The following is a 230,686-nucleotide window of genomic DNA, read 5'->3' on the forward strand; positions in this document are numbered from 1 at the left end:
TCAACTAGCAAGGCAGTCCAACCGATGATGCGCATACGTCTGCCGTTATGAGTGATCGCTGCAGCGATCAAAACATAGCCGAGTGCCGCAATAAGGGACAGCACGCGCGGGCCGATTGGTTGATTTGAAAAGTTAACGAAATCAACGAAAGACGTGTACGTGAAGTAGATTGCGAATACCCAAAACACGGCCATAACAACCCGTCCGCCCCCGTAGGAAGCGCCCCGGTTATCCGTTGCTGGCCGCGGCTCAGTTTCTGCCGCCCGTACACTATTACGCATCCAAAACACCTCGACTTTCGGTGCTATTTTAGCGAAAACCAAGTTCTTGCGTCGATTTACCTTGTAGATACGATAGAGGCATGACAAATATCGAATTCATTATCAATAACGCAGCAGACGTTGAAGCTGACCTCCTGGTTGCCTACTACCTTGAAGATGGGGCCAGCATTGAGGTTCCCGGACTTAATGAGGCGGCCAAGGCCGTTGACGCAAAGACTTCTACCGGCGCAAAGACCATACTCCCAGGCACTGAAATCAAGGCACGCAAGATCGCCCTGGTAGGCGCTAAGGCAGACGAGCTTCACTCACGGCGCAACTCCGACTTCTCCAATGGCATAGAGCTTGAAGGCACCGGCATTCACCGCCACCTCGCCGCCATCGGCACCCGTGGTGAAAACGCAAAAAACGTGGTTCTAGCCGGAAAATACGAAAATGAGGACGACGTCATCCAAGCGGGCATCGGTGCGCTACTAGGCAGCTACACCACTCAAAAGTACGGTGCCGAAAAGGCAAGCGGACTCGAGCAGCTCACAATTCTCGCACCCGAGGGAATTGACACCCACACGGTGGCAAAGCGCATTAAAGTTCTGGCTTCCTCCATGATGATGATCATGGATCTAGTCAACCGCGCCCCTAATGACCTCTATCCCGCAAAGTTTTCTACCTACGTGCAAGACGCTGTTGCAGACCTGCCCATCGAGGTTGAGATTTGGGATGAGAATAAGCTTGCCGAAGAAGGCTGTGGCGGTATCCTCGCGGTTGGCTTGGGCTCTGATCGTGGTTCCCGACTGGTCAAGCTCAGCTACGCGCCCAAGAACGCGAGCAAGAAGATCTCTTTGATTGGCAAGGGCATCACGTTCGACTCCGGCGGTATTTCCATTAAACCAGCCAAGGGCATGGAAGCCATGAAGTCTGACATGACTGGCGCGGCAACCGTACTCGCGACCACCGTTGCTGCGGCGGTACTGGGCCTAAACGTTAAGATCGACACCTACCTCGCCCTCGCAGAAAACATGCCCGGAGGCCGTGCACAGCGCCCCTCCGATGTCATCACCATGCGCGGAGGAAAGACCGTTGAAGTGCTCAACACCGACGCCGAAGGCCGCCTGGTGATGGGCGATGCCCTCGCACTCGCAGCTGAGACGGACACCGACGCGATCGTTGACATCGCTACCCTAACCGGCGCGCAGATCGTTGGCCTGGGTGAACGCACCGCCGGCGTCATGGGCAGCGCCAATGTTCGAGATTCGATCGTATCCAGCGCGGCCAAGATGGGCGAAGCCATGTGGAGCGCCCCGCTTCCGTCTTACCTGCTCGACTCGCTGAAGTCTGACGTAGCTGACATTGCGAACTCGGGGACGAGAGCGGGCGGCATGATGGTTGCAGGCGTGTTCCTACAAGAGTTCGTAGCCGACAAGCCGTGGGCGCACATCGACATTGCCGGCCCCTCCTATAACGATGGCAGTCCCTGGGGCGCCAACAACAAGGGCGCAACTGGAATGAGCATGCTGACTCTGGTCAACTGGGCTGAGTCACTCGCCTAAAGAAACAGCTCTAGAATCCCACCTCGTCCAATCGAGATTAACTTCTTTTTAATCGCGATTGGGCGAGGTTTTTACGTGTCTATACCCCGCTCCCTTCTTGTTACATAAGGCACAAAACAGGGGTTGAAAATTTGATCACAAAAGAGGTAATCGTAGACGATCAGTGCGAGAATGAGCGGTAAGTAATGACCCTAGGTCAAAACTCGCATAAGGGGAGAATCACGTGAGTGAAGAAATGTACGATTTGGTCATCCTCGGAGCCGGCTCCGGCGGCTACGCAGCCGCCCTGCGCGCCAGCCAGCTTGGGCTAAAAGTAGCCCTAATCGAAGGCGACAAGCTTGGCGGCACCTGCCTGCACCGCGGTTGCATTCCGACAAAGGCATACCTGCACGCAGCAGAGGTTGCCGACACGGTCAAGGAATCCGCTTACTTTGGCGTGAATTCTAACTTCGACGGAATCGACATGAACCGCGTCGCGGAATACCGTGACCAAACCATCAACCAGCTCCACAAGGGTCTGCAGGGCCTCATTAAGATGCGCAAGGTCGACTACGTGCAGGGCTGGGGCAGGCTCACGGGGAAGAACACCGTCACCGTAGACGGCAAGGAATACCGCGGCAAGAACATTGTTCTTGCCTCCGGCTCCTACTCTAAGACCATTCCTGGCCTCGAAATCGAAGGTAACGTGATTACCTCTGAGCAGGCCTTGCAGATGACCTGGGTTCCGTCTAAGGCAATCGTGCTTGGCGGCGGTGTCATTGGCGTTGAGTTCGCTTCTGTATGGGCATCCTTCGGCGCTGAAGTAACCATCATTGAGGGGCTCGACCGCCTCGTTCCTGCTGAAGATGAGGCCATCTCAAAGAACCTTGAGCGCCAGTTCCGCAAGCGTGGCATTGATTTCAAGACCAAGACCATGTTCGAATCTGTCACTCAAGATGAGTCCGGCGTTCACGTCAAGACGAACGACGGTAACACCTACGACGGCGACATTCTGCTAGTGGCAATCGGACGTGGCCCGGCCACCGCAAACCTCGGATACGAGGAGCAGGGCGTCAACATGGAGCGCGGCTTCGTACTCACAGATGAGCGTCTGCGCACCAACGTTGAGGGTATTTACGCGGTTGGTGACATCGTCCCCGGCCTGCAGCTGGCACACCGCGGCTTCCTGCAGGGCATGTTCGTCGCCGAAGAGATCGCTGGTTTGAACCCCGAACCAATCGTTGAATCAGGCATTCCTCGTGTAACTTTCTGCGAGCCTGAAATCGCCTCCGTTGGCCTCACCGAGAAGCAGGCTAAAGAGCAGTACGGAGGCGACAAGATTGCCACGCAAGAGTTCAACCTTGCTGGCAACGGTAAGTCCCAGATTCTGAACACCGCTGGCCTAGTAAAGCTCGTGGCCCTCAAAGACGGCCCCATCGTTGGCTTCCATGCAATTGGCGCGCGAGTTGGCGAGCAGATTGGCGAAGGCCAGTTGCTTGTAAACTGGGAGGCGTACGCTGAGGACGTGGCCAGCATTATCCATGCGCACCCAACTCAGAACGAGTCCATTGGAGAGGCGGCTCTAGCCCTCGCTGGCAAGCCGTTGCACTCAGCCTAAGGCCCACTACTTAAGGAGATACGTAAAGTGGCACAAGAGATTAAGATGCCAGCTCTCGGTGAGTCCGTCACCGAAGGCACTGTAACCGAATGGCTTAAGCAGGTGGGTGACGCCGTCGAGGTAGACGAGCCCATCGTCGAAGTTTCTACCGACAAGGTTGACTCTGAAGTTCCTTCCCCCTACGCGGGCAAGATCGTCAAGATTTTGGTCGAAGAGGACGAAACCGTTGAGGTTGGCTCCGTCATCGCCCTAATCGGCGACGAGGGTGAAGCAGAAGCTCCCGCACAAGAGCCTGCTCCAGTGGAAGAAGCGCCGACTGAAGAGGCCCCCGCAGCTGAGCCGGCACCCGCCGCACCGGCTGACGAGGAGTCCCCTGCCCCGTCGCCAGATGGCGAACTTATCGAGGTTAAGATGCCTGCCCTTGGCGAATCGGTAACCGAAGGCACCGTTTCTGCGTGGCTAAAGGCAGTTGGCGACAAGATTGAGGCCGACGAGCCTCTGCTGGAAGTCTCCACCGACAAGGTCGATTCCGAGGTTCCCTCCCCCGTCTCTGGTTTCCTCGCCGAGATCAAGGTAGACGAGGATGAAACGGTGGACGTGGATACCGTAGTTGCGGTCATCTCCACCGGCTCCCCGGTTGCGGCAGATGCAGGAAGCAAGCCCGAGCCCAAGGCTGAACCTGCTCCGGCACCGGCCCCAGAGCCCAAACCAGAACCGGCACCTGAGCCCAAGCCAAAACCTGCTCCGGCACCGGCCCCAGAGCCCAAGCCAGAACCGGCCCCTGAACCCAAGCCAAAACCTGCTCCGGCAGAACCTGCCGCCGAGAAGAAGCCCGAGCCGGCTCAGCCTGCTCGTGCTGACATTTCCGCGTCCGGTAAGTACGTCACTCCGATTGTGCGTAAGCTTGCAAAAGACCTCGGTGTCGATCTAGCTGATGTAACCGGCCAAGGCATTGGCGGCCGTATCCGCAAGGAAGATGTCTATGCTGCCAAGGAAGAGTCCGAGAAGCGCGCCGGCGCCACCACTGCCCCAGCGGCCACTGCACCTGGGGCTGCGAAGAGCAAGGTTGTCGAAGACACTACGCTACGCGGCACTACGCAGAAGATGACTCGCATGCGTCAAGTTATTGCTGATCGCATGATGAGCTCGCTGCAGGGATCGGCACAGCTAACCACCGTCGTAGAGGTTGACGTGACCCGCATCGCAGCGCTACGTAAGCGCGCGAAGGCTTCGTTCGAGTCTCGCGAAGGCACCTCGCTGTCATTCCTCCCGTTCTTCATCAAGGCGACCACGGAAGCACTCAAGATGTACCCGAAGGTCAACGCCGAGATTAAGGGCAAGGAAGTTGAGTACTTCAACTACGAGCACATTGGAATGGCGGTTGACACCGAGCGCGGCCTCATGGTTCCAGTTATCAAGGATGCTGGCGACTTGACGCTCTCGGGCATTGCACGCGCGATCAACGACCTCGCCGCTCGCTCGCGTGACGGCCAGATCAAGCCGGAAGAGCTCTCTGGTGCAACGTTCACCATCACGAACACCGGCGCGATTGGCGCACTGTTCGACACGCCGGTGCTTAACGCGCCGCAGGTTGGCATTCTTGGCGTTGGCCGCATCGTCAAGCGTCCGATGGTCATCAAGGATGCGGATGGCAACGAAACCATTGGTATTCGCTCCATGGTCTACCTTGCCCTCACCTACGATCACCGCCTCATTGATGGCGCTGACGCGGGCCGCTTCCTCACCGCGATCAAGAACCGCCTGGAAGAAGCAGAGTTTGAGGCCGAGCTCGGTCTCTAACTTTAACTAACTATGGGGCAGTCCGGTTATCATCGGGCTGCCCCATTTTTTGCCAGCACCAGTTTGAGTTGGTAGCGACGAAACACCTTCGAGGAGATTCCCCCTGCGCCACCTAGAGCTGTTCAGGATCCACAGAGGTAACATCACTTACACGCCAAGGAGGGCCGGTAAAGGTCAGCTTCAACCGACTAGCCGGCTGCGCCTCAACCACCTCGCAGGCATCTTCCTGACACCGCTCATGTTCGTTTTGGGTAAAGGTTGCGAGCACTTGTAACGGGGAGCATTCCACGACCTGCACATCTGTTACCGCAGTTTCTAGGTTTCGAATCTCTATTCCCGACTGCTCGACACTCTCAATCAGCTCAACATCTTTTTCAAAAACCTTGCTGCCTGTATCGACCACGATCTCCAGCAATGCTCTATCCGATGTCGCTATCGCCCTATTTCGTTTTGTAGTTAGATCCGAGACGACCGACTGTGCCTCGCCAGATGAAGGGCACTGAATCGCAGAGGTATGCGCTTCCTCAACCGATGAGGTTACGGGCACTGGCGCCACCGGCCGGAGCCACCAAAAACCAAGCGTGGCCATACCCACAATCACAAGCGTTGAGGCAACCGCAATTCGCGCGCGCCCCTGTTTTCGTGACCGCACGTGCCGGCCTCCCGGGCGCTCCCGTAGAACCGTTTGCGCCATAGAAGTCTCTTTGCGTAGCAGATCGCCCGCATTCAACATTGAGGCATCAGACTCCACGGCAAGCGCTGCGCCTCCGTAGTATCCCTTAAGGTCCGCCGATTCTAAGACTTGTTTTATCGAGGCTCGAGTCGCTGGATTTGCATCCAACGCCCGCTCCACAACCGAGCCAGAAAATCCCAATTCGCGAGCTAAAGCTCCCCACGCCCACACATCGGCCGCCAACGGGTTTGTACCCTGCTGACCACCCAGCTTCTCCGGCGCACCAAACCCAGGCGTGAAACCAGTACCCAGCAGGTGGTCCACCAGCACAGCCCCTGCAGTTCCAACAACCACGTTTGCACTCGAAACATCACCGTGAGCAAATCCCGCCTCGTGCAAATCCTTCAATCCTGAGGCAACGTCACGAAGCAATGCGCGCACTCGATTCTTTGTACTCGCTCCAGGCAATTGCATCCACTGATTGAGTGGCATGCCCTCCACCAGCGAGGTGACGAGCCCAACGCGCGCCCCGTCGGGGACAACGTCAATCAATCGCGCAACGAATGGACTATCCAGGCGCGAGAGGGTCTCCAGACGCTCAGCAAGAGAGTCTGCCTCATCCCTTGAAACAAAACGAATCAGGCAAGCTTCACCAGTTTTTGTAATTGCTTGCCATATTGTGCCCGAGGATGACACGGTAAACGGCTGAATGATTTCATAGCCCATGATGCTCATGAGATAACTCAACCACATTAAGTCAATCCCATCACGCACCGGGAGGCACCTGTGGATTACTTGCGGTAAACTTGGAAAGCTCACGCGAAAGCGTGACGCCCATCTGCTTTTTACTCAATGGGGACCCCACTGTTTTAGTGAGCGCCACTTTGGCCGGTTGGATGAGTAAAAACCCGGGTGGGTAAGCAACTTCGAAATCTAGAAAAATGCATTCATCCCCTTTTAGAGCGCTCGGACATTACCGGGTACTCCCCCAGCTAACGGGCTGGAAAACACTCGTAATCGCTTTTGCGGCCAGAGCCCCCTACGCCATGCTTCCTCTGGGTGTCATGACCGCAGTCACGGCCAGCACTGGATCCGTTGCACAAGGCGGCGCTGCCACCGCAACCACCTCAATCGCAACCGCAATTGCGGGGCCTCTGATCGGTAAATGGGCTGACCGCAGAGGCCAGTTTTTGCCGCTACGATTGCTCACTCCGATTAACGCCGTAGCGCTACTACTCCTATTTCTTGCGGTGCAGACCGCTACCGCTGGGCTTCCCCTGTTTCTTGCCTGCGTAGCAGTAGGATTCACCTCTCTTCCCATAGGATCGTTCACGCGATCTCGGTGGATCCACCAGACCAACACGCCACAAGAACTCAGTGCCGCCCTATCGTATGAATCCATGGCGGATGAGCTCGTATTCGTACTTGGCCCCGCCCTCGTTGGCATTGCCGCTACAGCCGCGTTCGAGTCTGCACCGCTATTCCTCGCATTCCTTCTGGTTGCAACCGCCGGCATCGCATTCGCTCTCCTCGCTCCAAAAACCAAGCCATCCACCCATACCGCAGCCAAGCAAGGTCCCGGCGTTGGCAGAGTGATCCTAGCCGTAACTCCCGCCATCATTGCCATGACCGGTATTGGAATGCTGTTTGGCACCACTCAAGCCGCAACCACAGTGAGGTCCGAACTGCTGGGGCACCAAGGGATCGCCGGCCTCGTATATGCAGCAATGGGCGTTGGCTCAGCCGTTATGGCCATATTGACCGTTGCTATCCCTGAACGCATCAACTTGCCCACTCGCCTGCTCATAGGTGGCCTGGGCATTGCGGCATCAATGAGTCTGGTGGCGCTCGCGGGCGGCTTAATATCGACGGCATTTCTGCTAACCCTTGCAGGCTTCTTTATCGGCCCGTCGATGGTTACCGCGTTCACCTTGGCGGAATCACTTGCTCCCCGAGGGGGCATAGCAATAGCGATGACTTCAATGCAATCATCAGTAGTAATTGGCGTTTCTATCGGGTCTAGTCTAGGTGGCATCATCGCGCAAAACTTCCATGACAAACCGACATTCTTAGCTTCGGCTGGAGCGGGGATGCTGGTTGCGTTGGTAGGCTTTATCCTAAACATTCGTCAGCTGTCCAAAAGAGGGTAAACTGGGGCCATCATGGCAAAAAGAGAAAACGAATCCCGCGCACCTGTTGCGGAGAGTAAACCGAAAAAGCGCCGGTGGTATCACAACATCTACGACGCTTACAAGATCACCAAACGCACGTTCCCGTGGGTTGGATGGCTCATACTCGGCGCCACCGTTGGCGTGATTGGCCTATTCGTAGCCTTAGGCATCTGGACGAAGATGAATATTTATATTCTCATCTTCTTTGCCGCTACGCTCGTCGCCTTCATACCAATGATTATCCTTGCAGCACTAGTGAAGAAGGCGATGTACCGGCAGGTCTCCGGTACTGTTGGCTCCGTTTATGCGGTGCTCTCACAGATTCGCAGAGGTTGGATAGTTACGCAAGAGCCAATCGCTGCCAACCGAAACCAAGACATCGTTTGGCGCTTGGTTGGACGGCCCGGCGTTGTCCTCATTACTGAAGGGCCAAACGGGCGTGTTCGCGACCTCGTCGAGCGCGAGCGTAAGCTGGCTCAAAGGGTTGTAACCAACGTTCCGGTGCATGTAATTCACGTAGGCGAGGGCGATAACCAGGTGAAGCTCGAGAAGCTTGAGGCAGAACTGCGCAAGCTCCCCAAATCGCTACACCGCAAGGAAGTTCCCGAGGTCGCTAACCGCATCCAAGCCGTCTCGTCTATCGCCAAGCAAGGCGGCGTGCCCCACGGTGTAGATCCTACTAAGGTAAAAATGTCTCGACGTGCACTGCGCGGAAAGTAGTCAATTTTCCTATAACTGAATATTTCTTATCTGCCGTCGAGGTTCTCGGCGGCAGATTTCATTCCCGATACGTATTACAAGTCACATCTCAATAAACATTCACCAGTTTGCATAATCATTCATCAATGGCGATACTTATACACGTTGATAGTTTCACCTTTAGGAGTTTCGCCGTGAAGACACAAAAGATGCTCAGCATGGTTGCAGTAGCCACACTTGCTACTCTTTCCCTGGCAGCCTGCTCTGACCCAGACCAGCCCAGTGAAGAAGCGACCGCGCCTTCTGATTCGGTTGCCAAGTTCTACGACATCGACTCGATTGAAACCCAGGCTGATATTGCCGCCCTAGTGCCCGAGGAAATCAAGGCTCGTGGCGAGCTCCGCAATGGCGCTTCAACCGACTACGCGCCCGCCGAGTTTCGCGACACCGACGGCCAAACTCCCATCGGTTACGATATTGAACTCGTCAAGGCACTAGCCAAAGTAATGGGGCTATCGGAAGGAACCACTACCCACGCTGAGTTCGCAACCATCATCCCCGCGCTGGGCACCAAGTTCGATATTGGGGCCTCGTCCTTCACCATCACGCCCGAGCGCATGGAGCAGGTCAATATGGTCTCTTTCGTTGAAGTGGGATCCTCCTACGCCGTGAAGACCGGCAATCCGTCTGGATTTGATCCAAGCAACCCGTGTGGCAAGACCATCGGCCTTCAAACCGGCACCTACCAGCAAACCCTCATAACCGACCTGTCCGCCGAGTGCGAGGCGAAGGGCGAAGCCGCTATCAAGATCATGCCTCACGACCTCAACACCGATAATGTGACGAAGCTGGTGGGCGGTCAATACGATGCGGTGCTGTCAGACTCAACGGTCACCGGTTGGGCAATCGAATCGACGAACGGCCAGCTTGAGCAGATAGGCGAAGTAATCGAGTCTGAGCCGCAAGGCATTGTCATCAACAAGGACGACGCCGCTCTTACCGAAGCCGTGCAGAAGGCACTGCAATATCTCATGGACAATGGCATTCTTGAGGACATCTTGAACCTCTACGGAGCGGGCGACGCGGCGCTTTCTAAGGCCGAGGTAAACCCGGGTAAGTAATCCATGGAGAACGTAAACCTAATCCACCCCCGGCCGGTACCCCGGCCGGGGCGCTGGCTATCCGCAGCAGTAGTAGCCGTCCTCGCCGCAATGGCGATCAACTCCCTGGTAACAAACCCCAACTTCCAGTGGCCCGTTGTTGGACAATGGCTCTTTTCTAACACGATCATGACGGGCGTGTTCTACACGCTGATCCTCACCATCATCTCCATGACGGTTGGCACCATCCTGGCGATCACCATGGCAATCATGCGCCAATCACCAAACCCCATCCTGCGTTACGTCGCGTGGTTCTACATCTGGTTCTTCCGCGGCACCCCAATCTACACGCAGCTGATCTTCTGGTCACTGCTTCCCACGCTCTACCCGCGCCTATCACTAGGTATTCCTTTTGGCCCGGAGTTTGTCTCATTTGAAACCGCCACCGTATTCACCGCGTTTTGGATGGCCATCGTAGGCCTCTCTCTGAACGAGGGTGCCTACCTGGCAGAAATCATCCGCTCTGGCCTTAACGCTGTGGACAAGGGACAGTGGGAGGCAGCCACTGCACTCGGCATGAAACGCGGCCAAATCCTGCGCCGCATCATCTTGCCGCAAACCATGCGGGTAATCATTCCGCCAATTGGCAATGAAACTATCTCCATGCTGAAAACCACCTCTTTGGTGGCGGCTATCCCGTTCACGCTCGAACTCACCTGGGCTGCGCGCGACAAGGGCATTCAGCTATTCGCCCCGGTTCCACTGCTCGTAGCGGCCGCCATTTGGTACCTGTTCATCACCTCCGTCCTCATGATCGGACAGATGTATCTGGAGCGTTACTTCGGCAGAGGCTTCGACGAGCAAGCTAGCAAGAACACAAAAGGGAAGCCAACCAAGCAAGATCTCATTGGCAGTGCAAAAACCACGCAGAACAACCCATTTATGGACGTGACACCATGACAGCAATGATTGAGATCAAAGACGTACACAAGTTTTTTGGCGACCTCCACGTGCTTAAAGGCGTCGACATGAACGTGGCCAAGGGCGAAGTGTGTGTGCTTCTCGGCCCCTCGGGGTCCGGCAAATCAACTCTTCTTCGCTGCATCAACGGGCTGGAGAAGATCTCCGCTGGTCGCGTCTACCTTGAAGGTGAGCTCATGGGCATGCGCGAGGTGGAGCGTCGCGGCAAAATCGAACTCCACGAGCTACGCGAGAAGCAGGTGACCGCGCAACGTTCACGCATTGGCATGGTGTTCCAACGCTTCAACCTGTTCCCGCACATGACTGCCCTCGAAAACGTCATCGAAGGCCCCGTGCAGGTTCAGCGCGTGTCGAAAGAGCAGGCGAAAGCTGAAGCTCTGGAGCTACTTGCGCGCGTTGGCCTCGCCGATCGCACGGACCACTACCCTGCCGAGCTCTCCGGAGGGCAACAGCAACGAGTAGCCATTGCTCGGGCTCTCGCGATGAAACCTGAACTCATGCTGTTCGATGAGCCCACTTCCGCCCTAGACCCAGAACTTGTGGGCGAAGTTTTGGAAGTTATGAAAGACCTCGCAAAAGACGGCATGACGATGGTGGTTGTCACCCACGAAATTGGCTTCGCCAAAGAGGTAGCAGACCACCTCGTGTTCATGGATGACGGCAAGATCGTTGAAGAAGGCGATGCTCGCACCATCATCGAAAACCCGCAGCACCCCAGGGCGCAAGAGTTCTTTGGCAAAGTCCTCTAAGATCCTCGATCTGATACAACACAACCCGGTGGCTTTTTTACGCGCCACCGGGTTGTGTTGTTTAGTTGGATCGGAGCCCTGATTCCTTTGGAACCACCGGGCCGCCGGTCAACTCATAGGAATCCAACGGTCTATCGGACCAGGTCACTGCCTGCCACGAGGATCTATCCTGCATCCAGTTTTGGCCCTTGCCCTTCCACTCCAACACGGTGGTTGCAGCGTTTTCCATGGGATAGCGGGCCACGAGCTCGCGGTTGTAGTCCCCCGACAGCGTCGCAGAGATCACGCGAATAATCGCGCCGTGAGCTACCAAAACCACCGTCGCCTCGGATCCGAGCTCCTCTTGTGCAACGCTCAGTGCCTCGGTGATTACCGAACCAAAACGCGCCTGCGTCTGCCAACCGTCCTCACCGCCGGGCATCTGCCAATCAAGGTCTCCATCGATCCACGCGAGCACCGCACTCAAGTAGGTGCGAATATCTTCACCCTTGGTGGACATCTCGATGTCGCCTGCAATCACCTCTCGGATCCCCTCACGCACCAGCGGGGTCAGCCCGTACTTTTTTGCAAGCGGAGCCGCGGTTTGCAAAGTCCGGTTCAGCGGCGAAACGTAAATCACCGACGGTTTTGAACCCACGAGTTGCTCAAAATTATCCGCCAGCTCCTCAGCTTGCGCCGCGCCCACCTCGTCAAGATCAGCACCGGGCATCGCGGTATCTAGAGCATGCGAAATATTGGAAGGAGTCTGGCCATGACGGACCAAAACGAGACGCAATTATCCTCCTAAAAGATAACTCTCTTCTTAAGAACTAGCTTTCTTTACCCGTGAAACCGGTAGAGATCGCACTCAGCGCCGCTGTCAGCTCGGTAGGTACAACCCACACCTTCGAGCCCTCGCCCTTCGAAAGCTCTGGAAGCATCTCCAAATACTTGTACGCAAGTAGCTTCGGATCAGCATCACCACGGTGAATAGCTTCAAACACCTGCTGGATAGCACGGGCCTCACCCTCAGCTTCAAGCACGCGAGCCTGCGCGAAACCCTGCGCACGAAGGATCTCCGACTCCTTTTCTCCCTCGGCTTTCAAAATCTGCGACTGGCGTACACCCTCCGCAGTCAAAATAGCGGCACGCTTATCACGCTCCGCGCGAAGCTGCTGCTCCATTGCCTGCTGGATCGAGGGCGGCGGGTCAATCGCCTTCAGCTCAACGCGATTAACTCGAATGCCCCACTTACCGGTAGCTTCGTCCAGAACACCACGCAGACGCGAGTTAATGTCATCGCGGGAAGTTAGCGTCTGTTCGAGGTCCAGCGAACCAATCACGTTACGAAGCGTTGTAACCGTGAGCTGTTCGATGGCGGAAATATAGTTCGCTATCTCATACGTTGCACTGCGCGGATCCGTTACCTGGTAGTAGATGACCGAGTCGATTGAAACAACAACGTTATCCGCAGTGATCACGGGCTGGGGTGGAAACGAAGTTACCTGCTCGCGCAAATCAACCTGTGAAGCAATGCGATCGATGAACGGAACAATCAGATGTAGGCCCGCGTACATCTCCGTGTGGAAACGTCCGAGGCGCTCAACTACAAGTGCACGCGACTGCGGGACAATGCGGATTGCTCGCACGACAATCACGACAACCAGCAGTAGCAAAACTATAGCTACATAAGGCATGGGTGCCTCCTAAAATCAGGATTTCAAATCTACAACGGCAGTAGCGCCATCGATTTGCGTGACGATGACGCTTGTACCTACGGGGATTTCCCCGCCACTCGTGCGCGCTGACCAGACTTCACCGTCCAGGCGGATTCTGCCATCGTGGCGATCAACAGGCTCCAGCACTGTCGCGGTTTGCCCCACCAGAGCGCGAACATTGGTTTGAATATTTGGAGTGTGGCGCGCCAGGAATGACTTGGCCCATGGGCGCACCAACAAAAGAAGCATGACGGCCACCACACTAAATGCAACCAGCTGCCCCACCAGACCGAAACCGGCATAGGAAATCAGGCCCGCAGCAACTGCCGCAAAAGCCAAATTTATGAAAATAAAATCGACAGTTAGAACCTCGACCACGCCAAGACCAAGCGCGATAACAAGCCACCAAGCAAGGGTCATTTACAATCCTTAACTATCTAGTAATCCGCCCTGGCGCTCCACCGACCATCGGTCGAAGATACCTTTAGCGGCAATCCGAACGCCGACGACAGGGCGTCATCAACCAAGACCTCTTCAAGCGGACCAGCCGCAACAATCGAACCCGCGTTCATGAGCGCTGCGTGCGTGAAGCACCGCGGAATCTCTTCAACGTGATGGGTTACCAAGATCATGGCGGGGCCGTTCTTATCTTTGCCGATCTCCTCCAACGCCATCACCAGCAACTCACGGGCACCAAGATCTAGGCCCGCCGTTGGCTCATCGAGAATAAGAACCTCCGGATCTGCCATTAACGCGCGGCAAATCAATACGCGTTGGCGTTCCCCCTCGGAAAGAGTGCTGAATCGCCTCTCTGCCAGATAGCCCACTCCCATGATGTGAAGTAAATCCGAAGCACGGCTCAGGTCCTGTTCCTCATACTCTTCTCTACCGCGGAAAATCTTGCCGTAAAGCGCGGAGAGCAACAGATCCATTACGGCGAGCCTGCTATCCACAAGGTGTTCTTCCCCCGAGCTCGCCATCCCCACGATCGTGCGAAGATCCTTCAGATCCACGCGGCCGAGCCGGTAGTCAAGGACCTTCGCAGTATGCTGCGAATCTGGCGAAATGGAAGGGAATACTCGACCGGTAAGTAGATTCACAAGCGTCGTTTTGCCAGCGCCGTTAGGGCCCAGAATCACCCAGTTTTCACCGGCATTCACCGTCCACGAAACATCCTTCAAAATCGGATTGTTATCGCGACGCACTTCGACATTCTGCAAATCTACAACGTGTTCCATGTAATGAATCTTACCTTGCAACGGTTCCGAGCGCGGTATGAGATTGCCCGGACTGATAGAGCGTTCAGTCCGGGCAAAAGGGCTTAGAAACTAACCTCGCAAAATCTTCTTGTACAACTCAACGGTGCGTTCACCGATGGTTGTCCAAGCAAACTGTTCCTCTGCGCGGCGCCTACCGGCCTGCCCCATGTTTGCGGCCAGCTCCGGGTTTTCCAGTAGCTTGGTTAGCCGCTCAGCCAGATCAGCGTGGAATTGCTTCGGATTAAGCGGGGTTCCCGTACCGTCCTGCTTTTGCTCTATCGGCACGAGATATCCCGTTTCACCATCAACAATCACGTCTGGAATACCTCCGGTAGCGGTACCCACCACGGGGAGGTTCACAGCCATGGCCTCCAGGTTCACAATGCCAAGCGGCTCATAAATCGAGGGAGTCACAAAAACTGTTGCTGCATCGAGAATCGCTACAAGTTCAGCGCGCGGGAGCATATCCGTAATGAAGAAAACTCGATCGCGCTCCGCCCGTAGTTCATCTACCAGACCGGTGACCTCATTCATGATTTCCGGAGTGTCAGGCGCTCCAGCGCAGAGCACAATCTGTGCATCCTTAGGAATGTCGCGTAGTGCACGAAGCAGGTGCGGAAGACCCTTCTGCCTCGTAATACGGCCCACGAATACCACGGTAGGAATTGACGGATCAATGCCCAGGCGCTCAAGCGTCTGGCGAGCCGCCTCCTTTTCTTCATCCGTCTTCGGTTTTGCCCACTCGTCTAAATCAATGCCGTTGTGAATTACGTGCACGCGATCGGGGTCAATGTTCGGGTAAGACCTCAAAATATCTGCTCGCATACCGTTTGAAACCGCAATGATGCCATCCGCAGCTTCGTACGCGGTCTTTTCTGCCCAGGATGACAGGTTGTATCCGCCGCCAAGTTGCTCTGCCTTCCACGGACGGAGCGGCTCGAGCGAGTGCGCTGAGATCACGTGCGGGACTTCGTGCAAGAGTTTACCGAGGTGACCGCCAAGATTGGCATACCACGTATGCGAATGCACCACATCAGTACCCTCCACGCCGCTGGCCATTTGAAGGTCCACGCCAAACGTTCGAAGAGCGCTGTTCGCGCCTTCTAACTCGGGAAGGTAGCTGTAGCCGGTAACGCCGTCCTCACCACCAGGCTCACCGGGAGTGCGCGGACCGTCAAAGGTGTGGACACGCAAATCCACCATCGGTCTTAACACCCGGGCTAGCTCATTCACGTGAACACCAGCACCACCGTAGATATTTGGCGGATACTCGCGGGTAAGCAAATCAACGCGCATATTAACCATCCCTTAGATTTAACGAAACGAGTGAACAACATTCGCTATCTCCACAATATCGAAGCGAATGTGCTGACGAGAGCGGTTCGTCACGGATACCCTTAAGACATGGCTAAACACGTACTTGCAATTGTTCTTGCTGGCGGCGCAGGCAGCAGACTTCGCCCCCTCACCGACGACCGCGCAAAGCCGGCCGTACCTTTTGGTGGACATTTCCGCCTCATTGACTTCGCACTGTCGAATATTGTGAACTCCGGTTACTTGCGGATTGTGGTTCTAACTCAGTACAAGTCTCACTCTTTGGACCGTCACATAACCAAAACGTGGCGCATGTCCACTCTTCTGGGCAACTACGTGGCGCCGGTCCCCGCCCAGCAGAGACGTGGCGAGCACTGGTACCAAGGATCGGCTGACGCCATCTACCAGTCCCTCAACACCATCGAAGATGAACGCCCCGATTACGTAGTAATCGTTGGTGCGGACAATATTTACCGCATGGATTTCTCGCAGATGGTGGATCACCATATTGCCTCTGGCCTGCCGTGCACCGTTGCTGGTATTCGCCAGCCGCTAGAGCTCTCCCCCTCTTTTGGTGTAATCAAATCCGAGAATGGTCGCGTAACCGAGTTCCTGGAAAAGCCCGAGACCACCGAGGGACTACCGGATGATCCGAACAGCTTCCTCGCATCCATGGGCAACTACGTGTTCACCACAGAAGAGCTAGTAAAAGCGTTGCGCGAGGATGCACAAAACCCCGACTCCAACCACGATATGGGCGGCGACCTTGTGCCCTGGTTCGTAGAAAATGGTGGTTGCGGCGTTTATGACTTCATTGACAACGTGGTTCCCGGATCCACCGAACGCGACGCCGACTACTGGCGTGACGTTGGTACCCTCGACGCGTTCTACGACGCGAACATGGACCTAATCTCGGTTCACCCGATCTTCAATCTGTACAACCTCGATTGGCCAACGCTTACGCAAATTCCGGGACACCTTCCCCCGGCCAAGTTTGTGTACTCCGAGACCAGCCGCCTCGGACACGCCCTCGACTCGTTCATTTCGCCGGGCGTAATCATCTCAGGCGGCGAGGTTGTTCACTCGATCCTCTCCCCCGGCGTATACGTACACTCGTGGGCGAGAATCCTTGACTCCGTGGTGATGGATGGATGCCGCATCGGTCGCAACGCTATCGTTTCGAAAGCCATCTTGGATAAGAACGTGATAGTTGAAGATGGAGCCGAGGTAGGCGTTGACCTGGACTACGACCGCGAACGCGGCCTAACGGTTACAGAGTCTGGTATCACCGTGGTACCAAAGGGTTATGTGATCAAGAAGAAGGCATAAGAGTAAAGGTGGTGGAGAGCGAAACGCTCTCCACCACCTTTTTGATATGCGGGCTTTCTGGAGGTTGCCGCCGCCTGTGTGCGGATGGTGCTTTCAGATAGGCACGGCTACTTTTTACGCTGGTCCCACTTTTGTTGCTGGCGGTCCATGAAATTCGATTTTGATTTCACGGAGTCGCCCGTTGACGCGTCGCCCGCTTCAGTGGGAATGGCAATCATAAGTACGCCTACGAGCATCAAGGCAAAGCCGGCAACACCCAGCAAAACGGCTAGCCACGTGGGCCCAACCGAGATGCCTACCAACGGAAGGATCAATCCAACCACGGCTAAAACTATGCCCGTAGCAACTCGGCGAGGAGAATACGTTTTACGTACTCGAATAGCCTTAGGCGCTGATTGCGAAGACATGGTCGATGCGAGATCTGGATCTTGGATGCGAAGCTCGCGTTCCATTTGCTCGAGGATCTGACGTTCCTGGTCTGAAAGTGCCATTTTTCACCTCCGTGTCATCGCTAAAACGATCAACTCTGATTGTCTAGTTCAATACTAAAGTGTGACCGCGGCATTTACTAACTGAAGTTGCGTGCAGCGATTGATTCACGGTTCGGTTTTAGTGCCGTCGGTATCATTTCCGCGCGGTCGTTTTTCAATCAGAGTGGCAGGGCGCAGCGCATCAATTCCGAATTTCGCTTTAACCGCATCCATGGTTCGCTCAGCTGTTCTGGCTCGGCCGTCATCATCTAGCGTGATCGCAACTCCCTGCGCCCTCTCCTGCAGGTTTTCGGTACGTACTCCGATCAGGCGCACACCTCCATTTGGTACTCCGTATGCGCGAAACAGGTTACGCGCCGCCCTCGCTATGTCCATGCCTACATCTGTTGGACTCGATAAAGTTTGGGACCGCGTGGCCGTGTGGAAGTCAGCTGCGCGCACCTTGATAGCTACAGTCCACGCAACCATTTTGGCCGCCCGCAAACGTCGTGCATTGTCGTGAGATTGTTCGAGGAGAACCTGCTCTAAAATCTCAGGATCTGAAATATCTTCCCCAAACGTCGTTTCTGTACCAATCGACTTCTCTGGGCGGTGCACGTGCACCTTGCGTGGATCGATCCCCCACGCGAGGTCGTGTAGCCGTCTCGATGAAGCCACGCCGAGAAGCCTATCCAAACGGGTCAAAGAGTAATTCGCAAGATCAGCCACCGTGTCTATGCCGTTTTTGGAAAGCACCTGCTGGGTTCGTCCTCCAACACCCCACAGGGCGCCGACAGGTAGTTCATGCAAGAAGTCGACCGTTCGATCCTGCGGAATGAGTAAGACACCATCCGGCTTTGCATGACTCGACGCAATTTTTGCCACCGACTTATTAGTCGCAATACCTACGGAAGCCACCAGGCCAATCTCACCTCGCACGCGCTCGCGGATAAGCTGCGCGATTCTTGTTGGGCTTCCCAACCGCCGCACGGACCCCGAGACATCGAGGAATGCCTCGTCAATACTTATCTGCTCCACAGCCGGAGTGATGGAACGCAAAATCTCCATAACTCGAGTCGAATACTGCGAATACACTTCCCTGCGGCCGGAGACCACAACCGCGCTGGGAGCCCTGCGGCGCGCCTGCGCCATCGGCATTCCCGCATGCACCCCAAGAGCGCGAACATCGTACGTTGCGGAAGTAACTACGCCGCGATTACCCCGACCTCCCACGATGAGTGGCTTTCCCCGTAAACCGGGATCTTCCAACACCTCCACCAACGCGAAGAAAGAATCCATATCGACATGCAAAATGTTGCAACCGGTATCGTCACTACCCCAATCCCGCTTCGCAGCGGCGGAACGTGGCGCCTTCGACATGGCCCTCCCTCAAAATGTTGTAACGTCTACAGCATGGCGAAAAAACGCGGCGTTCAAAACCATGCGGCCGAAAAGTTCACCCTCAAGAATGGACTGACTTTCGATGCTGGCGGCACCGAAGTTGAAATCGTTGTCGACCAACAGCTCGCAACCGTCTACCTAGACACCTACGAATCTTCTTCTATCAACCTACTCGATCCCACGCTGCTTGAGTTCGAATACATGCAGCAAATGACCGCCGCCATCGAAGCGTTCGTGCCCGGTCGCCCTCTTGAAGCCCTCCACCTGGGAGGCGCCGCGTGCGCCCTTCCGCTCGCCTGGCATCACCTGCGGCCCGGCTCAAAACAAACCGTGGTGGAGCTAAACGGGCAACTTACGACCGCCATGCGCGAGCTTTTTGACCTGCCGCGCGCCCCGCACCTCAAAATTCGCGAGGGCGAAGCCTTTCAAGAACTGCGAGCCATGCGCCCCGAACGCTTCGACGTCCTAGTGCGCGACGTTTTCACCGGCGCGCAGACCCCCACGCCTCTACGCACCCTAGAGTTCTATCAAAAGGCCTACGAGGTGCTTCGGCCCGGCGGCCTCCTTCTTGTCAACTGCGTGCACGGGGGCAGTGGAGATGATGCGCGCAACGACCTATCAGCGGCGCTCGCAGTTTTCAACCAGGTCTCTACCATTACCGAAGGACGCATCTTCACCGGAGGCAGGCGCGGAAACGTAGTCATCGTTGCCTATAAGCCCGCAGGCACGGATGAGGACGTTAACTTGAAATGGAGCGAACTGCAGCGCCTCATCCGCCGCCTTCCCCTTACCCCGCGCTACTTCAGTAAGAACGACAGCGCGCACTGGGCGCGCAGCGCGCCCATACTAAAGTTGCGGTAGATCACCGCCCTACCGCAACCGTCAAAAATAAGCATTCGCGTTTCGCGCGCAAGCTACAGACCGCGAGAACTACGCTTCTTTCTCCCATGGCTTCGGGGTGCGATGCCGCGGTTTTGGAACCGACGGATCTTCCTCTACCTGCACGGGCGCATCAATGTTGTCGGTGCGTGCCAAGAACTGTTCGATCGCGGCTGCCAACGCATCCGTATCAACCACCTGGTCAGAATCCGTGACCGAATCGCCAGCTCCAAACACAAAATCAGACGGAGTCGGGAAACTGGCGATCTTCTTCACCGAGTCGTCAATCTCCTCGTCATACTGCTGCTCTAGCTGACCAACCAAACCCACTACTTCCTCGTTTTCCACCACGAGATTAGTGAGCTGGTCATTCACTAGCTGTGTACTGGCCTCAATGTTGCCTGTAGGTAGCGTGAGACCGAACACTGATGACATGCGTTCGAGCAAAGCAAGGGAGGCTTGCGGATACTCCATGTTCGCCATGTAGTAGGGCACAGCTGCGAGGAACGACACGCCCTCGATTCCCTCTTGCGACAAAGAATGCTGTAAGAACGTGTTTACCGAAGACCGGAACTGCACCGGTCCGCCCGCAAGTTTTGGCTGCCCTCCAATCAAGTCAGCATCCGTGGACTGCAGGTGCACCATGGTTGGGCGGGTGTGTGGCACCGCCGCCGGCATGCCCGTTAGCGAGACCAGAATCTCCACACCGGCCTCGCGCGCAAACTCTGCGACCTCATCTGCAAACGCCTGCCACTTCGTGTCCGGCTCCGGTCCGTGCATCAACAAAATGGGGGTTCCCTTGTCATCTTGCACAAGGTCTATAGCAATCTGGGGCACGTCCACTCCAGTAACGTGCCAATTATCTATAGTCACCGTCGGACGGCTCGAGCGGTAATCCAGCAAGCTATCCGCATCAAACGTGGCAACGCGCGTAACCGGCAAAGACGCAAGCATCTGTGAAACCACCAGACCACCGGCATCTCCAGCATCCGTTGCGCCAACAAGGTGGCTGAGCAAAATCGGAGCATGGAAATTTACATCCTGCTCAAAATTCAGCAACTCAAAATCCCTATCACCCAACATTGCCCTCCTTCCTTCTTGGCATCCCTACACCTAAGCCTAGCAACTGCCACTAAAATTCGTTTCCTTAAACTACTAACGCGTTTCGTACGCTATTATTCCCCGGCAGCCGACACACGAGTTTAGCTAAACGCATAAATGACCAAGCCCACGCTCCAAGAAAGGGAATTAAGTCGAAAATGCCTCCAAATTGAGTGATAATTATCTAACGCCCAAATCAGCACCAGGTAAGGACCTCCCGTTGCAATCTGATGCCTTGAACGAGGAACTGCGCAAAGAACAAGACTTCGTAGACACCGCCTACGGAGTTCTCGACGAACTGCGCATACGCTACCGCGAACACCAGCGCACTGCAGAAGCCTCGAAATGGCGTAACACACCACAAGCCCTTACCGAACGCGACGCATTTGCCGCGCACTGGGGAGACGAAGCCAGCCGCCTCGAATCCATCGTAGACGGCCTCGTTTTTGGACGCATCGACGACACCGATGATTCCACTCGCTACATCGGCCGCATCGGACTACGCGACCAAGGCGGAGACCAGATTCTTATCGACTGGCGAGCCCCGGCATCACGTCCCTTCTATCAAGCCACCGGAGCCAACCCGCAGGGCGTGGTACGCCGCCGTCACATCCGCACCCGTGGCCGCACCGTGATAGGCGTCGAAGATGAACTGTTGAACACCGATTCCAAAACCGATGGGAAGCTTGTTTTCCAAGGCGAAGGCGCCCTCATGCAGGCGCTATCTGAAGCGCGAGATGGGCAAATGTCCGACATTGTGTCCACCATTCAGGCCGAGCAAGACGCCATCATTAGGCGAGGATCGGACGGCTTGCTCGTGATCCAAGGCGGCCCGGGCACAGGTAAAACCGCCGTCGCACTACACCGTGCCGCCTACCTGCTCTACGCCGAGCGCGCCCGTCTAGAAAGCTCCGGCGTGCTCATCGTAGGCCCATCCAACATATTCTTGCGTTACATAGACCAGGTACTGCCCTCTCTTGGCGAAAATGGAGTTGTCTCCACCACTATCGGACGGCTCCTGCCCGGTTATTCCGCGAGCGCTCACGAATCTGCCCAAGCGCGTGAGATAAAGGGACGCATGGCGTGGGTGGACATAGCAAAACGCGCGGTGCGCAGCTTTGAGCGCGTCCCCAACGACACTCCGCTTAATATTGCTTCCTACCGCGTGACCCTGCGATCCGAAACAGTTAAAGCCGCCCGTGCATCCGCCCGTCGATCAGGCAAACCCCACAACCAGGCGTGGGAGGGGTTTGCACTCGAACTCATGGATGATCTTGCTCGCCAAATGAACGAGCAGGTGGGCGCGAGCGAACACCTCTCGTGGTATCACGACTACATCCGCGGATCCAAGGATGCGCGCCGAGCAATCAACCTTGCCTGGCTACCCGTCTCCGCCCTTCAAGTACTAGAAAAACTGTACGCAAACGGGGCTTTCCTTGAACAGATGGCACCGGAGTTGACCGAAAGTGAGCGAGCTGCGATTCACCGCCTTCGAGGATCAGCGCTAACCGAAAGCGATATTCCCATCCTCGACGAGCTAGAAGAATTGCTTGGAGCTTTGCCGTCGGCATCCGCGAGCGCGCACGCCCGAGAACAGGCGCGCAAGAGAGAAATCGATGCGGCAGGTGAAGCCATCGCCGCCATGGGCCTTGGCCACGGGATGGTGTCTGCGTCCATGCTTGCCGAACGTGCAGCTGACCAAGGCTCCGACCTGACGCTCAGCCAACGTGCCCTACGTGACCGTACGTGGGCCTACGGCCATGTGATCGTCGACGAAGCTCAAGAGCTAAGCCCGCTAGCATGGAACTCACTACTGCGTCGATGCCCCTCGCGCTCGTTTACCGTGACCGGAGACCTCGACCAGCGATCCTCCAGCGACCGCGCACGGTCATGGAGTGACGTCCTCGGCCCCGCCATGCGCGCGTACCAGGGCGAAGAGATCCTCACAGTGTCATATCGCACACCGGCCGCAATCCTCGACCGTGCGAATGCGCTAATGGATGAGCTCGGCACGCCCGCACACTATCCCCTCGTGGCTGCAAGAGACGTGGATGGCGCGTACGCGAGAACAATGACGGATGGTAGCGTCCAAGAACTGCAAGCCATCGTCACGGCCGAGGACGAAGCCCTGAGCGAACGGGTGGGCGCTGGAAACGGTCGTCTTGCAGTCATTGCCTCCCCTACCAGTATTCTCCACCTGCGCGAGACCTGCGGATGGGGCTCAAGCCTGGACGAGCGCATCTGCCTAATCACCCCGGTCGAGGCCAAAGGCCTGGAGTTCGACACCGTGATCCTGTGGGAACCCAACGAGATCATCACCGATTCCCCCGGAGACATATACGTGGCCCTCACGCGCCCAACCTACCGGTTGCACGCAGCCTCGTCCTCGCCACTTCCAAACGCACTCGCATAACGTCCATCTTTCGGCACTTTCTGTCAACCAGATTCTTAAAGTGTCAAGATAGGAACATGAGACGCGCACTTCTACTTGAAAACCCACATTCGGTGGCCAAAGAGATTCTTGCGGCCCACGACATTGAAGCTGTTTTTCACACCGGAGCCATGGATGAGGACGAATTAACATCCGCGCTCAAAGACTTTGAAATCTTGGGCATCCGCTCCAAAACCAACGTCACTGAAAAGGTGCTAAAAGCAAACCCGCAGCTTTGCACAATCGGCGCGTTTTGTATTGGCACCAACCAAATCGACGTGAAACAAGCGTCTGCGCAGGGCGTCACCATTTTCAACGCGCCTTATTCCAACACACGATCGGTAGTTGAGCTAGCCATCGCTGAAATCATTGCCCTCACGCGCCGACTAACCGTTCGCAACTCCCTACTTCACAAGGGAGTTTGGGATAAGTCAGCCGCGGGTTCCCACGAGATTCGCGGCCGCACACTCGGCATTATTGGCTATGGAAACATCGGCACGCAGCTTTCGGTACTTGCTGAGGCTCTGGGCATGAAAGTCATTTTCTACGACATCGCAGAAAGGCTTGCCCTGGGTAACGCCCAACCAATGGCCACTATGGAGGCAGTGCTTCGCGAAGCCGATATTGTCTCGCTTCATGTGGATGGATCGCCGCAAAACACCGCTATGTTTGGAAAACGCGAATTCGACATGATGAAGCCAGGATCCCTATTCATCAACCTGTCGCGTGGATTCGTATCCGATATTGACGACTTGGTAGAGGCCCTGGAAAGCGGCCACCTTGCTGGAGCTGCAGTGGACGTATTCCCCGCTGAGCCCAAGAAGAACGGCGACCCATTTTCTAGCCCACTCGTTGGCATGGACAATGTAATCCTCACGCCGCACGTGGGTGGATCCACAGAAGAGGCGCAGCTTGACATCGGCCGCTTTGTTGCCAACAAGATCGTGGACTACGTGAGGTCTGCGTCCACTGACATGTCGGTAAACATGCCGAACCTCGTCCTGTCCCCCTCACAGTCTTCCCGCTACCGCGTTGCGCTCATTCATCGCAATACGCCGGGCGTGCTTGCCCTGGTGAACCAAACATTTGCGGAGCACGGCGCGAACATCAACGGCCAGATTCTTGGTACCAACGCGGGCATCGGTTACGCGATCACGGACATTTCTTCCGAACTTCCAATCGAAGCTGTTCGATCTATCGACGAAATGGACGACACGATCCGCATGCGCGTACTGCGGAGGCCAACGCAAGACGTAGCACCTGCGACAAACGCCTAACAGGATAACCAGCGGGGCGGGATTATTCTCCCGCTCCGCTATTCTTTTGCTCGTTTCAACTCAAGCTAAACCCAAAGTTACGGTAACGTAAGTAGAGACAGTATTGGCAAGGAAGTTGAGCAATCATGAATCTGACTGAACAGCTACGCAAACAGTATCCGGCAGGCGTCGCCTACACTGTACCCGAAGCGACCCAAACTTTGCCCGAAGTACTGTTTGCCACGGCAAAGCGATACCCGAACCGGATCGCCCTCGACTTCCTCGGCGCCACAATGACCTATGCACAACTGGCTCGCAAGGTGCGCCAGGCCGCACGAGTATTCACCCGCAGCGGAGTGCGACGCAAAGACCGCGTAGGCATCACCCTTCCGAACTGCCCACAACACGTCATCGCAGTATTTGGCGCCCTCACCATCGGCGCGATTGTTGTGGAGACCAACCCGCTTGCCCCAAAGGCGGAGCTCTCTCGCCAACTTCGCGACGCCGGATGCGACGTGTTGGTGATTTGGGAGAATTCGCTCAAATCCATCGACATCGAAAGTGTTGCTCCCCATCACGTATTCACCGTTGACCTAACTAAGGCACTACCACTTGGTCCACGCATGCTCATCAACATGCCGATCGCTGCCGCCAAGCGCAAGAAAGCGCAGATGAGCGCCAAGACACCAAGCTGGGCCAAAGATTTCGACGCTACAGTTAACAATGTTGTTCCGCTCCGTTCAGCTCCTGTAGCTCAGATTGACGACGTCGCTGTGCTCATGCATACCGGAGGCACAACGGGCGTACCGAAAGCCTCAATGCTCACGCAACGCTCGATCGTTTCCAACATGTTGCAATCGCGAGCGTGGGTCACTCCCCTGCACGACGGTTCCGAAGTGTTCTACGTTATCCTCCCCCTATTCCACGCCTACGGATTTACCATTGCGATGTGCTGTGGAATACTACTTGGCGCGACCCTTGCACTCTTCCCCAAATTTGACGTGGATATGGTTTTAGACGCCCAAAGGCGCCTTCCTTGTACGTTCTTTGTTGGCGTTGCACCCATGTTTTCAAGGCTTCTTGCCAAAGCAGAAGAAACGAATGCTGACCTAAATTCCATCCAATTCACGCTCTCTGGAGCCATGCCCTTATCGAAGGAACTTGCAGCGCAGTGGGAGCGGGCCACCGGTGGCTACATGATTGAGGGTTACGGAATGACCGAATCGTCCCCCGTAGCCGTAGGCTCCCCACTCTCTTCAGCGCGCCGTCCTGGCACACTAGGCTTGCCTTTCCCCTCGACGCAGGTGCGAATCGCAGACCAAGACAATCTCGACGCCGACGTTGCTGAAGGCGAAATTGGCGAGCTACTCATCCGCGGTCCGCAAGTGTTCAAAGGTTACTGGAACAACCCAGAAGAAACCGAAACTGCTTTCCATAACGGTTGGCTACGCACCGGGGACCTGGTCCGCGTTGAAGACGGCTTCATTGTCATGTCCGATCGCAAAAAAGAACTCATTATTTCCGGCGGCTTCAACGTATTCCCATCCCAAGTAGAAGATGCGGTGCGGGCAATGCCAGGCGTTGACGACGTTGCCGTTGTGGGATTGCCAGAAGCTCAACGCGGCGAGGAAGTAGTTGCCGCGCTCATTCTTGAAGCCGGCGCCACCGTCACGCTCGACGACGTGCGCAAATGGGCAGAAAAATCACTAGCGCATTACGCGCTCCCCCGTCGCATCGTAGTAATGAGCGAGCTACCCCGCTCGCAAATCGGCAAGGTCATGCGTCGCAAAGTTCGCGAATACCTTGAAGAAGCTGGAGGAAGGCTCGACTTCTCCAGCCAAGATCTAGTTGGACAACTACGGGAGGGGGCCGCCGTTGCTTCAACGGAGCTGAAGGCCCTCTCAGAACGGTTGGAGTCGCAAACTAAGGAAGCTACCGATCGCCTTCGCGAACGCGTTGAAAACCTGGCTTCTTCATCCACTGATGAGCCTCAGCAAGAAGCAGAGGGCGAAACCCAGGAAACAAAGCGAGACTAAGAACAAATGTTGCTGGCGGTCTAGCCATCCACCAGCAACATAAAGAAGTAGCAAATACCAGATCCGTTGAGCTAAGACGAGGACGTATTCCCTACTTGCCTTCAGCGCGAAGAGAATCAATGGCTTCCTGGAAGTCATCCAGGGACTGATACCCCGAGTAGACCGACGCGAAACGCAGGTATGCAACAACATCCAACTCCCGCAAGAACGGCAGGATCGCCTTGCCGACCTCCGATGCCTTAACCGTGGCTCGACCCGATTCGCGAAGTTGCTCCTCAACCCTTTGCGCAAGAAGAGCAAGCGCGTCACTATCTACAGGGCGCCCCTGGCAAGCCTTGCGAACCCCGACTATAACCTTTTCCCTAGAAAAAGGCTCAACTACACCAGAGCGCTTTTCCACCAGAAAGCTAGAAGTTTCAAGAGTTGAGAATCGGTGTTTGCACTGCTGGCATTCACGGCGTCTGCGGATCGAAGCACCGTCCTCTGAGACGCGAGTATCAACCACTCGAGTGTCGTCATGGTGACACAGCGGGCAGTGCATAGGCGTATTCCTATCAGCTAGACCAGTAGAACTATTTGCCCCTGATCATATAACACGCAGGAGGAACGCTCAGCCGCTCACCTTTGTAGACACGCCAACCCTGCTCACCATCACTTAGTTGGTACCGTTAGCATCTGCCCTGGAACTACCGTGTTTGTGTCAAGATCGTTCAGCATACGAATGTCGGTAACCAAATCTTCAACTGAGCGATCGGAAATACCTAGCTCGCCCGCAATAGACCAAAGCGAATCACCCTGCTGAACCGCAGCGATCCGGGTGTTCGCAGGATCAACCGACGGCTGGAACAGGACGCCAACACCCGCGCCTATTCCTGCGAGCAACGTAGCTACAGCCAAATATGCCGCAGCCTTAATGACACCTACCGAACGAGTATCCGCTAGACCCGTGGCACTTGCCTTGGGGGATCGCATTGCCGCGGGCCTAGCGGAAGATTCAATACCGCCATTAAAAGACTGGACAGATTCTTGAGGAAGATCTGGCACAACGTATAGCTGAGGCCGTTTTGGGGCCTCGGTCCCGAGAATCGGCTCGGGTTGGATCTGCAGTGCGCTCATGTCATCCACCTTCCATTAGAACATCTGTTCGTCGAACACTTGTACGATACCGCAAAGCGGGAGCGATGTCGAGACGCGCTCGAACATATGTTTCAAAATCGTTATTTTTTGTTTAAACTGTCTACAAGTATTCGAACAGGTGGCACGGACATTTATTTTGAACAGGAGAACCATGACTAGCGAAAACAGTCGCAAATCAAGGGCTATTACGGATCGTCAGCGTCAGGTTCTTGAGGTGCTAAAAGAGTCCATAGCTACGCGAGGCTACCCGCCTTCGGTACGCGAAATCGCTGAACTGGTTGGCCTATCCGCCCCCTCATCTGCAAAACACCAGCTAGATTCACTTGAAAAGCTCGGATTGATTCGCCGTACACCCGGACTGCCTCGCGCGATAGAAATCATTACTGAAGAAGACGGCGACGCTACGCCAACGAATGCGGACACCTTGTTCATCCCGATTTCCGAATCAACCGATGGCGACACTACAACCGCTCCCCTGGTTGGACGCATCGCAGCAGGCGCCCCAATCACCGCTGAACAGAGCGTGGACGACATTTTCACTCTGCCGGAACGACTAACCGGACGCGGTGAGCTTTTTGCCCTTGAGGTATCCGGCGACTCGATGGTAGAGGCCGCTATTTGTGACGGCGACTTCGTGGTGGTGCGCAGGCAACCTTCGGCCGAAGATGGCGAAATCGTTGCGGCGATGATCGACGGTGAGGCCACCGTTAAAGTGCTGTCTCACGACAAATCTAATGTTTGGCTGCTACCTCGAAATAAAGACTTTGATCCGATCCCGGGCAACAGCGCCACAATCCTGGGCAAGGTAGTAACAGTCATTCGCGCCATCTAGCCAACAAGTACGGACTACGAAAAGTGGGCGGATCATTTAGATCCGCCCACTTTCATTCGTTATCGCCGCACATGCAGCGCAACATCAAACTAGAGTCCCAAGCTCTTGGCTACCGAACGAAGCTGCTCTGCAGACGCCGTCAGCCCGTCACGCTCCCGAAGCGTTAGTGGCGGCTCGAGGACACGGCCAGCACCATTGCGATCAACCAGCGTTGGGGCAGCCATCACAACATCCGAGATACCGTGCCAATCCTCAAGCAACGAACAGATGGTCAAAACCCTGTTCTCATCGCGCAAGAACGCAGTAGCAATATTCGAAGCAGCAAGACCAATCGCGTAGTTCGTTGCGCCCTTACCCTCGATAATTCGGTACGCGGAGTTAACGACCTCATGGGCGATCTCGTCGCGCAGATCAGCATCAAACAGACTACCGTCCACGGTTGGCCCCCAATGACGAAGAGGCACGTTACCAATCTCCGCAGAGGACCACAGAGCAACCTCGGAATCGCCGTGCTCGCCGGCAACATAAGCGTGGATATTCTTAATCGCCACGCCCGTGCGCCTAGACACCAAGTAGCGAAGCCTAGAAGTATCGAGCACCGTACCCGAACCGAACACGCGATTGCGTGGCAGACCAGAAATCTTCAAAGCCGCGTAAGTCACGATATCCACCGGGTTGGTGATGTACATGTGGTAAGCATCTGGCGCGGCCTCAAGGATTTGCGGAACGATTGTGTGCATGAGGTTAACCGTGGACTCCGCCAAATCAATCCTCGTTTGCCCCGGCTTCTGTTTTGCGCCGGCAGTAACGATCACAAGGTCAGAGCCGCGGATGATCTCAATATCATTCGAGCCCTCAACCGATCCGGCAGGCGTGAACTGAATGCCGTGTGCAATATCCAGCGCCTCGGCTTCCGCTCTTGCCTTATCAATGTCATACAGCACGATATCGCGCGCATCACCACGCATCGCACAAGCGTACGCAACCGCGGTACCCACCGCGCCGGCACCAATAATCGCAATCTTCGAAGGTCGCCCACCACCTGAAGTGGGGTAAAGGGATTCAACCGCTGCGTTCAAGGTAGCACCTTCCTTTAAAGTTCTTCTTAATCAATATTCAAGCACAGTTAATGTGAACCGGATAGAAGAACCAATAAGAGTGAGCCTAACCGCACACGAGTTCTCGCTTTTGCAGGGAGCATAACCTATCGGCGAGCACGCAGATTCTCTAAGCTCTGTCGCGCGACCTCCCCATCGCGAGTAGGCCACATCTGCGGCAAGGATCGCATCAGATAACTGCCATACGAGCGCGTTGCAATACGAGAATCAAGGATTGCTACCATTCCCCTATCATCAGCAGAACGCAACAGCCGGCCCGCACCCTGGCTAAGCAGCAACGCCGCATGATTCAAAGAAACCTCACGAAAGGCATTTCTACCCGACTTCGCCACGTGTGCAGTTCTTGCCTGAACAACCGGATCAGATGGAACCGGGAAGGGAATCCGATCAATCGTGACGAGCCTGCAAGCACGTCCTCGAACATCAATCCCCTGCCACAGCGACAGCGTGCCTACCAAACAAGAATCAACATCGTGCGAGAACTTTTGCAAAAGAGTGCTGAGCTGATCCTCACCCTGCAAGAACACCTCCTGGTCGATTTGTTCGCGCAGCACGCGCGCACCCTCAATCGCGGCAGCGCGCGAAGAGAACAGGGCGAGCGCCCCTCCCCCGGATGCCTTGACCAGGTTCACCAGTTCGTCCAAAACCGCGCTGCTTACTCCGCCGCGCGAAGGCGGTGGCAAGTGCGCGGCAACATACAAGATCCCCTGGCTCGCTGGATCGAAGGGACTTCCAACGTTTTCGCTACGCAGATCCCCGCCCGCAAACGCCGCGCCCGTCTCATACGCGATGCCGTCGAAGGATCCTCCCAGCTCCAACGTAGCCGAAGTGAGAATCGCGGGTTTCTCACTAAGCAACCGACTTGCGATTGGACCGGCTACATCCAAGGGCGCACAGTTCAAGAACGTGCGCGCGTCATCATTTCTCGAAATCCAGGTAATAACCGCCTGCGGATCCGTGTCCCAACGGTCCAAAAACTGCGACAAATCATTCAGTGCGGCCAGCGCCAGTTTGCGCTCAGCTCCCGCAACCGTTGACTGTTCCAAATCCGACAGTGCACCGCGAATCCCCGAGTCCAACACCCGCATAGCCGAACGCAACTGTTCCGGGCGGGTTCTAATCAGGCCCTCGTCAAGGCCATCCAGCACTGCCTCGAGACTGTGCGCCGCGTCCTCCAACCGTCCCGTATCAATCTGGGCGTATCGAGCTGCTCTACGAGCTCGATAATTCACCATCGCGCCCGACAATGAAAGTGTTGCCTGCCCCCTAATAATGCGCGCGAGGTCGTGGGCCTCATCAATGATTAGCGCATCGAACTCGCCACACACCATGTTCTCCGTGGCCGCATGAATGCCCAGCATCGAGTGGTTTGTTACCACAATGTGAGCTTCTTCAGCCTGCGCGCGAGCACGCGCCGCGAAGCACTCCTCGCGCATCGGGCAGGTTTGCCCCAAGCACTCGAGCGTATCCACCGAAACCTGCTGCCAGGCCCTATCTGACACGCCGGGAACAAGGTCGTCACGGTCACCCGTTTCCGTCTCTTCCGCCCACGCACGCAACCGCACCACCTCGGCCCCCGTATCGGAAGCCACGTCAGCCTCGTCAAACAAGCCTTCATCGGGGTAACCGCCCTGCGCCTTTTGTAAGCACAGGTAGTTGCGCCAGCCTTTCAGCACCGCAACGCGAACTTCATCATCCAACTGGCCATTTACCTGCGGAGCATCTTTTGTAAGAATCTGGCGTTGTAGCGCAAGTGTTGCCGTTGATACCAGGATGCGCTCATCATTCTCTTGTCCACGGCGCATTGCGGGAACCAGGTAGCCCAACGATTTACCCGTTCCCGTGCCGGCCTGGATTAGCAAAGTTGCATCATCTTGGAGGGCATCCGCGACGGCCTCGACCATTGTTCTTTGCCCCTCGCGAACGTCGCCGCCAAACGATTCAATCACGCGAGACAGGAGCTCAATATCATCCTTCACGACACATCAACAAGAGAAAGCTCGTACGCAAGATCCGCGTCTACACGTCCAACCAGGTGAGTGCCGCCGGGTAGATATTCCTCTTTTTCGATCTCGCCCATCTCATGGAAACGATTTACGAGGTCACCATCGGCATATGGCACCACCACGTCCACGTATTTGCTTGGACGTGGCAAGGTGGCAGAAATGAGTTGTTCAAGCTCTGTAATGCCAGCACCGGTTTTAGCGGAGACTGCAACGGAGTTTGCGAACTTAGAGCGCAAAAGTGCAACCTGTTCCGGGCTTGCAAGATCCGCCTTATTCAAGGCCAACACCTGCGGGATTTCACCGGCTCCCTCGATCTGGCTAAGAACTTCCATAACGGTATGGACCTGACCAATCGGATCGGGGTGTGCCGCGTCCACGACGTGCAGAATCACGTCAGCTTCTGCGACCTCCTCAAGCGTTGACCGAAACGCCTCAACCAACTGGGTGGGAAGATTACGCACAAAACCAACGGTATCCACCAGCGTGTAAACGCGATTATCCGGAGTTATCGCTTGGCGCACGGTTGGATCCAAAGTGGCAAACAGGGCGTCTTGGACCATCACGTCTGCTCCCGTAATGCGATTCAGCAGCGTCGACTTCCCCGCATTCGTGTAGCCCACAATCGCAACCGATGGAACCCCACCTGCGCGGCGCGAATGGCGTTGTGTCTCACGCGAAGGCTTCATCTCTTTTATCTCGCGACGCAGCTTTGCCATGCGCGTGCGAATACGACGCCTATCCAGCTCTATCTTGGTCTCACCCGGCCCGCGCGAGCCGATACCCTCACCGCCCGCAACGCGGCCACCAGCCTGGCGAGACATAGACTCGCCCCAACCGCGCAAACGCGGAAGCAAATACTCCAGTTGAGCCAGCTCAACCTGCGCCTTACCCTCACGAGACTTGGCGTGTTGTGCAAAAATATCCAGAATCAATGCCGTGCGGTCAACCACCTTGACCTTCACCACGTCCTCCAGAGCGCGGCGTTGAGACGGGGCAAGTTCGCCGTCAACAATCACCGTATCTGCACCCACCGACTCCACGATGCGAGCCAGCTCTTTGGCCTTACCAGAGCCCAAATAGGTTGCCGGATCCGGAGTTGCCCTACGTTGGAGCACTCCGTCCAGCACGGTCGAGCCAGCTGTTTGGGCAAGCGCAGCAAGCTCGTGCAAAGAGTTTTCGGCCTCGCCTGCATCAAAACTATAGATACCGATAAGCACCACGCGCTCCAGACGCAACTGGCGGTACTCAACCTCAGAGACGTCTTCAAGCTCCGTGGAGAGCGAGGCCACTCTGCGCGTGCCTGCCCTCGCCTCACGCTCCAAGGAACCAGCACTGTTTTCTGCCTGGCCCCGCGTGGATTGCAACGATGTTGCCCGCTCCGCGAGGCTCATGCCCTCAACCCGTTGCATCTCTGGACGCCTCTTACTGCGCGCCAGTACCCTCGCCACAACGTCTTCGGCGCGCTGCACGTCCAGATCTCGATCGCGTTCTTTCACATGTTCTCCCGTTAGACTCACCGCCATTTTCCCATTACGCCCGCCATTTTGCTACGCAGTTTCCACAGGGCGCCCCCGTCCCTTACGCTATAAGCGTGACTAAGCATTACTTTTCGAACAGCCCCGAAGCAACCGTCGATGAGTTGCGCCCCTTGATCCTGGACGTGCGCGGCGTACACCTTGACATGGTCGTATCAGATTCGGTGTTCTCTTCACACAAGCTGGATCTCGGGACCAAAGCGCTCCTGCTCGAAGCTCCAGAGCCGCCCGAAACCGGGACCTTCCTGGACCTTGGATGCGGGTGGGGGCCCATTGGCGTCACGCTCGGCAAGCTTAGCCCAAAGGCCACCATCTGGGCCGTAGACATCAACCAACGCGCCCTCGACCTCACCCGCAAGAACGCCAAACGCAACCAGGTCAAGCTCGTTTCCCAGCTTGCCGATAAAGCGCTTGAAGAAGCCACCAACGACGGCATTAAGTTTGACCTCATCTGGTCAAACCCGCCCATTCGGATTGGCAAGCCCGCACTTCAAGAAATGCTCACCAAGTGGCTCGGTCTACTTTCCGATGAAGGCGAGGCCTGGCTGGTAGTTGCACGCAACCTGGGCGCCGACTCGCTGATCAAGTGGCTTAACGAGCAGGGATGGCAAGCCGAGAAGGCTCACTCGAAAAAGGGCTACCGCATTATTCGTGTTTGCCGTTAACCCTCCTGCGCGACAGCCAGTGCCTGCTCAAGGAGTTCGCTAGAGCTCCCCTCGATCCACTTAATCCGCTCATCCCTGCGGAACCATTTCATTTGTTTTCGCACTAACTGGCGGGTTGTTAGCTCAATTAGTTCGTGTGCCTCATCCAGCGTTATTTCGCCGCCCAAGTGGCACATAATCGGCTGGTACCCGGTTGCCTTCACCGCGGTTGGCGTATTCGCAAGGCCCTGGCTCATTAGCTCTTCTACCTCGCCCACGAAACCAGACTCGAGCATATTTTCTGTTCTAATGGCTATACGCGCGTCGAGTTCCTCCAGACTCCTGCGCACTCCCAACAACATCGAGGGGCGCACAAACTCACGCTTGGGCATAGTTGCGGAAAACGGCCGGCCGGTCAACTCAATTACTTCTAACGCGCGCACTGTCCGCCGCTGATCGTTCGGGTGGATCGATTCGGTTGCCTTCGGGTCAAGTTCACGCAACTTGCGGTATAGCGCCGCCTGACCGCACTGCTCCAGGCTCTCTTCCACTCGCGCGCGCACCACCGGGTCAGTTCCTGGAAACTCCATTTTGTCAAAAAGAGCGTGGATGTAGAGCGCGGAACCACCCACTGCGATTGCGCGGTTGCCTCGCTGCTCGATAGCGTGCACGTCCTCACGCGCGCAAACCTGATATTGCGCCACCGAGGCTTCCTGGTGAATGTCTAGCACATCGATCTGGTGATGCGGGACCTCGGCCCGCTCCGCGGCTGAAGGCTTCGCGGTGCCAATATCCATGCCTTTGTAGAGCGAAAATGCATCCATTGACACGATCTCAGCTCTTCCCAGCTCGCGCGCAAGATCGAGCGCCAAACCAGATTTGCCCGACGCCGTAGCGCCTACAATTCCTATCAACACAGCCTCGCCCTATCGCAACATAGGAATGCCCAGGCTTACCCGATTAGCCATGTCCGGGTTCTCTTGTCGCTCATGCCACACTTGGCCCGCACGAGTTGGAATGATCTCAAACATGCCACCTTGTACGCCTGAATCTGCAACCAAATGGTGCGGAGCCGCGTGCGTCACCACTGCGCGCACCATATCTCCCGGACGCAACTGCTTGCCGTAGTGGATGCCATCGGGAAGCGATAGGTGGACGAGCCGGTTGTCACGGGCGCGACCCGACACGCGATTGCGTACCCCATCTTTACGGCCGCCATCCTCCACAATCAAAACCTCGACCTCGCGGCCCTCAAACTTCTTCGAGTCCTCGGTTGTGATCCGCTCCTGTAGCGCAACGAGGCGCTCATAACGGTCCTGCATAACTTCGTGAGGCACCTGATCTTCCATATCAGCTGCCGGGGTGCCGGGGCGCGGCGAGTAGAGGAAAGTGAAGGCGGAGCTAAACCGCGCCTTCTCAACAACCTCTAGAGTCTGCTGGAAATCCTCTTCGGTCTCGCCGGGGAATCCCACAATAATGTCCGTGGTGATCGCCGCGTCAGGGATCGCCTCACGCACGCGCTCCAAAATTCCCTCAAACTTTGCGCGCCGGTACGAGCGACGCATCATTCGCAGTACACGGTCTGATCCGGACTGCAACGGCATGTGCAGGCTCGGCATAACCGTCGGAGTCTCCGCCATAGCCGCAATCACATCGTCAGAGAATGCCGCAGGGTGCGGGCTTGTGAAGCGCACGCGCTCCAATCCCTCAACGCGCCCAACCGCGCGTAGCAGATCAGCAAATGCGCCGCGCTCACCAAAGCTAACTCCGTACGAGTTCACATTTTGTCCCAGAAGCGTTACCTCAACCGCGCCCTGGGCAACTACCGCCTCGACCTCCGCCAGAATCTCTCCTGGCCTGCGGTCGCGCTCCTTGCCTCGTAAATGCGGGACGATGCAAAAAGTGCAGGTGTTGTTGCAACCCACCGAGATAGAAACCCAGGCTGAGTAGACCGACTCGCGTTTAGTGGGCAGTGTGGATGGAAACACCTTGAGCGATTCTTCAATCTCCACCGCAGCCTTGCGATTGTGCTCTGCCCGGCGTAGCAGCGCAGGGAGCACGTCAATATTATGCGTACCGAACACCACGTCCACCCACGGAGCTCGCTCAACTACCTTTGCACGCATCTGCTGTGCTAAACATCCGCCCACCGCAATCTGCATGTCAGGGCGCTCCCGCTTAACCTGCGCAAGCTGACCGAGATTACCAAACAGGCGGTTGGAGGCATTCTCGCGAACCGAGCAGGTGTTAATCACAACAACATCGGCTCCCCCATCACCCGCTTCAGTGGCGCGCGCCGCCGCCTGCGGGACGGTCTCAACTGGCACGTACCCCTCGGTTTCAAGCAGGCCGGCCATACGCTCTGAGTCGTGGACATTCATCTGGCATCCGAGCGTGCGAATCAAATAAGTGCGTGGCGTAGTATTCATCGTTCAAGATTGTAGTTAATCGGCATGAAAGTAACGAACCGAGGCCTGCGTGATTGGCCTCAGAACCGCCTAGAAATACCCGAGAACACCGGTAGGATTGTTACCAATCACAAAGGAGAGACATGCAGCCGGTTCAAACTGTGTACTGCAAGGCTACCGGCAGCCTCGCATACACTCTAGAGGAGCTTCAAAAGCTCTGCTAGAGCGGCCTCGGCCGCCTGAGCTCTCACGCTCGCTCGACTTCCCTCAAAGTGGTACAAGACTGCGTTAGATCGGGCGGGCGACCACACCGCGACGTACACGGTTCCGGCCGGGTGCCCTTCCGCAGGCCCTGGCCCAGCAACACCGGTTGTTGCCACGCCGAAGGTTGAGCCAAATAGACGCGCTACTCCAGCTGCCATTTGGAGTGCGACACCCGGATCTACCGGACCATTAGCCTGTAGCAGACCATCATCAACGCCAAGAACGCTTGCCTTAGTATGCGTCTGGTAGGTGGTTACGCCCCCACACAGACAGTTAGATGCACCCGGTATATCTGCAATGGCCGCGCTAACTAGACCAGCTGTTAGCGACTCGGCGGTGGCTACCGAATGGCCTTTGGAGGTGAGCTTTTCAACTATCTGAGAGGCAAACGCCATACTGTCTGGGTGATCACCTGATAAGCCCGCGAGAACGCCATCCGTACTGCTAATCGCACTCGCATCTAGAAGATTTGGCTCCGCGAGAGTACTTGTGCAGCTCTCGCGGAGTTCTGCATCATTCATCTTCATCTGCATCTAGCTCCTGCAAAATCTGATTCACTACGGAGTAGCACACATTCAATGGGTAGCCTTTACGCGCCAACATGGAAGTGAGGCGACGCACCTGCTGTTGTTTTTCTAAACCTAACATCGCCCGGGCGCGGCGAGCGACTATCTCACGCGCTGATTCTTCTAGTGAAACGTGTTCAACTTCTTCCAGGGCAACATCGATAATTGCAGGCGGAATCTGTTTCTTGCGCAACTGCTCTACAAGAGCTCTGCCAACGAGGCCACGCTCACTGAACCGGGTGCGTACCAGCATCCTCGCGTAACGTTCGTCATCCACCAAACCGGCCTCTTCCAGCCTGTCTATAGCAACCTCTATGGATTCAAGTGGAAAACCGCGTTCTTTTAGTTTGCTGACCAGTTCGCCGCGAGAACGGTCCTGCCTGTCCAATTGCTTTAGAGCGGCCTCTTTTGCCGCCGAAACAGCATGCTCGCCTTCCAGGTTCGCGGCCCATTCGCGTCGCTTCTCGCGACGCTTCCGGGCCGCTTCGAAGTCCATACGTTTCTTCTTGCGACCCTCATCTGGATCGTAGAAAGAAACCATTAGAATCCGGCGTCTTCAGCAGGATCAATTTTTGCGCTGGCTTTCTTACCACCTTTATCGGCCTGCGCATCATCAGCCTGAGCGTTTGAAGCTGCGGGGGCTTCCTCTTGCCTAATACCAAGCTCCACAAGGATGCGATGCTCAATTTCGTCGGCAAGCTCCGGATTATCTTTCAAGAACGTACGAACGTTCTCCTTACCCTGCCCAAGCTGATCCGAACCGTATGTGAACCAAGAGCCCGACTTCTTAACAATGCCGGTTTCCACACCCATATCAATGATGGAACCTTCACGCGAAATACCGAGGCCGTAGAGGATATCGAACTCCGCCTGCTTGAACGGCGGCGCCATCTTGTTCTTCACGATCTTTGCGCGCGTACGGTTACCAACCGGGTTGCCCTTCTCTTTTAGTGTCTCGATACGACGCACATCAATACGCACCGACGCGTAGAACTTAAGTGCCTTGCCGCCCGTAGTGGTTTCCGGCGACCCAAAGAATACGCCAATCTTCTCGCGCAGCTGGTTGATAAAGATAGCCGTGGTTCCCGTGGCAGATAGCGCACCCGTAATCTTACGTAGCGCCTGCGACATAAGGCGAGCCTGCAAACCCACGTGCGAGTCACCCATCTCGCCCTCGATCTCCGCCTTCGGGACCAAAGCGGCAACAGAGTCAATAACGATGATGTCAATACCGCCCGAACGGATCAGCATGTCTGCGATTTCCAAGGCCTGTTCGCCAGTATCTGGTTGCGACACTAGGAGCGCATCGGTATCGACCCCAAGTTTCTTTGCATATTCGGGATCCAGAGCGTGCTCCGCGTCAATAAACGCAGCGTTTCCACCGGCCTTCTGAGCAGAAGCAACCGCGTGTAGCGCCACCGTGGTCTTACCAGACGACTCCGGACCGTAAATCTCGATTACACGACCCCGCGGAAGACCGCCAACACCAAGCGCTACGTCGAGCGCCAACGAACCCGTAGGGATAACTTTGACTGCTGGACGGCTATCGTCCCCCAGTCGCATAACTGAACCCTTACCAAACTGCCTATCAATCTGACTCAGGGCAAGTTCCAATGCCTTATTTCGATCGGGTGCAACGGCCATTTAAGCTCCTTCAAGATCCTGCGCTCTCCGCGCGTTTTACCGGGCTGGTCGAAAAAACGTGTTCCCTCTCCGGGTACGTAAATCATGCTATGGCCGACCACGGACATCCTTTTTGAAAAGCACCTGGATGTGGATGCACCCAAGCGAGCATGACCTGTGCACAAGCTTAACTGCCGAACACGTGTTCGACACTTCGACGCGCGAGGCGGCGTTGGGATCTATGCCACTATTTCGTGGCCCGCCGTGCGGCTGCGTTGCCGGATTCCTCCTGTCCGAACTGCCTCAGTTTGCTTGAAAAGCTGGCGGGATCCCCCAGCTGCACGGCAGCGCTACAGACAGCGCATTTGGCACATTGTCTACACGAACGCTGTCCGCAAAGTAGCCTTCGCCATCCAACGTAAGTACCAGTTCGCTATCCACAGCCTCTATCAAGAAAGACGAAGCCTGCTCGTACGTGGCGACGCCTGCAGGGATCGTTTCTCCACGTCGGAACTTACCCAGCAACTTCGCTATCTCAAGAATCTTTAACGGACGCGCAGTCAAAATGTTCGCAAGGCCATCATTAATCTTTGCATCCGGGTGCGGCAAGAACCCGCCGCCGTAATACTGGGCGTTACCGATAGCACACAGAACGTAATCACGCTCTACCGCATCCCGCTTTCCATCACGTTCCATCGTGGCTCGCATGCGCCAAGAACGGTCAGATGAAAGCGCGTTCACAATCCCGATCATGTAGCTCATACCCAAGCTGTTCGGGATCTTGCGCTGGATCTTATCCGCTGTGATTGCAACTTTAGAATCCAGTCCTATCGAAATGACATTAACGCTGTAGTAAGAAAACTCGGGCACCTGCGCGCCGCGGATATCCCTCACGCTTCCCGAAACGTGTAGGGCGTCCATTGGAGCAGAAAACGCGCCTTCCTGTTTGAACGCATCCAGGATCATGGTTGGCGTCACCGTCCGCCTACCATAGAGTGTGCGGGCGAGGTCATTTCCGGATCCGAAGGGCAAAACCAACATGGACGCCTCGGAGCCGATCAGACCATTGGCGGCCTCAGATACGGAGCCATCACCGCCTGCGACGACAACGAGGACGTCGCTTCCACTCTCTTTTACGGCCGAGCGCGCAAGATCAGTTGCATCCCCCGGTCCAGTAGTTGGACTGATACGAACGTGAGCGTACGGGAAAATCTCGGCAAGTTTACTAGCAACAACGCCCACATTGCGCCGAATTAGCCGATTTCCAGCCTGCGGATTGTAAATAAACTCAATCCGGTCCCACGACCTGTGTTCTAGAGCGCGCAAGTATGGACCCTTTCGAGGACAGCCCGGGCTAGTTACCTTAGAGCCTTCTCGCGTCTGTGTACCCAGCGGGCTTCTTCACCCATGTCGGTTTCTCTGATCAACTCATCCCAAATGACTTCGGGATCCAAACCACTCATCAGCGCCTGCTCGGCAGTACCACCCAGTTTTGGCAGGAAGAGGTCACCAACGATAGACCTGCCGTAGCAGGATCCAAAGACGGCTTCGATGCTCTTCCAAAACTCCGAGACAGTCATGCAATCAACTCAACAACGTGATCCGGTCACTCAAGCTACCGTCCACCAGCGCAGCCGGAGTAGCCGTCGGGACGTCCACAAACTCCAGGGCAGCAATACGGCTGGCAACTTCGCGCAACACCAGTGCAAGTGGTACGCCAAGAGCCCCGCAAATCGCAATCAGGAGTTCTGAAGAAGCTTCCTTCTGGCCCCTCTCAACCTCTGATAGGTATCCGAGTGAGACTTTCGCATCCGCAGAAACCTCCCTAAGGGTGCGTCCTTGGGTGCGGCGAATTTGGCGCAAAACGTCACCAATCTGCTCCCTCAGGAGCGGCTTGGTATCACTTTTGTTCTGCATACCTGTACCGTACCTTGCTTCATCACCCTCCCGCAGTAAGGGAGCCCTCTTTGTGGATGCGGTACTGCCCACACTACCTCCAGGTATCGAATGCGGAACGAGACTATTTGCCGTCATATCAAGGTAAACCAGATGGCGCAAGAATATATTCCGAACCCAAAAGTGGCGTATACCTCTCCACAGTTTGAAACGCGCGTTACTTCTTCATCTTTACCGCAGCAATCACATACTGCAGGCCTGACCAGACGGTTAGGAACAGAGCAATAGCGATCAAAATCCAACGCGCCACCGCAAGACCTGTCACATCAAACAGGGCGTTGTTAACACCTGATACCGAGTCCCAGGGAAATAGCAGGAATACGATTAAGAACATTTGTGACACGGTCTTGGCCTTGCCGCCCGAATTCGCGGCAACCACTACGCCGCGTTTCAACAACCTGGAGCGCATCCATGTAATCCCCAGCTCACGCGCCGCCACTATCGCTGTGAACCACCAGGGAACAAGACCCGCGATTGATAAAACCACGAACGCGCCGAGTGTTAGTGCTTTATCGGCAATCGGATCCCAAATCTTGCCCCAATCAGTCACGAGACCGCGTTCGCGCGCAATCTTGCCGTCATACAGGTCGGTAAATGCAGCAACAATGAACACCACCAGGGCCGCCCACATGGCGCCAACCGAGCCGTTCAGAACCAGAATGATAAAAACCGGGACCAGTACAAGACGGACCATTGTCAAAACATTCGGTAGATTCCAAATGTTCTCGCCCTCGTGTACACGCGAGACGTTGTCATCCATCTGCGCCCTATTCATCGCGACTCCTACGCTCTACCTGTCAGTTCCCAGGCATCCTCTGATTCTTCTTCAATAGTATCGGTTGGAACGTCCTCGCCGCGCAGCATGGCCAACACTCGAGGCAACTCTTCTGGGGGTACCAGCACCTCACGCGCCTTTGACCCCTCTGAAGGACCCACAATTTCGCGTGACTCCAGCAAATCCATCAAGCGGCCAGCGCGCGCAAAGCCAATCCGCAACTTGCGTTGCAACATCGAAGTAGAACCAAGCTGAGTCGAGATCACAAGTTCTGCCGCCTGCAGCAGATCTTCGAGGTCGTCGCCAATGTCGTCCGCAATCTGGCGCTTCTTCGCAGGGACAATGACGTCCTCGCGATAGACGGGCTTCATCTGTTCCTTGACGTGTTCGACAACGTCGCGAATCTCCGATTCAGTCACCCACGCGCCCTGCACGCGTTTTGGCTTGCCTGCCCCTTGCGGAAGGTAGAGGGCGTCGCCTTTGCCGATGAGTTTTTCAGCACCGCCTTGGTCTAAAATGACGCGCGAATCCTGCATTGAGGACGTGGCGAACGCCAGACGTGATGGAATGTTCGACTTGATAAGGCCGGTAACAACGTCTACCGAAGGCCTTTGCGTGGCCAAAACGAGGTGGATACCTGCGGCACGTGCCAGCTGCGTGATTCGCTGAATCGAGGCCTCAACATCGCGCGGGGCCACCATCATGAGGTCGGCAAGCTCGTCCACCACAACGAGTAGGTATGGGTAGGGCGCAAGTTTGCGCTCTGAGCCTGCCGGAAGCTCCACTTGCCCAGCCAAGATGGCTTTGTTGAAGTCATCGACGTGCTTAAATCCGAACTTTTCGAGGTCGTCGTAGCGGTGATCCATCTCTTTCACCACCCATTCGAGGGCCTCTGCCGCCTTCTTCGGGTTGGTGATAACCGGCGTTATGAGGTGCGGAATACCCTCGTAGATGGTGAGCTCCACACGCTTAGGATCAACCAAAATCATGCGCACCTGGGCAGGGGTTGCGCGCATCATAATCGACGTGATCATGGAGTTAACAAACGAAGACTTACCCGAACCGGTAGCGCCTGCGACCAGCAAGTGCGGAGTCTTGGCGATGTTGGTGACCACGTATCCACCTTCGACGTCCTTACCAACGCCAACAACCAGCGGATGGTCGTCACTACGGGCGGCGCCAGACCGGAGAACGTCACCGAGTGCCACGGTCTCTCGATCCGTGTTTGGAATCTCCACGCCAATCGCTGACTTACCGGGGATAGGCGACAGAATGCGTACCTCCGAAGAAGCAACCGCGTAGCGAATGTTCTTCTCCAGCTGCGTGATGCGCTCCACCTTCACGCCCGCGCCCAACGTCACCTCGTACCTGGTAACCGTTGGACCGCGCGAAAAACCAGTGACCCTCGCGTCCACGCCAAACTCGTCCAGCGTGCTTTGCAACGCCCCCACAACCCAATCGTTCGCAGCTGAACGCTTCTTGTGCGGCGGGCCCTTAATCAATAGATCATCGGAGGGAAGGTTATAAACCGCACCGTCTTCCAGCTCCATCGCGGTTGTGGCGGGAAGATCATTGGAGCCAGCCGGCATGAGGGTCGTTTCATCCGCGCTCTCGTAGACCTGCGGTTCGATGAGCTGCGTCTCGTAAGACGGAGACTCCTCGTAGAAGTCGGACTCTTGCGACTCCTCAAATGCTTCGAGGTCCGGCGAAGAAACGTTGGGGCTAACAAACGGCTCATCCGCGTCGTAAGAGTCGATTCGGCCGTTCTTTTTGTCACCTTCGCTCCGGCGCGAAATCCGGTCGAAGAGGGACTGGATCCGCTGCGGGACTTCCTTCACCGGCGTTTGCGTATACACCAAAATCGAATAGGCAAACAGCAACAACAGCATGATTGCCCCGCCCCAGGCAGACAGCAGTGTTGCCAGCGGATACCCCATAAACCAGCCGAGCACGCCGCCGGCCTCTTCAATCAAATTGAAATCTTGTATCCGCGGATTTCCGCTAGTTACATGCACGAGGCCGGTTAGAGCGATCGATACTCCTAAACTTCCTGCAAACCGGTGCGGCAAGCGGTTATGCGTGCGGGCACGGAAGAGCTCAACGGCCCACCACACGAGCGCAATCGGCACTACCACCGAGAAAATACCGACGGCACCCGCCGCCACGTGGTGGAGGAAGGCACCCGCGCTACCGGAAATATGGAACCACTCGCGAAGCGCGAAAACCGCAGCCAAAGCAAGTAGCACGAACGCAAGGCCATCGCGGCGCAACTGCGCATCAATCGACAAGAAGCCGCGCCACGCGTTCGCCACACCCCGCCCCATAGAAATGAACATTTCCATCAGAGGCGAACGGCTCGAGGTCGCTGACTTCTTAGCCTTATTTGATTTACGCGCGGAACTGCCCCCGCGATTTGATGCTGGACTCTTAGGCATAGTAATTCCACGCTATCGCAACGACGGTTTTTGCTAAGACGACTCGCCGCCATTATCCCCACCGAACGTCATGACGTCGGCAATCTCACGCATTGTTGGCACGGGGAACGCATAGGCGTGCGAGACCATCACGGCACCAGCGGCGTTTGCCATTGAGAGTGCGCGATGCATGTCCTGGCCACGCACCAAAGCGCCGCACATCACCGCGATGTGCACGTTACCCACACCAGAGGTATCCACCGACTGCGTTGCGTACGCCGGCACCTGTTTCAACTGACCAGCCACACCCTCGCGGTACTGACAACCGAGGGATCCCATTCGCGTGACCTGAACGCAATCCGGCTTCAAGTAGTCTTCCAACATGCGCGAAGGATCAGCTTGCTTCAGGATCCGCGGCAGGAGGCCGGCCTCGCGCAGGTTCATGGTCAAAACGTCGGCGCGCTGAAGCATCGGCTCCCACAAATGCGATTCGATGGTGTCGATCATTGGCGAGGGAGCCAGCACCACCTTCACCTTCGGATCAATACTGTTCACCCAGCTTGCGAAACGCTGCCCGGCTTCGCCACCGCTTATCACCGATCCGTGCACGAGTAGGACGTCGCCATCTTCCAGCTCGATCTGCTCAATCTGATCGAGTTGCAGGTCAGATTCTACGCCTGCGGAAACTATGACCGTGTTGTCACCCTCATCCTCAACCAGCTGGATTGACACGCCAATGTCACCCATCACTTCGCTGGTCAAAACCTGAACCCCATTTCCTTCAAGATCCTTGCGTATCATGTAGGAGTTCGGGCCTGTGCCAAGCATTGACAACATGCCTGTAACAACACCCATGTTCGCCACTGCAACCATGCCCAGGTACCCTCCACCCGGGCTGGAAAGTGCCGAACGCGCGGGGATCATAGAGCCGCGCTCGGGGAGCTTTTCAATAGCGATCGGCAGGTTCAAAACCACCGGCTCAGTTGACAAAAAGCGCGCCAAGGCCCCTCCTACTGCTCTACTACAACGGGGACAATCATTGGACGCCTACGCAACTTGCGCCCCACCCAGCGTCCAATCACACGGCGCATGGCCTGCTGGCACGAGTACGTGTCAGCCTCAGGATCTTCGAGCGCGGTAGCCAGCGCATCCTTAACGTCCTGTTCGATCTCCTCAAATACGGAATCTTCTTCGGCCATTCCCACCGATTTAATAGTTGGGCCGGACAAAATCATTTCGTGTTCCAGATCCACAACCGCGTAGATTGAGATGAAACCTTCAGATCCGAGGACGCGGCGATCCTGTAGCTCGGACTCATCCAGGTCGCCCACACTGCGCCCATCCACGTAAATGTAGGAGCAAGGAATAGCGCCAACCACGCTGGCCTCCCCGTCTTTCAGGTCGACCACCACGCCATCCTCAGCTAGCATCACGTTGCTTGCCGGCACACCGGTTTTCACCGCCAGGGCGCCATTGGCAACCAGGTGGCGAACCTCGCCGTGGATCGGCATAACATTCTTCGGTTGAATAATGTTGTAGCAGTACAGGAGCTCTCCTGCCGCAGCGTGGCCCGACACGTGAACCTTCGCGTTTGCCTGGTGCACCACCTTTGCACCCAGTCTGGTAAGCCCGTTAATCACGCGGTAAACAGAATTCTCATTACCCGGAATAAGCGAGGAGGCGAATACCACCGTATCGCCGGGACCTACCTCCACAAAACGGTGTGTGCCACGCGCAATCCGCCCTAGGGCCGCCATCGGCTCACCCTGCGATCCCGTAGCCATGTACACCCGTTGCTCGGGTTCGAGCTGCGCGATCTGCTTGCTGGTGACAATCACATCATCGGGAATATCTAAGAATCCAAGTTCGGAAGCGATCCGCATGTTACGTTCCATGCTCCGCCCAATCAGTGCGACCTTGCGGCCCGTCATCACGGCGGCGTCAAACACCTGCTGCACGCGGTGCACGTGAGACGCAAACGAGGCCACCACTATCTGCCCCGTGGCATGCAGGAATACATCCTCTAGTACCGGACCAATCTCACGCTCGGGAGTTACAAAACCAGGCACCTCCGCGTTGGTTGAATCAACCAGGAACAGGTCCACGCCTTCCTCTCCAAATCGGGCGAATGCGCGCAAATCCGTCAAACGACCGTCGAGAGGTAGCTGATCCATCTTGAAGTCGCCGGTAATCAAGGCAGTACCCGCCGTCGTACGGATAAACACCGCGAGGGCGTCTGGAATCGAGTGCGTAACCGACACAAACTCAAGGTCGAATCCGCCGAGCTTCACGCGATCGCCCTCAGCAACCTCGTTCAGATTGAATCCCTCAATCCGATGCTCATCCAGCTTGGGACGTACAAAGGCAAGAGTCAGCTCAGAACCGTAAACTGGAATATCGTTGCGTAGCTTCAGCAGGTACGGGACAGCGCCGATGTGGTCCTCATGCCCGTGAGTTAGCACCAACCCCACAACGTCATCCAGGCGATCCTCAATGTAACTGAAATCCGGCAAAATCAGATCCACGCCCGGCTGAATCTCTTCAGGAAACAGCACGCCGCAATCAACAATCAGAAGCTGTCCGTTCAGCTCAAAAACCGTCATGTTACGGCCGATGTCCTTTAGCCCTCCCAAAGGAACAACGCGTAAAGTATCAGGTTCTAGATTCGGTGGCTTCGGAAGAGCATCGTATAAAGACATCATGCTTCAATTGTGCCACGAGTTAGCCGAGGCGGCTATCCACTCACAAAAGCTCCAGATCCTCCATCGCGCGGCGCATGCGGTCTAGCTCTTCATCCAAGGCGGGAACGAGCGGCAAACGCAAGCGATCGCTTTCGATGATCCCCATCATGTGCAACGCGGCCTTTGCCATCACGGCGCCCTGACCTCCACCCATGATCGAATCAATGAGCGGCGTTAGCAAGCGTTGGATGTTCCTTGCCGTAGCAACATCGCCCTCGTTAATCGCATCAATCTGTTGCCTGAAGAAAGCACCCGCAACGTGGCCAACTACCGAAATGATGCCCGAAGCCCCCTGCGCCATCAGCATGCAGTTCAAGCCGTCATCACCCGAGTAGTAGGCGATCCCCGTGCGGTTCATCCGCTTAATCGCCTGCTCCGGCTTACCCGTGGCATCCTTCACCGCGACGATACGGTCATTGGCCGCAAAGTAGTCCAACGTTTCATCTGAAAACGCGAGGCCGGTGCGTCCCGGAATGTCATAGAGGACCACGGGAAGCGTGGTTTCACTAAGGATTGCGTCAACGTGCGCGCGCAGACCCCTCTGGGACGGACGATTGTAGTACGGGGAGACCACCAACAGTCCATCCGCACCGTGTTCCTGCGCATTCACCGCTATACGCACCGCGTGAGCCGTGTCATTTGACCCCGCACCTGCAAGTACAAATGCGCGCTCACCCACGGCTTCAACAACCGCATCAGTCAGATCATTCTTCTCCGGCTGATACGTTGTGGGAGCCTCGCCGGTAGTACCGGAAATGAGAACACAGTCGGTGCCTGAATCAACCAGGTGCTTTGCCAGGCGCTGCGTGGAATCAATATCCAAAGAGCCGTCCTCGTGGAACGGCGTGACCATCGCTACGGACTGCTGACCAATCGGGTGCTTAACTTCGCTCATAATGCCATGCTAGCCATCACAGTTTTGAAAGCCAGCACGTGTCCGCTACTTGAACCGAAGATTAGAATGATTGGCTAAAACTTTGCCCACCACAGGTGTTCAACCACGCGGTGTGGGCCAACCTCCAGCTTGCGTAAAATGCCGGCCGGCCCAAAACCGGCCTCCTGAAAGAAACGGATCTTCTGGCCATCCCCCGCCACAATCCACACGCGGATATTCTTCGCACCATCGTCTTGTGCTAAATCTGAAAGCGCCGCCAAGAGCCTCGACCTATGGCCCTCTCCCCTATGATCAGGATCCACCTCCAGCGCGATGATCTCGATGCCCGGCTCGTCCAACCCTTCTACACCCGGTACAGGCTCGGCAGGCACAGCCCCTGCAAAACCGGCCACGAGGTGGGAATCCAACGCTGTGAGGATCCTAAATCCGGGCGCGGGAGGAGACGCTATCGACTTCTTCCATGTGGCCGCCATGGCCCCCTCATTCAGCACGGCGCCAACCTGGGGATCAAGCTTTCCATCAATGCCCTGCGCCAACGACTCCAGCATCCCTTCAGCCTGGATGCGTGCAATCGCAGGGGCGTCGTCCACAGTGCTTGGACGCACCGACCGGTCCGCATTGAGGGCGCTCTTGTGGTGAAACCTATCCAAAATTCGTACCCAATCTACAGGTCAAGCAAATGCTCCAGGCCAACCTTTACGCCCGGGGTATCGGCAATATTGCGCACGGCTAGCAACACGCCCGGCATGAATGACGCACGGTCAAAAGAGTCGGTTCTGATGGTTAGCACTTCACCGGGATTACCCAGGAGGACCTCTTCGGTGGCCGTCATTCCTCGCAAACGCAAAGCATGCACCGGCACGCCACTGTAGCGCGAGCCGCGTGCACCCTGCGGGTCGGTTTGCGTCGCATCCGGCATTGGCTCACAGCCTGCGTGCCTCCTCGCCTGCGCAATCTTCTGCGCGGTTGCAACCGCAGTGCCCGAGGGAGCATCAACCTTATTTGGATGGTGCATCTCCACGATTTCAACCGACTCGAACAAGGGCGCAGCCTTTGCAGCGAACTCCATCGCCAAAACAGCCGACAGAGCGAAGTTCGGTGCAATAAACACGTTCGCGGAGCTCGACTGCTGAGCCGCGCGCACCTGATCCAGCTCGTCATCTGTCCAACCGGACGTGCCTACCACCGCGTGAACCCCCGCAGCCAACAGGTCAAGAACGTTTTGCAACTTCACGCTCGGAACCGTGAATACTACAGCCACGCTAGCTCCGTCAAGCGACTGCTCGTCAACTGCGTCGCCCGCATCAAGTCTGGCCACGACCTCCAAGTCCGGGGCAGCCTCGACCGCTGCACACACAGTCGAGCCCATCCGGCCCTTTGCACCAATCACCGCAACTTTAACCATGACAACACCCTATCTTTATGCCCAAACTTCCTCGACAACAGGCCACTAAATGGGCATCACAACGGATCTGCACGCGGGCTGATCCAGCAAGAACTGAGCCAGATCAGCCACGTCGCCGCTCGTGATCGCATTAATACGCGACAGAGTGAGCTCCAGCGGGATGAACCTGCCGTGAACCACCTCGGCACGCCCCAAACGCGCCATGCGAGCACCAGAATCTTCCAATCCAAGTGCCATCGCCCCACGCAACTGCCCCTTCACTCGGGCGAGCTCTGCATCAGTTGGGCCGGCAGTGGCAAGATCTTCCAGCTGCTCACGCATGAGTTGCTCCACCAAATCCACATTTTTTGGCGCGCAACCCGCATACATCCCAAAGTGGCCGTAGTCGACGTACGCCGTGTCAAACGCATACGTAGTGTATGCAAGCCCGCGGCGCTCGCGGATCTCTTGGAACAATCGGCTGGACATCGACCCGCCCAAAACGCTCAGGAGCACGGCCATCGCCGGACGGCGATCGTCATTAGCAGTAATTGAACGGCCACCCAGAAGAACGTGAGCCTGCTCCCCCGGCTTTTCCCTTTGAACCTCGCGAACTTCAAAAACCGGTGCCGGCTGATTAGAGATGCGCGTAGACACAGGCACCGCGGCCGGATCTAAATTCCAGCCCGCCTCAGCTAGCGCTCCGCCAACCAGTTCGCACAGCTCCGCGTGATCAACAGCTCCCGCCGCGACGATCACAAGCGAGGACGGCCTGTACTTCTCGTGGTAGTAACCCACCACTGCATCACGCTGAGCAGCCGAAACCGTCTCAATCGAACCACCTATAGGGCGACCCAGGGGGTGATCGCCATAAATCGCCTGCGCGAAGTTCTCATGCACGATCTCAACCGGGTCGTCGTTACCCATCGCTAGTTCGTCTAGAATCACGCCCCGCTCGCGCTCAAACTCGGCCTCATCCAGCAAAGATGAAGACATCATGTCCATCAGCACTGCCACAGACATCGGCAAATCCTCCGCCAATGTCCGCGCCCAGTAGTACGTGTATTCCTTCGTTGTTGCCGCGTTAGACTCGCCACCCACCGCGTCAAACGCATTCGCAATATCCTGCGCCGAGCGCGTGGGCGTGCCCTTGAACAGCAGGTGCTCCAAGAAATGCGTAGATCCCGCCTGCGCAGGCTGCTCATCACGAGAGCCCACCGGGCACCACGCCGACAGCGAAACGGAACGCTGCGCCGGTACGTGCTGGGACAAAACGCGAACACCGCCAGGCAAAATCGTTCGCTGAATCAAAGTCTCATCGTCAAGCAACGTGATCGATGCGCGCCCATCGGCAGAAGAAACCAGCGGAAGATCAAAATCCTCAAGCACCCGCGAAATCCTATCCAACTATTACAACTGATACTTCAACGCCTACAGGCTCGGCTTGTCCTCAACTGGATCTACCGCCTCATCATCCCCGCCAATCACCTTGCGCGGCGAGGCGCTCGCAGCTGTTCCCGGAGTTTGCATGCGCGGCGTAGCACCGCTCTCATTCTGATCTGCCGGATCAACGATCTCGCGATTCGGGGAGGCTGCAGGCGCTTTAGCAACCGAGCTCGCGGTCTCATCACCCTTAGCGGACTCTTTCAACGACGCACCCAGTACCTTCGCTGTTGGGACAGCTCCCGTCAGACCCAGAATCAAGCCAACCAATGATGCGACCGCCAGTACGACCATCGCAAAAACTGCGTTGCCAAGAGAAACCACCACATCTGCGCCTGCCAGTGCCAACGAGGCGACCCAGGTTAGGCCTGCTGCAAGACCCGCGCCCACCAGCACCACCAGATAGAACGAGCGTGGCGCCAAATTCCACGTGGCCCTTCCAAGAGCTAGCCCGCCGGCCATTGCTATGCCTGGAATCGCAATCAGAGTCAGGCTCATGATCATGTACGCCAGCGATGCCGAACTAGGATTTAACGTATCGTCCACGGTGTTCCACATGATCACTGCGACCAAGAAATCTAGCACCAACAGTGCAAGCATCACAAAAAAATCAGTATAACGGCGCATTTCGCCCTCCAATCGAGACTACAAGCCCAAGCATATAGAAAATCAAAAGCGGCATAAACAAAGCGCGGGGAATGCACCGGCACTCCCCGCGCTTCGCTGGACAATACTAGTCTTCCTGGCCCTTACGCGTACGCGTGCGGGGGCGACGACGGTTGTTGTTCGAGCGACGACGCTCCGAGCGCTTCTCTTCGCGCTGTTCGCCATCTTCTTCGCTCTGATTGGCGGCCTCGGCCGCTTCGCCTTCAATAACCGCGTGTAGCGAAAGCTTGCCGCGATCATCAACCTCAGCGATCTCAACCTCAATCTGCTGGCCAACGGAAAGCACATCATCAACAGAATCAATGCGCTTGCCACCTACTAGGCGACGTACCTGGCTAATGTGGAGCAGGCCGTCCTTGCCCGGCGTGAGCGAAACGAACGCGCCAAACGAAGTGGTCTTAACGACCGTGCCAACGTAGCGCTCGCCAACTTCTGGAAGCTGCGGGTTTGCAATGGCGTTAACCATGTCACGAGCTGCATTTGCGGCCTCGCCGGTCTCGGCAGCAATGTAAACCGTGCCGTCATCCTCAATGGTGAGGTCCGCGCCGGTGTCTTCTTGAATCTGGTTGATCATCTTGCCCTTCGGGCCAATGACTTCTCCAATCTTGTCAACCGGAACCTGAACCGAAATAATGCGCGGGGCAAACTGCGACATCTCATCCGGCTCGGAAATAGCCTGGTTGATGAGGTCAAGAATCACGAAGCGAGCCTCACGAGCCTGCGCCAATGCTTCCTTGAGCACCTGCGAATCGATGCCGTCAAGCTTCGTGTCGAGCTGGAGCGCCGTGATGTAATCGCGAGTACCGGTAACCTTGAAGTCCATGTCGCCAAAGCCGTCCTCAATACCGAGAATGTCGGTTAGCGTAACAGCCTTCTGCTCACCATCAACCTCACCGGTAATGAGGCCCATTGCGATACCCGCAACCGGGGCACGCAACGGCACACCGGCCTGCAGGAGCGACAGCGTGGACGCACAAACCGAACCCATCGAGGTCGAACCGTTCGAGCCAAGCGCCTCCGACACCTGACGGATCGCGTACGGGAAATCCTCACGCTTTGGAATAACCGGAACGAGGGCGCGCTCCGCAAGTGCACCGTGACCGATCTCGCGGCGCTTCGGCGAGCCCACACGGCCCGTCTCGCCAGTGGAGTACGGCGGGAAGTTGTAGTGGTGAATGTAGCGCTTGGACTGTAGCGGCGACAGATTATCCAGCTGCTGCTCCATGCGGAGCATGTTCAGCGTGGTAACGCCCATAATCTGGGTTTCGCCGCGCTGGAACAGAGCCGAACCATGAACGCGCGGAAGCACCTCAACCTCGGCTGCCAGCGAACGGATCTCCCTGGGAGTACGTCCATCAATACGCTGACCGTGACGCAGCACGCGATCACGCATGAGCTCCTTCTCGATCGCGCGGAAGGCAGCCTTTAGGTCCTTCTCTTCCTCTTCTTCGAACTTGTCGGCAAGATCCTCAAGCATCTTCTGCTGGATCTCGTCGATGCGATCCTCGCGCTTAAGCTTCTCTGCAATCGTGAGAGCCTCGGCCAGATCAGCCTCAACAGCAGCCTTAACAGCATCGTAGTGCTCATCCTGATAGTCGAGGAACAGCGGGAACTCAACGGTTTCCTTACCAACCTTCTGCGCAATCTCACGCTGTGCTTCGCACAGCTGGCGGATCACCGGCTTCGCGGCCTCAAGGCCGTCAGCAACAACATCTTCCGTCGGAGTGGTGCCACCATTTTCGATGAGGTCGATCATCGAGTCGCCGCCACCGGCCTCAACCATCATGATTGCAACATCGCCATCAACAACGCGACCTGCAACCACGATGTTGAACGTGGAACGCTCCATCTCGGAATAACGCGGGAACGCAACCCACTGGCCATCAATCAAAGCCAGGCGCGTGCCTCCGATCGGGCCAGAGAACGGTAGACCCGAAATCTGCGTGGACAGCGAGGCGGCGTTGATCGCAAGAACATCGTAGGGATCCTGCGGGTTCACAGCCAGCACGGTTCCCACAACCTGCACCTCGTTACGCAGGCCCTTCACAAACGCGGGACGAAGCGGACGGTCAATCAGACGACAAGCCAAAATGGCTTCCTCGCCCGGACGCCCCTCGCGGCGGAAGAAACCACCCGGGATGCGACCAACCGCGTACTGGCGCTCCTCAACGTCAACCGTCAATGGGAAGAAATCAAACTGGTCGCGCGGGTGCTTACCAACCGTCGTGGCCGACAGAATCGTGGTCTCATCGTCCAAGTACGCAAGCGCGGAGCCTGCGGCCTGGCGAGCCAAACGGCCCGTCTCAAAACGAATCACACGCTTGCCGAACTTACCGTTATCAATCACGGTTTCGACTGCGGTGATGTCATCTCCCTCCATCATGGGAAATCTCCTTTTCACTAGAGACTGCCCCGGACCGGCCTTCGATTGAGACCCACGGAAAACAAGCTCCGGGAGCCACTACCGAGGACCGCGCTCCAAGCGGCAGTCCAACTATCTTCAAAATATCGGGCGCTATTCGCGCCAAAATGTCCTAATATGGAAAAGAAGGCCCGGCTCCCTGCGGGAGTCGGGCCACCAAACGCTATCGGCGCAGACCCAAACGGGCAATCAGCGCGCGGTAACGCTCAATATCAACATCGGCTAGGTAGCCGAGCAGACGACGACGCTTACCAACCAGCAGCATAAGACCGCGGCGGGAGTGGTGATCGTGCTTGTGCGTCTTGAAGTGCTCAGTGAGGTCACGAATACGCTGCGTCAAGAGCGCGATCTGGACCTCGGGCGAACCCGTGTCGCCCTCGTGAGTTGCGTACTCTTTGATGATCTGTTCCTTGACATCCTTAGAAAGGGCCATGGGTTCTCCTTAATAATCTCGTTGCACGGCGCTCCGGGGCCTGTTCACCCGGGCATAACGCGTCCGTGGCCGATTCACGGCAACCTTTACGATACCATGCGTCTGGTCAACATCTGGCGCAGGCCCTAGATTCTGCGCCTTTTACGCCGTGATATTAGACACCTAACCGGCCGTAACAGCGCTGGGATCCACCCGGCCCGCAACTGCTACGCCCAGAACGGATGCGGACTCGCGAATGTCCTCATCCATTTGTTCAAGGAGTTCTTCCACTGAATCGAACTTCTTCATGCCGCGCAGGCGCTTAACAAACGAAACCGCGATCTTCTCGCCATACAAGTTCAAATCCGAGCGGCCAAGCACGTGCGCCTCAACGGTGCGATGATTCCCATCAAACTGGGGATTCGTGCCCACCGAGATCGCCGCCGGCAAGAACACGCCTGCGGGCGCATCCGCCACCTGGCGAGTAAGCCAGCCGGCATATACCCCGTCAGCTGGAATCACGCCGTCGCAGTCTTCCTCCAAATTTGCAGTTGGAAAACCAAGCTCGCGCCCCCGCTTATGTCCGTGCTTCACAACGCCACGAATCCTATGCGGACGCCCAAGAACCCGAGCGGCCTCGGCCACCTCGCCCTCCTGTAACAGCTCACGCACCCAGGAAGAAGACCAGCGCGCGCCATTCTCATCGACGATGTCGGGAAGCGTAATCACTTCGAAGCCGAACTCTTCACTCAGGCCTCGCAAGGTTGAGATGTTGCCAGAATTACCGGCACCGAACTTCATATCCTCGCCAACCACAATGCCCTGCACACCCAGAGCCTTACTAATGCTTGAGATAAACTCGCGCGGCGTTTGCGAATAGAGCGCCTCGTTATAGTCGAGTACCAGTGTTGCATCAATACCGTATCCGGCAAGCGCGTCCAAGCGGTCTACCAGCGTGGTGATGAGCTTCAGATTGCGCCCCGGACAGTGCACCTGCACCGGATGCGGGAAGAAGGTGATAGCAACTGCGAGCGCGTCCTTCTTGCCTGCCAGATCCGCACACATACGAATCAGCTGCTGGTGCCCCCGATGAACGCCATCAAAATTTCCAATCGTTACAATCGTGCGCAATCCCTTGGGTACTTGTGCAAGACCGCGCCACACACTCATCACCATGAGTTAAAGCCAACTCCCAAAAATGGTAGGAAAACTAGACTACTTTGCCTGTTCTGGTTGCTTGCGACGCCCGCATCCGCAACCGCCACCACCATGGCCGTGTCCACCACCGTGTCCATGGCCATGACCGCGACCTTTACCACCGCATCCGCAACCACCGCCGCCGTGGCCCTTCCCACCGCAGCCGCAGGTTTTCTTCTCTTGGCCCGCGGCAGAGATGTCGCGTAGCCCCAACTCGTTCATCGGATTATCCATGGGTTTACCTCCATCAGTTTTCACAGTGGGTCCGTGGAAAATACAAGCACAGGTTTATACTTCTTTCCACTTCTTTTCAAAAGCGCCCGGACTTCTCCCTTCCACGTGCAAGCAGTTATCTGCCCGTCGGGAGTGCGCACCTCTACCTTTGTCGCGTTACCGTGGCGCATCACCTCAGCCTCGGATTCGGTAAGTTCGATGCTCCCAAACTGCTGGCTTGTTGCTTTTGTCAAAGAAAGCACGTCAATCGGTTGCGGATCCTGTTCGCACTGGTTGGAAACGAAGCTGGCGAGCCGATCTAACGTTACGGCCTCATCTAGCGTCCACTTCCCCACCCTGGTGCGTCTAAGCGCAGTTAGATGCGCTCCGGTGCCAAGCATTTCCCCGAGGTCCCGAGCAATTGCCCTCACGTAAGTACCGCTTGAACATTCCACTGCCAGATCGAACTCCAAAGCGGGTGTGCCGTCACTAAGCCGGGTTGGCATCAAATCCGAGGTGCGTTCCAAACGCGAAATCATGACCGGGCGCGCCTCGAGATTCACATCTTTGCCCTCGCGATGCAGGGCGTGAGCACGCTTTCCACCAACTTTGATCGAGGATACCTTAGCCGGTACCTGCATGACCTCACCGCGCATGGAGGCAAGCGCCTCATCAACTCGCTCGGCACTCAAATCGCGCGCACCCGGCGTAGAAATAACCTGCCCGTCAGCATCATCCGAATCAGTTGCGGCCCCGAGTAGAACCCGCGCGTGATACTCCTTGTCTGCCCCGGTAATGAACGTCAGCAACCGGGTTGCCTTCCCAATTCCAAGTACGAGAACACCCGTGGCCATCGGATCAAGAGTGCCCGCGTGTCCAACCTTGCGGGTTGCTGCCAAACGGCGCACCGCGCCAACCACGTCGTGACTTGTTACACCCTGGGGCTTGTCCACGATTAGGAGCCCATCAGCCGCGCTTACCTGCGCGCGGGGCATATCCAGCCGTTGCTTCACTCTTCTTCAGCGCTCTTGTACGGATCCTCCTCGCCAGCATACTTGGCGTTCCTAGCGGTTTGGGCGAGCTCTTCATCAGCCTTACGCGCCCTTAGCAGGGCTTCTTCAATATCGGCTGCGGCCTGCGGCAAACTATCAGCCTGGAAATCGATGGTCGGCGTGAGGCGAATACCGAGGGCCTTGCCAACCTCCGAACGGATCAGCCCCTTAGCGGACTCCAGTGCCTTTGCGCTCTTGGTAGCCTCGTCCGCCGAGCCCAGCACCGTGTAAAAAATCGTGGCGTGCTGCAAATCGCCCGTCACTCGAACATCGGTTACCGTCACAAAACCCAGACGCGGATCCTTAATCCGACGTTCAAGCAAACGAGCTACCGTCTGCTGAATCCGATCCTCCACCTTACGCTGGCGATTAATATCAGCCACTGCGGCCTCCTCAAAAATAGAACCGGCCTCAAATTTAGCAAAATAAACCGGCTCCCACCTTTTTGGGCGGGAGCCGGCACTACTTGGAAATAGCGCTAGTCGCGTGGCTTCTCGCGCATCTCCCAGGTTTCGATGGTGTCGCCAACCTGAATGTCCTTGTGGCCAAGCGTGATACCACACTCGTAACCGTCACGAACCTCGGTGACGTCATCCTTCTCGCGGCGAAGCGATTCGATCTTGAGGTCTTCTGCAACCACAACACCGTCACGGACAAGCCGGGCACTCGTGTTGCGCTTGATAATTCCCTTCCGAACGATCGAGCCGGCAATATTGCCGAACTTACCGGACTTGAACACCTGCAAGATCTCGGCAGTACCAAGCTGAACCTCTTCGTAAATCGGCTTCAGCATGCCCTTGAGCGCGGCCTCGATCTCTTCAAGCGCCTGGTAGATGACCGTGTAGTACTTGATCTCCACGCCCTCTTCATCGGCCAGGCTTGCAACCTGCTCATTCGGACGAACGTTGAAGCCAATAATGACAGCGTCATCAACCGTTGCGAGGTTAACGTCGTTCTGCGTAATCGCACCAACACCGCGATGGATGATGCGTAGCTGAACTTCTTCACCCACATCAATCTTGAGTAGCGAATCTTCAAGTGCTTCAACCGCACCCGAAACGTCACCCTTGATGACAAGGTTAAGCGTGTCAACCTTGCCTTCCTTGAGGACCTTATCGAAGTCCTCAAGCGTAACGCGCTTGCGCCTGCGAGCCAGCTGAGCCTGACGCTCTGCAGACTCACGTTTATCCGCAATTTGGCGGGCCGTGCGGTCATCTGGCGCAACTAGGAACGAGTCACCAGCGCGCGGCACGGACGTTAGGCCAAGAACCTGAACCGGGCGTGCCGGGCCTGCCTCTTCAACCTCATTGCCCCACTCGTCAAACATCGCGCGCACGCGCCCGTAGGACGAGCCTGCAACAACGGCGTCACCAATGCGTAGCGTTCCACGCTCAACCAGCATCGTTGCAACCGCTCCTCGACCACGGTCCAGATTCGCTTCAATCGAAACGCCGCGGGCGTCCGTGTCGGGATTCGCTTCCAGATCGAGGGCCGCATCGGCGGTAAGTAGAACCGCTTCAAGCAGGTCTCCAATACCCTTGCGCTGTTTTGCGGACACATCCACGAACATGACGTCGCCGCCATACTCTTCAGCAACGAGGTTATATTCAGTGAGCTGCTGGCGGATCTTATCCGGGTTCGCAGTATCCTTATCAACCTTATTTACCGCCACAACGATCGGCACATCAGCGGCCTGCGCGTGGTTGATCGCCTCAATGGTCTGCGGCATAACACCGTCATCGGCCGCGACAACCAGGATCGCAATATCCGTTACCTGAGCGCCACGAGCACGCATTGCTGTGAAGGCTTCGTGACCGGGCGTATCAATGAACGTGATCAAACGATCGGTGTCGTCATGCTTCACGTGCACCTGGTACGCACCAATGTGCTGGGTGATGCCACCGTGTTCGCGGTCCACAACATCCGTGTGCCGGATGGCGTCAAGAAGCTTTGTCTTACCGTGGTCAACGTGACCCATGACGGTTACAACCGGCGGACGCGGGGCGAGGTGCTCCACATCGTCAAGCTCTTCAGCTTCCAGATCGATGTCGAATGACTCAAGGAGCTCGCGGTCCTCATCCTCTGGGGACACAACTTCAACCTTGTAACCAATTTCTTCACCCAAAAGCGTGAAGGTGTCTTCATCGAGCGACTGCGTTGCGGTTGCCATCTCGCCAAGGTGGAACAAAACGGTTACGAGCGATGCGGGATTAGCATCGATCTTCTCCGCTAGGTCGGCGAGCGAAGCACCCTGACGTATGCGAATAGTCTGACCGTTGCCGCGCTGAATCTGCACGCCACCAATGACGGGCGCGTTCTGCTGTTCGAACTCTTGCCTCTTGGCGCGCTTCGACTTGCGTCCCCGCTTACCAGTTCCTCGACCAAACGCGCCCTGCGTTGCCCCACGGCCACCACGACCACCGCGTGGAGGCGCGGACATTGGCGGCTGCTGGCCGAAGCTAGGAGCCTGCGACTGGCGTGAGCCGGAACGGTTAGAACGCCTGCTCTGACGGTTGCCGCGCTCAGGTGCATTGTTTCCGCCCGACTGTCCAAATGTGGAATGACCCGGCATCATCATGGGCGACGGACGAGGCCCGCGCTTCTTACCGCCGCGTGCAGGAGCCGCCGCGGCTGCGTTGCGTCCGCCTCGCTGACCGCGATGCGGCTTATCGTTGCGGTCAGCGCCGCGGCCACCACCCGGCCGAGGCATGCCCTGCTGCGAAGAGAATGGGTTGTTGCCCGGGCGCGGTCCTGGACGCGGCATTCCCTGCTGGGTTGCGAATGGGTTGTTGCCCGGGCGCGGTCCCGGCCTAGGCATGCCCTGCTGCGAAGAGAATGGGTTATTACCGGGGCGCGCCATTGCCTCGTTCTTAGGCTTCGCCTCTTCAGTCTTCTTCTCAGCTTCAGACTCTGCAGGCTCAGGCGTAGCCTTCTTCGCATTCGGCTTAGCGGTCTTTGCTGGACCGGGAATGACATCTGCTGGACTCGGCGCCTGCGTTTTCTCGGTCTTTGAGGTCCTAGCCTTGGGCTTTGCTGAAGCCTTCTTGGCCTTTACTTCCTTGGCATCCGCCTTAGGGGCCGACTTTGTCGATTTTGCCGACTTCGCCGGTTTATCGGCCTTAGCTGGCTCCTTGCTTTGCTCAGATTCGAGCTTAGCGCCAAGGGTCTTGCGAACTCTTCTAACAACGGGAGGTTCAATAGTCGACGAGGCCGACTTTACAAACTCACCATTTTCCTTCAAGTGCGCAAGAAGTTCTTTACTCGTGATTCCGAGCTCTTTCGCGAGCTCGTGTACACGCAATTTTGCCACAACTCTCCTGTTCGGGTCCGCCCCGAACAGGACGGACATCTAGTTCTGCTGGCAGCTCATCGCTGGGTACTCATCGGGTGCCCATCAGCTTCCAACCCGCTTCCATTTACTCGTCCGCAACGCGCTCCCTGCGCGCTGGTTGGTTTTCTTCTCGAGCGGAAAAATCTATCGAGAAGGAAACACGGCTTCTGCCCCCAGGCAAACGAAGAGCGCGATTAAACGCCTTCTTTTTCACTGCCCGATCTAGACAGGATTGCCGAGGATGAATCCAGGCTCCTCGCCCGGGCATGCTCCGGCGCGGATCACTAACAACACTTTCAAAGGCCTCGCTGTAAACGCAGCGAAGCAACTCATCAGAGGTTGCTACTTCCCGGCACCCTATGCATGTTCGCCGTGGTGCATCGGCATAACGGCTACGCATAAGCATGCTTCCTTTTAAGCCTATCGTTATTTTTAGTCCGTTGGTTCGATATTTTCTGAGCCCTGCCTCACGTCAGGACGCGAAATATCGCCCGTCATGACCCCCAGGCCGGCCTCCGTATCAGAATGAATATCGATATGGAAGCCGCACAGACGCGCGGCAAGACGCGCGTTTTGGCCTTCCCGGCCAATAGCAAGGGAGAACTGGAAGTCAGGGACAACCACTTCCGCATTCTTACCTTCAAGATCAGTAATTGTGACCGAAGATACTCGCGCAGGAGACAGTGAGTTAGCAACGAATCGAGCCGGATCCGAAGAGTAATCAACAATATCGATCTTCTCGCCCTGCAACTCCGTCATCACCGCGCGCACGCGCCTGCCCATGGGACCAATGCAAGCGCCCTTAGCGTTCACGCCCTCACGTGTGGCCGCAACCGCAATCTTGGTGCGGTGGCCGGCCTCACGCGCGACGGATTTGATCTGCACAAGGCCTTGCTGAATCTCTGGAACCTCGCGCTCAAACAAGCCTTCAACCAGACCGGGGTGGGTGCGTGAAACAGTGATCGCAGCGCCCTTCTCTCCGCGAGAAACATCCACCACGTATGCACGTAGCACGTCACCATGGTTGTAAGTCTCGCCCGGGACCTGCTCGGATTGAGGAAGGCGAGCTTCGAACTCGCCCACGCGTAGCATCACGAAAGCCGGATTGCGCTGCGCCTCCACGGTGCCAACCACAACCGAACCGGTACGGCTACGGAAGTCGCCTAGTACCTTCGAATCCTCGGCCTCGCGAAGCCTCTGCGCAATCACCGAACGCGCGGTAGCAGTAGCGATGCGCCCAAACTCTTTGGGAGTGTCATCAAACTCGCCAATCGGGTTGTCTTCTTCATCAAACTCGGTTGCCATCACGGCAACCTTGCCGGTGCGCTGATCAATCTCAATGCGAGCCTGATCCATAGCCCCAGGCATCTTGTGGTAGACCTTCAGCAAGGCTTCCTCAATTGCGGCAACGAGTGTGTCACCATCAATTTCAAGCGAGGCACCCACTTCCCGGAGTGTACGCATATCGATTTCCACGAGGAGCCTCCTACTTACCTAACGAACCGAAGTCAACGCGCGAATGCGCCTTCGTGATCTTATCAAGAGCTACGGTCACTTCGCGTTCAGATTTACCTTTTTTGCCCGCAATGCTAAGGGTCACACTCTGATTGTCAGAGCTGACCACTCTACCCTTTAGCCGTTCACCATTCTGGCTTTTGATTTCCACCAAGTGTCCGATACAGCGCGAGAAATGCCGCGGAGTTTCAAGCTTGCGCTCAGCGCCCGGCGTTGAGACTTCAAGCGTGTAGGCACTCTCGATCGGATCTGCTTCGTCCATAGCCGCCGAGATTTCACGCGAGACCTGTAGCACATCGTCGGCATCCACGGACCCCGCGCCCTCCTTCAAATCAACCGTCACTCGCACCAGGGGCTCCTTACCCCTAGTTACAGTTACCGATTCCAAGAACAGATCTGCACGGCTCACAATCGGAGCTACGAGCGCCTCAATCCGAGCCTCGATGGCTTTTGACATCATTCTCCTTAAAGAGCGGGACTGGTTCGAGCCTGAGCCCTCAATCAGACTATTATGCACACATGCCTTCAATAACGCACGAATCCACGGCTGACACGAAGATCACCACAAAAATTCAAGCTATCGTTCCAAAACGAATTGTAGTCCCAATCTTCGTCGCCGGGATCGCCGCTGCGACCCTGACCGGTTGCACTGGCATTTACGTCGAACAAGACGGACCGCAGCTACCAAACATCCCTGAGTCCCAAGAGGTGTTCCAACAACTTGTTCGCAACGAAACCGCAGTACTGGATAGCCTCACGCAACCAGGTGAGGACTGCCAGCCATGCATGGATTTCGCCGCCGACCTGGGTGAAAAATCGAAGCAGCGCAGCGAACTACTCGGCGGACTATGGGAGCCATGGGGAGAAAACGTGCCAGATGGCGCTCCCCTGCCTGATCCGGTGCCACAGGCAGGTAGCACGTGGGCCGAGCTCACCGACTTCATCATTGGTACCGCCACCGCCGATCTTGCGGCCGCCACCGAATTGGACTCAAAACAGGATCAACTAGCCGCGGCCTCCGTGGCAGCCGGAAGGCTGGCCGATGGCCTCAAATTGTCGGACCTGCTCGAAGTCCAGCCCACCCTCCCGACTTTTGTCACCCCCACGGGTGAACCTCGTATGGAGGTAGCAGGGCGCTCCGACCTCAAGAATCTTGGTGAAGTGGCCGCGCAATGGGACTGCGCTGCGCAATGGATCGCCTATTACGGGGCCGGCGATGACGCGGACGGGCCTTCTGCAATCGAGGTAGCTGCCCGCGCGCAAGTAGATGACCTCGTTGCTTTTTCGCAGCGTACCATCAGCGCCGGCGCTCCGGACCAGCGCGCTCTGTCATGTTTGGCTCCTGCTAGCGACGAGGATCAGACGGGACTTAGCGGCACGGAGAACAAACTGTTTGCCACTAATCTGGCATTCTTGCTTGATCACCCCTACCTCGCCCTGCCCGGCGAGGATGACGAGCAGAATCCGCTTGCGTTCGAAGCACTTACCGCCCAGCTGACGTCGTGGGTGAGCATAGGGAATGTGCCTGCAACGCCGGGCGTCACAAAATCTGATGTTCCAAAAGAGGCGCCCACGGAGCCCACGCAGTTTGCCCCGTTCTACAACAACAGTGGAGCGGCAAAATAAGCGCTGGGCGCGGCCACAAAAAGTGCCCCGACCGGGGCTCGAACCCGGGACCGACGGATTATGAGTCCGCTGCTCTAACCGACTGAGCTATCAGGGCCTGGGTAAATCATGCCAGCTTGGCGAATGTGAATCAAACCAATCTACGCATTGACCGCGCGGCGCTTCGCCGGCGCTGATGTGAGGACAGCGGGGTTATCGTACAGTGAAAGCTATGACTTCAGCTACGAGATTTAAGCTTCCAAAAGCCATTGCGAGCTCACTACAAGCGAGCTTCTTAACGAAAGCGGACACCAAACGTCCTGCCATTGAGCTTGAGGGAGGAGTTTGGCTACTGCTCGCACAACTTGGCCCCGTGATAATTCGGGACGACGACGTAGCATTTGTTGCGCACTGGCACGAGGTACAGCACGCCGTGTGGGAAGCGGGTAGCCAGATGCTCATCATCCGCTGGGTAGATCCCACCCGCGAGCCATGGCACGGCGTTACGCTGGATGGCGATGTTCGCCGATTCATGTCGCAGCTCGAAGAGTTCATCGAATACACCTATATTTCCACCGCCTCGCGCAAAACTGCAGATGGAACGTGGATCCGCGCATCCATTCGGCGCTCTAGCGACGGCAATCTTTTTTCCACGCTAACCGCCGGTGGTGATCTAGATAACGAAGGAGAAAAACTCGCGTTCGAGTTGGAGCGGAACCTGCGCGAATCTGTTGGATTAGAGCGGTAAACAGACCGGTTTGATCCCGATTTGGCACGGCGCAAAAAAGTATGTAGAGTGTATTTCGCGCTAAGCAATCCCGCGTAGCTCAACGGCAGAGCATTCGACTGTTAATCGAACGGTTGCTGGTTCGAATCCAGCCGCGGGAGCAAACAAAAGCCCGTCTGAATAGACGGGCTTTTTGGATTTCCGTACAAAATGTGGGGTAACCCAACGATCCGCGCCCCCAAAAGTCCGACACCTCCCCGATTGGGCGTAACGGTTTGGGAATTAGCAAACCCCGCCACCGTTCGATCGCGACGGTGACGGGGTTTGTGCGCAAGGGTGAATGGGATCAAACCTCGTTACTGCATGCGCTCAGCTTGACGCCTGCGACTAAGCAGCAACACGCCAGTAGCGCTGAGCAAAACGAGAGCTACTAACGCGGCCGGCCCCACAGAACCAGTACTCACTAATGTCCTTGTCTTGCCTGCAGTTTCCGAAGCACTCTGAGTCGGGTTTGACGAAGAATTGCTCTGCTGCGAAGGTTTAGTGTCAGGTTCACCTGTACCAGGATTAGGAGTGGTTCCAGGAGTTTCTTCACTTGGCTTTGTGTCAGGTTCGGTGGCATCGGTGCCCGGTTGCTCGTCGGCTTTTATTATCACCTTTAGAGTGATTTCTTCACTGCTGCCGTCTTCATAAGTAACGGTCACCACTGCCGAGAGCTCTCTTGCTTCGTCGGTACTGGGCACATCACCTTTCCACTCAAACGTGACCTTAGTTAAATCAGCTGGAGCCTTCCCCTTAAACGAAATTACCGTACTCAGTTCGGGGAGCTTCTCACCTTTTTTAACCGTGATCGGATCGGCTTGTGGAGTATAGACATCTTTATCAGGAACAGTCTCCGCTGGGGTCAAATCCTCCCAGCAAAAACCGCCCGAGTCCTTCGCTACCCCAAAGTTGTGGGCACTAGTGTTATTTTCGAAAACATAGCCGTCTTTAGTTTTAGCTATCAGCTCTTTTGCTTGGTTGATTTCCCAAGTGACCTGCTCAGTATCGTTGGGCTTAATCCAGGTTGCATTAGGCTCTGCTTTCCCGTTAGCCACCCATTTATTGCAAGGGTCATTCACCTCAGGGGTTTGCGGAATCTCCACCTTGGTCAAGGGTTTAGCATTAACGCTAATAGCCACGATGATTTCTTCACTACTGCCATCACCATAAGTAACAGTGATAGTTCCCTCAAACGTGCCGACTGCATCCGTGCTAGGTGTCGGCGCCTTCCAGTCGGACTTCACCTTATCCAAATCGATAGGCATCTGACCGGGAGTATCCGGGAACTTAACTACATCTTTAGGTAGCGGAAGCATATCTCCCACTGTAAGAGAAATCGGGTCAGCGAACGGGTCGTACCGTTCTTTGTCGCTCACGCGGGTAAACGTAAAGTCCCACGAGGACGTAGCCGAAGGTTTAAGGATATAACCGTCCTTTGCCCTGGCGATGACGGTAACCTTAACCGGAGCGTTCAAATCAGCCTGGTTAGGGCTAACGTTGACGGTTCCGGTAACTACATTTGCGTCAACCAAGTATTCAACGCCCTCTACCTCAGGTAACGTGTAACTGCCGATATACTCATTTTCGCCCTGAGTAAAGTCGTCATCTAGACTGCTGGGGGCTTTCGGGGTCACATAGGCCGTGAAAGTCCAGGTGCCAATAACGGTTTCGTCTTTAGCTATGTTCGTGATTGTCTTAGGTTCCCAGCCCTTGAAGTCATAGATCCCCTTATCGGTAATCACTTGCTTCTCCCCTGGTTCTACCAGGGTCACCGTGCTACCAGCAACAATATCGGTTTGCGCGGTTGGTAGGAGTTTTTGCACGTCCTCGGGGAGGGCGTCAAAATCGTTAAAGCTGTATGTGACCGTGTAAGTTTTCGGGGCGTTCTTATAAATGTTGGTAGCAAACTGATTGGTGTTCGTTTTATACGCCAAGAAAACTGCGCTCTTTAACTGTTCCACCTTTGTTTGCGTAGGCATTTTGCTGTACCAGCCCCATTGCAGCAGGTGATTATTTTTCAGGTCGTCTTCCACAGCAGCATCCATCAGCTCTTTAAGCTGAGCGTAGGTGGTGATCTGCTGGGTCTTTCCCTCCCAATCAATAGTGATTGGTTTTAAGTTATCCTTCTTAGCAATACGGTCAGCATACTGGGCCTTTTTGAAAGCAGCCATAGTTGGGTAAGTACCGCCGCTCACCTTAGAAATAATCACGTCGTCGCTAAACTGAGTACCCTGCGCAACGTCGCCCGGTTTTAGCTGATTAGACAGGTAGGGAACCATACCCTCGTAGTAGCCGTATGCCGCAAGCATCTCCCAGCTTAGGCGCTTAGTGTGTATATCTCCGCTCATACCATTGGGATTATGAGGCGCTCCATAAATCGGGGTAAACAGCGGGATCGCGTAGTAGCCGTTATGTTTAGCGGTGCCGGTTACCTTTTGCCCGTCTACCATAAGTCGATAAGCAACCGCGTTCATATCCACCAAGTCATTGATTGTTTTTAGATCCTTCGCCTCATCGACAGTGATATTGTCAAACTTTTCGTCCTTGTTGGACAAGGAGGCTTTGTTGAATAGCTTTGCTTTGGTGGCATCGTCTTTAGACAAAGCTACCTCAGCTTCTAAATAATCCAGGGTGTAGATTAAGTCCATCTGGTTGCCGTAATAGGTTTTCAAATCCTCAGGCGTCTTAAAACGATCTGGATTTTCATTCCCATAAGTTACTTGCCCAGTGCGGTCAAAAATCTGGTTGAGGTCGAAGTTCGCCCCTTTATCCGTGTCATCGTTTTGATGCCACGGCTCGAACACGCCCCTCGTAATCAGTTCGGCACTCGCGCCGGAACGCTGACCATATCCCGCAAAATGAACTTCATTCGCCATTTGGTGGGTGTGTTCGTGAGCGTAGGTGGTCAGCCCGCGATCATCTAGACCATTGGCTAACCAGTAGTGGATTTGTCCGCTATTAATGTCGGCCACTCCATCTGCCTGTGTGAAAGTGAAATAGTAGCCCAACGGGGTCATAAACTCTTTAACTCCGCTGGCAACTCCTTCACCCTGTTTAGGCGACCAACGCTTTTGAGCAGAGGGCTCATCTGGGTTCTTAATCTGCTGGTTATCCCATACGCGGCGGTTACCTACCAGTTGTGCGCGTTTATCCTCTTTTGCTAGGCGATACCAAAAATCTAAATAGTCGGCGTGACGGTCAGCGGCATATTCAACCTTGTTTTCAAACTCCTCTAGCTCGGCAATATAAGCATCTGGATCAGTGTCTTTGAGCGTTCTATTCACATAGGTATCTGTCAGACCGTACATGATGGACTCCACTGTCGAAACCACATACATGGAGTTCTCTGACACGTTCAACAGGGCAAGTAGTTCTGCCTGACCGTTCGATTCGCCTTTGAGCTTATCGAATACCCCATATGGAGCAGTTGGGTTCGCCTTAGACTGTTTTTCGAAAATTACAGCTTTAGAAGTTTTCCAAAACCAATCGGCAGGATTGAGACCGGTCTTGGCTACCTGGTCGTTGAGGAACGATCCCAAATCGGTCTGGTCAGCTATCTTCCCACCTAACACATCTTTAAACAGTTGCGGTGTAGACAGCATTTTGCGCTGGTTGGCGTTCTGCTGTCCAATAGCTTTGACGACGTCTAGAGGAGCATACTCTTTGCCGAAAGCATTATTCTCAGTCACTATCTGGCGTGCAACCGTAACACCCTCTTTAATGCTAAAACCGTAGTTACGTTGCAGATAGGCAAGACCAACCAGAAAACCGGCAGCATCGTTTTTAATCGCGTTTACGTAGTAGGCTGCGTCTTTGTTCTTCCCATCTGCCACGGCAGAATCTGCTTTTAGCATTAGGGGAAGGATTGTTGGTAAGTCATCTTTGATTTGGTTGAATGCGCCTTCCATATCGGAAGCGAGTAAATACTCTTCTTGTAGCGCCTGGAGTACTACATCATCCGGGACATCGTTAAGGGTGGGATACTTATCTTTATTGAGCTTCCAAATCTCAACTTTTTTGTTTAGTTTCTCGGTTCCCGTGAAGTTGGTCTTTGCAAGTTTCGCCCTGATGGCTTCATCACGAAAACCAACTTTTTGTAAATCTCCCAGGACCTGGTTTAACACTTGCTGAACCTGTTGCTCTTCTAAAGCATCTGCTGCATAAGCACGAGGAACGGCCACCGACCCCGTAATGGTCAGCGTTAAGACAGTTCCCAAGGTTAAAGCCAACAGTTTAGATAGGCTACGCTCAATCTTTCCACGTGACGGAACAGAGTGATCCCTCATGTTTCTCCAATGCATTTTCTTGCGAGAACTACAACCAGCAATGACTTTTGGATTCTAGCCCAGACTCTTGTTTTTGATTCCCAGATTATCCCCTAAAGTGCCTTGCCAATGCAATAAACCGCTGCGCATTAACCTCGCAATGCCAAGCGACGCGACTCAACAGAATAAACAACCTTCACGAACAAAACCCTTCAAGATTCCGTCCGCACTCCATTGGCCTATCAACCCGCCATATCCCTGGCAACGAATACACTTCAAAAACGCACGCCCCACATGACTGATAGCGCACCGCATCTTCTAGTGGGTAGTAGCTCAAATTACCCAGTTAGAGGTCCTCTGTGAGTGCGCGACGTTTTTCTTCCAGACGCAGTAGCTCACTGAACGCCGCCTGATATTCGTCAGAGTCAAATGAATAGCGTCCGAGCGACGCCTTTAGTGAACCGATCTGACGATTAAGCCCATTGCGTACCAACGCGCGAACCACACCAAAGCAGTAGTCGCGGAGGCGATCTGGATCATCCTGCGGTAGCGGCGCCACCGCGAGCTGCGTGATCACCTTCGCAACCACCTCACTACCCGACTCGATCAGGCCTTGATTCCAATGCGCTGCAGCCCTGCGCGCAGCCTCATCACCAACCCCAACCTCGGCCTCGGTGATTTGTAGATAATCCATATAGGAGGCCAACCCACCGCCTGCCCGGATCGCGTCATGGACCGCGCGGTAAGCCGGCGTTGAAAAAGCATCCCCATCAAGTTCGTCGAAACCTGAGCCCGAAACGTAGCCCGGGTGCTGCACGATTGCCTCCAGCGCCTGCCTCTCCAGCCGCACAATCGGATCAGCCTCATTACCAATACGCATTGGGGCGTCTTGCACCTGCGCGCCATGGCCGCGCTCTAGCCTCGAATCAGGGCGGCGGGCGCCCCTGCTAGCAACAGACACGGCGTGCAATACCTCGCGCACATCCATGCCCAGCCAACCGGACAGCTGACGCGCGTACTCACGTTGCAACGCGCGATCGCGAATGCCCGCCACAATCGGAGCGCTTGCACGAAGCCCGTGCACACGCCCCTCGGCGGTAGTGAGGTCAACTGTGGCAAGCGTTGAGCGAATGACAAATTCGAATAGCGGCACGCGCGATTCAACCAGCTCGATCAACGCCGCATCGCCCTTGTTCATGCGTAGATCACAAGGATCCATTCCGGTGCGTTCCACAGCAACGAACGTTTGTGTAGCGAAGCTTTGGTCCTCGCCAAATGCTCGCAGAGCGGCTTTCCGGCCTGCCTCGTCCCCATCGAAGGTGAAGATCACCTCTCCCCCCAGGCTTAGACCGGATGAGAGTTGTACGCCCGCAGCCGGATTAGCCACGTCGCCCAGTAGGCGGCGAATGATCTTCACATGCTCTTCACCGAAAGCCGTGCCACAGGTAGCGACGGCGGTATCAATGCCGGCCAGGTGCGCGGCCATTACATCCGTATACCCCTCCACGATCACTACCTCGCGTTTTTTCGCGATGTTGCGCTTAGCAAGATCTAGCCCGTACAGCACCTGAGACTTGTGATAAATGGGAGTCTCTGGCGTATTCAGATACTTCGGCCCCTGATCGTCCTCATGTAGCCTGCGCGCACCAAATCCGATGGTCGCGCCCGTTAAATCCCGGATTGGCCAAATCAGACGACCTCTAAAACGATCATAAATTCCACGATTACCGTTACTTGCCAGGCCCGCCTTAACTATCTCTTGATCTTGAAAACCGCGCGAGCGAAGCAGATTTGTGAGATTGTTCCAGCCCTTAGGTGCGTAGCCAATACTGAAGCTAGTGGCAGCGTTTTGGTCAAAGCCGCGCTGGGCCAAGAATTCGCGGGCAATCTGTGCCTCGGGCGAGGACAGGGAGCGGATATAGAACTCCTCCGCGATCTTGTGCTGATCAATCAGACGTTGGCGCCTGCCGAACTCGCCCGGCCCCTTCGCCCCTTCCTCGTAGTGGAGCGTGATGCCAGTCTTTTGCGCAAGGTGTTCCACGGCCTCGGTAAAGCTTAAATGGTCAACCTTTTGCAAGAATGCGATAGCGTCACCGCCCTCGCCACACCCGAAGCAGTGCCACAGGCCCAGGTGGGGGCGGACGTGGAATGACGGCGTCTTCTCATCATGGAACGGGCACAGACCTTTCATTGATCCGGTTCCCGCAGGGCGAAGCGTCACGTAATCATTAACGATGTCCTCAATTGCGGTGGCCTCGCGAACCTTCGCGATGTCCTCTTTCCGAATCAGCCCAGCCATGCCTTATATCCTAATCATTCGCGCTAGGGCGCGCTTACAGGTGAAGCGTATCGAACATGCCACATAGGGAGGCGTGCATGCGTGCCGCCGAAAGATCCGTGAGTGAGGCCACCTGATCAATCACAATTCGCAAACGAGCGTTATCATCCGGCGTCTGGCGCCAAAGTGAGGCAAACGGTTCTTGCAGATGACGGCCCGAGGTTTCATACAGAATGTGCACGAGGTCCACCAGCACACCGCCCTGGTGATGATACGACCCCTCCATCTCGCGCGGAGCCATCACGTAATGCGCGGCAATTCCCTTCAGCAGCATGATCTCGATTGCCGTCTCGTCAGGAACCACCAGGTCCGCGTCATACCTTCCTAGCCCCTCCCCGCACTGGCGGCCAGCCGCGCCGCGCGTGGCATCAACAGCCTCGGAACAAAACTTTCCGATCAGCTGTGACGTCATATCCTTCAAGCGCGCGCTGTCGCCATACGTTCCATCGAATGAAGTGAGCCAATACGGCATCGCCAATAGGCGTTCGCGCGCCGCCTGCAGGTGTGCTTCCTGCAAATCCTTGTCGTACCACTCGCGCGTGCGCTCCACCACGTTCGAGAACGCGGCGTCATCGCGCAACTCTTCGAGGGGTAGCTTGCCAGTCATAACCGCGTCCTCGATGTCGTGCACCGAGTATGCGATGTCATCTGATAGATCCATAATCTGAGCTTCCAAGCAGCGGCCTTGCGCGCCCGAACGCATCCAGTCAAACGGCTCGCGATCATCCTCGTAAACCGAATACTTACGAGTCGAATACTTCGGATCTGGCCCTTCGGAACGAGCCCACGGATACTTACAGATCGCGTCCAATGAAGCACGCGTTAGATTCACACCGCGCGGCTCACCGGCCTTGCCAACAACCTTCGGTTCCAAACGAACCACTAGGCGGAACGTTTGCGCATTGCCCTCAAAACCGCCCACGTCACCAGCAATTGAATCGAGCGCGCTCTCCCCATTGTGTCCAAATGGTGGATGTCCTAGATCATGCGCCAGGCATGCGGCGTCCACAATATCCGGATCCGCGCCCAGCTCCTTACCGATTTCTCGGCCAACCTGTGCTACTTCCATCGAATGCGTGAGCCGGGTGCGAACAGAATCGTCCGAAGCCGGGCCAAGAACCTGGGTCTTCTCTCCCAACCGGCGAAACGCAGCCGAATGCAAAATGCGCGCACGATCGCGCTCAAAATCGGTTCGATTAGCCGACTTCGGACGCTCCCTTACGAAGCGTTCGCGATCAAAGTCAGAATACACATGTCTGGTAACACTCACGGGCCAATCATATCGACAACCACAGACAACCTTTTCTAACCAACGCACATCTTTGGCACAATAGAGCCATGAGCACTGAGCAGCCACCTTCACATATTCAGAAAGAAACCGCGAAAGCCGTTCAAAACTCACGGTATGTGCGTACGCACCTCATTCACAGGCGCTCACCTCTACCCGGCTCCTGGTGGCACGCCCCAGTCATTGCTGAGATTCCCGGCATCATCGATAAAGCCGGTGCGAAAACCCTCGCCGCGCTCATGCCCACCATCGAAGAAACCGGCTTCGACGGTGTAGTCTTCCGCCCCGCGCTACTCGACTTCTATACGTCCAAGGGTTATCTAGACCAGATCATCGAAGCCGGAAAACAAGCCGGCCTGCGCGTCATCGTGCGCCTCTCGGGAGCCGATTATGCTCCCGACCTACCCCCCTCCCTCAAGCCCTTCTATGGAGCCGAGGAGTCTACCGCTACCACCATCACGCGGGCCCGCGAAGCGCTCAAGAGCGGAGCGGACGGCATAGACCTGGGGCGCATCGCTGAAGACCCGAACCTGCCCGACGCAAAAGAGCGCGATAAAGAGTTTTCCGATCTCGTTCGCCTCCTCATGTTCGAACTAGCGGACTTCTCTGAAGAAAAGATCCTCGTTGCCGAAGCGCGCACCGAATTGCACGATCAGTACCAGTACCATCTGCAAGAAGACTGGATCCACAACTTCATAGACAACCGTCTTCAACGTGCGCCCTACTGCGATGAAACCATAATCGAGGCAATCGAAAACTCCCTTTTTGAAAGAGACAAGATTGGCGTTCCCCCCGTCTGGAAAGCCATCAACTCGCGTTTAATCATGGAACCCGACCGGCCCAACAACTACCCTGGCTCCTGGGAAGATGGCACCAACACCACAAGACGCTCTTCGATGCGCATCATCCTGGCATCACTGCCCGGCGCTATCTACCTGCCCTTCGGCTTTTCTGGCGGACACGTTACATACAAGGGCGTAGCTGTGCGCCCCCTACCACCAATTAACTCCGTCGAAGAACGCCGCCTTGCCCACACCCAGATGGCGCTGCGACTACGCAAAAAGTACGACCTGGGCAACGCCAACCTCGCGTGGGTCAGCGGCCTGCCGTGGCAAACTCCGGGCGTCGGCATATTCACCAGCGGCAGCGTAATGTGTGTATTCAACACGTCAAACGAAGATGTGTTCGTGCCTTTAGAAAATGAGCTACTGCTCCGTTCGGACTCCACGCGCGAATGGGCTCTACCCGGCGCCGAAACCGTTCTACGCACCGGACCACCGCAAATCTTTTCAACCGCTGAACGCGAGGAACAAAACACCCTCACGCCCGGCACCACCGCCTGGTTTGTACCACCCGTTGTCAAGGCTCCCAACAGATAGGTGAATAGCGCGGCTATCTAGACCATAGAAGACGAGAACGCTAGTTCGCGTTCAAGCAACCCGTCGCCTCATCAAACGCCAGTAGCGCGTCCAAGCCAATCTGCCCCGGAGCGGAATCCTCACCTAGGGAACTAAACGTTGCTGCAGACCCGAACTGCGCAGCAAACGCCCGAGTGAACATGCCCGGCCCTCCCATAGAAACCGCAATCACAGGCACCCGCGCAAACATGTCGACAAAATGCCGAGCACACGCGGCCAGTCGCAATGAATCCATCACCGAACCCGGCATGTATGCGACCTTCACCAAGCCAGCGCCGCTAGTGCGAACAGCCGCATCTTCACCAGCCCCATCAAGGAACTGTTCAAACCAATCCAGCAACTCAGCCTGCATCTGGCGCAAGCTAGCAACAATCTCGTCGGCGCCTGGCGTCGCCTCGAAATCATGGCTTGACAGCACCACTGGAACCCCCGCTTCTAACGCGCTAAGCGCCACGCGACGACGCTGCTCCAACCCAAACTCCACATCAAGCAGATCCGCAGCGTCGGCTTCCAAGACCGCGAGCGCCACCCGCTCATAATCTGCAACCGCACCGCGGCCTCCTTGCTCCTCAGTGCGGAAGGTAGCGAGAATCGGCAGGTCTACCTCGCGGCGAAGGACCTGTGCGCACCCGGCAATAACCGGGTTGGAAATATCGCTCAGGTGGTCTACTCTCCACTCCACGAGGTCGGCTCCACTGCCCAGAGCAGCGCGGGCTTCCTGCGCAAGCTCAGACGCATTCTTGCCCATCAGGGGCGCGATAATCGCCGCCCGATCTCCGCCCAGTTCAACGCCTCTGACACGCACCTTCATTCGCGACATCTCAGCCCCCATCTGCAACCGATTCATTAGCTACAACTTCCGCGCGCTCTGAGTCTTGAATCACTTGCGAGTCCAGCCAACCATGCGGCAAATGAGGACGCCGTTCGTGTCCCTTCCGGCCGCGCGGGCCTTCCGCCGACTTAGGACAGGGCTGATCCAAATCCAAGCTGTTTAAAAGCTCATCGAGCTCTTCTAAACTACTCACGCGCCCCAGCTTCAACCGGGACTCACCGCCTACTTTGTAGCCGCGCAAGTACCAGCCAATGTGTTTACGCATGTTCCTGCACGCGTCGAACTCAGAACCAAGATGCGCAGTCATCAAAAGCGCATGCTCGCGGATGATTTGCGCTACCGTGCGCAGGTCGGGGGCCATCTTAGGAATGCCCGCGCCTGTTAAGTCTGAAGTAATATCCGTGAACAGCCAAGGCCGGCCCTGACAACCGCGGCCGATCACCACTGCGTCGCACCCCGTCTGTTCCATCATTGCGCGTGCGTCCTCGCCCTTGAAAAGATCTCCATTGCCCATGACTGGAATCGAGATCGCGTCTTTAAGGGCCGCTATTGGCTGCCAATCCGCTTTACCCGCGTAGTACTGAGCCTGCGTGCGACCGTGCAGCGCAACCGCGGCCACGCCACTGCGCTGGGCAATAGTACCGGCATCCATGTACGTCGAATGCTGATCATCAATACCGATGCGCATCTTCATCGTTACGGGAACGCTGCGGCCAATCAGTTTTGCACCCCGTTCAGCGCCGGCAACAACAGCCTTCAAAATGTCTTCGAGCAAGTCTCGCTTCCACGGTAGAGCAGCTCCCCCGCCCTTACGCGTAACCTTAGGCACCGGGCACCCAAAGTTCAGATCAATATGATCCACAAGGTCGCGCTCTACAATCATCTGCGCGGCCCTACCCATCGTGTCTGGATCGACCCCGTACAGTTGAGCCGAGCGCACTCTATCCGACGGGTCGGGCTCAACCATGCGCCATGTCTTTGGCGAACCTTCCACGAGGGCGCGCGCGGTAATCATCTCGCAGACAAACAGCCCGGCAGGCGCGTCAACGCCCTTCTTTGCCTCACCAAGCTTATTTGCCAGCGCTTCGCTCAACCCGCGCTCAGCGTAGTCCCGACACAGCCGGCGAAACGGAACATCCGTCACGCCGGCCATGGGTGCTAAAACAACCGGGGTCCACAGATTGATAGGACCAATCTGTAGACCACCGGAATGCGTGTTTGTTACCAAACCTGTGTCCGTTAGCTGATCGGAAGACGCTGCGCGAGGTACGCCTCTACCTCGTCTAGCGGAATACGAACCTGCTCCATGGTGTCGCGATCACGAACCGTAACCGCATTATCGTCAAGCGTGTCAAAGTCGTAGGTGATGCAAAACGGCGTACCGATCTCATCCTGGCGACGATAACGACGGCCCACGGCACCAGCATCGTCATACTCAACGTTCCAACGACGACGTAGCTGCATCGCAAGCTTGCGAGCAGGCTCCGTGAGCTGTTCCTTGCGAGACAGCGGCAAAACAGCTGCCTTCACCGGAGCCAAACGCGGATCCAGCTTCAAAACCGTGCGCTTGTCAACGCCGCCCTTAGTATTAGGAGCCTCGTCCTCGCAATATGCCTCTACTAGGAACGCCATCAACGAACGGGTGAGGCCAGCTGACGGTTCAATGACGTAAGGTGTCCAACGCTCGTTCTTCTGCTGGTCGAAGTAGTCGAGCTTCGCGCCAGACTCCTTCGAGTGAGTACCAAGGTCGTAATCAGTACGGTTTGCGATACCCTCAAGCTCGCCCCACTGCGATCCCTTAAAGCCGAACGTGTACTCGATGTCAACCGTGCGCTTTGAGTAGTGCGACAGCTTCTCTTTCGGGTGTTCGTATAGGCGCAGGTGATCACGGTTAATACCTAGATCGACGTACCAACTAATACGCTCATCAATCCAGTACTGGTGCCAGTCCTCATCCGTGCCCGGCTCGACGAAGAACTCGAGCTCCATCTGCTCGAACTCGCGGGTGCGGAAAATGAAGTTGCCCGGCGTGATCTCGTTGCGGAACGACTTACCAATCTGCGCAATACCAAACGGGGGCTTCATACGCGAGGTAGTCATAACGTTTGCAAAGTTTACGAAAATGCCCTGCGCGGTTTCCGGACGCAAGTAGTGCAGACCAGTCTCATTGTCAACGGCACCCAGGTAAGTCTTCATAAGGCCCGAGAAAGCCCTCGGCTCCGTCCAGTTACCCCGATTACCACAGCTTTCACACGCCACCATTTCGAGCGTAACATCGGCCTCTTCAACACCGTTCTTCTCGGCGTAATTCTCGATCAGCTGATCCTCACGCTGACGCTTGTGGCACGAAAGGCACTCTACAAGTGGATCGGTAAAAGCCGTTACGTGGCCGGAAGCATTCCACACTGCCGTTGGCAAAATTACCGAAGAATCTAGGCCAACAACGTCGTCACGCTGGCGAACCATGCGTGACCACCACTCTCTCTTAATGTTTTCTTTAAGCTCGACGCCGAGCGGACCGTAGTCCCACGCCGAACGCGTACCTCCGTAGATCTCACCGGAAGGGAACACGAAGCCTCTACGCTTAGCAAGGTTAATTACGGAATCTAGACGCGACGGGTTTGCCATTTTTCTCCTTGAGTCATGCGCACCTGGCTGGTGCGTTTCACTATTCGCAATCACGAATCATCTCAAGTTTAGTTGGGTTTGCCGAAATATCGAAAGCACCGGCCCCGGTTCGAGTTCTTTGCGTCACATTGGAGGTTCTCGCTTGATCAAGAACTAAGCGTTAGTGATAATGGTTGTCATGAACATTCGTAAAAGTTTGATTGCAGTGGGTGCCGCGTCCGCACTAGCCCTAGCTGGCTGCTCCAACAGTGCTACCAAGGACAGCGGCATGAAAGACAGCAGCGACCCGCTAGTTGTTAAAGCATCGTTTTATCCGCTTCAGTACCTGGTTGAACAGATTGGCGAGGACCTTGTATCCGTCGATTCGCTTACTCCCCCAGGAACCGATGCTCACTCCCTCGACCTATCTCCAAAGACCGTTTCTGAGCTATCCGGCTCCGATGCAGTTGTGTACCTGCGCGGCTTCCAGACGGCGGTTGACGAGGCCGTAGACCAGGCGAAGCCAAGCCACGTCCTCGACGTCGCTGAGAGCGCACAACTAATGGAAACGGGCGCGGAGCACCATCACCACGACGATGATGAAGCCGACCACAAGCATGAAGGCGAAGATCATGACCACGAGGCGGAGGGACACGACCACGAAGCTGAAGGCAATGACCACCAGGCTGAAGGCCATGAGGGCGAAGGCCACGACCACGAACACAACATGGCTGGCGATCCGCACTTCTGGCTAGACCCGGCGCGCATGGAGCAAGTTGCAAAGCAGATCAACGAGTTCCTAGCCAAAACCGACCCCTCGAATGCGCAAGAATACAAGAAGAACACGGAAACCTTAGTTTCTAAGCTGAAAAATCTGGATGAGTCCGTGACGAGTAGCTTCGGAAACTGCGCCCTCGATACCTTCGTGGTCTCACACGAAGCATTCGGCTATCTTGCCGCCAAGACGGGACTACACCAGGTGGGTGTTTCTGGTCTTGAGCCCGAAGTAACCCCCTCACCCCAACGTCTGAAGGAAATCAGCGACGTGGTGAAAGAAAACGGCGTCAAGGTTATCTACGCCGAAGCCAACGTGTCCCCGAAAGCCATTGAGGTTCTGGCGCACGATCTGGGTATTGAAACTCTAGTTCTCGACCCGGGTGCCACACAGAACGATCCGGACGTAGACTACTTGCAGATAATGACCAAGAATCTTGACAACCTCAAGAAAGGCCTCGACTGCAAGTGAGTTTGCAAAACACCACGCAAGAGTCGCACCGCCCAGGTGCGGCTCTTGCCGTATATACCCATCACCTGCACGTTGCTTATGACACGAACGTGATCCTGCATGGCCTCGATATCGAAATCCCCGTAGGCCAGTGCGTAGCAATCACGGGAGCAAACGGATCCGGCAAATCCACCTTCGTGAAAGCGCTTATGGGTTCGGCCCCCGTAACCGAAGGCGATGTGCAAATTTTTGGCAAGAACGCAAGAAGCAAAAGCCTGTTTGGCCAAGGCGCCGTACCGTGGAACCGGATCGGATACGTTCCGCAACGCCCCTCCGCCGCCTCCGCGGTTTCATCCAGCGCCCTTGAAGTCGTGCGATCTGGACTGCTTGGGCCCAAGCAGTGGTGGTATGCAGCCGGCTCCAAGAAGATTGCCACGGACGCTCTTGGGCGCGTTGGTCTTTTACATCGGGCACAAACCCCCGTACAGGAGCTCTCTGGCGGCCAACACCAGCGCGTGCGGATCGCAAGAGCATTCGTCCGCGATCCAGAGCTACTCATCCTCGACGAACCGTTAGCTGGCATCGATCGACATTCGCAAGAAAAACTAGCCCAACTCATCGGCCAGGCCAAAGAACGCGGCAAAACCATCGTACTAATCCTGCACGAGCTAGGCCCCATAGAACCACACATCGAGCGGATCATTAACCTTGCTTCGGGACACGTCACTTTTGATGGGCCCGTTGCCGAGGCGCCTCATACCCACGCTGAAGAACACCACCACTTCCCGCACCCCGGACACGTCGAAACTGACTTTTACCATGGAGGCAACGATGAATAGCGCAATCCTCCCCGACCTCATCAGCGAACTGGGCACCATGCTGTCCTCACCGCTCATGCAGCGCTCGTTCATCGCTGCCATCCTCGTAGGCCTTGCCGCTCCCGTCGTTGGCACCTACCTCGTGCACCGCCGCCTGGCTATGCTCGGTGACGGTATCGGCCACATCGCCCTTACCGGCGTGGCTCTCGGCTGGCTTGCTGGAACAGCTATGGGGGCCATTGAGCCTGAAAGCTACGCCCTGCCCGGCGCATTTATCGTGTCAATCCTCGGCGCCGTTACCCTTGAAGTAATCCGCATTGCCGGACGCACGTCGTCTGACGTCGCGCTCGCCATGCTCTTCTACGGCGGTATCGCTGGAGGCGTGCTCCTCATGGGTATAGCCGGAGGAACATCCTCACAGCTGAACTCCTACCTCTTTGGCTCCATTGCAACCGTCACCAACTCCGACATTTGGGCGATCACCATCCTTACCATCATCGTGCTCCTGGTAGGCATCGGCCTAGCCCCCGCGCTCTACTCCGTATGCAACGATGAAGAGTTCGCCCGCTCCACCGGCCTACCCGTAAATCTCCTCAACCTCATCATCGCCATCATGGCCGCAACAACCGTGGCCGTGGCCATGCGAGTTGTGGGAGCCCTACTCGTCTCCGCCCTCATGATCGTTCCTGTTGCAATATCGCAAATCCTGGTACGCTCATTTAGGTCAACAATGGCACTAGCAATGGTGATAGGCATGCTTACAACGGTCAGTGGACTTACGATCACGTACTTCCACAACCTCTCCCCCGGCGCAGCCATCGTTGTACTAGCAATCCTCATCTACGCCATCGTCTTCCTTACCCGCCCCCTCATCGACCGCGTTCGCAGCAAACGCAAAGCCGTAGCAAAGCCACCCACCGTCATGCACCCCGAGCGCCAACAACAAAGGTAGACCCATGGAAAAGCCCAGACGCAACACGCGCCAGCGCCAAGCCGTAATCAATGCAATGAACGAGGCAACCGAGTTTCGATCCGCCCAAAAAATCCACGCCGACATGGTTGCAGCAGGCGAATCGATTGGCCTTGCCACCGTCTACCGAAATCTGCGTACCCTCGCAGAAGAAGGCTCGATCGACACCCTCATGGCGCCCGACGGCGAATCCCTCTACCGCGCATGTGGCCACGAATCGCACCACCACCACATCGTGTGCAGGCGCTGCCTATCCAGTATCGAAATCCACGAATCCGACCTAGAGTCGATACTGCAAGCACTCGTCAAAAAACATGGCTTTTCCGACGTGGAACACTCAATCGAGATTTTCGGGCTCTGCCCCCAATGTCAAGCCGAGGAAGGTAAGTAGATAAATGCCTGGAGTTCCCCAGTGGATCGCGGATGGACCGTTCATTGGAATCGCCCTATTCCTCACCATCGTGGTTTTTCTACGATCGCAGGGCACATACTGGCTTGGCCGCCTCGGAACGTGGGGTTTTCTAGCTAAATCAGAGCATTCAAGCAAACCGTGGGTGCGTAAAGTTCGTGCGTGGCTTGAAGGCGCCTCTGTTCAAAAAGGCATTGACGCCGTAGACAAGTGGGGACTGCTCATCATTCCCCTGTCCTTCCTCACCATTGGTTTTCAAACCGTGGTTCATGCCGGCGCCGGAGTGCTTCGCCTGCGCTGGCTAACCTACACTCTAGCGGCAATCCCCGGATACATCGCATGGGGTTGCCTCTACGCATCCATCGGCATCGGGCTATTCAAAACAGGGCAAGCCGCCACCGCTGGAAAAACGTGGGCGCTCGTGCTATGCACAACGATGGTGGTCATCATGGGTCTCACCATCTTGAAGCGACGCCACCGCGCCGCAGAAGCTATCGCCGACTAGCTCTGAACCCGATCCACAGCGGAACCAAACCTGCGCTCGCGGCCAGTGAACGCAAGCACATCATTCCACAGTTCCTCGCGACAGTACTCCGGCCACGGCACGGGGTTGAACGCAAACTCGGCGTAGGCGCACTGCCAGAGCAAGAAGTTCGATATGCGCTGTTCACCACCCGTGCGGATCAGCAGATCCACATCCGGCGATGATGGAGCGTAAAGGCGCCGCCCAACCGTGTCTTCCGTAATGCCAGCCGGCTTCAGTTTGCCTGCCTCGACCTCGCTCGCAACTCGTCGCACGGCATCGGCAATCTCGGCCCTGCCCCCGTAGTTCACAGCCATGTTGAAATGCAACTTCGAATTGGTCTTAGTGAGCTCCTGCGACGCCTCCAACTCGGTGATTACCGATTTCCAGAGACGAGGCCGCCTACCCCACCAGTGGATTGCCACGCCCCACTCGTTTAACTCGTCGCGGCGCCGGCGAAGCACATCGCGCGAATAGCCCATCAGGAAGCTAACTTCCTTGGGTGAGCGTTTCCAGTTTTCAGTAGAAAACGCGTACACGGTCAGGTGCTGCACACCGATTTCGAGGGCGCCCGCGATCGTGTCCATCAGCGCCATCTCGCCAGCCCGGTGACCCTCTGTGCGCGCCAAGCCGCGCGCGTTTGCCCACCTTCCGTTTCCGTCCATAATGATCGCAACGTGACGAGGCACCCCGTCAATCTTCGGAGCCAGATTATTGCCAGCTCCGGGTGGTGCAACCTTCATACGTCCCCCAAATGCGAGTTGATCAAACTATATGACTTGATACGCCGCTCAACATGCCACTGCACCCAGGCGGCAACCAGTCCCGCAGCCTCACGTCGCGCGAAATCGGGCGCCGCGTCCGCATTTTCCCAATCACCCGAAAGCAAATCTCCAAGCAACTGCATCGCTTCTGTCGAAGGCGCTAACGATCCGGGAGGCCTACAAGCCTCGCACACCGCGCCTCCGGCCACCACGTTGAACGAGGATGACGGGCCAGGCCTACCGCACACCGCGCAATCCCAAAATGAGGGGGCCCAACCGCTCATCGAAATCGCGCGGAGCATAAACGAGTTCATCACCAAATCCGGCGAATGGCGCCGATTTGCGAGGGCATGCAAAGCTCCCAAAAGGAGCAGGTACATGGAGGCATGTGCTTCGTCCTCCGACAACCTCTCCGCGGTTTCCACCATCACGTTGGCGCGAGCATAAATCTCAAAATCGCTCGCGATCTGCAGACCGTATGGGCGCAACGTTTGTGCTTGCGTTAAAACGTCAAGGCTACGCCCCCTGTAGAACTGCGCGTCCACGATAGTAAAAGGTTCGAGACGGGCACCAAACTTCGACGACGTGCGGCGAACGCCTTTGGCGACAACTCTTTTCAGGCCGTTCGAGCGGGTCAGCGCCGTGATGATGCGGTCGGCCTCGCCAAGGTCTTGCGTACGCAAAACGATGGCTTCATCACGGTAAGTCTTCACACCCTCTATTATCCCATAACCGCGCCAACCGCGGTCTGAGCAACTGGTTCTAGAACCCTAGACGCCCCAGCATCTTCGGGTCCTTTTGCCAATCCTTCAAAGTCCGCACATGCAGGTGCAGGTATACCCGGCGGCCCAGGTATTCCTCAATGCCGCGGCGCGCCCGCATCCCAACGTGCTTGAGACGCGATCCGCCCTTGCCGATGATAATTGCCTTTTGCGAATCTCGTTCCACAAACAGATTCACGTGAATATCAAGCATCGCGGGGTAATTTTGTCCCGGCTTTTTCTGCCTCTCGATGATCTCCTCAACCTGAACAGCCAACGAGTGCGGTAGCTCTTCGCGTACTCCCTCCAAAGCGGCCTCGCGAATAAGCTCTGCGATCATGGTGTCACGAGACTCGTCCGTAACCATGTCACGCGGATACAACGGCGGCGACAGCGGCATGCGATGGGCAAGCAACTCTTTCAGCCTGTCAACCTGATTGCCCTTGATTGCAGACACGGGAATGATTTCATCCCAATCCCCCAGCTTGTCGATATCCAACAGGTGCTTCATGAGGCGCTCGTCAGAAACCGCATCCATCTTCGTTGCCACTGCGATGATTGGCGCCTTAATTCCGCGCAGCTGGCGAGCAATGAAATCATCACCCGGCCCCACCTTCTGATCCGCCGGCAAACAGAACAAGATCGCATCCACACTAGAAAGCGTTTCGCGTACCTCGCTATTCAAACGTTGACCAAGTAGCGTGCGCGGCCGGTGATACCCCGGAGTGTCCACGAGGACAAGCTGGTAGTCCTCACCCTGCACGACCCCGCGAACAGCGTGGCGTGTGGTTTCCGGTCGCATAGACGTGATCGCGATCTTCTGCCCAACAAGCGCATTCGTGAGCGTGGACTTACCTACGTTAGGACGGCCCACAATGGCGATGAAACCAGCCCTAAAGTTTTCGTTGTAGCCGGCCCCAATCAGGCCCGCATCGCGTTCATCGGAATCAGAGAGGTCGGATTCCTCGTCTATCAACTCAGCGCCTTCAAAGCCGTCATCTTCGAAGTCTTCACACGCGTTGGGGCCATCCATTAGCTCATCGTCAGAGGGGAAACGCACGTTCAGCTCTCTTCTTCTGGTTCAATTTCTAATCTAGTGGCAAGAATAGTGCCCACCTGCCGGCGGCGCCCAATCGCTTCCTCCGCTTCAAGCTCCAGGCCAAGCGCGCGCACCTTCGCCCCGGGCAGAGGAACCTTTCCGAGCGCCTTTTGAAGCAAGCCGCCAACCGAATCGACGTCCTCGTCCTCGATGTCCAACCCCATGAGCTCCCCCAATTCGATCACTGGGAAGCGTGCAGGCACGCGCCAAACGCCCGGTTCAATCTCTTCGGGCTCCACGACCCGTCGATCGTGCTCATCCATCACTTCGCCAACGATTTCTTCAATCAAATCTTCGATTGTGAGCAAGCCAGCAATGCCACCCCACTCGTCAACAACCATCACCATGTGGACGCGAAGTTGCTGCATGTGGCGCAACTCGTCGTCTGCATACAGCATTTCGGGAACAAAATGAGCCTCACGACAAACGTCTCGCACTGGCTTTTCACGATTCTCTGGCCTGTCAACAACGCGGGTGACCAGATCTTTGAAATAAAGGATGCCCACGATGTCGTCGGAAGACTCCCCAATTACCGGAATGCGCGAATAACCCGAGCGAATGAATAGGCGAATAGCTTTTTCAAGCGTGGTGTCCGCTTGGATGGTAACCATATCGGTCCGAGGCACCATGACCTCGCGCACGAAGGTGTGACCCAGCTCGAAAACCGAGCGGAGCATCTCGCGATCCTCTTCCTCAAACCCTTCGGTCTCACCAACCTGGTCAACCACCTCGCGCATCTCTTCGGTCATCTCCGCCCGCGCCTGCGCCTCGGTTTGCTCTGGTGCGGGGAAAAACTTTCGAAGTGAGCGAACAATGGGTGCGCCCAAACGTCCAATCGAGGTGGTGAGCTCCAGCAGTCCAACCGTGCGCAAAGCGGTTCGTTCCGGATTGCGCCACGCTACCTGCTGTGGGAACACAGAGATGACCGCAAACGCGATCAGCCAGTTTATCGCCAGCGAAGCGAGTAGCACAGCCCACCAGCGCCAACCAGTCTGCGCGAACGCAATGGTGATCGCCACAGCAGCACCGGTTTGCATCGCAATACGTCCCGCACGTGCGGCTAAAACACTTCGGCGCCGTTCCTCCACAAGCGTTAACACACGTTTGGCGTTCTGGTGTCCATCTTCAAGCAGGTCATCGACCGCTGCTAGAGAAAGCCTCGCCACAGAAGATTCTGCGGCCACCAGTACCGCCGCGGTAACAACAAAGAAGACTGTTAAGAAAGCTAGCAGTCCGATTGGAATACTACCCATTCGTACGTCCCACCGAGTTTGTTGCCAAGAAAGTTAGCAAGAGCTTGCGCTGCAGGCTAAACATCACCTGTTTTTCCTCTTCCTCCGCATGGTCAAATCCGAGCAAATGAAGAAGACCGTGAACGGTCAGAAGGAGCATTTCCTCAACAGAGGAGTGGCCCGCCTCTAAAGCCTGCTTATGCGCAACCTGCGGACAGATGACAATGTCACCCAAAATGCCCGGCGGTGTTTCCTGGCCTTCCTTACCGGGGCGAAGCTCATCCATCGGGAAGCTCATTACGTCCGTTGGTCCGGGCAGATCCATCCACTTCACGTGAAGCTCTTCCATCGGTTCTGGATCAATGAACATGATCGAAAGCTCAGCGTCAGTAGAGACGTGAAGCTGGGCCAGCACGTACTCTGCTATATCGCGAAACTCTGCAATTTCAATATCAACGCCGGTTTCGTTAATGACTTCTACGCTCACGCCTGCCCCGCCTAACTTGCTCATTTGCTTCGTCGAAACGCTGGTATGCGTCGATTATCTCACCGACCAAACGGTGACGAACCACGTCAGCTGACGTCAACTGACAAAACTCGATTCCTTCAATGCCCTGCAAAATGCTTCGCGCGCTTGCGAGCCCCGATGCCGCCCGGTTAGGTAAATCTACCTGGGTGGCGTCACCCGTGACCACAACTTTTGACCTGAAACCAAGACGCGTCAAAAACATTTTCATTTGCGAGGGCGTGGTGTTCTGCGCTTCATCCAAAATGATGAACGCGTCGTTTAGCGTGCGCCCTCGCATGTATGCAAGAGGCGCAACCTCGATCGTTCCCGCAGCCAGCAGGCGCGGAAGCGCCTCCTGATCGATCATCTCGTTCAGCGCGTCATACAGAGGCCGCAGGTAAGGATCAATCTTTTCAGTCAGCGTACCGGGCAAGAATCCGAGAGACTCGCCCGCTTCTACAGCCGGCCTCGTCAAAATAATGCGCCTTACCTCACCCGTAAGTAGCGCATTTACGGCCATAGCCATAGCCAAGTAGGTCTTGCCAGTACCCGCAGGACCAATCCCAAACACCACTGTGTTCTGCACAATCATGTCCACGTAACGCTGCTGCCCCGGCGTTTTCGCGCGGATATCATGACCGCGCACATTCAAGATTGTTTCTGCACTGGCACTTGCCGTGCCCGTTTTCGCTAACAAACCGACCGCGTGTTCAACCGTTTGCGCATTCAAATACTGCCCGGATCGTGCTAGGGAAATCAGTTCTCGCACCAAATCCGATGCGAGCGCAACAGACTCGGACTCCCCCTCAACCGTTATCTCATTGCCCAGCACCGACACGCGGATACCGTTGAAACTACGTTCCAGACTTCTTAAAACCTCATCCTGGGCTCCAAGGACCGTCACCGGATCAAGATGCTCCGGGATAGTAATCCTGTTCGCTACGGCCGTTAGCTCATCCGTTTGTTGCATGTTTGAAATTCGAGGCTCCTTGCTAGCTCGTTCGTTTCAAATCCTACCGGTTGCAATGTTAAGCGAAGTGAGGCCGGCGGCGACGGCCGTGGATACGCGCATAACGATATCGCCCACCAGCACTATGTTCGCCCCGGCTCGTTTAAACTGTTCGAGTTCCGCATCCGTGATTCCACCCTCCGGGCCAACAACCAGGGCATATTCTTTAGCACCCAAATCGGTAAGGCCAGTTATGGGTTCAATAGCACTCTCGTGCATGACGATCAGTTGCGCTCCTTCTACCTGGGCAATTGCGGCAGCCGCATTTGCGGCAAACTCGAGGGCGGGAACGCGGGCGCGCCGAGACTGCTTGGTTGCAGCCTGCAACACGTTCGCCCACTTCTGTAACCCCTTTTCCTGCTTCTTGCCCTGCCAGCGCACGATGGATCGCTCTGCTTGCCACGCAATCACTCGGTCAACACCAAGTTCGGTAGCCATCTCTATTGCCAACTCGTCTCGCCCATTCTTTGCCAGCGCCTGGATGAGCGTGATCCGCGGGCTCCCCTCAGGTTCAAACACCACCTCATCAATCTGAACGATCACCATGTTTGACGAGGCTTCTACTAATCGCGCACGCGCCCGCGTACCTCTTCCATCTACTAGGTCTAGACGCTCGCCCTTTTCAATGCGCTTCACCATGACATGCTTGGCATCTGGTCCGGTGAACTCAAGCCTTTCTGCCTCGCGAGCGTTGTCTAGGTCACTGACGAAGAAAACCGGTGCGGTCATTTACTGAACTTTTCTTTCAGGTTGCTAAAAAAGCCCTGCTGAGTAGATCCGGTTTTGGCCTCCACAGTTTCCTCTCCGCGCATTTTCGCAAGCTGTTCCATCAACTCACGCTGCGCGCCGGTCAAACCGGTTGGAACCTCCACGTTCACACGAACGCGAAGATCGCCGCGCCCTCGTCTATGAATCCGGCCCACACCAAGACCCTCAACCTTGACCTCCTGGCCCGGCTGCGTACCCGGCTGAATCTCAATATCGTGAGTGCCATCTAGGGTTTCAAGCGAAATCGTGGTTCCAAGTGCGGCAGAAGTCATCGGCACATACAGATCGGCCACGAGGTCATCGCCCTGGCGGCGAAATACCGGATGCGGCTTTTCACGGATCTCAATATAGAGATCACCGTAACCTCCCCCTCCTGGACCAGCCTCACCCTGACCAGACATGCGGATACGCGTGCCGTGTTCAATACCGGCCGGAACATCCACAGCGATAGTGCGCTTGGAGTGCACGCGACCCTCACCGCTGCATTCTTCGCAGGGCTCAGGAATAATCGTGCCGTATCCGCCACAGGCCGAACACGCTGCCTGCGTCATGATCTCGCCAAGGAGCGAGCGCTGCATCTGGCGAACTGTGCCCGAACCGTGGCACGCCGAACAGGTTCGTGGCGAAGTACCAGGCTTCGCGCAAGAACCATCACACGTAGGACAGCGCACGGCCGTGTTAATCGTGACCTCCTCACGCGATCCGAATGCGATGGTTTCAAGATTTACCTCGAGCGCGGTCAGAATATCTTGGCCGCGCCTGCCACGCGGTACCGGGCCTGATCCTGCACCAGCGGCAGAAAAAAACGTTTCGAACAGGTCACCAAAACCACCAAATCCGCCCATGCCTCCAAAGCCGGCATTGGCAGAACCACCCATGTCGTAAGTCTGACGCTTTTGCGGATTCGACAATGTCTCGTATGCCACGGAAATCTTCTTGAACGTTTCCTCATGCTCAACTCCCGCAATATCCGGGTGGTATTTACGGGAGAGTTTGCGGTACGCCTTCTTAATCTCGTCTGCACTGGCGTCGCGCGAAACCCCAAGGATCTCGTAGTAATCTTCGTTCACTAAAATTCCTTTATTCTTTTCTGCTAGTTATTACTGTGCAAAAAGTGTGTGAGGTACGCGCCTACCGCGCGCACGGCTGTCATAGCCTTTTGATAGTCCATACGCATTGGCCCGACCACCGCCAAATGGGCGTTAGTTCCTTGCGACCCGTAAGCTCCTGCAACTACAGCGGTTTCCGCTAGTCCCACGTGTGCGTTCTCTTCCCCAATCGACACTGTTACGTTGCCTTGCGGAACCTCAGAGAATAGCCGCAGAAGCGTCACCTGCTCTTCCAACGCATCCAGGACCGGCACGATAGAACGAGTGAAGTCCACGTTTGAGCGGGCCAGGTTTGCCATTCCGGCAACAAGGATCCGTTCTTCACCGGTTCGGTTAGTTAGGTCCACAACCGTCTGACAAACAGCCGTGCGGAATTGCTTCTCAGTTGGTCCACCCAAAAGCGACAACGGTGACAGCAAACTCGGCAAATCACGTAAATCCTGCCCGTGGCACACCTCGTTGATCTGGTCACGTACCACATCATTCTCAACGCTCGTTGCCCCAAAATCAGAAATGACGCGCTGCTCGATAGTGCCATCATTCATGATGACTACAACCAGTGTACGATCGGGCCCAAGGTCAACTAACTCTACGCGTACCAGCATGGCCGAGTCATAATGCGGATACTGCACAATGGCTACCTGCCGTGTCAGTTGCGCAAGGAGCCGAACCGTTCGCTCGACTACATCCTCAACATCGATAGCTCCGGAAAGAAACGATTCAACTGCGCGCTTTTCTGGACCTGACATGGGTTTAATCTGCGTGAGTGAGTCAACGAACACGCGATATCCTGCAACCGTTGGAATACGACCGGCGGAAGTGTGCGGTTGGTAGATGAGACCCGCCTGCTCAAGTGCAGCCATATCATTGCGGATAGTGGCTGGCGAAACACCAAGATCGTGACGCTTTGCAAGTGCGTTGGACCCAACAGGCTCGCGAGTTGCCACGTAATCAGACACGATCGCGCGGAGCACCTCAAAGCGTCTCTCAGCTGTTGCCACGCCTGCCCCTCTCGCCGCCGTTCACCGCTCGTAGCACTCGAGCTATCTGAGTGCTAACTCTATTACTTTCATCCTTCATCTTCCACAGCTGGCGGGTGAATCGTGGCACTCGACAAAAGCGGATTCCGCCATTCCCTCGTCAATCTGGATTCCCTTGCAAATACTGCGAAAGCCCACCGAAGTGGGCTTTCGCTACGTTGTCTAATCAGTAGTGGCTCACCACTACATTGCCAATCTCACCCCAGTCGTAAAGCCACTTGGCTTCATCAACTGGCATGTTCACGCAGCCGTGTGAGCCACCCGGACCGCTCCATCCAAAGCTACTGCGCCACGGGGCTCCATGGAAGGCATAGCTACCAACGAAGTAAGTAACCCAGGGTACCCCCGGAGTTTCATACTTAGTTCCGTCTAGGTTTTCGCCGCGCATTGTTTGTGACTCGTACTTCAAGTAAATACGGAACTTACCGGTTACGGTTTCAAGTCCCGGAGCGCCGGGAACCATGGGCACCGGGCCGCGCACCACAGTGGCGCCCTCAAACGCTGTCACCGTGGCATTCGAAAGGTTGATGTCCACCCATTTCTCTCCTGGAGCAGCCTGGTACGCCAAACTCTCCGCACCCGGAGCTATGAGACGAGTGGAGAATTGCTGCGGCGTCTCATCGTAGGTAAGCAGGCCTTCGTAGGGTTTTCCAGCCTTCAGCGATTCGATCAGCGCGTCGGAAATTGCTTCCAGATTATTCACGGTGTAGCCGGGCGATCCCTGTTCTGCGGTAGACACCACATCACCGCGCGTATTCACGTTGTGGATACCTTCAACCGGCTCGTCGTTTGTGGATGCGGCGGTGTTAACCAGCCACTCTCGCGCCGCTGGATCGTTCAATACAGGATCCTGAATCTGCTCCCCATCGGCTTCGATGTTCACCCACGTAGCTCGTTCTTTTGCTTCAGGTAGAATCTCGCGATTACCCGTGGAAATGACAACCGGGATGCTGATCATCTCGTTAGCCTTGTCGGCCACCTGTTGCGCGCGCTCCGTCGAGATTTTGGGAGCCTCAATACTCGATTCGAAAGATGCTGGCTGCGGGTTCAGTGACTTTGCAGTGGCAAGGACATGATCGGCAATAGCTTCAGTATCGATACCGTGGCCCTCAACTGCCGGTACCGCAACGTATTTCTCGGCGCCCTCATCAAACTCTACGGAAGCATTCTGCACCGAATCGCCGAGCTCTGCGATCAAAGAATCAGTGAACTCCACAAGCTTGTCATGGTTCAGCTCCACGCTTAGAGGAATATCTGGCGCGGAAAAGAGGCCTTGAATTCGCGACCACGCAGTGGCTGAAGGAGCAAGCGCGGCCGAGGCAGTAGCATCCTCATCAAGCACCACACCCAGCTGAGAGAGGCTGCGCTCATAATCCCGACCGTCAACCGTGATGTTCGTTTTAAACTTATCGAAGCGTTTCTGCACGTCTTCGGCAATCTCTTTAGCGGTCATTCCTGACACTGATTTTCCGGCCACCTGCGTGCCGGGAACCGCCCGAGCGTCGTAGTAGGAAGCGTAAGCTACCGACGACCCTCCTAAAACCACAACAACGGCCGCAACCGCGGCAAGAATCCACTTCAACGTGCGAGACATAAACGAAACCTCACGAAGCCTCACTCAAATTTCACAAACACTCTTCATTGTCCGATGTAAATCAATTACTCTCAAACGCAAGACACTTGTTTTAAGTTGGTATTGATCACCTTTTGGCTCTTCCTTAGCGTAGCGCGCATGCCTTCCGCGATTTCTTGGCGCTTTTCGCTTAGTCTTCCAGTGTGATTGACCGCTACGGATCCGATGTTTTAGCTTCCGACCCTCACCGCGACGGGCCGTTTGCAACCCGCCCTCGACAAGTTCCAATGCCGGCCGAGCGTGGCCTGGTAGTAGAAGACCCTGTATCCGGGTTTGTAGGTGCTGTCATTCGAGTGGAAAAGTCCGGCGGAATGCACATTGTGGAGATGGAGGACAGGCGGGGACGGCGCCGCTCCTACCCCCTCGGCGGTGGCTTTTGGGTGAATGGCAAGCCAGTTGAGTTAGTTGCGCCCGCACCCAAAGCGGCTCCAGAGGCCAAACTTACGGCCTCGGGCTCGAAAGCAGTGAAGCTAAAGAGGGCTCGCGTGGCGGTGCCATCACGGATTTTCGTGGAGGGCACGCACGATGCCGAACTGGTGGAGAAGGTGTGGGGTGATGACCTGCGTGTGGAGGGCGTAGCTGTAGAGTACCTAGAGGGCGTGGACAACCTAGTGGATGTGCTGGAGGTTTTCGGCCCCTCACCTACTTCTCGGGCAGGAGTTCTGGTGGATCACCTCGTGAGCGGATCCAAGGAATCCCGCATCGCGAGTGCCGTGATGCAGCGTTGGCCGGGCGATGTCCTAGTGGTCGGACACCCATTTGTGGACATATGGCAGGCGGTGAAACCAGCGCGTGTAGGTTTGAAAGCTTGGCCGAGCATTCCGCGCGGCACCGATATTAAAGTGGGAACGTTGCGCGCCCTGGGCTTGCCCCACGAGACCCGCGAAGACATTGGCCTGGGTTGGAAGGCGATTTTGGAGCGCGTGCGAGACTATCGCGACCTCGAGCCCGCACTACTTGGCCGCGTTGAAGAGTTGATTGACTTTGTCACGGTTGGCGGAGCCGAGCAGATCTGAGGTCCGGGAAAACCTACACCGTGAGCTCGCGCGTCACGTAGTCTGCCAGCAAGCGGCCTGTGAGCGTTAGCTTCACGATCCCCGCTGCCGCGGCCGCCTCTTCGATCAAACCTTCATTTAAAAGAGTAGGCACGCGCCCACTAATCTGCGGGGAAACACTGGAAATTGGTATCCCATCAGCGGTGCGGATGCGGAGCATGACGGCTTCGAGGGCGCGGTCAGAATCGTCCAAGATTTCACCTGCCTGCGCGGGAGATGCGAGGGGTACCAAGGAGCTGGAGGCGGCTCCGGTGTCTAAGCCTGGAAAGACATCGTGCATGCCGGCGGGACGCCCTCCAAGTTTTGCAGAGCCGCCCGCGAGTGCATCGGCCCATGCGCGCGGATGCTTGCGGTTCCACCAGCGCACGTCACCCACGTGCGAGTGCGCTCCAGGCCCGATCCCCCACCAGTCCCAGTCGAACCAGTAAGCCAGATTATGACGCGAAGCGTGTCGCAGATTGGTGCTGCCGGCTACCTCGTCATCCTCTAGCTTTGCCCAGTTTGAAATCTCGTACCACGCGTATCCTGCCTGCTCCAAGAGCGAGTCTGCTAGTTCGTATTTTTCGGCTTCGTCATCCGGGTCGGGCGTGGCGAGTTCGCCGCGCCTGACTTGCGCCCACATTTTCGTGCCTTCTTCAATGACGAGGGCATAGCAAGAAATATGATCGGGCTGCAGTTCAATAGCGGCTTCAAGCGACGTCTTCCAATCGGTAATCGACTCGCCGGGAGTGCCGTAAATGAGGTCGACGGAAGCATCTAGGCCGGCCTCGCGCGCCCATTTCACCACGCGCGGAACCTGCTGCGGAGTATGGCTACGGTCCAGGGTTCGAAGCACGTGCAAGGCCGCTGATTGCATTCCGAAAGACACGCGCGTAACGCCGGCGCGAGCAAGTTGTTCGAGGCCGGCCTGGTCGATTGTGTCCGGGTTAGCCTCTACGGTCACTTCCGCGCTTTGATCAAGGACAAAGTTGTCTTTTACATCCTGCAGGATCTGACCGATTTGACCCGCCCTAAGCAAGGTTGGGGTGCCTCCACCAAAAAAGATGGATTTAACCGGTTCGTGGTCGAAAAGGCGCAGCCTATCTGCGGCAAGCTTCACTTCTTTTCGTACCGAGTGGTGATAGCTATCCCTATCGGCGCCTTGGCCAAACCCAACGGTGTAGGTGTTGAAATCGCAATAGCCACAACGAACCGTGCAAAACGGTACATGAATGTAGAGGGCCAAGTTTTTGCTTGGCTTCCCAACGAGCTGCGGGTCAAGGTGACCATCTCTAGGCCACAAAACGCCGTCCGGCAGCTGCGGACTCAATTGGATTCCCCACGCGGCAAGCGACGTACCACGAGGTCATGGGCGCCGCGCCCCTCTATCTGCCCACGTTCCTCAAAACGCGTCAAGACGCGATCTTCAAAGCGAGGAGCAAAACCTCCTCTTTCCGGCTGCGGATCTTCTGGATCTGGGCGCTCACCCAAGTGAGGATTTTCGAGGTATTCACACGCCTCGACCACGTCACGCATTTGCCACGCGTAGTCGTCCCAATCGGTGGCTAGGCGCCAAACTCCACCGTCTTCCAGAAGATTCGCAATGGTCAAAGCAAAAGCGTCATTGACCAGGCGGCGCTTGCGATGGCGCGCCTTCCTCCACGGATCAGGGAAGAACGTCCAAACCTCAGCGGCAGCGGCCTGCGGCATCATGATGGGAAGAGCCTGCGCGGCGTCAACCTCGATGAAACGAATGTTATCTACGCCCTGCGAAACCGCTCGCGAAATACCTTTCGCAATGCCCTGCGCCCACACTTCCACGCCCAGTAGATTGACCTGCGGATGCTCCTTGGCATAGGCGACGATCTGCTCACCATTGCCCGTGCCGACCTCAACGATCAGAGGTGCTTGCCTACCAAACTCGCCGGCCACGTCAAGGCGGTAGGACTCGTCAATAGTTGTGTATCCCCCATCGCGCGGCACCTCGATCACATACTTATCCGCATGCTTTTCGAGGGTGCGCTGGGTGGATGCGTGTAGCGTGCGACCACGGCGCGCAAACGACTTAGTGCGCGCCATGTAAGGCGTGTCTTGCGCCATCGGCTCTCCTACGGCGCCTCGGAAGTGAGGGCAGAGATGAACGCTTCTTGCGGAACGTCCACGCGCCCAATCGACTTCATGCGCTTCTTACCTTCCTTCTGCTTTTCAAGCAGTTTTCGCTTACGCGAAATATCGCCGCCGTAACACTTGGCCAGCATGTCCTTGCGCAACGCCTTGATGGTTTCACGAGCAATAACTCGCGAACCGATCGCCGCCTGAACCGGCACCTCAAACTGTTGCCTTGGAATCAGTTCCTTAAGCTTCTTGGTGAGCTGCACGCCGTAAGCGTAAGCGGCGTCGCGGTGCACAATCGCAGAGAACGCATCGACCTGCTCGCCGTTCAGCAAAATATCCACTCGCACCAAGTCCGAAGCCTGCTGGCCTGCCGCCTCGTAATCGAGGGAGGCGTAACCACGCGTACGCGACTTCAGCGAATCGAAGAAGTCAAATACTATCTCGGCAAGAGGGAGCTTGTAATGAAGCTCGACGCGATCCTGCGAGAGGTAGTCCATGCCGCCCATCTGGCCGCGACGCTCCTGACACAGCTCCATCACGGGCCCAACGTAGTCCGAGGGGGTGAGGATAGTTGCCTGCACCACGGGCTCGCGCGTCTCCTGCACCTTGCCGTCCGGGTATTCCGATGGGTTGGTCACTTCGATCACGGTGCCGTCTTCAGCGGTCACCTCGTAGATTACGTTCGGCGCTGTCGCGATCAGGTCCAAGTTAAACTCGCGCTCAAGGCGCTCGCGCACAATCTCCAAGTGCAGCAAGCCGAGGAAGCCACAACGGAAGCCAAACCCGAGAGCGGCGGAAGATTCAGGCTCGAACGTCAAAGCGGCGTCATTTAGCTGGAGCTTCTCGAGGGCCTCGCGCAGGTTTGTGAAGTCCGAGCCATCAATCGGGTAAATACCCGAATACACCATCGGCTTGGCGTCTTCGTACCCCTCTAGGGCTTCGGTGGCGCCGCGGATAGCAGTTGTGACCGTGTCACCAACCTTCGATTGGCGTACGTCCTTCACGCCCGTGATGATGTAGCCTACCTCGCCCGCAGCAAGCCCCTCAGTTGGGATAGGTTCTGGCGAGATCACACCGATTTCGAGGATTTCGTGGTTGGTACCCGTAGACATCATCGAGACTCTCTCGCGCGGCGACAATCGCCCATCCACCATTCGCACGTACGTGACCACGCCGCGGTAGGTGTCGTAGACCGAGTCGAAAATCATGGCGCGAGCAGGAGCCTCTTCAACACCCGAGGGAGCTGGAACCTGCTCGACAATCGCATCCATCAGCTCGGCAACGCCCTCACCCGTCTTTCCGGACACACGGAAAATTTCGCTCTCATCCACGCCCAAAAGACCAGCGATTTCAGCCGCGTATTTTTCCGGCTGCGCGGACGGCAAATCGATCTTGTTTAGCACGGGAATGATCGTGAGGTCATTGCCCATCGCCATGTATAGGTTTGCCAGGGTTTGCGCCTCAATGCCCTGTGCGGCATCGATCAGCAACACCGCTCCCTCACACGCTGCAAGAGACCTGGAAACCTCATAGGAGAAGTCGACGTGCCCGGGCGTATCAATCATGTTGAGGGCATACGGCTCCCCTTCAACCTGCCACGGAATGCGCACAGCCTGCGACTTAATAGTGATGCCGCGCTCGCGCTCAATATCCATGCGATCGAGATACTGGTCGCGCATCACGCGCTGTTCCACAATGCCACTGTTTTGAAGCATGCGGTCTGCAAGCGTGGACTTACCATGGTCAATATGCGCAATGATGCAGAAATTGCGGATTCGTGACGGATCGGTGTGAGCCGGCTGAATCACTTTGTTTTGGGCTTCTAAGATCTTGGCCACCCGGACCTAACCTTTCTGAACTGCAGTTACTCCCAATTGTCGCACTATTGGGAGCGCCAGCCGAATTATCGTGCGAACATCACTAAACTAGCGACATTCCCCGCCGCGAGCTAGTGGTTACCCGGGCCGCGCATCGGACTGTTTTCGCGAAAACGTTTGGCCGCGTTCAAAATCTCGATCTGGCGCTCGTTGTATGCGCCGGTGGGCTCCACCGGAATGGGGGCCTGCAAGTCCATGAGGCCATCTGGCTCCGGCTGCGCTAAGAGCACCCAGTTGGCGTAGTTCAAGATTTTTGCCGAGGAGGTGAAATGCTCCTCCTGCCAAATAGGAAGTTCAGCTTCTGCCAGGCTGGCGTAACGGTTCGGAACTTCTACACCCACGCGACGCGCCCGCACGGCTATCACCGACGGCATCAGTTTGGTTCCGATCCAAGCGAGGACGAGGATGGCCGCTATAACGCCCGCAACCAGTCTGATTGTGGAAGCCACCGGCCCGGTCAACCCTCCCGTTGAGAAGAACGCGAGGAATCCAACCATGAATGCCACTATTAAGAACCATTGTCCGTGGGTTTCAAAGGTCCAGTTGAGGTCCACCATTCGTTGCAGAGTTGGATCAACCGGGGCGTCTTCTGCCTCATCCTGCTCGAACGCCTCTTCCACTATCTGCAAAGCTGCGGCCAGAGGTAGTGCGCGATCACTCCACTCCCGAAATGCCGCTCCTCCTTCACTCTGCTGCCACTGCTCGAAATCACGGCGCTCAAACGGCGTCATTTGCGCCACTGCTCCCTCAAAATCGGTGCGAAACTGCGAACCCATGTGCAAGATGGTGGCCGTATGTGGATCGTTGCGCAGCCCGATTGGGCGCGCCAGCGTGATGGCGGGCGTGTAAATCACTTTCATTGCCGACCGCACTGCCGACATTGAGATTAGATTCAGGTTCTCCAAGTGTCCTCCCAGACAAGGGGGCTTAAAATACAGGCAACACAATCAATGTAAACCATTTGCGAAGCGGGAGTACAAACCACAATGGCTGATCAAAATCGCCCCGAAGGTTGGATCCACAACTGGGAATCAAATAGTAACGAACGCGGCTCCCGCCCCCACATTTACGAGGCCCAGCAAAGCCCGGATGGTAGTTTTCATGTGAGCGAATCTGGGGGCGAGGACGACGTGGCTTGCACCAAGCGGATGACGCGAAACATTGTGACTGTGCCAGGCAGGATCTTGGTTGACCTAGCACTGCTTTCTGCGGGTATAACTACCCTGCTGGGCTTCATTGGAGTATTCGCATACGGCGCATGGGGCTTTTGGATCCCCACCGTCCTAGGTGTTGCAGGGTTGGCGGTGACCTTGTTTTTCGCAATGCGGCGCAGGCAACTGCAAGAAGCATTTGCAAAGTCCGGCCCCAAACAGGTTGTTCAAGAAAGTTCTGCTTTAAGCCGCCCTGGCTCAAAAGCCGATGCGTATGCGGACCTACAGGATATGGCAGCGAAGGAGGGCGCAAAAATTAAGCGTGCGCGAGAAGAGTTTTCTTCCCGTAGCGCCCGGTTTTTTCCTCGCATTGAAGCGCTCCAACGAGCCACGCGACAAATGGTTGACCCCAGCTACGACGCGGTTTGGTTACAGATCGATATTCGTCCCACTCTCGCGGCGTTTCTTGGGACTGTCCTTGTTATTCCCATTGGAGGATTCCTGATTGTGGTAACCGCAATGGCCCTGCTACTGGCAGGCTAATCGTTCGACCCGCCAGTTCTGCACTTGAGCGGTTTCTCGCTGTATCAAGACCAGACCGTGTGCATCATCACCTTGACACGGTGAAAGCACGCCTAGTTTGGGCGAGAAACACCTGGTAATATGGCTAGTTGGTTCGCCCTGGTCGGGGCGTTCCAACGCTGAGCTGTTCGCAGTCGAGTGTCCCCCACTTTTGTCCAAGGCTCAGCAACCCCTCACCGACCTTGTAATCGAAAAAGAGAGTGTAAAACTGTGGCAAATATTAAGTCCCAGATTAAGCGCAACAAGACCAACGAGAAGCGTCGTCTACGCAACAAGGCCGTTAAGTCGGAGTTGAAGACGTACGTACGCCGCACTCGTGAAGCGATTGCTGCCGGTGACCGCGATAAGGCTAACGAGGCACTGCAGGCTGCATGCCGTAAGCTTGACAAGGCAGTCAGTAAGGGTGTTATTCACCGCAACCAGGCTGCTAATCGTAAGTCTAAGCTCGCTAAAGCTGTAGCGAAGATGGACTAGCGGAACGACCAAAAGATGGAGGCTACGGCCTCCATTTTTTATATCTAGATCCGGCTTGCACTCAAAAGTGTCCGGCGGAACTACTAGGGTTCTTGGCAGGCTTGGACAAAAGAGTGTTGCCCGCAAGGAATGCGAGCAAGATGAGAACTACTTCCCCGCTACCGTCAGGACGAGTTTTTCGAGGGCATATTCTGGGTCATCTGATTCGCCTTTAACGGCAGCATCCGCACTGGCAACAGCCATGACCGCACGGCGAAGTCGCGCCTCGTTCCAACCGCGCGCATCGCGGCGCACACGGTCAATCTGCCAGCTCTGCATCCCCAGCTTGGAAGCCGGCAGCGGCGGGCGGGTAGAGACTTTTGCGATCTGCCTAACTTTAAGTGCAATACCGCCAACCAAAGCGGGAGCGCTAGCACCTGTGGCCAAAGCATGACGCAGAAGCGTGAGGGCCTCGCCGGCCCGGCCCGCGACTGCGGCGTCAGCAACCGCAAACGCCGTTGCCTCCACCCTGCCCGACTGATACCGGTGCACGTGCTGCCTGGTAATAGTTCCCTCAACGTCACCAAGCAACTGCGAAGTCATAGCCGCAAGCTCGGCCAAATCCGACCCCAACGCGTCCACCAAGGCCTGCACGGCCTCGGCTTCGATGCGGCGCCCTGCCCGGCGGACCTCATCGCGCACAAAATCCATTTTGTCGCCCGGACGTTTCACCTCGTTAGCCACAAACGTTGCCACATTCAGTTTCTGTGCGGCGGTGAGCACCTTGCGTCCTGCATTTCCTCCGTTGTGACGCAACACCAAAGTCACGTCCGGTTCAGGATGCTCCATATACTTTGCTAGGTCGTCAAACAGCGCAGGCGATCCGGCCTCTAACTCGGGGATGTACACAAAACGCGCCTCGCCAAACAGGCTTGGAGACGTGTGAATAGCCAGCTGGCCCGATTCGTAAGAACCTGCCTCTAGACGGATCATTTCTACAGTCGGATCCGCTTTGCGCGCCAGATCACGAAGCTTCGAAACTGCGCGTTCAGCAAGAAGTGGCTCCTTGGACTGGATAAGCACCACGGGAGCCAGAGCCGCCTCGAACCACTGTTTGGAGGCCTTACGATTTTGCGCCATACGTACAGAGTGCCACAGGGTACGGACATTTTTCATCCGCCTGGCCCGCTCCGGTTTCGCCGCCACGCACAGGCCTCTAGTCTAGAAATGAAGAAAGGGGTAACAATGGCAGATATTCCAACATTGGAGCTACTTGACGGCGGCCGCATTCCCGCGATGGGACTGGGCACTTCAAAACACAAGGGCGTGGAGGGCGCAGCGCTTTTTGCTCACGCAATTGAGGACGGTTACCGGCTGATTGACACGGCCGCGCAGTACGGCAACGAGCTTAGCGTGGGACAGGGTGTTAAAGACTCGCGGGTAGACCGCGAGCAACTGTTTATCACCACGAAGATTGCGGGCGGAGATCAAGGAACGGGTGCAACCACGCACGGTTTGGAAGGATCTCTGCGAAGGCTTGGCGTTGATTACGTTGATCTGACGCTGATTCATTGGCCAAACCCTTCGCGCGGCCTCTATTTGCAGACGTGGGAAGAGCTCATCAAGCTACGTGAGCGGGGTCTGACTAAGCACATTGGAGTTTCGAACTTCTTGCCCCACCAGATTGAAGAACTAGAAGCGCAAACGGGCGTGCTTCCCGTGTTGAACCAGATTCAGCTCAGCCCAATCATTGCGCGCAAGGACCTACGTAGTTTCCACGAGAGTAAAGCTATTGTGACCGAGGCGTGGCGCCCCCTCGGCCCGGTGGAAAACCTGCTGGAACAGGTGCTGATTGAAAATATCGCGAGCGAGGTTGGAAAGTCTCCGGCGCAGGTGGCGCTTCGCTGGGCGGTGCAAAGCGGGATAGTTCCCATCCCGGTTTCTTCAAAACCTCAGCGCAACGCCGAGAACTTGCAAGTGTTTGATTTCGAACTTAGCGATGATCACATGCGAGCTTTGGATCTACTGGATACGTCAGATCGGTTTGTTTGGGATCCGATGAGCCACGAGGAGTGGTAAAAGTCTCCACCCAATGTAGGTGACTGCTATAAGTAGCATCACCGAAACTACAGCGATTGCTCCCGGCCCGATTATTTGCGCGCCCGGGAGCTTTGCAAACCAGGTGGTGATCGCAATAATCCCCTGCGCGCAAAACGCCGCCAGTGAGGCTATTTGGCTGGCGTTTCCGATTTGCGCGAGGACGGCGGTTGCGAGCGAGAGCAGGGTTGCCGGCGCAACTAGAGGTGCCAGCGCAACGTTGGTAAAAACTGCATATGCCGCAACACTTCCGTTTAAACATAGGAGTGCGGGGCTAGTGGATACCGTGGCCGCGAGCGGAACGGAGGCGGCATTCCACAGTTTTTGAGCCAGGCGGCGCGATATGGGCCAGCCCGGTGGAGGGTTTCTTTGCCTTCCTGCCGTGACGATTAGTACGCCGGCCGTGGAGAGAGTGGAGAGTAGGAACCCTACGGAGAGGGTGAGCCACGGGTTCCAGATGATCCAGGCTAAGACCACGAGTGCCAGGGAGTTGAAGGGCTGACCTCGTCGTCCTAAAACGCCGCTCCAAGTTGGTATTGCGGCCATCGAAACAGCTCGGATTATGGAGGGGGTGGGCCCAACTATCGCAACCAGGCCGGCCACGATTGCGCTGACCAACGCTATTTTGATATTCCCTCTGCCCGGCAGTAGCGCGTTGATTGTGCCTATAAGGATAGCCAGGTGAAGCCCCGAGATGGCGGTTAGGTGGCTGGTTCCTGTTTTCACCATGGCTTCGCGCGCCTTTGGTGGCAGGTCGGAGTAGTCGCCAATGCTCATTCCTGCGATGAGGCCGCGCGACTCGGCCGGGAATGGCGCGAGGGCCGCGTGTAAGTTCTTACGAAATGCCACGCGCCAGCCGGTGACTTCATGAGTTTCGATACTGGTTGGTTTAAACACGCCAAGCATGGGCGGAGTAAGACCGGCCTGTAGGCGGCCTGAGAGTATGACCTGATCCCCCGCGCGAGCCTCGATCCGGCTGCCGGCAACAAGGAACTTGCCGCCTGGAACCGCGAGGTGGGTGATCCAGCGGCCTTGCGCAGCCTCACGACTGGGGCGTTCAACGGATGCGGTAATGACGCACCTGGTTTTACATGCTTCTTTCATGTCGTGACGAGCAAACATGTGCGCTTGAGTGGTAGCAGAGATAACCGCAATCGCAAGGACGAGGCAAAGCAGGGCAGCTGCCGATACGAACGAGCCTGGGTCATGACGAGCGTGCGCCGCGCGCCGCGTCTTCTGCATGATCCCAAGTAGCACGAGGAGAGAAGTGAACGCTAAAGACACGAGGATCGCGCTAAGCGGAGTGCCTGCGGAGCTAACTACCTGCAAAACAAGCGCGGCGGCAAGCCACGCAAGGATCGCGGCGGGCACTAGACGCAGGTCGATTGGCGCGCGATCTACGTGATCGTTGGGCGGTTTTTGAGCTACTGACACAGCTGGTCCTTGAATCCCGCGAACGTTTTTGGACCTATCCCAGATACCGCGCGGACATCCTCGGGTTTGGTGATACCGTTTTCGGTGCGATAAGCGATGATGCGTTCAGCGAGCGCGGCGCCAACTCCGGGTAAGCGTTGTAGGGCCTGGCTATCTGCCACCGCCAGATCGATACACCCCCCCGCCCCCGCCCCGCCGTTTCCCGAACCCCCTGTCCCAACCGATCCTGCACTCGCATTGCCCAACCCGCCGGACGCGCCGCCTTTTTCTAGTTCTTCATTTGTGAGGACGTGAATGTGCTGCCCATCCGCCACCAGCTGCGCAAGGTTTACCGAAACCAACGCGGCATCCGCGGTCATTCCCCCAGCGGCCTCGACGGCGTCCGCCCCGCGAGCGCCGGCGCGCAGCTGCACCACCGAAGGTTTATTCACCGCTCCGGTGACCTGCACAAAAATCGCGCCCCCGTTACTTGGTTGAGGTTCCGATACAGCCTCGTTTGATTGCAGGGCGCGAGGGTCCTCCCCCTCAGTTTTTATACGTTCGCGTAGCTGAGCGGTACCATCCTCTAAAATCGCATCCGTCGCGGGCGCAGCAATGCTCAGCCGAAAGAGTGAAAACGCCGCAACTGCAACGAGCGCCACGGCAAGCGCCACCATTGCAAAAGGCGAGGGCAAGAGTCTAAGAACAGGCGGATTCGACTTTTTTGCGCTTTTACTAACTGCGCTATCAAAAGCGCTCTGCCTTAACCGGGCAACTGAAATTGCATGCTTCATGACGCCAGTTTGCCGCTAAGAAAGTCCCACCATTCTGGTCTCTAGCGCGGGCGTGGATAACCCCCGGCGCGTTAGGCTTGTGGATAGGAAAGGAGCGCTATGAAAATCGGTTTTATTGGCGCCGGTAATATGGCAAGCGCGATTGTGCGTGGCGTGGTAGCTGCGGGTCTGGATGCAAATGAAATCTACTTGACGGACAAATCAGGAAAGTCCGCTCCTGCACTTGCAACCGAGGTTGGCGCCCACGCACTGACTGACAACCGCGAGCTAGCTCAAACTGCAGACGTAATCGTGCTCGGCGTGAAACCACACGCGGTTACGGATGTGCTCGAAGAGATCACACCAGAAATCAGCGATGGGAACAAACTCGTTATCTCGCTTGCGGCAGGCAAGAGCCTGGCGTCGCTGCAGCAGGCAACCGAAACCAACGTGCCGATTGTGCGCGTCATGCCTAACGTCAACGCCGCCATCGGCGAGTCCATGACCGGTATTGCACGCGGTGCGGCTGCCTCCTCAAAACACGTGGAGATGACCAAGAAGATAATGGTGCCCGTGGGCCGCTGCCTGGTGATCGATGAGGCACACTTCCCTGTTTTTTCTGCTCTCGCCGGATGTTCCCCCGCGTGGATGTATCAAATCGTGGACGACTTCGCGCGCGCAGGCGTTAACCACGGCCTTACAAAACACCAGGCGGTTGCGATCGTTGCCCAGTCAATGCTGGGATCAGCACAAATGATTCTTGATGAGGCCGCGAATGAAGGCGCAACCCCGGCAAACTTGATAGACCGGGTGACGTCTCCGGGAGGCACCACGATCGCCGGTTTACTGGCCGCTCAGCAAAGCGGACTGGCCACGGTGTTGGGCCTTGCGGTGGACGCGGCTGTAGCCCGAGATGGTGAGCTCGGCTAAGTTTGCGCCACCCTTCCCTGAATCGTGTACGATTTTGCCTAACGGTACCGATTCCGCGTGCATGCGCGCCGGCACCTGGCAGCAATAAAGACTCAAGGAGGCGTCATGCTGGATCAAGCCACCCGGCTGCGCCCCTGTGAATTCAAACGAGGCAACTATTAGTGATCCTGGCGCGTTTGGTGAGCCGTCTCATCCAGCTCCTGAACGCGCCAGTAATCTTGGTGCACCTCAAACTGATCGAGCACGTCGTGGATTAGCACCTCGGTGGAATACCCCATCACGTCGTAATCCTGTCCTCCCTGGGGCAGGTGCACTTCCAGCCTGGTAGACATATGGTTCGCGCTGGTCATCTGGCCGCCGTACACGGTGGTTGGCGCGTCAACTGCCAGAATGCGATACACAAACTGTTCTTGCCCAACGCCCGCAACAAACTTGAGGCGGTCATGAATAAAGATTGACTCGTTAAGATCTTCAATGGGCTCGTCACCGCCGCGAATGACCTCCGCCTCGTAGCCCTGCGCGGCTAGTTCTTTCGCAATCAGACGAAGAGCGGGCTCCGCAACGCGGTCTAGATACCTCTTTGCCTGCGCCGGCGAGACCTGCTCGAACGTGCGCGCCAGGCGATCGCGCCAAGACGGATTAACCAGCTCTGCACCCGCCCCCGATATGGTGTTGCGCAATGAGCGTTCCCGCAATCGAACGCTCCGATCGTCCTCGCGAAGCGCCTTCATCAGGCCAAACATGACCAGAACCATCACCACGCTGAACGGCAACCCCATCACGATGGTAGCGTTTTGCAGAGCCGGAATACCGCCCACAAGCAGCATTCCGATGGTGAGGACGCCGGTGACTGCGGCCCAGAATACGCGTAGCCAGCCGGCCGCATCGTCTTGTACCGAGGGCAAGAATGATGAGAGGTTTGCCATGACCAGGGCGCCCGAGTCCGCTGACGTAACGAAGAAGAGCAAGCCCACAAATGTCGCTACGGCCACAAGAAGCATTGGTAGCGGATATTCCTGCAGAAGCGTGTAAAACCCGTATTCGGGGATTTCAACCGTCTTTTGTGCGTATTCAAGATTGTTGCCTGTGCGAATGTAGTCCAGCGCGGCGTTACCGAAGATCGAGATCCACATCAGAACGTATAGGAACGGGATGGTCATTGTTCCGGCCACAAACTGTCTGATGGTACGCCCGCGCGAGATTCGCGCGAGGAACATTCCCACAAAAGAGGCCCATGCAACCCACCATGCCCAGAAGAACAGTGTCCACGCGGCCTTCCACGCCGCGGCGTCGGAGTAGGCGAAGGTTTCCAGGCTCATTGCTGGGAATCGCGTGACGAAGTCCCCTACGTTCATGATGATCGCGTTTAGCAAGAAGTCGGTACGTCCCGTAACGAGCACCCAGCCAGACAGCGCCACGGCCAGCACCACGTTGAGTTGGGAGAGGAAGCGGATGCCCTTATTAATTCCCGAGGTAGCCGAGATCGTGGCCACCAAAACGGCTAGCACCACCAGCGCGATCTGTGCAGGTAGTCCTTGACCAATGCCGAACAGAATTTCAAGCCCCACGTTCAGTTGCACCACGCCAATGCCCAGGGTGGTTGCGATACCAAATATCGTGCCAAGGACGGCCGCCCCGTCAACCACGTGGCCAAGAGGGCCGTTCAAGCGGTCTTTGAAGATTGGAGAGAGCGCCGAGCGCACGGCAAGCGGGAGGCCGCGCCGGTATGCGAAGTATCCTAGGGCGATGCCCATGAGGGCGTACATTGCCCATCCGGTAATGCCGTAGTGGAACAGCGTCCACACGGTTGCCTGCCTTGCCGCTTCTATCGTCTGGGCCTCGCCGATGGGAGGGTTCATGTACTGAGCGACAGGTTCGGCAACGGCAAAGAACATGATGTCGGTACCAATGCCGGCAGCAAACAGCATTGAGGCCCAGGCAAATGTGGAGAACTCGGGTTTGGCGTTGGGTGGGCCAAGTTTAACTTTGCCGAATCGAGAGATAGCTAGCGCGACCACAAACACCACCATGACAGTTGCCATGAGGATGTAGAACGGACCAAACCAGGTGGCAATCCAGTCTACTGCGACGGTTAGCACGCTACCGGCGGTGGCCGGCGAGATCACTGCCCAAAGCGCGATCGCGATAATGCTTATTGCGGATCCGGCAAACACCGGCCAGTTAACCGGGATTCGCGCCGTCTTGTTACTCACGTGTTCTCTCCAATGTAGTTTCGTGCCCGCGCTGATCGCGCCTTCGCGAATTGTTACATTTTTTAGCGCGTCTTGCATTTTTCGGGCGACCGAAATATCTTATTTACATGACCGAAAGAAAAGAAAAGATTGCGGCGAAACTCGCTGCCCTCAGCGCCGTTGTAACGCTCTCCATTCCGTTGACCGCATGCTCTCCAGAAACATCCGAAGACGCAAAGCCACAGGTTCTAACCACATTTACAGTGATTGCAGACATGGCTCAAAACGTTGCGGGCGAGCGCCTCGACGTTCATTCCATCACCAAACCCGATGCGGAAATCCACGAGTACCAACCAACTCCCGATGACATCAAACGGGCCGAGAGCGCGGACCTAATCTTGAACAACGGCCTCGACCTCGAACGCTGGTTTGAAAAGTTTGTGGCCAACACCGACGCGCAAACCGCAGTGCTTTCCGAAGGCATCACACCCATCCCTATTTCTGAGGGCGATTATGCGGGCCACCCCAACCCTCACGCTTGGATGTCCCCCGCTGCCGGCGTGAAATATGTTGAGAACATCGTGAAGGCCTTTAGCGAGCTCGATCCGGAGGGTGCCGATTACTACGAAAAGAATGGCAAGGAATACGCGGCCAACATCGAGGCGGTAGGTAAGCAGATGGAAGATGAACTGCAAACCCTGGAGCCCGACCAGCGCGCGCTGGTGACTTGCGAGGGAGCGTTCAGCTACCTTGCCCGGGACGCAGGTCTGCAAGAGAAGTACCTGTGGGCCGTAAATGCTGAGGGGGCGCTCACCCCCGCTCGCGTGGCTGATGTTGAGAATTTTGTTAGGACCAACAAAATCCCGTCCGTATTTTGCGAGTCCACGGTTGGCGACAAGATGAAACCAATCGTGCAGGCTACCGGCACCGAGTACGGGGGCACTCTTTACGTTGACTCACTAACCGGCCCGGACGGGGACGTGCCCACCTACCTCGACCTGCTACGCTACGATGCCGAGCTGATCACGAAGGGACTCAGCAAGTGACAATGACAGCAATGCAGGTGGAACAAAGCACGCCTTCGGTCGAGCCGGGCGTTGCCCTTACCATCCGCGATTTGCATGTCTCCTACGGCAAGGTTCATGCCCTTACCGGCGTGGATCTTGCCGTAAGGCAGGGCACGATCATGGCGGTTGTAGGCATGAATGGCTCGGGCAAATCTACCCTGTTCAACTCGATCATGGGACTAGTGCCAACCAGGTCCGGCGAAATCCGCGTGTGCGCAAAGAGTAGTTACGAGGCTCGCCGCGCCGGCCTCATCGGCTACGTTCCCCAAAATGACGGCATCGACAAAGACTTCCCCATCACTGTAGGAGAAGTCGTGATGATGGGCCGCTACGGCAAAATGAACTGGCGTCGAAAGCCGCGGCCATCCGACGTGAAGGCCGTAGCGAGCGCCCTCGAAATTGTGGGGCTTACCGACCTGACTGATCGACCCATTGGGGCACTGTCTGGAGGGCAGCGAAAGCGTGCCTTTGTAGCGCGAGCCGTAGCCCAGGGCGCGCGCGTGATACTCCTCGACGAGCCCTTTGCTGGCGTGGACTACACCAGCGAAGCTTTGATCACCGACCTACTTAAACAGCTGGCCATCGCGGGCACTACCCTGCTGATCTCCACTCACGACCTCGCCTCAATCCATAAGTTCGCAGACGAGGTAGCTCTGCTTAACCGAAAGATTTATACAGTAGAGACTCCCGAGCGCGCCCTCGTGGAAGAAAACCTGCTCCACGTTTTTAGCGAGACAAAATGAACATAAGTACCTGGCTGTGGCTAACGTTTGGCGAGATGTGGACGCATTCGTTCATGGTTCGCGGATATGCGGTGACGCTGCTGGCTGCCATGGTGTGCGCACTAATGTCATGCTGGCTGGTTCTGGTGGGATGGTCTTTGATGGGAGACGCGCTCTCTCACGCCGTTGTTCCCGGCATTGTGGTTGCATACATTGTTGGCATCCCATTCTCGCTGGGCGCCTTTCTCGCTGCCCTCGCCTGCGTTGGTCTGATCGGCGCCTTGAAACACACGTCAAAAATCAAAGAGGACACGGCGATGGGAGTTGTGTTCACCACCATGCTGGCGCTGGGGCTCACTCTCATATCGATATTCCCAAGCCACATCGATCTGCAGCACATCATGTTTGGCGATCTGCTTGGCATAACCAATGAGGACATGTTGCAGGTTATGATTCTAGCGCCGCTGGCCGGCATCACCGTGTGGCTGAAGCGCCGTGACCTGACCCTGTTCGCATTCGACCCGGCGCACGCCTCCACAATCGGCCTGTCCACTAAGCGACTTTCCGCACTGCTACTTTCTTGCCTTGCGATCACGGTTGTGGTTGCTATGCAGGCGGTAGGCATGATTTTGATCGTGGCTCTGCTAATAATTCCGGGCGCCACCGCATTCTTACTCACGGATAGTTTCCGCACCCAGCTGTGGGTATCACCCCTGATTTCCGCAATATGCGTAACCATAGGTATTTACCTGTCCTACTGGTTCAATATGGCATCGGGAGCAACCGTGGTAACCGTCTCCGGCTTCGTTTTTGCCCTCGTATACGCTTGGTCCACGCTTCGCGCCAGGGCTGCGTCACACCGAGAAATCCAATCAGCTTCCCAAGCTACGGCCGCGTAATCTCAAAACACGTTCTGTCCCCCTATCTACGATCCGGATGGACACCACGTGGAGATCTGCACGCCAGGCTCCTCCACGGGGCGAGGCACAGAAGACTTCAAGGTAGACGGGTATTATAGCTCCCCCCCCCCCCCAAGAACAAATGCTTTTTTCTGACAAAACAATAACTGTTTTTTGCAAAGTCTTGGGTATGATGTTTAAAGAGAACGTTAAGAAGCCTAAGGGGCTTGACGTTTCCGGAACTTCAGAAAGCAGGCACGATGACGGAACATGCTGGAGGATCTATTTCAAAGTCCGAGAGAGTGTATCGGACTTTACACCAAGGAATCCTCTCTGGGCAGTATTCGGCTGGTTACCGTCTGGTTCTTGACCGCATTGCTCGCGAACTTGGCGTATCTGCCGTCCCGGTAAGAGAGGCCATTCGCCGTCTAGAAGCTGAAGGCCTCGTGAAGTTCCAGTGCAATGTGGGCGCGGTCGTTACTGGTGTGGATAAGAAGGACTATGCGGTAACGACGGAGACGATGGCGGTTATGGAAGGTTATGCCACTGCTCTGTCCATCCCATACCTGACTGAGGAAGACCTCAAAGAGGCTCACGAACTTAACGATCAGATGCGCGAGCTACTGGTTGGAGAGTTCGATCCGCCCAAGTTCACCACGCTTAGTATCAGGTTCCACCGAATCTTGACCCAACGTTGCCCTAACCACAGGCTTTTTGATTTGCTTGAACGCGAGTGCGATCGCGTCACAATCATTCGCAGAACAGCGTTTGCATTTGATCCAAGCTACTCGACGCAATCAGTGGATGAGCATGAAGAGATTTTGAAGTTGATTGAAGAGGGCTCCCCTTCGGTCGATGTAGAGCTTGCGGCTCGCGAACACAGAATGTGGACAATGTACAAGCACACCGATACGGACCACAAGCCCGCGTATTAGTGACAGCTCCGACGGTAAGGGCGTAACCGCTACCAGGGTGCGGGGCACGTGATACCTCCCACCTAAAACGCGGCGAATCGTGCCTGGGAATTTCGTAGCTGGTAGCATGAGCGATAGCCTTAAAACAGACGCGTAAACTTGTCTATTTATCGTTTTCACCAGGAGACTAAGCATGTCACCATCTGCGCAAGATACCGGACACAACAAGCTACCAGCACCGGTTGTTCCGGATCGCGTGAGCGCTGACGGCCTCGAAGAAAAATGGATGACCAAGTGGGATGAGCGCGATGTGTACGCGTTCGATCGGGAAACCACCCGTAAAGAGGTGTATTCGATTGATACTCCCCCGCCTACGGTTTCAGGATCTTTGCACGTAGGTCACGTGTTCTCCTACACCCACACCGACACGATTGCGCGCTATCAGCGTATGCGCGGCAAGAACGTGTTCTACCCGATGGGTTGGGATGACAATGGTCTGCCCACCGAGCGTCGCGTGCAGAACTACTACGGTGTTCGTTGCGACCCGTCACTGCCATACCAGCCAGGCTTTAAACCGCCATTTGAGGGTAATGCGAAGTCGGTGAAGAACCGCGATCAGGTACCGATCTCGCGGAAGAACTTTATTGAGCTGTGCTTGAAGCTCACGGCGGAGGACGAGAAGGGTTTTGAGGAGCTGTGGCGCCGGCTCGGTCTTTCGGTTGACTGGGAACACAACTACCAGACCATTGGAGAGCGTGCGCAGCGGGTTGCGCAGGCTGGTTTCTTACGCAATCTCGCTCGCGGCGAGGCGTATCAGGCGGAAGCGCCGGGCCTTTGGGACGTGACATTCCAGACCGCTGTGGCCCAAGCCGAGTTGGAGGCGCGCGAGTACCCCGGTTTCTTCCATTCATTTGCGTTCCACGGTAAAGACGGCGACGTGGTTATTGAAACCACCCGCCCGGAGCTTTTGCCCGCATGTGTTGCGCTGATCGCACACCCTGATGACGAGCGTTACTCCGGCCTGTTTGGCACCACGGTGAAGTCCCCCGGCTTCAACGTTGAGGTTCCTGTCCTACCTCACCCGATGGCGGAGATGGATAAGGGCTCGGGTATCGCAATGTGCTGTACATTCGGTGACCTTGTTGACGTGCAGTGGTGGCGCGAGCTTGACCTGCCGATGCGTTCGATTCTGGAAAAGGACGGACGCATCCAGCTTGGCGTTCCCGAATGGATTGTGGACGAGGCTGGAGCACAGCTGTTCCGTGAGATCGAGGGCAAGACTACGTTCTCTGCGCGCGAAGCAATCGTGAAGCATCTTGCGGATACAGGTGAGATGATTGGCGAGCCCGAGCCAACGATGCGTAATACTAACTTCTTCGAAAAGGGCGATAAGCCGCTTGAGATTGTGACGTCCAGGCAGTGGTACATCCGTAATGGCGGCAAAGAATTCACTCGCCCCGGCGCGAAGGAGAATCTGAACACCGAACTGTTGGAGCGCGGCGAAGAGCTGGCTTTCCACCCTGATTTCATGCGGGTGCGCTACAACAACTGGGTGCAGGGCCTCAACTCTGACTGGCTGATTTCACGCCAGCGTTTCTTCGGTGTTCCCCTGCCCCTTTGGTACCGCATCGATGAGGACGGGCATGTGCATTACGACGATGTGCTGGTTCCGGACGAGTCGCGCTTGCCGATTGATCCCACTATCGATGTGCCGGAAGGCTACGAGGAGGGCCAGCGCAACCAGCCGGGCGGTTTTGCCGCTGAGATCGACATTATGGACACATGGGCAACCTCGTCTCTAAGCCCCCAGGTTGCTGGCGGCTGGCTGTCTGATGATGAGCTGTTTGAGCAGGTTTACCCGATGGATCTGCGCCCACAGGGTCAGGACATCATTCGCACGTGGCTGTTCTCCACCCTGCTTCGTGCACACCTGGAGTTTGACGGTTTGCCGTGGAAGCACGCTGCAATTTCGGGTTGGATCCTCGACCCTGATCGCAAGAAGATGTCAAAGTCTAAGGGCAACGTGGTGACGCCCATGGGCTTGTTGGACAAGCATGGTTCGGATGCGGTGCGCTATTGGGCAGCATCGGCTCGCCTGGGCACCGACGCGGCGTTCGACGAGGGCCAGATGAAGATTGGCCGCCGCCTCGCGATCAAACTATTGAACGCGTCAAAATTTGCTCTCACCATGGGTCAGGGTGCGGATCTTGATCTGCGTCCGCTGAATGTGACGGAAGACTTGGACCGTGCGGTGTTAGCGCAGTTGCATGAGGTTGTTAAGACCGCTACCGAGGCAATGGAAAACTATGACCACACGCGCGCCCTGGAAGCCACTGAGAAGTTCTTCTGGACATTCTGTGACGACTACTTGGAGCTCGTGAAAGAACGCGCTTACAACCGTGACGGTAAGTGGACGCCGAGCCAGGCGCTGTCTGCCCGCTCTGCTCTGGCTATCACTGTTGACACTGTTGTGCGACTATTTGCTCCGTTCTTGCCGTTTGCGGCCGAGGAGGTGTGGTCTTGGTACCGCCCCGGCTCGGTTCATAACGCGCAGTGGCCAAGCCCGCTGGACCTGCAAAACGTTGATGGTAACCCGCGCATTTTGGAGGCCACTTCACAGGCGCTGGTTAAACTTCGCCGCGTGAAGTCAGAGAACAAGGTTTCACCGCGCACCCCGTTCTTGCATGCAACTCTTGAGGCTCCAGCCGGCATGGTTGATTTGCTTGAACTTACCCGTGATGACCTCTCGCTTGTAACTCATGTTGAGGGCCAGTTCGTCATTCGTCCGTCGGCAGAAGACGAGGTTGCGGTGGTTGATTACGAGCTCGGAGAACCTCCTGCTCGTAAGCCACGAAACTGAGGTGATCGTATGAGTATTGAGAGTAACGCCCCTAATCCAACGCCAGATTCTGCTCCCGAGGTGTTGGAATGGCACGCGCCGGTGCTGGTGAAGACTGAGGAGCACGAGTCCGTTCCTGCAATGTTTCGCGAGCGCGTCAAAAGAGGTCCGCGCGAGCCGATGATCGCCCGTAAGGCGCAGATGGGTTCCACCTGGAGAGAGATGTCCGCGCAGGATTTCTTGGACGAGGTGAACCTTGTTGCTCGGGGCCTTATTGGTTTAGGCCTGCAGGCGGGGGACGCGATTTCAATCATGTCGCACACGCGGTATGAGTGGACGCTTGTTGATTTTGCCGCTTGGAGCGCAGGCCTTGTGGTTGTGCCTATCTACGAAACGTCCTCAGTCGATCAGATCAAGTACATCTTGGAAGATGCTGATGTGAAGATGGTTGTGACCGAAACGATGGTCATGGCCCAGCTGGTGCAGGCAGCTCGAGTAACACTTGAGCGCTCCGTGCAAGTTCTGTCACTCGATAACTCTGCGATTATGCGGATTACAGAGGCGGGAGCCGAAGTCGACGAAGAGCAAGTCAATGCTCGCATTGCTGGCCTGAGCATCCATAAGCCAGCCTCGATTGTGTACACGTCTGGCACAACGGGCAGGCCGAAGGGAACCGTTTTGACGCACGGTAACTTTGTAACCCTATGTAAAAACGGGCACAAGTGGATGCCGGAAATCGCATTCCGGCGCTCTTCACGCCTACTGCTATTCCTGCCACTGGCGCACGTGTATGCGCGCATGCTGGAAGTCTTCCAGATTACGGGTCATGGCATCATGGCGCACACGCCTAACACACGTAACTTGCTTTCTGATCTGGAGAGTTTCCGCCCTACTTACCTGTTGGCAGTCCCCCGAGTTCTGGAGAAGATCTACAACTCGGCAGATGCTGCGGCAGGTAGTGGTGTTGCGCTAAAAACCTTCCGCTGGGCGGTAAAGATAGCCATCCAGTATTCGAAGGCTATGGATACTACGCTGGGGCCATCGCGCACGTTGTCGGCTCAGCACCAGATGGCTGACGCAATGGTGTATCGAAAGATTCGCGCCCTGCTCGGTGGCAATTGCAAGTACATCATTTCAGGTGGCGGGCCACTCGGTGAAAGGCTGGGACATTTCTTCCGAGGCGCGGGGATTACGGTTCTCGAAGGCTATGGCCTAACCGAGACGCTTGGCCCCATGTCGGTTAACACGCCTACAGTGTCAAAAATCGGCACGGTCGGCCCACCGGTTGCAACCGTGGGTGTGCGCATTTCCGATACGGGCGAGATCCTCATTAAGGGTCCAACTGTTTTCTCTCACTACCACAACATGCCTGAAGAGACAGCAGCTGCGTTCGATGAGGACGGTTGGTTCCACACGGGTGACATTGGTTCATTGGACCGCGATGGCTACGTGACGATTAGCGGACGCCAGAAGGAGATCATTGTTACCGCCGGCGGTAAGAACGTTGTGCCTACCGTTTTGGAAGATAAGCTGCGCGGGCATCCGCTGATCTCACAGGTGGTTGTGGTTGGCGATCTGCGTCCGTTTGTGGCGGCGCTCGTAACTTTGGATGCGGAGATGCTTCCCGGCTGGTTGAAGAATCATAATCTGCCTGCAATGACGGTCTCGGAAGCCATGAATCACCCGGAGGTTCTTGCGGCTCTTAACCGCGCGGTTGAACGCGCTAACAAGGCTGTGTCCAGGGCGGAGTCGATCCGTAAGATCAAGGTGTTGTCTACGGACTTTACCGAGGCTAATGGAATGCTAACCCCTTCGATGAAGGTGAAGCGCCCAGTGGTTCTGGAGACGTTCAAGGACGAGATAGACGAGATTTATGGCGGTCCCGTGCGCGAGGCCGGCGAGTAACACTCCAGAAAGTTGTGGCGAGCACTTCGGTGCTCGCCACAACTTTATCTATCTTCCCTATGGGCATTGAAGCCTACCTGTTTTGAGCTTCGTATCCCTGTTTGATGTCCTCGTGGTGGCGGATCACTTCGGTGACGATGAATTGGAGGAATTTCTCGGCGAACACTGGGTCAAGTCCCGATTCTTCAGCGAGGGCACGCAGACGCCTTACCTGTTCTTGCTCACGCGCGGGATCCGCGGGCGGAAGGTGGTGTTGGGCTTTGATATGTCCAACGGCCTGGGTGCAACGGAAGCGTTCGGCAAGGATGTGAACGAGGGCGGCATCGATGTTGTCGATAGTGGCGCGGGCTTGTGCGAGTTCTTCAGGGATGTCGCTCATGTCTATCCTTCGCTGCGAGGCCAATTATGCGCTTTGGCTTTTCTCGGAGTATTGGCGAGGTCCGTATTCTGGGTCGGCTCCGTCGGTGACAACCGCGGAGGTAACGGTTACTTGGCCAACTTGGGACATGGATGGGACTTCAAACATGATGTCCGAAAGCGTTTTTTCGAGGATTGAGGAGAGCGCGCGGGCCCCAGTCCCCCGCTCGTTGGCGAGCTTCGCGATCTCGTGTAGCGCCTCGTTGGTGAACTCTAGTTTCACGTCGTCCAGGTCAAATAGGTGCTGGTATTGACGAACGAGGGAGTTCTTCGGTTCGGTTAGAACCTTGATGAGGTCAGCTTCATCCAGTTGCTTGGTGGAGGTAACAACGGGAAGGCGGCCAATGAATTCGGGAATCATGCCGAACTTGTGCAGGTCTTCAGGCGTTACTTGCTCGTACAGGTCACCATATTCGGACGCCGATTTGAGGTCGGAGCCAAACCCCGTGGTGCGCTTGCCCAACCGTGCTTTGACGATGTCGTCCAATCCGGCGAAGGCACCCGCTGCGATGAACAGAATACCGGAGGTGTCGATTTCCAGGAATTGCTGGTGCGGGTGTTTACGCCCGCCCTGCGGTGGTACGGATGCAACTGTGCCTTCAATGATCTTGAGTAGGGCTTGCTGCACACCCTCACCGGATACGTCTCTGGTGATGGAGGCGTTCTCGGCTTTGCGCCCAATCTTGTCGATCTCGTCGATGTAAATGATGCCGCGCTGGGCTTTTTCAACGTCCTCGCCCGCAGCTTGAATGAGCTTGAGGAGAATGTTTTCCACATCCTCGCCAACGTATCCGGCTTCGGTTAGCGCGGTTGCGTCAACGATGACGAACGGTACGGAAAGCAGTTTTGCAAGCGAGCGCGCAAGGTGGGTTTTGCCTGTTCCCGTGGGGCCTAACAGGAGGATGTTGGACTTGGTCATTTCCATGTCCAGCGGTTCGCCGGTGCGCATGGAGGCGTGCAAGCGCTTGTAGTGGTTGTACACGGCTACGGCTAGGGCACGCTTAGCTTTATCTTGAGAAATGACGTAGTCGTTGAGGAACTCGTAGATCTCTTGGGGGCGCGGCGGCTGGGTTAGTTCAGCTTGCTTGGTTTCTTGAACTTCTTCTTGAATCAGGTCGGCGCACAGGTCTACGCATTCGTTGCAGATGTATACGCCAGGTCCGCCGATGAGTTTGACAACCTGCTTTTGGCTCTTTCCACAGAAAGAGCATTTGAGTAGTTCAGTTGAATCCGTGAACCGCGTCAAGAATGATCCCCCTTTTGTTGGCACTGTGTGCCCGAAAAAGCTACGCCCAACAGCTCTACTTTAGAAGAGGTTGGGCGTAGCTGCGAGCAGACGCGCAGGCTAGTTGCCTTTACGCGACGTCAGTACTTGGTCGATTAGTCCGTATTCGAGGGCGTCTTGTGCCGTGAGGATCTTGTCGCGGTCGATGTCGCGGCGTACCTGTTCGGGCGTGCGTCCGGAGTGCTTGGCCAGCGTGTCTTCCAGCCAGGTGCGCATGCGGTCGATTTCTTCTGCCACGATTTCAATATCGGAGGCCTGGCCCTGCATGCCCTGCATCGCGGGCTGGTGAATGAGCACGCGCGCGTTGGGAAGAGCAAGGCGCTTGCCGGGTGTTCCTCCGGCGAGGAGGACGGCAGCGGCCGAAGCTGCTTGACCAAGGCACACGGTCTGAATCTGCGGCTTGATGTACTGCATCGTGTCGTAGATTGCGGTCATGGCAGTGAAGGAACCGCCGGGGCTATTTATGTACATGGTGATCAGCGAGTCCGGATCTTGCGATTCCAGGACCAGTAGCTGGGCCATGACGTCGTCAGCGGAGGCGTCATCTACCTGTACACCGAGGAACACGATGCGGTCTTCAAACAGTTTGCCATATGGGTCTTGGCGCTTGAAGCCGTAGGCTGTGCGCTCTTCAAACTGGGGCAGGACGTAGCGGGCGCTAGGCATTTGGTTGTTCATAGTTGATTCAAACGGTGTTCTCACGATTCCTCCTAGGCCCCTGCATTTTCGGTGCCGGACACGGTTGACGCGTTGGTGACGATGTGGTCAAAGAACCCGTATTCGCGGGCTTCTTCCGCGGTGTACCAGCGGTCGCGGTCTGCGTCGAGGTTGATTTGTTCAACGCTCTTGCCGGTGCGTTCAGCGGTGATCTCGGCTAGTTCGCGCTTCATCTTCAAAATGAGGTCGGCATTAATACGGATGTCCGCGGCCGTGCCGCCCACGCCACCGGAAGGCTGGTGCATGAGGATGCGTGCGTGCGGGGTTGCAAAGCGTTTGCCGGGCGTGCCCGCAGTAAGGAGGAATTGGCCCATGGAGGCTGCGATGCCCATGGCAACGGTGACAACGTCAGGCTGGATGAACTGCATCGTGTCGTAGATAGCCATACCTGCAGTGACGGAGCCGCCGGGGCTGTTGATGTACAGGTAGATGGGCTTTTCCGGGTCTTCGGCCGCTAGTAGCAGCATTTGCGCACAGATTTGGTTGGCGCTCTCGTCGGTGACAGGCCCGCCCAGCCAGATGATGCGTTCTTTCAGTAGACGCCCGTATACGGCGTCTCCCATAGCGGCTGGCTTGGTATCTAGGTCCATGCTGACGCCCGTTGAAGTGGTGGTCATTACTTCTCCTACTTCTTGTCTTAAGCTTTCTTCAGCTTAGTAGCACTCGCGCGCATTTTCTTCGCCGGAGCCTGTTTTTCGCTGATGGCGATTAATAAACAGTTTGAGGGCCTGGAACAACTGTTCCAAGCCCTCAAAGATATGCCTGATTATTCTGCGGACTCAGCCGAAGCGGAGGAGGCAGAAGATGCCGACTCGTCTGCTTCGTCAGCGCCGGCCTCGGCGAATTCCTCGGCGGACGGGTCACGCGTGAACTCGGAGAGGTCAACGGCCTCGCCCGCGGTGTCCTTCACGCTGACCTTGCCAAGCGTGAGGGCAAGGGCCTTCGTGCGGGTAAGTTCAGCAACCATGAACTGGATCTGGCCCTGGTCAGAGAACATTTGGCTTGGGTCCATGCCGTTCATCTGGGCGGTCTGCATCATGAAGTCAAACAGTTCCTGCTGGCCGATGTTCGGCTTCACCTGGGCTGCGAGCTCTTCAAGCACAACCTGTTCGCTGATGCGGCGAATCGCGTTTTCCTTAGCTTCCTTCTTCTTCTTTGCGGAAGCGCCTTCTTCAAGGCCCTGCTTGGCCTGCTCTTCAACTACCGACTTCGGAAGCTCAAGCTTCACAGCGTCGATGATGTGATCTAGGAGGCGGTCGCGAGCCTGTAGGGCCTGGTCTGCGCGCTTGCGCGTGCCTGCCTGGGTCTTGAGGTCTTCGCGTAGCTCGTCGATGGTGTCAAATTCAGAGACCATCTGGGCGAAGTCGTCATCAGCCTTGGGCAGTTCGCGAGCCTTCATAGCGCTGACGTTAATGGTGACCTCAGCTTCTTCACCGGCGTGCTCACCACCGGCAAGCTTGGTGGTGAAGGTGGTTTCTTCATCAGCCTTCATGCCGGTTAGGGCCTTGTCCATGCCATCGAGCATGGACTTGGAGCCGATTTCGTATGAGACGTCTGAGACGGAGTCGATCTCTTCGTCACCGATCTTTGCAACCATGTTGATGGTCGCGAAGTCGCCCTTCTTAGCCTTGCGCTTAATGGGTTTTAGGGTGGCGAAGCGGGTGCGAAGCTCTTCGAGTTCCTTCTCCACGTCCTCTTCGGTGACCTCAAGGGTGTCAACTTCGAGTTCAACGTCGTCAAGCGAGGGCAGTTCGAACGGGGCGATAACCGGAACTTCGGCTACGAACGTGAGCTGACCGCCGGGGGCTCCGGTGGCGTTCGGAATTTCGGTGACTTCAACGTCTGGCTGGGCCATGACGCGAAGCTCGTTCTCAGCTACGACCTGGCCGTAGAAGCGGGGCAGGACTTCGTTGATTACCTGCTCGATGACGGCTACGCGACCAAAACGCTGATCGATGACGCGCGCGGGTACCTTGCCGCGGCGAAAGCCGGGGACGTCAACATTCTTCGCGATGTCACGGTAGGCCGCGTCCATATCCTGCTTGAGGTCTTCGTAGGGAACCTCAACGGTAACTTTCACCTTGGTGGGTTCAAGATTTTCGACAGTGCTCTTCACGTAAACGCACTCCAACGTATATCTAGACTCTGATGGCCTACTTGGCCGATTACAACATGTAAATACTACGTCAAGGCAATGGGTTTTGCGGAACTGCAATAGGTAAAAGGTGACTTACTGCATGTCTGATATGGGCTTGGCCGGACATTTTCGGTTTTCCCACGTAAAGCTTGCCGGCCCAGAGCTTTGAAGTAGCATTTTTGTATGACCGTTGAAGATGATAACTGCTTCTACCTCCCGGACGATGACCGCTTATACGAGCCGGATTACGACTGGCTGTGGACGTACCCGCCTCACAACGATGGCTCAGAGGCGCGCCTGCGCATAGTCTTGCAACGCGCTGATGACGGCTCTGCCGACTCCTCGCTCCTCGATCTGGTTCATAGCTGGCTGGACACGCTCCTGGTTTTTGAAGAATCAACTTGGGGCGCCGGCGGCTGGGCGGTGCGTTTGGTTTATGAAAGATCAGATCGCGTGTTGTTAGAGCTGTGGTCCGCAGGCGAGGACGTGGCTGACGGTCTCCAAGCAGGTACGGAGTCTCTTTTTGCAGGTGTTTTGCAAGATACGGACGTACAGGTGACATACGAGCAGCTGCCCCGCATTTAGCCGGAATCATAGCTCCCCGTCAAGCCAAGCCGCCCCTCAAACTGGGCAATTGTTGCGTAGCATGGGCAAAGCTCGGGGTACCCCGCTCACCCAGGGGCGCTGCAGTCGGGGTGTTCGGGTAGGATGTGGCGTGTGCGCGGACTTTTAATTGTGAATTTAGGCTCGCCGGACAGCCCGGCTCCGAGCGATGTTCGACCTTTCCTGGCGAAGTTTTTAGGCGACCCACGCGTGGTTGATTTCCCCCGCGCTATATGGTTGCCGATTTTGCATGGCATTGTGCTACGCGTGCGCCCACGCAAGTCGGGGGCGATTTATGAAACGATTTGGACGCCAGAGGGCTCCCCTTTGGTGGTTTATACAAAGCGCCAGCACCAGTTGTTAAAAAAGGCTTTACCAGACTGGAATGTGAAGTACGCGATGACGTATACCAGTCCTTCGATAGATTCTGCTTTGCGCGAGTTTGAAGAGGAGGGCGTGGACGACGTAACCGTTCTCCCCCTCTACGCGCAGACAACGCCGTCCTCTACTGGCGCAGTGGTGGATCAGGTGCTCGACTTTTATCGTAGTCAGGAGCACCGCCCACATTTACGGATCGTGGGTAAGTGGCCCACTCAACCCGATTACGTGAACTGGCATGCCAAGCAGATTGCGGATCGGGTCCGCGGCGAGGGTCCTGCTCCGGAGGTGATTTTGTTGTCTTATCACGGGGTACCCCAGCGGGCGGCTCACAAGCCGGAGGGTTACAGGCAAGAGTGTTTGGAGACTTCCTCGGCCATTGAAGTGCAACTGCGCCAGTTGGGAATCGACACCCGGGTTTTGACCACGTTCCAGTCTAAGTTCGGGCCAGGTAAGTGGCTTGGGCCGGCTACGATCGACACGATGGCAAGCCTGCCGGGCCGCGGCATCACTTCGGTTTTGATTGCCACTCCGGCATTTATTTCGGACTGTATCGAGACGGTTGACGAGCTGGATGTGCTGAATCAGAACGCATTTAAGGAAGCCGGCGGCCAGCATTACCAGCGGGTGGCTCCCATAAATGACGATCCGGTGATCGTGGACATTGTTAAGGACCTGCTGGGCGAGTAGCGCCTATTCTTCCGCGGGTGCGGATTGAGGCGATCCAGGCGCATCCACAGGAACTTGCGCGTCGCGGGGCGCGCCCGCTGGGCGGCGGCGGAACAAGAGGGAGCGGAACCGAACACTGCGCAGGCCAAGTGTGACCGCGCCGGGCAGGATCCATTTGAAGCGACGCGCTACCAGGCCAAACACGGTTGAGAAGATGATTGCGAGCGCCATCCCCAGGTTGTAGTGGCCGGAGGTCTGCATGATTACCATTAGCAGGCTGGCAACGATTGCCCACGTGGCGTACAAGGGTGCACCACCGAAAACTAGGGGTTGGCGCCGGGCCAGTAGGTCTCGGATAACTCCCCCACCCGTTGCAGTGGTGACGCCTAGCAGGATTGCGGGCGCCCAGTCCAGGCCTGCAAATAGTGCCTTGGACGCGCCGGTTGCAGACCAGCAGCCAAGGGCCAGCACGTCAAAGACTGCGATCGAAGCTACGGCGAGACGTGATTTGAACGGGAAGATGTATGCGGCAATGGCGGCGAGCACGGCGAAGGCAAGATAATACGGGTCAGTAAGGGCAACGGGAAATCCCTGTTGAAGCAGGACGTCGCGTATCATGCCGCCGCCAAGAGCGGAGGATACGGCTAAGAAAAGAAAGCCGATTAGGTCGTAGTTTTTTGTGCGCGCAAGTACGCCGCCTAGGAGTCCGTTACCCAGCACCCCGACGAGGTCAACAACGCGAAAAACAAGGTCTGGATCCACATGCGCCCCTTAATGATGACAGCCTTGCCGGCCCGCCCAGTTTGTACATGGGCCATCCTAGTGCAAATTCTCTTTGAAACGGCATGCGTCTATTAGTCCAAATACAGACCGTTATCTTGCTCCCAAGCGACCACCCTAAATCGAGTATGGCCTGGCATAATATACAATCGTTGCTATCCCTCCACAGTAGTCTTATGTCCGAGGAGGTTTACTATGCGGCGTGTTCTGGGTTTGGCGCTGTCGTTCGGGGTTGCCCTCTCGTTCCTCGGGATCCAGGAGGTAGCGTGGGCCGAGGAATCGTTGAACGATCCGGAAAACGCAACCCACACGGACAGCGCGGGGCCTACCTCAGGTAGCGAGTTCGATTTCCCTGCGGAAGTGCAGTCCGAACCTACGGAACAAATCGAGCAGCCGGAGTCGGGGCCAGCCGGAGTAGACGCGACCACTGAAACTTCGCTCGATGAGGGCACCTCCGCAGATGAGGAGAACACCGCCCCGTCAGAAGGTGAGAATGGGGCACCTGCTGAGGAACTTGAGCTGTCTGATGAGGAAGTTCCCGAGGCGGTTGGCGCACCTGAGAGCTCAAATAGCTGGCATATCGGTGCTGCGCGTCGCATCGGAAATGGTTGGAGCGGCTCGATTTACAACGCGGGTAACTTTGACCGTTACGGTGCCGACGACGTATTCCTAGTTCGTCCTAACGGTGACCTCCACTTCTATCCGCGCACGGAAGCCACCTGGTTTAATGGCACCCGCAAGATCGGCCCCGGCTGGAATAACATGCGAATCCTCATGACGGGTGCAGATTTTGATGGCGACGGGTTCACCGACATTCTCGCAATTCGCCACGATGCAGACCTTTACCTATACCGTGGTAACGGTTCGGGAGGCTTCAAAAGTACCAAGATAATCGGCTACGGTTGGCACGAATTCCAGTCAGTTGTGCTGGTACCTAAGGGCCCTGGAGGCAACCCTGCTCTGATTGGACAGCGGGATAACACTACTTGGGTTTACCCCACTAACGGGGCGGGAAAGTGGGGAACTCCGTATACCGTCTCGCTGCCGGGAAGAATCACGTCAGATACTTTTAGCGCGGGGGATCTAGCTGGAACCGGATATTCAACGCTGATGAGGGTAAACGGCTCGAATCTAGAGGTGTTTTCGACAACCGATTTCAAATCTTTTTCCGCAATGGAGCCTATTAAGCTGAACGGTTTACCTCTCAACTACGCAGCCATTAGCGGGTTTTCATCGGGCGCGTCAGGCTACCTTGATGTGGTTAATTCCGATGGCAATTTCTTGCAGTACGAGCTGACACGCAAAGTAAAGCCAGCCGATACGGAATCAGCACCGCTACCGCGTTCGCGTGATATTTCCTTCTCTGGTAGTAAACAGGTTGGCGGCGGCTGGCCAGGTTCTGGTGTATATGGGCTTGGCGATTTCAATCGCGATAACAATCCTGACCTCGGCATCATTAAGAGCGACGGCAATGTCATCTTCTACCGTGGGAATGGCACAGGAGGTTTCCGCTCGCCATATCCCCAGATAGGTTGGGGCTGGGGCTCTCTGACAGTGTTGTCCGGTGTAGATGCAGACGGGGATGGTACCCCCGATGTGATTGCCCGCACCGCTTCAGGTGACCTGCTCCTGTATCCAGGCAACGGTCGGGGTGGATTTCAGTCGGTGCGTCCAATAGGCCACGGCTGGCAAAGCTTCACCCACATGTGGTTGGTTCGGCAAGGTCCGGGAGGATCCTCAGCTATTTATGTTCGCAATCCTGATGGAACTGTAGGCGTGTCAAAGTCGAATGGAAAGGGCACGTTCTACTCGGTAGTTCCAACAACAATCCCCGCTTCGATAGCCTCGGATATGACCCGTGCCTATGCCAGCGATGACTGGAATAATGATGGCAGGAGTGACCTGCTGGTGATCCGAAGCGATGGGAACCTGGTTCTGCTACCGCAGCTATCGGCAGGCGGATTTGGCGAGCCGCAGATAATCGGTACGGGATGGAACCGTATGCGTTCTTTGCACCCGGGGTCCTTCTCAGCCTCATCTAAGCAAGTGTATGCAGTGCATGAAGATGGCACGCTCTACTTGTACACCGCAACATATAAGGGCTCGAACCGCGGCTTTTCCAAGCCGGCTGGTTATGCGCCTAGGGTGCATGTGAACGGATCGTGGTTGACTCATCCAATCAGTTGGACAGGCCAACCCGATGGGTCAACTTGTGGCCCTACCTCTATGTACATGACGCTGCGGTATCTGGGCGCTGGAAACTCCCGCTACGACGGCAAGCCTTTGACGGTTTGGAATCTGGCCGGGTCTTCTTATGCGAATGTGGGGTCGGGCTATACCGGGGGCACTTCGTGGGAAGGCAAGCGCCTATCAGTCGGTTTGAACCGTTGGCGCGGAACCAATGATTACAGCCAGTGGACGTTCCCGTCCGGGCGCGATTTTGACGCGAAGGTGAAGAACTCGTTTTACACTGGTCGCCCCGTGCTCGTAGACACGATCGAGAACTACGGTGGGCCGCATTACAACGGCCATGTGGGCACGTCCTCACACATCATTGTTGCGTACAGGTACCACTCGAATGGAACGGTTGGGTTTGTGGATCCGGGCGGTCCGGGCTCTGCAATTTCGGGGTATTCCGCTAATCGCTACTTTGATTACCAGAACGCCGTACAATTTGGGAACAACTTCCTGGGCAACTACGGCGGTGGCGGACACGGCATGGTGTACTGATGAAGCGAAGCGCTCTCCCCTACGCCCTTATTGCCGCATTGATTCTGGCGGGGTGCACCCCATCAGCTGATAGCAGAGTTGAGAAAGACACGGATAACCCCGTCCCGTCTGATTCTCGTGTTACCTCGCAGCAGAACGGCGAGGTGGATTTTAGGGATCCAGAGCAGTGCGCTGCTTTCTCGGATAAGCCAGCTGACCTTGCCAAAGCTGTTATCGCGGTTAATGATTCGCCCGTTTCGGGCACAATCCACGACTTTGCGACCAGCCGCCCCGCCGATTGGTCTGGGGAGTTCAGCGCGAGCAGTGCTGACGGGCAGCGCCTGCAATTCATTGGTGCGGGTGCGGACGGTGTGGTAGCGAGTTTGCAGATTCTTCCCGAGGCTCGGCCAGCCTCACCTTCGAATGCAGGCATTTGGCACGCCGGCGTTTTCAAGCCTTTCGAGGACACCGAGTTGCTCCGTGAGCAGTTGCCTGGGGCATGGGCTCCGGCAGCGCTGGCCGGCTCTTTGAACGATGGGCGCGCCACCTGGATTGAGCAGCTGGTTAATCCGAAACAGCCTCCTTTTGCAGGCGAGATGGCCTGGCGAATCATGACGGCTGATTCTTCAGGTGGCACGGCCCGCGAGGTGACCTCGTCTTGGGTATTGACGGGCGAGCAGACAGTTCCTGCCCCTACCCCATGGTTTCCCCCAGTAGCAACATCCAGCCACGTATATGGCGAAACCTACGTTCACGAAGGGGATGTGTGGACCCAGTCCATTGTGAAAGCCAAGGTAGACGAACTCTCCGAGGTGGAACTGATCAAGTCGGCCCGCCTTCCAGTTGCGGTTGGCGAGCAAGTAGCTTGGGTTGAGGACACTACGAACAATGGTTTGGACGCCGATCGCGATGCGTTCACAATCCGCTGGAATGACTCCAGCGATCCCGTGAAGATTGAGCTGGCAGATTATTTTAAGGTGCAGTGGCTGGCCGCTGATGAGAACAACCTGGTTGTGACGCTGCAAGATCGGTGCTCTGCCCGTACCTGGACAGGCACTTTTGACCGCGGCTCCAATAGTTTCAAATCTTGGGTTTACACCCGCACTGATGGCGTGGCCGCGTCGTTAACAAACGGCGTCTACGCGTGGGGTAATGGTTCGGGCAACGTCAATGGCGATATGTACGTGTGGGATCTAGCATCAGATACGGTTCAATATCTCGGTTCCACACCTGGGTTCTCGGTTCCGTTTGCACTCGCTGAGGGGATTGCTAAACCAGGTTTCCCTGAGCATTCAGAAGTTCCGCTAGTGGTTTGGCAAGTCGGAAAGTAAGGCTCGGCCCCGCCAACTCAGCCTGCGGGTTTGCGCCGAAGCGGGCACAAACGTGCAAGAGCCCCCTATCCCCCGTGGTAGAGGCGGGCGCGGACGCGAATCATCGCTCCCTTGGGTATCTCGATGTCGCAGGGCATGGAGAATATGCGCGCCGGGTGGTTGATAGTTTCTACCGCGCGGCCCTTGTCATCTTGCAGTCCCTGCGCAGGAACTTCCATAACTATGGGCGCTTCGCCGGGGAACAAGATTTCCATTTCCTTGCCGGGTGCCAGCTTGTTCTTGGAGTGCAGGTAAAGTCTGCGCTCGACCGCGTCATAATCGGTGACGATACCACCAAGCACCCATTCGTTGATGTAGCCGCCTCGGTTCACGTCTTCACTGGCTGGGTTTTCCGGGTAGTAGAAGCCCGTGGAATAGGTGCGGTGCGTGACCTTGTAGGGCTCGTCCGCTAGCCAATCGGGGTATTCAACAGGCACCACAGGCCGCGGGTTTTCAGGCAGGTGGATTTGGTCGTGGAACGGCGTGAGAACGTTGCCGGCCTCGTCTTCGAATCCGCGTTGGATCATGTATTCGTTTACCGCGGTTTTGTACGCGTTCGTCATCGCGGCAACGTAGTAGGCGCTTTTGGCGCGGCCCTCGATTTTAAGAGAGGTAATGCCGGCGTCAAGGATGTCGTGCACGTGTTCGATGGTGTTCATGTCGTTGGAATTGAACAGGAAGGTGCCTTGGTTGGTGATTTCAACGGGAATGAAGTCACCGGGTCGGCGCTCTTCCACAACGTGGTATTTGTAGCGGCATGATTGCGCGCAGTCGCCGTGGTTGGCATCGCGGCCGGTGGTGTGTTGCGAGATGAGGCACCTGCCAGAAAATGCCATGCACATGGATCCGTGCACGAATGCTTCAATTTCGAGTTCATTTGGCGTGTGTTTGCGCAGTTCGCGAATGTCTTGGAGGGATAGTTCGCGGGCGAGCACAACGCGGCTTGCGCCTAGCTGAGCAAGAGCGTTAGCGGCTTGGTAGTTAGTGACGCCAGCTTGGGTGGAGATGTGTACTTCGGTGTTGGGGGCAACTTCGCGGGCGGCCATGAGCACGCCTATGTCGGTGACGATGAGCGCGTCCACACCGATTTCCCCCAACTGCCCCATGTAGTTGTTCATGGCTTCAACTTCACCGGAACTGGGCAGGATGTTGCAAGTGACAAAAACGCGCCCACCACGATCGTGCGCGTAGCTCACAGCGTCTTCGATGTCTTCGAGGGCGAAGTTCTTTGGCGCGGAGCGCATACCGAACTCTTTACCACCCAGGTAGACGGCGTCGGCTCCAAAATCGAACGCGGTTTTAAGGGTGGCGAGGTTTCCAGCTGGCGCGAGGACCTCGGGACGGGTGCGGCGGCGTACGCCTTCAAACAGTTCAGTCACGTGGCCAAGTGTATCGATATCTGCAAACAGGCGAAGAACAAGAACGCCGTTGCGTTATTTACAGCACGTTTTCCCCTGATATTGGGCCTAAACAACAAATACGCATTCCCATATCATAGGATCAACTTATGCGCACAGTGTCAAAAGTTTTCATCTCTTTAGCAGTGGTACTTGTCCTTGCGATTGCGGGAGTTTTCGGGTTTGCACAAACTTATAGCGCTAAGGCCCTGCCCCGCACAACAGTTGCCGGTATCGACGTGAGTGGTAAGACGGCAAGCCAAATTGAACAACAGGTTGAGGCTGCCGCGAGCGAACGCACCGTGGATCTCGCAATTGAGGGCCAGACTATTAGCACGCCCCTAGCCGATACCGGATTTAGTGTTGACGCGGCGCAGACCGCACAGGCAGCTCTTAAGCCTTCATCTTCGATTTGGAGCCGAGCTGCAGGGCTCATCTCGTCCCACCACGTCCCTGCCTCTGTGAATGTGGATGAGCAGGTGTTTACTAGGTTTGTTGAGTCTTTGAATGCCAAAACTCCTTCTCCTACTAAAGAGCCAACAGTGTCGTGGAACGGCCAGCAGTTTGTGGCCTCCCCCGGCCTGGCGGGCACGGCTGTTGATGCGGATCAGGTGCGCACGATTGTTGAGAGCGCTTCGAAGGATCTGAAGTCTTCGGCGCTGACAGACCTTTCAGTAATGCAACGCGAGCCGGAAAACAGTGCGTCGCAGGCTGAGGCCGCAGTTGCGAAGGCGAATGAGTTAGTGAGCGCGTCCGTTGAATTGGGCGATGGCATCGAATCATATGAGGCCACAGCCGATGACATTGCGAAGTGGATTTCTTTTGACACTGCGAATGGTTTAGCTCCCTCGTTTGATGCGGCATCGATTGAGAGATGGGTTTCGCAGATTGCAGATAAGACGAATGAGGAAGCCCAGCCAGGAATTCAAAATGTTGACGAGAACGGCAAGGTGCTGATTAACGCCCTTGAAGGCAAGAAGGGCTGGAAGGTGAATAACCTTGACGCGATTGCTGGCCAGGTGGTGCAGGCTGTGCAAGCAGGTGAGGCGTTCGCAGGGGAATTTGATTACGACGAGGTAGCACCAACCTATGAGCAACGCCAGATTGCTCCGGGCGCTGAGAATCTACCGTACCCTGCAGCTCCGGGCGAGAAGTGGATTGATATTAATCTCACCACGGCGCAAATGACTTGCTACGAGGGTACGGAGGTTGTGCGCGGTCCGATTCCAGTAGTACCGGGCAAGCCTTCCTCGCCAACTGTAGACGGGCATTTCAACGTGTATTTGCAGTATGAGAGCCAAACTATGCGCGGTCTGAATGATGACGGGTCACGCTACGTGGAACCGGATGTGCCATGGGTGTCTTATTTCCACGAGTCTTATTCGATTCATGCTGCCCCGTGGCAGCGCACGTTCGGTTGGACGGGACCAGGAGGGTCGCATGGCTGTGTGAACACGCCGACGTCTGACGCGGAGTGGATTTATCATTGGGCTGACCTTGGCACCTCGGTCATGTCTCACTACTAGAGGTGTCTGTCTAAAGAAGTATTCAAATACCAATCCCCGGAATGAGCTGGGTCCAATGGTTCATTCCGGGGATAGTTTTTGAGTGGTATACACACGAGCGCAAATACGCCTATGGCCCCCTAAACGTCGATAAATCAACCCTTTCTTGGTACAGTGAATACTGTATTTTTATCGACTACTGGAGGAATAATGAAGAATTGGTTGCGTGCCACAACTGCTTTCGCAGGTGCGGCAGCACTGACGCTTGGAGGCGCTGTTGCCGCTGTAGCAGCAAACAGTGTTGACGACGGTAGCAATATCAAGACCTTTGAGGTTACTTGGAGTGACAAAGTAAAACGGTATGATCCGGCGCTTGAAGGCACCACAGTCAACGTGCTTCTATACTGTCCGGTCTACGAATTCAAAGACGGTAAAAAAACCGGTGACCTGCTTAGCTACGAGTGGCCAATGCTTACACTAACCGTTGGCAAAGATGAGCAGATTCCGCTCAATGTGAACCTCAAGGATCCCAAGTACGCGGGTGTTGACAAGATCGGCGTTCTGGACTGCTACCAATATCGCTTAGGGAAGCACGGACCCAGCCAGTTCTCTTTTGGAACCGGCTTTAGTAATGGCGTGAAACAACTGGCTATGTACCAGCAGGCCAATACCGATTTCAAGTTTGAGTTGGTTAAAGGCGAGTGGGATGGGGAAACCTATCTAGGTGAGGTTCCCGAGGGCAAGGCACCCACAATCACAATTGGGGTATCGCAACATAAGGACGGAGACCCAGTTACAGACGATGGGGAAAAAGTATACAAGCCCCTTATCACCAAGGGCGGCGATCCTGCTGCAAACAAGTATGTTTTCGCCGACGGGGATTCTCGTAGGCCCTCTGCCGATAACGAGGGCCGTGAAGATAGTCCAATTACTCGCGCTTCAATTGGCAATAGCCTGGACATCTTCTCTGGATACACGGGTCGTTACAAGTGGTACCAGTTGACCGCGTCGATTGATGATCCAGAAGAAGCTAAGCTCTTCCGCGTTGAAAGCGTTGAAGGTAATGACATTGATGGCTGGACTGTAAAGGTAAGCTCAGCTGTTCGCAAGATTACCCCCGAGGCTCCGACCGTTGCAGATTCCGATAAGTGCGGAGTTGCTGGCACGGTTCAGGTTCCTGAATCCAAGTACTTTGACTATGAAGTTGTGACCAAGGGAACCACTGCCTCGGTAGCGGCGCTATTGAAACAGGATTTCAAGGACAAGTTCGTGGTTGAGGGAGACACGGAGTGGGAGCTCAGCGTCGCATCTAAACCGTGCACGATAGCTCCAGGTGAAGAGTTAGCAACTCCGGCTGCTCCGAAGCTGGTTAATCCTTCTGCTGATGATCCTGCTTCTTGCACCGTCGAACCTCATGTGACGATTCAGGAGAGCGAGGGTGTTGCTTACACCGTTACTGCTAACGGCGTTGAGCTGAAGGCTAACAAGGACGGCAAGTACATCTACCCGTACAACTCGAAGGTAGTAGTTAAGGCATCCGCTCTGGAGGGTTACTTCCTTGCTGAAGACGCTGTAACCGAGTGGACCTGGGACAGCCAAGATACTGCGATGGACCCAGCATGTAAGGCCACGCCTAGCACGCCTGAGACGACGCCTACCACGACTGAGGCAGCAAAGCCTAAGAAGAAGCTGGCTAAAACTGGTGTTGAGGTCGCTTCCCTAATTGGCCTTTCCACCGTGCTACTTCTTGCAGGTGGCGGGTTAACCGCGCGCAGGTTCATGTAACCAGCTAGCAACACGCAGCCTGCCTACAGGCAGTAGTTGCAAAGAACCCCCGGAGGGCAACTGAGATCACTCAGATTCCTTCCGGGGGTTTACTTTACCCACCTCGCCTATGCTTGTTCGCGATCAGTCATCATCGTCTAGTTCAAGCTCCGGAGTTTCTGCGCGAGCTTGCTCAAAGACTTCTGCCGCAGCCGAGAGGTTGATGACGCCGATAACAAGCCCAACCGCGATGTCTGGCCAGGGGCTGAACCAGAACACGGTGACGATGCCAGCGGCAAGGATCAAAAGGTTTGCGAGCACGTCGTTACGCGCCGCTAGCCATGCGCCTCGAACTAGCGCGGTCTCATGCCGGCGCAGTTGCAGTAGCAGCACTGCGCTGGCGAGGTTGATTAGCATTGCGATGATGGCGGTTACCGACAGGGTGAGTGGCTCTGGCGCCTCCCCGGAGATCATTTTCCATATCGCGGTGCCAAACGCCGCCAGGGCGGGGATCAGAATGAGGCCGGCAAGGCCGTAACTGGCTTTCCTCCTGCTCGCGACCGACCATCCGAGGGCGGTGAGTACCAGCATGTTAATGAGGAAGTCTTCAAGGAAGTCGGCAGCATCTGCAAAGAGTGCGGCTGAGCCAATGATCGAGGCGATCACCAGCTCAACGATGAAGCCGATAAGGTTTAGGACGGCAACCCAGGCAACGATTCGCCGGGCGCGAGTGTCGAGATTCTTAGCGGTATACACGTGCACCGATTGTAGCTAATATCCTCGGATTCTTCTTGAGTCATCCTTTCCGCCGTGATGGTTCTTATTGGTGCACGTTAGTTCCCTCTGACGGGGCACAAATTCCGCGAAGTTGATGTAGCCGAATAGTGATAACACTTCGCCTCCCGGGGATTAGCCGGGAGGCGAAGTGTTTTGATTAAACCAGCTACCTAGATATTGAGGAAGCCAGTTGCTGTTAGCCGGGTAGGCCTGCAACTTGGCGGGCCTACCCGCGCTTGCTTATGCGCGGCGGCGTTTGGATACAGCCCAGATTCCCGCAGCGAGCAGGGCCACGCCCACTACTGCCAGGCCTCCAACTGCTGTACCGGTGCGAACCAATGGGGGCTGCGAAGGCGGTGGCGTGTCCTTAGTGTTAGTAACCACGTAACCCTCGGCTGCGCTACCACTAATGGAGGAGGTGTAGCCAGGAACCTCTACCTCAACAACCGTGTAAACGATCTCAGTCTTTTCACCATCAACCGTCACATACTTCGGCAGGCCCTCAAACGTGCCCTTCCAGCCATTCTCAGCGGTCAACTCCAAAGACTTATCCGTCTCCTTGCCATCAGCCAACAACTTGATAGTCACAGAATCAGGACGGTCAGCCTCCACATCACCAGACCACCGCTTCTCCACAGGTACCGAGGTAACGGGCGGAGCGTCCTTAGTGTTGGTCACCACGAACCCGCCGGTTGCGCTACCACTAATAGCGGAGGTGTAGCCAGGAACCTCTACCTCAACAACCGTGTAAACGATCTCAGTCTTTTCACCATCAACCGTCACATACTTCGGCAGGCCCTCAAACGTGCCCTTCCAGCCATTCTCAGCGGTTAGCTCCAAAGACTTATCCGTCTCCTTGCCATCAGCCAACAACTTGATAGTCACAGAATCAGGACGGTCAGCCTCCACATCACCAGACCACCGCTTCTCCACATCAATCGACGTTGGAGGTTCGTTAACGATCTCGACCTCAATGGTCTTATCTTCCTCGTTTTCCTTTATCACAGCGCCTTGAGACAGGTAACCATCAACTTCATGCTCGACGAAGGTCAGCGGGATAGTCTCGCCCGTCTTGGCATCAATGAGGGTGCTTGGATCGGGATAGTTGGCTAGTTCAGCCTTCCAACCATTCTCCTTTGTGAGCTCGATGGTCTGCAGCGTCTTGTCACCAAGTTTCACGTCCACGAGGATGCTTTCAGGGCGATCTTCTGGATCATCATTCGCCCACTTCTTTTCCAACTTCAGCTTCCACGGTTCCGGATCACCGAAAGTTAGCTTGCCATTGTTTGCAATGCCAGCTCCGGAAATACCAGTGCCGGTGGCTACGTTATTGGTGATCTTCACAGTCGCAAGAGTCAGCGCGATAGCCTTAGCGTCCTCAGTTGGGACAGACTTGAAGGCAATGTTGTTGGTAACTGTTTCGTTTGGTTTGATGGCAGTGTTATCTCCATCGGCTGAGTAGCGCGGAACCTTTCCCTCAGCGGACCAGTTACCGTGAACACCGTAAATCGAACCGTCCTGGTACCAAGCGCGCGGGCTTCCACCTAGCATACGCTCAGTAACCTCGACCGCATGACCCGCTTCTGGCTTACCGAATTTGTGCTTGATGATACTGGCGAAATCGTCACCGGCACCAGCGTTTTGCCCCTTGAAAACATTGGGTGCCACATTGTCAAAAATCGCCACGCCGCGTGTTACGTGCATAACGGTAGAACCCGTGGGACAGTTCCAGACACCGCCGCCCTGAGCACTCACAGGGTGATCGCCGGCTTGAATTAGAAAACCAGGCTTAATGACGTTGTCACGAATAAGACCGTTGTAAATTGTCACCTCTGCCTTGGTGTCGGAGTACATTGCCCCGCCACCCCAAAAGCCATTAGAGGTGTTGTCGCTCAAAACTGCAGCGTGAATCACGGCTTTTGTAGTTCCAGTGAAAGCGACGCCTCCACCAGATGTCCTAGCGCTGTTAGAAGTTATCTCGGCGCCGGCAATATCGACTTTGGTATCACCATCTGTGTAGATCGCGCCGCCGGGACCAGTGGACACATTCTCTGCAAACGTTGCACCGCTGATATTCAGTGTGCCTCCGCTTTGATGCAGGCCACCACCGGCACCCTTATAATCTCCGTTGTCGTTGCCTTGAATAACAACGCCGCCGGACAGAGAAACGTTGCTATTGATAAAGGCGAGACCCGCGCCGTACTCCGTGGTGTTCTCCTTAACGGTGCCCCCGGTGATATTCACTGAAGCTCCCTCACCGTAAACTGCACCACCGAGGCCATTGTATTTGGGGTGGCTGACAACGTTCCCGGTAAGAGTTCCGCCCGACATCTCGAAAGCAGGCGTTCCGCCGTCGCGCGCCCACAGGCCAATCGCGCCGCCGTAACGTAGCCCGTGATTGCCGCTAAGCGTTCCACCCTCTACTCGCACGGTACCGTTGTAGGCCGTGATTGGAGAGTATTCTTCTTTTTCAACCCGTGCCGGGCGAAGTTCGCCGGACTCATCTGAAACGTTGTTGCCTGAGAACTCGGCGTCTCCACCGATCGTTAGAGTTCCTCCGTCGACAAAAATGACCGGGCCTGTTACCGCCGTGTCGCGGACCGCGCCGCTCACAAGGCTCATATCTCCCGCAACGTTATACTGCGCGTTGGTGAAAGTCGGGCCGGATAGGGTGAGTGCTCCACCCTCTTCTACCGTGAACAGAGTGGATCCATTTCCGCTAATCTTTCCACTACCCGTGAAGGTGACTTGCTTCCCTGCGGGCACAACCAGCGGATCAGCTCCATCTTCCACAGTTATTTCGGATGCGATTGATAGTTCTCTTGACTCGCCGTCACCAAGACCATTAACCGCAGCAATAACGTCATCCCAGGAACTAACATCGGCTGCCTGAGCTACTCCCGCAGACAACCCGACTGTTGCCAACACTGTGGCCAGCAAAACTCCCAATGACCGCACCCAATGGCCCATCATTATTCACTCCTCCTATAAAAGCGACCTCTGGCCTGCTCAACAGCGGTCCAGATTACGCACAACGTTACTTCGAGTGTTTCACATTTAGGACTCAATTCCCAAGCCTTATTGCAACTGTTTTGGTTCATGAATTGCATTGTGCGACCGGCCACTTTTCGCTACGCGCGACACGTCGGATCGCATACGACAATCCCACTAGATACTGATTGGTATTGCACTTATTCCGTCTGGCAAGGTCTATCTTGTTTCTTCACGATTCCTCTGGCAGTATGTCTTTAGTCCTATAAGCCTCCCGACCATTATCCGAGGCTCTCGTTGCACTCTAAGGAAAGTAGAAAAGTGAAAAACACAAAGCGCTACGGGTTTCTCCCAGCCTTGTGGGCAGCATGCCTAGCAGTATTTCTAGTGGTGTTGGGCACTGGCCTTCCTCCAGTTGCCGAAGCCGCGCCAGAATCTCCGGACCGACAGGTTCTAAAGTGCTATGAGGAGGGACGTGTTCTGTACTGTGAGCCGGACCGTCTAGAAGAACTCATCGCGCAGGCTGGAACAACTCCCACCAGGATTGAAATTGGTAACGGCATCGAGACTCTGCTGACGAAGACTATTACCATTCCCGCTGGTGCAGATATTGAGCTAGTGGACACAGACATCGTTGCATGGTCATCAGAAAGCAAGATCATTCGTGATGATGGTAACTTCACCGGCAGCCTACTGAAGGTTGAGAAGGGCGCAAAACTCACGCTCTCTGATGGCACCGGAAACGGCACGGGCATCACTATTGACTCGCGTGCACAATACGACAATGTTGTGACGGGCTCCAGCTTCTCCCCCACAATCCTTGTGGAAGGCGAGCTGGTGATGAACGCCGGTACCGTAACGGGTGCGCGGAAGCTGACTGGTTGGCATCAGGGCGCCATCACGGTGAAAGGTAGCGAAGCTAAGTTCACCATGAACGGCGGAACAATCACTGATAACCACCGCAAGAAAGACTCTGCCACTACCGTGCAACAAGGTGCCGCCAACGTTGCATTGGCTGACGGCGCCACCATGGTGCTGAATGACGGCGAAATCTCTAAGGGCGAAACGGATACATCGTCGGGCGCTTACGGTGAAGTAGGCGGAATCGGTCTCTTTAAAAGAGCACACTTGGAAATGAACGGTGGCAAAGTCACTCAAAACACCGGCTGGGTTGGCAATATTGGCGCGTTCTCCTGGACATTGCTCGGACGGAGTTGCTCAACACTTGGTGAAAGCACGGAAGACACGCGGTCAACCATTATTCTCAATGACGGCGTAATCTCCGAAGGCTATGCAAGCTTCGGTGGCGGTGGCATTAATATCTTTGGAAATGCTGAAGCCACAATGAATGGCGGCACTATTGCGGATAACGAAGCGGCGAACGGCGGCGGCGTGAACGCTATGGATCTGTACGTGTGGGGCGCGGCTGGCAGTTGGCAGGAAGTTGCCGGGGACGGTTTCAACTGCACTTCGGAACGGAACGGCGAACCGAACCCAGAAGCATGGACCAAGCTTTCCCCCGGCGGCTTCACTATGAACGGTGGCAGCATTACCGGCAACAGCGCTTCCCGTACGGGCGGCGGCGTAAACGTGGTTTCTAACGGCGTACACCTTAACGCGGGTTTGATCGAGGATAATACTGCTGCCCATCAGGGTGGCGGCGTGTACGTTGCCACGAAGTCCTACACCGCTTATTTCAAGGACACGCTAATCACTGAAAACAACACGGGATACAACGATACTGTCGCTGTCGGTGGCGGTATTTGGCTCTGCCCCACAGGTAGCATGCTGATACACGTAACGAACGGCGTAGCGGTATTCGATAATGAATCCCCAACGACTGCTACCGACCATCACTGGGGTGACGACATTGCGCATGATGCCTATGGAGGGTCTACTTCCGCACGCATGCTTATCGATTCGCGCATGCTAGGTGGCGGCGAGCCTACCATGTATATGGACGGCGCATTCAACCAATCTCGTTTCGATGACAAGAATCCTGGTAAGAAACAGGTATTCGATGGTGAGGAGAGGGAATCCGACGAGACCAGTGATTACCGAACCTCTCTTATGAACGCGGGCCTAAAGACGATTACTGATCAGAACGCGAAGGACAACGCGAAGTCCTGGGCAAGGTTGATTATCACGAAGAACCAGTCTCCACGCGGTGGCGGTATTGGCTCAAACGGTGGCCTTGAGTTCGGAACCCCAGAGAAAACCGAGGTGACGGTTTCCAAGGTGTGGAAGGACACAGAGGGCAATGACCTTGACGAAGCGTCGAAGGTTGCGGTCAAGGTACAGCTGGTGGGAACAGTTGGCGGTGAAAAGTTCAACGTTGGCCAACCGGCAGAGCTGAATGCTGACAACGAGTGGAAGCATACGTTCAAGGACCTGCCCAAGACGAAGACCGTTGACGGCCAACAGGTGGAGGTCGAGTACTCGGTTGAAGAGCTCTCTGTTGATGGCTTCACCTCCACGGTTTCGGGTGATGCGAAGGAGGGCTTCACCATCACTAACAAGCAGAATCCGCCGACGGAGACAACTCCAGAGCCTACCCCGGAGACAACGCCAACGCCGGAACCGACACCGGAGACGACGCCAACACCGGGGCCTACCCCCGAAACCACGCCAGGGCCTACCCCGCACAAGCCGGAGAAGCCGCGTGAGCCGATGCCGCGCACAGGTGTTGAGATCGGCACGGCCGCTGCCCTAGCCCTTGGCTTGCTTGGCGCTGGTGTAGTGCTAGTAAGGCGCAACCGGGCATAACACGCCAAATGCGCAGCCCAACAAACCGGGTAACGCATAGCGCGTAACAGTTTGGCCGGCCACTTCAAGTGAAGTGGCCGGCCAAACTCATTTAAGGAACGTTGCGCGCATTCTTTGCTCTACTGCCCGTACAGCGCGTAGCTCCGCACCCATCCACGTCCTTAATAGTCAACTTCCGGATCGCCGCAGGCATTAATTTAGTATTCACCACTTCCTCGCGCGCTACGAGCAAGCCGCGCATTGCGGCAGCACCGATCAGTCCAGTGAAGGCTTCTCCAGCTCTAAGAACTCCTCTCCTTTTTTTGTCAAGGCGAAAACTAGCGGACGCCTACCGACTTCTTCGATCAATCCCTCTTCAGTTAATTCTTTCAGCATCGGACGTATGGTGCCTTTCGATCTTTTAAGATACTTGGCTATCTCATCCAGGCTTCCACCACTTCTTGGACCGAATAAAAGAATCTGTCCAAGCAAAAACAAGGTTTGCAGCCGATACGGCGTGACATCTTTAGACTCGTTATCAATCACATCGATACGATGTGAAAGGCCCCCAAGGCTCACCAGCCGTATGCGTAAAGACTCCACCAATCGCATTTGAGCAGCTAGCAATATATCCATCATGTCACTAATAAAGAACGTTGCCTCGCCCATATTCATAGGGTCTTCGATCTTAAGGAATGCTTTGTAATACTTCCTCTTTTGTCGCATCACCTCTGCAGATAGAGATAAAGCCGTTGGTGCAGACAGGATGCTTCGCAAGTTCAAGGCTAGCAAGAAGCGCCCAAACCGTCCGTTGCCGTCGTAGAACGGGTGTGTATGCTCAACCATGAAATGACTAACCAAGGCATTCACGAGCATAGGTTTTTTCTCTGCATTGCTTACATCAAGCGCAACACTTATCCGACTCTTAATCTCCCCTTCCCCTAACACGCCCCTGTGGATGGATTTCGAACCATCTACCACGTGCACTTCGCCGAGGCGAAACAGACTGCCGTCCAATTTGTCTTTCTCGGCAACTTCGGCATCAAGAAGTCGGTCGTAAAGGGCGCGAAAATCATTCAGAGTCTGCGGAAAACTGATGGATTCCGGGCCGCCATCTCCAGTGAGTAGCTTAAAAGTACTAGCCATTTCTTGAAAGCGCTTCGGCTGTCCGTGAACATTCCCATCTATCACACCATTGAGAGCCTCAGTTACTTCACGCCGGGTTGATTTAACATTTTCAATCTCATTTGTGGATTGTATTTCTTCAACTAGAAGCGTGTAGAAATAGTGATTTTGTGCCACGCCAGGTAACGCATTCCACGCTTTCTGAATTTCTTGTTCGGTTTTCCATATAGTCTCCGACAACTCATAGATGTCGCGAGTGAGAACAGCGAATAGGGAGTTATTTCCAACGTGGTACGGATACTTTACGGCTGCAGGATTATTCAGACGGTTTTTAAGTTCTGTGTTGACAACACTGGCAGCGTCCAAGTTGGTCTTGTGAAACAAGACACGTAGCGACTTGTAGGTTCCCATCATCTTATGCCTAACGCTCCATCGAACATTTTTCGAAATTTCAAAAGAACAAGATCTTTAGCAGATAGCATACATTCAACTAAACTCAATTTTACAAAATTCGCGTTTTTTGCGAAATAGTCCGCGCCTAAGAGGCTCTTATTTACAAAATTCGCCATTTTTGCAAATAAGGCCATCTCTGATCGTTGCAAAACGCTCGCGTGTTTGCCTACCGCATGTTGTGCACAATCTTTGTCCTACTCCCCCGTTATCCTTATGAAAGTGGCCCGTTGTGGCGTTAAAACTGGTTAGTAGTATTGGGAGTTTGTTGTGGGTAGTGATGCTCAAAGACAAGAGCTACATAGGACTATCTGGCGTATTGCTAATGATCTACGCGGGTCGGTAGATGGTTGGGATTTCAAACAGTACGTGCTTGGCATGCTGTTTTACCGCTTCATTTCCGAGCGTTTCGTTCAGCACGTGAATCGGCTGGAGCGCGAGACGGATCCTGATTTTGACTACGTTCAACTTCCCGACGATCTAGCCGAGTATGGCCGCGATAGCTCGGTTGCAGAGCTTGGCTTTTTCATTCGCCCGTCAGAACTGTTTGAGAACGTGCGCAAGAATGCGGTTGCTGACCCGGATTTGAATGAGCGGCTTGAGCAGGTTTTTCGCAATATTGAGGGCTCGGCTGTTGGCTCCCAGTCAGAGGGCGATATTAAAGGCTTGTTCGATGACTTGGATGTGAACAGCGCGAAGCTTGGTAACACTGTGGCGGTTCGTAATGCGAAGCTGGTACGGATTTTAAATGAGATTGGAAACTTGCCCCTTGGTGATTTCAGCTCTCATTCTATTGACATGTTTGGGGATGCTTACGAGTTCTTGATGACGATGTATGCGTCTTCGGCAGGTAAGTCCGGTGGCGAGTTCTTCACCCCACAGGACGTTTCTGAACTGCTGGCCCGCCTAACTTTGGTAGGAAAAACCAAGGTGAACGGCGTGTATGACCCGGCCTGTGGTTCTGGTTCGCTTCTGCTTAGGTTTGCCAAGATTATTGGGCAAGAAAACATTGATCGGGGCTACTTTGGCCAGGAGATTAACCTAACCACTTACAACCTTGCGCGCATCAACATGTTCTTGCATGGCGTGGGGTTTGAGGACTTCAGTATTGCTCTGGGCGACACTCTTACTGACCCGAAGCATTGGGATGATGAGCCGTTCGAGGCGATCGTGTCTAACCCTCCGTATTTCACAAGGTGGGAGGGGAAGAATTCTGCGATTTTGGTAAATGATGAGCGTTTCGCTCCGGCAGGCGTGTTGGCTCCCCCGTCGAAGGCGGACCTGGCGTTCACAATGCATATTTTGCATTGGCTTGCAGAGGACGGCGTTGCAGCGATTGTTACATTCCCGGGTGTTTTGTACCGCGGGGGCGCTGAGGGCAAGATCCGTAAATACCTGGTGGATAACAACTTTGTGGATGCGATTATTCAACTGCCTTCGGACTTGTTCTTTGGCACAACGATTTCCACGTGCATCATGGTGTTGAAGAAGTCTAAGCAGGACCCGTCGATTTTGTTTATTGATGCTTCCGCTGAGTTTGAGCGTCGTAGCACTAAGAATCAGCTTTTGGATGAACACCGCGAGAAGATTCTTGAGGCGTTCACTGCCCGTAAGGACGTGGATCACTTCGCACGCCTAGTCAAGTATGAGGAGGTTGCGGAGAACGACTACAACCTCTCTGTGTCTTCCTATGTTGAGCCGGAGGACACTCGCGAAGTCATCAACATTGAGGAGCTGAACGCCAACCTGGTAAAGATCGTCGCCCGCCAGCAGGAGCTACGCGCACAAATCGACCAGATCGTAGCCGACCTGGAGGCCACCAAATGAGCCACATCGATGACCTAATCGAAGAACTATGCCCAGATGGAGTGGAATTTTTGGATTTGGGCAGGGTCCTGACTCCAGAGTTCGGCACGCGTATCACCAAAAGTAAACACAGTGGAACCAAGTTCCCGGTTTATGGCGGTGGCGGAGAAAGCTTTCGCGCCGATTCCTTCAATCGTGAGGATGACTTCGTAATCTCTAGATTTGCGATGTCTGAAACTTGCGTACGCAAGGTCAGCGGAAAATTTTGGCTACTCGATTCAGGTTTTACGTTTAATGTTGATGAAAACCTGGTGCTAAAGGATTACGTCGCTTATTACCTGTTTAATAGCCAACCACAGATTTACGCTTGCACTTCCCAGGGAGCGCAACGCAACCTTAAGACTAAACAATTTCTAATGTTCCGAATACCTGTTCCCCCGTTGGAAGTTCAACGCGAGATTGTTCGGATTCTTGATGCATTTACAGAGCTGGAAGCGGAGCTGGAAGCGGAGCTGGAAGCTAGGAAAAAACAATACGAGTACTACCGCGACCAACTCCTGACCTTCCCTGAGGGGGGGGTAGATTGGAAGAGCATAAGTGAATTCGCGGATGTCACACGTGGGAATGGACCACAGAAGAAGGATTTTCTCGAAGCTGGGCATCCCTGCATTCATTACGGGCAGATATACACGCATTACGGCATCTCCGGAGATGAAACCAAAAGCTTCATTGACGGCGCTGTTTTCGCAAAATCAAAAACCGCCTCACCTGGCGACCTCATCATGACCGATACCTCAGAAAATGATGAAGACCTCGCGAAGGCAGTGGCTTGGATTGGAGCCGGCGACGTCGCTGTCAGCAACCACACTTTCATTCTGAAACACGACTTGGATCCCGAATACCTTTCGCTATTTTTCAGTTCTGAAGGTTTCCAACGGCAGAAACGGCGCTACATATACGGAACAAAAGTCCGGACTATCTCGCAAAGGTCTCTCGAGAAAATAGAGGTTCCAGTGCCACCAAAACCTAGGCAAGTAGAAATCAGAAAGAAACTTATGACAATGCACGCCCTTGTCAACGATATTTCTTCTGGTTTGCCGGCTGAGATTGAGGCTCGACGTAAGCAGTATGAGTACTATCGAGATAAGTTGCTGACGTTCAAAGAGAAAGCTTCCTAACTGTGGAGACACGCAAGTTTGACCCCGTAGCCCTATCGTCACAATCAACCGTCGTGGCCCAGTACGTGCCTGAAGGCAATCATGCCAGTGGCTACCAGTCCGAAGCTCAACTAGAAGCCGAATTCATCCGCCAGCTACAAGCACAAGGCTACGAATACGCTGATATTCGAGACGAACAACACCTCGAAACTAACCTGCGCGCCCAACTCTCAAAACTCAACGACGTCCGCTTCACCGACGCTGAATGGAACCGCTTCTACAAAACCAACATTTCCAGTGCCAATGACAGCGTAGAAGACAAAACCACGCGTATCCAAGAAGACCACATTCAACTACTCCAGCGCGAAGACGGCACCACGAAAAACATTCGCCTAATCGACAAAGACAGCATTCACAACAACCACCTACAAGTCATCAACCAATACGCCGTAGACAAAACAGATGGGGCGAAACACTCCAACCGGTACGACGTCACCATCCTCGTCAATGGACTCCCCCTCGCACACATCGAACTCAAACGACGCGGTGTGCCCCTACGCGAGGCCTTCAACCAAATCAACCGCTACCGTGACGAAAGTTTCAGCACCGGCGCAGCCCTATTCGACTACGCCCAAATCTTCGTTATCTCCAACGGCACCAGCACCAAGTACTACTCCAACACCACGCGCCTAGCCCACGTCAATGAAACCAACAAAAAAGACAAAAAATCATTTGTCTTCACCTCATACTGGGCCGACGCACAAAACCAACCCATCGAAGACCTGATAGCGTTTGCAAAAACCTTCTTCGCCAAACGCACAATCCTCAACATCCTCACCAAATACTGCGTCTACACCGAAAACCGCCAACTTCTAGTAATGCGGCCCTACCAAATCGTGGCCACCGAACGAATCCTCACCCGCATACTCACCTCCACCAATGCGGGCACACTCGGCACCACGGCAGCGGGAGGCTACATTTGGCACACCACCGGATCAGGCAAAACCCTCACCTCATTCAAAACCGCTCAACTAGCCACCAAAGTTGAAGGCGTTGAAAAAGTACTCTTCGTAGTAGACCGCAAAGACCTCGACTACCAAACCAAAGTCGAATACGACCGCTTCCAAAAAGGCGCGGCCAACGGCAATACGTCAACCGCGCAGCTCAAACGACAACTCGAAAGCGCGGATCCGGCCAAGAAAATCATCGTCACCACCATTCAAAAACTTGCAACATTCATAAAAGCCAACCAAGGCCACACCGTTTACAACGGGCACGTAGTCCTCATCTTCGACGAATGCCACCGCTCCCAATTTGGCGACATGCACGTGGCGATCAAACGGGCCTTCAAGAAATACAACCTCTTCGGATTCACCGGAACACCCATATTCGCGGAGAACGCAGGCTCTGGAAAACACGTAAACCTCAAAACCACGGCGCAAGCATTCGGCGAGAAACTCCACACTTACACGATCGTGGACGCCATCACCGACAAAAACGTGCTGCCCTTCCGCATCGACTACGTCAACACGATCGAAGAAGGTAGCTTCAAAGACAAAGACGTGCGCGCCATCGACGTGGAGAGCGCCATGATGCACCCCGAACGCATCCGGCAAGTAGCGCAATACATACTCGACCACTTCGACCAAAAGACCAAACGCAACTCCGTCTACATGGTGGGTGGCAAACGCAAACACGGATTCAACGCCCTCTTTGCCACTTCCTCCATCGAAGCAGCCCGCGCCTACTACGGCATGTTCAGCAAACTACAGTTGCACCTGCCCGATGAGAAAAAGCTGAAGATCGGCATGATCTATTCCTACGGCGCTAACGACCAGCCAGAAGACGGAATCATCGAAGACGAAAGCTTCGACGCCGAGAAACTATCCGAATCAGACCGCGGATACCTTGAGGACGTAATCAACGATTACAACGACATGTTCTCAACCAACTTCGACACCTCCGGATCCAGCTTCCAGGACTACTACGAACACCTATCGAAACAACTCAAAGACCGCGAACTTGACCTCGTGATCGTGGTCAACATGTTCCTCACCGGCTTTGACGCGCCCACTCTAAACACGCTGTTTGTAGACAAAAACCTGCGCTCACACGGCCTTATACAGGCCTACTCGCGCACAAACCGCATCCTCAACACCGTTAAAACATACGGAAACATCGTTTCGTTTAGAAACCTTGAGCAGCAAACTAAGGACGCCATCGCACTATTTGGCAACAAAGACGCATCCGGCATCGTCATGCTACGCCCCTACCAGGAATATCTCGACGAATACAAAGCCAAGCTAGACGAGTTGCGCAACGTTTATGCCGACCCCACAAAGCCCATCCCCACGAGCGAAACCGCGCAAAAAGAGTTCATCAACATCTTCGGCGCAGTACTACGGCTGCAAAACATTCTGGCCTCGTTCGATGACTTTGAAGGCGACAACCAGTTCAGCGAGCGCGAACTGCAGGACTACAAGTCGCGCTACATGGACCTGTACGACCAGTGGAAGCCACGCACAGATAGCGACCGTGAAGACATTCGCCAAGACGTGCTGTTTGAAATCGAACTCGTCAAACAGGTTGAAATCAACGTGGATTACATCCTCATGCTCGTTGAACAACGCCATGAAGCCGGCACAGACAGTGAAGACAAAGAGATTCGTGCAAAGATTGACAGAGCGCTCTCATCCTCACCCTCGTTGCGTCCAAAGCGCAAGCTCATTGAAGAGTTCGTAGACACCGTGTCTATCAACACCAGCGTGCAAGATGAGTGGCGCGAATACGTAAACGGCAAGCGTGAAGAAGAGCTCACCACAATCATCAACGAGGAGCGGCTCAACCGGGGCAAGGCCGAACAGCTTGTCGCAAACGCGCTACGCTCGGGTCACGTGCCCACTGCGGGGCAATCCGTAGCAAGTGTTCTACCGCCCATATCTCGCTTCCGCCCCGACAACGCGCGCGGAGAAACCATGCAACGGGTCTATGCCAAACTGCAAGAGTTTGTGGACCGCTTCCGCCCGCTGCTGCGCAGCGACTTTGAGGACTGATAAAAAGGTGTGGCCGCTGGAAACCCAGCGGCCACACCCTCAGCGTTTAACGCCCTTTAGGGCACTGCTCTACTTCTCCAAGTATTCGGTAATTACTTCGAAGATCATTGCCAGCGAGGTTGCGCCCGCATCTGGCGTTCCTAAGCTTTTCTCCCCCAGCGGGCGAGCCCTACCAACCTTCGCTACCAAATCCTTAGTGGACTCAGCGCCCTTACGGGCAGCGTCCGTAGCTGCGCGCCAGTCGCCCTGCTCCTGCAATACCTGAACAGCAGGCACAAACGCGTCAACCATAGTCTTGTCGCCCACGTGAGCGCCACCCAAACGGGTCACCGCTTCAAGGCCGGCAGCCGTTGCGTCCACCAGATTAGCGTCCCCAGCCTCGTCGCCGAGCACGCGACCAAACGCCGTAAGCAACGCACCCCACAGGGCGCCCGACGTGCCGCCCGCAGAAGCAGACCAAGAATCACCCGCACCCGCAAGCACAGTGGCCGCGCCACCGCCCTCGCCAGCCAAACGGCGTGCCGTCTCCACAGCCGCCTTCGACCCGCGAGCCATACCAATACCGTGGTCACCATCGCCCGCAACCGCGTCGATCTTACCCAGCTCCGGTTCCTTTTCATGAAGCAGATCAGCGATCCGCTCCAAAACGTTCACAACCTTGCCAGCCAGCTTCTGCGACTGTTCACTACCAGGCTGCTCAACGCGAACTTCCTCCGCGGTCACATTCAGCTCGCGATCATCAACCTCTGCCGGAGCCATATTGCCCACTCGGAAAGCGGGCGTATCCGCAGGATCCTGCCAGAACTTGAGCAGTTCATCATCAACCCACACCAGCGTTAGCGACACGCCAGCCATATCGAGGGAGGTCACGAACTCGCCGACCTCTTTACCAACCAGCTCGAGACCGGCCGCGCGAAGACGCTTGGCGATGTCCCTCCACAGGACGAACATCTCCTCATACTTCGTATCTCCCAGACCGTTCACAATCGCCACAACGCGGTTATCCGAACCATCCGGACGCTCATTAATTAAGCCGTCAACGAGCAGCTGCGCGATCTCATCCGCAGTACCGATCTCATCCTCACGCACACCCGGCTCGCCATGAATACCCATGCCAACGCCCATACGGCCCGGCTCCAAGTGGAACAGCGGCTCCTTCGCGCCCGGCAACGTACAACCACTAAATGCCACACCAAACGAACGCGTGCGATCATTTGCCTTATCAAAAACGCGGACAACCTCATCAATATCCAAGCCGGCCTCCGCCGCTGCACCCGCGATCTTGAACGTAGGCAGGTCGCCGGCAATCCCGCGACGCTTCAGATGATCTTCTTCACTAGCCGAGGCCACGTCATCTGTAACTACGAGCGTGCGGGCATCAATGCCCTCACTGCGCAAACGCTCCACTGCTTGACCGAAATGCAGGACGTCACCCGCATAGTTACCAAACCCGATCAGCACGCCGCCGCCACGCTCAGCAGCCTTCGCCACCGAATACGCCTGCGCGCCCGAAGGGGACGAGAAAATATTGCCCGCCACAGCACCATCAGCCATGCCCGGGCCAACCCAACCGGCAAACGCGGGATAGTGGCCACTACCTCCACCAACTACGATGGCAACCTTGCCTTCCGGGGTTTTTGTACTGCGCACCACACCGCCATAAACAGGTTTAACCCAGTTGCTGAACGCGTCAGCAAATCCCTCAATTGACTCGGCTGGAAACTCCTCGGGGTTGTTAACTAGACGTGTCATCTGTATTCCTCCTCGAATAACTACTGACTCCCCTTATAATAAACTGTGTTGGAAGTAACACGCCAGACGTTAGGAAAAGATCAATGCGAGCTGCCGTTCTCAACGCCCCTCAAGACCTACAACTAACCGAAAAAGACGTTCCCACAGCAGGCCCGGGCGAAGTTGTTCTCAAAATCGAAGCCAACACCCTTTGCGGTACCGACTACCGCCTCTACACCGGCGCAAAAACTGCGGGCGTTCGCCCTGGCGTTGTTCCCGGCCACGAAATCGCCGGCCGCGTACACCAAATCGGCAAGGGCGTGGACGCCTACTGCCCGGACCTTAAAGTGGGGCAACAGGCCACCGTCTCGATCGTCGTATCCTGCGGTGCCTGCCGAAACTGTTTGCACGACCGCGAGCACCTTTGTGAAAACCTCGAACTGTTTGGCTACGGCTACGACGGCGGCCTGCAAGAATACATGCTCGTTCCCGCCAACGTGGTTGCGCGCGGCAACCTCTTCCCCGTTGCCAAGGAGCTCTCCCCTAAAGCTCTGTGCCTTGCCGAGCCGGTTTCCTGCTGCCTCAACGGCATCGCTAACTTCGGTATCAACCAGGCGGACACCGTGGTCATCATGGGCGCCGGCCCCATTGGCCTGCTGCACGCGCAACTGGCTAAACACGCGGGCGCGGCAAACGTGATTGTTTCTAACCGCGGTGCGGGACGTCGCGAAATCGCCACCAAGCTGGGTGTCACTGCGGTTCATTCTGACGACCTTGTTCAAACCGTTAATGATGTGACGGCAGGGCGCGGCGCTGACGTCGTTATCGTTTGCATTGGTGTGCCCGAACTTGCCAACCAGGCGCTAGAAATCGCCGCTGACGGGGGCCGCGTGAACTACTTTGCGGGCTTCCCGAAGGACTCAACCTCCACGATGGAGCCCAACCTCATTCACTACAAGGAGCTGCAAGTCACGGGCGGTTCGAACGCTCGCCGTCGCGACGTAGCCAAAGCCATTGAGCTACTTCAAGACGGCGTGATCGACGTGGACGCGATTGTGACCCACGAGTTCGCACTCAGCGACGTACATTCTGCCTACAACGCCCTCCGCGACCGCATCGGTGTGAAAGTAGCAGTAATCCCAGACTAGACCAGCAAATTCTTCGGGGCCGGTTCGCCTACAAGTGTTCCTCGAATCTCCCACTTTGTTGATTAATCGCATACTGGTAAACAGTACGAACCAGCGGCTTAGAATGCCAGCGTTTGAACATCCCTGAAGTATTTTGCCGCATAGCTTGCAACGCGAATTTTCTAGCTCCGTCAAGAACCTCGGGATATTGATTACAAAACTGTTCGAGGTCTCCTACCGCGTAGTTAATCGCATCCGAATCCGCTGACGGATACGTAGCGGTGAACGCCCAAGCATCCAAAAACCCTCCATACGAAGACTCATACTCAAATCCCCAATAATCTTTTGTCCTGCCTCGCAAAAGAGTTCCTGGAACCGTATTCAACCAACCGACACCCTCCATTAGTTCCAACTTTTCCGCCTTCTCGTCTGGAATCTCACAAACGCGTGGGAAGAACAAGAGCTCAATAAAACCCGTGCTCAATGTAGCCCAACGGCCTCCACTTGTGCTTGGGCAATCCGTAAGAGTCCAGTACTTCCCCTCAAGCTCAACCGCACTTGGAACCAGCTCCTTCAATGCAAAAGCAATATCACGCAAGATCGACTCTTGATACTCCTTGGGAACTAGCCTTGCGAACTTCGTGGGTTCGCTCTCAAAACTATCCAAGTGTTGCTGTGCCTCTCGCAAATCATAAGGGCCGTCACCGAGTGCCCACGCCTGCTGATCCTCAACCGGAATCAGCAAATCCAACCCGGAGGGTTGGTCATGCCCAACATTCAACATACGGTTACGCAAACGTCTACCGCTCGCTCGAAATCGTTGGATCTCTTGGTATTCAATCGAATCCAAACTCATGGCTTCTGGCACCGGCATGAACCAAAGCTTCTCCACATCAGTCCACGGATCCACATGATTAGTGTTGCCGTGCCGATGCTGAGCAAAACGTGTCACCACATTCTTTGCCTGGCCAACATAGAACTCGCCATTAGAAAACTCGAGCACATAGATTCCTCGCCGGTTATGCGGGATAAGAGCTGAGACGGAATCCAGCTCTCCCACTGGAAACCGTGCGTATTTGAGTTCAGAGGGCGTCTCATTAACGTCCGAAGCAACCTGCATAATCGGCATCGTTTCAAGCTCTTCTAAAGGTGTGTGCGAAACACTGTCCCGCTCGGCTTCCATCTTATTTCACCTTTACGACGCTAGATAAACCAGACAACTCCAGTATTTGAATGCACTATACCCAGTTTTGTCACGCGCTAGGCGGGTTTTAAACTGTTGCGCATGTTTCGCGATCCTTGCGCACACCGCAGATAATATCTGCCACAACATCAATTGAGCCGGTCGCTTACAAGACTGCCTACCCGTCGTTGCGTAGACGCTAGCATTGGCCACCAAAAATGGCCTGGCGCAACCTACCAGCAGAAGAAAATCACACGTACGGTGGCCGCGATGAAGAAGAGGATCAAACAAACGACCCTTTGTAGATTCTTCAGTGTCAGGGAATAAAAAACACGCGCGCCGTGCCTCAATCTCATGTGAGGCACGGCGCGCTACGTGATTACACGTTACATGCGGTTTTACATGTGACGGCGTTTGAGCAAGTAGCCACCCGCAAGCAGAAGTACAGCACTCACACCAAGCAGGGTCATATCCGCTGAGCCTGTCTTGACTAGCTTGCCGTGACCGTTCTGCGCCTTTGGCGTAGCTGACGGTTTCATCGGCTCGGAAGACTCAGACGGTTTCGTCGGCTCGGAAGACTCAGACGGTTTCGTCGGCTCGGAAGTCTCAGACGGTTTCGTTGGCTCGGAAGACTCAGACGGTTTCGTCGGCTCAGGAGACTCTGGCTTGGGCTTGAATGTTAGATCAACTGTGAACACTACGTTCCCGTCGCCATTCACCTCACAAGCAGCACCCTCTGGACACTTAAGCGACGTGTAGCTTTCCTTACCTTTATCGGTAAGCGACACAGTCACAACAGCTTTCTTCCCGCGACTAACAGGATCATCCGGGTTGAAAGGCTCACCATCATTGTTCACATACGTAACGTCGTATTTGAACACCCCATCAAGTGGGTTAGGGTTACCATCCTCATCCGGACCGTAAGACGGAATCACCTCTTTTTGCCAAGAGCCTTCCGGAACGTCGTTCATATCTTGCACGGTTGGCGGCTGCGGAGTAGCACTCGCTTCAGATACAACAACCGGTGCGATAGCTTCACGCGTCTTTACTTTAGAATCAGCTTGATAATAAGTCACAGTAACTGGAATGTCGACCTTGTCCCCCTTGACTGCATCAGCAGCCGGGGTCACCGTCAGTTGGCCAGTGGAAGCGTCAATCTCCACCTGCCATGTCTTTCCGTTAACCGTAACCGTTTCCGGTGCTGAGTACTCGTGTCGAATACCTTGTTTCGCGTACTCTTCACCCTTCATAGGCGATTCCACTGCCTTAGCGGGAGATGTCTCAACCAATTCGTAGAGTGGTTTCAAAATGGACAGCTGCCATTCGCTTACTCCCTGGCCGTCAGCGTCAACGACGCCAGGATTATTCACCTTGCCAGATTCGGGCGCAAAAACACCGTAGCCCTTAGCCATAGTTACTTTGCCGGCCTGCAATGAAGACTTCGAAGCCCCTGTGCCATTCACATCGCCAGGACCTTCAAAGGTTGCTACCTTCCCCGCATACCAAACGCGTCCGCCAGGAGCCTGGATGTCGGCATCTTTAGCCGAAGAGAACAGCGTTTCCTTATCTGCGCGAACACCGACCGGTGCCATATCCGGAGAATCTGCCTTCACCTTCAGGGCAGCCTGCTCAGTGACAGTGATGTTGTCGCGGCTGTACATACCAATAGCATTGCCGCCAGTTACACCCATGACATCAATATCGAGTTGGGAGTTGCCCGCGAGTACAGCAGATCCATATGTACCTAGGACGCCGAACGTCGTTGATGTCGTAGTGGGATTGGTTATTTTAGTCTTAATATTGACTTTTACGTCATCTGTGATGGTGAAAGGGCTGGCAGAAATGCCCATAGCACCAGCAAATCCTTCACTACCGCTATATCCAGGGTTGAGATTGATCGTCCCTTGCCCGCCGATTGTGAGCGGGGCGCCCCAGCTCTCAACAGCCGTGGAGAAATTGGGGTCATCACTGGACATATCGGTGTTAACCGTAAGAGTCGCATCGGCAGACTCGCCAATCAAATTAACCTTCGGATTAAGATTATCTTGCTTGCTGTTAACACCGCTCTTCATAGTAAACATCAGAGCAATTGCATCTGAGTGCCCCTTTGACTGTTGATCGATGACATTGTTACCTCGGAATCTGACATTCAGTTCTTCAACGCCAACTTTTGAGCGATCGAATACCACCTCAACGAATGTGCCTGCACCGTAAGATCCGGTAAAGTCCTTGCGCTCAAGGACAAAATTGTCGAATGTAAGAGTTTTCTGTTCATCGTTCCAATACCATGATCCAGAATCACCTTTACCTTTGACGTTGCCGTCCAAGCAATAGGTCCACTCCGCAACATGGATGTAATGCAAATTCGGACACTTGTCCCAATCCATATGACGGAGCTGGGGGGCATCAACGTAATTGTCTTCGGGCGCAGCCTGAGCGCCAGGTGAAGTAGCAAACCCGGCCACTACGGCCGCTGCAGCCGTAAGCGCTGAAAGCGCAATCCTTGCAATTCTATGCATCGTAATCCAATCGATCGGTAATGGGGACTTCAGCTACATGCATATAATACATGGCATTTTCTCCTGTTTACCCCACTATTACTAAAACTGCCCTCGTAGATACTGAGATATGAACTGTCCCGGGTTTTATTCCTCGGCGTTTGCATTGTTTTCTATTATTACTTGGTGTTTGTATCCCAATATTCGGTCTCGATTTCTCTGGGTGTGCGGTAGTAATTATCACGGTGTATCTGTTTGACCCGCTCAATAACAGCCACATCACGCAAAGCGCGAGCACTTACCCCACGACATGAGGATGATCAACACGGTTACCTGAACGACGTACTCGCTGTCGCGCAATGCGAATGTCATCTTGCGCTTTCACGTCCAACACAGGCAGGTCGAACCAGTCATCAACCTGTCCAGTATGAGCTACATAGCCCGTCAGTGCACGGTCTATGGCATTGCGCGACACTACCTCTACCATTGCGGTAATTGCCTGAATAGAAGAAGCAATATCGATATTTCGCCGATACAGCGTGAAAGCATCCTCAATGTCGCCGCTACAGGCGTCAAGATAGGTGGACATGCGCTCAGGGGTGATGAGACGCGTCATGACCTGGGGGTCCCAGCCGCGTGCTCCCGTACTAGGCATAACCTACCTTCCGGTGCTAGCATGGTTAGCGAAGACCCCGGAACGATCACCAGCTTCGGCTGCATCGCCGGGGTTACGCCTTTTCTCAGACTTTCCAGCTGGTAGTACCTGCACGGCAGGTGCTGCCAGATAGTGTTTCACCGAGGCTTTTCCTATTCTACCCCGCCTTTGGTTTAGCTTAGATCCCTGCGGGGATGACCTCATCAATTGTCGCCTGCGCGCTGGTGCGGCTGGGTTGTTCGTGTTGCCAGTGGCATTCGACACACAGGAGTAGACCGCCGTCATCTGCATGGCGGTGCGCTCATTCACTGCCCGGCCCGAGCTCGTGGGGCCGAACAGGAACGAATACCCGCTAGAGAGCTGGGCGTTGCTGGGGTAAGGATTGGTGACAGGTACAGTTTTTGGTTTCCTACTCTGAACTCAGTGACGTCTGAGACCCATTTCTGGTTCGGCTTGGTAGCTGTGAAATCACGATTAAGAACGTTGCCAGCCGCGTTGGATTGGTTGGATCTGTAAGAGTTGTAACGATTTTTCTTACGCACCTGGCACACTAGGTGTTCTTGTTTCATTAGTTTGGCTACCAGTTTTCTAGATACGCAAATGCTTTGACGTTTCAAAGCTAGCCTGACGCGACGGTGACCATAGCGTGCGTGGGATTGGTCAAACACGGTCTTGATCTCACGTTTGAGCCCAGCGTGCTTATCAGGAGCATCAAGGCGGGCTTGGTGATAGTAAAACGTTGACCTGGCAAGGCCAGCAGCTTGGAGTAAATCCGCAAGACGATACTGGGACTTGAGACTTGCAACCACTCGGGTGCGAGTTACTGCTCTTTGCGCATCAAGTCCCTTAATGCTTTTAGGTAAGCATTCTCCGCCTGTAAATACTCCACCTGACGGCGTAACTGCTCAGTGTCAGACAAAGGCTTACTAGGTTTAGACCCAGACTTAGCAGGCCTGCCCCTAGGTTTAGGACGTAACCCGTCCTCACCTTGCTGCTCATAAATCCGAGCCCATTTCCTCACTAAATCTGGCCTGGATAGTCCAAGATCTTTAGCAATACTCCCACGAGATTCACCAGCAAGGAAACGCAACACTGCATCACGCTTGACTTCAAAAGGATAAACACTAGTGTTTGGTTTTCTCACAAGTAAAACACTGCCACGAATCTGCCAGCGATCATACAAATTCCTGGCCGGCTTTTTAGCAACACCAACCTGCCTAGCCGCACTCTTGTAACCAAAACCCTGCTCAAACAAACCCACCAGCGCCGCACGCTGCTCATAAGTCAACGTAGATCTCGGATGCATACAAATCCCCCGGAAGAAAAACTGAATAAATCAGTCCAACTTCCGGGGGACAGTTCATCAAGCACAGGCAGGCACACGAAAATCAAAGGGGTGTTAGGAGCGGGCTTGTAGCAGGCGCTCCATCACCTCGTCACCGGGCGTGGCACCGGAATAGTCAGAAGTGCAAGTGGCGAGCACGACCTCGTAAATCTCGTACCAGTACACGTTCGCTTGCTTCCCGAACGACTGGGACATGGCGACGAACGGGGACGCGATCGCAGCCCCTGTGGTTGGGTGTTTGCCGAGCAGACCGAACTTGGAGATCGTCTGCTCGCACTGCACATACCGCGCGAAAGACTGCGCATAGGATTCAATCGGCCTGGGTGCCACGAACTGAGAACAGCCACGAGCATCAAGCCACTGCCACGTCGCCCGGTAGACCAAATCTGCGCCGAGTGGTTTGCCATCGCGCTGGATGTCGGAGAGATAATCCGATGGTTCAGGCATGGTCTCACCAGCAAGTACCGCGCCATCCCCGATATCTGAGCCTTCAAAGTCAAACGGCTCGTTTAGCGGATCCTCAAGCCGAGTGGCTGGGCGGCCAGCTGCGAGCTTCTCATTCAGCGGATCAGGTTTCGCGCCTGCGCGTACGCGGCGTCCGCCACGGTTCGTTCCGTCTTTCGCCATGGGTTTTCATCTGCTTTCCTGCTTTGAGATAATTAGTGGCGTGCCGAGACCGAAGACGAAAACTGAACTATTGGATGCCGCCGAGGCGCAGTATGCGAAACTGGACAGCCTCATTGAGGGCATGAGTTCCGACGATCAGCATACGAATTTTGATCCCAGCATCACTCAAATCGGTAAAGAAGCCCACTGGGCGCGGGACAAAAACCTGCGCGACGTCCTTGCCCACCTGCACGAGTGGCAGCGCATGTTGCTTGGCTTCGTCGACGCCAACCGCCAGGGTCAGCCTCGACCGTTTCTTCCGTTTCCTCACACGTGGCGAACCACGCCAGCGCTCAACCAAGAGATTTGGACTCAAGATCAGGGCACTGAGCTTGAGGCTATCCGCGAGAACCTCGCTGACAGCCACACCGCAGTAGTGGCTCTCATCGGCGAGTTCACCAACGAGGAGTTATTCACCAAGGCGCATTTCCTGTGGACGGGCACAACCTCGCTCGGCTCCTACTGCGTGTCAGCCACATCAAGCCACTACGAATGGGCAATCAAAAAGCTCCGTGCATTCACCAGAAAGCCGCCAGAACAACCCCATAACCAAGCCGCCCCCCAATAGCTTCTTACCACGCTGTACACCACAGACAGATACTCGGGAGCCTCTGGTATAGGCGCTCCCGTGCGCCTTTTCGTGACTGTCGGGTTCAACGCACCAGGCCTCGTGCCTGCATTCACGCGACATCCGCCCGATCAGCGCTATCCATAGCAATGCAGGGAAACCCTTCTTGTAGAATGAGAACTTATTGGGGCATACAACTCCTGATGCCGTTGCCGTATCAAAATGTGTAGCGAAAAGTTGAAGGGACTGGTCATCAAAAAAATATCTGTGTTTCTTGTATCCGCTCTGGCATATTTTGTCGGCGCGTGGCTTTTCGCCGCCATCTTTCTACGGTGCAAGGATCAGGATCAGAGATTTTTTGTGGTCTTCTTATTGATGCCAATCATGTATGTGTGTTTCACGATTCTTCTTCTTCTTCTTCTGCTTTTTAATAAGCATTTCATCGGTATTCAATCTGCCCGCGCGTTGCAACTTTCAGCAGGAGCCTTTATCGGACTCTCAGCTTTTCTCTTTTCACTCGATGGTGTCGGCTCGTTAGTTCATAGTGATTCTTTTTCTCAACTGCTGAGCCAGTTTTCCGTTCCCGCCATCGGCGCTCTTGTTGCTGGTGGTGTAGCGCTTGGGTTTAGCGTTTTTACCCAAGCGCCACACCAAGGAAAAGACCAAATCAATTATCGGTAGATGAATTCAGCTAGCTTTCGGCAAGCTGTCAAACGAATCTCTTCCTTGACGTATCCAGCCAGGAACCATCCTAAAACGGCGCTATCCAAGTCGGCATATTCACTTATTTTCTGATATGCCTCAGTGGAATTATTCGCCCCCAAGCTCCAGCCAATCTGCTTGAATCTGTTGGCTAGTTTGCTGGAATTGTTGTAGTACTCTCGCAATGTTGCTGACAGAAGATGTGCGTTGGAGCCGTCGCTGTTTTCTAGCGTGTTGGCGATGACGATGGCGTCTCCATCGCAGCAGAGATCATCACGGTTGCAGTTATTTCCTATAGATTCCCATTCTCCCTTGTCGTTTTTCTTGTCAAGTACTAACCCCTTCAAGCCAGGATGCTGACGGTAATCGTTACCTTGTCCTACTAGGGCTGTGGCCACTTGATCTAGGTTCGCGTTGGGATTCCACTCAAGTGTTTTCTGAATATTCTCCATGGCAGTAGCTAGGTCTCCGGCCCAGCCAGTCCACGCGTCTGGGATTAGGTTCCAGTTGGTGTATCCAAGTGTTGTTGCCGCCAGATGCGCCAGATCAACTGATTCTCCGGTCTTGTCGGTCATGGATTGCCGCCAAACGTGATCAATGTAGCGATCAAGTGCCGAAATAATCTTCGCGCCAATTGCATCTTTCTCGAGCACGTTTGCGTCAGCGCTCCTGAAACTTTCGGCAGACACGGACCAGTTCACCGCAGAGCCGCTACCACCGTCACGCAGATAGGCTTTTGCTAAATAGTTGAGGATGCAACGCCAAGTTGGAACAGTGACCCATGTTCCTCCACCATGAGATCCTGCAACGTAGTCTTTTCCAACCTTGCCACTGGCACGAAGTTCTTCGAAGCGTTTCTCTAAATGCCAGATCAGATCAATCGGAGCCAGCTTGTTGTAATCAATGCTGGTGTCGGGCCCAGCGCCACCGGCACTCGAAGGAGCAACATGATCAACTGCCGCTGCTTGTCCTGAATAGGCGACCCGGTCTAGGTCAAAACCAGCACCCTTGTAGTCACTGATTTCAGTGAACTGGTCATAGTTCCAATCGTCAGGAATAGGGAAGCCGAGGTTGCCGGAGAATCCTGTAGACATGTCCGAGACGAACGCGCTTCCAGCGTAGCCGGCTTTAATGATGCGGCTACAAATGTTACGCGAGGCGTAGATGCCTACTTTGTATCCGTCTCCCAGGCTTCCTCGCACACCCTGGAAATACGGAAGAATGTGACTTGTGACCTCGGGGTCGGTCGCGTCGAAATCAACTGCGAAATAGATATACGTTCCCGGAATGCCAAGTCTTTGGGCTGCTTGCCTTGCGAGCGTCTCGTGCCGAGCGCCGTTTTCCCGCGTGAAGTGTCGAAGCTTGGTTGAGTACTCCTGGAATATCGGGAAGAACTTCATCCCTCCGTTGGTGATGCGTTCAAGTTCTCCGGGGCGAATTGCTTTGAAATAGTCAGACGGATCTTTTGAATCCTGATTCGGCTCAGTCAGGTAACGTCCTACGATCTCATAGCCGTTCGCCTTAAGTAGGTTGAGTCGCTCAGCCGTAATCTCGAAGCGTGTATCGCATGCTTTGCAGGCGCGATTCGGATCACCTTTCGAGGTCAACAGGCTCATCCATGTAGTCGAGTCGACCACCCCGCTTCGTGGGAGCTGATACTTTGCTTGGAATTGCGGAACGAACGTTGACAGTGCGGTTTGTGCAGAAGGATAGATATCGGGAGAAATCCGGTTACACACTAGAGCAACCTGAGCTAGCCAAGCCCACTTCGGTAAACTTGCCGCATTGCTGGGTGTAACTATTGTTAGACGCGCTTTGGTGCCATTGCCGAAATTACCTGTGGCTTCCGCAGGGCTAAATCCTTCAATGGCTTGCAAGACCTGAATCAGAGCAGTGTTCATTTCCCGACCGTAGAGTCCATCGGTTGGGATGATTCCGGTATAAGCGCGATACTGTTGGTTGATTTGTTGCTGTGCTTGCCGAATCGCTGAAATGCCCCCATAAGAGCGAAGCAGGACGAATTGCTGCATTGACAATAGCGCTTTCATGACGTCGAGCGTCACAGTGGAATCCCCACCAATGCCCATGTCGCTCTTAAGCTGTTTGATGGCCTTTCCAGTTCCGCTATAGAAGTGAGTCGTGATATCGCTGGCACCGGCAGAATATCCCTTACACCACAAGGCGCCTTGGATAATGCCGTACACATTAGAAGTCTCCTGCGCACCGTCATCCTGTTGGTGGATGCCGTTAGGCCACCGAGACTGGAAGCGACTGATAGTTCCCGGTCCGAAATTGTTCGCCGTTGTCGTAATACCCAGCTCGATTTGCAAGGCCCGAATCAAAGCGTTGACCGTGCCCCAGCCGGTATATCCGTCCTCTACAACTGAACCGAAGCCAGCCTTGCTCCTATAGGTGCGATTGAGCCATTGCTGTGTTTTCAGCACCATTTGATCTGTCATGATTCCTCCTTTTAGAAACCAGTTTGTTAACTCAAGACAGGCGAACACCTGCCAGGGAGGGATAACAACACCGGATGAGAAGCTCCGGAGTTTTCCGCCCTCACCTGTACGTCCCTGGCAAACCCAAATCCGGACGGACAAAGCACAAGAAAACCGAGCAACACTCAGCGAGATTTCACCCCTCACTGGCACTGCCGACGAAGCCCGAAGTGTTAATACCTTGTTTGATTCGGGGACTTTGCGCGCGGTGGGCCCCGCCCGCTGACCTGTGCCAAGGCTGTAGAGATTCGACCTCCCCTACCCCCCGCCAGGCTTTCGACGTCGGCTCGTGTTCGGCAAACGCCAGGCGGGTAGGCATCTTTTGAGGTTCCAGATGATCGACGCGACAGCGGGCAACGTGTGGGCTCGTCAGTAGGTGTAGACCCGAGGTTGTTGCCGCCACCTGTCGTCATCAAACGCGGACTGGCGTGAGTGGCAGGGCTTACACAGGGAACGGAGGTTGGTGAAGTCGTGGGTGCCGCCGTGCTCAAGCGGGAGAACATGGTGAACTTCCTGCACAGGCTTGTATCTCCCAGCCTCTAGGCAGTCTTCGCAGAGCAGGTGGGCGGCAACGTAGGCAGCGCGGATCTTACGCCACCGCGTGCCGTAGCGACGGTTGATCTTCGGATCCCGCTGATACTTCCGATACCGGGCGTCCTCTGCCTTGGCGTGGGCCTCGCAGTAGCGTTCGTGGGTGAGCTCGGGGCAGCCGGGTTGGGAACACGGGCGGGCTGGTTTGACCGGAATCGCTGGCTCCCTTCCCACTGGATGTGGTGAAGCCCCAAGACGTCCAGCCTGGTAGCCGAACCCGCCTTGGGGCTTGTCCTACTTTTCAACCACCTACATCATCTCAAAGGAAAAGGGACAAATGCATCCGCCGTTCCTGACACCTTTTGGCGCAAAGGCGAAAAACCCTCACAAACGGCCATACAGAGCAGTCGCCAACCTTGCGCACGTAGCGGTGGTGTGGATATTGTGTTGTGCAAGTCGATCTCCAGGCTCGCCCGAAACACTGTAGACCTGCTACGCATCGTGCGTGAACTCAAAAACTTGGGTGTTTCCATCCGGTTCGAACGTGAACACATCGACACTGCCACCGCTGATGGTGAGCTACTGTTGACACTGCTGGCCTCGTTTGCCCAAGAAGAATCTGCTTCTTTATCAGCGAATGTGAAGTGGGCTATCCGTAATCGTTATAAGGCTGGTGGCACAAACTCGTTCTTTCTCTACGGATACACCTGGAGAAACGGCCAGTTCATCATTAATGAAGAAGAGGCTGGGGTAGTGCGGTTTTTGTTTTCTAACTATCTGGCGGGTATCAGCCCAGAAAAGACCGCTGACCAGTTGAATGCACAAGGTCTACGTTCTAGAGGCGGCGGCTTGTTTTACGGGTCGGTGTTTCGCCGTATGCTCGAAAACGAACGCTATAAGGGATGCCAGCTATTACAGAAGACCTATAACAAAACCATTAAAGCCCCCTCCCGCACTGTCAATGATGGGGTGCTATCGAAATATTGGGTCGAAGGAGCACTGCCGCCAATCATTGAGCCCGCTCTTTTTGATGAAGTACAACAAGAAATCGCTTACCGCCGCCAGGTAGGACCTGCCGCAACACCATCGAAAAACACTGGAGTTTTTACCGGTCGTATCCACTGCAGGGTGTGTGGGCGCAACTATCAGCGTAAAACCCGCCGATACTCCTCAGGTAACTATTACCGGTATTGGCGCTGCTGGAGTGCCTGCCTAGGGCAAGGCAACCCGTGCGGTGGCCATAACCTACGCGAAACCATGCTCCATACCATGTGCACCACCATCCTCTGTCTAGAAGACTTCGACGAAGAAGCTGTTACAGACCACGTTGCTGTTATCGAAGCGTCCCCACACCACCTCACAGTCCACCTAGACAACGGGACGAGCGTAAATATCGATTTAGACGAGCAAGGAAGGCCGGCATGAGCAACCCCGCGCGTATCGTTACTGCAATACCGGCAACCAAAAAACCAGGACAAGGTGCCACTTCTACTACTGCGAAGCTCACACGGCGAGTTGCTGCCTACGCAAGGGTGTCCACTGATATGGAAGAACAAGCTAGCAGCTATCAGACCCAAATCGACTACTACACCACCTACATCCAATCGCGTGCTGATTGGGTATTCGCTGGAATGTACGCCGACGAAGGCATTAGCGGCACCTCCACCAAACACCGCGAAGGTTTCCAAGCCATGATCGCCGACGCATTGGCCGGCAAAATCGACCTGATCCTCACCAAATCCGTGTCGCGGTTTGCCCGAAACACCGTCGACTCGCTAACCACCGTCCGCCAGCTAAAAGAAGCCGGCGTAGAGGTGTATTTCGAGAAAGAAAACATCTGGACACTGGACTCTAAAGGTGAGCTGCTTATCACCATCATGTCCAGCCTGGCTCAGGAAGAATCGCGCTCCATATCTGAGAACGTCACCTGGGGACACCGCAAGCGCTTCGCCGACGGCAAAGTCATGGTGCCATACTCCTCACTACTGGGATACAAGAAAGGCACCGAAGGCAACCTAGCTATTGATGAGACCCAAGCTCCGACCGTGCGCTTGATCTACCAGCTGTTTCTAGACGGCTCGTCGATTACCGAGATCCGCGCAGAGCTACAGCGTCGCGGCATTTTGACTCCGCGCGGTAAAACCAACTGGTCCACCTCAACCGTGCGCTCAATCTTGTCCAACGAGAAATACAAAGGCGACGCTTTGCTTCAGAAGACGTTTACCGCTGACTTCTTGACCAAACGCATTGAAGTCAATGAAGGTGAAGTCCCGCAGTATTACGTCACCGGCAATCACGAGCCGATCATTGACCCAGCCGTGTGGGACCAGGTCCAATACGAGCTAGCCACCCGCCACGCAACCAACACCGCCAAAATCGGCCTGTTCGCCAGCCGGCTCAAATGTGCAAACTGCGGTGCCTGGTACGGGCGTAAAACCTGGGCATCAAACACTAAATACAAGCACACAATCTGGCAATGCAACCAAAAATACGACCACGCCCAGCCGTGCAAAACCGCTACCTTGCGTGACGAGCAAATCCAGGCCGCATTCTTGCGTGCTCTGGACCAGTTGGCTGAACAATATCGCGGACAAAGCCACCTACTTGAGGTTATCGAGGCCATGTTCAACACCGACCAACTTGAGGCAGAATCTGCGAGATTAGACAAGAAGATTCGTGCTCTTGCCAGCGAGATTGAAGCATTGGTTGCAGAAAATCAGCGGATAGCGCAAGACCAAGACCAATATCTCGCCCACTACACTCAGCTAGAAGCGCGATACCAGAAAACCCTGGGCCGCAAACAAGCCATCGATGCCGAGACCGCAGCCAAACATGCCAAGGTCACCGCGATCAAAACCGCCTACTCTCAGCTAGCTGACAAACCCATCGAACACTTCCAGGCCTGTCAATGGACCGCCCTAATCGACCACGCCATCATCGGTGCAAACCTAATCCGGTTCATTTTCAGAACCGGGAAAGAAATCAAAGTCAAGCTCTAATCCCGCGCCCTAACCACGGACAGAGCACCACACTCGAACCAACACCAACAGAGCAGGGGTATCGCGAGTCAGATAGGCGCATTTTTCGACTCCGTTAGCGAATTAAACCCCAAAACTGCATCCGACTAGGGAAAACATCATACTAGGTAACGCAAAACCCAAACCCGCTAACGCAGACGGTTTTCCACACCCCCTTGGGGCGTACTCGCTAACGCAAAAGGGCACTTATCAAATCCGACGTCTAAGTGGAGCGAGTGACGGGAATCGAACCCGCACTATCTGCTTGGAAGGCAGAGGCTCTACCATTGAGCTACACTCGCGCGGCGAAGTCGGCATTCACCGCTTCGACAAATGGAAATGTTACCGGAAAACCCCCGAGTTGTGAAATGCAGGCCATTACCCGCTATGATTGTCTCTTGGCACGGGGTGTGGCGCAGCTTGGTAGCGCGTCCGCTTTGGGAGCGGAAGGTCGTGGGTTCAAATCCCGCCACCCCGACGATGCGATGTCCCCCGACAGTTAGGTCCTCAGCAAAACGCTGAGGACCTATTGGTTTGAGCACCAATCTTAAAGACCCGAGTGATCACTCGCCACCGCTCCCCATACGGCGAGTCAGGGTATTAGTCCCCTGCTCCACCGGGCGAATAATCATAGAATCAATGTTCACGTGCTCCGGACGGTTCATCGTCCAAGCGATCGCCTCCGCCACGTCTTCGCCAACCAGCGGCTTCTCAACGCCCGCATACACCGCATCGGCAGCCTCTCGACTGCCCAGCCGGTTTAGCGAGAACTCTTCTGTGCGCACCATTCCAGGAGCAATCTCGATCACCCGCACCGGCTCTCCAACCAGCTCCTGGCGTAGCGTAAGAGGAATCATGCGTTCCGCGTGCTTTGCGGCAACATAGCCTCCTCCGCCCGGATACGTATCATGCGCAGCCGTCGAGGTGACAAACACGAGCGTTCCCCCGTCCTTGCGCATCTGAGGCAAGAATGCTCGCGTCATACGAAGCGCTGTAATCACGTTGATCTCATACATCTCTTTCCAGCGATCAATCCTGGCATCTGCCACAGCGTCAACACCGCGAGCGCCACCCGCAACATTTACTAGGGCGTCTACATGCCCGATTGTTGCAGCGTATTCAACGAGTTCTCGAATGCGCTTTTCACTCGTTAGGTCTGCGGTGAACGTGTAGCACCCGGTCTGTTCGGTGAGTTCACGGAGCCGTTCTTCACGTCGAGCCACCGCGATCACTTTCCAACCTTGGCCGGCCAATTTCACTGCCGTTGCGCGTCCGATACCGGTTGACGCGCCCGTAACGATCGCAAGTTTGCTACCCATCGTAGCCTCCTCAAAGACGTGTGTTCTATTCTCTTTCAAATTTAGTCACCGGCTTCGAGCCTCGCTTTGTTTGTGCGATTTCTCGGCTGCGAGCCTGAGTTTGGATTCGTCTGCGGAGGCGTCGAATCCTCGCTGGTTCATCACGGACTGACAAGGCCAGGATTCATGAGCCGCCCACTTTCGTTAAGGTTGAGGCATGGCAAATTCTTATTCAGACTCACTGACTGATCCGAAGATCATCGATCAGTCCGTTAAACCGACCGAAGACTTCTACCGTCACGCAAACGGAACGTGGCTGAAGGAACACGAGATTCCTTCCGACCGTCCCAGCGACGGCGCGTTTTACAAGCTACATGACGAAGCCGAAGAGCATATTCACACCATCGTCGAAGCCCTAGACCCGGCCAGTGCGGATGTGGAAGAGCAAAAGCTCGCCACGCTCTACAGCCAGTTCATGGATGAGGAGGCCGTTGAGGCACTCTGCGCAAAGCCGCTGGCGCCCGACTTTGCCATCATTGATCAGGCAGACACTCACGCGGAGCTTGCCGTCGCGATGGGCAAGCTTGCCACCACGGGCGTTGGAGGCATCCTCGAGGCCATCATCGACGCGGATATGAATGATCCGGCTCGCTACACGGTGTTCACTTACCAGAGCGGCATCTCGCTACCCGACGAGGCCTACTACCGCGAAGATCAGTACGAAACCGTACGCCAAGGCCTGGTCACCTACCTGAATAAGGCCCGTGAAATCATCGCCGCCGACGCGCAGTTTAAGGACTGGGCTGGCACCGTGGGTGCAACGTTTGGCGCAGACGTGTTGGCGTTCGAAACCAAAGTTGCATCCCACCACTGGGACAATGTGAAGACTCGCGACGCCGTGGCGTCCAACAACCCCACTACGTTCAGCAAGTTCGCGGAAAGCTTGAGCAACTACCCCTGGGCTGCCTGGTGGGAAGCCACCGGCCTGCCCACCACCGGTGACACGCCCGTTAACGTGCGCCAGCCCTCCTACGTTGAGGCGATCCCCTCCCTCTGGAATGACACTGACCTGGAAACGCTGAAAAAGTGGGCGTACGCGAAAGTCATCCAGGCGCGTTCGGCATACCTTGCTAAGGCGTTTGTTGATAACGGGTTCGAGTTCAACCGCCTCCTCACCGGCGCCACCGAGCAGCGCCCCCGTTGGAAGCGCGGCGTTTCATTTGTTGAAGGAGCCATGGGCGAGGCGCTGGGCAAGAAGTACGTTGCCAAGCACTTCCCACCCGAATACAAGCAGCAGATGAACAAGCTGGTAAAGCACCTGCTTCAGGCCTACCGTCGCTCCATTTCGCAGCTGGAGTGGATGGGTGAAGAAACCCGTGAGCGCGCCCTGGAAAAGCTAGCGGGATTCACTCCCAAGGTTGGCTACCCGGACGAGTGGAAGGACTACTCAAAGCTCGCGCCTGGCGCCACCCTGGTTGAGTCTGTGCGCGCGGTTGCACAGTTCCACGTTGATGAGGAGGCCGGCAAACTCTCTGGCCCGGTCAACAAGAAGGAATGGTTGATGACCCCGCAAACGGTCAATGCCTACTACCACCCCACGATGAACGAAATTGTGTTCCCGGCTGCCATTTTGCAAAACCCGTTCTTTGACCCCAGCGAGACTGACGCGGTGAACTTTGCGGCGATCGGCGCCGTTATTGGTCACGAGATCGGACACGGTTTTGACGATCAAGGCTCGCACTATGACGGCGAAGGCAAGCTCAACAACTGGTGGACCGAGCAAGACCGCAAGGCTTTTGAAGAGCGCACCTCTAGCCTCATCGCCCAATACGATGCGTTCTCACCAAAGCAGCTTGACGACTCGCACAAGGTGAACGGCAAGCTCACAATCGGTGAGAACATTGGTGACCTTGGCGGCCTTGGCATCGCGTGGAAGGCCTACCACATTGCCCTCGAAGAATCGGGGCGCACCGAAGCCGATGAGGAGCGCGGCGGCCTGACCGCCGCCCAGCAGTTCTTCTACTCGTGGGCGCGCATCTGGCGTTCCAAGTCTCGCGACGAGTGGGCGTTGCAACTGCTGGCTATCGACCCGCACTCCCCCTCGGAATTCCGCTGCAACGGTGTGCTACGCAACGTGGATGCCTTCCACGAAACGTTCCACACCCAGCCCGGCGACGGCATGTGGCTAGACCCCAGCGAACGCGTGGAAATCTGGTAACAGATCCGCGCCCGCTCTCTCTACTTACACGGATAGAGTGGTTGAAACTCACGAGATTTTGCCCCGCTGAACATACACCACTGTTCAGCGGAGCAAATTTCGTTAAAAAGTGTAAGAATTGTGTAAGACACGTGATAAATATCCATCACGCAAACTTTGCTAACTAACAGAACACAGGAGGCAACATGCCAGGGCAAAACCTGACGCGCGCTGAAGCTGAAGAAAGATCAAAAATTGCAACCGTCTACCACTACGACGTGGAACTGAACCTGGCTGAAAATGACGAGACCTTCACCTCCAAAACCGTGGTGGATTTCGACTCCCACGAAGGCGCCGAAACGTTCCTGGACCTGATTGCCGACGAGGTCTACTCGCTGGAAGTGAATGGGGAGCAAAGAGACACCGCCGCTTTCCAAGACTCGCGTATCCACCTCGACGGCCTAAAAGACCGCAACCGGGTGACCGTAGTGGCCAAATGTCGCTACATGCACACCGGCGAAGGCCTGCACCGCTTTACCGACCCGGCCGACGGCAAGTCCTACTGCTACTCCCAGTTCGAAGTACCGGACTCACGCCGCGTCTTCGCCGTATTTGAACAGCCCGACATGAAGGCACAGTTCACGTTCCACGTGATTACTCCCGCCGATTGGGTAGTTTTCTCTAACTCGCCCACGCCTACGCCCAGCGACGTGGACGGGCTAAAGAGGTGGGACTTCACCCCCACCGAACAAATCTCCTCCTATATCACCGCGATCATTGCCGGCCCGTACGTTGGCAAAACCGGATCGCTGGTTTCTACCGACGGGCGGGAAATCCCCCTCGGCGTGTACTGCCGCCAGTCCCTCGAACCCTACCTTGACGCCGACTGGGTCATGGACGTAACCCGTAAGGGCTTTGCCTTCTTCGAAAAGGAATACGGCCGCCCCTACCCGTTCCGCAAATACGACCAGATCTTCGTACCCGAATACAACGCGGGCGCAATGGAGAACGCCGGTTGCGTGACCTTCCGCGACCAGTACATCTTCCGCGCCAAGCCCACCGCAGCCGAGCTTGAGGGCCTAGCAAACACGATCCTGCACGAGCTTGCCCACATGTGGTTTGGCGACCTGGTAACCATGCGCTGGTGGAACGACCTGTGGCTCAACGAGTCCTTTGCCGAGTTCATGTCCCACCTGTGCCTGGCCGAAGGCACCGAGGAGTGGAAGAACGCGTGGATTGGCTTCATGGCCCGCAAAGACTGGGGTATGAGACAAGACCAGATGCCCACCACGCACCCCATTGTTGCTCCCATCCGCGACCTTGCAGACGTGGAAGTAAACTTCGACGGCATCACCTACGCTAAGGGTGCGGCCGTACTACGCCAGCTGGTGTCATACGTTGGCCGCGACAACTTCTTTGCCGGCCTCGGCAAGTACTTTGAGAAGCACGCTTGGCAAAACACAACCCTGCCCGACCTCATGGGTGAGCTTGAAGCGGCATCGGGGCGCGACCTTGAAGCCTGGTCTAAAGTCTGGCTGGAAGAAGCCGGCGTCACCCTGCTTCGCCCCGACTTCCGTTTGAATGAGGACGGCACCCTGGGCGAGCTAGCCGTTGTGCAAGAAACCTTCGCCCCCGGCTCCTCCCTGCGTCCGCACCGCCTGGCAGTGGCCGGCTACGACCTCGTGGATGGCCGTATTGAACGCACGTTCCATGAAGAACTCGACGTTGCAGGTGAACGCACCATCGTTGAAAGTGCCCGCGGAATCAAGCGCCCCGCTCTGATCCTGGTCAACGACGGTGACCTCGCTTACGCGAAGATCCGCATGGATGAAGACTCTCTGCAGTTCGCAACCGCGAACATCGACAAGTTTGAAGACTCCCTTACGAGGTCCATCATTATTGCCTCCGCCTGGGACATGGTTCGCGACGCGCAAATGCCGGCCCGCATGTTCATTGACTTGGTCATGGCTGCCCTACCCGTTGAACAAGACATCACGGTCATGGGCCTATGGCTCCGTCAACTGGACACTGCAGCTACCTACTACACGTCAAACGAGGAGCGCCGCGAGGTTTTGGAGCGCGTCGCGGACAGGCTGCTATTGCTTCTGCGCGCCGCCTCGTCAGGCTCGGACCAGCAGAGGCTCCTTGCCTTCGCTGCGGCCCGCCGCGCAACAACCCAAGAGCAGAGCGAAGCTATCGAGCGCCTGCGGGGTAGCGAAGAAACTCTGATGGGACTCGACCTAGACGTCGAGCTGCGTTGGGCATTCCTCACCGCGTCCGTTACTGCCGGTATTGCCGGGGACGCCCAGATTGACCAAATGCTGTCCGAAGACGCCACCATGACCGGCGAGCAAAAGGCCACTCAAGCCCGCGCCGCCAAAACGGAGCAGGCCGTCAAGGACGCCGCGTTTGAGAACTTCATGTACAACCCCGACCTCTCCAACGACATGCGTATCGCCGCAGGCCGTGGATACTGGGCCGGAGCCGCCGCACAACCCGAGCTGTTTGCCGCGGGCGCCAAGAAGTTCTTCGACACCGCCTTGGACGTGTGGAACAACAACACCCCGCACACCGCGCAGTCCATCATGGCACTCGGCTTCCCCACTCCGCTTGCTGGCCGCCTGGACGATGTAGACATCGTAGCCCTAGGCCAACAGTGGCTTGAAGAGCACAAGGACGCACCCGCCGGCCTCGTCCGCCTACTCTCCGAGAGCATTTCTGAGGCGCAGCGAGCGGTAGCTATCCAACAGCTGTAACACCCGGTAAACACTGACAACAGCGGGCCCGCTTGATTGAGCGGGCCCGCTTTGTACCACGCCCGCCAATCAAGCGAGCCAGCAAGGCGGCGCGTAGTATCCTAAATAAAAACGCAAAGCATAGGAGTGGAAATGAGCGACCAACACGCGACTCGGGCTGAAGCCATCGTTGCCGGTCTTGGCGGGAAAGAAAACATCGAATTTTTCGAAGCCTGCATCACGCGCCTACGCGTACAAGTTCGCGACCGCGCCCTGGTAAACGATGACGCCCTCAAATCCGCGGGCGCCTTCGGAGTCGTCAAAGTTGGAACCGTCGTCCAGGTAGTAGTAGGTCCAGAAGCCGACGAAATCGCCGACGAAATCGGACAACTACAGTAATGCTGGAAGTCTGCTCGCCCCTAAGCGGAACCATAATTGCACTCGAGGACGTAGACGACCCCGTCCTTGCCCAGGGCATCGTTGGATCAGGCATAGCCGTAGCCCCCGTGGAAGAACGCTGGCACGACGTGGTGTGCCCCATAGACGGCAAGCTCCTAAAAGTGCACCCTCACGCCTTCATTGTGTTTGGCCCCTCTGGCATTGGAATCCTGGTTCACCTTGGTATCGACACCATCAAGTTGCGCGGCAAAGGCTTCGAAGTTCTAAAAGCTGAAGGCGATACCGTGCACAAGGGTGAAGCCATTGTCAGGTGGGACTCCGCCGTTGCAAAAGAGGCCGGCCTGTCCACCTCCGTATCCGTCATCTCGTGCGATCTGCCCGCAGAAATGCTGACCATGCATACCTCGCCCGGCAACAAAATCGCCCGCGAGGATCACCTTTACACCGTCAAGAACGGATAGCGGCAACTACCCGCGACGAAAGGGACCCGAGGCCCGCTCGTGGCTCTCTCCAATTGTTTGATCCCACGCGCTGCGTGGGATCAAACAATTCAGAAACTAAGCAAACTCAGATATGGACGGCCTCGTTCATCACATCCGCGAACCGCGCCAGTGCGGCAGGCGTCAATTGTTCAACAAGGATCTCTCGGCCGTTCTCATCCCCCAGCGGAATCTGCCAGTTCGGATACTGCGTGCTTGTGCCCGGGAAGTTCTGCGGGCGGCGCTCGCGTACAATATCAACCAAAGACACCACCAGAAGGCGCGATGGCGTCATCGCAATATAGCGGTGCAAAGCGTCGATTAAAGGCTGTTCCTCGTAGCGACGTTCCTCGTCCAACAGTCCGTACTCGATCATGCGCGAGGTGAACGTTTCCAGCTCCGCACTATCAGCTGCACGCACCATTTCCACCGGTTCCACCAGAAGTCCAAGCTCCTCGCGGATCGACGTTTGGATACCCTCCAAATATCCCGCGGTTGGCGGCAGATCATGCGTATTTACCGCAGCCAGAACGTCACGGCGATAGTTTTCCGGACGCCGCGGCGACCCGTCATTCTCGCGTTCAAACCACAGGATTGACGTGCCGAGCACTCCACGATCATTCAAGTACCCACGAACCCACGGTTCGACCGTGCCCAGGTCCTCACCAATCACAATCGAATTATTGCGGTAGGCCTCCAGCAGGAGGACGCCAACCATCGCCTCATGATCGTAATTAACGTATGTACCAAAATTCGCGGTCTTACCGTTGGGAATCCACCACAGGCGGAACAGGCCCAAAATGTGGTCTATACGGATTGCGCCAGAGAACCGCGCGGCCGCGCGAATCATCATGCGCAGCGGCTCATAGCCAGCCTGCGCAAGCGAGCGCGGATTCCACGGTGGCTGTGACCAATCCTGACCAAGCTGAGAATACATATCCGGCGGTGCACCAACCGTCATGCCGCGCGCAAACAACTCGGGCTGCGACCACGTCTCCGAACCGTGCGGATGCACCCCAACCGCGAGGTCCGACATGATGCCAACGCTCATGCCACCTGCAAGAGCGACCTCCTGCGCTTTATCCAGCTGATTGCGAGCAATCCACTGCATCCACATGTGGAAACGCACCTGCTTATTGTTCGCCTCCGCATATGCGGCAACCGCAAGTGAGTCTGAATCCGCGTACTTCTCGGGCAAATGCAGCCCATAACGCTCCACCAGTGCGCACCACACGGCAAACTTATACAGCGCCGGACCGCCCTCGGCAATGAAACAATTGAACTCAGCCTCACGCTGCGCACTACGCCCAATCGTGAAGATTTCCCACAGCGCCCGCACCTTTGCCGACCAGGACGAGTCCCGATCAATCAGTCCAATGTGGTCCGAATCTTCCGTGCGCGAGGCCTCGTTGAGCTCCTCCACATACGCCTTCGCGGTATCGGTGAGATCCGCATATTCGGCAACCAAGCGCGGCGCAATGTAAAGAGGGGAAATGAACTGGCGAGTAACCGGCAGATACGGGGAGGCCTCAATCGGCACCACCGGAGCCGACGCATGCAACGGGTTAATCAAATGGAAATCCGCGCCAATCTGCGCAAACGTGCGGTTCATTGCCGTCAAAACCCGAGCATCACCCATGCCCCAACTATCGTTAGCTCGCACCGAGTACAGCTGACTTGAAATGCCCCACTTCTTACCCGCGAGCTTCTCATCCAGATTGAGCGCGCTTGGCACCACAATCAGGTGAGATTCGGCCTCTTCACCATTACCAAGACGCGCGTAAAGCTTGTGATAGCCCAGTGGGAAATCCGTCTCCAGAGCAAATGCTGCCCGGCCTCGCATTGCGCCATTTACTTCACGAGGAGGATCCCAGTTGTCCACCTGGCGAAGTTCACGCACCGAGCCGTCTTCAAACGCCACCGAAACAGTCACGGCCTCCCCATCGGGAACGTGCACCAGTAGCTCGCCAGGATTTCCGTTACGCAACACGGTGGTGGGCGGCAAAACCGTCAGCCACTTGTCATCCTCAAAACCTGCGATGCAACGATCCAACTCGGCCGCATCTGGAATGTCTGATATGCCCACGCCCAGCACCTGCAGCGTTGTAATCAACGTCGCGGCGCTCACATCCAGCAAGTTGCCATGCCAATCCCAAAAACTAGTGGACACGCCATTTAGCTGAGCAAGGTGCTGCAAACGGTCCAGATTGGCTACGTCGAATGAAGGCTGCGTCATTGAAACTCCCCGTGCGATGGCTACCGCCTCGATTTTAGTCTGATACCGGTCAGGCCCAAAATCATTACGCACTCCCATTCCCTTAAAGAAAGAAGGTGTGCTTACCGGTTAGCAAAACGCTGTTGCTTTAATAGCCTCAGTCATTTCGGCCACGAGGTCATCGGAAGCTGGGCCAACAATAATCTGCACGTAGCGGCCCGAAGACACCACGCCTATCGGGCCGGTCTCACGAATCACGGATTCATTAACAAGTGCAGGCTCCGAAACGATGGCGCGGATACGTACGATGCAAGACTCAAGGTCCTCAATATTTTGAGCACCCCCGAGCCCCTCAACGAGTTTCTCTGCAATCGTCACTTTCATTCCTCCACACATGTAACCCGACTCACATGATAGTGTCTCAGATTACAAATTGGAAGTCGCAAAAGTACCAGCTGGCGTGCATGCCACGTAGATTCACGCAACAATGAGTGTCATGACTGAACCGATTGGTGTTCCCACTATCACCAGCGAGCCCCTCGCCTCCGTTCTGCGAGTGCTACAGCTACGCGGCGGCGAGGCAGATCGCTTCGAGGCCGATTCCTTGCCGCAAATGAATAGAGTGTACGGCGGGCAAGTGCTCTCTCAGGCCCTGCTGGCCGCCGCTTCCACAATTGAGGATAACAACGAGCGGCCACCTCACTCTTTGCACGCGTACTTCCTGCGCGGCGGAGATCCGGCCCGTCCCATCAGCTTCGAGGTGGCGCGCACTCACGACGGGCGTTCATTCACCTCCAGGCAGGTCAACGCCACGCAAGATGGGCGCGACCTGCTCACCCTCATGGCCAGTTTTCAGCTACGCCAATCCGGTGTTGAACACTCCTCGCAAATCCCGGATGTTCCCGGGCCCGAAGAGCTCATCTCCGCCCTCGAATACTTCCGCTCCCTCAACCACCCCGTGGGCAAGTTCCTGGGTAAAACCGCCGCGTTTGACGTGCGCCACGTGCAAGAAAACCTATACATCAACGCCTCGCCCAACAAGAGCCGCTGCCAACAGCTCTGGATGAAACCGCGCGCAGAAATAACTGGTGCCACTCCCCTGACCTCACGCGCCCTGCTGGCCTACGTTATCGACCAAGTCATGATGGAACCCGCACTACGCACCCACGGCCTATCGTGGCTCACGCCCGGCCTTGCGCTAGCTAGCCTCGACCACGCCATGTGGTTCCACCAAGATTTCGACATCAACCAGTGGCTGCTTTACGACCAAGAATCCCCCTCCGCAAACGGAGCCCGCGCCACCGGACACGTGCGCGTGTTTACCGAAGACGGCGAGCTCGTTGCCGAGGCCATGCAAGAGGCAATGCTTCGCCTTCCCGAAGAAGGTAGCGCGCCTTCAAGCTGGGGGTTCGAAGTCCCACCCGTCTCGTAGGTATTTCACCACAGTAAACGGGTAATAAAGTTTGCGCGTCCAAACTTTAATTCTCCACACAGCGGTTTCCTCTACGTCTTAGAATGAAGTGCAACAGTTTTGCGTTTCATCCCAAAAGGAGAAGTTTTAATGAGGAGATCTGTGAAGACCCTAGTCGCAGGCGCAATCACAACCGCCGCACTAGTAGTCTCTCCACTCGCCGCATTTGCTGAAGATCCCGTCAGCGAATCAGGAGGCGGCGCGGAAGGCGACATTGTCACAATGAACCTTTTCAATATGACCGACATCCACGGTCACATTGAAAAATCTGAGTACAAGGGCAAGGTGACCGAGGCCGGCCTGGCCTCCACCGCCTGCTATGTGAAGAACGCATGGGAAGCAAACAATAATTCCGCGTTCACGCTTCTTGGCGACAACATTGGTGCTTCCCCATTCACTTCGGGCTCGCAAGATGATAATCCAACCATTGAAGCCCTAAACAATTCGGCTGTTTTCGCTTCCGCGATCGGTAACCACGAGTTCGATAAGGGCCTCGACGTGCTCATGAAGCGCGTGAACGGTGAAGACGGATACACCAAGATTGAGTTCCCCTACCTAGCCGCCAACATTGTTTCCAAGTCCACCGGTGCTACCCTGTTTGATCCGTTCAAGATCTGGGAGTCCCCCTCTGGCGTTAAGGTAGGCTTCATCGCCGCCATTGAAGAGGATGCGCCCACGAAGGTAGCGCCCGGCACCTTTGACGAGGTTAACTTCCTGCCGGCAGCTGAGACGGTAAACAAGTACGCTGCAATCCTCAAGGATGGTCAAGAGGGTAACGGCGAGGCGGACATCGTCGTGGCGCTGTACGACAACGACGTTCTGATCTCGGCTCCTCGCCTCTCCAGTGATGTTGACATCCTCATGGGTGGCGACACGCACAAGCCGTACTACTTCTCTGGCGAGAACGCTCTTAAGAACAAGGACGGCAATCCGATCCTTGCTACCACCGCATCGGGTAGCTTCACGGATAACCTCGCCAACGTTGAGCTAAAGTACAACAAGGTCGAGAAGAAGATCGTAGAGGCCAAGGCTGTTCAGATCCCTGCAACTGACCTTGTAGCTTGTGGCGAAGACGCCGACGTGAAGGCCGTTGTGGATGAGGCCGTAGCCAAAGCTAAGGAAGCCAAGGAAAAGGTCGTTTTGGAAACCGCCAGCGCCTTCTACCGCGGCAAGCAGGAATCGGGCGAAAACCGTGGTACCGAATCTACTCTGGGTAGCCTGGTGGCTGACGCGATGAAGGGTTCCTTCACCAAGCTTGATGGCCAGCCGATCGACATTGGCATCATCAACGCTGGCGGTCTGCGCGCAGACCTCGTTCCAACTGACGGCAAGCTCACCGTTGGCGACGTTTTCGCAGTAGCCCCGTTCTCCAACGAAGTTGGTTACGTTGAGATGACCGGAGCCCAGTTCAAGACGCTGCTTGAACAGCAATGGAAGGAAATTGGTGAAAACTCCACGCGCCCGATGCTAAAGCTCGGCCTGTCTGAAAACGTGAAGTACACGTACGATCCGGCTCGCCCGATGGGCGATCGCATCACTTCGATCCTGCTCGATGGCCAGCCGATTGATCCGCAGGCTATCTACTCGGTAGGTTCGGTAACCTTCCTCCTCGCAGGTGGCGACTCGTTCGACGTCCTCAAAGAAGACTCGATCAAGGCTACGCTGACCACCATCCCAGATGGTTTGGACCGCGAGTGGATCCAAAAGTACCTAGAAGCTAACCCTCAGATTGCTCCGCGCGCAGCGGTCTCCTCCGTTGGCGCCACGCTAACTCAAAGTGAAGAGAGCGTAGACGGCAAGCCGGTAGTATCCGGCACGCTGGCACTACGCGGCCTCTCGTTCTCTGGACCGGGTGAGGCAGCACCGAAGAACGTCACGCTTTATGTTGATGGCAAGAGCGTAGCAACCGCCGAAGTAAACAACACTCTGGCGGACGCAAATGCAGCGAACGCGAATGCAATCGTAACTGCCGACGGCGTTGGCTACACGGACGCTCCGATTGAGTTCAGCGTCTCGGGAGTTTGCGAGGACCGCTCGGGAATCGTGAACCTGCCGCTAACGGTTAAGGCTGGCACCGCTGATGAGCAGAGCGCTCACGCGCCGGAACTCATCTCGGCAGCTTCTGGCCTGACCCTCACGGTGGATTGTGGCACCTCCGTCTCGGAAACAACCGAAAGCACAACTACGCAAACCGAAACTGCTACTACTGCTCCGCAAAAGCCACTGGCTAAGACCGGCGTCTCTATATTTGGCACGGCCGCTGGCGCACTTGCCCTCCTGTTCGCAGGTGGCACGATGCTAGCGCTTCGCCGCAAGCAGGCGTAGGTTCATCTAGCTGAACTAGCTACAGATAAAGTTTTGGCCCGGTTGGAAACATCCGGGCCAAAACTTTATTTACTTGAAGGGTCCGCGCGTGGCAAAACCGTTTAGTCGCGGGTTAGGCGACGGTGCGTTACGCGGTGTGGGCGCGCGGCTTCTGGGCCGAGGCGCTCAATCTTGTTCTTCTCGTAAGCTTCGAAGTTGCCTTCAAACCAGTACCAGTTTGCGGGGTCCTCTTCGGTGCCTTCCCAAGCAAGAATATGGCTGGCCACGCGGTCAAGGAACCAACGGTCGTGAGTGACCACAACAGCACAGCCGGGAAACTCCAGCAGAGCGTTTTCTAGGGACGCCAAGGTTTCAACGTCGAGGTCGTTAGTTGGCTCGTCCAATAGAAGCAGGTTGCCGCCCTGTTTCAGCGTTAGCGCCAGGTTCAGACGGTTACGCTCACCACCGGAAAGCACGCCTGCAGGCTTTTGCTGATCGGCGCCCTTGAATCCGAACGCAGACACGTATGCGCGCGAGGGAACCTCAACGTTGCCAACTTCTAAATAGTCGAGGCCATCAGACACGACTTCCCACAGCGTCTTGTTCGGGTCAATGCCTGCGCGGGTTTGATCCACGTAAGAAATCTTGACCGTCTCACCGATCTTCAGATCGCCACCATCTAGTGGTTCAAGCCCAACGATCGTCTTGAACAGCGTGGTTTTACCAACACCGTTGGGGCCAATCACACCAACAATGCCGTTACGCGGTAGCGAGAAGGATAGGCCGTCGATGAGCTTGCGATCCCCGAAGCCCTTCTGCAGGTTCGAGGCGTCGATAACGACGTTACCTAGGCGCGGGCCCGGCGGAATCTGGATCTCTTCAAAGTCAAGTTTGCGGGTGCGCTCGGCCTCTTCAGCCATCTCTTCGTAGCGAGCCAGACGGGCCTTTTGCTTAGCCTGCCTGCCCTTCGCAGAGGTGCGAACCCACTCGAGCTCGTCCTTCAAACGCTTCGCAAGCTTGGCGTCCTTCTTGCCCTGAACCTTAAGACGTTCCTTCTTAGTTTCGAGGTAGGTGGTGTAGTTACCCTCGTACGGGTACAAACGCCCGCGGTCAACCTCAGCAATCCACTGGGCCACATGGTCCAGGAAATAGCGGTCGTGAGTTACTGCAATAACCGCACCCGGGTAGGACGCCAGGTGCTGTTCTAACCAGAGCACCGACTCGGCGTCCAGGTGGTTGGTGGGCTCATCCAACAGGAGCAGGTCCGGCGCCTCGAGAAGTAGACGGCACAGCGCCACGCGGCGACGCTCACCACCGGACAGGACGTTAACGGGCGTGTCTGGCGGCGGGCAGCGAAGCGCATCCATTGCCTGGTTGAGTTGCGATTCAAGATCCCAACCATTCACGGCGTCGATCTCGGTTTGTAGCTTGCCCATCTCTTCCATGAGGGCATCAAAATCCGCATCCGGATTAGCCATCTCTTCCGAAACCTCGTTGTAGCGCTTCAGTTTCGCTACCGTATCGCCAACACCAAGCTCCACGTTTTCAAGAACAGTTTTGTCCTCATCCAGCGGGGGCTCCTGCTGCAAGATACCAACCGTGTATCCGGGTGAAAGACGAGCTTCACCGTTTGACGGTTCGTCCAGACCCGCCATGATTTTCAAGATCGAGGACTTGCCGGCACCGTTGGGGCCAACCATGCCGATCTTTGCGCCCGGGAAGAACGCCATCGTGACGTCGTCAAGAATTACTTTGTCTCCGTGCGTCTTGCGCGCACGAATCATTTGGTAGATGTATTCAGCCATGCCATACCTTCACGTTTAACTAGGCTTAGTCGAGCCTAGTGTACGTGAACCGCCGGCCCGATCCAACGCGAGCCGGCGGATTTTCACGGTTTAGCGGGTAGCTAGTTCCTTCACGGGACGGCTGTATGCGGCCGTGCCATACCCGAGGTCGTGGCCGATGGTTGTAGCGGTTATGACCAGCTCTGTCCCTCTGCTTCCGCTCTGCGGGTTGGTCCACTCGTTAACTTCGAGCCGGCCAGTTACAATCACCGGCTGTCCCTTCTGCAAAGACTGGGCCGCATTCTCGGCCAACTGGCCCCACATTTTGACCGTGTACCAGGCCGTAGACGCATCGTGCCAGTTGCCGGCATCATCACGCCCGCGTCTGGTTACGGCCATACGCGCCCTCGCCAGTTTTGATCCTGACGGCAGGGTTTTCAGATCAATGTGTGATCCGAGGCGGCCACGAACAGTAATGGTCACTGCGTCTGCCGAGAACGTCTTCAACCTCGACGACGTTGGCATTGCAACAGTTGCAGTTGTGGTGTTGCTATCTGCAACCACGGTATCGGTGTTCCAAGTTTCTTCCATGATCTCTCCTATGCTTCGCCGCCGCCGCGCCTAAACAGCAGGAATCCGCTGCCTAGGGATGCAAGGCCAAACGCGGGCAAGAACAGGCTAGCTGCGCCGGTTTTTGCAAGTTTTGGCGGCTGGTCGATAGTGACTGTAGTTGGTGTAGTAGTCGGCTCAGTTTCAGGCTGGGTAGTGGGTTCAGTTTCCGGTTGTGACGGTTCGGTAGTCGGCTGAGTTGTCGGCTCGGTTTCCGGCTCCGTAGGCTGTGTAGTTGGTTGCGTGGGAGGCGGCGGAACGCTCACTCTCCCGCTCGCTTCAAGCGAGCTTTTACCCCACGGCACTACGACCAGATCTTGGTGCTTAGGGTGTTCCCAAATGTTGATTTTGTCCGCGGGCAAACCACTGACCTTAACGCGAACCGACACCTCGCCGGGATCCGAATATTCTGCCTGGGCACTGATAGGCTCGGCGGCGCTTGTTAGGGTCTTCTTCACCTCGCCGGAACTAGCATGTGTGAAAGTCACTTCCATGGGTAACCCATTGATCCACCCGTCTTTGCCCTTGACCCCCAGATTATCGATAGTGACCACGCCGTCCTTGTATGAAACCCACGGTTTTAGCGTGTATGGGCCAGCAATCTTCTCCGCCTCGGCAACCATCTGGCGAGCAAGTGCACCACCGTCGTCAAGGTTCTCCATTGGAAACTTGCCATAGGTTGAAAGCTGGCTCTGTACTGCAAAGCTAAACGACTTTGCGTGATGCTGGCTCTCCGTGACGTCCTTCGCATAAAGGTGGTAAAGCGCGGCTACTACCCAAGTCTTATCCGCGCTCATCACCGTCTTAATATCGGTATTGCCAATGGATGTTGCGGTATTTCGCGGTGTAGCTTGACCAACCTGGTACGTCTTAAACGCAGCGTCTTTTGGCGATACCGGAGCACCTTTACGAAGCTGATCATCACCGGCGCATACCCCGTAATAATCTCCAGATTTAGCAACGAATAGCTGGCCTTGTCCGAGCAGCTGCCACGGCTCTTCCGCCGCGAGCGCCGCCGGCGCACTTAGGACTGCTGCCGCAAACAGAGCCGTTGACGCCGCTAGGATTCGGCGCGTTCCAGTTTTCATATGAAGTCCTCTCAACTAGGTGGGTGACTTCATGATGCAAAGCGCAAACCACGCTGGGAATACCGCGAGTGTTTGGCTGTGGATACGGCTTTGCGCGGCCTCCTTGTGGAAACCGCGCAAAGTTGGTGTTAAGAGCTACGTCTCGAGGTTGCCTTACTCGATGTTTGGAATGCCAAGGGCTACAACCTCGGCGGCAATCTGCCTGGCCTCTTGTCTGCTGGGCCCCTCTCCCTGCGGGAAGAGAACACGGCGGTAGTAGACGAGTTCTTGAATAGATTCGAGAATGTCCGCAAGAGCGCGGTGACCGCCATGCTTGGCTGGGGCTTCCTCAAACGTGCGGTGATACCAGCGTTTGGCGAGCTCTTTGATAGAAGAGACGTCGACCACCCGGTAGTGCAAGTAGCTGATCAGCTCGGGCATGTCGCGCTCTAAGAACGCCTTGTCCGTCCCAATCGAGTTGCCTGCAAGGAGTGCCTGGCCCGACTGCGGTACAAACTTTTTTACGTAGTCCAAAACCTCGCGCTGGGCTTCCTCAAGTGAAACACCGGTCTCAAACTCGTCAATCAGGCCGGATTCGGTGTGCATATTGCGCACAAAATCCCCCATGTTATCTAGCGCCTCTTGCGAAGGCTTAATGACGATGTCGATTCCGGGGTCTACAACGTTTAGCTGCTCGTCAGTGATCACGACAGCTACTTCAACAAGCCCATCTTTGTCAAGATCGAGGCCGGTCATTTCGCAGTCAATCCACACGAGCGGACGGCGTGGTTTTTTACTCATGCCTTCTACTCTAGTGATTTTTATGCAGACTTTTTACAGCCCCTCCATATCTCTGCGTCGGCGCACTCTTTCTTAGAGGCGCTGACATGTGGGACGGTGAGACTAAGCATTCGTGTATTTCCATAAGATGTGGGGCATGGAATCCGATTTTCAACTCAGCGCAAAAGATATTGATACGGCTGCGCAACGCCTGGCCAAAGTGGCAAAGAAAACACCTTTGGAATACTCCCCTAGGCTCAGCGAGGAAGTGGGTGTACCGGTTTATTTGAAGCGCGAGGACATTCAGCTGTGCCGCTCGTTTAAGGTTCGCGGAGCGTACAACAAGATCGCGTCTCTAAGCGATAGCGAGGCAGCACGTGGCATTGCAGCTGCGTCCGCTGGAAACCACGCGCAGGGCGTCGCGTACGCGTGTGCGACGTTGAAGATCCGCGGCAAGATCTTCCTGCCTTCCAACACTCCGCGGCAAAAGCGCGATCGTATTGCGACCATAGGTGACGGATGGGTTGAGCAGATAATTGTTGACGGCACATTTGACGCGGCAAACGCGCAGGCTATGGAAGTATCTGAGCGCGAGAACCTAGTGTTTGTTCCCGCCTACGATGATCCGATGGTTATCGCTGGCCAGGGCACCATCGCCGTGGAGCTAGCCGAGCAGATTCCTGCCGATACCGACTGTGTTCTGCTTCCTATGGGTGGCGGCGGCCTTGCTGCCGGAGTCGCGCTATGGCTTAAAACCATGCACCCCTCCATCAAAGTGATCGGCGTTGAGCCCGAAGGAGCTGCCTCCATCAAAGCAGCACTGCGCGCGGGCAAACCCGTATCGCTAGACCAGGTGGATAACTTCGTGGATGGCACGGCCGTGGGACGCGTTGGTGACGTTACATTCCCGATCCTGCGCGAATGCCTTGACGATGTAATCGTCATCCCTGAGGGCGCAGTGTGCTCTGAAATGCTTGACCTGTACCACTCCGAAGGCATTATCGCCGAGCCGGCTGGTGCTCTCGCCTCCGCCGCTGCACGCAGATACCTCCCCCATATTCCTAACGGACCTGTTGTAGCCATGGTTTCTGGCGGCAACAATGACCTGTCTCGCTACGCCGAAGTGCAGGAACGCTCCCTGCGTCATGAGGGGTTGCGTCACTACTTCCTGGTGACCTTCCCCCAAGAGCCGGGCGCCCTCCTCGGATTCGTTCGCGATGTACTCGCTGAAGATCAAGACATCATCCACTTTGAGTACACCAAGAAAAACAACCGTGACACGGGCCCAGCACTCGTAGGCATCGACCTTGGTCGCGCCTCTGACATTCATCAGTTGCGACGCAGGATGGCATCCTCGCCACTGCACGTTGAGCCAGTACCACTGGACTCAGAAATATTCCGTCTGCTCATTTAACGCATTTGGTTCACTTCGGTGAAGCACCTAGAATAGGCGTGCAAACAGGCGCGAAAGCGCCCAGAGCCTCCGTAGCTCAGTGGATAGAGCAGTTGCCTTCTAAGCAATTGGTCGCAGGTTCGAATCCTGTCGGGGGTGCAAATCAAAATAGGGAAACAAAACGAGCCTGGGAAAACCCAGGCTCGTTCTTTAACTATCTAAGACTAGTCCTCAATCTCGATGGCACCAGCCTTGTAAGCCTTTACAAGGTGACGAGGCACTCGGACTTCGCGGCCCTGCACACGGATAGTCTGAAGCTCAGGGAGCTTAGCCTTCCACGACGACCGGCGAGTGCGAGTGTTCGACCGGGACATCTTGCGCTTAGGTACTGCCATAGCCCGCCCGCTCCTTCACAATCAAAAAGAATCGATCAATTACCAAGGTACACTTTGCCACGAATCGCGCCTAAAACACCACTGTAAACAGTGTGATTCGCGTGATAGGCGCGTTGGCAACTGTTCTAGCTTAGCAAATTCGCCCCCAGCCACCAAAGAACGTGCGCCATCTCGCGCATTTCGAGTTGGGCTCTGCCGCGTTGCCAGCTACCTCCAACGCCCTGCATACAATAGGCGGTAAGGAGGGCATATGCGCGGCGTTAAAACGGGAACCTGGGTTCGCAACCGGTTAGAAATCCAGCGGTCTGAGTTCATCACCACTTTGGCACAGACAGCTACTGAAGAAGATGCACGCGCTTTCATTGCCAGTATTCGCGAGGAGTTCCCTGACGCTACGCACAACTGCTCTGCTTTTGTGGTCAAACCTGAAGGCGCAAACGAAATCGGGCACTCGAACGACGACGGCGAACCCTCTGGAACGGCTGGCGCTCCCATGCTCGAGGTGTTCCTGCGCGAGAATCTGGTGGGCGTAACCGCGGTTGTGACCCGCTACTTTGGCGGCGTGCTGCTGGGCGCGGGCGGCCTGATTCGGGCGTACTCCTCCTCCGTCTCGGAAGCGCTAAAGCTTGCCCAAATTGTTGAATTTAAGGACGTGCTCCGGTTCGAACTGGACGCCCCGCACGCCTATGCGGGGCGCATCGAAGCAGATCTGCGCGCCCGTGGGTTCAACATCACAGACGTAACATACGGACAGTTCGCGACGATCACCAGCGCCCTAGAACCCGCGCGCGAAAGTGAGTTTACGAGCCTGGTTGCCGAGCTTTCGGGTGGAGAAATAACTCCGCGTGCGATCGAGTCAACAACCGTTGAAGTCGACGCGTAGTAGTAGCACCACTATTATGGGCACGTGACCATTATGAAAATTGTTTTTACGCGACTTTCTAGCACCTTTATGTGCACGCAGTGTCTTTAGGGTGCCCGTCTGCCCGGAAACCGACGGCGCCGGCACCCAGCTTGAGTTCACGAATTTGAAACTTTAGAAGACAGACACACAGGAGATTTCACATGGCTAACATTGCCAACAATGTCACTGAAACCGTAGGACGCACTCCCCTCGTTCGCATTAACCGTATGGCCGAGGAAGGCGCAACAGTTCTCGCAAAACTGGAATACTTCAACCCGGGATCGTCAGTTAAAGACCGCATCGGCGTGGCAATCGTAGATGCCGCTGAGAAGTCGGGGGAACTCACTCCTTGCGGTACAATCGTTGAAGCAACCTCGGGAAACACCGGTATCGCACTTGCCATGGTTGGCGCTGCGCGTGGATATAAGGTAGTCATCGCGATGCCCTCCTCAATGAGCGACGAGCGGAAGAAGCTGATGCGCGCATTTGGCGCTGAGCTCGTGCTCACCGACCCGAAGGCCGGCATGGCAGGCGCGGTAGAAGCCGCGAAGAAGATCGTTGCGGAGCGACCCGGTTCGATTCTTGCCTCCCAGTTCTCCAACCCCGCCAACGTACAAATACACGAAGAGACCACCGGGCCCGAGATTTGGGCTGACACGGACGGTAACGTTGACGTGGTTGTAGCCGGTGTGGGAACGGGCGGCACGATCTCTGGCGTTGCGCGCGCGCTTAAGAAGCAGAACCCGAACCTCAAGGCCATTGCGGTTGAGCCGGCCGAATCCCCCCTACTTACCGAGGGCACTGCTGGCCCGCACGGCATTCAGGGCATCGGCGCGAACTTTGTGCCGGACAACCTTGACCGCAGCGTGGTTGACGAGGTCGTAACGGTGAAAACCGAGGACGCCTTGAAGACCGCTCGCCGCGCAGCCAGCGAGGAGGGCCTATTTGTAGGAATCTCCGCTGGTGCTGCGCTTTGGGCGGCCCTCGAGGTTGCAAAACGCCCCGAGTTTGCAGGCAAAACTATTGTCACGGTTCTGCCTGACACGGGCGAGCGCTACCTCTCCACTCCCCTGTGGGCGGATATTAATAAGTAGGAGCCATGTCTAAGAAAGCGTCCCTGTCCTCCCTCTTGCGCGAAGACCTGGAAACAGCGCGCCAGCGCGATCCGGCCGCGAGGTCCAACCTGGAGGTTGCATTGGCCTACCCCGGTGTCCATGCCATGTGGTCACACCGAGTAGCGCACAAGATGTGGAGGTCGGGCGCGCGCTTACCCGCTCGCGTACTCTCGTCGATCACCAGGTCCTTCACCGGCATCGATATTCACCCCGGCGCGCGTATTGGCCGCCGTGTATTCATTGACCACGGCACGGGCGTAGTGATTGGCGAGACCACGAGTGTTGGTGAAGACGTGGTGATCTTCCACGGAGTTACCCTGGGCGGCGTGGCCATGGTTAAGGGCAAGCGCCACCCAACCGTGGGGTCAAACGTGATGATTGGGGCGGGTGCAAAGGTGCTTGGCCCTATCAGGATCGGCGATCACAGCAAGATTGGTGCGAATGCGGTTGTAGTACGCGAGGTTCCAACCGAACACGTAGCGGTTGGAATCCCGGCGCACAACCAGCCGATTTGCGACCAGTCGCGCGAAGCCGACCTGATTGTGGATCCCACACTATACATCTGAGCGACTCCACTTTTACGCCACTGATCAAACGCGCACCCATAACTTTTTGGGTGCGCGTTTGTGTTGCCCGGGTGGTTTTGACCCAAAAATATCGCAAACGGAACTAAAGTATAGATATGTCACAGCTCACACTTAATGCCAGACTGAAGTCGCTGACCGACTTTGCACGCCCGGCCGGAATTGAGCTAGCGACCATTACCCGCTACGACATTCCGGCCCTCGCAGCCCTCAATGTGGTTGCATATGACCTGCCGGAGACCGCGGAAAGCCTGTACGAGTCAATCGACCAGATGCGCATGTGCTTTGGCGGAGAGTTTGGCACTCCCCTCGACAATTCATTCATCGGCGCGTGGGCCGATGGTGACCTTATTGGCGCGATCTTCGTGACAATCGGGACGCCTTGGGACGATGCCGATAAGAGTCCATACATTCTTGACCTGATGGTCCACCCCGACTATCGCGGACGAGGCATCGCAACCGCCCTCATCGGTGAGGCCGCTGGACGCGTGGCCGCTGCCGGATACGAAGACATGTGCTTGCAACTGGACATGCGCGAGGCCGCGAGCGCTGCCCGGCTCTACGACTACTTAGGATTCCAAGAGGCCTAAACGCCGGGCGTGACTCACGCTCCTACCGCTGGCAGGAGGGGCACCAGAACAGGCGCCTGGTAGCCACGCGCTTTTCTTGCACGGGCGCCGCGCAGCGCAAGCACGGCCTGCCCGTGCGGTGATAGACGTAGAAGCGCGAGGCTTCTGGATCTGCCTCCAACGGCGGGTTTGGCGCATCGCGGGGATCAACCGTGGTTATAACGCCCGTGTCTGCGCCATCTTCCATGAGGATCACGAGGTCATCCCACAGCTGACCGATTCGCTTTACCGAAGTGTTTATGCCCTTGCGAAATGGGGAAATTCCCACGCGAAACAGTGACTCGGCGCGATAAATATTCCCCGGCCCGGCGATTACCGACTGGTCCATCACCAGCTCCCCAATGTCTCGCTTGCGCCCGCGCACGTTAGCAATGAACTGGCTGCGTGCGTTTGGCGTGGGATCGAGCGGGTCCGGGCCCAGGCGGGCAATAACCCCCTCAACCTCGTCTGCTGAGACCAATGCGCAGCGGTTAGGTCCGGCCAGATCCGCAACCTCACCGGCAGACGCAATGCGCAGCCGCACCTGACCAATAGGGGCAGGTAGGTTTCCATCTACCTCGCGAAAACGCCACTTGCCGTAAAGCCCCAAGTGGATATGGACGAAGCGCTCCCCCTCAAACTCTAAAAAGAGGTGTTTGCCGTGTGCGTGCGCACCAACCAGTTCGCTCCCATTCACCAGGTTTGCACCGGCCTCGAAACGCCCCTGCGGAGACTCGACCACCAAGCTTTGGCCCGCAAAGTCGTGGGAAAAGCGGCGGGCAAGACGATGCAAAACGTGTCCTTCAGGCATGACACATTGATATCAAGGGGATCAGCCCGGCTCAAACGGGAGCACAAAATGAGATGATTAAGACATGAGTAGTTTTAGTGGTAGCGCAATTTTGTGGCAGGTATTTCCCCTCGGTGCTCTCGGCGCACCGGCCATAAATCCGGAAGTTGAGGGGCAGGATTACCAGCCGCCGCGCACACTACGCGACCTTGAGCCCTGGCTGGATCACGCGGTTAGAATCGGCGCGAACGTGTTGTCTTTGGGCCCCATCTTCCACTCCTACTCGCACGGATACGACACGATCGACTACTACCGCATTGACCCGCGCCTAGGCACGCTTGCGGACTTCAAATCCCTTGTGGAGGCCGCCCATGCACGCGGGGTGAAAATCGTGCTGGACGGGGTATTCAACCACGTTGGCTCGCGCCATCCTCTGGTTGAGGGACTGCGCCATGGTCCATCCGAGGACGCACAAATGCTCCTGCCCAACTGGGAGGGGTGGACCGAGGGAGAACTGCCCTCCTACCACTGCTTTGAGGGCCACACCGGCCTCGCCACACTAAATCATGCCAATCCGAGGGTGCGTGAAGCCATTACGAACGTGATGAACCACTGGCTAGACCAAGGCGCCGACGGGTGGAGGCTAGACGCCGCATACGCCATGGCTCCGAGTGTTTGGACCGACATTTTGCCAAAAGTGCGAAGCCGTCACGAAGACGCATGGATCGTGGCCGAAGTCATCCACGGCGAATATGCGGAGATGGTTAGCGAATCAGGATGGGATTCACTTACCGAATATGAGCTGTGGAAAGCCACCTGGTCCGCGTTAAATGACGCGAACTTCTACGAGCTGGATTGGACGCTAGGACGCCACAATGACCTGCTCGATATGTTCGTTCCCCAAACCTTCATTGGAAACCACGACGTCACACGCATTGCCACCCAGCTCGAGAACGAGGAGCAGGTTGGCGTGGCGGCTGCCATCTTGTTCAGTGTGGGCGGGGTGCCTTCCATTTACTACGGGGACGAAATGGGATTCACCGGCCGTAAAGAGGAACGCCTGGGCGGCGATGACGCAATCCGTCAGCCACTACCTGACTCCCCCGAGCAGGCAATGCAAGACCCGCGAGCGCAACGCTTCTTCCACTGGTACGCCTCACTATGCGCGATGCGGCGCCAACGCCCTTGGCTGTGGCATGCGCGAACCAAGGTTGTTCACCTGGAGAACGAGGTGATGCGCTTTGTCAGCTACAACGGCGACCAGGCGATCACGGTTGTGCTGAACATTTCTGACGCTTCGTTACCTCGCGGCAGTGAAGTATTACAGGGGTGCGGCGAGCCCATTGCCGGCCAGTTTGACAACAACGCACTACGCCCAAACGCCTACGCTATTTTTGATGGGGCGTGTGGATCAGACTTACATTCATGACCGCGGACTTGTTCGGCTCGACGAGTAGCTCTTTGGCAAACTCGGGCCGGTTGTAAGCGTTGGTCATGAACTGGCAGTACTCCAAGGCAAGAGCCTCACACTGACGGTGCTTTAGCGCCTCACCAGTGAACAGATGGAAGATACCAAAACCGCGCGCACCTGATCCGGAAACCGCCGCTTTCAGTTGCGTAGTTGCGCCGCTCGGGTGATGCAAGGTGGCTACCGATGTAGCTTCACCACCGGTGCTAACAGTTAGGTCAGTAAACGCCTTGTCCATGCCGCTGAGGTAATCGAGCACCAACACTCCCTTGTTCGGGTCGAATGTTGGAGCCGGAGAGAATGCCTCGTCTCCCTCGAACGGAATAAGAGCGTCATTGGTCATGACCTCCGTGCGCGCCTGCATGGTGAGGTAAGCGCCCTCGCGCCCACCGTCGTAACGCACGTACGGGTGCCAGCCGAGCCCAATCGGAGCGGGCGTGGTTCCACGGTTAGTTGCCGCAAGACGCATATTCAGCTGGCAGCCAGCGGGCGTTTGCGCGATCTCGTAGCGCACCTGCAGGCTCACCGGGCAGGGATAGGCCACGCCATCTTCAAACGAGTTTGCAAGCTCGTCCTGCCGAACTTCGGCTGACATCGTGATCCATCCCGGGCCCGTACCAGTCACCTCAAAAGTGCGATCCAGGAACAAGCCGTGCAACCCCTCACGCACCCCGTCCTTATCGGGGCCGAGGTCAAAGCTAGCTCCCTGCCAGGAATACTTCGCGTCTCTAATACGGTTAGACCACGGGGCCAACAGCGCCGAGCGAGCACCGTTTCTTTCCTCAACCTCTTCGGCGTTTTGATAGCCGTCAATCACATCGAAACGCCGCTCACCCGCGGGCACCACCCACGAGGTGATAAGCCCCCCGCGCGTGCAAAATGTTGCGGTAGATTCCCCGGCCTGGATTTCAACGAACTCGATATTACTCACGGCTCCCCCTAACTGGTTGCTTATAAGATACCGCGCCCCGGGCAACATGGCACCGGGACGCGGATCTTTACTTCGGAAGTACGATACTTACGAGCTTTGGAGCCCGCACAATCACCTTCAGCGGATCACGGCCATCCAGAGCCTTAACTGCGGCTTCAGTTTCCAAAGCCAACTTCTCTAGCTCCTCAGCGCTGATCGACGGCGCCACCTCAAGACGTGCCCTCACCTTGCCCGCAATCTGGACAACGCAAGTCACCTTCTCTTCTTCAAGTAGCGACTCGTCCTCCACAACCGGGAACGGCTCGCGCGCAAGCGTGCCCTCATGCCCCAGCTTGTTCCACAGCTCCTCCGCGATGTGCGGGGCGAGCGGCGAAGCCATCAGCACCAGCGGTTCAATAGCTTCGCGCGGCACGCGATCAATGCCCGTCAAGTGATTATTGAGGACGATCATGCGAGCAGCCGCGGTGTTCATCCGCATGTTCTCGTACTCTTCGGTAACGTCCGCAATGGTGCGGGCAACCAGCTTCTTCGTTTCGAGGTCGGCTGGCTCGTCCGTCACGGTAACCGCACCGGTTTCCTCATCAACCACGTTGCGCCAAAGGCGCTGCAAGAAGCGATAGGAGCCCACCACCGCGCGCGTATCCCACGGGCGCGACACCTCGAGGGGTCCCATAGACATTTCGTACATTCGGAACGTGTCCGCACCGTACTCTTCACACATGTCATCGGGCGTCACGATGTTCTTTAGCGACTTGCCCATCTTGCCGTACTCGCGGAACACCTCGCGGCCCTTATAAGTCCAACCGGTTTCCTCATCGCCCTCGACCTCATCGGCCGGCACGTACTCACCGCGGGCATCCTTGAAAGCGTAAGCCTGGATGTAACCCTGGTTAAACAGCTTATGGAACGGTTCCGAGGAGGACACGTGGCCCAAATCGAACAGAACCTTGTGCCAAAAGCGTGCGTACAGCAGGTGAAGCACCGCGTGCTCCACGCCGCCAATGTATAGGTCAGCGCCTCCCGACTCGCCCTTGTCCTTCGGGCCCATCCAGTAGGCCTCGTTGGCCTCGGACGAAGCATAGTAGGTGTTATTTGGATCCGTGTAGCGAAGCTCGTACCAAGACGAACCCGCCCAGTTTGGCATCGTGTTCGTATCGCGATGGTACTTCTTCAAACCATCACCGAGGTCCAGCTCCACCTCAATCCAATCCGTTGCGCGCGAAAGCGCTGCCTCCGGCGTGGTATCGGCATCATCAGGATCGAAAGTGCGGGGCTGGAAGTTATCCAACTCCGGCAGCTGCACCGGCAGCATCGACTCTGGAAGAGCATGCACGCGCCCATCCTCGTCATACACAACCGGGAAGGGTTCACCCCAGTAGCGTTGGCGAGAGAACAACCAGTCACGCAGGCGGTATGTAACCGTCGAGTGGCCAACGCCCTTTTCTTCCAGCCAGTTCGTGATCCGCGCGATTGCGTCGGCCTTGTTCAGGCCGTTGAGTGAGATTTCATCGTTTTGTGAGTTCACAATCAGACCGTCGCCAGTCCAAGCGCCCTCACCGTCAAAATCCTCATCCGGTTGGATTGTGGTCACCACATCAATGTTGAAACGCTGCGCGAACGCAAAGTCACGATCATCATGGGCCGGCACAGCCATAATCGCGCCCGTGCCGTAACCCATCAAGACGTAGTCCGCAACAAACACCGGGACCTTATTTCCATTAACCGGGTTGGTACCAAAAATACCGGTGAACACACCCGTCTTTTCAGTACCTTCCGCAAGGCGCTCATCATCGGTGCGGGACTTCGCCCACGAACGGTAAGCCGCCACAGCCTCGCGCGGGGAGGCATATCCGCCCGTCCATTCTTCGCGCGTGCCTGCTGGCCACTGGCTTGGAACCGTAAGTTCTTGCGCCGGCGTGTCTTCGCCGCCCACCAGCTCATGCTCGGGAGCAACCACCATGAAAGTTGCACCAAACAACGTATCGGGGCGCGTGGTGAACACCGTCAGCTGGGTGGATTCAGTAACCTGACCTTCCTCAACCTCAAAATGTACGGTTGCGCCGGTGGAACGACCAATCCAGTTACGCTGCTGCGCCACCACCTTGTGGGGCCAATCAACCGTGTCCAAGTCCTCCGCCAAGCGATCAGCGTAAGCGGTGATACGCATCATCCACTGCCGCAGACGCGACTTGAAAACCGGGTAGTTGCCGCGCTCGGAGCGGCCATCAGCAGTTACCTCTTCATCTGCCAAAACAGTTCCGAGGCCCGGGCACCAGTTCACCGGCGAGTACGCGACGTACGCCAGGCGATACTCGTCCAGAAGGTCGCTGCGCTCCCCCTCGCTCATCTGCACCCACGGCTTGTGCGGCGTTTCGCGTTTGCCGGACTCGAACTCTGCAACGAGCTCACTAATGGGGCGAGCCGAACCTACCTTGCCATCGCGACGCTTAGCCTGCGGGTCATACCACGAGTTGTAAATCTGCAAGAAGATCCACTGCGTCCAGCGCACAAACTCATCATCGGTTGTGGAGATCGAACGACGCTTGTCATGCGACAGGCCGATACGGGCGAGCTGGCGGCGCATGTTCGTAATGTTGTTCTCGGTGGTGATCCGCGGGTGCTGACCCGTCTGCACGGCGTACTGCTCAGCAGGCAAACCAAACGCGTCGAAGCCCAGCGTGTACAACACGTTTAGATCTTGCATGCGCTTGTAGCGCGCAACCGTGTCCGTGGCGATGTAGCCGAGGGGGTGGCCCACATGCAGACCTGCACCCGACGGGTACGGGAACATGTCTAGCAGATAGAACTTTTCCTTCTTGGCTAGCGGACCTTCAAGATCGCCTTCCCGGTTATCAGCGGCGAACGTCTGATTTTCTTGCCAGTACTGCTGCCAGCGGGCCTCAATTTTGGCCGCGAGCGCCGCGTCGTAGCGGTAAGGATTATCCCCTGCGGTTTCCATGCTCAATTTGACCTCATTCCATCTGTCAATCTGACATTTACACTACCCCACTAATGGGGGTTCTTTAGAATCGGGTGGGGCGAAAAATGGGTGATCTTGTACCACAATGGAGACATGACCATTTTTGAAAAAATAATTGCCGGTGACATTCCCGGCAAGTTCATCTATGCCGACGAAACTTGCGTGGTTTTTGCTGACATCTCCCCGGTCCGCCCAGGCCACGCCCTAGTGGTTCCACGCGAACCGATCAGCGAGTGGACTTCCCTCTCCGACGAGACCGCCGCGCACCTGTTCAACGTAGCCAAACGGATTGGGCAAGCGCAGAAGAAGGCGTTTGGCGCCGAGCGGGCCGGCCTGTCCATCCTCGGCTTTGAAGTTCCCCACACGCACCTGCATGTAGTTCCCCTGCGAAGCGAGGCAGACATGAACCCGGCAAACGCGAAGCCGGCGACGGATGAGGAACTGACCGAGAGCACCGAAGCCCTGCGCGAGGCTCTTCGCGCCCTCGGATACGGAAGCAATGTTCCCCCGCGCATTGACAGCGCAGAACTTGCCTAAACCTTAGCCAATCCAAGCGATTCGGCCGGTCGGGATATTCCTGACCGGCCGAACTGTTTCAAACCTTTTAGACCGATTCGACGTTTTCTGGCGTCACTTTGATACGCGCGGCCAGGGCCGTGGAAATATCAATCCGAGCACCGTTCAGCTCCACGGTTACCTGCCCGGCAACATCCGCGCGCTCGACTACGCGCAGCTTGGCTCCGGGCAAGATGTCGCGTTTTTCAAAGTAGCGCAACACTTCGGGCTCCCCATCGCGAATACGCACAATCTGCATGACCTCATCCAGTGGCGCCCCGCGCAAAGTGAAACACGAGCACCTGTGCACCGAGCCGTCCTTGCCTGGAATCGGATCACCGTGCGGGTCAAAACGTGGGAAGCCCAAAGCCTCATCAAGCTTGTCTATAAACCGGTCAGAAACCGCGTGTTCGAGGTCGTGCGCTTCAAAATGCAACTCGTCCCAGGAATAGCCGAGGGACTTATACAAGAAAGATTCCAAAATACGGTGACGGCGCACCATCTCAATGGCTTCTTTGCGCCCCGCTTCCGTGAGCCTCACCTTTTGATACGGCTGGTGATCCAACAGGCCTGCATCCCTCAGCTTGCGCACATTCTCCGAGGCCGTGGAAGGCACGACCTCCATAATCGCAGCTAGTTCAGTTACGCTAACGCCCTCATCGTCCCACTCCTCTACCGAATAAACAGCCCGCAGGTAGTCTTCCCGAACGGTTGACAACTCACGCTTGCCGGTCACAGGAGGCCTCCGATCTGTTCAGTCATGGTAAACAGCACCACGATAAACACCACTAGGTGCAAGCATACGATGGTTGCCCACGAGTAGCGCAGCATAGTTTTGCCCGCCGCACGCGTGCCCTCGAAAGCGGTCAAAGCTGCGGGGATGAGTACCGCACTCACGATAATCGTTGCCGACCACACCACCATGCAGTACGGGCACAGCGCAGAGAAATTTGTTGCCGACTGGTAGAGGAAGTAGCCCACAAAAACAAGGCCGCCAACCGATCCTAAGCCCAGTAGCGTTGCTGCCGGTTTGCTCAGGCGAGTGCCTAGTAGCATTGCCGCGCCGACTGCAACCAACCCGCCAAATGCCGCGATTCCGAGCGCAGAATTGGGCACGGTGAGCAGGTGGGCCTGCGGCGACATGAGGGAACTGCCGCAACTGATCAGCGAGTTCAGGTCACACCCCAGCGCACCGTCTGGATCTCGCAAGTGACCCAGCTCCGTTTCAAGTAGCCCTAGGGAAGCGAGCAATCCCATTGCTGCACCAAAGACAACTACAGCAGTATTTATGAAGCCAACCGGAACGGAATCTTTAACAACCGTTTTGTCCACGTGATTTCCTTACCTCGACTCCCAAATACTACGAGATAAGGCGCTCCCCTCGCTTCTTTTGTACCAAACGCTGGTGTGTCTAAAACCGCATTGGCGGATTTTGCAGTCTTATCCAGAAACGCGTAAGGTTTTTATCTGCAGGCGCCGTTAGCTCAATTGGCAGAGCAGCTGGCTCTTAACCAGCGGGTTGGGGGTTCGATTCCCTCACGGCGCACCAGATTTCCCCGACTCTGGTCGGGGTTTTTTACTGCCCGTTGCGCAAACTGATCTGGGCCGATCTTCGCAAAATGCTAAGACCGGCCCAGATAATCGCTCAACACTACAAAGCCATGTGCTACTTCAAATTGTAGGTCATGTCTTCGAGTTCAACACCCTTCGTTTCTGGAATATGTTTAACAACCAACCAGATCAAAATCGCGCCCACGACTGCATACGAGAAGTAAGTGCCTGATAGGCCGATGTATTCCTTGGTGACCGGGAACAGGAAGGTGATCAGCGTTCCACCAATCCAGTTTCCTGCAGTTGCCAGTCCCAAGCCAGCGGTTCGGATCTGGTTCGGGAAGATCTCTCCCAGGAACACCCAGAGGACGACGCCCCAGGTTCCACAGAAAATGATGTAAACGAGGTGAACACTGACAAGGGCAATGAATGCCCAAGCACCTGTGAGGTTGAGTGCGCCCGTGTCGGTGGTGGTTCCCTGAGTGAAGGTGATAGCAGCCACGAGCATGGAAACGAACATGCCAACCGCTCCCCACAACAAGAGTGGGCGACGTCCGATCCGGTCAATCACCGCCATGCCAATTAGGGTCATAACGATACCGATAACTGATGTAAGCACAGGAATAAAGACAGAGAGATTTCCAGCGAATCCAACAGTCGTCCACAGATCCGTCGCGTAGAGCAGAACGTTATTGATTCCAGCCATCTGGATTAGGAACGCAAAAGCGAGCGCGATCCAAACTACGGGACGTAGGCCGTACTTGTCGTCACGTAGGTCAGCAAACCTCGGACGGTGACCCGAAAGGGAAGATCGAATTTCAGCAATACGTCCCTTGGGGTCCGAATCTGAACCAACCGAAGCGATGATCTTTTCCGCGCGTTCTTCCTCTCCGATTGATACGAGATAACGCGGAGATTCCGGCAGCGAAAGGACAAAGAAGCCGTACAGCAAAGCAGGAATGAGCTCGCTGATGAACATCCATCTCCAGGTATGGAGCCCAAACCAAGCTACAGCATCCGCCGAACCTGTCACTTTAACCAAGATGAAGTTCGTAATGAAAGCGCCAAAGATGCCGAACGCGATTGCAAGCTGCTGTAGCGTTCCAAGCCTTCCGCGCTTATCTGCCGGCGCGATTTCAGCAATGTATGCAGGTGCGATCACAGCCGAGATACCTACACCCAGGCCGCCCAATAGGCGCCACCACGTCAATGCTTCGAAGCTAAATGACAAACCACTCATTAGAGCAGAGATAGCGAAAAGAACGGCTGCGGTAACCATGACTTTGACACGCCCGATTCGGTTCGCAATTCCGCCCGCGATGGCGGCACCAACTGCAGCGCCCAAGCTCACGATTGAGACAACCAAGCCCGTCTGCCACGACGCTAGAGCGAAACCGGTGTCGGCTCCCGAGACGGATCCGATCGCTCCATTAATAACGGCTACGTCAAAGCCGAATAGGAAGCCGCCTAGTGCGGCCGCTCCAGCAATCTGCAGGAGCCTATTATTGTTACTCATTAGAGTTCCTTTCAAAGACTTGAGTGTGAGCTAATTGGTGCGGCAAGAAATGAACGGATTGTTTCCTTAACTCGCGCCCACGTAAGGGTGCCTGGGATGGAAAGTGCCCCGTGAATAGTGCCCGCGAACATGTGCAATTCCACCGGAACGCCGGCATCGGCTAAATCCTGCGCAAAACGTATGCCTTCATCCCGAAGAGGATCAACAGGATTGACCACGATAAGAGCCGGAGGCATCTTCGCGGCCACTTCCCGAGAAGGCACGTAGGGCGGAACAGCACCCGGATCGCCCAGGTAGTGACGCCACGCTGCCGTTGAAGCAGCACGTGTCCAAATTGGACCATCCTGGTAAGTGTCGAAAGACTTGGTAACCATGCCCGGTTCCAGGCACGGCTCAAGCAAAACTATTCGATCGACACCCTCGAATTCTCCCGTTTGCGCCCCCAGTGCTATCGCCTGCTGAGCCAATCCAGATCCGGCCGAGTCGCCGTAAACGTAGAACGGCAATCCCGGATAAGTTTGCGCAAGATAGCGCATAGAACGGAGGCAATCCAGCGCCGCGGCCGGCCACGGATGCTCTGGAGCCAAACGATAGTCTGGGCTGGCAACCACCGCACCGCCAAACACGTCGATCAAGTCGCTGTTACGCGCATCATCGTAGCGAGCAGCCCCGCCTATATATCCACCACCATGAATGGACAAAACAACAGATCGCGGATTACCCGGACGTTTCAGACACCGCAACACGAAATTCTCATCATCAGCCTGTTCCCCGCCACCGAGCACGACCTCATCAACTTCAACGCCTTCAGCAGGACTAACATCAGACAAAAGCTCTTCGCCGCGTTGACGCACTGAAAGATAGTCCTCGGCATTTTGCTCTGGGGTAGCTTCAATAACTTCTCGTAATTCAGGAGTGATGTATGGCTCAGGTAGAGGCTCGGGCTTTGCGTAACGCTCGAAAAATGCCTCCACAAGGCTATAAAACTCTTCCGGTTGATCCCTGCGAACAGTATGTGAAGCGTCAGAAATCAGCACCGAGCTGATCTGAGAGTTCCCCAGGTGCTCAAGCTCAGAAAGCCCCTCTTTGCCGAAGAGCACATCATCTTTATCTCCCGTAACCACAAGCGTGGGAACCGTGAGCTCCTTAAGCACCTCGCGACCACGCATCCCAACGACGCCGGTAGCAACGAAGCGGCGATCTACCTGCGTCTTCCCCTGCGCCCACGCACCATATTCTGAGGCCGGCCATGCCGTATACACCTTCATGAGTTCAGTGATCGCCTCACCGACGTGCTCTGTGACCAATTCCTGACGCTTGACCAGCCCCTCTGCAGCGTTACGGTACAGCTCCCACTGCTCATCCGTTAAGAGTGCAGGGTCCTCAAGCACCAATGCCTGGACAATTTCTGGAACATCACGAGCGATCACGGAAGCAACTGCCCCGCCAAGCGAGTGCCCTACCAGCACAACCTTGCGACTCGTGCTGTGCCGGGCCGCTTCCACAACAACTGAGCGGATTTCCGCCACGATCGCTTTGAAAGGATCAGCCAGTTCTGCATCAAGAAAATGTCGCGATAAACCATGTCCGAGAGTGTCAAGCAAGTAGATTTTCCACTCGTCTTTCCAATGTTGAGCTATGTCGGACAAAGAAGCGGCGTTATCTGTCACGCCGTGCAAAGCGACAATAACGCCCTTAACCTCGCGGCCGGATACCGAAAAAGATATTCCATGATTAGCCATCAGAGTTCCTTAATCGAGAAACAAAGAGCGACAGCGCCCTAGGGTTACACAAACCACCCTAGGGCGCTATATACTGACTGTCAAGCACTGATTTATCGGAGGCCTCCTAATGGAACCAAAATACGCGAAGGTCTACGACGCCCTATTGGAGCGCGTCGCAAAGATGAACCCTGGCGAGCGATTGGACAGCGAAGTCAAGCTCGCCTCTTCCTTCAATGTTTCCCCGATGACCGTCCGGCGCGCACTCATGCTACTTAATCAAGACGGCCTCACGGTGGGCATTCCGGGACGGGGCACCTTCGTAACAGAGCGTAAAGCGACACTCGCCAAGGCCCCTGTGACCGCGGAGAACAGTTGGAACGCTACGGCCGCGCTCCCCACATACCCCAAACTCGTCTCCGCGGCGCTGCAAAAGGCGGACGAAAGTGAACGTAAGCTCTTGAACACCACCGAAGAGCCTTTTATTGCGCGCATACAGCGCTCCCACTACCTGGACGAAAACCACACAAAACTCGTCGGCATCGAGGTAGGGATTATTAGAGGCGATGTCTTTCCCGGCATCCTCGGATTCGATTTATCCCAAAACCTCAGCGATCTGCTCCTGAGCGACCATTGGGAACCCCAACGAGAGATAACAACGTCGCAGACCATTCGGGCAGCCTTGTCTAACGAAGCGGAAGCCGAACAACTCCACATCTACGAACCAGCGCCTCTACTCGCTCTTGAAACTGCTTTCCTCGACGGAGCAGGAGCAACCTGTGCGAAGATCACAAGCAAGTTTCTGGGAGAACATGTCGAGATCAATCTCTAGAAGCTGCACATATGCATACCGAGAATATCGCCAGCGCAGTGAACCTAAACTTCCGCCCTTAACCGGCTACGCCGCTACCAGCGCAACCTCACGTCTGCGCTGGATGCGTAGTGGCAAAAGTTCAGCTCCAACCATGGCCGCCACAATCAGAGTTCCGCCCAAGATTAACCTAAAGGTTAGGCTCTCGCCGCCAAATGCAACTGCGAAAGCTGCCGCAAACAACGGTTCCAACGTGAAAATAATCGCGGTTGAAGTTGGATTAATATGCGCCTGCGCCCAGGTTTGCAAGAACAACGCAAGTAAGCTTGCCACAAACGCCATATAGAGCAGCGAGGCCCACTGTCCCGCAGTAGAAGGCAAAGTAACACCGCCGGGAAGAGCAAATAGGAACCCGAGGCCGCCCATACTGACCAGTTGTATCACCGTAAGATCTAGCGCGTTTTCCTTGCTGGTCCAGTGCCCTAACACCACGATATGGAGCGTAAACATGAGAGCGCCAAGCAACGTCAAAAGCTCACCAAAGCCAACCGCTAAACCATCCAGCGTCAGCACCATCAAACCACCCGTGGCGATCGCAATGCACACCCAGGTTGCCCGAGCGATCTGAACCCCAAACATCAGCATCAAAACGATGGGAGTAAGAACCACATACATGCCGGTAATAAATCCAGACACAGAGGCGTCCGTGTACTGCAGACCAACCACCTGGAACAACTGGCCAAGCATAAATATCGTTCCAAGCAACATCCCCTTGCCCCAAAGGTCCTTCGAGACCTTCTTCAGGGCACGATAACGCACCGCCATTACCACAATTGCGGCAATAACGAAACGCGTTCCAAGAAAATCCAGCGGCGGAACAGCGCTCACGAGATCTTTAATCAGGAAGAACGTGGAGCCCCACACGGCAGTGATGAAAACAAAGGCCAACACAGCAAGAATAGTGGCAATCTTTTCTGAATCGAATCCTCGCCACCAGAACTTTTCACCGGAATCCCAGTTAAGTCCCATAAAAGTTGTAGTTGCTGTTTCTAACCTGTTTTCACCCTGCCTCAACACAGCTTCCCTTCAACTCATCGCAGAAAACACTAACGACGAAGCGATTATATCCAACTTGACGGGCATAAAATAACCCATTCAAACCCGTCAAACCTAACCGCTTCATCTTATTCTTCGAATCTTCCGAGTCCATATTCTGAACTATTTTGCATGTTTTCTCATTTTGAAGTGTTCCCAAGATCGCACTTCGCGGGTTTGTATTTTCAGCTCCGCCAGTGTTATGCTTTTCGAGTTGTATTCAAGAGCGTTCTTGGCAACATGCGCCGTTAGCTCAATTGGCAGAGCAGCTGGCTCTTAACCAGCGGGTTGGGGGTTCGATTCCCTCACGGCGCACTTTACATATCCCCATCATCATTTCCGTCTTCACTGAGAGCAATCATGGTGCGCCGTTTAACATCCGATGAAGAACGCCTGATTATCGCCGTTCGTGCGCAACTAGCCTCGCGAAAGAAAACCCACATTAACGATGAGGTCATCGAACAAGTAACTCGCCTCGTAAAATCTCTTACCGGGCCCCACAAATTGATTACCGACGCGGTCGGCCCCGTGTGCTCCACCGCAGACCTCGTGGACTGGATGGGAATATCGCGTCAAGCCGTAAACAAAGCCGTGAAAGAGTGCCGCATTTTTGGCGTCCGCGAAGGTAGCGGATCGTGGATGTACCCCACGTGGCAGCTCACTTCTAATTTCCAAATCGTGAACGGCCTGCCCGAGGTTCTTGGCCGTCTCGATGGAGCCATCAGCACCGTTGAGATTGGCCGCTGGTTCGTATCCGCACACCCGGAGCTAGAGGGGCTCTCCCCTGCCCAATGGTTGCAGCAGGGGCGCGAAGTGCGAAGTGCGGTGCGGGTTGCCGAACTCCTAGCCCGAAAGCACCGCTAGGTAGCCCGGTAACTCGCAAAACAAACTATTCGCATCCGAGTTCGCTGCGCAGACGAGCCACGTGGCCCTTCGCGCGAACGTTATACATCGCGTGGGTAACCTTCTTGTCCTTGCCAATCACCACGGTGGAACGGATTACACCACGCACTAGCTCGCCGTAGTTCTTCTTCTCTCCAAATGCGCCCCACGGCTCCATGACTCTCTTCTGTGGATCCGACGCCAACGGGAAATTCAAGCCCTGGTTATCGCGAAACTTCTCTAAGGCCGGCATCTTGTCTGGGCTTACGCCAATCACCGTGTAACCACAAGACTTCAAAGAAGACAGGCTATCGCGAAAATCACAGGCCTGCGTGGTGCAGCCCGGCGTGGAAGCGCGCGGATAAAAATAGACGACTACGCCCTTTGCGGCCTTTTCAAGCTGGTCGTACAGGCTGATTGTGCCTTCGGTCGAATCAAGTTCAAAATCTGGGGCCAACTGGCCCACCTCAAAACGTGTCATGCCTCCATTGTGCACAAAGCCAGCACAACCAGCGCGTTGAAAGCCAGATCTGGCCGCTATACGAAATCCTCAGTACGTCCCCACTGGGCCCGGCCCAGCTTAGACAGCGGGTTCAACTTCGCAAAATCAACCATGCCATCCTCGGCCATAATTTGGCTGTCCGTATGGATCGCCTTCACCTTGCCAATCGTGAGAATCGCCGTTTCTACCTCTACGAACGAATGGACCTCGCACTCAACTGCGACGCGCACGTCATCCAGCATCGGAGCGTTCACGTTCGGGGCCTTCTTCCACGTCATCCCCACCGCATCCGCCTCGGATACGCCGGCCGGGAGCTCCTTGGACGTCGCCGCAACCTTGGGCTGGTCATCCACGCTGGCAATATGCACCGTGAACGCCCCCTCGCGCTTGGCATTGCGATAGGAATCCTTCGGTGCGCGCGAAGTGAACTGGAACATCAAAGGATCCGTACAAACCACAGAAAACAGTGCGTACGGGGCGAGGTTTGCAGACCCATCCTCGTTAAACGTTGCCACCCACGCGATAGGGCGTGGCACAACTAAACTCATTGCGAGCTTATAGGCATCAACCGGCGCTTCATCTTCCGGCTTAAAAACGACGTGTTCCACGTAACTCCCCCCATTCGCAGCAACTTCTACCCACACAGGCTACATGGTTGGGCGGATACCCTGTTACAAGGTGCCGGGGAGACGAAAAGCCCCGGCCATAAGCCGGGGCTGAAACGTGCCCGAGAAGGGACTTGAACCCCCACGTCGCTAGGACACCAGAACCTAAATCTGGCGCGTCTACCAATTCCGCCACTCGGGCAACAGGAAAAAGCATACCAGGCGTGAGGCCAGACTCGTCAAATCAAGCCGGCGTGATCTACACCCCGCAGCTTGGTCTTCCCATCGCGTCGCTCAAAGCGCGGCATTTCAGCCGCGCGAGGCGCTCGTTAGCCGGCTGCCACAGCGGGCCTATCCAGGCGCTGTGTTCCATCAATAATCGACTGCGCAAGCACCCGATTGCCGCGGTAGAGCACCAATGTCTGCCCCGGCGCAATGCCGCGCGCTGACTCTGCGAGCGTCACCCGCAACCCGTCTTCAAAACGCTCCAACTTCTGAATTGGAGCGGGCCTGCCATGCGCGCGCATCTGCGCGTACAGACATTCGTCATCATCCATGCCGAGGGGCTGCGCTTGGGCTGTGCGCACGTCGCCCTCATCGTCGTTAGCATCCCACGTCAAATCAGTAGTGATAACAACGTCTACACTTAGCAACTCAGACGGGCCCACCACTACCTGATTTGCGTCCGGACGCGTTCCCAAAACGTAACGCGGACGCCCATCCGCAGCCGGCCGGTCAATACCAAGCCCCTTACGCTGGCCAACCGTGTACTCGAAGTAGCCGCGATGCTCGCCCAGAACGTTGCCTTCCGTATCCACGATCTCTCCCGTGGATTCACCAAGGCGACGGCGCAAGAAGCCCTGTGTATCACCATCGGGGATGAAGCAAATATCAAACGAGTCCGGCTTATTAGACACTTCCAGGCCGCGTGCCTGCGCCTCCGCCCTCACTGCTGCCTTGGACGGCATATCTCCCAAGGGGAAAATGACGCGCGAGATCTCTTCTTCTCCCATTACGGCAAGAACGTAAGACTGATCCTTTGACACGTCCCGCGCTCGTAGCAATTCATAGTGATCGCCGTGCTTCTCCGCACGCGCATAGTGGCCCGTCACAACCGCGTCGTAGCCCCTCTCGCGGGCACGCACCGTAAGCTCACGGAACTTCACAAACTCGTTGCAACGCACGCATGGGTTAGGTGTGCGGCCAATGCGATATTGCTCGACGAAGTCTGAAATCACGTTCTCTTCAAACTCGTCAGCTAGATCCCAAACCTCGAACGGGATCCCCAGCAACTCGCACGTCCTTGCCGCATCCGCACGATCTTGAGGGTTAGCACAACCGCGCGAGCCAGCGCAGCTATCCCCCTCGGTTTTCAAAGCCATGTGCACGCCGGTGACGTCATAGCCCGCGTCTACCGCACGCGCGGCAGCAACGGCCGAATCGACACCACCGGAAAGCGCCGCAATAACCTTCATACGCGTCTACAGACCCTTCTGCCTCAGAGCGGCAAGCGCCTCCGGCACAACCTCATTAATGTCACCCACAACACCGAAATCGGCGATCTCGAAAATCGGGGCATCCGGATCATCACATACCGCCACGATATGGCGGGACGCCTGGATACCGCACGCGTGATGCACTGCTCCGGACACGCCAAGGCCGATGTACAAGTTAGGCGCAACGCTCACGCCCGTTTGACCAATCTGAGTGGAACGATCGATCCACCCCTCATCCGCCGCCACGCGGGTGGAACCCACCGCCGCGCCAAGCACATCCGCAAGCTCATTCACCAGCGAGAAATCACCATCTGTGCCGCGACCGCCGCACACCACAACCGGAGCCTCCGTCAAAGACACACGACCCTGGCCGCCCTCCTCAATCGAATCCACAACCTCAACGCCAACAGCAGGCCGGGAGTACGCGACCTTGATCGGAACAATTTCCGGTTCCGCGGGCTCGTCAACCTCCTGAGCCTCCACCGCGGACGGGCGCAGACCGATAACCGGAGTGCCCCGTGTGACCTTGAACTTTGTGGACCATGTGCCGGCCAGGACGCTCTTTTGCGCCTCAATCTGACCATCCACAATGCCGCAAGAAGTCACGTCTACAACCGCGCCCGAACCCAAGCGAACCGCTAGACCTGCCGCTACTTCCCGACCGCGATAATTCGAAACGTTTAGCACCGCAGCGTACTGGGCCTCCTGGCGCGCCACCTCGAACGCCGCATCCGTCACAACCGCTGCTACACGCGGCGAAAAGCCCTCCAAATCAGGAGTAAAGACGCGCGCCACGCCATACTTACCAAGCTCAGACACCTGCGGAGCAGGATTAAGAGCAATAGCGTCAATACGACCAGAAGTGAGCGAACCCGCCAACGTAAGCAACTGCTTGGACGGCTCGGTCAGCACAAAACCATCATCGATGTTCCCCGTATGATCCGTGATCACCAGGATCGGAGCTGAAATCTTCTCCACTACTTCAACACCTTCTCAATGTACTCGGCCAGCTTTAGGCCGCCACCTACGCCAGACACAACCTCGCCGGCCGCGCGCTCGGACTGTTCACTGGCCTCCAGCACCATCGTGCCCGCACCCTGCTTGCCGATCACCATTTCATTCGGATCAGCTACATCCTCAATATCGTCAAGCGACCACAAATCCAACGGCTTCTTCCGCGCCGCACGCATGTCCTTGAAGTTGGGGAAACGCGGCTCATTTACCTGGTCCGTCACCGAAACCACAGCGGGCAAAGCACAGCGCAACGTGTCCGTGAAACCATCCGCGTAGCGAACAGCCTGCACGGCATCCTCTGCAATCGAAAGCTCAGACGCAAGCGAAATATAGGGCCAGCCCAAACCAGCAGCCACAGCCGCTGGAACCATCGACGTCATACCATCCAAGCTGGCCATACCCGTAATAAAGAGGTCAATCGGCTCCTCCTGTGCAAGCTTGTGGGCCACAGCCGCAAGAACTTGCGCAGTGCCAATCGCATCAGAACCAGCCAGACGATCATCAGTTACAACAATCGCGCGATCCGCACCTTTTTGCAGTGCGAGCATCGCCGAATCCTCGGCATCCTCTGGCCCCATGGTCACAACAATGACCTCGCCACCAAGTTCTTCTACAGCAGCTACGGCCGCCTCGATCGCATTTTCATCAAGCTCATTTAGAGTGTCGTCCTCACCACGAACCAACCGCCCATTTTCAATCCGGCGTTCAGACATGACATCGGGGACATGCTTAATACTGACCAAAACTCTCATACCCAATACAGTGCCACAATTTTGCCTACGTTGCCGTATCTAAAATGCACTTGTGACCAACCTTAAGGGCGTGCAAACACTACAAAAAAGCAGGTTTATCCCCGAGCGGGTATCATCTTTGCGGTATATGAAATAGGTGGCACCTAAGTTACGAGCCACTTACAAGGAGACGTTGAATCACAATGGCGCAGCAACACACGCACGCAGGCCAAGAAAACTGTGGCCGCAGGGGTGACCTCGCCCCCTCCACGCAACACCCCACCAATCTCGGTGCCACACCCGTGGCAGGCGGCGTCGATTTCGCCGTAGCCGCTCCTGATGCGAAGAATGTTGAGCTGTGCATTTTTGCTGACGCCTCCCGTCACAGCAAAGAGACCCGCTACGACATGACGCTCCACGAAGGCGGAATTTGGTCAGCACACCTACCTGGTGCCGGCGTTGGCACTGTGTACGGATACCGCGTTGACGGCAAGTGGGACCCCGAAGGCGGCTCTGCTTTCAATCCCAACAAGCTTTTGTTGGACCCATACGGCAAGGGCATCGAAGGCGAGGTTGTGCTTAGCCCCGCCATCCATGCGCACGAGGTGGACGACAACTTGTTCCCATCTGCAACCCCCTACAAGCAGTCGAAAACCGACTCGGCTGCCTGCACGGCGCGCTCGGTCGTTGTACAAACAAACGAGTTCGCGGTATCTGCAAAACCGCGTACGCCGTGGAACAAATCCGTCATCTACGAGCTACACGTCAAAGGCTTCACCAAGCGAATGCAGGCTGTCCCAGCCGAGCTTCGCGGCACCTACGCCGGCCTTGCCCACCCCGCCGCCATTGCGCATCTAAAAGCGCTCGGCGTCACCGCAGTTGAACTGCTTCCCATCCACGCCTCCTGGAACGAGCCCTTCCTCCAAGGCAAAGGGCTTTCCAACTACTGGGGATATTCCACGCTTTCCTACTTCTCCCCCGAACCTCGCTACGCCACCAAGCAAGCGCGCCAGCTTGGCGCGCAAGCCGTACTAGATGAAGTTCGCGGCATGGTCTCTATCCTGCACGAACACGGCATCGAAGTGCTCCTAGATGTGGTGTACAACCACACGTGCGAGGGCGGACTTCCCGGCCAGATGATCTCCTGGCGTGGGTTCGGCCAGCGACTGTACTATCGCCACACCAACGAACGGCCTGTGCAGATGATTGATGACACGGGCTGTGGCAACACCGTGAACTTTGACGAATCCCTCGTCATCCAACACACCCTCGATTCGCTACGCTACTGGTCCGAAGAAGTAGGCGTTGACGGTTTCCGTTTCGATCTTGCCTCAACGCTCGGCCGCCACTCGCACGGCTTTGCCTCCAACCACCCGTTCTTCATGGCCCTTGCAGCCGACCCTATCCTCAACAAACAAAAGATAATTGCCGAACCGTGGGACATTGGCCCGGGCGGCTGGCAAACCGGCAACTTCCCCCTGCCCTGGTCCGAATGGAACGACCGCTACCGCGACACCATCCGCTCATTCTGGCTAGCTGACTTTGCACACCTTGAAGCTGGCCGCCAAAGCCAAGGACCCAACGAGCTTGCAACCCGCATCTCCGGCTCAGCCGACCTATTTGGTGAAACGCTAGGCAAACTTCGCCCCGTTCGCTCCTCGGTGAACTTCATTACCGCCCACGACGGTTTTACCCTGGCTGACCTGACCGCATACAACCACAAGAACAACTTCGCCAACCTTGAAGGCAACCTGGACGGCACGTCCCAAAACCTCTCGTGGAACCATGGGGTTGAAGGCCACATGAATCGTATTCCTCGCCCCTCTGACGCGGAACAGGAAACTCCCCTGGGCATGCTGGACTCCGTGTTCTACGCCCGCGAGCGCTCCATGCGTAACCTCATGGCCACGCTCCTCATCTCGGCTGGAACGCCCATGATCACCGCCGGCGACGAAATTGGACGCACCCAGCACGGCAACAACAACGCCTACTGCCAGGACAACGACATTTCGTGGGTCAACTGGGACATGGATTCTTGGCAACACGACCTACTTGAATCAGTGCGCTACCTGATTGCCCTACGCGCCAACCACCCGGTTATGCGGCCAAACTCGTTTGCCTCCGGCGGCCCGAGGTGCGGCGACGAAATCGTCGACCTGTCTTGGTACACGGCTAACGATCGCAAGTTCAAGCCGGAAGACTGGCACAAGGTTAAGCACCGCACTTTGCAAATGCTGCGCTCCGGCGCGCCCTGCGATGATTCCGACATGCTCGTGGTTTTCAACGCGACGCTGAACTCGAAAACAGTCATGCTTGCCAAGGGCAGGGGACGCAACTACCGCCTCGTGTTTGATTCGTCTTGGACCAACCCGAGCGAGGGCGGCGTCATCAGTGCATCTGACCACAGCGGCTGCGACATCGCAAAACCGGGATCCATGGTGCACATCGAACCCCAATCCCTGCAGATTTATCTGTCCGAGTAGTGCGATAGGATGAGGCGCGTGAGCAACAAAGCTGAAGAGACCTTAAGTAAGAGTACAGATTCCGCGTCTTTGGCCCGCGCTGTGGAGCGTTCTGCCGAGCTCAATAAAGAGATCGACAAGGACCCAAGCCGATTCCGCATGCTAACCGGTGACCGTCCAACCGGCCACCTGCACCTGGGCCACTACTTTGGGACCATTAAGAACCGTATTGAGCAGCAGCAGCGCGGCATTGAAACCTGGCAGCTGATTGCCGACTACCAGGTGATTACCGATCGCGACGGGGTTGGCCCGTTACGCGAGCGCGTACTGTCCCTACTCACCGATTACATTGCAGCTGGGATGGACCCGGAGCGCGCAACTATTTTCACGCACTCTGCTGTACCGGCCCTGAACCAGCTAATGCTCCCATTCCTTTCTTTGGTAACCGAGTCCGAACTACACCGCAACCCCACCGTCAAAGCTGAGCTTGACGCCACCGATGGGCGGGCAATGTCCGGGCTCCTCCTCACCTACCCGGTTCACCAGGCAGCCGACATTCTCTTCTGCCGCGCAAACATCGTTCCGGTTGGGCAAGACCAGTTGCCGCACCTCGAACAAGCCCGAGTCATTGCAAACCGCTTTGACCGCCGCTACGGCCGCGCAGACAAGAACAAGCCAGTCTTTAGGCGTCCCGAAGCTCTACTGTCCAACGCTTCGCACGTCCTCGGCCTCGACGGCGAAAAAATGTCCAAGTCTCGCGGCAACACCATTGAGCTACGCATGAGTGCCGACGAAACCGCAAAACGTCTCAAGAAGGCGAAAACGGACGCGGATCGTGTCATCACCTATGACCCGCAAAACCGTCCCGAGGTTTCCAACCTTCTACTCATGGCATCCATGGCATGTGGAGAAAGTCCCGAAGCTATCGCCGATCAGATCGGAGACGGAGGTGGCGGAGCCCTGAAGGCCCGCGTAACCGAAGACCTCAACACCATGCTCGCCCCCATCAGGGCGCGCCGCGCTGAACTATCCGAAAATGAGGACTACCTGCTTGAAGTCCTGCGAAAAGGCAACGAACGCGCAAACGAAGTTGCAAACGAGACACTAAGCGACGTCCTAACCGCTATGAATATGAAGTACTACTAAAACATTTTGTAAAGCTTTCGACGAGTCTAAGGAGCCGGACCGATGCCAGCAGTCAAAGCGAAGAACACCACTTCGACCATGAAGAATCCAGTTCCCCCTCGCGCACGGATCACGCGCATCCCTGCAACCGAGGTGTTCCCGGTAATCGAACAGGGACTTTGGCCCGCAAAAGCAACGGAAGGCGAATCTTTCCCCGTGCGCGCAACCGTGTTCCGTGAAGGACACGACGCGCTGGGGGTAGAGGCCGTTCTGATAGACCCAGAAGGCAAAGAGCACATGCGTGCCTACATGCATGACATCGCTCCGGGCCTCGACCGCTACGAGGCGTGGCTCATGCCTGACCGCCCCGGCGCGTGGCAGTTCCGCATCGACACCTGGTCCGACCCGTACACTTCCTGGGCGCATGACGCCGCCATTAAAGTTGCGGCCGACGCGGACGTTGAGCTCATGCTTGAAGAAGGCGCTCGCCTAATGGAACGCGCCGCCGACGGGCGTCCCCGTCCCAGGGGCAGTCGCAAGCAAAAAGGACCGGATAAGGCTGGCAAGGCAGTGCTCCTGGAGGCAGCCAAGCTGCTGCGCGATGAAAGCACCTCGCCCCAAACCCGGCTGTCTGCGGGCCTGTCGTCGAGAGTGCGTAACGTGTTCCGCCACTTCCCCCTACGGGAGCTGTGGACGCGCACGCGCACCTACCCGCTGAAGGTAGATCGCAAAGCCGCGCTGTTCTCCTCCTGGTACGAAATCTTCCCTCGCTCCTACGGCGCACACCGCGACGAGAATGGCGACTGGGTGTCCGGCACGCTGGCCGGCGCAGCCCAGCAGATTCCCCGCATCGCGAACATGGGTTTTAGCGTTATCTACCTAACCCCCGTCCACCCCATCGGCACCAGCTTTAGGAAGGGACGCAACAACACCCTCGAAGCCGGCCCAATGGATCCAGGATCGCCATACGGCATTGGCGCGCCACAGGGCGGACATGACGCTATCCATCCTGACCTTGGCACGTTTGAAGACTTCGACAACTTTGTTGCCAAAGCGCGCGAACATGGCATGGAGGTGGCACTTGACCTCGCTCTGCAATGTTCGCCCGACCACCCGTGGGTCAAGGAACACCCCGAATGGTTTAGCGAACGTGCAGATGGCTCTATTGCCTACGCGGAGAACCCGCCCAAGAAGTACCAGGACATCTACCCACTGAACTTCGACAACGATCCAGAAGGTATCTACCGGGCGGTTCGCGACGTTGTCCAAAAGTGGATCGACCACGGGGTAACCCTGTTCCGCGTGGACAACCCGCACACCAAGCCACTGAGCTTCTGGCAACGCTTCCTCGCCGAGTTTAACGAAAAGCACCCCGAGGTGATCTTCCTGGCCGAAGCCTTCACGCGGCCCGCCATGATGCGCACGCTTGGAGCCCTCGGCTACCACCAGTCCTACACGTACTTCACTTGGCGAACCACTAAGAAAGAGCTACTCGATTATTTCGAAGAAGTTTCCAAGGACACCGCTCACGTGATGCGTCCGAACTTCTGGCCCACCACGCACGACATCCTCACCCCGCAGATGACCACCGGAGGCGCCGCAATATTCGCCCTGCGTGCAGTCCTTGCCGCCACTGCATCACCCTCGTGGGGCATCTACTCTGGGTACGAGTTCGTAGAGAACGTGCAACGGCCCGGGTTTGAAGAGCAAATCGACAACGAGAAGTACGAATACCGCCCCCGCGACTGGGAGGATGCGAACAAGTACGGCCTCGAAAACCTACTCACTTTGCTGAACACCGCACGAGGCCGCCACCCGGCCCTCCAGCAGTTGCACCGCATCCAGGTGCACGAGACCTCGGATGACCGACTGGTTTGCTTCTCTAAGCACGTGCCCGCAAAGTTCAGTCCCAACGGCGAAGAAGACACCGTCATCGTTGTTGTAAACCTCGATCCACACAACGCGGTTGAAGGTTCGGTAGACATCGACCTGTCAAAACTCGGCGCCACCATCGACTACGGGCCAAACGGCCCCGTGCTGAACGTTGTAGACGAACTCGATGGAGTTGAATACCAGTGGGGCGAGCACAACTACGTTCGCCTCGAGCCATCAATCCGTACCGCGCACGTGCTTGCCGTGCGCCCCGCGAGCAACTAACACTGCGAGGGCGCGGAATGTCGCGCCCTCGTCATACAAAGACAGCTTTAAGGAACACCATGCCCCTACCGCCGCGAGACACCGCCCCAACCGGCGCTATCCCGCTGATTCCTAGAAATGGCGATGACGCCACCACGCGCGAAGTTCCCGAAGAACGCGTGGTAGCCACGCTGCCCACGCCCGCCGAAGATCCGCAGTGGTATCGCACCGCCGTGTTGTACGAAGTGCTCACCCACTCATTCTTTGATGCCAACAACGACGGCACGGGTGACTTTAAAGGGCTCACAGAAAAGCTGGATTACCTGGCGTGGCTAGGCATCGATGCTATCTGGATTCCCCCGTTCTACCCGTCCCCCATGGGCGACGGTGGATACGACATCTCGGATTACACCAACGTGGATCCTCGTTACGGCACGATGCATGACTTCCACACACTTATGGAAGAAGCCCACAAGCGCCGTATCCGCGTGGTGATCGACATGGTCATGAACCACACCTCCTCCGACCACCCCTGGTTCCAAGCATCGCGCCAGGATCCAGCAGGCCCGTACGGCGACTTCTACGTATGGCGAGACCGCCCCGCGGAGTACCTGGACGCGCGCGTCATCTTCATCGACACCGAAGATTCGAACTGGACATACGACGAAGTTCGCGGCCAATACTTCTGGCACCGCTTCTTCAGTCACCAGCCCGACCTTAACTTCGAGAACCCGGCCGTGCGCGAAGCTGTCAAGAACACAATCCGCTTTTGGGCCAATACAGGCGTGGATGGATTCCGTCTCGACGCTATCCCCTACCTCTATGAAGAAGATGGCACCAACTGCGAGAATCTGCCACGCACTCACGACTTCATTGCTGAACTGCGCGACATGGTCGACGAGGAATACCCCGGCACCCTTCTGATTGCAGAAGCCAACCAGCCCCCGCACGAGGTGGTTGCATACTTCGGATCCGATTCAAGACCCGAATGCCACGTGTGCTTCCACTTCCCGATCATGCCCAAGATATTTGCAGCGCTACGCGAAGAAACCTCCAAGGGAGTGCGCGAAGCCTTTGCCGCAACTCCGCCCCTTCCTAAAGGCGGACAGTGGGGCACCTTCTTGCGCAACCATGACGAGCTAACTCTCGAAATGGTCACCGATGAAGAGCGCCAAGCCATGTACGGTTGGTACGCGCCCGAACCGCGCATGCGCGCCAACGTGGGCATCCGACGCCGCCTCGCCCCGCTATTGCGCGGTTCCAGGCGCGAGGTTGAACTGGCGCACGCCATGCTCCTGTCATTCCCCGGCTCCCCGTTCCTCTACTACGGAGACGAGATCGGAATGGGAGACAACATTTGGCTCAAAGACCGCGACGGGGTTCGCACGCCCATGCAGTGGGATTCCACTCCCGGCGCCGGCTTCTCTAAGGGCGACCCCGACACTTTCTACCTGCCCCTAATCGAAGACGGACCGTACGCACCGGCCGCCGTCAACGTGGCAGAACACCGATCCCGCCCCACCTCAATGCTCAACTGGCTACGCGGCATGTTGGAGGTGCGCAAACGCTACCCCGTGTTCGGCATTGGATCACTCACGCTTCTATCCACGTCAGACGACGCCGTCCTCGCCTACCTTCGCCGCGACGAGCGTCAAACCGTGCTGTGCGTGAACAACCTGTCTACTACTTCTCGCTCGGCCACCATCCAACTACCCGGCATGGGCGGCTGGCACCTGTATGACACCGCCTCTGGGAACCGATTCCCTAACGTTCGCGAAGACGAAACCATTGACATCACGCTTGGACGCCACGGTTTTTACTGGCTCGAAGCCACATTCCTAAACGAAGAAGACGAAGAGGAGTAACCATGGGCGCTTCATGGCCAGCAGACGTAAACCTACTAGACCAAATCGACACCTGGCTGTACAAGCAACGCTGGTTCCCCGGCAGCACCGGAGAATCCGTACGCCTGGTTGCCAACGTTGACCTCTCAAGCTACTCAGCTGATCCAGCCAGCGGTGAAGGCGAGGACGCGCTTGAGCCAGTCTGGATCTCCATTATTCAAGTGGGCGAAACCTTCATTTCTGTACCGCTTGCATACACCGAGACCAAACCCGACTTTGGCCTTATTACCGAGCTTCAAGGCGCCTACCTAATCGACGGAGCATATTCTCCCGCGTTCCTCCGGGCGTGGCTACGCAAAGCCCACGCAAACGGCACGCTCAGCCCCATTGAGCCACAGCGCGCCGATGAAGCACTAGAGAGCCTGCTTGCAGAAGCTGCAAGAGCGTTTGTACTTACCGGAGAGCAATCCAACACCTCCGTATGCTTTGGTGGCCCATTTGCATGCGTGCTGAAGCTACTTCGTGTACTTCATCCCGGTCTACACCCCGAAGTGGAAGTCACACTAGAACTTGCGAAACTGGGTTGGACACATGTGCCAAATCCCATCGCCTACCTGGAAGAAGAGTTCCAACTGGAAGGACTGCGCGGGAACGCTGTACTTGGCTTCGCCGGGTCACTGGTTAACAGCGGGCGCGACGGATTTGAACTTTTCGTTGAAATCGCAGGCAAGAACGAGGATCCCACACCACTTGCCCGAGACCTTGGAACTGTAACCGCAGGACTGCACGAACATATGGCAAAAGCCTTCGGCGAGTTCGCATCCGCACAGGCGAAGCAGCTCGAGGACCGCCTGCGTGTCAACCTGGCTGCGGCCGCAGCTGAGGTTCCGAGGCTACGCGAAAGTGACCTCATTGAACCTCTCGAAGCCAAAATCGAAGGCATCGGGAGTATCGAAAACCTGCCACCCATGATTCGCATTCACGGCGATTACCACTTGGGACAAACCCTACTTGGCGAGAACGGCTGGGTAATCCTTGACTTCGAAGGCGAACCACTGCGCCCGCTGGAAGAACGCCGCGAACCCGACTTCGCGCTCCGTGACGTTGCCGGCATGCTCAGATCTTTTGACTACGCCGCCGCAAAGGGAGGAGCAGACCAAGCCTGGCTACACTCTGCGCGCGAAGCCTTTATCGATGGCTACACCGGCGGCGGCGGCCTTGGCCAAACCGAAAGCGAGCTCAGTGCCGTTCTCGAAATCGAAAAAGCGGCCTACGAAGCCGTTTACGAATACCGGATGCGACCCGACTGGATTTGGATTCCTGAAAACGCGCTTGCTCGACTTGCAAAATAAGACACTCTCATAAGCGCAAAAACTGGGCTCATACATGGAAGAATTGCAACTATGAACGCGACACCTTACCCCATAGATCCAGCAACGCTTTCAGCTGTTGCTAACGCAACCCACCATTCGCCTCACTCGGTGCTCGGCGGCCACATCCACGACGGTGCGGTGACCATCCGCACGGTCAGGCACCTCGCAGACTCCGTCACCGTTGTCACCAAAACCGACGAGTATGAAGCCACCCACGAGCAAGATGGCATCTGGACAGCAGTTCTGCCCTGCGACACTGTTCCGGACTACCGTCTGCGCGTCACCTACGGGGATCAAGTTGTTGACTGCGACGACCCCTACCGCTTCTTGCCCACCATCGGCGAGATGGACCTCTACCTCATCGGAGAAGGGCGCCACGAGAACCTATGGGAAGCCCTGGGCGCACACGTTCGCACCTTCGACAGCGAACTGGGTGAGGTACATGGAGTTTCTTTCACCGTCTGGGCTCCCAATGCTCGCGCAGTTCGGGTAGTTGGCGACTTCAACTACTGGGACGGCACCGGTAGCGCCATGCGTACCCTGGGCGCCTCAGGCGTGTGGGAACTGTTCGTTCCCGGCGTTGAAATCGGGGCACGCTACAAGTTCGAAATCTGCGGACCCGACGGCAACTGGATGCAAAAAGCAGACCCCCTGGCTCGTGCCACCGAGATTCCGCCCGCAACGGCCTCTGTTGTTACCGACAAGTTCCACGAGTGGGCCGACCAGGAATGGATGGAAGCTAGAGCCACTAAAGACCCACATACCAGTCCCATGTCTGTCTACGAGGTTCACGTTGGATCGTGGCGTCAAGGCCTGGGGTACCGCGGCCTAGCCGATGAGCTGGTCCCCTACCTCAAACGCATGGGATACACGCACGTTGAGTTCATGCCCGTTGCGGAACACCCATTCGGTGGTTCATGGGGTTACCAGGTAACGTCCTACTACGCACCAACCTCCCGGTTTGGCACGCCCGACGACTTCCGTTACCTGGTAGACAAGCTGCACCAAGCCGGCATCGGCGTGATCCTCGACTGGGTGCCCGCCCACTTCCCCAAGGACAGCTGGGCACTTGCCAGGTTTGACGGTACCGCCCTGTACGAAGACCCGGATCCAATGCGCGGCGAGCACCCAGACTGGGGCACGCTCGTGTTCAACTTTGGACGCCGCGAAGTGCGCAACTTCCTGGTGGCCAATGCCCTGTACTGGCTCGAAGAGTTCCACGTCGACGGTCTGCGCGTAGATGCCGTGGCGTCCATGCTCTACCTGGACTACTCGCGAAACGACGGTGAGTGGCGTCCCAACCAGTACGGTGGTCGCGAACACCTCGAAGCCATCGAGTTCATCCAAGAAGCCAACGCCACAGCCTACCGGCGCAACCCTGGCATTGTTATGATCGCCGAAGAATCCACCGCGTGGCCCGGCGTTACCGCCCCCACCTCTGGCGGCGGCCTAGGATTTGGCCTCAAATGGAACATGGGTTGGATGAACGACACCCTGCGCTACATGCAGGAAGACCCGGTGAATCGCCGCTGGCACCATGGTGAACTCACGTTCTCCCTCGTCTACGCGTTCTCTGAGAACTACGTCCTGCCACTTTCACACGACGAAGTTGTACACGGCAAAGGCTCCCTCATTTCGAAGATGCCCGGTGACAAGTGGCGCCGTCTTGCCGGACTCCGTTCACTATTGGCCTACCAGTGGTCACACCCAGGTAAGCAACTGCTATTCATGGGACAAGACTTCGGCCAAGAATCTGAATGGTCCGAAGCCTACTCGCTCGACTGGTGGCTCATGGACGACCCCGGCCACCGCGGCGTAAACCGCCTTGTTGCTCGCATGAACGACATCTACAAGAACTCCCCCGCCCTGTGGGATGACAACTACACGGGCTACGAGTGGATCGAAGCCGGTGACGCCGACCATAACGTCATCTCCTTCATCCGCAAGGGCAAGGACGGGGCCGGAGACACCCACATCTTAGTGTGTATCTCCAACTTTGCTGGCAACCCTCACGAGGGCTACCGTGTAGGTCTACCATTCTCTGGCAAGTGGGAAGAAGTTCTAAACACCGACGCCGAAATCTACAGCGGTTCCGGTGTTTGCAACATGGGCCCAATCATTGCCGAAGACGTTCCTTGGAACGGGCGCCCTGCCTCCGTTGAGCTTCGCGTGCCGCCACTAGGCGCCGTTTGGCTCCGTCCAGTACGCGACTAGACACAAATCAATAGAGTGGCGGTGGATCGTTTTGAACCGATCCACCGCCACTTTTGTATCTAGCGACCCTACCGCTAGAACAGCAGGCTTGAAAGACGCGCGCGAGCCATCTTCACCCGCGGGTCAACCCCCAAAACTGTGAACATTTCAAGCAAACGCTCGCGAGCGGCCTCAAACTCCTCATCGTCACAGCCCTTGGAACGGGCAATCAGATCGAGCAACGTATCAAATGCGGCCTCTACATTGCCCTCGACAAACGCCGCATCCGCGCGTGAAAGCTCCGAACCATCAGAATCTTCGCGTACGCGCTTCGCAAGCTGTAAACGCGCGATGGACTCCTTGGCCACCTGGTCTTTTGGAGCCTGAGCCAATACCTTTGACCACTGCTCGATAGCGCCCTCCAGGTCACCCGCATCCTCAGCCGCCAATGCCGCCGCGTGCAACGCATTCGTTTTGGGACCAGCCGGAGCGTCAACTATGCGCCCGGTCAAACCAGCATTGGCCGCAACCTTGAGCAGCTCGTTGAACACGGCAACAATCTGATCCTTCGGCTGTGCTCCCTGAAACAGGGGCACCGGGCGGCCACCAATCAGGGCGACAACCGTAGGGATCGACTGCACCCCAAACATTTGCGTCAGCTGCTGGTTGGCCTCCGTATCGATCTTCGCAAGCACCACGCGACCATCGAGTTCGCGGATCACGTCCTCCAAAAGTGGAGTTAGCTGCTTGCACGGCTGACACCACTCCGCCCAGAAGTCGATCACAACCGGCAAGGTTTGGGACAGATCAACAAGTTCTTGCAAACCCGCCTCGTCCACGTCACGAATAACTGGACCGGTAAGGCCTGCCTCAGATGGAGCCTGCGTAGCCGCAGCCGACGTGGAACCTGCGCCCGCTCCTTCCAACGAAACGGCACCAAAGGTATCAGCAGGCATAGACTCGCCAGACATCACAAATCTCTTTCACTCGCCAAACTACTCAACAACGCGATACGAACCGAGAATCCGCTCCGCACCAATCGCATGAATCAACTCGCTCGAGCCCTTAGGAGGCACAATCAGCGCAACCGAAGCCAAGTATGTGACCTCCACGGGCTTGTCATGAACCTCGGGATCCTCCATAAGATCCGCAATGGCGCCGCCAAGCTTAATCTTTGTATTCTCCGTAATGCGCTCGTACGTGACCGTGAATGAAATATTGCCCGCCACAAGTGCCGAACCGTCAACCAAAGCTACAGCTGTTAGCGGCTTTTCTGCAGGTGTCGCTGCAATCGTTACCTTGCCATTCTCGCCCAATGAATCATTCAGCTTCAGCTGATCCTTATACGCCTTGGTGAAATCATCATCAGCAAACAGGTCAGGCTGATTCGCCTTGTCATCAAGCCGCGCCGCCCACTCGGTTAGAGCTTCCTGCGGAGACAACACAAAGCTATCCGCATCAGCAGCCACCACAGGAGACCCCTCGGAAACCGCAATAGTTTGTAGCGATTCACCCGGGAACATGCGCACCCAACTAGTCAGCTTATAATCATCACGCGCGCTTTCCTGCGTGATAAAGCCAATCTGGGGCAACTCCTCTTCCGTAGCCTTCGTGGGCGCAATGATTGCGCGCGGCCAAGTATGCGACTGAGTCACCGTGGCTGCCGTCTCGTCCAGATCCAGACTCGAAACGGCCTCTTCACGCGCCTTGGCAAGCCTATACATCGCCGCACGCATAGCGAGAGCCGGATCCTTAACTCGCGGCCCTAACAGGCTCTCATCCAGCGCTTCGTCCCCTGCAGCCAACGCAGCCTCAACCTCAGAAATCAGCGTCGTAACCTGCACTTCGTCCAAGTTCGGCTGCTCTGATTCACTCGTTTTCGTTTCTGTTGAAGGTAGCTGGGGAACCTCGCTTGAACACGCGGCCAGCCCCACGGTGGACAACGCAAAAACCAGTAGCGTTGAAGGTATGGTTTTCCTCATTCGTCCTCTCCCTTCTTATCCGATCCTGCATCGTCCGACCGCGGAATAATCGGGATGAGGCCCGTAGCAAAGCTCTGGCCGCCCAATGACACTTCGGCCTCGCCGCGCGCGCGGGCCTCACGAATTGCGCGCCTGGACGGAAGAACGTGCATCTTACCGCCAATCGTGGTTGTGATCTCCGTGCGTTCCTCAACTGCAGGGCGTGCCTGACGCTCAAGCAACGAAACGCGTCGCTGTCGATCTTCCTCCACCTTCACACTGTTCTGCGTAGATAATTCCTCGCTCTGCTCGCTATCACGCGCGGATTTTGAAGCCGCGTCCTTGCTGAACGAAGACTTCAAATCACTGAACTTCTGCAAAGCGCGCTGCCTGCGCTCGCGAGCTTCTTCAGTACGCGCATGCTCCTTGCGAGTGCGTTGAAGCGCTAGGAATGGCACGAGACCAAGCAGTAACAAGATTATGCCGATAATCGTAAGTGCGATGATCCATATGGTAGAAGCATCACGCTGCCAGGTCAAAGAAATCTTCGGTGCAGGATCCACTCCATTTGTGGCCGCTAGAATGACGAAGCCGGAGCCATCCGTCGTGATATCCCACGACAACGCGCCCTCGCCTGTTTTCACATCCAACCACATATCCGACTGTGCCAGAGCCTTGTCAAACTCGTCAGCGGCGAACTCATCTGGATTGACCTCGGGCATATCCCCATCGTGCTTGATGGTATTAATGACCTGCCAGGACGACAAGCCCGTCAGCTGCGTATTTGGAAGCTCGCCAATCCACGCCTGGGCATCAGCATCACGACCGAGCGCCAGAACGATCGGCTGGCCGGGCGCCTCCGCATGCACCGTTACCTTGGTGTCAACCAACCCAAGCAGACCAGAAACCGTGGTCTCATATGGCGTTTCTGGGCGCTCGGCCTGCGCGGTGACCGTCGAGTCAGGACGCAACACCGTTGCAAACAGCAAACCGGCAATCACCATAATTAGGCCGAGCACCGAAAGTGCAATCGGGATACCCTGCCTCTTAGTAGGTGTCTTCACCACTAATCCTCCGCAAGAATGGATGTACTTACCATCCAGATTAGGGGCAATCGCGACCCTTGACCATTTAGATCATGAAGTAGCGACCAAAACCACGAATTATAAGACTTTTGCCCCACCCTGCCGTTCACGCTCAGCGCCTCGTTTGATTTACACTAGTAACAGTGTGTTTTTGAGGCACTTTTATTTCGAGGAGATTTCGTGAGCGAAGAGCAAACAGATTTTCCAGTTGTCATGCGAGGCTACGACCGCATCCAGGTTGATGAACAACTGCAGACTCTCATGACAGCGCTATCCGAGGCGCGCAGGCGAGCAGAAGTTGCGGAAAACCGGGCTAAGAGCCTAGAAAGCGACCTGGAAGACTCGCGAAGCCGATTGGAGGAGCAAGAACGCGCCTCCTTCTCGGGCATTGGTGCACGCGTTGAACAGCTCCTGCGTTCCGCTGAAGAACAAGCGATGGCAGTAACTACGAAGGCGCAAGCTGAATCCGACGCACTCCTGGAACGCACTCGTACAGAAACTCAGCGGCTCACCTCGAGGGCAGAAGCAGAGTCTGAAGCCCTCCTATCCGAAGCACGCCGCGAAGCGGCAGAACGCGCATCTCGCGCCCAGACCGAAGCGGAAACCCTCCTCACCAACGCACAACACCGTGCCGACGAAATGGTTGCGTCCGCACAGCGCGACGCGGCTGCCCTCCGCTCTGAAACCAACACCTATGTCAACGACGCTCGCGCCAGCATTGAACGCGAAGTTGAAGTTATGCGTGCTCGCGCACAAAAAGACACAGTTGAAATGCGCGTTGCCGCTGAACAGGAAGCCGCCCAAATGCGTGCCGACGCCGGTGCGGATGCCCAAGCCGTGCGTGAAAACGCAAACGCGGAAGCCAAGCAGACCCTCGAATCTGCGCGTAGCGCCGCCGAGTCCTCCCTTGCCGCTGCCCGTGACGAATCCGACAAGATCACACGAGAGGCACGCGCCTTCCTTGAAGACGCGAAAGCGAAAGCGAGCGTTGCGCGCCAAGAAGCCGAGCAGGAGATCGCCGACCAGCGCGCCAGTGCGCGCGAGGCTGATGCTGCGGCACACGAGCAAGCACGTGAAGAAACCACCGCGATGGTAACCGCCGCGCGCACCCAAGTGAGCGAAGCTGAAAAGCACCTGGCGGAAACGCTACAGCGTGCAGAACGCCTACTTACCGACACCGACGCCGTTGTGCGCAGGCGTCAAGAGGACGCTCGCCGTAGCGCCGAAGCAATCATCGCTGCTGCCGAAGCCGAAGCCGAGCAACTGCGTGAAAGTGCACGTCAAGAAGCTCTTAGCGAGCGTGCCGCCGCTCAGCGCACGGTTGAGAAACTCACGCGCCAGCGCGAATCCGTTGCCGCATACCTTGACGAAATGCGCGGCCTTCTTGGTTCCTCCGCCGCTCGTAACATTGCCGGGCTTGTTGAAGAAGAAGGCTCGGACACCGCCTCCCCCGTCCTCTTCGACGACCCGGAGAAGAAGTAGACAAGCCGATAACGAATTCGCACTATATTGGGTTGGTGCCCGGCACTTGTGCGCCGGGAACCAACCCATTTTGGACTCTAGTAAAAGTTTGAGACCCCGCTATCCCAACAGTGCGGATGCCAATGACGGCGCGCATCAACCCCTACTTCAAGGCCAAACGCACCCTCCTCACGCCACACAACCACGTGGGGCGATCCAACAGTAATCGGGCTATGGCAGCCGGGGCACGTGTACTCCTTCGACGCACGAGATAGGCGCTGGACACTAAATGTACCCGAGCTACGCTCCACCTGGCGCGGCATTGACGCCAACCTATCCATATTCAACGGGCGATGCGGCCTGTTATACGGACGTTTACCGCTACGACGAGCCAAGAAACCTCCCCCAAAAACAGTGAAGCGCCCCGGCAAAAGCCAGGGCGCCACACCCACGCGTTAAACTGCCACACCGCGACGATACACGGTGACCGGCTCCAGGCTATCACTGACAACCACAACATCGGCCTTCATGCCCTCACGCAAACAACCGATTGTCTGATCGCCAATGATCTTCGCTCCTTGAACTGACGCCATATAAACCGCATCCACCAGCGGCACGTAACCGCCCTGGACGAGCAGACGAACCTGGTCAAGCAGGTGCGACGTGCCACCCGCTATCGAATCACCACCGGTAAGACGAGCAATACCATCCTTCACGGTCACAGCCTGCGGACCCAGCTGGTAAGAACCATCGGGCATGCCAGCGGCAGCCATCGCATCCGTTACCAGTACTAGGCACTCGCGGCCAAGCGTCTCATACACCGCGCGAACTATATCCAAAGACAGGTGTACGCCGTCACCAATCAGCTCCAAAACTGCACCATCGCGCGCCGCATCAGAAATAAACTCCGGCACCGGGCCCGGATCGCGATGGTGAATTGGCCTCATCCCGTTAAACAAATGCGTAGCGGTAGCTTTCGGTGAACGAGGGGCAACCTGGGCGAGCTTTTCCCGCGAGTACTCCAGTGCATTACGAACGGCCTGTGGACCAGCATCCGTATGCCCCCAGGACGGAAGCGCACCGCCCTCGATCAGAGCTTCGGCTACCGATCCCTCACCGAATGCCCCCTTCTTCTCCGGAGCCAGCGTCATCGTCACGCAGTATCCCCGCGAAAGCTCAATAAGCTCCCTGGTCAGCTCCACGTCTGGCTCAATGATGTAAGTTGAATCCTGCGCGCCCTTGCGCTCTACCGAAACGAACGGACCCTCAAAATGAATGCCCGCCAGCTCATCTTTCTCGCACAAGTTAGCCAACGTAATCGCACGCGATCGGAGCACATCCGCAGCCGCCGTCACCCCTGACGCCACCAGGGAAGTTGTTCCATGCCTACGATGCTCCATCACCGCGATCATCGCCTGCTCTTCGGTCTGCGCATTCGGGAACGACTCGCCTCCACCACCGTGGCAGTGGACATCCACCATACCGGGCAGAATAAACCCGCCAACCCGTTCCGCGCGAGCGGCTTCACCCTCAGTCAAAACCTGCGATGCCACACCGCATTTTCGGACAACTTCGTCAAAAACCACCGCGCCGTCGGCGATGACTTCCGATTCCGTTACCACTCGCCCGCGCAAAATCCGAGGCTCGCTCATTTCCAAGTGCTCCTTTGCATACGTTCAAACCAGAAAACCAGACACTTCCAGTTTAATAACACATCACTTGTCTGACGAGCTAATGATTAAAAGAGTCTTGAATCAGCGTCATCAATCCCGCGCATCGCGTCATAGTCGAGGATCACGCACCTAATCCCCCGATCCTCAGCAAGCGTGCGAGCCTGGCGGGTTATCTCCTGCGCGGCAAATATACCTGTAATACCCTTCAGCAACGGATCACGTGAAAGGAGGTCGAGGTAGCGGGTCAGCTGCTCTACCCCATCAATTCCGCCGCGGCGTTTTATCTCAACCGCAACCGGGTCTCCCTCATCCGTGCGCACCAAAATATCTACCGGACCGATTGCAGTTGGATACTCGCGGCGAACCGTCCACCACCCCTTGCCCAGCAGCTCCGGCTGATCTGCCAGTAGCTCCTGCAAGTGTGCCTCTACACCATCCTTCGTAAGACCCGGATCGATGCCAAGATTCTCCTCGTGATCCAAAAACACCTCGCCCACTCGGATCACCAGCGTGTCATCCGTCTTCTTAGCTTCCACCACCCAAACTTCGCTCACACCAGCCTGGGCCTCAGTCTCGGTTGGTTCCTGCACGCGGACACTACAAGGCGCCGTCATCCAGTTGAGCGGCTTATACGAACCACCATCCGAATGGACTAGCACAGAACCATCGCCCTTGAACATCAGTACGCGCTTAGCCATCGGCAAATGCGCATCCAGGCGGCCAGAATAATCAACAGCACACTCAGCAATAACAATTCGCACCCATCCACCCTAACAGCGCCACCGGGTGCAGGCACAAAAAAGCGCACCCTACGGTGCGCTACATCAGTACTCTAGTACGCTTCTCGAGGCCGAGGCGGGCCCGACTCAATCCAAGAAACAAGGCCGTTATACCACTCTTCACGCATTGCCAGATGTCGAACACTGTCACCGTAGGTGAGCACTACCTCAACCACGCCCTCCTGCCGGTGAATCGGGGCAGATACGCTCATTCCCTCACGCGGCATTCGTAACTGTGGGCCAACTAGAAAACCAACTAGGCGAAACCACTGCAAATCTCGCTGGCCAAAACGAGCCATTCCCGAAATCCAACCCGCGGACGCGTCTGGTCGGTACCAGCACTCAAAAGTACCCACAATGCGTCCAATCCGACGCACGCGAATCAACAGCACCACCAGAGCGCACAGGGCGAGTGCAAGAAGAACAACAAGGAGGGCAACCAAGATGCCACCTAGAACACTCATGATTGCCCTCCTTCTGTTTTCAAATCCTACTGCGCGAAGTTGCCCTGTTCGACAACAATCGTCACAAAGTCGGAGTCAACCGAGGCGAAACCGCCCGATACTTCCACAATCTTACGTCCTTCGGACTCGGTTTCTATTGCAACCGAACCGGGACGAAGCACTGCGAGAAGCGGAGCGCGGCCAACCAACACGCCCAGGTCACCTTCAACAGATGGCACCACCACAGACGATGCCAGGCCATGCCATAGCCTTTCCGTGCGGGTCACCACCTCGACTTGGAGCATCTTAGACTTCGCCATCTACTTACGCCTTCTGCAGCTTCGCCCAAGCGCGCTCAAGATCATCGATGCCACCGATGTTGAAGAACGCCTGCTCGGGAATGTGGTCGTATTTACCCTCAACGATGCGCTTGAACGCCTCAATCGTCTCGTCAAGCGGAACCGTGGAGCCGTCAACACCTGTGAACTTCTCTGCCATGTAGGTGTTTTGGGACAGGAACTGCTCGATGCGGCGCGCTCGGGCAACCGTCACCTTGTCTTGCTCCGAAAGCTCATCCACACCAAGGATTGCAATGATGTCCTGCAGTTCCTTGTTCTTCTGCAGAATCTGCTGCACCTGCGTGGCCACGTCGTAGTGCTCCTGACCAACGTAAGTCGGGTCAAGAATACGAGAGGTGGAAGCTAGCGGATCCACAGCCGGGTAGAGACCGCGCGAAGCGATGTCGCGCGAAAGCTCAGTGGTTGCATCCAAGTGCGCGAACGTGGTTGCAGGAGCCGGGTCCGTGTAGTCATCCGCGGGAACGTAAATGGCCTGCAGCGAGGTAATCGAGTTACCACCCGCAGAAGTAATGCGTTCCTGGAGCTGACCCATCTCATCAGCGAGGTTCGGCTGGTAGCCCACTGCCGAAGGCATACGGCCAAGCAGCGTGGAAACCTCCGAGCCTGCCTGCGTGAAACGGAAGATGTTATCAATGAATAGCAACACGTCCTGGTTCTGCACGTCGCGGAAGTACTCCGCCATTGTCAGACCGGTGAGCGCGATGCGCAAACGCGTGCCCGGCGGCTCATCCATCTGGCCGAAGACAAGTGCGGTCTTGTCGAACACACCGGCCTCGTCCATCTCATGAATGAGGTCGTTACCTTCACGAGTACGCTCGCCCACACCGGCAAACACCGACACACCACCGTGGTCTTGCGCCACGCGCTGAATCATTTCCTGAATCAGAACGGTCTTGCCAACACCAGCACCACCAAACAGGCCGATCTTGCCGCCCTGTACGTACGGAGTAAGAAGGTCAATAACCTTAATGCCCGTCTCGAACATCTTGGTCTTTGGCTCAAGCTGGTCGAATGCCGGAGGCTGACGGTGAATCGGCCAACGCTCCTTTACCTCAACCTGATCGGCCGGGTAGTTCAAGCACTCGCCGACGACGTTAAACACCTTGCCGCGAGTCACATCGCCAACCGGAACGGAGATCGGGCGGCCCGTGTCGCGAACCTTCGCGCCACGAACCAAACCATCGGTGGGCTTCAAAGCGATAGCACGAATGAGGTTGTCGCCAATAAACTGAGCAACCTCGAGCGTCATCGTGAACTTCTGACCGCCCTCACCAGTCGAGGACAGGTCAACATCCACCTCTAGCGCGTTGTACATTGCGGGCATCTGATCCGGTGGGAACTCAACGTCCACAACCGGGCCAATCACGCGGGCGATGCGCCCAACACCCGTAGTGTTAATAGATTCTGCAGTCATGTTTATTCCTTGTCCCTGCCTCAGCCATTCGATAGAGCGTCGGCACCGGAAACTATCTCGCTGATTTCTTGCGTGATCTCTGCCTGGCGGGCCGAATTCGCCAAGCGAGTGTAGTCTGTGATGAGGTCCTCGGCATTGTCCGTTGCGGTATGCATCGCGCGCTGGCGAGATGCAAGCTCCGAAGCAGCAGCTTGAAGAAGCGCGTTCCGAATACGGTTCTCCACGTAGAGAGGCAACAGCGCATTCAGCACCGCTTCCTCACTCGGCTCAAACTCATACTCGGGGAAAGCCAACTCAGGATGATCCTCAAACCCAAGTTCCCTCTCCCGCTCCTCATCGCTCTGCGGCGTATCAACAACCGTTAGAGGAAGCATCTGACGCACCTCAGGTACCTGCGTCACCATGTTCTTAAACCTGGTGAACACGAGGTATACCTCAGAAACGCCCTTCTTCGGATCCTCTTCCAGGAAGGCCCTTAGAAGTTCCTTACCAATGGAGTGAATGATCTCCTCCGTCGGAGCATCAGACTCGCCCTCCCACGTCTTCGCCGCAGGAATTCCGCGGAAACGGAAGTACGAGCCCGCACGCCTGCCAGCCGTGTAAAGCACCGGCTCCTTGCCCTGCTCACGCAGCTCCTCAAAAAGCTTCTCGGTTTCGCGAAGAATCGTCGCGGAGTAAGCGCCCGCCATACCGCGGTCAGACGTCACCGCCAGAACCGCCACGCGATTCGTGTCCTCACGCTGATGCGTGAGCGGGTGGTCCATTCCCCCGTGGATCGCTACAGCGGCAACAGCCTGCGTCAAAGCCTTCTCATAGGGCCCCGCCTGCGTTGCCTTAGCGCGCGCTGCGCCAATCCGAGAAGCAGCGATAAGCTCCATCGCGTGAAAAACTTTCTTGAGCTTTTCCGTTGAAGCTATGCGCTGTTTAATCTCTCTTAGACCTGCCATTGATCAGGCCTTCTTACCGCGAACGATCTGCTCTTGAGTGCGCTCCGCTTCTGCCTCGCCATCTGCGGCTTCGGGCGCCAGCCCCTCCGCGGAAACGAACGAGCTGTGGTAGGCCTCAACACCTTCCTTCAACGCTGCTAGAGTGTCATCCTCCAGCAGGCCCGTCTCCTTGATGGTCTTCAAAACGCCAGTGCGTGAACGCAGGTAATCAAGCAGGCCCCTCTCGAAACGAGCAACGTCAGCAACCGGAATATCATCCAAATAGCCGTTGGTGCCCATCCAGATCGAAGCAACCTGATCCTCAATCGGATACGGGTTAGCCTGCGACTGCTTCAGCAACTCCATGAGGCGCTCACCGCGGGTCAGCTGCGCCCTGGTGGTCGCATCAAGGTCTGATGCGAACATCGCGAAAGCGGCCATTGAGCGGTACTGCGCAAGCGTGATCTTCAGCGTGCCCGAAACCTTCTTCATGGCCTTAATCTGCGCGTCGCCACCAACACGCGACACGGAAATACCAACATCCACTGCCGGACGCTGGTTGGCATTAAAGAGATCGGACTGCAGGAAGATCTGGCCGTCCGTAATCGAAATAACGTTCGTTGGGATGTAAGCGGAAACGTCGTTTGCCTTCGTCTCGATGATCGGCAGACCCGTCATGGAGCCACCACCGAGTTCATCGGAAAGCTTCGCGCAACGTTCAAGGAGGCGCGAGTGCAAGTAGAAGACGTCACCGGGGTAAGCTTCACGGCCCGGCGGACGACGGAGAAGGAGCGATACCGCGCGGTATGCTTCCGCCTGCTTCGAAAGATCGTCAAAAACAATCAGGACGTGCTTGCCGTCGTACATCCAGTGCTGGCCAATAGCCGAGCCCGTGTACGGAGCCAAGTACTTAAAGCCTGCCGGGTCCGATGCTGGGGAAGCCACGATCGTCGTGTACGCCATCGCGCCGGCCTCTTCGAGGGCACCGCGAACAGCTGCGATCGTTGAGCCCTTCTGGCCAATAGCCACGTAAATGCAACGAACCTGCTTCTTCGGGTCACCCGACTCCCAGTTGGCGCGCTGATTCATGATCGCGTCAAGAGCAATCTGCGTCTTACCCGTCTGACGGTCACCAATGATCAACTGACGCTGACCACGGCCAATCGGAATCATCGAGTCAATAGCCTTAAGGCCAGTTTCAAGCGGTTCGTGGACCGACTTACGCATCATCACGCCGGGAGCCTGTAGCTCCAGCGCGCGCATGCCCTCAAGATCCGTGATCTCACCAAGACCATCAATCGGGTTACCCAGTGGGTCAACCACGCGACCGAGATAACCATCACCAACCGGAACTGAGAGGACTTCGCCGGTGCGACGAACCTGCTGACCTTCCTCAATGTTCGTGTAATCGCCGAGGATGATGACGCCGATCTCGCGAATATCGAGGTTCGATGCAAGTCCGAGAGTTCCATCTTCAAAGCGGAGGAGCTCATTGGCCATAACGCCAGGCAGGCCTTCGACGTGTGCAATACCGTCAGCAGCTAGGGTGACGTGGCCGATTTCCTCCACAGCGGATTCCGACGGCTCGTAGGATTCTACGAAGCTGTCCAGAGCCGCCCGGATTTGTTCGGGCCGGATAGAAAGTTCAGCCATTGAGCTTTTCCTTACCGTTTAGAAATATTGAAAACATGGGGTTCAGCGCACCAACTCTCGTTTAGCTTTAGCTAAGTTGGATTTCACTGTTGCATTAATACCGTCGCCATCTACCTCGATGTGGAGACCGCCAAGGAGCGACGGATCCACTTCGGTATTAACAGCAACGGCGCTTTGATACCTAGCCTCGAGAATCTTTTGGAGACGCTCGACCTGGATTTGAGATAGCGGGGATGCCGATGTGACCGTAGCGAAAAGACGACCGCGACGAGAAGCCGCCTGGTGCGTAATTTCGCGGATCAATGACAGCAACCTGCCATGAATCGAGAGACGAACCTGACGTCGCAGAAGACGCGATGAGAACGGAGTGAGCGCGTCTGCGAAGAAGCGGGCCGCAAAATGAGCACGGTCGTGAGCAGAACCAACACCCAGATCAGACAGATTTATGCGAAGCTCGCGATTATCCGCAAGGAAGTTATGCACCGCGAAAAGCTCTTCTTCAACCTGCTTCAGCTGACCGGCTTGCGCAGCAGCGCTAAACACCGCTTCATTGCCGAGCTGTTCTGTCGCAACCTCAAGGTCACGGGGGCTCGACCAGCGCTTGCTGGCCAGAGTCTGCATGATCTCGATAGTTTGGGGCTCAACTCCGTTGGCCAGAAGATCATGTGCAAGCTGGCGCTTGTCCGCCTCGGTTCTGCCCGGATCGGTAAGCGCGTGAGCTACGCGCCCTGATTCACGCAACAGGTCCGAAATTCCGTAAAGATTTTCGGCAACCGCCATTGCATCAGCGTCCGAGCGCAAGGCATCAGTTAGCACCTTGAGTCCAGCCTGGTAGCTGTTCTCACTCGCTGCACGCATTTAAGACTCCTGTACTGTAGTTTCAGATTCGAGATCGTCGAGGAACCTGTCAACGATACGAGCCGTAAGCTCGCTGTCCTTCAGGTGTTCACCAACAATCTTCTCTGCAAGTTCGGTGGCAAGAATCCCAATCTCAGACTTGAGTGAGATTTCAGCCGCCTGGCGCTCCGCCTGAATCTGACGCTGTGCGTTCGACAAGATGCGCTCGGCCTCAGCTTCGGCCTCCTTGCGCGCTGCCGCCACAATCGACTTAGCATCTTCACTAGCGTCGGAGCGGATGCGACCTGCATCAGCATTCGCAACCTGGATCAGCTCATCAGCCTCACGCTTTGCAAGCGCCTCGGCTTCCTTCGCCCGATCAGCTGCGTTCAGCCCTTCTTCAATCTTTTTTGCGCGCTCATCTAGGATCGCGTTGAACTTAGGAAGTGCGTACTTGTAAAGAACAAGTCCGATGATGATCAACACAATCAGCTGCCATACGATGTCGTATAGCGGCGGCAACAAAATGTTGGGCTCTTCTGCCGCCTGAGCTGTTGCGGGTAGGATCGTCATGCTAGAAGATCAATCCCGGAACAAGGCCGATGAGGCCCAGCGCCTCAATAAGAGCTAGACCAATGTACATGTTGGTTGAGAGCTTGGATGCGACCTCCGGCTGGCGGGCGGTAGCTTCCTGCGTCTTGCCAATCATGTAGCCCAGGCCAATACCCGGACCAAGCGTTGCGATGCCGTAGCCTACTGCTGCGATCGAACCAGTCATGTTTGCTTTCCTTCTCTATGTTGCCAAGGCGCTTTTGCGCCAAGGAGTTTGTTATTGGCTTACTGCCTAGTGGGTCTCAATAGAAGTCTTGATGTAAACGGCCGTCAGGATCGAGAAAATGAATGCCTGCAAGCCGGCCACGAAAATCTCAAACGCGGTAATCCCAATCGCGCCTGCGAACGTTAGAACCCCAACGCCCTTCAGTGCACCCGCGGCCTCGAAGAACAAGAAGTGAGTTCCAAAAAACGTCAGGGCCAGCATCAGGTGCCCCGCCAGCATGTTTGCCAACAAACGGATGGTGAGCGTTGCCGGACGAATGATGAACGTTGAGAGGAACTCAATTGGCGTTAGCAAAATGTACAGAGGCCAGGGCACGCCCGGGGGGAAGAGCTGATTCTTAAAGAACTGCCCAGCGCCCAGGTGTTTAATACCGGCACCCACAAACACCACGTACGAAATCAGTGCGAAACCAAGCGGCACAGCAACCACGGATGAGGCCGCAATGTTCAGGCCTGGGATAACACCCGTAATGTTCATGAACAGCACGCCAAGGAAGATCACCGTGAGAATCGGCGCGTACTTGCGCCCGTTCTTCTCTCCGAGAGTCTCAATCGCCACCTTGTCGCGAATGAACACAATCAAGCCTTCGAGAATTGACTGTCCCTTAGTGGGGATCAGCTTCGCCCTCGACGCCCCGATCGAAAACACGAGAACCAGAAGGACCGTAGCGATAAGACGAACGAGAACCAAACGGTTCATTTCGAAGATTGTGCCCTCGAAGGCAAACGCTGGAGGAAAGAAGTCCCCAATTCCCGGCATCGCTGAAACTGGTCCTTGACTAGCCACTGTCAAAGCGGACGACACTGTTGCGGAGAACAGGATGCACCCCCTGGTAGAAGTGTTACGGCCCTGCACCGTACACGAGGAATATACCCCATACTGTATACAGCTTGAGCTCGCCTAATGCCAAAACCTAGATAATGCTATCAGGATCACTCATGCCCGAACGCAGATTTTACTATTCTTTTTCATCCTTAGACAGATCTATGGTTGGCACTTTAGAGCTTGCTAACGTCCACGTTTGCACCGCTGCCTGCGCAATCACCGAAAGGATGAGGGCGAGACCAAGCGCCGTATGGTTAAGCCCCGTCAGATTCTTCACAATCAACACGGTTGCAATAACCACCACAACCTTGAACAGGTAGTCACCCACCATCAGGGCCGCCTGCGAATCCAAATTCTTCATCGCCAGTGACATGGTGAACCAAGTAACCAGGGCGAGCAAAATACCAACGACTCCCCCAATGAGACCGGAAACTCCCGCCAAGGCGCCTGCGGAAATATAAGCGACAGCGCCTGCCAGGACCGCGACAATCACGGAAACTCTCAAAACGTTTTTCACAGTTTTTGAAACCGCGGCGCGAAGCGCATCGGTGGGTACTAGCGGTGTAGACATTCGCGTCACTTCCTATGCATCTTTTGCCGCAAGCCCGGCAAGAATCGAACCGTAAACACAATACTAACGATCACCGCAGGGACCGCCACGGCAGCTACCTGCTTGGGACTGAACACAATAAGCGCGACAGCAGAGAACGTAATCACAGCGGTCCACAGGTACATGATCATCACGACCCCCACCTGACTGTGCCCCAGGTTGAGCAGGCGATGGTGAAGGTGCATTCGATCCGCTTGGAACGGTGATTTACCCGCCCGTAAACGCCGAAAAACAGCCAGAGTCATGTCTACCAGCGGAATGACTATCACCAGCAGGGGCAGAACTATGGGGAGCAAACCGGTAATGACCTGCTCTGTGCCCAGCACACTTGGATCAATCTGTCCCGTCACGATAATGCCCGCCGCCGCAAGGATCGTACCCAGGCTCAGAGCACCTGAATCGCCCATAAAGATCGAGGCGGGGTGGAAGTTATGTGGCAAGAATCCAACGCAAATCCCAACCAGTACCGCCACAATCAGCGACGATGTCGTAGCGTAGGTTAGTGCCCCGGTAACCCGGGTGAGCATGTAGGAGTACACGAAGAAAGAGAATGCGCCAATCCCCACTACTCCCGCAGCCAGGCCGTCCAATCCATCTACGAAATTCACCGCATTCATGATCGCCACGAACATGAAGATAGTTACGAACAGTGACAGGTTGGAAGAGCCGATAGTAATACCGAATATCGGGAACGAAATTAACTGCACGCCAAAGTAGGCCATGAAAACAGCAACCAAAATTTGGCCCGCCAACTTGGCCAGCCAGTCAAGCTCCCAAATATCATCCACGAGGCCCAGCGCAGCGATCGTCAGCACCCCAATCATCACTGCCCACGGGGTACCCGTTTGAAACACCGGATCGAAATAGTCGAGCCGGGAAGCGAACAGCATGGCAACAATAAACCCTATTGCCATTCCTACACCGCCCAGACGAGGCGTCGGCACGGTGTGTACGTCCCTTTCTCGAACTGGCGTGAGCACGCGCCACTCCAGCGATAGGCGTCGCATGATCGCGGTCATCACAAACGTGATTCCCGCCGCTAGCACCATCACTAGAATGTAGAGCTTCACTTGTTAATAAGAACTTTCTGACCGCAGGCTGACTCGATGTCATCGACCGAAATCATGCCGGCTCGAAGCAGAACCGGAACGTCAGCCGTAACGTCGATAATTGTCGAAGGCACAGGGCCTGGAGTTGGCCCCGAATCTATGTAGCAATCAACGCCCTCGCCAAAATATTCTATTGCCTCTTCAACACTTGTTGCGGCAGGTTCTCCGGTCAGGTTCGCAGAAGTCACCGCCAGAGGGCCAACCACGCGCAAAACCTCCAGCGTTGCCTCGTGGTCAGGCATTCGGATCGCAACCGTATCTTTAATATCGCCCAGATCGAAGCGGATCCCCTCTGCGGCCTTCACGATCAACGTGAGTGCGCCCGGCCAGAACGCGTCTATCAGGCGATGAGTAACCTCACTCAGCTGCGAGCTCACCCTAGCGGCGTCCTCCGGATCCGCGATCAGCACCGGAGGAGGCATCTGCCGCCCCCTCCCCTTCGTAGCTAACACTGCATTTACCGCGCTCGTTGAATACGGGTCTGCCCCAATGCCATACACCGTGTCGGTAGGCAAAACCAGCAAGCCGCCGGCCTCGACAATCTTCTTCACGGCCTGCGCATCAGACCGCGAAATACCCGCACGCGCATCCACTTTCATACTTTCCATTATCTACACTCACCTAACGGTTTTTGAGCTACGACAAACCGGGGACGCTCATTCAAATCCGCGAGCGTGCAGACGTCCGCAAATCCGGCGTCTCTCGCAATTTCGCGGGTGGCCTCCCCCTGTGTGTCATCGTGTTCCATGCCAAAGCACCCGCCGGGCTTCAAATACCGGTAGATCAGAGGAACTAGGCCGCGCGCAAAGTCCAGCCCATCATCGCCTCCACCCCACAGGGCCTGCGGCGGATCAAAATCAAGCTCTGGGGCTAGCGCTCTGGGCGGCACATAGGGTGGATTCGATACCACCAGATCAAACTTGGCCTCCCACTGCGGGTTGAATACCAGCGCGTCGCCTTGGACCACCTGCACCTTCAATCCGAGGGACTCGGCATTCACGCGAGCAGCCGCACAAGCCTCCGGGGACCCCTCCAGTGCAACCACATCCGCGCGTGTATTAGCCGCAACTGCCAACGCAAGCGCCCCCGAACCCGTGCACAGATCCAATACAGCGGCCTTCTGCCTCCCAATAGCGTCAATCGCCCACTTCGCCAGGACCTCCGTTTCGGGACGCACACAAAATACGCCCGGGCCCGCCCCAAGTTCGAGGCCATAGAACCACATTTTGCCCAACACGTGCTGCAACGGTTCACGAGACGCCCTGCGCGCAATCATCGCCTCGATCTCCCGCGCGTCATCCGGTGCGATTTCGCGCGGCCACATATACATCGGCTCGCTGAGTACGGCCTCAAAAATTGCACGCGCATCCGCCTCGGCGCTATCCACACCCGCGCGAGCAAGGGTCTGCACCTGCTCGCGAAACAGCCTCAGCGGATCCACTGCTACTCTTTCGACTGGCCCGCCGCGTCCATGCGCTCCTGCTCATCCATGACGATGGCAGAATCAATTACCGGCCCCAGGTCACCATCGAGCACGTTAGACAAGTTATACGCCTTGTATCCCGTGCGGTGATCCGCAATGCGATTTTCTGGGAAGTTGTACGTACGAATACGCTCCGAACGGTCCATCGAACGCACCTGCGATTGGCGTACCGCGGCTTCCTCCGCCTCACGCTCTTCACGCTGCTTCTGAATCAATCGCGCCTTCAACACACGCATAGCAGCTTCACGGTTTTGAATCTGCGACTTCTCGTTCTGCATCGACACCACAATGCCCGACGGGATATGAGTAATACGCACCGCGGAGTCCGTTGTGTTCACCGACTGCCCACCCGGACCCGACGAACGATACACGTCGATGCGAAGATCGTTTTGATCAATCTCGATCTCTTCATCGTCATCCTCGACCTCCGGAACCACAATCACGCCCGCAGCGGAAGTGTGTACGCGTCCTTGCGACTCCGTAACCGGCACTCGCTGCACGCGGTGCACGCCACCTTCAAACTTCAAGTTCGCCCATACGCCGTCCTCCGGCGCCACGTTGCCTTTCGAAGCAATAGACAGCGAGATTTCCTTCAAACCGCCAAGTCCCGTAGGCGTTGAAGACAGCTCTTTGACCTTCCAGCCCTTCGTCTCCGCGTAACGCGTGTACATGCGGGCAAGATCAGCAGCGAACAGCGCCGACTCTTCGCCGCCTTCACCGGCCTTCACTTCCAAAATCACATCATCAGCATCAGAGGGATCACGCGGGACCAACGTGCGCACCAGCTTGTCATGAGCCTGCTCCAGGGCCTGCTCCATACCGGGCAACTCCGCCGCGAACTCATCATCGAGCTCCGCCATCTCCTGCGCCGCCTCAAAATCTCCCAGCGCCTGCGTGAATCGATCCGCAACCGCCTTAACTGCGCCCAGCTCTGAAAAGCGCTTCGCAAGCTTGCGTGATCGCGCCCTGTCCCCCAGCACCTGCGGATCAGCAAGTTGAAGCTCAACCTCGCGATACTCCTGAAGCAGAGGCTCAACCGCCTGCAACTCGTGGCTATAATCTTGACCCACTTGGTCCTCGCTTTTCATCAAACTGGCCGGCTTTGCGGCTCCCTACGTCCAAAATACAGCAGCGGCGCCACGCCCCAAACCTGGGCGCGGCGCCGCCAAAAAATAACTAGCGCTTACGCTTGCCGTAGCGAGCCTCGAAGCGAGCCACGCGACCACCAGTATCAAGAATCTTCTGCTTGCCGGTGTAGAACGGGTGGCAGTTCGAGCAAACATCAACGCGCAGCTGATCTTCGCCCAAAGTCGATGCCGTATCAAACTCGTTGCCGCAGGTGCACGTCACATGCACTGCCTTGTAATCGGGGTGTACACCCTGCTTCATGGTTTTCTCCTTAAGAAATTCGAGGATGCCGGGTCCAGACGCTCAATTCGCTGGTGAACCGGAACCGCCGTTTAGTTTGCCAGGTTTGGCCACTAAT

Annotated in this window: 198 protein-coding genes and 8 tRNA genes (1 of these 206 cut by a window edge); 76 read left to right on the forward strand and 130 right to left on the reverse strand. The window is 56.0% G+C overall.

Annotated elements, in window-relative coordinates; genetic code table 11:
• Nucleotides 1-281, reverse strand: the 5' portion of a protein-coding gene (locus tag BQ7114_RS02875; protein ID WP_072344683.1) for a hypothetical protein. The gene continues 196 nt to the left of window position 1, outside the view; 281 of the gene's 477 nt are visible here — the first part of the coding sequence; it begins with the start codon at nt 279-281; its stop codon lies off the left edge, out of view.
• An 80-nt stretch (nt 282-361) separates the two neighbouring features.
• Between BQ7114_RS02875 and BQ7114_RS02880 the strand changes: the two genes are divergently transcribed.
• The 3 genes from BQ7114_RS02880 (at nt 362) to sucB (ending at nt 5,222) form a co-directional block, all read left to right on the forward strand.
• Nucleotides 362-1,825, forward strand: a complete 1,464-nt coding sequence (locus tag BQ7114_RS02880; protein WP_072341709.1) for a leucyl aminopeptidase — start codon at nt 362-364, stop codon at nt 1,823-1,825.
• Between the two features lie 223 nt (nt 1,826-2,048).
• Nucleotides 2,049-3,422 (forward strand): dihydrolipoyl dehydrogenase, encoded by a 1,374-nt coding sequence (gene lpdA / locus BQ7114_RS02885; protein ID WP_195906701.1) that lies wholly within the window; start codon nt 2,049-2,051, stop codon nt 3,420-3,422.
• Nucleotides 3,423-3,449: 27 nt separating this feature from the next.
• Nucleotides 3,450-5,222 carry a 2-oxoglutarate dehydrogenase, E2 component, dihydrolipoamide succinyltransferase gene (gene sucB, locus BQ7114_RS02890; RefSeq protein ID WP_072341711.1) on the forward strand — a complete coding sequence of 591 codons (1,773 nt, stop codon included), beginning with the start codon at nt 3,450-3,452 and terminating at the stop codon, nt 5,220-5,222.
• Nucleotides 5,223-5,334: 112 nt separating this feature from the next.
• On the opposite strand, the gene BQ7114_RS02895 is transcribed toward sucB, so the two are convergent.
• The gene (locus BQ7114_RS02895) at nt 5,335-6,648 is read right to left on the reverse strand and encodes a protein kinase family protein (protein ID WP_143236781.1); all 1,314 of its coding nucleotides are present in this window, start codon (nt 6,646-6,648) and stop codon (nt 5,335-5,337) included.
• Nucleotides 6,649-6,836: 188 nt separating this feature from the next.
• Here BQ7114_RS02895 and BQ7114_RS02900 point away from each other — a divergent pair, with 188 nt between their 5' ends.
• From BQ7114_RS02900 to BQ7114_RS02920, 5 genes are all read left to right on the forward strand, one after another.
• Nucleotides 6,837-8,045 (forward strand): MFS transporter, encoded by a 1,209-nt coding sequence (locus BQ7114_RS02900; RefSeq protein WP_072341717.1) that lies wholly within the window; start codon nt 6,837-6,839, stop codon nt 8,043-8,045.
• Between the two features lie 12 nt (nt 8,046-8,057).
• On the forward strand, nt 8,058-8,786 hold the full coding sequence (locus BQ7114_RS02905) for a DUF4191 domain-containing protein (RefSeq protein ID WP_072341720.1): 729 nt from the start codon (nt 8,058-8,060) through the stop codon (nt 8,784-8,786).
• Nucleotides 8,787-8,959: 173 nt separating this feature from the next.
• Nucleotides 8,960-9,886 (forward strand): ABC transporter substrate-binding protein, encoded by a 927-nt coding sequence (locus BQ7114_RS02910; protein WP_407638946.1) that lies wholly within the window; start codon nt 8,960-8,962, stop codon nt 9,884-9,886.
• Between the two features lie 3 nt (nt 9,887-9,889).
• A complete protein-coding gene (locus tag BQ7114_RS02915) occupies nt 9,890-10,825 on the forward strand; it encodes an amino acid ABC transporter permease (protein WP_072341723.1) in 936 nt (311 codons plus the stop codon).
• Complete coding sequence (locus BQ7114_RS02920; protein WP_072341726.1) at nt 10,822-11,595, forward strand: amino acid ABC transporter ATP-binding protein; 774 nt, start codon at nt 10,822-10,824, stop codon at nt 11,593-11,595. Before BQ7114_RS02915 ends, BQ7114_RS02920 begins: the two co-directional genes overlap by 4 nt.
• Nucleotides 11,596-11,656: 61 nt before the next feature.
• Here the strand turns inward: BQ7114_RS02920 and BQ7114_RS02925 are convergent, their stop codons facing one another.
• From BQ7114_RS02925 to glgA, 5 genes are all read right to left on the reverse strand, one after another.
• Complete coding sequence (locus BQ7114_RS02925; RefSeq protein WP_072341729.1) at nt 11,657-12,370, reverse strand: histidine phosphatase family protein; 714 nt, start codon at nt 12,368-12,370, stop codon at nt 11,657-11,659.
• Between the two features lie 34 nt (nt 12,371-12,404).
• On the reverse strand, nt 12,405-13,271 hold the full coding sequence (locus BQ7114_RS02930; protein ID WP_072341731.1) for an SPFH domain-containing protein: 867 nt from the start codon (nt 13,269-13,271) through the stop codon (nt 12,405-12,407).
• A 15-nt stretch (nt 13,272-13,286) separates the two neighbouring features.
• Nucleotides 13,287-13,712: an NfeD family protein gene (locus BQ7114_RS02935; protein ID WP_072341733.1), complete on the reverse strand. Its 426-nt coding sequence runs from the start codon at nt 13,710-13,712 to the stop codon at nt 13,287-13,289.
• A 17-nt stretch (nt 13,713-13,729) separates the two neighbouring features.
• On the reverse strand, nt 13,730-14,530 hold the full coding sequence (locus tag BQ7114_RS02940) for an ABC transporter ATP-binding protein (protein ID WP_072341737.1): 801 nt from the start codon (nt 14,528-14,530) through the stop codon (nt 13,730-13,732).
• Between the two features lie 90 nt (nt 14,531-14,620).
• Entirely contained in the window at nt 14,621-15,847 is a 1,227-nt protein-coding gene (gene glgA, locus BQ7114_RS02945) for a glycogen synthase (RefSeq protein ID WP_072344694.1), read from the reverse strand.
• A 108-nt stretch (nt 15,848-15,955) separates the two neighbouring features.
• Here glgA and glgC point away from each other — a divergent pair, with 108 nt between their 5' ends.
• Entirely contained in the window at nt 15,956-17,194 is a 1,239-nt protein-coding gene (glgC, locus tag BQ7114_RS02950) for a glucose-1-phosphate adenylyltransferase (RefSeq protein WP_072341742.1), read from the forward strand.
• Between the two features lie 107 nt (nt 17,195-17,301).
• Here the strand turns inward: glgC and BQ7114_RS02955 are convergent, their stop codons facing one another.
• Entirely contained in the window at nt 17,302-17,685 is a 384-nt protein-coding gene (locus tag BQ7114_RS02955; RefSeq protein ID WP_072341745.1) for a DUF3040 domain-containing protein, read from the reverse strand.
• A 105-nt stretch (nt 17,686-17,790) separates the two neighbouring features.
• Nucleotides 17,791-19,044 carry a DNA polymerase IV gene (gene dinB, locus BQ7114_RS02960; RefSeq protein WP_072341748.1) on the reverse strand — a complete coding sequence of 418 codons (1,254 nt, stop codon included), beginning with the start codon at nt 19,042-19,044 and terminating at the stop codon, nt 17,791-17,793.
• A gap of 33 nt (nt 19,045-19,077) precedes the next feature.
• Between dinB and BQ7114_RS02965 the strand changes: the two genes are divergently transcribed.
• On the forward strand, nt 19,078-19,926 hold the full coding sequence (locus tag BQ7114_RS02965; protein ID WP_072341752.1) for a spermidine synthase: 849 nt from the start codon (nt 19,078-19,080) through the stop codon (nt 19,924-19,926).
• Between the two features lie 69 nt (nt 19,927-19,995).
• Here the strand turns inward: BQ7114_RS02965 and BQ7114_RS02970 are convergent, their stop codons facing one another.
• On the reverse strand, nt 19,996-21,027 hold the full coding sequence (locus tag BQ7114_RS02970; RefSeq protein ID WP_072341757.1) for a proteasome assembly chaperone family protein: 1,032 nt from the start codon (nt 21,025-21,027) through the stop codon (nt 19,996-19,998).
• 238 nt (nt 21,028-21,265) lie between these two features.
• Here BQ7114_RS02970 and BQ7114_RS02975 point away from each other — a divergent pair, with 238 nt between their 5' ends.
• The 3 genes from BQ7114_RS02975 (at nt 21,266) to BQ7114_RS02985 (ending at nt 26,768) form a co-directional block, all read left to right on the forward strand.
• Nucleotides 21,266-23,458: a HelD family protein gene (locus BQ7114_RS02975; protein WP_072341760.1), complete on the forward strand. Its 2,193-nt coding sequence runs from the start codon at nt 21,266-21,268 to the stop codon at nt 23,456-23,458.
• 56 nt (nt 23,459-23,514) lie between these two features.
• Nucleotides 23,515-24,753 carry a phosphoglycerate dehydrogenase gene (gene serA / locus BQ7114_RS02980; RefSeq protein WP_072341763.1) on the forward strand — a complete coding sequence of 413 codons (1,239 nt, stop codon included), beginning with the start codon at nt 23,515-23,517 and terminating at the stop codon, nt 24,751-24,753.
• A 125-nt stretch (nt 24,754-24,878) separates the two neighbouring features.
• Nucleotides 24,879-26,768, forward strand: coding sequence for an AMP-binding protein (locus BQ7114_RS02985; protein ID WP_072341766.1), 1,890 nt, complete (start codon nt 24,879-24,881; stop codon nt 26,766-26,768).
• 91 nt (nt 26,769-26,859) lie between these two features.
• On the opposite strand, the gene nrdR is transcribed toward BQ7114_RS02985, so the two are convergent.
• Together nrdR and BQ7114_RS08790 are read right to left on the reverse strand one after the other, a co-directional pair.
• Nucleotides 26,860-27,309: a transcriptional regulator NrdR gene (nrdR, locus tag BQ7114_RS02990; RefSeq protein WP_070617516.1), complete on the reverse strand. Its 450-nt coding sequence runs from the start codon at nt 27,307-27,309 to the stop codon at nt 26,860-26,862.
• Nucleotides 27,310-27,419: 110 nt separating this feature from the next.
• Complete coding sequence (locus BQ7114_RS08790; protein ID WP_083431711.1) at nt 27,420-27,884, reverse strand: lytic transglycosylase; 465 nt, start codon at nt 27,882-27,884, stop codon at nt 27,420-27,422.
• 172 nt (nt 27,885-28,056) lie between these two features.
• Between BQ7114_RS08790 and lexA the strand changes: the two genes are divergently transcribed.
• Nucleotides 28,057-28,737 (forward strand): transcriptional repressor LexA, encoded by a 681-nt coding sequence (gene lexA / locus BQ7114_RS03000; protein WP_072341769.1) that lies wholly within the window; start codon nt 28,057-28,059, stop codon nt 28,735-28,737.
• 89 nt (nt 28,738-28,826) lie between these two features.
• Here the strand turns inward: lexA and BQ7114_RS03005 are convergent, their stop codons facing one another.
• The 3 genes from BQ7114_RS03005 to hflX form a co-directional block, all read right to left on the reverse strand.
• Nucleotides 28,827-29,816 (reverse strand): L-lactate dehydrogenase, encoded by a 990-nt coding sequence (locus BQ7114_RS03005; RefSeq protein ID WP_072341772.1) that lies wholly within the window; start codon nt 29,814-29,816, stop codon nt 28,827-28,829.
• 125 nt (nt 29,817-29,941) lie between these two features.
• Nucleotides 29,942-31,834 carry an ATP-dependent DNA helicase gene (locus BQ7114_RS03010; RefSeq protein ID WP_072341775.1) on the reverse strand — a complete coding sequence of 631 codons (1,893 nt, stop codon included), beginning with the start codon at nt 31,832-31,834 and terminating at the stop codon, nt 29,942-29,944.
• Nucleotides 31,831-33,384, reverse strand: a complete 1,554-nt coding sequence (hflX, locus tag BQ7114_RS03015; protein ID WP_072341778.1) for a GTPase HflX — start codon at nt 33,382-33,384, stop codon at nt 31,831-31,833. The genes BQ7114_RS03010 and hflX overlap by 4 nt, the downstream gene beginning before the upstream one ends.
• Before the next feature lie 68 nt (nt 33,385-33,452).
• On the opposite strand from hflX, the gene BQ7114_RS03020 reads away from it, so the two are divergent.
• Nucleotides 33,453-34,061, forward strand: coding sequence for a class I SAM-dependent methyltransferase (locus BQ7114_RS03020; protein ID WP_072341781.1), 609 nt, complete (start codon nt 33,453-33,455; stop codon nt 34,059-34,061).
• Here the strand turns inward: BQ7114_RS03020 and miaA are convergent.
• The 27 genes from miaA to BQ7114_RS03160 form a co-directional block, all read right to left on the reverse strand.
• Nucleotides 34,058-34,957: a tRNA (adenosine(37)-N6)-dimethylallyltransferase MiaA gene (miaA, locus tag BQ7114_RS03025; protein WP_083431712.1), complete on the reverse strand. Its 900-nt coding sequence runs from the start codon at nt 34,955-34,957 to the stop codon at nt 34,058-34,060. The genes BQ7114_RS03020 and miaA overlap by 4 nt on opposite strands.
• A gap of 9 nt (nt 34,958-34,966) precedes the next feature.
• Complete coding sequence (gene miaB / locus BQ7114_RS03030) at nt 34,967-36,469, reverse strand: tRNA (N6-isopentenyl adenosine(37)-C2)-methylthiotransferase MiaB (protein WP_072341784.1); 1,503 nt, start codon at nt 36,467-36,469, stop codon at nt 34,967-34,969.
• 176 nt (nt 36,470-36,645) lie between these two features.
• Nucleotides 36,646-37,245, reverse strand: a complete 600-nt coding sequence (locus BQ7114_RS03035; RefSeq protein ID WP_326844858.1) for a CinA family protein — start codon at nt 37,243-37,245, stop codon at nt 36,646-36,648.
• Nucleotides 37,226-37,819, reverse strand: coding sequence for a regulatory protein RecX (locus BQ7114_RS03040; protein ID WP_072341787.1), 594 nt, complete (start codon nt 37,817-37,819; stop codon nt 37,226-37,228). Before BQ7114_RS03040 ends, BQ7114_RS03035 begins: the two co-directional genes overlap by 20 nt.
• Complete coding sequence (recA, locus tag BQ7114_RS03045; protein ID WP_072341790.1) at nt 37,819-38,922, reverse strand: recombinase RecA; 1,104 nt, start codon at nt 38,920-38,922, stop codon at nt 37,819-37,821. The genes BQ7114_RS03040 and recA overlap by 1 nt, the downstream gene beginning before the upstream one ends.
• Nucleotides 38,923-39,204: 282 nt before the next feature.
• A complete protein-coding gene (locus BQ7114_RS03050; RefSeq protein ID WP_072341793.1) occupies nt 39,205-40,227 on the reverse strand; it encodes a diacylglycerol/lipid kinase family protein in 1,023 nt (340 codons plus the stop codon).
• Between the two features lie 32 nt (nt 40,228-40,259).
• The gene (locus BQ7114_RS03055; protein ID WP_072341796.1) at nt 40,260-40,481 is read right to left on the reverse strand and encodes a DUF3046 domain-containing protein; all 222 of its coding nucleotides are present in this window, start codon (nt 40,479-40,481) and stop codon (nt 40,260-40,262) included.
• A 4-nt stretch (nt 40,482-40,485) separates the two neighbouring features.
• Nucleotides 40,486-40,818, reverse strand: coding sequence for a helix-turn-helix domain-containing protein (locus tag BQ7114_RS08795; RefSeq protein ID WP_034508007.1), 333 nt, complete (start codon nt 40,816-40,818; stop codon nt 40,486-40,488).
• 196 nt (nt 40,819-41,014) lie between these two features.
• On the reverse strand, nt 41,015-41,632 hold the full coding sequence (pgsA, locus tag BQ7114_RS03065) for a CDP-diacylglycerol--glycerol-3-phosphate 3-phosphatidyltransferase (RefSeq protein WP_072341802.1): 618 nt from the start codon (nt 41,630-41,632) through the stop codon (nt 41,015-41,017).
• An 8-nt stretch (nt 41,633-41,640) separates the two neighbouring features.
• Complete coding sequence (locus BQ7114_RS03070) at nt 41,641-44,067, reverse strand: FtsK/SpoIIIE family DNA translocase (RefSeq protein WP_072341805.1); 2,427 nt, start codon at nt 44,065-44,067, stop codon at nt 41,641-41,643.
• Between the two features lie 33 nt (nt 44,068-44,100).
• Nucleotides 44,101-45,048, reverse strand: a complete 948-nt coding sequence (locus BQ7114_RS03075) for a PfkB family carbohydrate kinase (RefSeq protein WP_072341807.1) — start codon at nt 45,046-45,048, stop codon at nt 44,101-44,103.
• A gap of 8 nt (nt 45,049-45,056) precedes the next feature.
• Nucleotides 45,057-46,748: a ribonuclease J gene (locus tag BQ7114_RS03080; RefSeq protein ID WP_072341810.1), complete on the reverse strand. Its 1,692-nt coding sequence runs from the start codon at nt 46,746-46,748 to the stop codon at nt 45,057-45,059.
• A 40-nt stretch (nt 46,749-46,788) separates the two neighbouring features.
• Nucleotides 46,789-47,682 (reverse strand): 4-hydroxy-tetrahydrodipicolinate synthase, encoded by an 894-nt coding sequence (gene dapA / locus BQ7114_RS03085; protein WP_072341813.1) that lies wholly within the window; start codon nt 47,680-47,682, stop codon nt 46,789-46,791.
• Nucleotides 47,683-47,756: 74 nt separating this feature from the next.
• Entirely contained in the window at nt 47,757-48,332 is a 576-nt protein-coding gene (locus tag BQ7114_RS03090; RefSeq protein WP_072341815.1) for a GNAT family N-acetyltransferase, read from the reverse strand.
• A gap of 14 nt (nt 48,333-48,346) precedes the next feature.
• Nucleotides 48,347-49,087, reverse strand: coding sequence for a 4-hydroxy-tetrahydrodipicolinate reductase (gene dapB, locus BQ7114_RS03095; RefSeq protein ID WP_072341818.1), 741 nt, complete (start codon nt 49,085-49,087; stop codon nt 48,347-48,349).
• A 45-nt stretch (nt 49,088-49,132) separates the two neighbouring features.
• On the reverse strand, nt 49,133-50,455 hold the full coding sequence (locus BQ7114_RS03100; RefSeq protein ID WP_072341821.1) for a M16 family metallopeptidase: 1,323 nt from the start codon (nt 50,453-50,455) through the stop codon (nt 49,133-49,135).
• Between the two features lie 42 nt (nt 50,456-50,497).
• Nucleotides 50,498-51,136: a hypothetical protein gene (locus BQ7114_RS03105; protein ID WP_072341824.1), complete on the reverse strand. Its 639-nt coding sequence runs from the start codon at nt 51,134-51,136 to the stop codon at nt 50,498-50,500.
• A 106-nt stretch (nt 51,137-51,242) separates the two neighbouring features.
• A complete protein-coding gene (locus BQ7114_RS03110; RefSeq protein WP_072341826.1) occupies nt 51,243-53,558 on the reverse strand; it encodes a polyribonucleotide nucleotidyltransferase in 2,316 nt (771 codons plus the stop codon).
• A 202-nt stretch (nt 53,559-53,760) separates the two neighbouring features.
• The gene (gene rpsO, locus BQ7114_RS03115; RefSeq protein WP_034508030.1) at nt 53,761-54,030 is read right to left on the reverse strand and encodes a 30S ribosomal protein S15; all 270 of its coding nucleotides are present in this window, start codon (nt 54,028-54,030) and stop codon (nt 53,761-53,763) included.
• Nucleotides 54,031-54,192: 162 nt separating this feature from the next.
• Complete coding sequence (locus BQ7114_RS03120; protein ID WP_072344708.1) at nt 54,193-55,179, reverse strand: bifunctional riboflavin kinase/FAD synthetase; 987 nt, start codon at nt 55,177-55,179, stop codon at nt 54,193-54,195.
• A 45-nt stretch (nt 55,180-55,224) separates the two neighbouring features.
• Nucleotides 55,225-55,440 (reverse strand): hypothetical protein, encoded by a 216-nt coding sequence (locus tag BQ7114_RS08800; protein WP_083309293.1) that lies wholly within the window; start codon nt 55,438-55,440, stop codon nt 55,225-55,227.
• Nucleotides 55,441-55,460: 20 nt separating this feature from the next.
• Nucleotides 55,461-56,432 carry a tRNA pseudouridine(55) synthase TruB gene (gene truB, locus BQ7114_RS03130; protein WP_083431715.1) on the reverse strand — a complete coding sequence of 324 codons (972 nt, stop codon included), beginning with the start codon at nt 56,430-56,432 and terminating at the stop codon, nt 55,461-55,463.
• Nucleotides 56,429-56,854, reverse strand: a complete 426-nt coding sequence (rbfA, locus tag BQ7114_RS03135) for a 30S ribosome-binding factor RbfA (RefSeq protein WP_072341832.1) — start codon at nt 56,852-56,854, stop codon at nt 56,429-56,431. The genes truB and rbfA overlap by 4 nt, the downstream gene beginning before the upstream one ends.
• Nucleotides 56,855-56,949: 95 nt before the next feature.
• Nucleotides 56,950-59,781 carry a translation initiation factor IF-2 gene (infB, locus tag BQ7114_RS03140; protein WP_195906702.1) on the reverse strand — a complete coding sequence of 944 codons (2,832 nt, stop codon included), beginning with the start codon at nt 59,779-59,781 and terminating at the stop codon, nt 56,950-56,952.
• Nucleotides 59,782-59,887: 106 nt separating this feature from the next.
• Entirely contained in the window at nt 59,888-60,208 is a 321-nt protein-coding gene (locus BQ7114_RS09125; RefSeq protein ID WP_083431716.1) for a YlxR family protein, read from the reverse strand.
• Nucleotides 60,209-60,234: 26 nt separating this feature from the next.
• Complete coding sequence (nusA, locus tag BQ7114_RS03155; protein ID WP_072341841.1) at nt 60,235-61,278, reverse strand: transcription termination factor NusA; 1,044 nt, start codon at nt 61,276-61,278, stop codon at nt 60,235-60,237.
• 10 nt (nt 61,279-61,288) lie between these two features.
• Nucleotides 61,289-61,774, reverse strand: coding sequence for a ribosome maturation factor RimP (locus BQ7114_RS03160; RefSeq protein ID WP_083431717.1), 486 nt, complete (start codon nt 61,772-61,774; stop codon nt 61,289-61,291).
• A 62-nt stretch (nt 61,775-61,836) separates the two neighbouring features.
• On the opposite strand from BQ7114_RS03160, the gene BQ7114_RS03165 reads away from it, so the two are divergent.
• Entirely contained in the window at nt 61,837-62,943 is a 1,107-nt protein-coding gene (locus tag BQ7114_RS03165; RefSeq protein ID WP_072341845.1) for a hypothetical protein, read from the forward strand.
• A 23-nt stretch (nt 62,944-62,966) separates the two neighbouring features.
• Here BQ7114_RS03165 and BQ7114_RS03170 read toward each other — a convergent pair.
• Nucleotides 62,967-63,040: transfer RNA gene (locus BQ7114_RS03170), tRNA-Ile, on the reverse strand.
• Between the two features lie 114 nt (nt 63,041-63,154).
• On the opposite strand from BQ7114_RS03170, the gene BQ7114_RS03175 reads away from it, so the two are divergent.
• Together BQ7114_RS03175 and BQ7114_RS03180 are read left to right on the forward strand one after the other, a co-directional pair.
• The gene (locus BQ7114_RS03175; RefSeq protein ID WP_072341847.1) at nt 63,155-63,670 is read left to right on the forward strand and encodes a hypothetical protein; all 516 of its coding nucleotides are present in this window, start codon (nt 63,155-63,157) and stop codon (nt 63,668-63,670) included.
• A gap of 68 nt (nt 63,671-63,738) precedes the next feature.
• A tRNA-Asn gene (locus BQ7114_RS03180) sits at nt 63,739-63,810 on the forward strand.
• Nucleotides 63,811-64,005: 195 nt separating this feature from the next.
• On the opposite strand, the gene BQ7114_RS03185 is transcribed toward BQ7114_RS03180, so the two are convergent.
• From BQ7114_RS03185 to BQ7114_RS03195, 3 genes are all read right to left on the reverse strand, one after another.
• Complete coding sequence (locus BQ7114_RS03185; protein ID WP_230205951.1) at nt 64,006-67,920, reverse strand: ZmpA/ZmpB/ZmpC family metallo-endopeptidase; 3,915 nt, start codon at nt 67,918-67,920, stop codon at nt 64,006-64,008.
• A gap of 382 nt (nt 67,921-68,302) precedes the next feature.
• Nucleotides 68,303-70,255, reverse strand: coding sequence for a DNA primase (gene dnaG, locus BQ7114_RS03190; RefSeq protein WP_072341851.1), 1,953 nt, complete (start codon nt 70,253-70,255; stop codon nt 68,303-68,305).
• A gap of 34 nt (nt 70,256-70,289) precedes the next feature.
• Nucleotides 70,290-71,564 (reverse strand): deoxyguanosinetriphosphate triphosphohydrolase, encoded by a 1,275-nt coding sequence (locus BQ7114_RS03195; RefSeq protein ID WP_072341853.1) that lies wholly within the window; start codon nt 71,562-71,564, stop codon nt 70,290-70,292.
• 68 nt (nt 71,565-71,632) lie between these two features.
• Here BQ7114_RS03195 and BQ7114_RS03200 point away from each other — a divergent pair, with 68 nt between their 5' ends.
• The gene (locus BQ7114_RS03200; protein ID WP_072341855.1) at nt 71,633-72,961 is read left to right on the forward strand and encodes a hypothetical protein; all 1,329 of its coding nucleotides are present in this window, start codon (nt 71,633-71,635) and stop codon (nt 72,959-72,961) included.
• Between the two features lie 40 nt (nt 72,962-73,001).
• Here BQ7114_RS03200 and BQ7114_RS03205 read toward each other — a convergent pair whose 3' ends face one another.
• From BQ7114_RS03205 to BQ7114_RS03215, 3 genes are read right to left on the reverse strand one after another with little or no spacing between them, the layout of a single operon-like run.
• Entirely contained in the window at nt 73,002-73,847 is an 846-nt protein-coding gene (locus tag BQ7114_RS03205; protein WP_083431719.1) for a type I 3-dehydroquinate dehydratase, read from the reverse strand.
• Nucleotides 73,822-75,060: a tRNA dihydrouridine synthase DusB gene (dusB, locus tag BQ7114_RS03210; protein WP_230205952.1), complete on the reverse strand. Its 1,239-nt coding sequence runs from the start codon at nt 75,058-75,060 to the stop codon at nt 73,822-73,824. The genes BQ7114_RS03205 and dusB overlap by 26 nt, the downstream gene beginning before the upstream one ends.
• Before the next feature lie 11 nt (nt 75,061-75,071).
• On the reverse strand, nt 75,072-76,460 hold the full coding sequence (locus BQ7114_RS03215; protein ID WP_072341873.1) for a glycine--tRNA ligase: 1,389 nt from the start codon (nt 76,458-76,460) through the stop codon (nt 75,072-75,074).
• A gap of 178 nt (nt 76,461-76,638) precedes the next feature.
• On the opposite strand from BQ7114_RS03215, the gene BQ7114_RS03220 reads away from it, so the two are divergent.
• The 5 genes from BQ7114_RS03220 to BQ7114_RS03240 are packed head-to-tail and all read left to right on the forward strand — an operon-like array spanning nt 76,639 to nt 80,366.
• Nucleotides 76,639-77,685 carry a metal ABC transporter substrate-binding protein gene (locus tag BQ7114_RS03220; RefSeq protein WP_230205953.1) on the forward strand — a complete coding sequence of 349 codons (1,047 nt, stop codon included), beginning with the start codon at nt 76,639-76,641 and terminating at the stop codon, nt 77,683-77,685.
• Nucleotides 77,682-78,503, forward strand: coding sequence for a metal ABC transporter ATP-binding protein (locus BQ7114_RS03225; protein WP_072341879.1), 822 nt, complete (start codon nt 77,682-77,684; stop codon nt 78,501-78,503). The genes BQ7114_RS03220 and BQ7114_RS03225 overlap by 4 nt, the downstream gene beginning before the upstream one ends.
• Entirely contained in the window at nt 78,496-79,434 is a 939-nt protein-coding gene (locus BQ7114_RS03230) for a metal ABC transporter permease (RefSeq protein ID WP_072341882.1), read from the forward strand. The genes BQ7114_RS03225 and BQ7114_RS03230 overlap by 8 nt, the downstream gene beginning before the upstream one ends.
• A gap of 4 nt (nt 79,435-79,438) precedes the next feature.
• Nucleotides 79,439-79,843 carry a Fur family transcriptional regulator gene (locus BQ7114_RS03235; protein ID WP_072341885.1) on the forward strand — a complete coding sequence of 135 codons (405 nt, stop codon included), beginning with the start codon at nt 79,439-79,441 and terminating at the stop codon, nt 79,841-79,843.
• Nucleotides 79,844-79,847: 4 nt separating this feature from the next.
• Nucleotides 79,848-80,366: an SNARE-associated domain-containing protein gene (locus tag BQ7114_RS03240; protein ID WP_072341888.1), complete on the forward strand. Its 519-nt coding sequence runs from the start codon at nt 79,848-79,850 to the stop codon at nt 80,364-80,366.
• Here BQ7114_RS03240 and uppS read toward each other — a convergent pair.
• The 10 genes from uppS to BQ7114_RS03290 all read right to left on the reverse strand — a co-directional run bounded on the left by uppS (nt 80,363) and on the right by BQ7114_RS03290 (nt 90,268).
• Nucleotides 80,363-81,127 (reverse strand): polyprenyl diphosphate synthase, encoded by a 765-nt coding sequence (gene uppS, locus BQ7114_RS03245; RefSeq protein WP_072341891.1) that lies wholly within the window; start codon nt 81,125-81,127, stop codon nt 80,363-80,365. The two genes, BQ7114_RS03240 and uppS, sit on opposite strands and share 4 nt — an antisense overlap.
• Entirely contained in the window at nt 81,124-81,861 is a 738-nt protein-coding gene (recO, locus tag BQ7114_RS03250) for a DNA repair protein RecO (RefSeq protein WP_072341894.1), read from the reverse strand. The genes uppS and recO overlap by 4 nt, the downstream gene beginning before the upstream one ends.
• Before the next feature lie 49 nt (nt 81,862-81,910).
• Complete coding sequence (gene era / locus BQ7114_RS03255; protein WP_072341897.1) at nt 81,911-82,969, reverse strand: GTPase Era; 1,059 nt, start codon at nt 82,967-82,969, stop codon at nt 81,911-81,913.
• A 2-nt stretch (nt 82,970-82,971) separates the two neighbouring features.
• Nucleotides 82,972-84,261, reverse strand: a complete 1,290-nt coding sequence (locus BQ7114_RS03260; RefSeq protein WP_072341900.1) for a hemolysin family protein — start codon at nt 84,259-84,261, stop codon at nt 82,972-82,974.
• Entirely contained in the window at nt 84,254-84,727 is a 474-nt protein-coding gene (gene ybeY, locus BQ7114_RS03265; RefSeq protein WP_195906704.1) for an rRNA maturation RNase YbeY, read from the reverse strand. Before ybeY ends, BQ7114_RS03260 begins: the two co-directional genes overlap by 8 nt.
• On the reverse strand, nt 84,708-85,718 hold the full coding sequence (locus BQ7114_RS03270; protein WP_072341906.1) for a PhoH family protein: 1,011 nt from the start codon (nt 85,716-85,718) through the stop codon (nt 84,708-84,710). Before BQ7114_RS03270 ends, ybeY begins: the two co-directional genes overlap by 20 nt.
• Nucleotides 85,719-85,754: 36 nt before the next feature.
• Entirely contained in the window at nt 85,755-86,486 is a 732-nt protein-coding gene (locus BQ7114_RS03275; protein WP_072341909.1) for a 16S rRNA (uracil(1498)-N(3))-methyltransferase, read from the reverse strand.
• Nucleotides 86,483-87,595 (reverse strand): molecular chaperone DnaJ, encoded by a 1,113-nt coding sequence (dnaJ, locus tag BQ7114_RS03280; protein ID WP_072341912.1) that lies wholly within the window; start codon nt 87,593-87,595, stop codon nt 86,483-86,485. Before dnaJ ends, BQ7114_RS03275 begins: the two co-directional genes overlap by 4 nt.
• A 23-nt stretch (nt 87,596-87,618) precedes the next feature.
• A complete protein-coding gene (hrcA, locus tag BQ7114_RS03285; RefSeq protein WP_072341915.1) occupies nt 87,619-88,635 on the reverse strand; it encodes a heat-inducible transcriptional repressor HrcA in 1,017 nt (338 codons plus the stop codon).
• Between the two features lie 205 nt (nt 88,636-88,840).
• Nucleotides 88,841-90,268, reverse strand: a complete 1,428-nt coding sequence (locus BQ7114_RS03290) for a L,D-transpeptidase family protein (RefSeq protein WP_072344725.1) — start codon at nt 90,266-90,268, stop codon at nt 88,841-88,843.
• 182 nt (nt 90,269-90,450) lie between these two features.
• On the opposite strand from BQ7114_RS03290, the gene BQ7114_RS03295 reads away from it, so the two are divergent.
• Nucleotides 90,451-91,323, forward strand: coding sequence for a DUF3097 domain-containing protein (locus BQ7114_RS03295; protein WP_072341918.1), 873 nt, complete (start codon nt 90,451-90,453; stop codon nt 91,321-91,323).
• A gap of 13 nt (nt 91,324-91,336) precedes the next feature.
• Here BQ7114_RS03295 and hemW read toward each other — a convergent pair whose 3' ends face one another.
• The 4 genes from hemW to BQ7114_RS03315 all read right to left on the reverse strand — a co-directional run bounded on the left by hemW (nt 91,337) and on the right by BQ7114_RS03315 (nt 96,238).
• Complete coding sequence (hemW, locus tag BQ7114_RS03300) at nt 91,337-92,671, reverse strand: radical SAM family heme chaperone HemW (protein WP_072341920.1); 1,335 nt, start codon at nt 92,669-92,671, stop codon at nt 91,337-91,339.
• Nucleotides 92,668-93,441 carry a tRNA (guanosine(46)-N7)-methyltransferase TrmB gene (trmB, locus tag BQ7114_RS03305; RefSeq protein ID WP_072341924.1) on the reverse strand — a complete coding sequence of 258 codons (774 nt, stop codon included), beginning with the start codon at nt 93,439-93,441 and terminating at the stop codon, nt 92,668-92,670. The genes hemW and trmB overlap by 4 nt, the downstream gene beginning before the upstream one ends.
• An 8-nt stretch (nt 93,442-93,449) precedes the next feature.
• Complete coding sequence (gene lepA / locus BQ7114_RS03310; protein ID WP_072341927.1) at nt 93,450-95,294, reverse strand: translation elongation factor 4; 1,845 nt, start codon at nt 95,292-95,294, stop codon at nt 93,450-93,452.
• 110 nt (nt 95,295-95,404) lie between these two features.
• Nucleotides 95,405-96,238 carry a hypothetical protein gene (locus BQ7114_RS03315; protein WP_143236784.1) on the reverse strand — a complete coding sequence of 278 codons (834 nt, stop codon included), beginning with the start codon at nt 96,236-96,238 and terminating at the stop codon, nt 95,405-95,407.
• 81 nt (nt 96,239-96,319) lie between these two features.
• Here BQ7114_RS03315 and BQ7114_RS03320 point away from each other — a divergent pair, with 81 nt between their 5' ends.
• Both BQ7114_RS03320 and rpsT read left to right on the forward strand, forming a co-directional pair.
• Nucleotides 96,320-97,027, forward strand: a complete 708-nt coding sequence (locus BQ7114_RS03320; RefSeq protein WP_072341932.1) for an ABC transporter ATP-binding protein — start codon at nt 96,320-96,322, stop codon at nt 97,025-97,027.
• A gap of 249 nt (nt 97,028-97,276) precedes the next feature.
• A complete protein-coding gene (gene rpsT, locus BQ7114_RS03325; protein ID WP_034508104.1) occupies nt 97,277-97,540 on the forward strand; it encodes a 30S ribosomal protein S20 in 264 nt (87 codons plus the stop codon).
• A gap of 147 nt (nt 97,541-97,687) precedes the next feature.
• Here the strand turns inward: rpsT and holA are convergent, their stop codons facing one another.
• Nucleotides 97,688-98,659 (reverse strand): DNA polymerase III subunit delta, encoded by a 972-nt coding sequence (gene holA, locus BQ7114_RS03330; protein ID WP_072341935.1) that lies wholly within the window; start codon nt 98,657-98,659, stop codon nt 97,688-97,690.
• Between the two features lie 105 nt (nt 98,660-98,764).
• Between holA and BQ7114_RS03335 the strand changes: the two genes are divergently transcribed.
• Nucleotides 98,765-99,598 (forward strand): aldo/keto reductase, encoded by an 834-nt coding sequence (locus BQ7114_RS03335; RefSeq protein WP_072341939.1) that lies wholly within the window; start codon nt 98,765-98,767, stop codon nt 99,596-99,598.
• Here the strand turns inward: BQ7114_RS03335 and BQ7114_RS03340 are convergent.
• Both BQ7114_RS03340 and BQ7114_RS03345 read right to left on the reverse strand, forming a co-directional pair.
• On the reverse strand, nt 99,554-101,050 hold the full coding sequence (locus BQ7114_RS03340; protein ID WP_072341942.1) for a ComEC/Rec2 family competence protein: 1,497 nt from the start codon (nt 101,048-101,050) through the stop codon (nt 99,554-99,556). The two genes, BQ7114_RS03335 and BQ7114_RS03340, sit on opposite strands and share 45 nt — an antisense overlap.
• Nucleotides 101,041-101,823, reverse strand: coding sequence for a ComEA family DNA-binding protein (locus BQ7114_RS03345; protein ID WP_083431721.1), 783 nt, complete (start codon nt 101,821-101,823; stop codon nt 101,041-101,043). Before BQ7114_RS03345 ends, BQ7114_RS03340 begins: the two co-directional genes overlap by 10 nt.
• A gap of 99 nt (nt 101,824-101,922) precedes the next feature.
• Here BQ7114_RS03345 and proC point away from each other — a divergent pair, with 99 nt between their 5' ends.
• Nucleotides 101,923-102,732, forward strand: a complete 810-nt coding sequence (proC, locus tag BQ7114_RS03350; protein ID WP_072341948.1) for a pyrroline-5-carboxylate reductase — start codon at nt 101,923-101,925, stop codon at nt 102,730-102,732.
• A gap of 158 nt (nt 102,733-102,890) precedes the next feature.
• Here proC and betT read toward each other — a convergent pair whose 3' ends face one another.
• Nucleotides 102,891-104,945: a choline BCCT transporter BetT gene (gene betT / locus BQ7114_RS03355; protein WP_072344728.1), complete on the reverse strand. Its 2,055-nt coding sequence runs from the start codon at nt 104,943-104,945 to the stop codon at nt 102,891-102,893.
• Nucleotides 104,946-105,052: 107 nt separating this feature from the next.
• Here betT and BQ7114_RS03360 point away from each other — a divergent pair, with 107 nt between their 5' ends.
• The 6 genes from BQ7114_RS03360 (at nt 105,053) to BQ7114_RS03385 (ending at nt 113,270) form a co-directional block, all read left to right on the forward strand.
• The gene (locus BQ7114_RS03360) at nt 105,053-105,970 is read left to right on the forward strand and encodes a metal ABC transporter substrate-binding protein (protein WP_072341951.1); all 918 of its coding nucleotides are present in this window, start codon (nt 105,053-105,055) and stop codon (nt 105,968-105,970) included.
• Between the two features lie 2 nt (nt 105,971-105,972).
• On the forward strand, nt 105,973-106,734 hold the full coding sequence (locus BQ7114_RS03365) for a metal ABC transporter ATP-binding protein (RefSeq protein ID WP_083431723.1): 762 nt from the start codon (nt 105,973-105,975) through the stop codon (nt 106,732-106,734).
• Complete coding sequence (locus BQ7114_RS03370; protein ID WP_072341953.1) at nt 106,731-107,612, forward strand: metal ABC transporter permease; 882 nt, start codon at nt 106,731-106,733, stop codon at nt 107,610-107,612. The genes BQ7114_RS03365 and BQ7114_RS03370 overlap by 4 nt, the downstream gene beginning before the upstream one ends.
• A 302-nt stretch (nt 107,613-107,914) precedes the next feature.
• On the forward strand, nt 107,915-108,547 hold the full coding sequence (locus BQ7114_RS03375) for a GntR family transcriptional regulator (RefSeq protein ID WP_230205954.1): 633 nt from the start codon (nt 107,915-107,917) through the stop codon (nt 108,545-108,547).
• A 172-nt stretch (nt 108,548-108,719) separates the two neighbouring features.
• Nucleotides 108,720-111,386, forward strand: a complete 2,667-nt coding sequence (gene valS, locus BQ7114_RS03380; RefSeq protein WP_072341956.1) for a valine--tRNA ligase — start codon at nt 108,720-108,722, stop codon at nt 111,384-111,386.
• Nucleotides 111,387-111,395: 9 nt separating this feature from the next.
• Nucleotides 111,396-113,270 (forward strand): AMP-dependent synthetase/ligase, encoded by a 1,875-nt coding sequence (locus BQ7114_RS03385; RefSeq protein WP_072341961.1) that lies wholly within the window; start codon nt 111,396-111,398, stop codon nt 113,268-113,270.
• A gap of 73 nt (nt 113,271-113,343) precedes the next feature.
• On the opposite strand, the gene BQ7114_RS03390 is transcribed toward BQ7114_RS03385, so the two are convergent.
• From BQ7114_RS03390 to tig, 5 genes are all read right to left on the reverse strand, one after another.
• On the reverse strand, nt 113,344-113,649 hold the full coding sequence (locus BQ7114_RS03390; protein WP_072341963.1) for a chorismate mutase: 306 nt from the start codon (nt 113,647-113,649) through the stop codon (nt 113,344-113,346).
• A 24-nt stretch (nt 113,650-113,673) separates the two neighbouring features.
• Complete coding sequence (gene clpX, locus BQ7114_RS03395; RefSeq protein WP_072344736.1) at nt 113,674-114,933, reverse strand: ATP-dependent Clp protease ATP-binding subunit ClpX; 1,260 nt, start codon at nt 114,931-114,933, stop codon at nt 113,674-113,676.
• A gap of 99 nt (nt 114,934-115,032) precedes the next feature.
• Nucleotides 115,033-115,650: an ATP-dependent Clp protease proteolytic subunit gene (locus BQ7114_RS03400; RefSeq protein ID WP_040316442.1), complete on the reverse strand. Its 618-nt coding sequence runs from the start codon at nt 115,648-115,650 to the stop codon at nt 115,033-115,035.
• A 32-nt stretch (nt 115,651-115,682) separates the two neighbouring features.
• Nucleotides 115,683-116,279 carry an ATP-dependent Clp protease proteolytic subunit gene (locus tag BQ7114_RS03405; RefSeq protein WP_034508358.1) on the reverse strand — a complete coding sequence of 199 codons (597 nt, stop codon included), beginning with the start codon at nt 116,277-116,279 and terminating at the stop codon, nt 115,683-115,685.
• 176 nt (nt 116,280-116,455) lie between these two features.
• Complete coding sequence (gene tig / locus BQ7114_RS03410; RefSeq protein ID WP_072341966.1) at nt 116,456-117,805, reverse strand: trigger factor; 1,350 nt, start codon at nt 117,803-117,805, stop codon at nt 116,456-116,458.
• A gap of 204 nt (nt 117,806-118,009) precedes the next feature.
• Here tig and BQ7114_RS03415 point away from each other — a divergent pair, with 204 nt between their 5' ends.
• Both BQ7114_RS03415 and hemH read left to right on the forward strand, forming a co-directional pair.
• The gene (locus BQ7114_RS03415; RefSeq protein WP_072341970.1) at nt 118,010-118,411 is read left to right on the forward strand and encodes a hypothetical protein; all 402 of its coding nucleotides are present in this window, start codon (nt 118,010-118,012) and stop codon (nt 118,409-118,411) included.
• Between the two features lie 132 nt (nt 118,412-118,543).
• A complete protein-coding gene (hemH, locus tag BQ7114_RS03420) occupies nt 118,544-119,497 on the forward strand; it encodes a ferrochelatase (protein ID WP_195906706.1) in 954 nt (317 codons plus the stop codon).
• A gap of 3 nt (nt 119,498-119,500) precedes the next feature.
• Here hemH and BQ7114_RS03425 read toward each other — a convergent pair whose 3' ends face one another.
• Complete coding sequence (locus tag BQ7114_RS03425; protein ID WP_072341974.1) at nt 119,501-120,238, reverse strand: trimeric intracellular cation channel family protein; 738 nt, start codon at nt 120,236-120,238, stop codon at nt 119,501-119,503.
• Nucleotides 120,239-120,451: 213 nt separating this feature from the next.
• Here BQ7114_RS03425 and BQ7114_RS03430 point away from each other — a divergent pair, with 213 nt between their 5' ends.
• Both BQ7114_RS03430 and BQ7114_RS03435 read left to right on the forward strand, forming a co-directional pair.
• Nucleotides 120,452-122,986, forward strand: coding sequence for an FG-GAP-like repeat-containing protein (locus BQ7114_RS03430; RefSeq protein WP_072341977.1), 2,535 nt, complete (start codon nt 120,452-120,454; stop codon nt 122,984-122,986).
• Nucleotides 122,986-124,296: a hypothetical protein gene (locus tag BQ7114_RS03435; protein ID WP_072341980.1), complete on the forward strand. Its 1,311-nt coding sequence runs from the start codon at nt 122,986-122,988 to the stop codon at nt 124,294-124,296. The genes BQ7114_RS03430 and BQ7114_RS03435 overlap by 1 nt, the downstream gene beginning before the upstream one ends.
• A gap of 65 nt (nt 124,297-124,361) precedes the next feature.
• On the opposite strand, the gene BQ7114_RS03440 is transcribed toward BQ7114_RS03435, so the two are convergent.
• Nucleotides 124,362-125,714 (reverse strand): peptidase U32 family protein, encoded by a 1,353-nt coding sequence (locus BQ7114_RS03440; RefSeq protein WP_072341983.1) that lies wholly within the window; start codon nt 125,712-125,714, stop codon nt 124,362-124,364.
• A 128-nt stretch (nt 125,715-125,842) separates the two neighbouring features.
• Between BQ7114_RS03440 and BQ7114_RS03445 the strand changes: the two genes are divergently transcribed.
• On the forward strand, nt 125,843-127,258 hold the full coding sequence (locus BQ7114_RS03445; RefSeq protein WP_072341986.1) for a L,D-transpeptidase family protein: 1,416 nt from the start codon (nt 125,843-125,845) through the stop codon (nt 127,256-127,258).
• Between the two features lie 189 nt (nt 127,259-127,447).
• On the forward strand, nt 127,448-129,022 hold the full coding sequence (locus tag BQ7114_RS03450) for a hypothetical protein (RefSeq protein WP_072341989.1): 1,575 nt from the start codon (nt 127,448-127,450) through the stop codon (nt 129,020-129,022).
• Nucleotides 129,023-129,145: 123 nt separating this feature from the next.
• On the opposite strand, the gene BQ7114_RS03455 is transcribed toward BQ7114_RS03450, so the two are convergent.
• A complete protein-coding gene (locus BQ7114_RS03455) occupies nt 129,146-129,757 on the reverse strand; it encodes a cation efflux transmembrane domain-containing protein (protein ID WP_230205955.1) in 612 nt (203 codons plus the stop codon).
• 261 nt (nt 129,758-130,018) lie between these two features.
• Nucleotides 130,019-132,751: a Cna B-type domain-containing protein gene (locus tag BQ7114_RS03460; RefSeq protein ID WP_072341995.1), complete on the reverse strand. Its 2,733-nt coding sequence runs from the start codon at nt 132,749-132,751 to the stop codon at nt 130,019-130,021.
• A gap of 339 nt (nt 132,752-133,090) precedes the next feature.
• On the opposite strand from BQ7114_RS03460, the gene BQ7114_RS03465 reads away from it, so the two are divergent.
• The gene (locus BQ7114_RS03465; RefSeq protein WP_083431724.1) at nt 133,091-135,535 is read left to right on the forward strand and encodes a Cna B-type domain-containing protein; all 2,445 of its coding nucleotides are present in this window, start codon (nt 133,091-133,093) and stop codon (nt 135,533-135,535) included.
• Nucleotides 135,536-135,790: 255 nt separating this feature from the next.
• Here BQ7114_RS03465 and BQ7114_RS03470 read toward each other — a convergent pair whose 3' ends face one another.
• Complete coding sequence (locus BQ7114_RS03470) at nt 135,791-137,053, reverse strand: Fic family protein (RefSeq protein WP_083431725.1); 1,263 nt, start codon at nt 137,051-137,053, stop codon at nt 135,791-135,793.
• 306 nt (nt 137,054-137,359) lie between these two features.
• Here BQ7114_RS03470 and BQ7114_RS03475 point away from each other — a divergent pair, with 306 nt between their 5' ends.
• Genes BQ7114_RS03475 through BQ7114_RS03485 form a run of 3 tightly spaced genes read left to right on the forward strand, consistent with a single transcriptional unit; the run spans nt 137,360 to nt 143,105 of the window.
• A complete protein-coding gene (locus BQ7114_RS03475; RefSeq protein ID WP_072341998.1) occupies nt 137,360-138,916 on the forward strand; it encodes a type I restriction-modification system subunit M in 1,557 nt (518 codons plus the stop codon).
• Nucleotides 138,913-140,073, forward strand: a complete 1,161-nt coding sequence (locus tag BQ7114_RS03480; protein ID WP_072342001.1) for a restriction endonuclease subunit S — start codon at nt 138,913-138,915, stop codon at nt 140,071-140,073. The genes BQ7114_RS03475 and BQ7114_RS03480 overlap by 4 nt, the downstream gene beginning before the upstream one ends.
• A 2-nt stretch (nt 140,074-140,075) precedes the next feature.
• Nucleotides 140,076-143,105: a type I restriction endonuclease subunit R gene (locus tag BQ7114_RS03485; RefSeq protein WP_072342004.1), complete on the forward strand. Its 3,030-nt coding sequence runs from the start codon at nt 140,076-140,078 to the stop codon at nt 143,103-143,105.
• A gap of 69 nt (nt 143,106-143,174) precedes the next feature.
• On the opposite strand, the gene BQ7114_RS03490 is transcribed toward BQ7114_RS03485, so the two are convergent.
• Nucleotides 143,175-144,857 (reverse strand): dihydroxyacetone kinase family protein, encoded by a 1,683-nt coding sequence (locus BQ7114_RS03490; RefSeq protein ID WP_072342006.1) that lies wholly within the window; start codon nt 144,855-144,857, stop codon nt 143,175-143,177.
• Nucleotides 144,858-144,940: 83 nt separating this feature from the next.
• Here BQ7114_RS03490 and BQ7114_RS03495 point away from each other — a divergent pair, with 83 nt between their 5' ends.
• Nucleotides 144,941-145,984, forward strand: coding sequence for a zinc-binding dehydrogenase (locus tag BQ7114_RS03495; RefSeq protein WP_072342009.1), 1,044 nt, complete (start codon nt 144,941-144,943; stop codon nt 145,982-145,984).
• A gap of 28 nt (nt 145,985-146,012) precedes the next feature.
• Here BQ7114_RS03495 and BQ7114_RS03500 read toward each other — a convergent pair whose 3' ends face one another.
• The 6 genes from BQ7114_RS03500 to BQ7114_RS03530 form a co-directional block, all read right to left on the reverse strand.
• Nucleotides 146,013-147,146, reverse strand: coding sequence for a GIY-YIG nuclease family protein (locus BQ7114_RS03500; protein WP_072342012.1), 1,134 nt, complete (start codon nt 147,144-147,146; stop codon nt 146,013-146,015).
• Nucleotides 147,147-147,544: 398 nt separating this feature from the next.
• Entirely contained in the window at nt 147,545-149,665 is a 2,121-nt protein-coding gene (locus BQ7114_RS03505) for a Rib/alpha-like domain-containing protein (RefSeq protein ID WP_072342015.1), read from the reverse strand.
• A gap of 277 nt (nt 149,666-149,942) precedes the next feature.
• The gene (locus BQ7114_RS03510; protein WP_143236785.1) at nt 149,943-150,299 is read right to left on the reverse strand and encodes a hypothetical protein; all 357 of its coding nucleotides are present in this window, start codon (nt 150,297-150,299) and stop codon (nt 149,943-149,945) included.
• Between the two features lie 305 nt (nt 150,300-150,604).
• Nucleotides 150,605-151,108: an IS3 family transposase gene (locus BQ7114_RS09150; protein WP_072342022.1), complete on the reverse strand. Its 504-nt coding sequence runs from the start codon at nt 151,106-151,108 to the stop codon at nt 150,605-150,607.
• Between the two features lie 11 nt (nt 151,109-151,119).
• Nucleotides 151,120-151,605 (reverse strand): helix-turn-helix domain-containing protein, encoded by a 486-nt coding sequence (locus BQ7114_RS03525; RefSeq protein WP_072342025.1) that lies wholly within the window; start codon nt 151,603-151,605, stop codon nt 151,120-151,122.
• Between the two features lie 93 nt (nt 151,606-151,698).
• A complete protein-coding gene (locus BQ7114_RS03530; protein ID WP_072342028.1) occupies nt 151,699-152,271 on the reverse strand; it encodes a terminase in 573 nt (190 codons plus the stop codon).
• Between the two features lie 40 nt (nt 152,272-152,311).
• Between BQ7114_RS03530 and BQ7114_RS03535 the strand changes: the two genes are divergently transcribed.
• Together BQ7114_RS03535 and BQ7114_RS03540 are read left to right on the forward strand one after the other, a co-directional pair.
• Nucleotides 152,312-152,878, forward strand: a complete 567-nt coding sequence (locus tag BQ7114_RS03535) for a ClbS/DfsB family four-helix bundle protein (RefSeq protein WP_072342031.1) — start codon at nt 152,312-152,314, stop codon at nt 152,876-152,878.
• 222 nt (nt 152,879-153,100) lie between these two features.
• Entirely contained in the window at nt 153,101-153,559 is a 459-nt protein-coding gene (locus BQ7114_RS03540) for a hypothetical protein (RefSeq protein WP_024058332.1), read from the forward strand.
• Here the strand turns inward: BQ7114_RS03540 and BQ7114_RS03545 are convergent.
• Both BQ7114_RS03545 and BQ7114_RS03555 read right to left on the reverse strand, forming a co-directional pair.
• Nucleotides 153,550-156,039 carry a glycoside hydrolase domain-containing protein gene (locus BQ7114_RS03545; protein WP_072342034.1) on the reverse strand — a complete coding sequence of 830 codons (2,490 nt, stop codon included), beginning with the start codon at nt 156,037-156,039 and terminating at the stop codon, nt 153,550-153,552. The two genes, BQ7114_RS03540 and BQ7114_RS03545, sit on opposite strands and share 10 nt — an antisense overlap.
• Before the next feature lie 408 nt (nt 156,040-156,447).
• The gene (locus BQ7114_RS03555) at nt 156,448-156,825 is read right to left on the reverse strand and encodes an HNH endonuclease (protein WP_072344751.1); all 378 of its coding nucleotides are present in this window, start codon (nt 156,823-156,825) and stop codon (nt 156,448-156,450) included.
• A gap of 66 nt (nt 156,826-156,891) precedes the next feature.
• Here BQ7114_RS03555 and BQ7114_RS03560 point away from each other — a divergent pair, with 66 nt between their 5' ends.
• The gene (locus tag BQ7114_RS03560) at nt 156,892-158,034 is read left to right on the forward strand and encodes a recombinase family protein (RefSeq protein ID WP_268258624.1); all 1,143 of its coding nucleotides are present in this window, start codon (nt 156,892-156,894) and stop codon (nt 158,032-158,034) included.
• A complete protein-coding gene (locus BQ7114_RS03565) occupies nt 158,031-159,608 on the forward strand; it encodes a recombinase family protein (RefSeq protein ID WP_072342037.1) in 1,578 nt (525 codons plus the stop codon). Before BQ7114_RS03560 ends, BQ7114_RS03565 begins: the two co-directional genes overlap by 4 nt.
• A gap of 246 nt (nt 159,609-159,854) precedes the next feature.
• On the opposite strand, the gene BQ7114_RS03570 is transcribed toward BQ7114_RS03565, so the two are convergent.
• A tRNA-Gly gene (locus BQ7114_RS03570) sits at nt 159,855-159,928 on the reverse strand.
• A gap of 102 nt (nt 159,929-160,030) precedes the next feature.
• On the opposite strand from BQ7114_RS03570, the gene BQ7114_RS03575 reads away from it, so the two are divergent.
• Nucleotides 160,031-160,104: transfer RNA gene (locus BQ7114_RS03575), tRNA-Pro, on the forward strand.
• An 85-nt stretch (nt 160,105-160,189) separates the two neighbouring features.
• On the opposite strand, the gene BQ7114_RS03580 is transcribed toward BQ7114_RS03575, so the two are convergent.
• Nucleotides 160,190-160,945, reverse strand: a complete 756-nt coding sequence (locus BQ7114_RS03580) for an SDR family oxidoreductase (protein ID WP_072342039.1) — start codon at nt 160,943-160,945, stop codon at nt 160,190-160,192.
• 196 nt (nt 160,946-161,141) lie between these two features.
• Here BQ7114_RS03580 and BQ7114_RS03585 point away from each other — a divergent pair, with 196 nt between their 5' ends.
• From BQ7114_RS03585 to BQ7114_RS03600, 4 genes are all read left to right on the forward strand, one after another.
• The gene (locus BQ7114_RS03585) at nt 161,142-163,142 is read left to right on the forward strand and encodes a M13 family metallopeptidase (protein ID WP_072342042.1); all 2,001 of its coding nucleotides are present in this window, start codon (nt 161,142-161,144) and stop codon (nt 163,140-163,142) included.
• A 185-nt stretch (nt 163,143-163,327) separates the two neighbouring features.
• Nucleotides 163,328-165,877 carry an aminopeptidase N gene (pepN, locus tag BQ7114_RS03590; RefSeq protein WP_072342045.1) on the forward strand — a complete coding sequence of 850 codons (2,550 nt, stop codon included), beginning with the start codon at nt 163,328-163,330 and terminating at the stop codon, nt 165,875-165,877.
• A 132-nt stretch (nt 165,878-166,009) separates the two neighbouring features.
• On the forward strand, nt 166,010-166,255 hold the full coding sequence (locus BQ7114_RS03595) for a PTS sugar transporter subunit IIB (RefSeq protein ID WP_072342048.1): 246 nt from the start codon (nt 166,010-166,012) through the stop codon (nt 166,253-166,255).
• Entirely contained in the window at nt 166,255-166,716 is a 462-nt protein-coding gene (locus BQ7114_RS03600; protein WP_072342051.1) for a PTS sugar transporter subunit IIA, read from the forward strand. The genes BQ7114_RS03595 and BQ7114_RS03600 overlap by 1 nt, the downstream gene beginning before the upstream one ends.
• A 106-nt stretch (nt 166,717-166,822) precedes the next feature.
• Here the strand turns inward: BQ7114_RS03600 and malQ are convergent, their stop codons facing one another.
• Both malQ and BQ7114_RS03610 read right to left on the reverse strand, forming a co-directional pair.
• Nucleotides 166,823-168,970 (reverse strand): 4-alpha-glucanotransferase, encoded by a 2,148-nt coding sequence (malQ, locus tag BQ7114_RS03605; protein WP_072342054.1) that lies wholly within the window; start codon nt 168,968-168,970, stop codon nt 166,823-166,825.
• A gap of 108 nt (nt 168,971-169,078) precedes the next feature.
• Nucleotides 169,079-169,327 (reverse strand): PTS sugar transporter subunit IIB, encoded by a 249-nt coding sequence (locus tag BQ7114_RS03610; protein ID WP_083431827.1) that lies wholly within the window; start codon nt 169,325-169,327, stop codon nt 169,079-169,081.
• Nucleotides 169,328-169,445: 118 nt separating this feature from the next.
• Here BQ7114_RS03610 and BQ7114_RS03615 point away from each other — a divergent pair, with 118 nt between their 5' ends.
• Complete coding sequence (locus BQ7114_RS03615; RefSeq protein WP_072342060.1) at nt 169,446-170,381, forward strand: acyl-CoA thioesterase; 936 nt, start codon at nt 169,446-169,448, stop codon at nt 170,379-170,381.
• A gap of 141 nt (nt 170,382-170,522) precedes the next feature.
• Nucleotides 170,523-172,745, forward strand: coding sequence for a bifunctional metallophosphatase/5'-nucleotidase (locus tag BQ7114_RS03620; protein ID WP_195906707.1), 2,223 nt, complete (start codon nt 170,523-170,525; stop codon nt 172,743-172,745).
• Between the two features lie 101 nt (nt 172,746-172,846).
• On the opposite strand, the gene ettA is transcribed toward BQ7114_RS03620, so the two are convergent.
• The 4 genes from ettA to orn form a co-directional block, all read right to left on the reverse strand.
• On the reverse strand, nt 172,847-174,529 hold the full coding sequence (ettA, locus tag BQ7114_RS03625) for an energy-dependent translational throttle protein EttA (RefSeq protein ID WP_072342066.1): 1,683 nt from the start codon (nt 174,527-174,529) through the stop codon (nt 172,847-172,849).
• Between the two features lie 90 nt (nt 174,530-174,619).
• Nucleotides 174,620-175,099 (reverse strand): single-stranded DNA-binding protein, encoded by a 480-nt coding sequence (locus tag BQ7114_RS03630; RefSeq protein ID WP_072342069.1) that lies wholly within the window; start codon nt 175,097-175,099, stop codon nt 174,620-174,622.
• An 8-nt stretch (nt 175,100-175,107) separates the two neighbouring features.
• Complete coding sequence (locus BQ7114_RS03635; protein ID WP_072342072.1) at nt 175,108-176,205, reverse strand: LPXTG cell wall anchor domain-containing protein; 1,098 nt, start codon at nt 176,203-176,205, stop codon at nt 175,108-175,110.
• 153 nt (nt 176,206-176,358) lie between these two features.
• Nucleotides 176,359-176,985, reverse strand: coding sequence for an oligoribonuclease (gene orn / locus BQ7114_RS03640; RefSeq protein WP_072342075.1), 627 nt, complete (start codon nt 176,983-176,985; stop codon nt 176,359-176,361).
• A 127-nt stretch (nt 176,986-177,112) separates the two neighbouring features.
• On the opposite strand from orn, the gene ilvA reads away from it, so the two are divergent.
• Nucleotides 177,113-178,378, forward strand: a complete 1,266-nt coding sequence (gene ilvA / locus BQ7114_RS03645; protein ID WP_407638974.1) for a threonine ammonia-lyase IlvA — start codon at nt 177,113-177,115, stop codon at nt 178,376-178,378.
• 65 nt (nt 178,379-178,443) lie between these two features.
• Nucleotides 178,444-178,516, forward strand: a tRNA-Arg gene (locus tag BQ7114_RS03650).
• 65 nt (nt 178,517-178,581) lie between these two features.
• On the opposite strand, the gene rpmF is transcribed toward BQ7114_RS03650, so the two are convergent.
• Nucleotides 178,582-178,752, reverse strand: a complete 171-nt coding sequence (gene rpmF / locus BQ7114_RS03655; RefSeq protein WP_016443825.1) for a 50S ribosomal protein L32 — start codon at nt 178,750-178,752, stop codon at nt 178,582-178,584.
• Between the two features lie 250 nt (nt 178,753-179,002).
• Between rpmF and BQ7114_RS03660 the strand changes: the two genes are divergently transcribed.
• From BQ7114_RS03660 to BQ7114_RS03675, 4 genes are all read left to right on the forward strand, one after another.
• Nucleotides 179,003-179,635, forward strand: coding sequence for a YigZ family protein (locus tag BQ7114_RS03660; RefSeq protein ID WP_072342078.1), 633 nt, complete (start codon nt 179,003-179,005; stop codon nt 179,633-179,635).
• Nucleotides 179,636-179,817: 182 nt separating this feature from the next.
• On the forward strand, nt 179,818-180,750 hold the full coding sequence (gene cysK / locus BQ7114_RS03665; RefSeq protein ID WP_072342081.1) for a cysteine synthase A: 933 nt from the start codon (nt 179,818-179,820) through the stop codon (nt 180,748-180,750).
• Nucleotides 180,751-180,755: 5 nt separating this feature from the next.
• Nucleotides 180,756-181,337: a serine O-acetyltransferase gene (gene cysE, locus BQ7114_RS03670; RefSeq protein ID WP_072342084.1), complete on the forward strand. Its 582-nt coding sequence runs from the start codon at nt 180,756-180,758 to the stop codon at nt 181,335-181,337.
• 116 nt (nt 181,338-181,453) lie between these two features.
• Nucleotides 181,454-181,945: a GNAT family N-acetyltransferase gene (locus tag BQ7114_RS03675; protein WP_034508325.1), complete on the forward strand. Its 492-nt coding sequence runs from the start codon at nt 181,454-181,456 to the stop codon at nt 181,943-181,945.
• A 22-nt stretch (nt 181,946-181,967) separates the two neighbouring features.
• On the opposite strand, the gene BQ7114_RS03680 is transcribed toward BQ7114_RS03675, so the two are convergent.
• A complete protein-coding gene (locus BQ7114_RS03680; protein ID WP_072342087.1) occupies nt 181,968-182,774 on the reverse strand; it encodes an Fpg/Nei family DNA glycosylase in 807 nt (268 codons plus the stop codon).
• A gap of 64 nt (nt 182,775-182,838) precedes the next feature.
• Here BQ7114_RS03680 and BQ7114_RS03685 point away from each other — a divergent pair, with 64 nt between their 5' ends.
• On the forward strand, nt 182,839-184,182 hold the full coding sequence (locus tag BQ7114_RS03685; protein WP_072342090.1) for an alpha-amylase family glycosyl hydrolase: 1,344 nt from the start codon (nt 182,839-182,841) through the stop codon (nt 184,180-184,182).
• Here the strand turns inward: BQ7114_RS03685 and BQ7114_RS03690 are convergent.
• Nucleotides 184,142-185,152 (reverse strand): aldose 1-epimerase, encoded by a 1,011-nt coding sequence (locus tag BQ7114_RS03690; RefSeq protein WP_072342093.1) that lies wholly within the window; start codon nt 185,150-185,152, stop codon nt 184,142-184,144. The two genes, BQ7114_RS03685 and BQ7114_RS03690, sit on opposite strands and share 41 nt — an antisense overlap.
• A 67-nt stretch (nt 185,153-185,219) precedes the next feature.
• Nucleotides 185,220-188,111, reverse strand: a complete 2,892-nt coding sequence (locus BQ7114_RS03695; protein ID WP_072342096.1) for a leucine--tRNA ligase — start codon at nt 188,109-188,111, stop codon at nt 185,220-185,222.
• 114 nt (nt 188,112-188,225) lie between these two features.
• On the opposite strand from BQ7114_RS03695, the gene BQ7114_RS03700 reads away from it, so the two are divergent.
• Nucleotides 188,226-188,669: an HIT family protein gene (locus BQ7114_RS03700; RefSeq protein WP_072342099.1), complete on the forward strand. Its 444-nt coding sequence runs from the start codon at nt 188,226-188,228 to the stop codon at nt 188,667-188,669.
• Between the two features lie 67 nt (nt 188,670-188,736).
• On the opposite strand, the gene BQ7114_RS03705 is transcribed toward BQ7114_RS03700, so the two are convergent.
• Nucleotides 188,737-189,423: a metal-dependent transcriptional regulator gene (locus tag BQ7114_RS03705; RefSeq protein ID WP_072342102.1), complete on the reverse strand. Its 687-nt coding sequence runs from the start codon at nt 189,421-189,423 to the stop codon at nt 188,737-188,739.
• Nucleotides 189,420-190,019: a vitamin K epoxide reductase family protein gene (locus tag BQ7114_RS03710; RefSeq protein WP_072342105.1), complete on the reverse strand. Its 600-nt coding sequence runs from the start codon at nt 190,017-190,019 to the stop codon at nt 189,420-189,422. Before BQ7114_RS03710 ends, BQ7114_RS03705 begins: the two co-directional genes overlap by 4 nt.
• Before the next feature lie 141 nt (nt 190,020-190,160).
• On the opposite strand from BQ7114_RS03710, the gene BQ7114_RS03715 reads away from it, so the two are divergent.
• Nucleotides 190,161-190,236 (forward strand) — tRNA-Lys (locus BQ7114_RS03715).
• Between the two features lie 117 nt (nt 190,237-190,353).
• On the opposite strand, the gene BQ7114_RS03720 is transcribed toward BQ7114_RS03715, so the two are convergent.
• A complete protein-coding gene (locus tag BQ7114_RS03720; protein ID WP_072342108.1) occupies nt 190,354-191,754 on the reverse strand; it encodes a sugar porter family MFS transporter in 1,401 nt (466 codons plus the stop codon).
• A gap of 11 nt (nt 191,755-191,765) precedes the next feature.
• Nucleotides 191,766-193,496 (reverse strand): alpha/beta fold hydrolase, encoded by a 1,731-nt coding sequence (locus tag BQ7114_RS09085; protein ID WP_072342111.1) that lies wholly within the window; start codon nt 193,494-193,496, stop codon nt 191,766-191,768.
• Between the two features lie 109 nt (nt 193,497-193,605).
• Between BQ7114_RS09085 and BQ7114_RS03730 the strand changes: the two genes are divergently transcribed.
• A complete protein-coding gene (locus BQ7114_RS03730; RefSeq protein ID WP_072342115.1) occupies nt 193,606-194,307 on the forward strand; it encodes a GntR family transcriptional regulator in 702 nt (233 codons plus the stop codon).
• Nucleotides 194,308-194,373: 66 nt separating this feature from the next.
• Here the strand turns inward: BQ7114_RS03730 and BQ7114_RS03735 are convergent, their stop codons facing one another.
• A complete protein-coding gene (locus tag BQ7114_RS03735; protein ID WP_230205956.1) occupies nt 194,374-195,315 on the reverse strand; it encodes a DMT family transporter in 942 nt (313 codons plus the stop codon).
• A 308-nt stretch (nt 195,316-195,623) separates the two neighbouring features.
• Here BQ7114_RS03735 and BQ7114_RS03740 point away from each other — a divergent pair.
• Nucleotides 195,624-195,696, forward strand: a tRNA-Lys gene (locus tag BQ7114_RS03740).
• A 45-nt stretch (nt 195,697-195,741) separates the two neighbouring features.
• Nucleotides 195,742-196,245: a hypothetical protein gene (locus BQ7114_RS03745; protein WP_072342118.1), complete on the forward strand. Its 504-nt coding sequence runs from the start codon at nt 195,742-195,744 to the stop codon at nt 196,243-196,245.
• Nucleotides 196,246-196,270: 25 nt separating this feature from the next.
• Here BQ7114_RS03745 and BQ7114_RS03750 read toward each other — a convergent pair whose 3' ends face one another.
• The 6 genes from BQ7114_RS03750 to BQ7114_RS03775 all read right to left on the reverse strand — a co-directional run bounded on the left by BQ7114_RS03750 (nt 196,271) and on the right by BQ7114_RS03775 (nt 200,632).
• Nucleotides 196,271-196,744, reverse strand: coding sequence for a peroxiredoxin (locus BQ7114_RS03750; protein ID WP_072342121.1), 474 nt, complete (start codon nt 196,742-196,744; stop codon nt 196,271-196,273).
• Between the two features lie 56 nt (nt 196,745-196,800).
• Nucleotides 196,801-197,373 carry a flavin reductase family protein gene (locus BQ7114_RS03755; RefSeq protein WP_072342124.1) on the reverse strand — a complete coding sequence of 191 codons (573 nt, stop codon included), beginning with the start codon at nt 197,371-197,373 and terminating at the stop codon, nt 196,801-196,803.
• A 116-nt stretch (nt 197,374-197,489) separates the two neighbouring features.
• Nucleotides 197,490-197,572, reverse strand: a tRNA-Leu gene (locus BQ7114_RS03760).
• Nucleotides 197,573-197,699: 127 nt separating this feature from the next.
• Nucleotides 197,700-198,845, reverse strand: coding sequence for a tRNA 2-thiouridine(34) synthase MnmA (mnmA, locus tag BQ7114_RS03765; protein WP_072342127.1), 1,146 nt, complete (start codon nt 198,843-198,845; stop codon nt 197,700-197,702).
• Nucleotides 198,846-198,851: 6 nt separating this feature from the next.
• Nucleotides 198,852-199,844: an electron transfer flavoprotein subunit alpha/FixB family protein gene (locus BQ7114_RS03770; protein WP_072342130.1), complete on the reverse strand. Its 993-nt coding sequence runs from the start codon at nt 199,842-199,844 to the stop codon at nt 198,852-198,854.
• Nucleotides 199,844-200,632, reverse strand: coding sequence for an electron transfer flavoprotein subunit beta/FixA family protein (locus BQ7114_RS03775; RefSeq protein ID WP_072342132.1), 789 nt, complete (start codon nt 200,630-200,632; stop codon nt 199,844-199,846). Before BQ7114_RS03775 ends, BQ7114_RS03770 begins: the two co-directional genes overlap by 1 nt.
• Nucleotides 200,633-200,814: 182 nt before the next feature.
• Here BQ7114_RS03775 and glgX point away from each other — a divergent pair, with 182 nt between their 5' ends.
• From glgX to glgB, 6 genes are all read left to right on the forward strand, one after another.
• Nucleotides 200,815-203,094: a glycogen debranching protein GlgX gene (glgX, locus tag BQ7114_RS03780; RefSeq protein WP_072342134.1), complete on the forward strand. Its 2,280-nt coding sequence runs from the start codon at nt 200,815-200,817 to the stop codon at nt 203,092-203,094.
• Nucleotides 203,095-203,103: 9 nt separating this feature from the next.
• The gene (trpS, locus tag BQ7114_RS03785) at nt 203,104-204,219 is read left to right on the forward strand and encodes a tryptophan--tRNA ligase (protein ID WP_072342136.1); all 1,116 of its coding nucleotides are present in this window, start codon (nt 203,104-203,106) and stop codon (nt 204,217-204,219) included.
• Nucleotides 204,220-204,297: 78 nt separating this feature from the next.
• The gene (locus BQ7114_RS03790; protein ID WP_072344760.1) at nt 204,298-206,355 is read left to right on the forward strand and encodes a maltotransferase domain-containing protein; all 2,058 of its coding nucleotides are present in this window, start codon (nt 204,298-204,300) and stop codon (nt 206,353-206,355) included.
• 59 nt (nt 206,356-206,414) lie between these two features.
• Complete coding sequence (gene treS, locus BQ7114_RS03795; protein WP_072342139.1) at nt 206,415-208,199, forward strand: maltose alpha-D-glucosyltransferase; 1,785 nt, start codon at nt 206,415-206,417, stop codon at nt 208,197-208,199.
• A gap of 2 nt (nt 208,200-208,201) precedes the next feature.
• Nucleotides 208,202-209,530, forward strand: coding sequence for a phosphotransferase (locus tag BQ7114_RS03800; RefSeq protein ID WP_072342141.1), 1,329 nt, complete (start codon nt 208,202-208,204; stop codon nt 209,528-209,530).
• Nucleotides 209,531-209,581: 51 nt separating this feature from the next.
• Nucleotides 209,582-211,765, forward strand: coding sequence for a 1,4-alpha-glucan branching protein GlgB (gene glgB / locus BQ7114_RS03805; RefSeq protein ID WP_072342144.1), 2,184 nt, complete (start codon nt 209,582-209,584; stop codon nt 211,763-211,765).
• A gap of 74 nt (nt 211,766-211,839) precedes the next feature.
• Here the strand turns inward: glgB and BQ7114_RS03810 are convergent, their stop codons facing one another.
• The 3 genes from BQ7114_RS03810 to BQ7114_RS03820 are packed head-to-tail and all read right to left on the reverse strand — an operon-like array spanning nt 211,840 to nt 214,769.
• Nucleotides 211,840-212,700, reverse strand: coding sequence for a tetratricopeptide repeat protein (locus BQ7114_RS03810; RefSeq protein WP_195906708.1), 861 nt, complete (start codon nt 212,698-212,700; stop codon nt 211,840-211,842).
• Between the two features lie 39 nt (nt 212,701-212,739).
• On the reverse strand, nt 212,740-213,726 hold the full coding sequence (locus BQ7114_RS03815; protein ID WP_072342150.1) for a hypothetical protein: 987 nt from the start codon (nt 213,724-213,726) through the stop codon (nt 212,740-212,742).
• On the reverse strand, nt 213,723-214,769 hold the full coding sequence (locus BQ7114_RS03820; protein WP_143236786.1) for a hypothetical protein: 1,047 nt from the start codon (nt 214,767-214,769) through the stop codon (nt 213,723-213,725). The genes BQ7114_RS03815 and BQ7114_RS03820 overlap by 4 nt, the downstream gene beginning before the upstream one ends.
• Before the next feature lie 201 nt (nt 214,770-214,970).
• Between BQ7114_RS03820 and BQ7114_RS03825 the strand changes: the two genes are divergently transcribed.
• Entirely contained in the window at nt 214,971-216,272 is a 1,302-nt protein-coding gene (locus BQ7114_RS03825; RefSeq protein WP_072342156.1) for a cellulose-binding protein, read from the forward strand.
• Nucleotides 216,273-216,349: 77 nt separating this feature from the next.
• Here the strand turns inward: BQ7114_RS03825 and BQ7114_RS03830 are convergent, their stop codons facing one another.
• From BQ7114_RS03830 to rpmE, 18 genes are all read right to left on the reverse strand, one after another.
• Complete coding sequence (locus BQ7114_RS03830) at nt 216,350-216,646, reverse strand: ATP/GTP-binding protein (RefSeq protein ID WP_083431828.1); 297 nt, start codon at nt 216,644-216,646, stop codon at nt 216,350-216,352.
• 60 nt (nt 216,647-216,706) lie between these two features.
• A complete protein-coding gene (locus BQ7114_RS03835; RefSeq protein ID WP_072342160.1) occupies nt 216,707-217,903 on the reverse strand; it encodes an N-acetylglucosamine-6-phosphate deacetylase in 1,197 nt (398 codons plus the stop codon).
• Nucleotides 217,904-217,989: 86 nt separating this feature from the next.
• The gene (gene nucS / locus BQ7114_RS03840; RefSeq protein ID WP_072342162.1) at nt 217,990-218,685 is read right to left on the reverse strand and encodes an endonuclease NucS; all 696 of its coding nucleotides are present in this window, start codon (nt 218,683-218,685) and stop codon (nt 217,990-217,992) included.
• A 71-nt stretch (nt 218,686-218,756) separates the two neighbouring features.
• Nucleotides 218,757-219,167 (reverse strand): DUF2550 family protein, encoded by a 411-nt coding sequence (locus BQ7114_RS03845; RefSeq protein ID WP_072342164.1) that lies wholly within the window; start codon nt 219,165-219,167, stop codon nt 218,757-218,759.
• A 26-nt stretch (nt 219,168-219,193) separates the two neighbouring features.
• Entirely contained in the window at nt 219,194-219,466 is a 273-nt protein-coding gene (locus BQ7114_RS03850) for a F0F1 ATP synthase subunit epsilon (protein WP_072342166.1), read from the reverse strand.
• 4 nt (nt 219,467-219,470) lie between these two features.
• Nucleotides 219,471-220,919, reverse strand: coding sequence for a F0F1 ATP synthase subunit beta (atpD, locus tag BQ7114_RS03855; protein ID WP_072342169.1), 1,449 nt, complete (start codon nt 220,917-220,919; stop codon nt 219,471-219,473).
• A gap of 20 nt (nt 220,920-220,939) precedes the next feature.
• A complete protein-coding gene (locus BQ7114_RS03860) occupies nt 220,940-221,866 on the reverse strand; it encodes a F0F1 ATP synthase subunit gamma (RefSeq protein WP_072342172.1) in 927 nt (308 codons plus the stop codon).
• A gap of 3 nt (nt 221,867-221,869) precedes the next feature.
• The gene (gene atpA / locus BQ7114_RS03865) at nt 221,870-223,498 is read right to left on the reverse strand and encodes a F0F1 ATP synthase subunit alpha (RefSeq protein WP_072342175.1); all 1,629 of its coding nucleotides are present in this window, start codon (nt 223,496-223,498) and stop codon (nt 221,870-221,872) included.
• Between the two features lie 42 nt (nt 223,499-223,540).
• Nucleotides 223,541-224,356: a F0F1 ATP synthase subunit delta gene (locus BQ7114_RS03870; RefSeq protein WP_072342178.1), complete on the reverse strand. Its 816-nt coding sequence runs from the start codon at nt 224,354-224,356 to the stop codon at nt 223,541-223,543.
• Entirely contained in the window at nt 224,357-224,908 is a 552-nt protein-coding gene (locus tag BQ7114_RS03875; protein WP_072342181.1) for a F0F1 ATP synthase subunit B, read from the reverse strand.
• Between the two features lies 1 nt (nt 224,909).
• The gene (atpE, locus tag BQ7114_RS03880) at nt 224,910-225,113 is read right to left on the reverse strand and encodes an ATP synthase F0 subunit C (protein ID WP_016443864.1); all 204 of its coding nucleotides are present in this window, start codon (nt 225,111-225,113) and stop codon (nt 224,910-224,912) included.
• Nucleotides 225,114-225,179: 66 nt separating this feature from the next.
• Nucleotides 225,180-225,872: a F0F1 ATP synthase subunit A gene (gene atpB / locus BQ7114_RS03885; RefSeq protein WP_326844859.1), complete on the reverse strand. Its 693-nt coding sequence runs from the start codon at nt 225,870-225,872 to the stop codon at nt 225,180-225,182.
• Between the two features lie 259 nt (nt 225,873-226,131).
• Nucleotides 226,132-226,569 carry a Cg1360 family ATP-synthase-associated protein gene (locus BQ7114_RS03890; RefSeq protein ID WP_072342183.1) on the reverse strand — a complete coding sequence of 146 codons (438 nt, stop codon included), beginning with the start codon at nt 226,567-226,569 and terminating at the stop codon, nt 226,132-226,134.
• 5 nt (nt 226,570-226,574) lie between these two features.
• Nucleotides 226,575-227,678, reverse strand: a complete 1,104-nt coding sequence (locus tag BQ7114_RS03895) for an MraY family glycosyltransferase (RefSeq protein WP_072342186.1) — start codon at nt 227,676-227,678, stop codon at nt 226,575-226,577.
• Entirely contained in the window at nt 227,675-228,325 is a 651-nt protein-coding gene (locus BQ7114_RS03900) for an L-threonylcarbamoyladenylate synthase (protein ID WP_072342189.1), read from the reverse strand. The genes BQ7114_RS03895 and BQ7114_RS03900 overlap by 4 nt, the downstream gene beginning before the upstream one ends.
• On the reverse strand, nt 228,325-229,158 hold the full coding sequence (gene prmC / locus BQ7114_RS03905; protein WP_072342192.1) for a peptide chain release factor N(5)-glutamine methyltransferase: 834 nt from the start codon (nt 229,156-229,158) through the stop codon (nt 228,325-228,327). Before prmC ends, BQ7114_RS03900 begins: the two co-directional genes overlap by 1 nt.
• Nucleotides 229,159-229,160: 2 nt before the next feature.
• On the reverse strand, nt 229,161-230,270 hold the full coding sequence (gene prfA / locus BQ7114_RS03910) for a peptide chain release factor 1 (protein WP_230205957.1): 1,110 nt from the start codon (nt 230,268-230,270) through the stop codon (nt 229,161-229,163).
• Nucleotides 230,271-230,376: 106 nt separating this feature from the next.
• Nucleotides 230,377-230,589, reverse strand: coding sequence for a 50S ribosomal protein L31 (gene rpmE, locus BQ7114_RS03915; RefSeq protein WP_070621157.1), 213 nt, complete (start codon nt 230,587-230,589; stop codon nt 230,377-230,379).
• Between the last annotated feature and the right edge of the window lie 97 nt (nt 230,590-230,686).

Source organism: Actinomyces urinae (assembly GCF_900119695.1).
GTDB lineage: Bacteria > Actinomycetota > Actinomycetes > Actinomycetales > Actinomycetaceae > Gleimia > Gleimia urinae.

Bases quoted from the DNA above. Each gene is read 5' to 3' on its own strand.
- BQ7114_RS02880 (WP_072341709.1), top strand. From the start codon at position 362: ATGACAAATATCGAATTCATTATCAATAACGCAGCAGACGTTGAAGCT.
- BQ7114_RS02895 (WP_143236781.1), bottom strand. From the start codon at position 6,648: ATGTGGTTGAGTTATCTCATGAGCATCATGGGCTATGAAATCATTCAG.
- BQ7114_RS02900 (WP_072341717.1), top strand. From the start codon at position 6,837: ATGCATTCATCCCCTTTTAGAGCGCTCGGACATTACCGGGTACTCCCC.
- BQ7114_RS02905 (WP_072341720.1), top strand. From the start codon at position 8,058: ATGGCAAAAAGAGAAAACGAATCCCGCGCACCTGTTGCGGAGAGTAAA.
- BQ7114_RS02915 (WP_072341723.1), top strand. From the start codon at position 9,890: ATGGAGAACGTAAACCTAATCCACCCCCGGCCGGTACCCCGGCCGGGG.
- BQ7114_RS02920 (WP_072341726.1), top strand. From the start codon at position 10,822: ATGACAGCAATGATTGAGATCAAAGACGTACACAAGTTTTTTGGCGAC.
- BQ7114_RS02930 (WP_072341731.1), bottom strand. From the start codon at position 13,271: ATGCCTTATGTAGCTATAGTTTTGCTACTGCTGGTTGTCGTGATTGTC.
- BQ7114_RS02935 (WP_072341733.1), bottom strand. From the start codon at position 13,712: ATGACCCTTGCTTGGTGGCTTGTTATCGCGCTTGGTCTTGGCGTGGTC.
- BQ7114_RS02940 (WP_072341737.1), bottom strand. From the start codon at position 14,530: ATGGAACACGTTGTAGATTTGCAGAATGTCGAAGTGCGTCGCGATAAC.
- glgA (WP_072344694.1), bottom strand. From the start codon at position 15,847: ATGCGCGTTGATTTGCTTACCCGCGAGTATCCGCCAAATATCTACGGT.
- glgC (WP_072341742.1), top strand. From the start codon at position 15,956: ATGGCTAAACACGTACTTGCAATTGTTCTTGCTGGCGGCGCAGGCAGC.
- BQ7114_RS02955 (WP_072341745.1), bottom strand. From the start codon at position 17,685: ATGGCACTTTCAGACCAGGAACGTCAGATCCTCGAGCAAATGGAACGC.
- dinB (WP_072341748.1), bottom strand. From the start codon at position 19,044: ATGTCGAAGGCGCCACGTTCCGCCGCTGCGAAGCGGGATTGGGGTAGT.
- BQ7114_RS02965 (WP_072341752.1), top strand. From the start codon at position 19,078: ATGGCGAAAAAACGCGGCGTTCAAAACCATGCGGCCGAAAAGTTCACC.
- BQ7114_RS02970 (WP_072341757.1), bottom strand. From the start codon at position 21,027: ATGTTGGGTGATAGGGATTTTGAGTTGCTGAATTTTGAGCAGGATGTA.
- serA (WP_072341763.1), top strand. From the start codon at position 23,515: ATGAGACGCGCACTTCTACTTGAAAACCCACATTCGGTGGCCAAAGAG.
- BQ7114_RS02985 (WP_072341766.1), top strand. From the start codon at position 24,879: ATGAATCTGACTGAACAGCTACGCAAACAGTATCCGGCAGGCGTCGCC.
- nrdR (WP_070617516.1), bottom strand. From the start codon at position 27,309: ATGCACTGCCCGCTGTGTCACCATGACGACACTCGAGTGGTTGATACT.
- BQ7114_RS08790 (WP_083431711.1), bottom strand. From the start codon at position 27,884: ATGAGCGCACTGCAGATCCAACCCGAGCCGATTCTCGGGACCGAGGCC.
- lexA (WP_072341769.1), top strand. From the start codon at position 28,057: ATGACTAGCGAAAACAGTCGCAAATCAAGGGCTATTACGGATCGTCAG.
- hflX (WP_072341778.1), bottom strand. From the start codon at position 33,384: ATGGCGGTGAGTCTAACGGGAGAACATGTGAAAGAACGCGATCGAGAT.
- miaB (WP_072341784.1), bottom strand. From the start codon at position 36,469: ATGAATACTACGCCACGCACTTATTTGATTCGCACGCTCGGATGCCAG.
- BQ7114_RS03035 (WP_326844858.1), bottom strand. From the start codon at position 37,245: ATGCAGATGAAGATGAATGATGCAGAACTCCGCGAGAGCTGCACAAGT.
- BQ7114_RS03040 (WP_072341787.1), bottom strand. From the start codon at position 37,819: ATGGTTTCTTTCTACGATCCAGATGAGGGTCGCAAGAAGAAACGTATG.
- recA (WP_072341790.1), bottom strand. From the start codon at position 38,922: ATGGCCGTTGCACCCGATCGAAATAAGGCATTGGAACTTGCCCTGAGT.
- BQ7114_RS03055 (WP_072341796.1), bottom strand. From the start codon at position 40,481: ATGACTGTCTCGGAGTTTTGGAAGAGCATCGAAGCCGTCTTTGGATCC.
- BQ7114_RS08795 (WP_034508007.1), bottom strand. From the start codon at position 40,818: ATGCAGAACAAAAGTGATACCAAGCCGCTCCTGAGGGAGCAGATTGGT.
- pgsA (WP_072341802.1), bottom strand. From the start codon at position 41,632: ATGAATAGGGCGCAGATGGATGACAACGTCTCGCGTGTACACGAGGGC.
- BQ7114_RS03070 (WP_072341805.1), bottom strand. From the start codon at position 44,067: ATGCCTAAGAGTCCAGCATCAAATCGCGGGGGCAGTTCCGCGCGTAAA.
- BQ7114_RS03080 (WP_072341810.1), bottom strand. From the start codon at position 46,748: ATGATGTCTTTATACGATGCTCTTCCGAAGCCACCGAATCTAGAACCT.
- dapA (WP_072341813.1), bottom strand. From the start codon at position 47,682: ATGAGCGAAGTTAAGCACCCGATTGGTCAGCAGTCCGTAGCGATGGTC.
- dapB (WP_072341818.1), bottom strand. From the start codon at position 49,087: ATGGTTAAAGTTGCGGTGATTGGTGCAAAGGGCCGGATGGGCTCGACT.
- BQ7114_RS03105 (WP_072341824.1), bottom strand. From the start codon at position 51,136: ATGCGCCGTTATACTGATTTTTTTGTGATGCTTGCACTGTTGGTGCTA.
- BQ7114_RS03110 (WP_072341826.1), bottom strand. From the start codon at position 53,558: ATGATGGAGGGAGATGACATCACCGCAGTCGAAACCGTGATTGATAAC.
- rpsO (WP_034508030.1), bottom strand. From the start codon at position 54,030: ATGGCCCTTTCTAAGGATGTCAAGGAACAGATCATCAAAGAGTACGCA.
- BQ7114_RS03120 (WP_072344708.1), bottom strand. From the start codon at position 55,179: ATGAGTGTGTGGCGCGGTCTTGCACAAGTACCCAAGGGATTGCGCACG.
- BQ7114_RS08800 (WP_083309293.1), bottom strand. From the start codon at position 55,440: ATGGATAATCCGATGAACGAGTTGGGGCTACGCGACATCTCTGCCGCG.
- BQ7114_RS09125 (WP_083431716.1), bottom strand. From the start codon at position 60,208: ATGCTTATGCGTAGCCGTTATGCCGATGCACCACGGCGAACATGCATA.
- BQ7114_RS03160 (WP_083431717.1), bottom strand. From the start codon at position 61,774: ATGTCAAAAGCCATCGAGGCTCGGATTGAGGCGCTCGTAGCTCCGATT.
- BQ7114_RS03165 (WP_072341845.1), top strand. From the start codon at position 61,837: ATGCCTTCAATAACGCACGAATCCACGGCTGACACGAAGATCACCACA.
- BQ7114_RS03175 (WP_072341847.1), top strand. From the start codon at position 63,155: ATGACTTCAGCTACGAGATTTAAGCTTCCAAAAGCCATTGCGAGCTCA.
- dnaG (WP_072341851.1), bottom strand. From the start codon at position 70,255: ATGGCTGGGCTGATTCGGAAAGAGGACATCGCGAAGGTTCGCGAGGCC.
- BQ7114_RS03200 (WP_072341855.1), top strand. From the start codon at position 71,633: ATGAGCACTGAGCAGCCACCTTCACATATTCAGAAAGAAACCGCGAAA.
- BQ7114_RS03205 (WP_083431719.1), bottom strand. From the start codon at position 73,847: ATGAATCGGTTGCAGATGGGGGCTGAGATGTCGCGAATGAAGGTGCGT.
- BQ7114_RS03215 (WP_072341873.1), bottom strand. From the start codon at position 76,460: ATGGCAAACCCGTCGCGTCTAGATTCCGTAATTAACCTTGCTAAGCGT.
- BQ7114_RS03220 (WP_230205953.1), top strand. From the start codon at position 76,639: ATGAACATTCGTAAAAGTTTGATTGCAGTGGGTGCCGCGTCCGCACTA.
- BQ7114_RS03230 (WP_072341882.1), top strand. From the start codon at position 78,496: ATGAATAGCGCAATCCTCCCCGACCTCATCAGCGAACTGGGCACCATG.
- BQ7114_RS03235 (WP_072341885.1), top strand. From the start codon at position 79,439: ATGGAAAAGCCCAGACGCAACACGCGCCAGCGCCAAGCCGTAATCAAT.
- BQ7114_RS03240 (WP_072341888.1), top strand. From the start codon at position 79,848: ATGCCTGGAGTTCCCCAGTGGATCGCGGATGGACCGTTCATTGGAATC.
- uppS (WP_072341891.1), bottom strand. From the start codon at position 81,127: ATGAAGGTTGCACCACCCGGAGCTGGCAATAATCTGGCTCCGAAGATT.
- BQ7114_RS03260 (WP_072341900.1), bottom strand. From the start codon at position 84,261: ATGGGTAGTATTCCAATCGGACTGCTAGCTTTCTTAACAGTCTTCTTT.
- BQ7114_RS03270 (WP_072341906.1), bottom strand. From the start codon at position 85,718: ATGCAACAAACGGATGAGCTAACGGCCGTAGCGAACAGGATTACTATC.
- BQ7114_RS03275 (WP_072341909.1), bottom strand. From the start codon at position 86,486: ATGACCGCACCGGTTTTCTTCGTCAGTGACCTAGACAACGCTCGCGAG.
- BQ7114_RS03290 (WP_072344725.1), bottom strand. From the start codon at position 90,268: ATGTCTCGCACGTTGAAGTGGATTCTTGCCGCGGTTGCGGCCGTTGTT.
- trmB (WP_072341924.1), bottom strand. From the start codon at position 93,441: ATGGCGCAAGACACGCCTTACATGGCGCGCACTAAGTCGTTTGCGCGC.
- BQ7114_RS03320 (WP_072341932.1), top strand. From the start codon at position 96,320: ATGGCTGATCAAAATCGCCCCGAAGGTTGGATCCACAACTGGGAATCA.
- holA (WP_072341935.1), bottom strand. From the start codon at position 98,659: ATGGCGCAAAATCGTAAGGCCTCCAAACAGTGGTTCGAGGCGGCTCTG.
- BQ7114_RS03335 (WP_072341939.1), top strand. From the start codon at position 98,765: ATGGCAGATATTCCAACATTGGAGCTACTTGACGGCGGCCGCATTCCC.
- BQ7114_RS03345 (WP_083431721.1), bottom strand. From the start codon at position 101,823: ATGAAGCATGCAATTTCAGTTGCCCGGTTAAGGCAGAGCGCTTTTGAT.
- proC (WP_072341948.1), top strand. From the start codon at position 101,923: ATGAAAATCGGTTTTATTGGCGCCGGTAATATGGCAAGCGCGATTGTG.
- BQ7114_RS03360 (WP_072341951.1), top strand. From the start codon at position 105,053: ATGACCGAAAGAAAAGAAAAGATTGCGGCGAAACTCGCTGCCCTCAGC.
- BQ7114_RS03365 (WP_083431723.1), top strand. From the start codon at position 105,973: ATGACAGCAATGCAGGTGGAACAAAGCACGCCTTCGGTCGAGCCGGGC.
- BQ7114_RS03370 (WP_072341953.1), top strand. From the start codon at position 106,731: ATGAACATAAGTACCTGGCTGTGGCTAACGTTTGGCGAGATGTGGACG.
- valS (WP_072341956.1), top strand. From the start codon at position 108,720: ATGTCACCATCTGCGCAAGATACCGGACACAACAAGCTACCAGCACCG.
- BQ7114_RS03385 (WP_072341961.1), top strand. From the start codon at position 111,396: ATGAGTATTGAGAGTAACGCCCCTAATCCAACGCCAGATTCTGCTCCC.
- BQ7114_RS03390 (WP_072341963.1), bottom strand. From the start codon at position 113,649: ATGAGCGACATCCCTGAAGAACTCGCACAAGCCCGCGCCACTATCGAC.
- BQ7114_RS03400 (WP_040316442.1), bottom strand. From the start codon at position 115,650: ATGAACAACCAAATGCCTAGCGCCCGCTACGTCCTGCCCCAGTTTGAA.
- BQ7114_RS03405 (WP_034508358.1), bottom strand. From the start codon at position 116,279: ATGGACCTAGATACCAAGCCAGCCGCTATGGGAGACGCCGTATACGGG.
- BQ7114_RS03415 (WP_072341970.1), top strand. From the start codon at position 118,010: ATGACCGTTGAAGATGATAACTGCTTCTACCTCCCGGACGATGACCGC.
- BQ7114_RS03430 (WP_072341977.1), top strand. From the start codon at position 120,452: ATGCGGCGTGTTCTGGGTTTGGCGCTGTCGTTCGGGGTTGCCCTCTCG.
- BQ7114_RS03435 (WP_072341980.1), top strand. From the start codon at position 122,986: ATGAAGCGAAGCGCTCTCCCCTACGCCCTTATTGCCGCATTGATTCTG.
- BQ7114_RS03445 (WP_072341986.1), top strand. From the start codon at position 125,843: ATGCGCACAGTGTCAAAAGTTTTCATCTCTTTAGCAGTGGTACTTGTC.
- BQ7114_RS03450 (WP_072341989.1), top strand. From the start codon at position 127,448: ATGAAGAATTGGTTGCGTGCCACAACTGCTTTCGCAGGTGCGGCAGCA.
- BQ7114_RS03460 (WP_072341995.1), bottom strand. From the start codon at position 132,751: ATGATGGGCCATTGGGTGCGGTCATTGGGAGTTTTGCTGGCCACAGTG.
- BQ7114_RS03470 (WP_083431725.1), bottom strand. From the start codon at position 137,053: ATGATGGGAACCTACAAGTCGCTACGTGTCTTGTTTCACAAGACCAAC.
- BQ7114_RS03480 (WP_072342001.1), top strand. From the start codon at position 138,913: ATGAGCCACATCGATGACCTAATCGAAGAACTATGCCCAGATGGAGTG.
- BQ7114_RS03490 (WP_072342006.1), bottom strand. From the start codon at position 144,857: ATGACACGTCTAGTTAACAACCCCGAGGAGTTTCCAGCCGAGTCAATT.
- BQ7114_RS03495 (WP_072342009.1), top strand. From the start codon at position 144,941: ATGCGAGCTGCCGTTCTCAACGCCCCTCAAGACCTACAACTAACCGAA.
- BQ7114_RS03500 (WP_072342012.1), bottom strand. From the start codon at position 147,146: ATGGAAGCCGAGCGGGACAGTGTTTCGCACACACCTTTAGAAGAGCTT.
- BQ7114_RS03505 (WP_072342015.1), bottom strand. From the start codon at position 149,665: ATGCATAGAATTGCAAGGATTGCGCTTTCAGCGCTTACGGCTGCAGCG.
- BQ7114_RS03510 (WP_143236785.1), bottom strand. From the start codon at position 150,299: ATGCCTAGTACGGGAGCACGCGGCTGGGACCCCCAGGTCATGACGCGT.
- BQ7114_RS03525 (WP_072342025.1), bottom strand. From the start codon at position 151,605: ATGCATCCGAGATCTACGTTGACTTATGAGCAGCGTGCGGCGCTGGTG.
- BQ7114_RS03530 (WP_072342028.1), bottom strand. From the start codon at position 152,271: ATGGCGAAAGACGGAACGAACCGTGGCGGACGCCGCGTACGCGCAGGC.
- BQ7114_RS03540 (WP_024058332.1), top strand. From the start codon at position 153,101: ATGTGTAGCGAAAAGTTGAAGGGACTGGTCATCAAAAAAATATCTGTG.
- BQ7114_RS03545 (WP_072342034.1), bottom strand. From the start codon at position 156,039: ATGACAGATCAAATGGTGCTGAAAACACAGCAATGGCTCAATCGCACC.
- BQ7114_RS03565 (WP_072342037.1), top strand. From the start codon at position 158,031: ATGAGCAACCCCGCGCGTATCGTTACTGCAATACCGGCAACCAAAAAA.
- BQ7114_RS03580 (WP_072342039.1), bottom strand. From the start codon at position 160,945: ATGGGTAGCAAACTTGCGATCGTTACGGGCGCGTCAACCGGTATCGGA.
- BQ7114_RS03585 (WP_072342042.1), top strand. From the start codon at position 161,142: ATGGCAAATTCTTATTCAGACTCACTGACTGATCCGAAGATCATCGAT.
- pepN (WP_072342045.1), top strand. From the start codon at position 163,328: ATGCCAGGGCAAAACCTGACGCGCGCTGAAGCTGAAGAAAGATCAAAA.
- BQ7114_RS03595 (WP_072342048.1), top strand. From the start codon at position 166,010: ATGAGCGACCAACACGCGACTCGGGCTGAAGCCATCGTTGCCGGTCTT.
- BQ7114_RS03600 (WP_072342051.1), top strand. From the start codon at position 166,255: ATGCTGGAAGTCTGCTCGCCCCTAAGCGGAACCATAATTGCACTCGAG.
- malQ (WP_072342054.1), bottom strand. From the start codon at position 168,970: ATGACGCAGCCTTCATTCGACGTAGCCAATCTGGACCGTTTGCAGCAC.
- BQ7114_RS03615 (WP_072342060.1), top strand. From the start codon at position 169,446: ATGACTGAACCGATTGGTGTTCCCACTATCACCAGCGAGCCCCTCGCC.
- ettA (WP_072342066.1), bottom strand. From the start codon at position 174,529: ATGGCTGAATACATCTACCAAATGATTCGTGCGCGCAAGACGCACGGA.
- BQ7114_RS03630 (WP_072342069.1), bottom strand. From the start codon at position 175,099: ATGGAAGAAACTTGGAACACCGATACCGTGGTTGCAGATAGCAACACC.
- BQ7114_RS03635 (WP_072342072.1), bottom strand. From the start codon at position 176,205: ATGAAAACTGGAACGCGCCGAATCCTAGCGGCGTCAACGGCTCTGTTT.
- orn (WP_072342075.1), bottom strand. From the start codon at position 176,985: ATGAGTAAAAAACCACGCCGTCCGCTCGTGTGGATTGACTGCGAAATG.
- ilvA (WP_407638974.1), top strand. From the start codon at position 177,113: ATGTGGGGCATGGAATCCGATTTTCAACTCAGCGCAAAAGATATTGAT.
- rpmF (WP_016443825.1), bottom strand. From the start codon at position 178,752: ATGGCAGTACCTAAGCGCAAGATGTCCCGGTCGAACACTCGCACTCGC.
- BQ7114_RS03660 (WP_072342078.1), top strand. From the start codon at position 179,003: ATGCGCGGCGTTAAAACGGGAACCTGGGTTCGCAACCGGTTAGAAATC.
- cysK (WP_072342081.1), top strand. From the start codon at position 179,818: ATGGCTAACATTGCCAACAATGTCACTGAAACCGTAGGACGCACTCCC.
- cysE (WP_072342084.1), top strand. From the start codon at position 180,756: ATGTCTAAGAAAGCGTCCCTGTCCTCCCTCTTGCGCGAAGACCTGGAA.
- BQ7114_RS03675 (WP_034508325.1), top strand. From the start codon at position 181,454: ATGTCACAGCTCACACTTAATGCCAGACTGAAGTCGCTGACCGACTTT.
- BQ7114_RS03680 (WP_072342087.1), bottom strand. From the start codon at position 182,774: ATGCCTGAAGGACACGTTTTGCATCGTCTTGCCCGCCGCTTTTCCCAC.
- BQ7114_RS03685 (WP_072342090.1), top strand. From the start codon at position 182,839: ATGAGTAGTTTTAGTGGTAGCGCAATTTTGTGGCAGGTATTTCCCCTC.
- BQ7114_RS03695 (WP_072342096.1), bottom strand. From the start codon at position 188,111: ATGGAAACCGCAGGGGATAATCCTTACCGCTACGACGCGGCGCTCGCG.
- BQ7114_RS03700 (WP_072342099.1), top strand. From the start codon at position 188,226: ATGACCATTTTTGAAAAAATAATTGCCGGTGACATTCCCGGCAAGTTC.
- BQ7114_RS03720 (WP_072342108.1), bottom strand. From the start codon at position 191,754: ATGAGTAACAATAATAGGCTCCTGCAGATTGCTGGAGCGGCCGCACTA.
- BQ7114_RS09085 (WP_072342111.1), bottom strand. From the start codon at position 193,496: ATGGCTAATCATGGAATATCTTTTTCGGTATCCGGCCGCGAGGTTAAG.
- BQ7114_RS03730 (WP_072342115.1), top strand. From the start codon at position 193,606: ATGGAACCAAAATACGCGAAGGTCTACGACGCCCTATTGGAGCGCGTC.
- BQ7114_RS03735 (WP_230205956.1), bottom strand. From the start codon at position 195,315: ATGGGACTTAACTGGGATTCCGGTGAAAAGTTCTGGTGGCGAGGATTC.
- BQ7114_RS03745 (WP_072342118.1), top strand. From the start codon at position 195,742: ATGGTGCGCCGTTTAACATCCGATGAAGAACGCCTGATTATCGCCGTT.
- BQ7114_RS03750 (WP_072342121.1), bottom strand. From the start codon at position 196,744: ATGACACGTTTTGAGGTGGGCCAGTTGGCCCCAGATTTTGAACTTGAT.
- mnmA (WP_072342127.1), bottom strand. From the start codon at position 198,845: ATGAAGGTTATTGCGGCGCTTTCCGGTGGTGTCGATTCGGCCGTTGCT.
- BQ7114_RS03775 (WP_072342132.1), bottom strand. From the start codon at position 200,632: ATGAGAGTTTTGGTCAGTATTAAGCATGTCCCCGATGTCATGTCTGAA.
- glgX (WP_072342134.1), top strand. From the start codon at position 200,815: ATGGCGCAGCAACACACGCACGCAGGCCAAGAAAACTGTGGCCGCAGG.
- trpS (WP_072342136.1), top strand. From the start codon at position 203,104: ATGAGGCGCGTGAGCAACAAAGCTGAAGAGACCTTAAGTAAGAGTACA.
- BQ7114_RS03790 (WP_072344760.1), top strand. From the start codon at position 204,298: ATGAAGAATCCAGTTCCCCCTCGCGCACGGATCACGCGCATCCCTGCA.
- treS (WP_072342139.1), top strand. From the start codon at position 206,415: ATGCCCCTACCGCCGCGAGACACCGCCCCAACCGGCGCTATCCCGCTG.
- BQ7114_RS03800 (WP_072342141.1), top strand. From the start codon at position 208,202: ATGGGCGCTTCATGGCCAGCAGACGTAAACCTACTAGACCAAATCGAC.
- glgB (WP_072342144.1), top strand. From the start codon at position 209,582: ATGAACGCGACACCTTACCCCATAGATCCAGCAACGCTTTCAGCTGTT.
- BQ7114_RS03810 (WP_195906708.1), bottom strand. From the start codon at position 212,700: ATGCCTGCTGATACCTTTGGTGCCGTTTCGTTGGAAGGAGCGGGCGCA.
- BQ7114_RS03815 (WP_072342150.1), bottom strand. From the start codon at position 213,726: ATGAGGAAAACCATACCTTCAACGCTACTGGTTTTTGCGTTGTCCACC.
- BQ7114_RS03835 (WP_072342160.1), bottom strand. From the start codon at position 217,903: ATGAGCGAGCCTCGGATTTTGCGCGGGCGAGTGGTAACGGAATCGGAA.
- BQ7114_RS03845 (WP_072342164.1), bottom strand. From the start codon at position 219,167: ATGAGTGTTCTAGGTGGCATCTTGGTTGCCCTCCTTGTTGTTCTTCTT.
- BQ7114_RS03850 (WP_072342166.1), bottom strand. From the start codon at position 219,466: ATGGCGAAGTCTAAGATGCTCCAAGTCGAGGTGGTGACCCGCACGGAA.
- atpD (WP_072342169.1), bottom strand. From the start codon at position 220,919: ATGACTGCAGAATCTATTAACACTACGGGTGTTGGGCGCATCGCCCGC.
- BQ7114_RS03860 (WP_072342172.1), bottom strand. From the start codon at position 221,866: ATGGCAGGTCTAAGAGAGATTAAACAGCGCATAGCTTCAACGGAAAAG.
- atpA (WP_072342175.1), bottom strand. From the start codon at position 223,498: ATGGCTGAACTTTCTATCCGGCCCGAACAAATCCGGGCGGCTCTGGAC.
- BQ7114_RS03870 (WP_072342178.1), bottom strand. From the start codon at position 224,356: ATGCGTGCAGCGAGTGAGAACAGCTACCAGGCTGGACTCAAGGTGCTA.
- BQ7114_RS03875 (WP_072342181.1), bottom strand. From the start codon at position 224,908: ATGACGATCCTACCCGCAACAGCTCAGGCGGCAGAAGAGCCCAACATT.
- atpE (WP_016443864.1), bottom strand. From the start codon at position 225,113: ATGACTGGTTCGATCGCAGCAGTAGGCTACGGCATCGCAACGCTTGGT.
- atpB (WP_326844859.1), bottom strand. From the start codon at position 225,872: ATGAACCGTTTGGTTCTCGTTCGTCTTATCGCTACGGTCCTTCTGGTT.
- BQ7114_RS03890 (WP_072342183.1), bottom strand. From the start codon at position 226,569: ATGTCTACACCGCTAGTACCCACCGATGCGCTTCGCGCCGCGGTTTCA.
- BQ7114_RS03900 (WP_072342189.1), bottom strand. From the start codon at position 228,325: ATGGAAAGTATGAAAGTGGATGCGCGTGCGGGTATTTCGCGGTCTGAT.
- rpmE (WP_070621157.1), bottom strand. From the start codon at position 230,589: ATGAAGCAGGGTGTACACCCCGATTACAAGGCAGTGCATGTGACGTGC.